This is a genomic window from Gilliamella sp. ESL0443, from assembly GCF_019469165.1.
Taxonomy (GTDB): Bacteria; Pseudomonadota; Gammaproteobacteria; order Enterobacterales; family Orbaceae; genus Gilliamella; species Gilliamella apicola_E.
In genome coordinates, this window is the sequence record NZ_CP048263.1 from 2,076,174 (window position 1) to 2,306,859 (window position 230,686).

Annotated in this window: 216 protein-coding genes, 3 tRNA genes, 3 rRNA genes and 3 pseudogenes (2 of these 225 only partly in view); 99 read left to right on the plus strand and 126 right to left on the minus strand. The window is 36.2% G+C overall.

The genetic code is table 11. From position 1 onward, the window contains the following. The 26 genes and pseudogenes from rplF to iscR all read right to left on the minus strand — a co-directional run. On the minus strand, positions 1 to 38 hold the 5' end (the start) of the coding sequence (gene rplF / locus GYM76_RS09405) for a 50S ribosomal protein L6 (RefSeq protein WP_065562941.1). It extends 496 nt beyond the left edge of the window; only the first 38 of its 534 coding nucleotides appear in the window; it begins with the start codon at positions 36 to 38; the stop codon falls past the left edge of the window. Positions 39 to 49: 11 nt separating this feature from the next. After that, positions 50 to 442, minus strand: coding sequence for a 30S ribosomal protein S8 (gene rpsH / locus GYM76_RS09410; protein WP_034884228.1), 393 nt, complete (start codon positions 440 to 442; stop codon positions 50 to 52). 17 nt (positions 443 to 459) lie between these two features. Further along, positions 460 to 765, minus strand: coding sequence for a 30S ribosomal protein S14 (gene rpsN, locus GYM76_RS09415; protein WP_025314395.1), 306 nt, complete (start codon positions 763 to 765; stop codon positions 460 to 462). A gap of 11 nt (positions 766 to 776) precedes the next feature. Continuing rightward, positions 777 to 1,316: a 50S ribosomal protein L5 gene (gene rplE, locus GYM76_RS09420; protein ID WP_025314394.1), complete on the minus strand. Its 540-nt coding sequence runs from the start codon at positions 1,314 to 1,316 to the stop codon at positions 777 to 779. Between the two features lie 17 nt (positions 1,317 to 1,333). Then, a complete protein-coding gene (gene rplX / locus GYM76_RS09425) occupies positions 1,334 to 1,648 on the minus strand; it encodes a 50S ribosomal protein L24 (protein WP_034884230.1) in 315 nt (104 codons plus the stop codon). 10 nt (positions 1,649 to 1,658) lie between these two features. Then, complete coding sequence (gene rplN / locus GYM76_RS09430; RefSeq protein ID WP_025314392.1) at positions 1,659 to 2,030, minus strand: 50S ribosomal protein L14; 372 nt, start codon at positions 2,028 to 2,030, stop codon at positions 1,659 to 1,661. 195 nt (positions 2,031 to 2,225) lie between these two features. Further along, a complete protein-coding gene (rpsQ, locus tag GYM76_RS09435) occupies positions 2,226 to 2,486 on the minus strand; it encodes a 30S ribosomal protein S17 (protein ID WP_025314391.1) in 261 nt (86 codons plus the stop codon). Position 2,487: 1 nt separating this feature from the next. Next, on the minus strand, positions 2,488 to 2,679 hold the full coding sequence (rpmC, locus tag GYM76_RS09440) for a 50S ribosomal protein L29 (RefSeq protein ID WP_034902373.1): 192 nt from the start codon (positions 2,677 to 2,679) through the stop codon (positions 2,488 to 2,490). Then, positions 2,680 to 3,090 carry a 50S ribosomal protein L16 gene (gene rplP, locus GYM76_RS09445; protein WP_025314389.1) on the minus strand — a complete coding sequence of 137 codons (411 nt, stop codon included), beginning with the start codon at positions 3,088 to 3,090 and terminating at the stop codon, positions 2,680 to 2,682. Positions 3,091 to 3,102: 12 nt separating this feature from the next. Continuing rightward, positions 3,103 to 3,840 (minus strand): 30S ribosomal protein S3, encoded by a 738-nt coding sequence (gene rpsC, locus GYM76_RS09450; RefSeq protein ID WP_065562942.1) that lies wholly within the window; start codon positions 3,838 to 3,840, stop codon positions 3,103 to 3,105. 14 nt (positions 3,841 to 3,854) lie between these two features. Continuing rightward, complete coding sequence (gene rplV, locus GYM76_RS09455) at positions 3,855 to 4,187, minus strand: 50S ribosomal protein L22 (protein ID WP_034884235.1); 333 nt, start codon at positions 4,185 to 4,187, stop codon at positions 3,855 to 3,857. Between the two features lie 13 nt (positions 4,188 to 4,200). After that, a complete protein-coding gene (gene rpsS, locus GYM76_RS09460; RefSeq protein WP_024496505.1) occupies positions 4,201 to 4,479 on the minus strand; it encodes a 30S ribosomal protein S19 in 279 nt (92 codons plus the stop codon). A gap of 19 nt (positions 4,480 to 4,498) precedes the next feature. Continuing rightward, complete coding sequence (rplB, locus tag GYM76_RS09465) at positions 4,499 to 5,323, minus strand: 50S ribosomal protein L2 (protein ID WP_065562943.1); 825 nt, start codon at positions 5,321 to 5,323, stop codon at positions 4,499 to 4,501. Positions 5,324 to 5,341: 18 nt separating this feature from the next. Then, entirely contained in the window at positions 5,342 to 5,644 is a 303-nt protein-coding gene (gene rplW, locus GYM76_RS09470; protein WP_034885052.1) for a 50S ribosomal protein L23, read from the minus strand. Further along, positions 5,641 to 6,243, minus strand: a complete 603-nt coding sequence (rplD, locus tag GYM76_RS09475; protein WP_065562944.1) for a 50S ribosomal protein L4 — start codon at positions 6,241 to 6,243, stop codon at positions 5,641 to 5,643. Before rplD ends, rplW begins: the two co-directional genes overlap by 4 nt. Before the next feature lie 16 nt (positions 6,244 to 6,259). After that, a complete protein-coding gene (rplC, locus tag GYM76_RS09480; RefSeq protein ID WP_034902384.1) occupies positions 6,260 to 6,886 on the minus strand; it encodes a 50S ribosomal protein L3 in 627 nt (208 codons plus the stop codon). 31 nt (positions 6,887 to 6,917) lie between these two features. Then, on the minus strand, positions 6,918 to 7,229 hold the full coding sequence (gene rpsJ / locus GYM76_RS09485) for a 30S ribosomal protein S10 (protein WP_006120582.1): 312 nt from the start codon (positions 7,227 to 7,229) through the stop codon (positions 6,918 to 6,920). Between the two features lie 366 nt (positions 7,230 to 7,595). Then, on the minus strand, positions 7,596 to 8,531 hold the full coding sequence (locus GYM76_RS09490; RefSeq protein ID WP_220225312.1) for a pseudouridine-5'-phosphate glycosidase: 936 nt from the start codon (positions 8,529 to 8,531) through the stop codon (positions 7,596 to 7,598). Continuing rightward, a pseudogene (locus tag GYM76_RS11150) lies at positions 8,528 to 9,597 on the minus strand (PfkB family carbohydrate kinase). Before GYM76_RS11150 ends, GYM76_RS09490 begins: the two are co-directional and overlap by 4 nt. Before the next feature lie 190 nt (positions 9,598 to 9,787). Then, the gene (gene fdx, locus GYM76_RS09505; RefSeq protein ID WP_065562946.1) at positions 9,788 to 10,126 is read right to left on the minus strand and encodes an ISC system 2Fe-2S type ferredoxin; all 339 of its coding nucleotides are present in this window, start codon (positions 10,124 to 10,126) and stop codon (positions 9,788 to 9,790) included. Positions 10,127 to 10,140: 14 nt separating this feature from the next. After that, positions 10,141 to 12,000, minus strand: coding sequence for a Fe-S protein assembly chaperone HscA (gene hscA / locus GYM76_RS09510; RefSeq protein WP_220225314.1), 1,860 nt, complete (start codon positions 11,998 to 12,000; stop codon positions 10,141 to 10,143). A 38-nt stretch (positions 12,001 to 12,038) separates the two neighbouring features. After that, a complete protein-coding gene (gene hscB / locus GYM76_RS09515; RefSeq protein ID WP_065562948.1) occupies positions 12,039 to 12,557 on the minus strand; it encodes a Fe-S protein assembly co-chaperone HscB in 519 nt (172 codons plus the stop codon). A 14-nt stretch (positions 12,558 to 12,571) separates the two neighbouring features. After that, positions 12,572 to 12,895 carry an iron-sulfur cluster assembly protein IscA gene (gene iscA / locus GYM76_RS09520; protein ID WP_065562949.1) on the minus strand — a complete coding sequence of 108 codons (324 nt, stop codon included), beginning with the start codon at positions 12,893 to 12,895 and terminating at the stop codon, positions 12,572 to 12,574. Further along, positions 12,895 to 13,281 carry a Fe-S cluster assembly scaffold IscU gene (gene iscU / locus GYM76_RS09525; protein WP_065562950.1) on the minus strand — a complete coding sequence of 129 codons (387 nt, stop codon included), beginning with the start codon at positions 13,279 to 13,281 and terminating at the stop codon, positions 12,895 to 12,897. The genes iscA and iscU overlap by 1 nt, the downstream gene beginning before the upstream one ends. Before the next feature lie 15 nt (positions 13,282 to 13,296). Beyond that, entirely contained in the window at positions 13,297 to 14,511 is a 1,215-nt protein-coding gene (locus GYM76_RS09530) for an IscS subfamily cysteine desulfurase (RefSeq protein ID WP_065734977.1), read from the minus strand. A gap of 37 nt (positions 14,512 to 14,548) precedes the next feature. Continuing rightward, positions 14,549 to 15,004 (minus strand): Fe-S cluster assembly transcriptional regulator IscR, encoded by a 456-nt coding sequence (gene iscR, locus GYM76_RS09535; protein WP_065562952.1) that lies wholly within the window; start codon positions 15,002 to 15,004, stop codon positions 14,549 to 14,551. A gap of 163 nt (positions 15,005 to 15,167) precedes the next feature. Here iscR and sltY point away from each other — a divergent pair, with 163 nt between their 5' ends. Both sltY and trpR read left to right on the plus strand, forming a co-directional pair. After that, on the plus strand, positions 15,168 to 17,096 hold the full coding sequence (gene sltY, locus GYM76_RS09540; RefSeq protein ID WP_220225315.1) for a murein transglycosylase: 1,929 nt from the start codon (positions 15,168 to 15,170) through the stop codon (positions 17,094 to 17,096). A gap of 11 nt (positions 17,097 to 17,107) precedes the next feature. Next, entirely contained in the window at positions 17,108 to 17,398 is a 291-nt protein-coding gene (gene trpR / locus GYM76_RS09545) for a trp operon repressor (protein WP_218058433.1), read from the plus strand. A gap of 32 nt (positions 17,399 to 17,430) precedes the next feature. Here trpR and robA read toward each other — a convergent pair whose 3' ends face one another. The 3 genes from robA to GYM76_RS09560 all read right to left on the minus strand — a co-directional run bounded on the left by robA (position 17,431) and on the right by GYM76_RS09560 (position 19,792). Continuing rightward, positions 17,431 to 18,354 (minus strand): MDR efflux pump AcrAB transcriptional activator RobA, encoded by a 924-nt coding sequence (gene robA / locus GYM76_RS09550; protein WP_065562955.1) that lies wholly within the window; start codon positions 18,352 to 18,354, stop codon positions 17,431 to 17,433. Between the two features lie 85 nt (positions 18,355 to 18,439). Then, a complete protein-coding gene (nfuA, locus tag GYM76_RS09555) occupies positions 18,440 to 19,018 on the minus strand; it encodes a Fe-S biogenesis protein NfuA (protein ID WP_220226217.1) in 579 nt (192 codons plus the stop codon). Between the two features lie 102 nt (positions 19,019 to 19,120). Continuing rightward, complete coding sequence (locus tag GYM76_RS09560) at positions 19,121 to 19,792, minus strand: phosphoribosyltransferase family protein (protein ID WP_176713969.1); 672 nt, start codon at positions 19,790 to 19,792, stop codon at positions 19,121 to 19,123. 244 nt (positions 19,793 to 20,036) lie between these two features. Between GYM76_RS09560 and GYM76_RS09565 the strand changes: the two genes are divergently transcribed. After that, positions 20,037 to 20,606 (plus strand): peptidylprolyl isomerase, encoded by a 570-nt coding sequence (locus GYM76_RS09565; protein WP_220225316.1) that lies wholly within the window; start codon positions 20,037 to 20,039, stop codon positions 20,604 to 20,606. Between the two features lie 82 nt (positions 20,607 to 20,688). Here the strand turns inward: GYM76_RS09565 and GYM76_RS09570 are convergent, their stop codons facing one another. The 3 genes from GYM76_RS09570 to pepB all read right to left on the minus strand — a co-directional run bounded on the left by GYM76_RS09570 (position 20,689) and on the right by pepB (position 23,425). Beyond that, positions 20,689 to 21,282 carry a tetratricopeptide repeat protein gene (locus GYM76_RS09570; RefSeq protein ID WP_065734982.1) on the minus strand — a complete coding sequence of 198 codons (594 nt, stop codon included), beginning with the start codon at positions 21,280 to 21,282 and terminating at the stop codon, positions 20,689 to 20,691. Between the two features lie 210 nt (positions 21,283 to 21,492). Further along, positions 21,493 to 22,086, minus strand: a complete 594-nt coding sequence (locus tag GYM76_RS09575; RefSeq protein WP_065734983.1) for a tetratricopeptide repeat protein — start codon at positions 22,084 to 22,086, stop codon at positions 21,493 to 21,495. 58 nt (positions 22,087 to 22,144) lie between these two features. Further along, on the minus strand, positions 22,145 to 23,425 hold the full coding sequence (gene pepB, locus GYM76_RS09580; protein ID WP_220225317.1) for an aminopeptidase PepB: 1,281 nt from the start codon (positions 23,423 to 23,425) through the stop codon (positions 22,145 to 22,147). A 101-nt stretch (positions 23,426 to 23,526) separates the two neighbouring features. Here pepB and GYM76_RS09585 point away from each other — a divergent pair, with 101 nt between their 5' ends. Continuing rightward, complete coding sequence (locus tag GYM76_RS09585; protein ID WP_220225318.1) at positions 23,527 to 24,300, plus strand: tyrosine-protein phosphatase; 774 nt, start codon at positions 23,527 to 23,529, stop codon at positions 24,298 to 24,300. Positions 24,301 to 24,368: 68 nt separating this feature from the next. On the opposite strand, the gene GYM76_RS09590 is transcribed toward GYM76_RS09585, so the two are convergent. Beyond that, positions 24,369 to 24,986, minus strand: coding sequence for a 4'-phosphopantetheinyl transferase superfamily protein (locus GYM76_RS09590; protein WP_065562962.1), 618 nt, complete (start codon positions 24,984 to 24,986; stop codon positions 24,369 to 24,371). 97 nt (positions 24,987 to 25,083) lie between these two features. Here GYM76_RS09590 and metC point away from each other — a divergent pair, with 97 nt between their 5' ends. Beyond that, entirely contained in the window at positions 25,084 to 26,301 is a 1,218-nt protein-coding gene (gene metC, locus GYM76_RS09595) for a cystathionine beta-lyase (protein ID WP_220225319.1), read from the plus strand. Between the two features lie 11 nt (positions 26,302 to 26,312). Further along, positions 26,313 to 27,620 (plus strand): tRNA lysidine(34) synthetase TilS, encoded by a 1,308-nt coding sequence (gene tilS / locus GYM76_RS09600; protein WP_220225320.1) that lies wholly within the window; start codon positions 26,313 to 26,315, stop codon positions 27,618 to 27,620. Positions 27,621 to 27,657: 37 nt separating this feature from the next. Here tilS and GYM76_RS09605 read toward each other — a convergent pair whose 3' ends face one another. After that, complete coding sequence (locus GYM76_RS09605) at positions 27,658 to 29,835, minus strand: cation-translocating P-type ATPase (RefSeq protein ID WP_220225321.1); 2,178 nt, start codon at positions 29,833 to 29,835, stop codon at positions 27,658 to 27,660. Between the two features lie 198 nt (positions 29,836 to 30,033). On the opposite strand from GYM76_RS09605, the gene GYM76_RS09610 reads away from it, so the two are divergent. Next, on the plus strand, positions 30,034 to 30,348 hold the full coding sequence (locus GYM76_RS09610; RefSeq protein WP_370632634.1) for a winged helix-turn-helix transcriptional regulator: 315 nt from the start codon (positions 30,034 to 30,036) through the stop codon (positions 30,346 to 30,348). A gap of 74 nt (positions 30,349 to 30,422) precedes the next feature. On the opposite strand, the gene suhB is transcribed toward GYM76_RS09610, so the two are convergent. Then, positions 30,423 to 31,226, minus strand: a complete 804-nt coding sequence (gene suhB / locus GYM76_RS09615) for an inositol-1-monophosphatase (protein ID WP_065734990.1) — start codon at positions 31,224 to 31,226, stop codon at positions 30,423 to 30,425. Positions 31,227 to 31,925: 699 nt separating this feature from the next. Here suhB and GYM76_RS09620 point away from each other — a divergent pair. From GYM76_RS09620 to GYM76_RS09640, 5 genes are all read left to right on the plus strand, one after another. Then, on the plus strand, positions 31,926 to 32,621 hold the full coding sequence (locus GYM76_RS09620) for a hypothetical protein (RefSeq protein WP_065563760.1): 696 nt from the start codon (positions 31,926 to 31,928) through the stop codon (positions 32,619 to 32,621). Positions 32,622 to 32,970: 349 nt separating this feature from the next. Beyond that, positions 32,971 to 33,966 (plus strand): peptidase U32 family protein, encoded by a 996-nt coding sequence (locus tag GYM76_RS09625; RefSeq protein ID WP_065563761.1) that lies wholly within the window; start codon positions 32,971 to 32,973, stop codon positions 33,964 to 33,966. A gap of 120 nt (positions 33,967 to 34,086) precedes the next feature. Continuing rightward, the gene (locus tag GYM76_RS09630; RefSeq protein ID WP_220225322.1) at positions 34,087 to 34,965 is read left to right on the plus strand and encodes a U32 family peptidase; all 879 of its coding nucleotides are present in this window, start codon (positions 34,087 to 34,089) and stop codon (positions 34,963 to 34,965) included. Next, complete coding sequence (gene csdA, locus GYM76_RS09635; RefSeq protein WP_220225323.1) at positions 34,922 to 36,136, plus strand: cysteine desulfurase CsdA; 1,215 nt, start codon at positions 34,922 to 34,924, stop codon at positions 36,134 to 36,136. The genes GYM76_RS09630 and csdA overlap by 44 nt, the downstream gene beginning before the upstream one ends. A gap of 52 nt (positions 36,137 to 36,188) precedes the next feature. Further along, positions 36,189 to 36,599, plus strand: a complete 411-nt coding sequence (locus GYM76_RS09640) for a SufE family protein (RefSeq protein WP_220225324.1) — start codon at positions 36,189 to 36,191, stop codon at positions 36,597 to 36,599. Between the two features lie 26 nt (positions 36,600 to 36,625). On the opposite strand, the gene dolP is transcribed toward GYM76_RS09640, so the two are convergent. Continuing rightward, positions 36,626 to 37,198 carry a division/outer membrane stress-associated lipid-binding lipoprotein gene (gene dolP, locus GYM76_RS09645; RefSeq protein ID WP_220225325.1) on the minus strand — a complete coding sequence of 191 codons (573 nt, stop codon included), beginning with the start codon at positions 37,196 to 37,198 and terminating at the stop codon, positions 36,626 to 36,628. Positions 37,199 to 37,441: 243 nt separating this feature from the next. On the opposite strand from dolP, the gene GYM76_RS09650 reads away from it, so the two are divergent. Both GYM76_RS09650 and GYM76_RS09655 read left to right on the plus strand, forming a co-directional pair. Beyond that, positions 37,442 to 38,140 (plus strand): DUF1266 domain-containing protein, encoded by a 699-nt coding sequence (locus tag GYM76_RS09650; RefSeq protein ID WP_220225326.1) that lies wholly within the window; start codon positions 37,442 to 37,444, stop codon positions 38,138 to 38,140. Continuing rightward, positions 38,137 to 40,752: a J domain-containing protein gene (locus tag GYM76_RS09655; protein ID WP_220225327.1), complete on the plus strand. Its 2,616-nt coding sequence runs from the start codon at positions 38,137 to 38,139 to the stop codon at positions 40,750 to 40,752. Before GYM76_RS09650 ends, GYM76_RS09655 begins: the two co-directional genes overlap by 4 nt. Positions 40,753 to 40,877: 125 nt before the next feature. Here the strand turns inward: GYM76_RS09655 and GYM76_RS09660 are convergent, their stop codons facing one another. From GYM76_RS09660 to xthA, 3 genes are all read right to left on the minus strand, one after another. After that, entirely contained in the window at positions 40,878 to 42,554 is a 1,677-nt protein-coding gene (locus tag GYM76_RS09660) for a molecular chaperone HscC (protein ID WP_220225328.1), read from the minus strand. A 109-nt stretch (positions 42,555 to 42,663) separates the two neighbouring features. After that, entirely contained in the window at positions 42,664 to 44,007 is a 1,344-nt protein-coding gene (xseA, locus tag GYM76_RS09665) for an exodeoxyribonuclease VII large subunit (RefSeq protein ID WP_220225329.1), read from the minus strand. 18 nt (positions 44,008 to 44,025) lie between these two features. Continuing rightward, positions 44,026 to 44,832 carry an exodeoxyribonuclease III gene (xthA, locus tag GYM76_RS09670; RefSeq protein ID WP_370632635.1) on the minus strand — a complete coding sequence of 269 codons (807 nt, stop codon included), beginning with the start codon at positions 44,830 to 44,832 and terminating at the stop codon, positions 44,026 to 44,028. A 114-nt stretch (positions 44,833 to 44,946) separates the two neighbouring features. Between xthA and tyrA the strand changes: the two genes are divergently transcribed. From tyrA to GYM76_RS09720, 10 genes are all read left to right on the plus strand, one after another. Further along, positions 44,947 to 46,068: a bifunctional chorismate mutase/prephenate dehydrogenase gene (gene tyrA / locus GYM76_RS09675; RefSeq protein ID WP_065734995.1), complete on the plus strand. Its 1,122-nt coding sequence runs from the start codon at positions 44,947 to 44,949 to the stop codon at positions 46,066 to 46,068. Between the two features lie 87 nt (positions 46,069 to 46,155). Then, positions 46,156 to 47,487: a phosphoglucosamine mutase gene (gene glmM / locus GYM76_RS09680; protein ID WP_220225331.1), complete on the plus strand. Its 1,332-nt coding sequence runs from the start codon at positions 46,156 to 46,158 to the stop codon at positions 47,485 to 47,487. Positions 47,488 to 47,732: 245 nt separating this feature from the next. Next, the gene (atpB, locus tag GYM76_RS09685) at positions 47,733 to 48,515 is read left to right on the plus strand and encodes a F0F1 ATP synthase subunit A (protein WP_065734997.1); all 783 of its coding nucleotides are present in this window, start codon (positions 47,733 to 47,735) and stop codon (positions 48,513 to 48,515) included. Positions 48,516 to 48,551: 36 nt separating this feature from the next. Continuing rightward, a complete protein-coding gene (gene atpE, locus GYM76_RS09690) occupies positions 48,552 to 48,788 on the plus strand; it encodes a F0F1 ATP synthase subunit C (protein ID WP_065563772.1) in 237 nt (78 codons plus the stop codon). Positions 48,789 to 48,812: 24 nt separating this feature from the next. Beyond that, positions 48,813 to 49,283, plus strand: a complete 471-nt coding sequence (gene atpF, locus GYM76_RS09695; RefSeq protein WP_065563773.1) for a F0F1 ATP synthase subunit B — start codon at positions 48,813 to 48,815, stop codon at positions 49,281 to 49,283. Between the two features lie 13 nt (positions 49,284 to 49,296). Next, a complete protein-coding gene (atpH, locus tag GYM76_RS09700; RefSeq protein ID WP_065563774.1) occupies positions 49,297 to 49,830 on the plus strand; it encodes a F0F1 ATP synthase subunit delta in 534 nt (177 codons plus the stop codon). Positions 49,831 to 49,841: 11 nt separating this feature from the next. After that, positions 49,842 to 51,383: a F0F1 ATP synthase subunit alpha gene (atpA, locus tag GYM76_RS09705; RefSeq protein ID WP_065563775.1), complete on the plus strand. Its 1,542-nt coding sequence runs from the start codon at positions 49,842 to 49,844 to the stop codon at positions 51,381 to 51,383. 14 nt (positions 51,384 to 51,397) lie between these two features. After that, positions 51,398 to 52,267, plus strand: coding sequence for a F0F1 ATP synthase subunit gamma (atpG, locus tag GYM76_RS09710; protein WP_065563776.1), 870 nt, complete (start codon positions 51,398 to 51,400; stop codon positions 52,265 to 52,267). A 47-nt stretch (positions 52,268 to 52,314) separates the two neighbouring features. Beyond that, a complete protein-coding gene (gene atpD / locus GYM76_RS09715) occupies positions 52,315 to 53,697 on the plus strand; it encodes a F0F1 ATP synthase subunit beta (protein WP_220225332.1) in 1,383 nt (460 codons plus the stop codon). A gap of 26 nt (positions 53,698 to 53,723) precedes the next feature. Then, positions 53,724 to 54,149, plus strand: a complete 426-nt coding sequence (locus GYM76_RS09720; RefSeq protein WP_065734998.1) for a F0F1 ATP synthase subunit epsilon — start codon at positions 53,724 to 53,726, stop codon at positions 54,147 to 54,149. Positions 54,150 to 54,467: 318 nt separating this feature from the next. On the opposite strand, the gene GYM76_RS09725 is transcribed toward GYM76_RS09720, so the two are convergent. Continuing rightward, complete coding sequence (locus GYM76_RS09725; RefSeq protein ID WP_220225333.1) at positions 54,468 to 55,778, minus strand: hypothetical protein; 1,311 nt, start codon at positions 55,776 to 55,778, stop codon at positions 54,468 to 54,470. A gap of 929 nt (positions 55,779 to 56,707) precedes the next feature. Here GYM76_RS09725 and recC point away from each other — a divergent pair. The 8 genes from recC to GYM76_RS09765 all read left to right on the plus strand — a co-directional run bounded on the left by recC (position 56,708) and on the right by GYM76_RS09765 (position 65,227). Beyond that, positions 56,708 to 59,869, plus strand: coding sequence for an exodeoxyribonuclease V subunit gamma (recC, locus tag GYM76_RS09730; RefSeq protein WP_220225334.1), 3,162 nt, complete (start codon positions 56,708 to 56,710; stop codon positions 59,867 to 59,869). 8 nt (positions 59,870 to 59,877) lie between these two features. Next, on the plus strand, positions 59,878 to 60,669 hold the full coding sequence (locus GYM76_RS09735; RefSeq protein ID WP_220225335.1) for a TatD family hydrolase: 792 nt from the start codon (positions 59,878 to 59,880) through the stop codon (positions 60,667 to 60,669). Positions 60,670 to 60,712: 43 nt separating this feature from the next. Next, positions 60,713 to 61,678 carry a bile acid:sodium symporter family protein gene (locus GYM76_RS09740; RefSeq protein ID WP_220225336.1) on the plus strand — a complete coding sequence of 322 codons (966 nt, stop codon included), beginning with the start codon at positions 60,713 to 60,715 and terminating at the stop codon, positions 61,676 to 61,678. A 112-nt stretch (positions 61,679 to 61,790) separates the two neighbouring features. Beyond that, positions 61,791 to 63,173, plus strand: coding sequence for an MFS transporter (locus GYM76_RS09745; RefSeq protein WP_220225337.1), 1,383 nt, complete (start codon positions 61,791 to 61,793; stop codon positions 63,171 to 63,173). A gap of 19 nt (positions 63,174 to 63,192) precedes the next feature. Beyond that, entirely contained in the window at positions 63,193 to 63,825 is a 633-nt protein-coding gene (locus GYM76_RS09750; RefSeq protein WP_065563784.1) for an MBL fold metallo-hydrolase, read from the plus strand. 120 nt (positions 63,826 to 63,945) lie between these two features. Continuing rightward, on the plus strand, positions 63,946 to 64,524 hold the full coding sequence (locus GYM76_RS09755) for a biotin transporter BioY (protein ID WP_220225338.1): 579 nt from the start codon (positions 63,946 to 63,948) through the stop codon (positions 64,522 to 64,524). Further along, positions 64,500 to 65,102, plus strand: a complete 603-nt coding sequence (locus tag GYM76_RS09760) for a YiiX/YebB-like N1pC/P60 family cysteine hydrolase (protein ID WP_220225339.1) — start codon at positions 64,500 to 64,502, stop codon at positions 65,100 to 65,102. Before GYM76_RS09755 ends, GYM76_RS09760 begins: the two co-directional genes overlap by 25 nt. 49 nt (positions 65,103 to 65,151) lie before the next feature. After that, positions 65,152 to 65,227, plus strand: a tRNA-Asn gene (locus GYM76_RS09765). A 403-nt stretch (positions 65,228 to 65,630) separates the two neighbouring features. Here GYM76_RS09765 and GYM76_RS09770 read toward each other — a convergent pair. The 8 genes from GYM76_RS09770 to GYM76_RS09805 form a co-directional block, all read right to left on the minus strand. After that, positions 65,631 to 66,110: a hypothetical protein gene (locus GYM76_RS09770; protein ID WP_220225340.1), complete on the minus strand. Its 480-nt coding sequence runs from the start codon at positions 66,108 to 66,110 to the stop codon at positions 65,631 to 65,633. Positions 66,111 to 66,549: 439 nt separating this feature from the next. After that, complete coding sequence (locus GYM76_RS09775; protein WP_220225341.1) at positions 66,550 to 67,563, minus strand: hypothetical protein; 1,014 nt, start codon at positions 67,561 to 67,563, stop codon at positions 66,550 to 66,552. Positions 67,564 to 67,569: 6 nt separating this feature from the next. Continuing rightward, on the minus strand, positions 67,570 to 68,580 hold the full coding sequence (locus GYM76_RS09780) for a hypothetical protein (RefSeq protein WP_187755592.1): 1,011 nt from the start codon (positions 68,578 to 68,580) through the stop codon (positions 67,570 to 67,572). A gap of 232 nt (positions 68,581 to 68,812) precedes the next feature. After that, entirely contained in the window at positions 68,813 to 69,487 is a 675-nt protein-coding gene (locus tag GYM76_RS09785; RefSeq protein ID WP_220225342.1) for a hypothetical protein, read from the minus strand. Positions 69,488 to 69,538: 51 nt separating this feature from the next. After that, positions 69,539 to 70,129 (minus strand): hypothetical protein, encoded by a 591-nt coding sequence (locus GYM76_RS09790; RefSeq protein WP_220225343.1) that lies wholly within the window; start codon positions 70,127 to 70,129, stop codon positions 69,539 to 69,541. A gap of 619 nt (positions 70,130 to 70,748) precedes the next feature. Then, positions 70,749 to 72,131, minus strand: a complete 1,383-nt coding sequence (locus GYM76_RS09795; protein ID WP_220225344.1) for an MATE family efflux transporter — start codon at positions 72,129 to 72,131, stop codon at positions 70,749 to 70,751. A gap of 239 nt (positions 72,132 to 72,370) precedes the next feature. After that, on the minus strand, positions 72,371 to 73,381 hold the full coding sequence (locus GYM76_RS09800) for a serine hydrolase (RefSeq protein ID WP_220225345.1): 1,011 nt from the start codon (positions 73,379 to 73,381) through the stop codon (positions 72,371 to 72,373). A 17-nt stretch (positions 73,382 to 73,398) separates the two neighbouring features. Continuing rightward, positions 73,399 to 75,825 (minus strand): excinuclease ABC subunit UvrA, encoded by a 2,427-nt coding sequence (locus GYM76_RS09805; protein WP_220225346.1) that lies wholly within the window; start codon positions 75,823 to 75,825, stop codon positions 73,399 to 73,401. Positions 75,826 to 76,460: 635 nt separating this feature from the next. Here GYM76_RS09805 and GYM76_RS09810 point away from each other — a divergent pair. The 4 genes from GYM76_RS09810 (at position 76,461) to lysS (ending at position 80,807) form a co-directional block, all read left to right on the plus strand. Then, the gene (locus GYM76_RS09810; RefSeq protein WP_220225347.1) at positions 76,461 to 77,183 is read left to right on the plus strand and encodes a type 1 glutamine amidotransferase; all 723 of its coding nucleotides are present in this window, start codon (positions 76,461 to 76,463) and stop codon (positions 77,181 to 77,183) included. Positions 77,184 to 77,374: 191 nt separating this feature from the next. After that, entirely contained in the window at positions 77,375 to 78,001 is a 627-nt protein-coding gene (locus tag GYM76_RS09815; RefSeq protein WP_220225348.1) for a Fe-Mn family superoxide dismutase, read from the plus strand. A gap of 167 nt (positions 78,002 to 78,168) precedes the next feature. Next, positions 78,169 to 79,267 (plus strand): peptide chain release factor 2 gene (gene prfB, locus GYM76_RS09820; RefSeq protein WP_324169944.1). Its coding sequence is split into 2 segments (ribosomal slippage): positions 78,169 to 78,243 and positions 78,245 to 79,267, totalling 1,098 coding nucleotides; the frame shifts between segments, so codons are not numbered across the junction. A 25-nt stretch (positions 79,268 to 79,292) separates the two neighbouring features. After that, complete coding sequence (gene lysS / locus GYM76_RS09825) at positions 79,293 to 80,807, plus strand: lysine--tRNA ligase (protein ID WP_267332127.1); 1,515 nt, start codon at positions 79,293 to 79,295, stop codon at positions 80,805 to 80,807. A 165-nt stretch (positions 80,808 to 80,972) separates the two neighbouring features. On the opposite strand, the gene GYM76_RS09830 is transcribed toward lysS, so the two are convergent. The 5 genes from GYM76_RS09830 to ung all read right to left on the minus strand — a co-directional run bounded on the left by GYM76_RS09830 (position 80,973) and on the right by ung (position 86,679). Next, complete coding sequence (locus tag GYM76_RS09830) at positions 80,973 to 82,484, minus strand: hypothetical protein (RefSeq protein ID WP_220225350.1); 1,512 nt, start codon at positions 82,482 to 82,484, stop codon at positions 80,973 to 80,975. Between the two features lie 389 nt (positions 82,485 to 82,873). Further along, on the minus strand, positions 82,874 to 84,109 hold the full coding sequence (locus GYM76_RS09835) for a uracil-xanthine permease family protein (RefSeq protein WP_370632636.1): 1,236 nt from the start codon (positions 84,107 to 84,109) through the stop codon (positions 82,874 to 82,876). A gap of 110 nt (positions 84,110 to 84,219) precedes the next feature. Beyond that, positions 84,220 to 84,846, minus strand: coding sequence for a uracil phosphoribosyltransferase (gene upp / locus GYM76_RS09840; RefSeq protein ID WP_220225352.1), 627 nt, complete (start codon positions 84,844 to 84,846; stop codon positions 84,220 to 84,222). A gap of 148 nt (positions 84,847 to 84,994) precedes the next feature. Then, positions 84,995 to 85,993: a gluconate operon transcriptional repressor GntR gene (gntR, locus tag GYM76_RS09845; RefSeq protein ID WP_220225353.1), complete on the minus strand. Its 999-nt coding sequence runs from the start codon at positions 85,991 to 85,993 to the stop codon at positions 84,995 to 84,997. Continuing rightward, positions 85,990 to 86,679, minus strand: a complete 690-nt coding sequence (gene ung, locus GYM76_RS09850) for a uracil-DNA glycosylase (protein WP_220225354.1) — start codon at positions 86,677 to 86,679, stop codon at positions 85,990 to 85,992. The genes gntR and ung overlap by 4 nt, the downstream gene beginning before the upstream one ends. Positions 86,680 to 87,094: 415 nt before the next feature. Here ung and grcA point away from each other — a divergent pair, with 415 nt between their 5' ends. Beyond that, entirely contained in the window at positions 87,095 to 87,478 is a 384-nt protein-coding gene (grcA, locus tag GYM76_RS09855) for an autonomous glycyl radical cofactor GrcA (protein WP_065563808.1), read from the plus strand. A gap of 189 nt (positions 87,479 to 87,667) precedes the next feature. Here grcA and dnaJ read toward each other — a convergent pair whose 3' ends face one another. Together dnaJ and dnaK are read right to left on the minus strand one after the other, a co-directional pair. Continuing rightward, a complete protein-coding gene (gene dnaJ / locus GYM76_RS09860; protein WP_220225355.1) occupies positions 87,668 to 88,804 on the minus strand; it encodes a molecular chaperone DnaJ in 1,137 nt (378 codons plus the stop codon). Positions 88,805 to 88,930: 126 nt separating this feature from the next. Next, complete coding sequence (gene dnaK / locus GYM76_RS09865) at positions 88,931 to 90,844, minus strand: molecular chaperone DnaK (RefSeq protein ID WP_220225356.1); 1,914 nt, start codon at positions 90,842 to 90,844, stop codon at positions 88,931 to 88,933. Positions 90,845 to 91,072: 228 nt separating this feature from the next. Here dnaK and satP point away from each other — a divergent pair, with 228 nt between their 5' ends. Then, positions 91,073 to 91,645, plus strand: coding sequence for an acetate uptake transporter (gene satP / locus GYM76_RS09870; RefSeq protein ID WP_065733562.1), 573 nt, complete (start codon positions 91,073 to 91,075; stop codon positions 91,643 to 91,645). A 72-nt stretch (positions 91,646 to 91,717) separates the two neighbouring features. Here the strand turns inward: satP and GYM76_RS09875 are convergent, their stop codons facing one another. The 12 genes from GYM76_RS09875 to polA form a co-directional block, all read right to left on the minus strand. Further along, a complete protein-coding gene (locus GYM76_RS09875; protein WP_220225357.1) occupies positions 91,718 to 92,659 on the minus strand; it encodes a hypothetical protein in 942 nt (313 codons plus the stop codon). A 126-nt stretch (positions 92,660 to 92,785) separates the two neighbouring features. After that, positions 92,786 to 93,229: a PTS sugar transporter subunit IIA gene (locus tag GYM76_RS09880; RefSeq protein WP_065733560.1), complete on the minus strand. Its 444-nt coding sequence runs from the start codon at positions 93,227 to 93,229 to the stop codon at positions 92,786 to 92,788. 16 nt (positions 93,230 to 93,245) lie between these two features. After that, positions 93,246 to 93,743, minus strand: coding sequence for a PTS sugar transporter subunit IIB (locus GYM76_RS09885; RefSeq protein ID WP_065563814.1), 498 nt, complete (start codon positions 93,741 to 93,743; stop codon positions 93,246 to 93,248). Between the two features lie 26 nt (positions 93,744 to 93,769). Then, entirely contained in the window at positions 93,770 to 94,630 is an 861-nt protein-coding gene (locus tag GYM76_RS09890) for a PTS system mannose/fructose/sorbose family transporter subunit IID (protein ID WP_065563815.1), read from the minus strand. A 38-nt stretch (positions 94,631 to 94,668) separates the two neighbouring features. Further along, positions 94,669 to 95,487 (minus strand): PTS sugar transporter subunit IIC, encoded by an 819-nt coding sequence (locus GYM76_RS09895; protein ID WP_081303305.1) that lies wholly within the window; start codon positions 95,485 to 95,487, stop codon positions 94,669 to 94,671. A 48-nt stretch (positions 95,488 to 95,535) separates the two neighbouring features. Then, positions 95,536 to 96,516, minus strand: a complete 981-nt coding sequence (locus GYM76_RS09900) for a D-isomer specific 2-hydroxyacid dehydrogenase family protein (protein ID WP_220225358.1) — start codon at positions 96,514 to 96,516, stop codon at positions 95,536 to 95,538. A gap of 313 nt (positions 96,517 to 96,829) precedes the next feature. Beyond that, positions 96,830 to 98,503, minus strand: a complete 1,674-nt coding sequence (gene asnB, locus GYM76_RS09905) for an asparagine synthase B (RefSeq protein WP_065563818.1) — start codon at positions 98,501 to 98,503, stop codon at positions 96,830 to 96,832. Between the two features lie 158 nt (positions 98,504 to 98,661). Continuing rightward, positions 98,662 to 99,006: a YdbL family protein gene (locus GYM76_RS09910; RefSeq protein ID WP_220225359.1), complete on the minus strand. Its 345-nt coding sequence runs from the start codon at positions 99,004 to 99,006 to the stop codon at positions 98,662 to 98,664. Between the two features lie 105 nt (positions 99,007 to 99,111). Next, positions 99,112 to 99,297 (minus strand): YnbE family lipoprotein, encoded by a 186-nt coding sequence (locus GYM76_RS09915; RefSeq protein WP_065563820.1) that lies wholly within the window; start codon positions 99,295 to 99,297, stop codon positions 99,112 to 99,114. 18 nt (positions 99,298 to 99,315) lie between these two features. Beyond that, positions 99,316 to 100,902, minus strand: a complete 1,587-nt coding sequence (locus tag GYM76_RS09920) for a YdbH domain-containing protein (RefSeq protein ID WP_220225360.1) — start codon at positions 100,900 to 100,902, stop codon at positions 99,316 to 99,318. A gap of 44 nt (positions 100,903 to 100,946) precedes the next feature. Further along, entirely contained in the window at positions 100,947 to 102,371 is a 1,425-nt protein-coding gene (gltX, locus tag GYM76_RS09925; protein ID WP_220225361.1) for a glutamate--tRNA ligase, read from the minus strand. A gap of 220 nt (positions 102,372 to 102,591) precedes the next feature. Then, positions 102,592 to 105,366 (minus strand): DNA polymerase I, encoded by a 2,775-nt coding sequence (gene polA / locus GYM76_RS09930; protein WP_220225362.1) that lies wholly within the window; start codon positions 105,364 to 105,366, stop codon positions 102,592 to 102,594. A 205-nt stretch (positions 105,367 to 105,571) separates the two neighbouring features. On the opposite strand from polA, the gene folE reads away from it, so the two are divergent. From folE to ispH, 6 genes are all read left to right on the plus strand, one after another. Continuing rightward, positions 105,572 to 106,228 carry a GTP cyclohydrolase I FolE gene (gene folE / locus GYM76_RS09935; protein WP_065733552.1) on the plus strand — a complete coding sequence of 219 codons (657 nt, stop codon included), beginning with the start codon at positions 105,572 to 105,574 and terminating at the stop codon, positions 106,226 to 106,228. Positions 106,229 to 106,244: 16 nt separating this feature from the next. Then, a complete protein-coding gene (locus GYM76_RS09940) occupies positions 106,245 to 106,742 on the plus strand; it encodes a hypothetical protein (protein WP_220225363.1) in 498 nt (165 codons plus the stop codon). A 181-nt stretch (positions 106,743 to 106,923) separates the two neighbouring features. Next, the gene (ribF, locus tag GYM76_RS09945; protein ID WP_220225364.1) at positions 106,924 to 107,862 is read left to right on the plus strand and encodes a bifunctional riboflavin kinase/FAD synthetase; all 939 of its coding nucleotides are present in this window, start codon (positions 106,924 to 106,926) and stop codon (positions 107,860 to 107,862) included. A 38-nt stretch (positions 107,863 to 107,900) separates the two neighbouring features. Further along, a complete protein-coding gene (gene ileS / locus GYM76_RS09950; RefSeq protein WP_220225365.1) occupies positions 107,901 to 110,708 on the plus strand; it encodes an isoleucine--tRNA ligase in 2,808 nt (935 codons plus the stop codon). A 102-nt stretch (positions 110,709 to 110,810) separates the two neighbouring features. Then, a complete protein-coding gene (gene lspA / locus GYM76_RS09955; protein WP_220225366.1) occupies positions 110,811 to 111,275 on the plus strand; it encodes a signal peptidase II in 465 nt (154 codons plus the stop codon). A 1-nt stretch (position 111,276) separates the two neighbouring features. Further along, positions 111,277 to 112,227, plus strand: coding sequence for a 4-hydroxy-3-methylbut-2-enyl diphosphate reductase (gene ispH, locus GYM76_RS09960; RefSeq protein ID WP_220225367.1), 951 nt, complete (start codon positions 111,277 to 111,279; stop codon positions 112,225 to 112,227). On the opposite strand, the gene GYM76_RS09965 is transcribed toward ispH, so the two are convergent. Next, positions 112,224 to 112,478 carry a YfhL family 4Fe-4S dicluster ferredoxin gene (locus tag GYM76_RS09965; RefSeq protein ID WP_065563848.1) on the minus strand — a complete coding sequence of 85 codons (255 nt, stop codon included), beginning with the start codon at positions 112,476 to 112,478 and terminating at the stop codon, positions 112,224 to 112,226. The genes ispH and GYM76_RS09965 overlap by 4 nt on opposite strands. Before the next feature lie 581 nt (positions 112,479 to 113,059). Here GYM76_RS09965 and GYM76_RS09970 point away from each other — a divergent pair. Both GYM76_RS09970 and GYM76_RS09975 read left to right on the plus strand, forming a co-directional pair. Then, a complete protein-coding gene (locus GYM76_RS09970) occupies positions 113,060 to 114,250 on the plus strand; it encodes an efflux RND transporter periplasmic adaptor subunit (protein WP_220225368.1) in 1,191 nt (396 codons plus the stop codon). 1 nt (position 114,251) lies between these two features. After that, a complete protein-coding gene (locus GYM76_RS09975) occupies positions 114,252 to 116,219 on the plus strand; it encodes a MacB family efflux pump subunit (RefSeq protein ID WP_220225369.1) in 1,968 nt (655 codons plus the stop codon). Between the two features lie 76 nt (positions 116,220 to 116,295). Here the strand turns inward: GYM76_RS09975 and GYM76_RS09980 are convergent, their stop codons facing one another. Together GYM76_RS09980 and GYM76_RS09985 are read right to left on the minus strand one after the other, a co-directional pair. Further along, entirely contained in the window at positions 116,296 to 117,039 is a 744-nt protein-coding gene (locus tag GYM76_RS09980) for a DsbA family protein (RefSeq protein WP_220225370.1), read from the minus strand. Between the two features lie 14 nt (positions 117,040 to 117,053). Continuing rightward, positions 117,054 to 117,323, minus strand: coding sequence for a YihD family protein (locus GYM76_RS09985; protein ID WP_220225371.1), 270 nt, complete (start codon positions 117,321 to 117,323; stop codon positions 117,054 to 117,056). Between the two features lie 229 nt (positions 117,324 to 117,552). Here GYM76_RS09985 and mobA point away from each other — a divergent pair, with 229 nt between their 5' ends. After that, positions 117,553 to 118,146, plus strand: coding sequence for a molybdenum cofactor guanylyltransferase MobA (mobA, locus tag GYM76_RS09990; protein WP_220225372.1), 594 nt, complete (start codon positions 117,553 to 117,555; stop codon positions 118,144 to 118,146). 115 nt (positions 118,147 to 118,261) lie between these two features. On the opposite strand, the gene GYM76_RS09995 is transcribed toward mobA, so the two are convergent. Next, positions 118,262 to 119,293 carry a low specificity L-threonine aldolase gene (locus GYM76_RS09995; protein ID WP_220225373.1) on the minus strand — a complete coding sequence of 344 codons (1,032 nt, stop codon included), beginning with the start codon at positions 119,291 to 119,293 and terminating at the stop codon, positions 118,262 to 118,264. A gap of 62 nt (positions 119,294 to 119,355) precedes the next feature. Between GYM76_RS09995 and mobB the strand changes: the two genes are divergently transcribed. Continuing rightward, positions 119,356 to 119,850 carry a molybdopterin-guanine dinucleotide biosynthesis protein B gene (gene mobB, locus GYM76_RS10000; RefSeq protein WP_065563835.1) on the plus strand — a complete coding sequence of 165 codons (495 nt, stop codon included), beginning with the start codon at positions 119,356 to 119,358 and terminating at the stop codon, positions 119,848 to 119,850. A gap of 45 nt (positions 119,851 to 119,895) precedes the next feature. Beyond that, positions 119,896 to 120,588, plus strand: coding sequence for a monofunctional biosynthetic peptidoglycan transglycosylase (gene mtgA, locus GYM76_RS10005; RefSeq protein WP_065563836.1), 693 nt, complete (start codon positions 119,896 to 119,898; stop codon positions 120,586 to 120,588). On the opposite strand, the gene cobB is transcribed toward mtgA, so the two are convergent. The 3 genes from cobB to GYM76_RS10020 are packed head-to-tail and all read right to left on the minus strand — an operon-like array spanning position 120,585 to position 122,956. Continuing rightward, a complete protein-coding gene (cobB, locus tag GYM76_RS10010) occupies positions 120,585 to 121,277 on the minus strand; it encodes a Sir2 family NAD+-dependent deacetylase (protein ID WP_220225374.1) in 693 nt (230 codons plus the stop codon). The genes mtgA and cobB overlap by 4 nt on opposite strands. A 46-nt stretch (positions 121,278 to 121,323) precedes the next feature. Beyond that, positions 121,324 to 122,133 carry a hypothetical protein gene (locus GYM76_RS10015; RefSeq protein WP_220225375.1) on the minus strand — a complete coding sequence of 270 codons (810 nt, stop codon included), beginning with the start codon at positions 122,131 to 122,133 and terminating at the stop codon, positions 121,324 to 121,326. After that, positions 122,117 to 122,956, minus strand: a complete 840-nt coding sequence (locus GYM76_RS10020) for a VanW family protein (protein WP_220225376.1) — start codon at positions 122,954 to 122,956, stop codon at positions 122,117 to 122,119. The genes GYM76_RS10015 and GYM76_RS10020 overlap by 17 nt, the downstream gene beginning before the upstream one ends. A 147-nt stretch (positions 122,957 to 123,103) precedes the next feature. Between GYM76_RS10020 and GYM76_RS10025 the strand changes: the two genes are divergently transcribed. After that, the gene (locus GYM76_RS10025) at positions 123,104 to 123,793 is read left to right on the plus strand and encodes an aspartate/glutamate racemase family protein (protein ID WP_220225377.1); all 690 of its coding nucleotides are present in this window, start codon (positions 123,104 to 123,106) and stop codon (positions 123,791 to 123,793) included. A gap of 4 nt (positions 123,794 to 123,797) precedes the next feature. On the opposite strand, the gene GYM76_RS10030 is transcribed toward GYM76_RS10025, so the two are convergent. The 11 genes and pseudogenes from GYM76_RS10030 to GYM76_RS10080 form a co-directional block, all read right to left on the minus strand. Continuing rightward, complete coding sequence (locus GYM76_RS10030) at positions 123,798 to 124,007, minus strand: helix-turn-helix transcriptional regulator (protein ID WP_220216218.1); 210 nt, start codon at positions 124,005 to 124,007, stop codon at positions 123,798 to 123,800. 75 nt (positions 124,008 to 124,082) lie between these two features. After that, positions 124,083 to 124,664 carry a DUF2975 domain-containing protein gene (locus GYM76_RS10035; RefSeq protein ID WP_220225378.1) on the minus strand — a complete coding sequence of 194 codons (582 nt, stop codon included), beginning with the start codon at positions 124,662 to 124,664 and terminating at the stop codon, positions 124,083 to 124,085. Positions 124,665 to 124,832: 168 nt separating this feature from the next. Then, positions 124,833 to 125,693, minus strand: a complete 861-nt coding sequence (gene rpoH / locus GYM76_RS10040) for an RNA polymerase sigma factor RpoH (RefSeq protein ID WP_065733540.1) — start codon at positions 125,691 to 125,693, stop codon at positions 124,833 to 124,835. Between the two features lie 163 nt (positions 125,694 to 125,856). Next, a complete protein-coding gene (ftsX, locus tag GYM76_RS10045) occupies positions 125,857 to 126,825 on the minus strand; it encodes a permease-like cell division protein FtsX (RefSeq protein WP_220225379.1) in 969 nt (322 codons plus the stop codon). Beyond that, the gene (gene ftsE / locus GYM76_RS10050) at positions 126,825 to 127,484 is read right to left on the minus strand and encodes a cell division ATP-binding protein FtsE (RefSeq protein ID WP_220225380.1); all 660 of its coding nucleotides are present in this window, start codon (positions 127,482 to 127,484) and stop codon (positions 126,825 to 126,827) included. The genes ftsX and ftsE overlap by 1 nt, the downstream gene beginning before the upstream one ends. A gap of 9 nt (positions 127,485 to 127,493) precedes the next feature. Beyond that, positions 127,494 to 128,417, minus strand: a pseudogene (ftsY, locus tag GYM76_RS10055) (signal recognition particle-docking protein FtsY); the annotation flags it as partial. Positions 128,418 to 128,566: 149 nt separating this feature from the next. After that, positions 128,567 to 129,133, minus strand: a complete 567-nt coding sequence (locus GYM76_RS10060; RefSeq protein WP_220225382.1) for a pseudouridine synthase — start codon at positions 129,131 to 129,133, stop codon at positions 128,567 to 128,569. 79 nt (positions 129,134 to 129,212) lie between these two features. After that, positions 129,213 to 129,328, minus strand: a 5S ribosomal RNA gene (rrf, locus tag GYM76_RS10065). 153 nt (positions 129,329 to 129,481) lie between these two features. After that, positions 129,482 to 132,380, minus strand: a 23S ribosomal RNA gene (locus GYM76_RS10070). Between the two features lie 207 nt (positions 132,381 to 132,587). Then, positions 132,588 to 132,663 (minus strand) — tRNA-Glu (locus GYM76_RS10075). 53 nt (positions 132,664 to 132,716) lie between these two features. Further along, positions 132,717 to 134,254, minus strand: a 16S ribosomal RNA gene (locus GYM76_RS10080). The 16S, 23S and 5S rRNA genes sit together here with 1 tRNA gene alongside, the layout of an rRNA operon. Positions 134,255 to 134,757: 503 nt before the next feature. On the opposite strand from GYM76_RS10080, the gene GYM76_RS10085 reads away from it, so the two are divergent. Next, positions 134,758 to 135,477: a DUF4184 family protein gene (locus GYM76_RS10085; RefSeq protein WP_220225383.1), complete on the plus strand. Its 720-nt coding sequence runs from the start codon at positions 134,758 to 134,760 to the stop codon at positions 135,475 to 135,477. A 36-nt stretch (positions 135,478 to 135,513) separates the two neighbouring features. Here the strand turns inward: GYM76_RS10085 and gmhB are convergent, their stop codons facing one another. After that, a complete protein-coding gene (gmhB, locus tag GYM76_RS10090; protein ID WP_220225384.1) occupies positions 135,514 to 136,050 on the minus strand; it encodes a D-glycero-beta-D-manno-heptose 1,7-bisphosphate 7-phosphatase in 537 nt (178 codons plus the stop codon). A 116-nt stretch (positions 136,051 to 136,166) separates the two neighbouring features. Between gmhB and metN the strand changes: the two genes are divergently transcribed. From metN to tsaA, 4 genes are all read left to right on the plus strand, one after another. Further along, positions 136,167 to 137,198, plus strand: a complete 1,032-nt coding sequence (gene metN / locus GYM76_RS10095; protein ID WP_065562817.1) for a methionine ABC transporter ATP-binding protein MetN — start codon at positions 136,167 to 136,169, stop codon at positions 137,196 to 137,198. Between the two features lie 112 nt (positions 137,199 to 137,310). After that, the gene (locus GYM76_RS10100; RefSeq protein WP_065562822.1) at positions 137,311 to 137,970 is read left to right on the plus strand and encodes a methionine ABC transporter permease; all 660 of its coding nucleotides are present in this window, start codon (positions 137,311 to 137,313) and stop codon (positions 137,968 to 137,970) included. A gap of 14 nt (positions 137,971 to 137,984) precedes the next feature. After that, entirely contained in the window at positions 137,985 to 138,884 is a 900-nt protein-coding gene (locus GYM76_RS10105) for a MetQ/NlpA family lipoprotein (RefSeq protein ID WP_220225385.1), read from the plus strand. 79 nt (positions 138,885 to 138,963) lie between these two features. After that, positions 138,964 to 139,671 carry a tRNA (N6-threonylcarbamoyladenosine(37)-N6)-methyltransferase TrmO gene (tsaA, locus tag GYM76_RS10110; protein WP_065562815.1) on the plus strand — a complete coding sequence of 236 codons (708 nt, stop codon included), beginning with the start codon at positions 138,964 to 138,966 and terminating at the stop codon, positions 139,669 to 139,671. A gap of 211 nt (positions 139,672 to 139,882) precedes the next feature. Here tsaA and hslO read toward each other — a convergent pair whose 3' ends face one another. The 3 genes from hslO to GYM76_RS10125 are packed head-to-tail and all read right to left on the minus strand — an operon-like array spanning position 139,883 to position 142,798. After that, positions 139,883 to 140,746: an Hsp33 family molecular chaperone HslO gene (gene hslO, locus GYM76_RS10115; RefSeq protein WP_218058424.1), complete on the minus strand. Its 864-nt coding sequence runs from the start codon at positions 140,744 to 140,746 to the stop codon at positions 139,883 to 139,885. Position 140,747: 1 nt separating this feature from the next. Next, entirely contained in the window at positions 140,748 to 141,140 is a 393-nt protein-coding gene (gene hslR, locus GYM76_RS10120) for a ribosome-associated heat shock protein Hsp15 (RefSeq protein ID WP_220225386.1), read from the minus strand. A 59-nt stretch (positions 141,141 to 141,199) separates the two neighbouring features. Then, the gene (locus tag GYM76_RS10125; protein WP_220225387.1) at positions 141,200 to 142,798 is read right to left on the minus strand and encodes a hypothetical protein; all 1,599 of its coding nucleotides are present in this window, start codon (positions 142,796 to 142,798) and stop codon (positions 141,200 to 141,202) included. A 228-nt stretch (positions 142,799 to 143,026) separates the two neighbouring features. Here GYM76_RS10125 and greA point away from each other — a divergent pair, with 228 nt between their 5' ends. After that, positions 143,027 to 143,503 (plus strand): transcription elongation factor GreA, encoded by a 477-nt coding sequence (gene greA, locus GYM76_RS10130; protein ID WP_065562811.1) that lies wholly within the window; start codon positions 143,027 to 143,029, stop codon positions 143,501 to 143,503. Positions 143,504 to 143,547: 44 nt separating this feature from the next. Here the strand turns inward: greA and yhbY are convergent, their stop codons facing one another. Then, positions 143,548 to 143,841 carry a ribosome assembly RNA-binding protein YhbY gene (gene yhbY, locus GYM76_RS10135; RefSeq protein WP_065562810.1) on the minus strand — a complete coding sequence of 98 codons (294 nt, stop codon included), beginning with the start codon at positions 143,839 to 143,841 and terminating at the stop codon, positions 143,548 to 143,550. Positions 143,842 to 143,939: 98 nt separating this feature from the next. Here yhbY and rlmE point away from each other — a divergent pair, with 98 nt between their 5' ends. From rlmE to folP, 3 genes and pseudogenes are all read left to right on the plus strand, one after another. After that, entirely contained in the window at positions 143,940 to 144,566 is a 627-nt protein-coding gene (gene rlmE, locus GYM76_RS10140) for a 23S rRNA (uridine(2552)-2'-O)-methyltransferase RlmE (protein ID WP_220225388.1), read from the plus strand. A gap of 75 nt (positions 144,567 to 144,641) precedes the next feature. Next, a pseudogene (gene ftsH, locus GYM76_RS10145) lies at positions 144,642 to 146,495 on the plus strand (ATP-dependent zinc metalloprotease FtsH); the annotation flags it as partial. A 192-nt stretch (positions 146,496 to 146,687) separates the two neighbouring features. Continuing rightward, positions 146,688 to 147,524, plus strand: a complete 837-nt coding sequence (gene folP, locus GYM76_RS10150) for a dihydropteroate synthase (RefSeq protein WP_065562807.1) — start codon at positions 146,688 to 146,690, stop codon at positions 147,522 to 147,524. 132 nt (positions 147,525 to 147,656) lie between these two features. Here the strand turns inward: folP and ubiA are convergent, their stop codons facing one another. From ubiA to GYM76_RS10175, 5 genes are all read right to left on the minus strand, one after another. Continuing rightward, positions 147,657 to 148,487 (minus strand): 4-hydroxybenzoate octaprenyltransferase, encoded by an 831-nt coding sequence (gene ubiA / locus GYM76_RS10155; RefSeq protein ID WP_220225389.1) that lies wholly within the window; start codon positions 148,485 to 148,487, stop codon positions 147,657 to 147,659. Between the two features lie 180 nt (positions 148,488 to 148,667). Further along, positions 148,668 to 149,243 carry a molecular chaperone gene (locus GYM76_RS10160; protein WP_065562821.1) on the minus strand — a complete coding sequence of 192 codons (576 nt, stop codon included), beginning with the start codon at positions 149,241 to 149,243 and terminating at the stop codon, positions 148,668 to 148,670. A 35-nt stretch (positions 149,244 to 149,278) separates the two neighbouring features. Then, entirely contained in the window at positions 149,279 to 150,118 is an 840-nt protein-coding gene (locus GYM76_RS10165; protein ID WP_065562805.1) for a DmsC/YnfH family molybdoenzyme membrane anchor subunit, read from the minus strand. A gap of 1 nt (position 150,119) precedes the next feature. Continuing rightward, positions 150,120 to 150,734, minus strand: coding sequence for a DMSO/selenate family reductase complex B subunit (locus GYM76_RS10170; protein WP_370632638.1), 615 nt, complete (start codon positions 150,732 to 150,734; stop codon positions 150,120 to 150,122). A gap of 21 nt (positions 150,735 to 150,755) precedes the next feature. Next, a complete protein-coding gene (locus GYM76_RS10175) occupies positions 150,756 to 153,206 on the minus strand; it encodes a DMSO/selenate family reductase complex A subunit (RefSeq protein ID WP_220225391.1) in 2,451 nt (816 codons plus the stop codon). A gap of 223 nt (positions 153,207 to 153,429) precedes the next feature. On the opposite strand from GYM76_RS10175, the gene parE reads away from it, so the two are divergent. From parE to tuf, 10 genes are all read left to right on the plus strand, one after another. Further along, complete coding sequence (gene parE, locus GYM76_RS10180; protein ID WP_220225392.1) at positions 153,430 to 155,319, plus strand: DNA topoisomerase IV subunit B; 1,890 nt, start codon at positions 153,430 to 153,432, stop codon at positions 155,317 to 155,319. A gap of 27 nt (positions 155,320 to 155,346) precedes the next feature. Beyond that, complete coding sequence (gene parC / locus GYM76_RS10185; protein ID WP_220225393.1) at positions 155,347 to 157,575, plus strand: DNA topoisomerase IV subunit A; 2,229 nt, start codon at positions 155,347 to 155,349, stop codon at positions 157,573 to 157,575. A gap of 1 nt (position 157,576) precedes the next feature. After that, positions 157,577 to 158,416, plus strand: a complete 840-nt coding sequence (gene djlA, locus GYM76_RS10190) for a co-chaperone DjlA (RefSeq protein ID WP_220225394.1) — start codon at positions 157,577 to 157,579, stop codon at positions 158,414 to 158,416. A 14-nt stretch (positions 158,417 to 158,430) separates the two neighbouring features. Continuing rightward, positions 158,431 to 159,876 carry a TrkH family potassium uptake protein gene (locus GYM76_RS10195; RefSeq protein WP_220226220.1) on the plus strand — a complete coding sequence of 482 codons (1,446 nt, stop codon included), beginning with the start codon at positions 158,431 to 158,433 and terminating at the stop codon, positions 159,874 to 159,876. Between the two features lie 143 nt (positions 159,877 to 160,019). Beyond that, complete coding sequence (locus GYM76_RS10200) at positions 160,020 to 161,594, plus strand: TerC family protein (RefSeq protein ID WP_065562799.1); 1,575 nt, start codon at positions 160,020 to 160,022, stop codon at positions 161,592 to 161,594. Between the two features lie 276 nt (positions 161,595 to 161,870). Further along, entirely contained in the window at positions 161,871 to 163,181 is a 1,311-nt protein-coding gene (locus tag GYM76_RS10205) for an NCS2 family permease (RefSeq protein WP_065562798.1), read from the plus strand. A gap of 260 nt (positions 163,182 to 163,441) precedes the next feature. Beyond that, positions 163,442 to 163,816 carry a 30S ribosomal protein S12 gene (rpsL, locus tag GYM76_RS10210; RefSeq protein WP_034883792.1) on the plus strand — a complete coding sequence of 125 codons (375 nt, stop codon included), beginning with the start codon at positions 163,442 to 163,444 and terminating at the stop codon, positions 163,814 to 163,816. Between the two features lie 100 nt (positions 163,817 to 163,916). Beyond that, on the plus strand, positions 163,917 to 164,387 hold the full coding sequence (rpsG, locus tag GYM76_RS10215) for a 30S ribosomal protein S7 (RefSeq protein ID WP_034883788.1): 471 nt from the start codon (positions 163,917 to 163,919) through the stop codon (positions 164,385 to 164,387). A gap of 109 nt (positions 164,388 to 164,496) precedes the next feature. Then, the gene (gene fusA, locus GYM76_RS10220) at positions 164,497 to 166,602 is read left to right on the plus strand and encodes an elongation factor G (protein ID WP_065562791.1); all 2,106 of its coding nucleotides are present in this window, start codon (positions 164,497 to 164,499) and stop codon (positions 166,600 to 166,602) included. Between the two features lie 68 nt (positions 166,603 to 166,670). Beyond that, on the plus strand, positions 166,671 to 167,855 hold the full coding sequence (tuf, locus tag GYM76_RS10225) for an elongation factor Tu (protein WP_065733704.1): 1,185 nt from the start codon (positions 166,671 to 166,673) through the stop codon (positions 167,853 to 167,855). Positions 167,856 to 167,977: 122 nt separating this feature from the next. On the opposite strand, the gene GYM76_RS10230 is transcribed toward tuf, so the two are convergent. Next, positions 167,978 to 168,151 (minus strand): hypothetical protein, encoded by a 174-nt coding sequence (locus GYM76_RS10230; RefSeq protein ID WP_220225395.1) that lies wholly within the window; start codon positions 168,149 to 168,151, stop codon positions 167,978 to 167,980. A gap of 211 nt (positions 168,152 to 168,362) precedes the next feature. Here GYM76_RS10230 and GYM76_RS10235 point away from each other — a divergent pair, with 211 nt between their 5' ends. After that, positions 168,363 to 170,432 carry a TonB-dependent receptor domain-containing protein gene (locus GYM76_RS10235; RefSeq protein ID WP_220225396.1) on the plus strand — a complete coding sequence of 690 codons (2,070 nt, stop codon included), beginning with the start codon at positions 168,363 to 168,365 and terminating at the stop codon, positions 170,430 to 170,432. A gap of 53 nt (positions 170,433 to 170,485) precedes the next feature. Here GYM76_RS10235 and GYM76_RS10240 read toward each other — a convergent pair whose 3' ends face one another. Next, the gene (locus GYM76_RS10240) at positions 170,486 to 171,205 is read right to left on the minus strand and encodes a Crp/Fnr family transcriptional regulator (RefSeq protein ID WP_065562690.1); all 720 of its coding nucleotides are present in this window, start codon (positions 171,203 to 171,205) and stop codon (positions 170,486 to 170,488) included. A 160-nt stretch (positions 171,206 to 171,365) separates the two neighbouring features. Here GYM76_RS10240 and GYM76_RS10245 point away from each other — a divergent pair, with 160 nt between their 5' ends. From GYM76_RS10245 to ispC, 10 genes are all read left to right on the plus strand, one after another. Continuing rightward, positions 171,366 to 171,713 carry a cupin domain-containing protein gene (locus GYM76_RS10245; protein ID WP_220225397.1) on the plus strand — a complete coding sequence of 116 codons (348 nt, stop codon included), beginning with the start codon at positions 171,366 to 171,368 and terminating at the stop codon, positions 171,711 to 171,713. Positions 171,714 to 171,722: 9 nt separating this feature from the next. Next, positions 171,723 to 172,487, plus strand: a complete 765-nt coding sequence (locus GYM76_RS10250; RefSeq protein ID WP_065562692.1) for a class I SAM-dependent methyltransferase — start codon at positions 171,723 to 171,725, stop codon at positions 172,485 to 172,487. 227 nt (positions 172,488 to 172,714) lie between these two features. Beyond that, entirely contained in the window at positions 172,715 to 173,050 is a 336-nt protein-coding gene (locus tag GYM76_RS10255; protein ID WP_065562693.1) for a zinc ribbon domain-containing protein YjdM, read from the plus strand. 836 nt (positions 173,051 to 173,886) lie between these two features. Continuing rightward, positions 173,887 to 174,624: a 30S ribosomal protein S2 gene (rpsB, locus tag GYM76_RS10260; protein WP_034882419.1), complete on the plus strand. Its 738-nt coding sequence runs from the start codon at positions 173,887 to 173,889 to the stop codon at positions 174,622 to 174,624. Between the two features lie 84 nt (positions 174,625 to 174,708). Continuing rightward, positions 174,709 to 175,569 (plus strand): translation elongation factor Ts, encoded by an 861-nt coding sequence (gene tsf / locus GYM76_RS10265; RefSeq protein WP_065562694.1) that lies wholly within the window; start codon positions 174,709 to 174,711, stop codon positions 175,567 to 175,569. Between the two features lie 114 nt (positions 175,570 to 175,683). After that, positions 175,684 to 176,418, plus strand: coding sequence for a UMP kinase (pyrH, locus tag GYM76_RS10270; RefSeq protein ID WP_065562695.1), 735 nt, complete (start codon positions 175,684 to 175,686; stop codon positions 176,416 to 176,418). A 26-nt stretch (positions 176,419 to 176,444) separates the two neighbouring features. Beyond that, positions 176,445 to 177,002 carry a ribosome recycling factor gene (frr, locus tag GYM76_RS10275; protein WP_065562696.1) on the plus strand — a complete coding sequence of 186 codons (558 nt, stop codon included), beginning with the start codon at positions 176,445 to 176,447 and terminating at the stop codon, positions 177,000 to 177,002. Between the two features lie 495 nt (positions 177,003 to 177,497). Next, on the plus strand, positions 177,498 to 178,163 hold the full coding sequence (gene deoC / locus GYM76_RS10280) for a deoxyribose-phosphate aldolase (protein WP_065562697.1): 666 nt from the start codon (positions 177,498 to 177,500) through the stop codon (positions 178,161 to 178,163). Positions 178,164 to 178,217: 54 nt separating this feature from the next. After that, the gene (gene deoR / locus GYM76_RS10285; protein ID WP_065562698.1) at positions 178,218 to 178,979 is read left to right on the plus strand and encodes a DNA-binding transcriptional repressor DeoR; all 762 of its coding nucleotides are present in this window, start codon (positions 178,218 to 178,220) and stop codon (positions 178,977 to 178,979) included. Between the two features lie 2 nt (positions 178,980 to 178,981). Continuing rightward, complete coding sequence (gene ispC, locus GYM76_RS10290) at positions 178,982 to 180,166, plus strand: 1-deoxy-D-xylulose-5-phosphate reductoisomerase (protein WP_220225398.1); 1,185 nt, start codon at positions 178,982 to 178,984, stop codon at positions 180,164 to 180,166. A 6-nt stretch (positions 180,167 to 180,172) separates the two neighbouring features. Here ispC and GYM76_RS10295 read toward each other — a convergent pair whose 3' ends face one another. Together GYM76_RS10295 and GYM76_RS10300 are read right to left on the minus strand one after the other, a co-directional pair. After that, the gene (locus tag GYM76_RS10295) at positions 180,173 to 180,724 is read right to left on the minus strand and encodes a sugar O-acetyltransferase (protein ID WP_370632562.1); all 552 of its coding nucleotides are present in this window, start codon (positions 180,722 to 180,724) and stop codon (positions 180,173 to 180,175) included. Positions 180,725 to 180,728: 4 nt separating this feature from the next. Further along, positions 180,729 to 181,688: an aminoimidazole riboside kinase gene (locus GYM76_RS10300; RefSeq protein ID WP_220225400.1), complete on the minus strand. Its 960-nt coding sequence runs from the start codon at positions 181,686 to 181,688 to the stop codon at positions 180,729 to 180,731. A 273-nt stretch (positions 181,689 to 181,961) separates the two neighbouring features. Between GYM76_RS10300 and GYM76_RS10305 the strand changes: the two genes are divergently transcribed. After that, a complete protein-coding gene (locus GYM76_RS10305; RefSeq protein ID WP_220225401.1) occupies positions 181,962 to 183,431 on the plus strand; it encodes a glycoside hydrolase family 32 protein in 1,470 nt (489 codons plus the stop codon). A gap of 40 nt (positions 183,432 to 183,471) precedes the next feature. Here GYM76_RS10305 and GYM76_RS10310 read toward each other — a convergent pair whose 3' ends face one another. Continuing rightward, positions 183,472 to 184,476 carry a LacI family DNA-binding transcriptional regulator gene (locus tag GYM76_RS10310; RefSeq protein ID WP_220225402.1) on the minus strand — a complete coding sequence of 335 codons (1,005 nt, stop codon included), beginning with the start codon at positions 184,474 to 184,476 and terminating at the stop codon, positions 183,472 to 183,474. A gap of 181 nt (positions 184,477 to 184,657) precedes the next feature. Here GYM76_RS10310 and GYM76_RS10315 point away from each other — a divergent pair, with 181 nt between their 5' ends. Next, positions 184,658 to 185,899 carry an oligosaccharide MFS transporter gene (locus GYM76_RS10315; protein ID WP_218059968.1) on the plus strand — a complete coding sequence of 414 codons (1,242 nt, stop codon included), beginning with the start codon at positions 184,658 to 184,660 and terminating at the stop codon, positions 185,897 to 185,899. A 174-nt stretch (positions 185,900 to 186,073) separates the two neighbouring features. After that, on the plus strand, positions 186,074 to 186,835 hold the full coding sequence (gene cysE, locus GYM76_RS10320) for a serine O-acetyltransferase (RefSeq protein WP_370632639.1): 762 nt from the start codon (positions 186,074 to 186,076) through the stop codon (positions 186,833 to 186,835). A gap of 57 nt (positions 186,836 to 186,892) precedes the next feature. Here cysE and GYM76_RS10325 read toward each other — a convergent pair whose 3' ends face one another. From GYM76_RS10325 to GYM76_RS10350, 6 genes are all read right to left on the minus strand, one after another. Continuing rightward, a complete protein-coding gene (locus GYM76_RS10325; RefSeq protein ID WP_220225404.1) occupies positions 186,893 to 187,729 on the minus strand; it encodes a mechanosensitive ion channel domain-containing protein in 837 nt (278 codons plus the stop codon). A 60-nt stretch (positions 187,730 to 187,789) separates the two neighbouring features. Next, on the minus strand, positions 187,790 to 188,377 hold the full coding sequence (gene slmA / locus GYM76_RS10330) for a nucleoid occlusion factor SlmA (RefSeq protein ID WP_255561351.1): 588 nt from the start codon (positions 188,375 to 188,377) through the stop codon (positions 187,790 to 187,792). 2 nt (positions 188,378 to 188,379) lie between these two features. Further along, positions 188,380 to 188,838 carry a dUTP diphosphatase gene (dut, locus tag GYM76_RS10335; RefSeq protein ID WP_065733692.1) on the minus strand — a complete coding sequence of 153 codons (459 nt, stop codon included), beginning with the start codon at positions 188,836 to 188,838 and terminating at the stop codon, positions 188,380 to 188,382. Then, positions 188,822 to 190,051, minus strand: coding sequence for a bifunctional phosphopantothenoylcysteine decarboxylase/phosphopantothenate--cysteine ligase CoaBC (gene coaBC / locus GYM76_RS10340; RefSeq protein ID WP_370632642.1), 1,230 nt, complete (start codon positions 190,049 to 190,051; stop codon positions 188,822 to 188,824). Before coaBC ends, dut begins: the two co-directional genes overlap by 17 nt. A gap of 49 nt (positions 190,052 to 190,100) precedes the next feature. Next, positions 190,101 to 191,762 carry a DNA repair protein RecN gene (gene recN / locus GYM76_RS10345; protein ID WP_220225406.1) on the minus strand — a complete coding sequence of 554 codons (1,662 nt, stop codon included), beginning with the start codon at positions 191,760 to 191,762 and terminating at the stop codon, positions 190,101 to 190,103. Positions 191,763 to 191,878: 116 nt separating this feature from the next. After that, entirely contained in the window at positions 191,879 to 192,337 is a 459-nt protein-coding gene (locus GYM76_RS10350; RefSeq protein WP_220225407.1) for a GyrI-like domain-containing protein, read from the minus strand. A 183-nt stretch (positions 192,338 to 192,520) separates the two neighbouring features. Between GYM76_RS10350 and GYM76_RS10355 the strand changes: the two genes are divergently transcribed. The 3 genes from GYM76_RS10355 (at position 192,521) to metF (ending at position 196,503) form a co-directional block, all read left to right on the plus strand. Then, a complete protein-coding gene (locus tag GYM76_RS10355) occupies positions 192,521 to 193,072 on the plus strand; it encodes a DUF1440 domain-containing protein (protein ID WP_065562709.1) in 552 nt (183 codons plus the stop codon). A 183-nt stretch (positions 193,073 to 193,255) separates the two neighbouring features. Then, positions 193,256 to 195,529, plus strand: coding sequence for a 5-methyltetrahydropteroyltriglutamate--homocysteine S-methyltransferase (gene metE / locus GYM76_RS10360; protein WP_220225408.1), 2,274 nt, complete (start codon positions 193,256 to 193,258; stop codon positions 195,527 to 195,529). A gap of 98 nt (positions 195,530 to 195,627) precedes the next feature. Beyond that, a complete protein-coding gene (metF, locus tag GYM76_RS10365) occupies positions 195,628 to 196,503 on the plus strand; it encodes a methylenetetrahydrofolate reductase [NAD(P)H] (protein ID WP_220225409.1) in 876 nt (291 codons plus the stop codon). A gap of 40 nt (positions 196,504 to 196,543) precedes the next feature. Here the strand turns inward: metF and GYM76_RS10370 are convergent. Further along, positions 196,544 to 196,620 (minus strand) — tRNA-Met (locus tag GYM76_RS10370). Between the two features lie 335 nt (positions 196,621 to 196,955). Here GYM76_RS10370 and GYM76_RS10375 point away from each other — a divergent pair. Further along, positions 196,956 to 197,255: a GFA family protein gene (locus GYM76_RS10375; RefSeq protein WP_220225410.1), complete on the plus strand. Its 300-nt coding sequence runs from the start codon at positions 196,956 to 196,958 to the stop codon at positions 197,253 to 197,255. Between the two features lie 261 nt (positions 197,256 to 197,516). On the opposite strand, the gene carB is transcribed toward GYM76_RS10375, so the two are convergent. Together carB and carA are read right to left on the minus strand one after the other, a co-directional pair. After that, positions 197,517 to 200,732, minus strand: a complete 3,216-nt coding sequence (gene carB / locus GYM76_RS10380; protein ID WP_220225411.1) for a carbamoyl-phosphate synthase large subunit — start codon at positions 200,730 to 200,732, stop codon at positions 197,517 to 197,519. 1 nt (position 200,733) lies between these two features. Continuing rightward, complete coding sequence (gene carA / locus GYM76_RS10385; protein WP_220225412.1) at positions 200,734 to 201,888, minus strand: glutamine-hydrolyzing carbamoyl-phosphate synthase small subunit; 1,155 nt, start codon at positions 201,886 to 201,888, stop codon at positions 200,734 to 200,736. A gap of 268 nt (positions 201,889 to 202,156) precedes the next feature. On the opposite strand from carA, the gene argF reads away from it, so the two are divergent. Further along, positions 202,157 to 203,164: an ornithine carbamoyltransferase gene (argF, locus tag GYM76_RS10390; RefSeq protein ID WP_220225413.1), complete on the plus strand. Its 1,008-nt coding sequence runs from the start codon at positions 202,157 to 202,159 to the stop codon at positions 203,162 to 203,164. Between the two features lie 98 nt (positions 203,165 to 203,262). Next, positions 203,263 to 203,760, plus strand: a complete 498-nt coding sequence (locus GYM76_RS10395; protein WP_065733679.1) for a phosphatidylglycerophosphatase A — start codon at positions 203,263 to 203,265, stop codon at positions 203,758 to 203,760. A 47-nt stretch (positions 203,761 to 203,807) separates the two neighbouring features. Here the strand turns inward: GYM76_RS10395 and nadK are convergent, their stop codons facing one another. Then, positions 203,808 to 204,686: an NAD(+) kinase gene (gene nadK / locus GYM76_RS10400; protein ID WP_065733678.1), complete on the minus strand. Its 879-nt coding sequence runs from the start codon at positions 204,684 to 204,686 to the stop codon at positions 203,808 to 203,810. A gap of 152 nt (positions 204,687 to 204,838) precedes the next feature. Here nadK and grpE point away from each other — a divergent pair, with 152 nt between their 5' ends. Continuing rightward, positions 204,839 to 205,423 (plus strand): nucleotide exchange factor GrpE, encoded by a 585-nt coding sequence (grpE, locus tag GYM76_RS10405; RefSeq protein ID WP_065562718.1) that lies wholly within the window; start codon positions 204,839 to 204,841, stop codon positions 205,421 to 205,423. Positions 205,424 to 205,466: 43 nt separating this feature from the next. Here the strand turns inward: grpE and def are convergent, their stop codons facing one another. Beyond that, positions 205,467 to 205,979 carry a peptide deformylase gene (gene def / locus GYM76_RS10410; RefSeq protein WP_220225414.1) on the minus strand — a complete coding sequence of 171 codons (513 nt, stop codon included), beginning with the start codon at positions 205,977 to 205,979 and terminating at the stop codon, positions 205,467 to 205,469. Positions 205,980 to 206,142: 163 nt separating this feature from the next. Between def and dprA the strand changes: the two genes are divergently transcribed. After that, positions 206,143 to 207,243 carry a DNA-processing protein DprA gene (gene dprA, locus GYM76_RS10415; RefSeq protein WP_220225415.1) on the plus strand — a complete coding sequence of 367 codons (1,101 nt, stop codon included), beginning with the start codon at positions 206,143 to 206,145 and terminating at the stop codon, positions 207,241 to 207,243. 92 nt (positions 207,244 to 207,335) lie between these two features. On the opposite strand, the gene rraA is transcribed toward dprA, so the two are convergent. The 5 genes from rraA to GYM76_RS10440 all read right to left on the minus strand — a co-directional run bounded on the left by rraA (position 207,336) and on the right by GYM76_RS10440 (position 212,182). After that, on the minus strand, positions 207,336 to 207,827 hold the full coding sequence (rraA, locus tag GYM76_RS10420; RefSeq protein WP_220225416.1) for a ribonuclease E activity regulator RraA: 492 nt from the start codon (positions 207,825 to 207,827) through the stop codon (positions 207,336 to 207,338). An 89-nt stretch (positions 207,828 to 207,916) separates the two neighbouring features. Then, the gene (locus tag GYM76_RS10425; RefSeq protein WP_220225417.1) at positions 207,917 to 208,819 is read right to left on the minus strand and encodes a 1,4-dihydroxy-2-naphthoate polyprenyltransferase; all 903 of its coding nucleotides are present in this window, start codon (positions 208,817 to 208,819) and stop codon (positions 207,917 to 207,919) included. 68 nt (positions 208,820 to 208,887) lie between these two features. After that, entirely contained in the window at positions 208,888 to 210,075 is a 1,188-nt protein-coding gene (locus GYM76_RS10430; protein WP_220225418.1) for an ABC transporter permease, read from the minus strand. 14 nt (positions 210,076 to 210,089) lie between these two features. After that, a complete protein-coding gene (locus tag GYM76_RS10435) occupies positions 210,090 to 211,229 on the minus strand; it encodes an ABC transporter permease (RefSeq protein ID WP_220225419.1) in 1,140 nt (379 codons plus the stop codon). Continuing rightward, positions 211,211 to 212,182 (minus strand): HlyD family secretion protein, encoded by a 972-nt coding sequence (locus GYM76_RS10440; protein WP_220225420.1) that lies wholly within the window; start codon positions 212,180 to 212,182, stop codon positions 211,211 to 211,213. Before GYM76_RS10440 ends, GYM76_RS10435 begins: the two co-directional genes overlap by 19 nt. Before the next feature lie 336 nt (positions 212,183 to 212,518). On the opposite strand from GYM76_RS10440, the gene GYM76_RS10445 reads away from it, so the two are divergent. Both GYM76_RS10445 and GYM76_RS10450 read left to right on the plus strand, forming a co-directional pair. Beyond that, on the plus strand, positions 212,519 to 213,808 hold the full coding sequence (locus tag GYM76_RS10445; RefSeq protein ID WP_065562725.1) for an NAD(P)/FAD-dependent oxidoreductase: 1,290 nt from the start codon (positions 212,519 to 212,521) through the stop codon (positions 213,806 to 213,808). 101 nt (positions 213,809 to 213,909) lie between these two features. Continuing rightward, positions 213,910 to 214,512: a YiiX family permuted papain-like enzyme gene (locus GYM76_RS10450; protein WP_220225421.1), complete on the plus strand. Its 603-nt coding sequence runs from the start codon at positions 213,910 to 213,912 to the stop codon at positions 214,510 to 214,512. On the opposite strand, the gene rnhB is transcribed toward GYM76_RS10450, so the two are convergent. Genes rnhB through fabZ form a run of 4 tightly spaced genes read right to left on the minus strand, consistent with a single transcriptional unit; the run spans position 214,509 to position 217,513 of the window. Continuing rightward, positions 214,509 to 215,102, minus strand: coding sequence for a ribonuclease HII (rnhB, locus tag GYM76_RS10455; RefSeq protein WP_176701522.1), 594 nt, complete (start codon positions 215,100 to 215,102; stop codon positions 214,509 to 214,511). The genes GYM76_RS10450 and rnhB overlap by 4 nt on opposite strands. After that, complete coding sequence (gene lpxB / locus GYM76_RS10460) at positions 215,093 to 216,247, minus strand: lipid-A-disaccharide synthase (protein WP_220225422.1); 1,155 nt, start codon at positions 216,245 to 216,247, stop codon at positions 215,093 to 215,095. The genes rnhB and lpxB overlap by 10 nt, the downstream gene beginning before the upstream one ends. After that, a complete protein-coding gene (gene lpxA / locus GYM76_RS10465) occupies positions 216,247 to 217,026 on the minus strand; it encodes an acyl-ACP--UDP-N-acetylglucosamine O-acyltransferase (RefSeq protein WP_065562729.1) in 780 nt (259 codons plus the stop codon). The genes lpxB and lpxA overlap by 1 nt, the downstream gene beginning before the upstream one ends. A gap of 40 nt (positions 217,027 to 217,066) precedes the next feature. Next, positions 217,067 to 217,513: a 3-hydroxyacyl-ACP dehydratase FabZ gene (gene fabZ, locus GYM76_RS10470; protein ID WP_034882348.1), complete on the minus strand. Its 447-nt coding sequence runs from the start codon at positions 217,511 to 217,513 to the stop codon at positions 217,067 to 217,069. A gap of 442 nt (positions 217,514 to 217,955) precedes the next feature. On the opposite strand from fabZ, the gene fkpA reads away from it, so the two are divergent. From fkpA to tusC, 3 genes are read left to right on the plus strand one after another with little or no spacing between them, the layout of a single operon-like run. Continuing rightward, complete coding sequence (gene fkpA, locus GYM76_RS10475) at positions 217,956 to 218,855, plus strand: FKBP-type peptidyl-prolyl cis-trans isomerase (RefSeq protein WP_065562730.1); 900 nt, start codon at positions 217,956 to 217,958, stop codon at positions 218,853 to 218,855. Between the two features lie 4 nt (positions 218,856 to 218,859). Beyond that, entirely contained in the window at positions 218,860 to 219,225 is a 366-nt protein-coding gene (gene tusD, locus GYM76_RS10480) for a sulfurtransferase complex subunit TusD (protein ID WP_255561417.1), read from the plus strand. A gap of 13 nt (positions 219,226 to 219,238) precedes the next feature. Further along, entirely contained in the window at positions 219,239 to 219,592 is a 354-nt protein-coding gene (gene tusC / locus GYM76_RS10485; RefSeq protein ID WP_065562732.1) for a sulfurtransferase complex subunit TusC, read from the plus strand. Positions 219,593 to 219,737: 145 nt separating this feature from the next. Here the strand turns inward: tusC and nagE are convergent, their stop codons facing one another. After that, positions 219,738 to 221,222, minus strand: a complete 1,485-nt coding sequence (gene nagE, locus GYM76_RS10490; RefSeq protein WP_065562733.1) for an N-acetylglucosamine-specific PTS transporter subunit IIBC — start codon at positions 221,220 to 221,222, stop codon at positions 219,738 to 219,740. Between the two features lie 249 nt (positions 221,223 to 221,471). Between nagE and nagB the strand changes: the two genes are divergently transcribed. The 3 genes from nagB to GYM76_RS10505 are packed head-to-tail and all read left to right on the plus strand — an operon-like array spanning position 221,472 to position 224,701. Next, positions 221,472 to 222,278 carry a glucosamine-6-phosphate deaminase gene (nagB, locus tag GYM76_RS10495; RefSeq protein ID WP_220225424.1) on the plus strand — a complete coding sequence of 269 codons (807 nt, stop codon included), beginning with the start codon at positions 221,472 to 221,474 and terminating at the stop codon, positions 222,276 to 222,278. A gap of 11 nt (positions 222,279 to 222,289) precedes the next feature. Continuing rightward, complete coding sequence (nagA, locus tag GYM76_RS10500; protein WP_220225425.1) at positions 222,290 to 223,432, plus strand: N-acetylglucosamine-6-phosphate deacetylase; 1,143 nt, start codon at positions 222,290 to 222,292, stop codon at positions 223,430 to 223,432. Between the two features lie 36 nt (positions 223,433 to 223,468). After that, the gene (locus GYM76_RS10505) at positions 223,469 to 224,701 is read left to right on the plus strand and encodes an ROK family protein (protein ID WP_065562736.1); all 1,233 of its coding nucleotides are present in this window, start codon (positions 223,469 to 223,471) and stop codon (positions 224,699 to 224,701) included. A gap of 45 nt (positions 224,702 to 224,746) precedes the next feature. Here GYM76_RS10505 and asd read toward each other — a convergent pair whose 3' ends face one another. From asd to GYM76_RS10530, 5 genes are all read right to left on the minus strand, one after another. After that, entirely contained in the window at positions 224,747 to 225,850 is a 1,104-nt protein-coding gene (asd, locus tag GYM76_RS10510) for an aspartate-semialdehyde dehydrogenase (RefSeq protein ID WP_065562737.1), read from the minus strand. A gap of 275 nt (positions 225,851 to 226,125) precedes the next feature. Next, on the minus strand, positions 226,126 to 228,207 hold the full coding sequence (locus GYM76_RS10515) for a prolyl oligopeptidase family serine peptidase (RefSeq protein ID WP_220225426.1): 2,082 nt from the start codon (positions 228,205 to 228,207) through the stop codon (positions 226,126 to 226,128). Positions 228,208 to 228,355: 148 nt separating this feature from the next. Then, complete coding sequence (locus GYM76_RS10520; RefSeq protein ID WP_220225427.1) at positions 228,356 to 228,787, minus strand: PTS sugar transporter subunit IIA; 432 nt, start codon at positions 228,785 to 228,787, stop codon at positions 228,356 to 228,358. 11 nt (positions 228,788 to 228,798) lie between these two features. Beyond that, on the minus strand, positions 228,799 to 229,797 hold the full coding sequence (locus GYM76_RS10525) for an SIS domain-containing protein (RefSeq protein ID WP_220225428.1): 999 nt from the start codon (positions 229,795 to 229,797) through the stop codon (positions 228,799 to 228,801). Next, a protein-coding gene (locus GYM76_RS10530; RefSeq protein ID WP_220225429.1) for an SIS domain-containing protein crosses the window boundary here: on the minus strand, positions 229,794 to 230,686 show its 3' portion. 193 nt of this gene lie beyond the right edge of the window; only the last 893 of its 1,086 coding nucleotides appear in the window; its start codon lies off the right edge, out of view; its stop codon occupies positions 229,794 to 229,796. The genes GYM76_RS10525 and GYM76_RS10530 overlap by 4 nt, the downstream gene beginning before the upstream one ends.

Here is a 230,686-nt window from a genome sequence, read left to right on the forward strand (position 1 = left end):
GCAGGAACAACGACAGGTGCTTTTGCAACACGAGACATTTTTTTCTCCCTTACGCTACGTAGCAGATAATTTCACCACCAAGACCAGCTTGGCGTGCTGCACGATCAGTCATAACACCTTTAGAAGTAGAAATAACTGCAATACCTAATCCAGCCATTACTTTTGGTAATTCATCTTTACGTTTATAAATACGTAAACCTGGACGGCTAACACGTTTAATACTTTCTACAACAGCCTTACCTTGGAAATATTTTAAAGTGATTTCCAATTCTGGTTTAGTGTCACCAACTACTTTATAGTCCCCGATATAACCTTCTTCTTTTAGCACATTGGCAATTGCCACTTTTAGCTTAGAGGAAGGCATGGTGACTGCAACTTTATTCGCAGCTTGACCGTTACGAATACGGGTCAACATATCTGCTATAGGATCTTGCATGCTCATCTATAACACTCCCCTGATTACCAACTTGCCTTTTTAAGACCAGGAATCTCACCACGCATGGCTGACTCACGAACCTTAATACGGCTTAAACCAAATTTACGAAGGACGCCATGAGGACGACCGGTTTGACGACAACGACGACGTTGACGTGATGGACTAGAATCACGAGGAAGCGTTTGCAATTTAAGCACTGCATTCCAACGATCTTCATCTGATGCATTAAGATCAGAGATAATCGCTTTTAATTCTTGACGCTTTGCAAAATATTTTTCTGCTAGCTTTACGCGTTTCTTATCGCGTTCAATCATTGATTGTTTAGCCATTATGCCCTACCTTACTTACGAAATGGGAAGTTAAAGGCAGATAATAAAGCTCGGCCTTCTTCATCAGATTGTGCAGTAGTTGTGATAGTAATATCTAAACCACGAACACGATCAACTTTATCATAATCGATTTCAGGGAAAACGATTTGTTCACGAACACCCATGCTATAGTTACCACGACCATCGAAAGATTTTGCGCTTAAGCCACGAAAATCTCGAGTACGAGGAAGAGCAATATAAACTAGACGTTCAAAAAATTCCCACATACGTTCGCCACGTAAAGTGACCTTACAACCAATAGGATACCCTTGACGGATTTTAAAACCAGCAACTGATTTGCGTGCTTTAGTGACAAGTGGTTTTTGACCACTGATTGCTGCTAAATCAGCAACCGCATTATCTAATAATTTCTTATCAGTAATTGCTTCACCCACACCCATATTCAAGGTGATCTTTTCGATCCGAGGGACTTGCATGACAGATTTGTAGCCAAACTGTTCTTGCAGTTTATTTACTACCTGTGCTTTGTAGTAATCATGCAGTTTCGCCATCGTACACTCCAAATTACTTAATTGATTAATTTATTAGTAGACTTATAAAAACGGACTTTTTTTCCATCTTCAAAACGAAAGCCTACGCGATCTGCTTTGCCTGTATCTTGGTTAAAAATTGCTACGTTAGAAACGTTAATTGGCGCTTCTTTCTCAACAATTCCACCTTCTTGATTTAATGCAGGTACTGGTTTTTGATGTTTTTTCACCAAATTAATACCTTCAACAATCACTTTACCAGTAGACAAAACACTTTTTACTTTACCGCGTTTACCTTTATCTTTACCGGCTAACACGATAACTTCATCTTCTCGACGGATTTTAGCTGCCATTACCCGCTCCTTACAGTACTTCTGGTGCTAATGAAATGATCTTCATAAACTTCTCAGAACGAAGTTCACGAGTGACCGGTCCAAAAATACGCGTACCAATCGGTTGCTCACTGTTATTATTTAAAATAACGCAAGCATTGCGATCGAAACGAATGACAGATCCATCAGGACGACGAACACCTTTTCTAGTGCGCACGACTACAGCTTTAAGTACATCACCTTTTTTCACTTTACCACGTGGAATTGCTTCTTTAATGGTAACTTTGATGATATCACCGACAGCTGCATAACGACGATGCGATCCACCGAGAACCTTGATACACATTACGCTACGTGCGCCAGAGTTATCAGCAACATCGAGCCTAGTCTGTTCTTGGATCATTTTAATGCTCCGTATAAATTAATTATTGTCTAATCTACCTTCATCCACCTCAACTACCATGGATAAGAATAGACAACCAAAAACCCACATATGTGAGGGCGCATAGTATAACACCACTCAAATAAAATGGATAGCATAAAATAAACGGCCGATGAGCCGTTTATTAAATTATGTACAGTTTTTAATCAAAAAAGATTAACTAACTGCTTTTTCAACGATTCGAACAAGAGTCCAAGATTTGGTTTTTGATAATGGACGACACTCTTTAATTTCAACAGTATCGCCAATACCACACTCGTTGTTTTCATCATGTACATGCAATTTAGTCGTACGTTTAATGAACTTACCATATAACGGATGCTTCACTTTACGTTCAATAGCTACAGTAATAGATTTATCCATTTTGTCGCTAATAACACGACCTTGCTGAGTACGAATTTTTACTTCAGTAGTCATATTACGCACCCGCCTTCTCAGTTAATAACGTTTTAACTCGTGCAATATTACGACGCACTTGTTTTAACATATGAGTTTGTGTTAACTGACCCCCAGCTAATTGCATACGTAAGTTAAATTGCTCACGTAATAAATTAAGAAGTTCAGTATTTAACTCTTCAACGCTTTTTTCGCGTAGCTCTTTTGCTTTCATTTACATCACCGTCTTAATCACAAAGGTGGTTTTAATTGGCAGTTTTGCAGCTGCCAACGCAAATGCTTCACGAGCAACTTCTTCCGGTACACCGTCCATTTCATAAAGGACTTTACCTGGTTGAATCTGAGCAACCCAGTATTCAACGTTACCCTTACCTTTACCCATACGCACTTCAAGTGGTTTTTCAGTAATTGGTTTATCAGGGAAAACTCGAATCCAGATTTTACCTTGACGCTTAACTGCACGAGTCATTGCACGACGTGCCGCTTCGATCTGGCGCGCAGTCAAACGACCACGACCCACAGCCTTAAGACCGAATGTACCGAAACTAACGTCAGTACTTACAGCAAGACCACGATTGCGGCCCTTGTGCACTTTACGGAATTTTGTACGCTTTGGTTGTAACATCAGCGACGCTCCTTATTGTTTTCGGCCTTTGCGCTGCTTTTTCGGTTGAGCAGCAGGTTGTTTTTCTGCTTGTTCAACGGCAGCCATACCACCAAGGATCTCACCTTTGAAGATCCACACTTTAACACCAATAATACCATAGGTAGTTAATGCTTCAGATGTACCATAATCGATATCAGCACGTAGAGTATGTAGAGGCACACGACCTTCACGATACCATTCACTACGAGCGATTTCAGCGCCGCCTAAACGACCACTTACTTCAACTTTGATACCTTTAGCACCCGCTTTCATTGCGTTTTGAACCGCACGTTTCATAGCGCGACGGAACATAACACGGCGTTCTAACTGAGAGGTAATACTGTCAGCAACTAATTTAGCGTCAAGTTCTGGTTTACGAACTTCAGCAATATTAATTTGTACTGCAACATCACGTTTCTCTCTTTTGTCTTTGTATTTATTGACAATAGAAGCTACGGCATTACGTAATTTTTCAACGTCCTCACCTTTTTTACCAATCACAATACCTGGACGAGCAGTGTGAATAGTAATGCGAACGTTAGTTTCTGCTGAACGGTCGATCACAATTTTAGAGATAGATGCTTGTGCTAATTCTTTATTTAAGAATTCACGCACTCTAAAATCACTTTCTAAATTATCAGCGAATGTCTTTGTACCCGAATACCATGTAGATGTCCAAGGCTTGACGATGCCTAGTCGGATACCATTTGGATTTACTTTTTGACCCATTGCTATTCTCCAGCCTAGCGATCAGAGACGATCACGGTGATGTGACTCGTACGCTTCAAAATTCGATCTGCACGACCTTTTGCACGAGGCATAATACGCTTCATGGTTGGGCCTTCGTCTACGAAAATTTTCGCAACTTTCAGATCATCAATATCAGCACCATCGTTATGCTCTGCATTAGCAATAGCAGACTCTAATACTTTTTTAACCAGTACAGCCGCTTTTTTATTGGTGTACGTTAAAATATCAAGTGCCTGAGACACTTTTTTACCGCGAACAAGATCTGCAACTAAGCGAACTTTTTGTGCAGAAGAACGAGCGTGGCGGTACTTTGCAATTGTTTCCATCTCTTTCTCCTACTTATTTCTTCTTAGCTTTCTTATCCGCAGCGTGGCCGCGATAAGTACGAGTCGGCGCGAATTCACCCAATTTATGACCAACCATTTCGTCGGAAACATAAACTGGAACGTGCTGACGACCATTATGGACAGCGATGGTCAAACCGATCATGTTAGGAAAGATCGTTGAACGACGGGACCAAGTACGAATTGGTTTCTTGTCCCCGCTTTCCACCGCTTTCTCTACCTTCTTCAGCAAGTGTAGGTCAATAAAAGGACCCTTCTTGAGAGAACGTGGCATAGCTAATCCTCTATATTAATTATTTCTTATTGCGACGGCGAACAATATACTTATCAGTACGTTTGTTGCTACGCGTTTTCAATCCTTTGGCTTTTTGACCCCATGGAGACACAGGATGTTTACCAAAGTTACGACCTTCACCACCACCATGTGGATGGTCTACCGGGTTCATTGCTGTACCACGAACAGTAGGACGAACACCACGCCAACGCGAAGCACCCGCTTTACCTAATACGCGAAGCATATGTTCTGAATTACCCACTTCACCAATAGTGGCGCGGCAATCAGATAATACTTTACGCATTTCACCTGAACGTAGACGTAATGTTACATAAGCACCATCACGAGCAACGATTTGAACATAACTACCAGCAGAGCGAGCAAGTTGTCCGCCTTTACCTGGTTTCATTTCAATATTATGCACGGTAGAACCGACTGGAATATTGCGCATCGGTAAACAGTTACCTGTTTTAATTGATGCATCAACACCAGATTGGATCTGATCACCTGCTTTTAAGCCTTTAGGCGCTAAAATATAACGACGTTCACCGTCTTTATATAGAACCAATGCAATATTTGCACTACGGTTCGGATCATATTCCAAACGTTCAACAACTGCTGGAATACCATCTTTATTACGCTTAAAGTCGACAATACGATAATGTTGTTTATGACCACCACCGATATGACGGGTAGTGATACGACCATTATTATTGCGACCACCAGTTTTGCTTTTTGAATCAAGCAACGGTGCATAAGGCTTACCTTTATGCAACTCTGGGTTAACCACTTTAACAACGTGGCGACGACCCGGAGATGTAGGTTTACACTTAACAACTGCCATTGTTCTTACTCCTCCGAATTACTCAGCGACGCCAGCAAGGTCTAAGTTTTGACCTTCTGCTAAAGTAACGTAAGCTTTTTTCCAGTCGCTACGGCGACCGATTTGTTGACCACGACGTTTTACTTTGCCTTTAACAACAAGAGTATTTACGTCATCTACTTTAACTTCAAATAGTTGTTCAACTGCGGCTTTAATCTCTCTCTTAGTAGCATCTTTAGCAACTTTCAATACTAATGTATTTGTTTTTTCCATTGAAATAGATGCTTTTTCAGAAACATGTGGTGCTCGCAGGACTTTAAGCAGACGCTCTTCACGAATCATGCTAACATCTCCTCTACTTGTTTAACGGCATCAACAGTGATAACCACTTTGTCAAATGCAATCAAACTAACTGGATCAATACCTGCCACATCACGCACATCAACTTTATATAAGTTACGTGCTGCTAAGAAAAGATTTTCATCAACTTCAGAGGTAATGATTAGAACATCATTTAAGTTCATATCATTTAATTTCTGAGTTAATAATTTAGTCTTAGGTGCTTCAACAGTAAATGTTTCAACCACGATTAAACGTTCTTGACGCACTAATTCAGAGAAAATACTCTTTAATGCACCACGATACATTTTACGGTTAACTTTTTGGCTATGATCTTGTGGTTTTGCTGCAAATGTTACACCACCACTACGCCAGATTGGGCTCTTAATAGAACCTGAACGAGCACGACCAGTGCCTTTTTGACGCCATGGTTTTTTGCCTGAACCAGCGATTTCTGCACGAGTTTTTTGTGCGCGAGAGCCTTGACGAGCAGCAGATGCATAAGCAACAACTACTTGGTGAACTAACGCTTCATTAAACTCACGTCCGAAGGTAGTTTCGGAAACAGAAAGCGCTTGCGCGTCTTTTACTACTAATTCCATCTCTATCTCCTCGACGTTAAGCCTTGATTGCCGGTTTAACAATTACGTCACTATTGATTGCGCCTGGTACTGCACCTTTAATTAATAAAAGGTTACGTTCTGCATCAACACGCACAATATCTAAGTTTTGAACAGTTACACGTTCATTACCTAGGTGACCTGCCATTTTACGACCTTTGAACACTTTACCTGGAGTTTGGTTTTGACCGATAGAGCCATGACCACGGTGTGCCAAAGAGTTACCATGTGTTGCATCTTGAGTACGGAAATTCCAACGTTTAGTTACGCCAGCAAAACCTTTACCTTTAGATGTTCCAGTAACATCAACTTTTTTAACGTCTGTAAAAATATCAACGTTAATGCTTTGACCTACAGTATATTCGCCTTCTTCAAAACGGAATTCCCATAGACCACGACCAGCTTCAACGCCAGCCTTAGCGAAATGACCTGCTTCAGGTTTATTTACGCGGCTTGCTTTTTTGCTGCCAGTAGTAACCTGAATAGCTTGATAACCATCATTCTCAAGAGTTTTAACTTGAGTAACGCGGTTACTTTGAACTTCAACTACGGTGACAGGAATAGAAACACCCTCTTCGGTGAAGATTCGTGTCATTCCTACTTTACGACCGATTAAACCAATCATTGTTTAGACCTCTCAATCATTCAGCTTAGGATTAACCTAAACTGATCTGCACATCAACACCGGCAGCAAGGTCTAGACGCATTAAAGCATCAACTGTTTTTTCAGTTGGCTCAACGATATCAACTAGACGTTTGTGAGTACGAATCTCATATTGATCACGCGCATCTTTATTTACGTGCGGAGAAATCAATACGGTGAAACGTTCTTTGCGTGTCGGTAATGGAATAGGACCACGAACTTGTGCGCCTGTGCGCTTCGCAGTTTCTACAATTTCAGCAGTTGATTGATCAATCAAACGATGATCAAACGCTTTTAACCGAATACGGATTCTTTGGTTCGACATGAGACCAGAGCTCCACTATTTAAAAGTTATAACAAAAGATTACTCCTCTTGCCCTGTTTCGATTGACAGGAGAGTGTAATCCGTTCTTTTTCGTAATTCCCAAATCGGGAATATTGTTGATATAATTCAATATTTTTACATAAAGATTATATCTTTTTACTCATTTGCTTACATAAAGACAATAAACAAAGTGGCGGGATTATACCCCGTTAGTTAATCAACATCAAGTATTAATTATCATACAGATAGAGAAAATATGATCATTAATAGCTATCAAAAAAGTTGAGGAACGGGGTTTTTGGGCATATTTATGTCGCTATCAGTCACTCAAGTCTGACTATCAAAATGCGCCTCAATACATCATTTTTATTTAATATTGCAATAACTCATCGCGATTTCAGATGCTAATTTTGCATTATTAAAAACAAGATTGATATTTGCTTCTAAGCTATCACCACCAGTTAACTCAACCACCTTCGCTAACAAGAATGGGGTAGTCTCTTTACCTTTAATTCCTTGCTCAACTGATTCTTTTAATGCTTTTTCAATTGCTGCCGTAATTAACGCTTCATCCATTGCATATTGTGTCGGGATAGGATTTGCAACCACAACTCCACCATTTAAACCTAAATCCCATTTTACTTTAATCATGTCAGCAATCTGTTTAGCGCTATCTAGTTTTACGCTAACATCAAACGGACTAGTTCGGCTAAAGAACGATGGCAGTTTTTCTGTTTGATAACCAACCACAGGTACACCAAATGTTTCAAGATATTCCATTGTTAAACCTAAATCTAAAATTGATTTCGCCCCAGCACAGACTACCGCAACATTAGTATTAGCGAGTTCTTGAAGGTCGGCTGAAATATCAAAGGTATGCTCAGCACCTCGATGAACACCACCAAGCCCGCCGGTTGCAAAAACTCGAATACCAGCTAATTCAGCAATAATCATTGTAGCTGCAACCGTTGTCGCGCCATTTTGTTTATTGGCAACAACAACAGGTAAATCACGACGACTCACTTTTGTTACATTTAACCCTTCTTTACCAAGAATGGTGATCTCTTCTTTGGATAATCCCGCTTTTAAACGACCATTAATTACCGCAATCGTTGCAGGAATTGCGCCATTTTTTCTGACTATTTCTTCCACTTTTAATGCTGTTTCCACATTTTGTGGATAAGGCATACCATGTGAAATAATAGTAGATTCTAAAGCAACGACTGGTTGATTATTTTCAAGCGCTTGTTTGACTTCAGGCGAAATATCAAGATATTGATTATACTTAGACATATTGTTCATGAAAGGGACTCCAAAATATTTTGAACACAATTAATTGATAAATTAGGATTATTAGTAAATTCTGATGATAATGTTAATGATGAACAGGCTTGACCAAATTTCACACTTTGATAAAAACTCAGTCCATCCAAATAACCTTGAACAAGCCCAGCCAGCATCGCATCACCAGCACCAGTTACGCTGACAATGTCGGTAGTAATTGGCGCGGACCAACCACGATCACCATCGATTTCACTATAGTAAACGCCATCAGCTCCAGCACTAATGGCAATTCGCTGAACACCTTGCTGATGGAACCAGTCAACTACTTTAGGAGTATCATCATTGGTTTCGATTTTTATTCCACTTAAAATTTCGGCCTCTAAACGATTTGGTTTTAAGGTATGAATATATGATAACCAATCTTTGATTTTATAGGATTTAAATGCTGAAACAGTATCAACAAAAATCGGAATAGAGCCAGCATTACTAAACAGCCATGTCAGAGCTTCTTGTTGCAAATTACAGTCAATAACCAGTAATTTAGCATGTTGAATTAACTGTTTTGATTCATTTAATAAGCTTGGGTTAACTTATTAATAATATCCATATCATTAACAGCTATCACCATTTCACCTGACTCATCAAGTAAAGAAAGATAGGTTGAAGTACGATCTCCTTTTACCACGTGGCAATGATCCATATTAACGCCGGATTTTCGAGTATGTTCGATAAGTTGCGCACCATAAAAATCATCACCTATCATTGAAATAAGGTATGTATCAAGCCCTAATAACGCTAAATTTTCAGCAATATTTCGCCCTACACCACCAGGTGTGCAACGAATTTTACCGGGATTAGAATCTCCATAAACTAATTGCTTATCTGAATAACCAGTCACATCCATATTACATGAACCAACGACAACAACATGATTATTTTCAGATAAAAGATACCCTTTTCCTTTTATATAGCCTTTTTGAGTCAGCGTCATAATATAACCTGCCACACTAGAACGGGTAATGCCTAACATACCAGCAATAACATGCTGTTGAATGAAAGGATTATTGCGAATAATTGTGAGGATCTATTTTTCTCTTTTATTCATAAACACCTGTCTATTTTTAAACACATGTTTATTTTTTGACAATAGCAGAATTATGAAAAGGTTAAAAGCAAACAAATAAACTAGATTGATAAAATGTGATAACTATCACAATTAAAAAAGTTGAGGAACGGGGTTTTTAAGGAAATCACGTCGCCATAAAGGCGACTAATTAATGATCTTCTTTGGCGTGATTTAAGCTATATCTTGGAATTTCGACTTCAAGGTCTTCGTCGGTCACTCGAGCTTGACAACTTAAACGGCTATGAGGCTCAACGCCCCAAGCTTTATCGAGCATGTCATCTTCTTGTTCATCACTCTCTTCAAGTGAATCAAATCCTTTTCGAACTATACAGTGGCAAGTTGAACAAGCACAAGACATCTCACAAGCATGTTCAATTTCAATGTCATTGCGCAAAGCAACTTCTAAAATAGATTCGCCTTCTTCTGCCTCAACAGTTTTTCCTTCAGGACAAAGATCAGCATTTGGTAAAAAGGTAATTTTTGGCATAATAATCTCATTGGTTAAATATCATCAACGCTATGCCCGGTTAAGGCATGGCGTATTGATCTATTCATGCGTTTTGCTGCAAAAGTTTGCGTTGCATTATCAACATGTTTAATTTCTTGCTCAATCAAATAATAATCATCAGATCCAGTCGCTTGCTGTAATTGATTTTTAGCCTGTAATATGAGGTTAAGTTCCTCTTCATCTAATAAATCGGCATCTTTATCTAAAGCACTTTGCAATGTTTCAAGAACTCGTGCTGCTTCCACTTTCTGCTCTGCAAGCATTCTTATTTGTTTATCTTGATTTGCATAATTGATTGAATCTTGAATCATGGTCGCAATTTCATTTTCTGTCAGTCCATAAGATGGTTTAACTTGAATTGCAGCCTCAACTCCTGTCGATTTTTCCATTGCAGTGACACTTAATAGGCCATCAGCGTCAACTTGAAAAGTAACTCGAATATGAGCTCCACCTGCTGGCATAGGAGGAATGCCCCTTAAAGTAAATTTTGCTAATGATCGACAATCATTAACACTTTCTCGTTCACCTTGTAAAACATGAATCATCATAGCCGTTTGGCCATCTTTAAATGTGGTAAATTCTTGTGCTCTCGCACACGGTATTGTGCTATTACGAGGGATGATTTTTTCTACTAAATCGCCCATCGTTTCAATACCTAATGATAAAGGAATCACGTCAAGCAATAACATATCCGAATCAGGCTTATTGCCAACCAGTATATCCGCCTGTATTGCTGCACCAATGGCAACAACTTTATCTGGATCTATTGAAGTTAAAGGTTCGGTTTCAAAATATTGACCAACCAATTGTCTTACTAATGGCACTCGTGTTGAACCACCGACCATCACAACTTCACTAACTTCTTCAACATTAATTTGAGCATCTTTTAATGCTCGACGACAAACCGCCAACGTTCGTTTGACTAAAGGTTCAATTAGCGTTTCAAATTGCTCACGCGTTATAGTTAAAGATTGACCTTCTATGTTGACTAAAACAGAATCTTTCTGGCTTAGTGCAATTTTGACTTTAACCGCTTCATCAATAATTTTTTGGTTGATATGGGGATCAGTGTTATTTTCTAAACCGACTTGTCTTTTTAAATAATCTGCAAGTAGTCGGTCAAAATCATCACCGCCAAGCGCAGAATCGCCCCCCGTTGCTAAAACTTCAAATACCCCTCTATGTAAGCGCAAGATAGAAATATCAAACGTACCACCACCTAAATCATAAACTGCAATCACCCCTTCTTTGCCTGAATCTAAACCATAAGCAATCGCGGCAGCGGTTGGTTCATTCAATAATCTTAAAACATGCAGTCCAGCTAATTTAGCTGCATCTTTAGTTGCTTGTCTTTGCGCATCATCAAAATAAGCCGGTACGGTTATTACCGCCCCATCAATTTCACTTGCTAAACTCTGCTTAGCACGTTCAGCTAAAGCAATCAAAATTTCAGATGAAACTTGTACAGGATTAACTTGTTGATTAGGTAAATTTAATAAAGGAACACCATTATCAGTTTGGGAAAACGTATAAGGAAAACGCGAAATATCAATATCAGATAAACTTCTTCCCATTAAACGTTTTATAGAACTAACAGTATTTAATGGATCACTTGCCGCATTAGTTTTAGCATTTTTTCCGACAGTTATAATAGTATTATCATCATGATCAACACCATAATGCACAACTGAAGGCAATAAGGCATCGCCTTCTAAATCAGGCAATACTTCGGATTGTCCGCTACGAACTGTTGCGACTAAGGAATTAGTTGTTCCAAGATCGATACCAATTGCTACACGACGCTGGTGAGGTTCTGGTGTTTGCCCTGGTTCACTAATCTGTAATAATACCATTTGATCTATCTCTAATTGATGTGTGACTTAATCTTAAATTATAAAGCAAATTGCTTTTCTTGTAACTTTTCGATTTGTTCAATCAACCTAGCCAGATAACGGATTTTATAGATTTGATTAAGTGCGGTTTGCCAATCTTGTTTCGAAATATAATCCAATAATTGCTGATAGACTTGTTTTTTTCGTTCTGAAATTTCCGAATAAAAATTATCTAAAAGATCAAGATTATTTTGGCTTTCAATATCATCCAATTTTTCTCGCAAACTGAATTGTTCCATTAAAAAATCAGCATCGTGAATAATATTCTGTTCTGTAGCGACATCAAATCCCTGCAAAGATAACAAATATTCAGCCGCTTTTATCGGATTTTTTAATGTTTGATAGCCATCATTAATCATTGCCGACTTCTGAATAATTGCCACTTTTTCATTATCAGCTACCTGAGCGAAATTATCAGGATGATATTGCCGTTGTAACTGTTGATAGTTGACCGTTAACTGGCCATTATCAATTGGCAATTTAATCGGTAATTGAAATAATTCAAAATAATTAGTCAAAATTCATGTCCCAACTAAACATTAAAGCTTTCGCCACAACCGCATTCATTCTTAGAATTAGGATTATTGAATTTAAAGCCTTCGTTTAGGCCTTCTTTGACAAAATCAAGCTCTGTTCCATCAATATAAACTAAGCTCTTTTTATCAACGATAACTTTGATATCTTTATCTTCAAATACACTATCATCGTCATTAATAGCATCAGCAAATTCTAGGACATAAGCCATACCTGAGCAACCAGAGGTTCTCACTCCTAATCTGAGTCCAACCCCTTTACCTCTATTAGCTAAGAAAGCTTGAACTCGATTGGCTGCACTATTAGTTAATGTGATTGCCATCAACGTTGTCCTTTTTTGGATTTATAATCATCAATTGCCGCTTTAATTGCGTCTTCGGCTAAAATTGAACAGTGAATTTTAACTGGTGGCAAGGCAAGTTCTTTAGCGATATCTGTGTTTTTAATCGCTTCAGCTTCATCTAACGATTTACCTTTGATCCATTCAGTCACTAATGAACTTGAAGCAATGGCGCTACCACAACCATAAGTTTTGAATTTAGCATCTTCAATAATACCATCATCATTAACTTTGATTTGTAATCGCATTACATCGCCACACGCTGGGGCACCAACCATTCCACTACCGACATTAGGATCATTTTGATCGAAAGAGCCAACATTGCGGGGATTTTCATAATGATCGACGACTTTATCACTGTATGCCATAATTTGCTCCTAATTTTAATGGGCTGACCATTTAATTTTTGTTAGATCAACACCATCTTTAAACATTTCCCAAAGTGGAGAAAGATCCCTTAATTTACCGATAGAATCTTTAATTAACTTAATAACATAATCCACTTCTTCTTCGGTACTAAATCGCCCAAGTGAGAATCGAATTGAGCTATGTGCAAGTTCATCGTTAAGTCCTAATGCTCGCAATACATAAGATGGTTCTAAACTTGCAGATGTACATGCAGAACCTGATGATACTGCTAAGTCTTTTAAAGCCATCATAAGTGATTCACCTTCAATATAAGCAAAGCTTACATTTAAGATATTAGGAACACTATGTTCTAATGAACCATTAAGGTAGACTTCTTCGATATCTTTTAAACCATTCCATAAACGGTTTTTTAATGCCAAAAGGCGGGGCATTTCTGTAGCCATTTCTTCTTTGGCTATGCGATAAGCTTCGCCCATACCAACAATTTGATGAACTGGTAATGTACCAGAGCGCATACCGCGTTCATGACCTCCACCATGCATTTGAGCTTCAATGCGCACACGAGGTTTACGTCTAACATAAAGCCCACCAATCCCTTTTGGCCCATAGATTTTATGTCCAGAAAATGACATAAGATCGACTTTTAATTTAGACAGATCAATTGGCAACTTACCAACACTTTGGGTTGCATCAACATGAAACACAATACCTCTTTCACGACACATCTCACCAATTTTTTCGATATCTTGAATAACGCCAGTTTCATTATTAACGTGCATAATAGATACCACTGTTGTATCACTACGCATTGCCGCAGCTAATTTATCAAGGTTAAGTATACCATCTGATTCTGGCGCTAAATAAGTAACTTCATAACCTTCTCGTTCTAATTGACGACAAGTATCAAGTACGGCTTTATGTTCAGTTTTACAGGTAATAATGTGTTTACCTTTAGCTTGATTGAAATGTGCTGCACCTTTAATGGCTAAGTTATCTGCTTCTGTCGCTCCTGATGTAAAAACAATTTCTCGTGAATCTGCACCAATTAAATCAGCAATTTGGTTACGTGCTATGTCAACAGCTTCTTCTGCTTGCCAACCAAATTTATGAGAACGTGAAGCGGGATTTCCAAAAACACCATCCGGTGTTAAATACTGCATCATTTTTTCAGCTACTCTTGGATCAACAGGCGTAGTGGCTGCATAATCCATATAAATAGGTAATTTCATTAATTACTCCCAATTACAAATTCTGTATTCTATTTCTTTAATTAATTCTGGCGTGATGGAGATGACTTTGTCGATTTGCGACAGCTCTTACTTCTTGATTATTCACTAGTTCGCTTAACGTGATGCTGGTCAAAAAATCGTTTATTCGTTCACTTAAATCATTCCATAAACTATGAGTAAGGCATCTTACACCTTTTTGACATCCAGTATGCCCATGGCATTTGGTTGCATGAACAGTTTCGTCTACTGCTTTAACAATCGAACTAATCGCAATTTGATCCATACTACGGCCAAGTACATAACCACCGCCAGGACCTCTTACACTTGAGACTAGACCATTTTTACGCAACCTAGAAAAAAGTTGTTCTAAATAAGATAGTGAAATTTCCTGACGTTCTGAAATATCAGCAAGTGATACAGGGCCGGAACCAGAATGCAGCGCTACATCTAACATAGCTGTAACCGCATAACGCCCTTTTGATGTCAATTTCATTAATCATTCCTCTATATTTAATAATAAATATTTTATATATCCTTTAATTTTAGTCAAGTATTTAGTTGACTATTTTAGTGGGAATTAAGTTATCAGTTCATCATCGACGAAATATAACCAAATATGCTAATCTAATAGGCTGATTTGATACTGGAGTTAAGGAATGAATTTAGTAATACGTTGGTGTTTAATATCAAGCACTTTATTGGCAAACAGTCTATTTGTAGAAGCATCACAACATGAGTTGCGCCAAAATTATCAAAGATGGCAAAACACCTATCAATCATTAAACTATGATGAGCAACAAGCATTACTAAAACAATTAAATAATTACTCACTTTATCCTTATGCGGCTGTGCAGTTTTTTCAAAAAAATATCAAAACAGTACCACCACAACTCGTCAGTAGTTTTGTAAAAAAATATGATGACTTTCCATTAACTTCATCATTAACTCAAGCTTATTTGAATGAACTATCAAATCGTAAAGATTGGAATGCCATAGTCTCTTTTCCTAAAGACAATTCAATTAGCTCTAATTGTCGATATCAATATGCAAAATTACAAAAAAATAATGACAAATCGGTTTTAGATAGTGTCGAATCGCTATGGTTAACGGGGAAAGAATTACCTTCAGCGTGTGATCCATTGTTGGATGCATGGTCAAAAAGTGGAAAACGTACATCAAATCTTATTTTATCTCGTATTGAGCTTGCATTTGAAAGCAATAATTTAAAACTCGCTCGTCATTTAACCAACTTATTAGATGACAATAATCAAACAAATTATTTATTGGCCGTGCTTGATAATCCAAGAAAACTTGACGAATTTTCCAAAAACATTAAAACCAGCACATTTACCAAAAAAATAGTCTTAGCATCTTACCCTCGTTTGGTCAAAGCCGACAAAAATCTTGCGGCAGCATTGTTACCACAACTGATAAAAAAACAGAATCTAACTGATGAGGAACAAAATAGATTACAAAGTAGCTTAGCAAATAGCTATTTTAGTGATTCAGTAACAACAGAACAGAGCAAATGGCGAGATAATTACCTAACTAAAAGCCATGATACTGCATTAGTTGAAAAACGTATTCGCATGGCTATTGATGCAAATAACTACAAAGATATTGCTCATTGGATAAAACAGTTAAAACCAGAAGACCAATTAAAAGAAGAATGGCAATACTGGCAAGCCAGAGTATTACTTAAAAATAAGAAAACCAATGAAGCCAAAAATATTTTAAAAACATTGAGCAACAACCGAGGTTTTTATGGAATGATCAGTGCTCAAGCACTTAATCAACCATATATAATCAACAATTTATCTAAAAAACTGCCAACAACAGAAGTAAATTCTTTAAAAGCCAAATATGATCAAAAACCATTTGCCATTCGAATCAAAGAGCTAAGGTTTTTAGGTATGCTAGCGGAATCAAAACAAGAATGGCGTTATATACTTAAAGCAAAAGAAAATGAATATCTCGATTTAGCTCAATATGCTTACCACAAGGGCTGGGGAGATCTTAGTATTCAAGCAACAATATCTGGAAAATTATGGGATAATTGGACAGAACGATTACCTATCATGTACAAAAAGCTATATAATGAAGCTTTAAAAGATAAAGCTATTCCGCTATCTTACGCTTTAGCCATCACGCGTCAAGAAAGTGCTTTTGATGCAGCAATACAGTCTCCTGTCGGAGCAAGTGGCTTAATGCAATTAATGCCAGCAACAGCAAAAGAAACGGCCAAAAAAGTCACCAACATTAGCTATAATTCACCAAACCAATTATTTGAGCCTATGACTAATGTACAATTAGGCACTTATTTTCTAAACAGCGTTTATTTACAAAATGATAACAACCGTATTTTATCTTCAGCAGCCTATAATGCAGGTCCAAGCCGAGTAAAAAAATGGTTGAATAATAGCAACGGAAAGCTTGATGCAGTCGAATTTATTGAAAGTATTCCTTTCAATGAAACACGAAATTATGTCAAAAGTGTATTAGTATATGATTATATTTATCAGCACATTTTAGGGGAACAAACCCCACATATACTGACAAAAAAAGAATTTAATAGACAATACTAATGGTGCATTACATGAAAACTAAAGAATGGAACCAAACGGTTGAAATATTACACCAAGCATTTAATAACGGTTATTCATTAGATATTTTAAAACTACTGATGACATCTGATGAACGTGATGCTTTAATTACACGAGTCAAAATTGTACGCTCATTACTTGATGGATCAATTAATCAGCGCCAGCTTAAAGATCAATTGAAAATCGGTATTGCAACAGTCACCAGAGGTTCAAACAGTTTAAAAGAAGCAACACCTGAATTTAAAGCATGGCTAGAAAAGATTTTATTGAACTCTAATGACTAAAAACTATCGTCAATATTCATGACGATAGCATGTTATAACGATAGGTTTGATTGAATATTGACTTCTTCATCCGCCACAACAGGGACACAATAATCACATTCCATGCTAAGGATATCTTCAAAACATTTTACAGAATCATCATGGTGATTATGATGGATTTCAATTAAACAGCTTGAACTACGCAATCGCACTTTTAAGGCTGGCATCGCCGCTAAATGGACTTGAGAAATAAAATCACTAAAATTTTCTGGTGGACCGATATATTTAAAACAAAGATATAAACCACCTTCACTAACAAAAGGCTCAATATGCTCCAAATTGTTATTGTGATCTAAAGCAATGGTATATAAAAGTTCTTGCTCATTAGCATTATCTTTACTTTTTAAAATACGACTAAAAGCAAAGATTTTGTCGGGTAAACATTCACTCTTGTTCTCATAATGAGACAGATAATTATGAAAAAACTGCGATCTTAATTTATTTTCTTCATCTAAAATTTGGCTCAAATTACAGTTATTCTTATATGAAATTCCCCAAAATGTTTGCTTTGGCATATTAACAAATTTAGGTTCAGGTAAAGAGAGTCGATTTTTATTTAATTCAATAGCCGGGGTTAAGCCAGTAGGATCCCAAAATTCACCTCGTCGATAGCTGGCTGGTGTTTCATTAAATTGCTTTTTAAAAGATCGGGTAAAAGTTTGTTGTGAGTCAAAACGATATTGCATAGCAATATCTAAAATAGGTTTGCTTGTCATTCGCAAAGATAATGCCGCATAAGTTAATCTGCGGTGACGAATATAAGTACCGAGCACTTGACCGGTTACTTCTTTAAACATCCGTTGTAAATGCCACTTTGAATAACCTGATTTTTGGGCTACATTATCAATAGATAAGGGCTGCTCCAAATTTTTTTCAATCCAAACGATAAGATCTGAAATAATACTAACTTGATTCATAAAACCCCATCATAAAGTGAATTGGCAGACATCATGCGATTATGACTTAATCCCAGCAATAAGCAAGATTTAAATCGAAAAATTTTTAACAATAAGAATGGCTTCCCGCTTGATGTTCAGTAATATCTTTAACGCCTGCTAATTCAGGGAATTCCGCAAGCAATTGCTTTTCAATACCCTCTTTTAAAGTAAAATCAACCATTGAACAACCATTACAACCACCACCAAATTGCAATATAGCATAATTATCTTCAGTCAATTCCACTAAGCTAACATGGCCACCATGACTAGCTAATTGCGGATTAACCTGAGATTGAATAACATAATTAACGCGCTCAATTAATGGGGCATCATCCGCAACCTTTTTCATTTTTGAATTTGGCGCTTTTAAAGTTAACTGTGAACCTAATTCATCTGTCACATAATCAATCACGGTTTCTTCTAAAAAAGGTGCACTAATTTCATCGATATAAACAGAAAAACCTGCTTGTTGTTCTTCTTCGATATCACCATCTTCAACAGTATCTGCCGGACAATAGGAAACCCCACATTCAGCAGATGGCGTGCCAGGATTAATAACAAAAACCCGAATTTGAGTACCATCAGGCTGATTAGCAAGCAATTTTTTAAAATGTTGTTGAGCTGATTCAGAAATGGTAATAATAGACATAATCCCTCACTTTGACACGATTGACATTGATAATCCTCAACATCATCGATAATAGTTGACTTACTCTCTTGGTTATTATAGGGGGTGTTTTGGATTTTACAAGACGGTCCGACACAAACAAACTACCTGCACATAAGCGGCACCACTCTCTTTTAATTGCTGGCTAATAACATTTATCGTATTACCGGTAGTAACAATATCATCAATAAGCATTACCGATTGATTGGTTAAATCAGAGTGACATCGAAAAAGTGTTTCTACATTACTCATTCTTTGCTTAAGCGATAGGTTCTTCTGATCGCGAGCTGCAAATTTTCGCGACAATAGGTAAGGCTTAAATTCTCGATTTAACCATCTAGCTATTGGCTTAGCCAATAATGCCGCTTGATTAAAACCTCTAGACCAATAACGAAAATGGTGTAAAGGGACACAAGTCACAATGTCAGGTTTAGCAAGGCCATCACTTAATCGACGTTGATACCAGGCTAAAAACATTAACCTAGCTAATGCGTTGGTTAATTCGATTTTATTATGAAATTTTAAATGTTGAATTAATTTTTTTAATGGATCGATATAGCCTGTTACAGCCACCATTTCATCCCAATAAGGTCTTTTCTCTCGGCATCGATAACATTCATTTGTTGATAATGAGTGAGGAAGGCAGCATTGATGACAAACTTTATTAAGCTTCGGTAAGTTTTCTATACATTGACTGCAAATTCCATGGTGAGATAGCACCAAAGGCATATTACATAAAATACATCGCATCATCATTCAGAAAAAAGTTGAGGAACGGGGTTTTTGAGCTAATTAATGGATTAAAAATAGTCATAAAGAAGAATATCAATTTAATAATATTCTGGATTATAGTGAATATAAGTCATTTTTTACTGGTTTAGAAAAATATTGCGATTTACCACACAAAATTTTAATTGATTTTGCATATTTATGATTTCAATTAAACCAATATTCGGTATAATTTGCCGGCAATATAATAATAAGGATTCATAAAATGAAAAAAATCAAAGTGTTATTTATAGGAATATTATTAACCCTCTTTTCAACCATTACTTTGGCTGATACTAAAGTATTAATTCAAACCAGCATGGGCGATATTGAAGTTGAGTTAGATAGCGAACATGCTCCAATCACTACGAAAAACTTTCTTGATTATGCTAATAGTGGTTATTACGAAAATCTAACATTCCATCGTGTCATTCCTGGATTTATGATTCAAGGTGGTGGTGCTGATGATCAATTAAAATTTAAAGAAACTAAACAACCCATCAAAAATGAAGCTAATAATGGCTTAAAAAATGATCGTGGAACTATCGCAATGGCAAGAACCAATGCTGTAGATAGCGCAACTAGCCAATTCTTCATTAATGTTGTGAATAACGATTTCCTCAACTACCAAGGACCAGAAAAATACGGCTATGCTGTTTTTGGAAAAGTCACCAAAGGAATGGATATTGTTGATAAAATTGTGAATGTACCAACTAAACGTATGGGACCACATCAAAATGTGCCTGTTGAGCCAGTTTATATTAAAAAAGTTACAGTTGTTGAAGATAAACAATAAGTTTATTTAAAACCAATAAATATTTCATGCAAACCATCTTAATGATTTAAGGTGGTTTTTCTCAAATCATCAAATAATAGTATTATTTTTCTAATTCGTCACAAGCCTTTTGAAAAGCTTGATCACAAGACTGCTTGAAATACTCTTTAGCTAACGATCTATTTTGCTCCACTCCGTTACCATTATAGTACATGATGGCGACATTGTACTGTGAAAAAGGATTACCTTGTGCGGCCGCTTTTTCAAACCAGAAAAATGCCTTTTGTTTATCCGCTTCGGTTCCTTCACCATTAAAATACATAGCCGCTAAATTGTTTTGAGCATTTAAGTAACCTTGTTCTGCAGCTTTAGTGTACCAAAAAAGAGTTTTTTGTTTATCCTGCTCAATTCCATCGCCTTGATAATACATCTGCGCTAAATTGAATTGGGCTTCAAGGTGACCTAGTTCTGCCGCTTTAGTATACCAATAAGCTGCTTTTTGTTTATCTTGCCCAACGCCTTTACCCTCATCATATACAAGTGCTAAATTGAATTGAGCATTAGGGTTATTTTGTTCTGCTTCTTGATGACATTGAGCGAAAAACTTTTCAAAATTTATTTTATGAAAATTTAGTTCGCACAGGCTAGCGTGAACGGCGGGAAAAAATAATAATATAATCCATAATATTTTTTTCATGGCTTTCCTTATTTCACTATAATCAACAATAGCTTAATTAGAAATTTAGTACCTATAAAATTATTGATAAATATTATAAATAATTCTTAAATTCATCTTTAATTATCAAGATTAAAGATAATCAAACGCTTTTCAATTAATTGAAATAAATGCTTTTGTATAAAACTATCTTCATATTGAAGATAGTTTTTCTAATTTATTTAATTATTTCTACAAAGTATTATCACAAGCAATTTGTAGCCCCAATGAACAAGCTTGTTTTAGATACTTTTTGGCTAAAGCTTTATCTTTTTCAACACCTTCGCCCTCATAGTACATAACAGCTAAATTATTCATTGATTCAGCTTTGCCCTGATCTGCTGCTTTTTTATACCAAAATGCTGCCTTTTTCTTGTCTTGAGCTATACCATCACCTTCATCATACATAATAGCTAAATTATGCTGAGCATCGGCATCACCTTGTTCTGCCGATTTTGTATACCACAATACAGCTTTTTCTTTATCTTGCTCTACACCCTCGCCATCATCATACAGAACTGCTAAATTAAATTGCGCATCAGAGTCACCTTGTTCAGCACTTTTAGAGTACCAATTAAAAGCTTTTTGTTTATCTTCTTCAGTACCTTCGCCTTTATCATACATAACCCCTAAATAAAACTGTGCAACAGAATCACCATTCGGCGCTTCTTTTGTACATGCCTCAAAAGCTTTTTCAAAATTTTCTTTTTCAAATTCTGTTTTACAATCACTTGCATAGACAGAAACTGAAAATAAAAGGGGTATCAGTGTTAATAACTTTTTCATACTATTCCTCATTCCTTATATATTTATAAATAATTTAGCGATTCAATTTTATTACAATTTAATACAATTTGCTTAATAAATTAGCAAGTGTTCTTATACCAATACCTGTTGCACCTGTTGCCCATAATGCGGTTGCGCTTTTACGAAAGGTTGCTGAACAGTCAATGTGGAGCCAATTTTTTTTATAATTTTTTATAAAATAGGATAAAAATGCCGCTGCTGTACTTGCACCAGCGGTGTTCGGTAATCCAGAATTTGCCATATCTGCAAACGAAGATGGGAATAGGGCTCGATGAAAATTAGCTAATGGTAATCGCCAAAAGGCTTCATGTTCAGCTTGACTACTTGCTAATAACTGATTAGCAAATTTGTCATCAAATGAAAGTAATGATTGATAATCATTTCCTACAGCAATCTTTGCTGCCCCAGTAAGGGTTGCACAATCAATGATATAATTGGGGTTATCATTATCAGCACTAATTAATCCATCAGCCAAAACCAAACGCCCTTCGGCATCGGTATTATCAACTTCCACTGTTTTACCATTACGATAACGAATGATATCGCCAAGTTTGAAAGCGTTACCACTTACCAAATTATCTGCACAGCATAAATAAAGTTTGATACGGTGTTTAACTCCACGTGCAATCGCAAGAGCTAGAGCCCCTGTCACCAATGCTGCTCCCCCCATATCCGATCGCATTGATTCCATAAAACTGCTTGGTTTTAAGCTATATCCACCTGAATCAAAAGTAATTCCTTTGCCAACTAAGCAAGCAATGATTGGTGCTTTAGGATTTTTAGTAGGATTATAATCAAGCTCAAGCAAGGCAGCCGGTCGTTGAGACCCTTTGCCAACTGTGTAGATCCCCATATAATCTTGCTCTTTTAATGCTTCACCTGAAATAATGTTATAAGCTACATCAGAGGAATAATGGCTAATTAAGTTTGCACTTTGCGTTGCCAGTTCGAAAGGGCTTAATGTTTCCGCTTGTTGATTAACAATGTCACGACACCAATCAATAATGGCTAAGCGATTTTTTAGTTCTTGTTTATCTTTATTACTTAGCTTTGGCCAACTGATTTTATTATTATTCTTGGCATTACGATAACCCATCCAAAAATGCCAACATGACTCTAAATCCCAATTGTCACCACTCAATTTAACCGATCTAATACCTTGATTATCTAGTTTTCGTGCAGCTCGTTGAATAGCACCATGCCGATGCTCAGGTCGATAATGAATAGTAACAGCATCTTCTGAAAAACTGAGTAATGCATCTTTACCCCACTTTGATGGAGCAGGTTTTTCCGAAAGTAATATAGATAACATCGACATAATAAATTCCTCAAGCAATAATAATGCAAAAACAATGAATCAATTCTAATCAGAAACATGCTAATATAGCAAGCAAAGTTAAGCATAAATAAGGACCTATAATGACATCAGTTGTACCGATCAAAAATGGAATTAATTTTCGTGACTTAGGTGGAATTAAAACTAGTGATGGTCGCCAAATTCGAGCTGGAATGTTGTATCGTTCAGGTGAGTTTTCACGCCTAAATGATGATGAAAAAGATTTTTTATCTGATGAGCTTAATTTACATTATGTCTTAGATTATCGCGATCAACATGAAATCGATCGTCATCCAGATAATCTTTGGAACAATAGCCAATATATTAATATCCCTGCCAATCCATTAAGTGATGAATTTACAGCAAGCTTAACGAGTGAACAAGGTCAGGATATTTTTGTGTTAAAAAAATACTCACCGTTTGATTTTATGGTTAAGCTTTATCAATTGTTACCTTTTAATAATCTCGCGTATAAAAAGTTAACATCACTATTACTTAATGCTAACGGAAGACCTTTAGTCCAACACTGTGCTGTAGGTAAAGATAGAACTGGTATCGGTGTCGCTTTAACCTTATTTGCATTAGGTGTGAGTGAAGAAATTGTTATGCAAGATTATTTGCTTACCGAACGCTATTTAAACGACTATCGTGAAGCCGTACTTAGCGAAAATAAAAGTAAATTATCGCCAGAAGAACTTGAAAAACATAAGATCATCTTTGCGGCTAAAAAAGAGTTTTTAACCGCAGCTATTGAGGAAATAAAAAAACGTTATGGCACTATCGATAATTGGTTAGCAAAAGAATATCAATTGGACGATAAAAACAGAAAAATTCTTCAAGATATTTATTTGATTTAAATTAGCTTAATGTTTGGACAGCCACCTTACGTTTATCAAAAAGCTGTCAGTAACTAATTGCTAATGCATTAAGATTGTAAGACAAAATTTGTGATAGGTTTATCATGATTTACAGCAAGATGAACTGGTGCCTGTTGTTGATAATGATAATAAAAATGCTGACCAAACGGCGCGCTAATTAATTGGTTTTCAATATCTACTTTTACCAATTTCATTTGCCAAACTCCTTTGGCATATAGTTTAAGTGCCGATTCTTTTAATGTCCAAAGTTGCCAAAAGGCGTTTAAAGTATTACTTTGCGCTAACATCCATTGATATTCATCATTAGCAAAAAAACTTTTGGCAACATTCAGATAATTTTGACGTTGTCGAGAAACTTCAATATCGAGCCCAACTTTACCATTAAGCGAAATTGCAACTGCTACCCAATCTTGGCTATGGCTGATATTAAAATCAGGAAGATGACTATCTAAAAAGCCTGGGCGATTATTGTCGGCAATTATCATCCTCGGCAAAGTATCAATATGGCAATACTGTTTAAGCAAACTCGCTAATATTGAACGGCAAGCTAAAAACTGTTTTTTACGTGTTCCATTTAACGATTCCGCATCATTAATAACTTGTGGTGATAACAGAGAATAATTTAATTCCACCGAATCTAAATGGGCAAGTTTGACAATTACCATGTGTGTAAGCCAGTTTAAACAAAAATTATTTTTTACTATTTTAACAGCATGCTATGCTAACTGTTATCGAAATTTATCAGATCACTAAGGATGCATCATGTCATTACAAACAAAATTAGTTCATGCTGGTCGAAAAAAACGCTATACCCAAGGTGCAGTCAATTCCGTTATTCAGCGAGCTTCATCGCTAGTTTTTGATTCAATCAAAGCAAAAAAAGAAGCAATGGAAAATCGTACTAAAGGGGCTCTATTTTACGGTCGTCGTGGCACTTTAACTCATTTTGCTTTGCAAGATGCCATGATAGAAATAGAGGGAGGAGCAGGCTGTTACCTATATCCTTGTGGAGCAGCAGCAATTGCAAATGCCATTTTAGCTTTTGTAAAAGCAGGAGATCATATTCTGGTATCGGAAGCCAGTTACGAACCAACCCAAGAATTTTGCGAGCATATACTTAAAGATTTTGGAGTGGAAACTGATTATTTCCCGCCACTCATTGGTCGATATATTACTAAATATATAAAACCGAATACTAAAGTGGTATTTCTTGAATCACCAAGCTCAATTACCATGGAACTGCATGATGTGCCTGCAATTGTTAAAGCAATCCGCAGCGTGAATCCAGAAATTGTAATTATGATGGATAATACATGGGGAGCAGGTGTTTTATTTAAAGCATTAGAGCATGATGTTGATATCTCAATTCAAGCCGGTACAAAGTATTTAATTGGTCACTCAGATGCCATGCTAGGAACGGCTGTTGCTAATCAACGCTGTTGGGATAAATTGCGTGAACGTTCTTATTTAATGGGGCAAATGTGTGATGCAGATACCGCTTATATGGCAGCACGAGGATTGCGAACTTTAGCCGTTAGATTAAAACAACATCATGAAAGCAGTATAAAAGTGGCAAATTGGTTAGCTAATCACCCCAAAGTGGCAACCGTTAATCATCCAGCACTCGAAAGTTGTAAAGGACATGAGTTTTTTAAACGTGATTTTAGTGGCGCTAGTGGTCTATTTTCCTTTGTACTTAACGATCATTTAAGCGAAGTGCAATTATCTGATTTCTTAGATAATATGACTCACTTTTCAATGGCATATTCATGGGGTGGATTCGAATCACTGATATTGGCCAACCAACCCGAAGATCTAGCAAAAATACGACCAATATCCGGCATTGATTTCACTGGTACATTAATCCGACTACATATCGGTCTTGAAGATCCTGATGATTTAATTGCCGATTTGGCTGCTGGTTTGGATAGAATCAAACTACATAAAAACAAGGTTAATGCATTACAAAGTTTAGTATAAATGGATAGCAGATGGGTCATCAAACAAAGAGCGACAATGTGATTGAACAAACTATTTTACAACATCTAAACGGTCGGCATTCGCTACTAGTTGCTTTTAGTGGTGGAGTCGATTCAACCGTTTTAATGCAAGCATTAGTCAATTTAAAGCGACAGTTGCAAAATTTACAACTCAGAGCAATTTATATCCATCATGGTTTGAGTCAAAATGCCGATAATTGGGCTGAACATTGCAAACAACAATGCCTAGTTTGGCAAGTCCCTTTGATTATTGAAAAAGTCAAACTTGATAAAACAGCAGGCAATATTGAAGAACAAGCTAGAGAAGCCCGTTATCAAGCCATTTATCAACATTTAAAAAATAATGAATTTTTATGTACTGCTCAGCATCTTGATGATCAGAGTGAGACTTTTTTTCTAGCCTTAAAACGTGGCAGCGGCCCAGCTGGATTATCAAGTATGCCACTTGAAAATGGTCAACACCTTCGACCATTACTCACAATTTCACGTCAAGAAATTGAGCAATATGCCAATCAACACCAATTAAGTTGGATAGAGGACGAAAGTAATCAAGATGACCATTATGATCGCAACTTTTTACGTTTAAATGTTCTGCCAACACTTAATCATCGTTGGCCTCATTTTTCACAAATGGTTGCTCGCAGTGCAGAATTATGCCAACAGCAAGAAGCATTAATACATGAAATTTTATTTCCAGAATTTAAAGACATTATTGGCGATAAGAAGCAACTTAGCCTTCAACCATTATATGATTATTCAGAATATAAACGTAATGCAATGTTGCGAATGTGGTTCAAAGAGCAACATATTGGAATGCCAAGCCAAAAGCAACTTTCACTAATTTGGCAAACGGTTATTCAAGCTAAACAAGATGCTAATCCGCGATTTATTTTGCATAATTGGCAAATTCGCCGATATCAAAATCAGCTCTATTTGTTACCTTTGTATCAAGATACTGAGCAACAAATTTTACCTTGGGATTTAGCCGCTTCGCTAACGTTGCCGGATAATTTAGGTATATTGCAGCCCAATTACCATACCAATTTAACTTGTCGTTTACCACAAAATGATGAAACCGTATCAGTCCGATTTCAGGCTCAAGGGCAATTTCAAATTGTTCAACGCAAGGGATCTCGCTCGATAAAAAAATTGTGGCAAGAGCATCATATTCCACCTTGGATGCGCACGCGTATTCCCTTAATTTATTATAATGAACAACTCATTACCGCCGTTGGGGTATTTGTTACTGAGCAAGGTAAAGGATCACAAGTTGGGTTTAACCTTATAAATAAACAATAAGGAGACAATCCGTCTCCTCAATTTACAAAATATCAAATTATTCAGAACGAGCTTTCCATCGTTTCAACAACAACGCATTTGTCACCACACTCACACTGCTCAGTGCCATTGCTGCACCGGCTATCATTGGATTTAAAAAACCTAAAGCAGCGAGAGGTATGCCAAATAAATTGTAGAAAAACGCCCAAAATAGGTTTTGTTTAATTTTATTATAAGTTCTTCGAGAAATATCAATAGCATCGGCAATTAAAAATAGATTGCCACGCATTAAAGTAATACTGGCCGTATGCATTGCGACATCAGTTCCCGTCCCCATTGCAATACCAATATCAGCGGCAGCTAAAGCCGGTGCGTCATTGATACCATCACCAACCATGGCAACTTTATTATTACTTTGGCTATCTTTTTGTAATTGATAAATATAGTTCGCTTTATCTTGAGGCAAAACTTCAGCAATAACTTTATCCAAATTTAATTGCTGTCCTACATAATTAGCAGCTTGTTGATTGTCACCGGTTAACATAACCGTATTTACCTTTAATTGACGTAATGCATCAATAGCACTTTTCGCTTCAGGCTTAATAACATCAGAAAAACCGAATATGGCTAATATCACAATACTATTTTCTGATTGCTGTTTGGCTAAAAATGAGATTGTGTAACCTTTTTGCGTAAGCTCATTAACTTTATCCTGCATATCTACAAAATAGGCATTTAACGTTTTCATCCAACGCAGACTGCCTAAATAATATTCATGGCTATCAATCGTTGCCATCACTCCTGAACCCGCGATTGATGTAATATTTTGTGCATAACTGTAGGATTTAGCCTTAGCTAATATCGCTTTAGCTAGTGGGTGTTCACTACCTGCTTGCATAGATGCTGCAACAGAAAGAATTTGATCGGCTGTTTCCATGCCCAGAACATCTAGTTCAACTAACTCTGGTTTACCGATTGTTAATGTGCCAGTTTTATCAAATGCTACAGTATTAATATTGTGTAAGGTCTCAAGTGCTTCGGCATCTTTAATCAAAATACCATGACGAGCAGCAACCCCTGTACCAACCATTATGGCTGTTGGCGTTGCTAACCCTAGCGCACATGGGCAAGCAATCACTAACACGGCAACCGCATGAAGTAAAGCTTGCTGCCAATCATGAGAAATAAAGCCCCAAACAAGCAATGTAATTAAAGCAATCAATAAAATGACGGGTACAAAAATAGCACTAATCCGATCCACAATACGCTGAATTGGCGCTTTTTTTGCTTGGGCTGACTCAACCATAGCAATAATCTTAGACAACATAGAATCAGCTTGAATAGCGGTTGTTTTTACAATTAATAGTCCTTCGCCATTTATAGTTCCACCGGTTACGGTACTATTGAGTGTTTTAGTAACCGGAAAACTTTCCCCAGTCAACATAGACTCATCACAACTTGATGCGCCTTCAAGAACAATACCATCAACGGGTATTCGCTCACCGGGTTTAATAACCACCACATCATTAACCTTAACCTGACTTATTGGCAAACTCACCTCTTGCTCCCCTTGTCGAACTAATGCCACTTCAGGGCGAAGCGCAGAAAGTGCCTCAATCGCTTGGGTCGTTTGATGTTTGGCCCTTGACTCTAACCATTTACCAATCAAGATCAACGTAATAATAACCACTGATGACTCAAAATAGAGGTGATCGGCATGACCAATAATAAGCTGATAAAGAGAAAGTCCATAAGCAGCGCTGGTACCAATAGCAACAAGTAAATCCATATTCCCAGACAATGCTTTAGCTGCATTAAAACCACTACGATAAAATTTAGCGCCAAGTCCAAATTGTACAATCGAAGCAATCACTAATTGCAGCCAAGCGGGCATCATCCAATGAATTCCAAATAATTCAAATAACATCGGCAAAACAAAAGGAAGTGCTAATATAACCGAAATAATAATCGGCCAAACTGATGCTTGCTTACTCACGTCTTTAGCGTGAATTTCCGGCTCGGAAATCTTCACTGCATGGTAACCAGCTTTATCAACTGCTGCCATTAAAGTTTCTAATTTAACATCAGCATTAGCCTTAACCGTGGCCTTTTCAGTTGCAAGGTTTACACTAACATCAATTACACCATCAATCTTTCTTAATGCTTTTTCTACACGGCTAACACATGACGCGCAGCTCATCTCTTCAACAAAAAAATTATATTCGATAGTTTTCATTTGAGGCATTCCTTGATTTTAGGTATGGTAGATATTGTAGTATTAATTATCTTTTTAACAAGAATGCACCTTTTTGATATATACTACCCAAAAAGATACTGTAAAGATAACCAAGTGAAAAATAATTCGATTATCAACCCCCATTATGAAAAACAAGACCAGACAATTACCTATTGCCCAGTTGATGTCACAATTAATATGATTGGTGGTAAATATAAATCGCTAATACTATGGAAATTGATGTCCAAAAGCGCCATGAGATTTTCTGAGTTACACAAAGAAATTCCAACAGCCACAGCTAAAATGCTAACCCAACAACTACGCGAACTTGAATCAAATGGCTTAATTCATCGACACGTTTTTCCGGTGGTACCACCTAAAGTTGAATATTCTTTAACTAATTTTGGCAAAAGTATAAAACCAGTACTTGAATCAATGTATTTATGGGGCAGTGACTATTTAAATAATCAAGGTTTACAAGTTAATTGTTCAATGACCGCATTAGATCAATAAATTACTGTTTGTGGTTAATGACAAGTATAGATACAGGGACAATACATCCCTGCATTTAAAGAAAGAAATTAAAATTAATTACGCAATTTTTCTGGCCAATCGTTTTGAGTCGTCACCAGCAAATCTTTAACAATTTTCGGATTCCCTGCAACAATATTACCAGAAACCATATAATTATTACCGCCAGCAAAGTCGGTAACCACACCACCAGCTTCACGTAAAATCAATTCACCAGCAGCAATATCCCATGGTTTTAAACCAATTTCAAAAAAGCCATCTAAACGCCCAGATGCAACATAAGCTAAATCTAACGCAGCTGAGCCAGTACGACGGAAATCACCACATTTAGTAAATAACTTTTGTAAAACCGCAAAATAACTATCACTATGTTGTTTCGCTTTAAAAGGGAAAGCTGTTGCAAGCACACTACCTTCTAAATCTTTAGCATTACTTACACGAATACGATAACCATTAAGTTGAGCACCTTTACCACGTGCAGCAGTAAACAACTCATTACTCATTGGATTATAAACGACCGCCACTTCGGTTTTACCTTTGACACGAGCAGCAATAGACACAGCGAAATGTGGAATATTTTTAATAAAATTTGTAGTACCATCAATTGGGTCAATTATCCATTGCGTATCAGCATCACTACCTTTAGCAAGGCCACTTTCTTCGGCAATAATAGTATGATCTGGATAAGCTTTTTTGATTGTTTCGATAATCAAAGCTTCAGCGGCACGATCTGCATTAGTCGCAAAATCATTAGCACCTTTAGTATCAATTTCGATTGAACTAGGATTTTCATAGGCCTTAATGGCAACATTACCTGCTTTACGAGCAGCACGAATAGCAATATTAAGCATCGGATGCATAATTTTCTTCCAATTGATGATGTTAAAGAACGGGTTAATTTAGCAAACTTACAAAGTCATACTAAAATTTAGGGCATAGTATAAAGGTTTTATCGATTTATTGCCAGATTATGTTGGGATCTAGATTTGAAATCGCAAAAGTAAAAATTTGGGCAATAAATAAGCTGGTGCGTAATAAAAAAACAAAATTTAATAATAAAAGTTATAATTATACTATTTAATGAATTTAACATACTTACTTGAATTTAATGGATTTAATATGAAACTATAAATTTTGTGTAGTACCTGCGTAAATATCAAATTGTGAAGTTTTCGAATGAAAATGCATATTTTAAGTTTAGACTTTCTCGTCTTGTAAACTAAGCCCCTCCCCATTTAAAGAAGCACATTATTTGCATAAAACCTAAATGTTTTAAAGCTAGACGAAAAGCTTATCTAGCTTGGGTAAAATGAAACTGGAAAGATAAAGAATTAACGGAATATGGAAAAAAGATTAGCGCTCTTTGAAAAATAAAACCCCTCACAAATTAAATTGCTTTAGCTAGCACACTAATATGTTCTTCAGAAATATAATGAACAAAATCTAGACAAATGTCATATTCAATACAATAATAAAGATGCTTCAAATATTAACTTATTATTTATGGAGATAAAAAATAATTTGATGAAATAAAAATATACAAAAGGAAACATAAAATTATGAAAATTTTTAAATACGCTTTATTAAGTTGTAGTTTGTTCATATTATTTGGATGTTCTGGAAATAGAGAATCATTACCAAGAACAAAGATTGTAGAAACAGAAGTAATTACCTTAAATAATGGCACGAATATTAATGTAATAACTGAAAATGCCATTAATGGGCAGGTAATTAATGATACTAATAATTATTTAAACGTTGTTACCCGAGGTGATACAGCACAAGCTGTTGGAGTAAAAATGGTTCAATTTGCCACTGCATTTTTTGGTAACCTTGGTGGAAATGTAAATACTTTTTCAAAAACAGATTTAAAAGGTAGTTATGTAAATTCAGTACCAAATAAAACCATGGAGCTTTTGAAACCTCAGTTATATACAATATTAAAAAAAATAAAAGCCAACAAACAAAAAGAACACACCATAACTATCCAACCTTATAAATTTAAACTAATTTATGATGGTATAACTGATAATAAATACAATTTTATTTACCAAACATTCATTAAAACCAATGGATTTACTTTTACTTGTTCTAGCGATAGTTTACCGCTAGATGATAAAACCAAAACTTTTGATGCATGGGAAAGTAATAACTATCAGTTGGTCCAAAATATTACTTCAAAATTAATCAATAATTGTATAACTCAATTAAATTCAGAAAAAAATTTCATACAACTTGAAGATGCTTTTAAATAAGAATTAATTATTAGCAATATAGTATGCTAACCATATAAAAGATTGATTTTAATCAATCGGTTATAAAATTCTTTTTTGATTATAAAAACCAGAAATTTAAATTATAAATATCTGGTTTTTTATTCATCACATCGTAAATTATCATATATTAACTATTACCGTTTGAATTCAATATGATTATTAATCATAATCATTTCCTTTAGTAAAAATATCATTTAATACATACACTTAAATTAAAAATAAAGTTACATGTTTTTTTGTCTGGGAATTCGCTTATTAGTCGCATTAAATTAGGAATTATTGCATAATATATGGCGTATAAAATACCGAACTTAAGTTAGGAATAATTATGGAACTTCTTTGCCCCGCTGGCTCATTACCATCCCTAAAAGTGGCGATTGATAATGGAGCTGATGCTGTCTATATTGGTTTAAAAGATGATACCAATGCTCGCCATTTTGCTGGTTTAAATTTTAATGAAAAGCGACTTGTTGAAGCATCAGATTATGTTCACAAGCGCGGTAAAAAATTACATATAGCTATTAATACCTTTGCTCATCCTGAAAACTTTGAGCGATGGCAATATGCTGTTGATACTGCAGCTAACATTGGTGCTGATGCTTTAATCATTGCTGATTTAGCAATGCTTGATTATGCTGCAGAAAAATATCCGAATCTTGAGCGTCATGTTTCGGTGCAAGCGTCATCAACCAATGAAGAGTCAATTAAGTTTTATTATAATAACTTTCAGGTGCATCGTATTGTTTTACCTCGTGTGTTATCTATGCATCAAGTTAAACAGTTATCACAAGTATCCCCCGTACCTTTAGAGGTTTTTGCGTTTGGTAGTTTATGTATTATGGCGGAAGGTCGCTGCTATTTATCTTCATACCTAACAGGTGAATCGCCAAATACTGTTGGCGCTTGCTCTCCTGCAAAATTTGTCCGTTGGGAAGAGACCGATAAAGGGCTTGAATCAAGACTCAACAATGTTTTAATTGATTGTCATAAACAAGGTGAAAATGCTGGGTATCCAACACTTTGTAAGGGACGTTATTTTGTTGGAAATACACTTTATCATCCAATTGAAGAGCCAACCAGTTTAAATACAATTGAACTATTACCGGAGCTTTTTGCTGCAAATATCGCTTCCGTTAAAATTGAAGGAAGGCAACGCAGTCCAGCTTATGTAGAACAAGTCACAAAAGTATGGAGACAAGCTATTGATCGCTATAAAGCGAATCCACAAGCATTCCAAGCTGAAAAGAATTGGATGGATACCTTGGGCTCTGTTTCAGAAGGAACACAAACAACTTTAGGTGCTTATCACCGTAAATGGCAATAATTGGCCAGCATTGATATTGAAATTTTAAAATAAAATAAACATATAATAATCTTAGTAGTTTTCAATATTAATGTGCTAGCCAATTGACTATTCAAGAATTTAAATATAGTGAGCAAAACTATGAAATATGCATTAGGACCAGTGCTTTATTATTGGCCTAAAATTGAAACTGAATCTTTTTATCAAGCCGCTAAAGATAGCGAAGCTGATATTATTTATATGGGCGAAACGGTATGCACCAAACGCCGTGAAATGAAAGTACCTAATTGGTTAGATTTAGCCAAAGAAATTGCTAAGTCTGGTAAACAAGTAGTACTCTCTACCCTTGCATTACTGGAAGCGCCATCAGAACTGAACGATTTAAGACAATTAGTAAATAATGGTGACTTTTTAGTTGAAGCTAATGATTTGGCTGCCATTAATATTGCCCACGATAATAAAGTACCTTTCGTCGCTGGCCCAGCGATTAACTGTTACAACGCATTTACGCTAAAATTATTACAAAAACAAGGTATGGTACGGTGGTGTATGCCCGTAGAACTATCTCGTGATTGGTTAAATAATGTTCTCAACCAATTTGATTCTTTAAAAATTGATCGTAAATTTGAGGTTGAAGTGTTTAGTTATGGTTATTTACCATTAGCTTATTCTGCTCGTTGTTTTACAGCCAGATCAGAAGATAGACCAAAAGATAAATGTGAAACCTGTTGTATAAAATATCCTGTAGGACGAGAAGTGTTTTCTCAAGAACAACAAAAGGTGTTTGTACTAAATGGCATTCAAACCCAAAGTGGTTATTGTTACAATTTAGGTAATAATCTGAAAGATATGAAAGGGTTAGTCGATATTGTGCGTATTTCACCACTTGGTATTGAAACGCTTGATGTAGTTAAACAATTTAAAGCCAATGAAGACGGTACAAACCCATTACATATTGAACATAAACGAGACTGTAATGGTTATTGGAATGGGATTGCTGGACTTGAACTTACACAATAAACTACCTGAAAAATTTAGAGTAGATTTCCCTGCTCTAAATCACTCTGTTTATCTTGATTCGGCTGCTACTGCGTTAAAACCGCAAACTATGATTGATACAACGGTTGAATATTATGCACATAATACCGCAACCGCACAGCGAAGTTTACACCAAGATGCACTAAAAGTTACCACAGCTATTAGTGAAGCTCGGCAAAGTGTGGCTAAGTTTATTCATAGCCAATCAAGCCAACAAATTGTTTGGACTCGTGGAACCACCGAATCAATAAATATAATTGCGCAAAGTTATGCTAGACCTTTACTACAGGCCGATGATGAAATAATTGTCAGCGAATTAGAGCACCATAGCAACCTATTACCTTGGCTGATCGTAGCCAAACAGACTGGTGCAAAGGTAATTAAATGGACTGCTGATGTTAATGAACTTTCATCATTACTATCACCCAAAACTAAAATTGTGGCCATAACCCAGATGTCTAATGTTACTGGCTTTTGCCCTGACTTAGTTAAAATTAGTCAATTAGTCCATCAGCATAATGCCATTTTAGTGGTAGATGGTGCACAAGGTGTTGTTCATCAGCCAATTGATGTTGAAAAGCTAGATATCGATTTTTACGCTTTTTCTGCCCATAAGTTATATGGCCCAACAGGGCTTGGCGTTCTATATGGAAAACAACATTTATTAGAACAGATGGATGTTTGGCAAGGTGGCGGTAAAATGTTGAAAAATACAACATTTTCAGATTTTGAAGTCGAAGATTTGCCTTATAAATTCGAAGCTGGTACCCAAAATATTGCAGGAATACTTGGTTTTAAAGCAACATTAGATTGGCTAAAAAAATGGGATGAAGCACAATTAAATGGTTATATAACACAATTGGCAAATTACGCTGAATCAAAATTAAGTAAATTGAACCATATCCAATTCTACAGTGTTAAAAATAGTCCAATAATTAGCTTTAATATGCATAACATTCATCATAATGATATCGCTATTTTATTAAGTGAACAAAACATAGCCATTCGAACAGGTGGATTATGTGCAAAGCCGTTGATGGATAAACTTGGCTGTCATGGGGTTATTCGCATTTCAATAATGCCATATAATAATCAGCAAGACATTGATAGTTTTGTTACAGCACTGAAAAATGCTATTGAGGTTTTAACTTAGGATTTTACGCTAATCGCTTATCTTTTATCTCTAATTACTAACTGGTTTTATTATGTTATCACCACTATTTGAACTATTTTCTAAGCAACATAACTGGCAAGATCGTTATCGGCAATTAGTTGCTTTATCAAAGCAATTACCAGATTTTCCTGATGACCAAAAAACTGAAGCGAATCAGATTGATGGCTGTGAAAATCGAGTATGGTTAACCGTCAAAAAACAACCTGATGATTCCTTTATTTTTCAAGGTGACAGCGAAGGTCGAATTGTTAAAGGATTGCTCGCTGTTTTAATTATGATTGCCAATAATAAAAATGCAGAACAAATTAAGGCTCTTGATTTTCACGCGATATTAAATCAGTTAAAAATTATTGATGAATTGAGTCAATCCAGGCAGCAAGGACTAGATAAAATGATTGAACGAATTAAATTGTTAACTAATGATGTAAAAAAAGGAGAATAAATTCTCCTTTTTTTAATTATTTATGATTAGCGTTGGGTAAATAACGTAATAACTTTTTTCACGCCAGCAACTTTACTTGCAACATTAGCGGCTTCTTGCCCTTCTTCACTGGTAACAATGCCAATTAAAAACACTTCGCCATTTTCAGTTACCACTTTGATATTACGTGCTTTGGTTTTGGAATTCATGATAAGTTGAGATTTAACTTTTGTTGTTATCCACATATCATTACTGATAGTTCCAGCACCGACAGGCTCACCTGAGCGAATTTGGTTATAAACTTTCTTCACACCTTCAACTTGATATGCAAGACGTTCAGCCTTTTCAATTTGTTCTGCATTCGCTTGGCCAGTTAAAATAATATTGCCATCATAGGTACTTGAGGAAATACGAGAGCCTATAAAGAAAGGACCATTTTCGCTTAGCTTATTATTCATTCTGGTATTGAGCGTTGTATCATCAACTTGCGTTCCAGTAGTACGTGGATCGGTTGCAACTTTTGCTGTAGCGCCAGCGCCGACACCAATAACAGCCGCTACACAACCTTGTAGCATTAAAGCACCCGATACTAATACAGCAACTAAGACAATTTTTTTCATTATTACTCCTTTTATTTACAGCTCAGTAAAATTCAAATACTGATAAATTCTTTTTATTATGCCTTGTAGATAATGATTTGCAAAATAATTTTATTATTCTGAAATGTAAAAGTTATTTGATTATTTTTAATTAACATATCTCAAGAAAGCAATTACTCTACTTGTTAAAACAAACATTTATTTTTCTATAAAATCTGCTATCTTTTTACACAGATTAATAATAAACATTAACAGAGTTAAGCTATGCATCAAGATTGTATCGATTGGTTATTTGGATTATCTGCACCAATGGTTGCATTAAATAAAGAAGAAGGCGCAAGTTATACCTCACCTTATTTTTATCCAGAACGAAATTATACTGATATGAAAAAAGACTGGGGCATTGACTCTCGAGAAAGCCTATTATCAATGATTTTTGATATGGTTGATGATGGTCATGCGCCGGCTTTATCTAAACACTATTTTATGTACCCAAGATTAACCGCTCCTCATTGGCTTAAATATATTGAAAAACACTGCGATTACGATAAAGTCTTAATTGAATATGTAGAAAAAACCTATTCCGAGTGTGGTGTTGGTGGCATACGTAGCTTTGATTATGCAAGAATGGGCTATCTATTACGCAATGGCACCAGCAATATGTTCATTAATGAAGATGAAGCACTATGGATTTTTTATAGAATAGCGCTACGAGCTCAACACTATTATTCATCTTGGCAAAGCTATTTTTCAGGATGGTTTATTGGGTATCAATATTGGGAATCATTATCCAATAAAGAAGATTTAGAGCAGCTACGTTGCGAATTATGTCGCTCATCGCGTAATTGGACTATGTCCAAGTTATATTCCAATGAAGACTCCCCCTATCATCACTTACCTTGGTATATCGAACTTGAAGAAATAGAAAAACCACAATCTTTAATGGAGTATGCTTGGTCATGAATAATAATTTTTGGCAATTATTGGGTATTGATAAAACCATTGATATAACAGAAATTCGTAATGCTTATCGAGCAAAACTTCCTCAATATCACCCCGAAACAGATCCAGTAGGCTTTAAAGCTTTACGGGAAGCTTATGAATTGGCGTTGCAATACGCAAAGTCACCAGAAGAAACAGATGAACAGTCCAATCAAGAGCAAGAGGAAGTAAGCATTACCGAAGAAGAACGCCAAGTCAAAGAGATCTGTGATAATTATCAAGCATTACTCGATGATCCTGCTCGCTGCAATGATGTTGATGAATGGCAAAAGTTTATTGCCTCCTTTTTTGATTACCCAATGTCTGTATTAGATATTGCTAAATGGAAAATGTTAGATATCAGTTATGATACATTAACCATATCACTTACTTGCTTAAAAATATTGGCAGAAAATTTACGTTGGCGCCAACAAGTGATGGATCACTATCCTGATAAGATTGAAATGTACGAGAATTTTTTCGATCACATTGAACGGGGTGATTTGTTTGACTATAACTGCCTGCCTAAAAATAATAAAGCAGTACAAAATGAAACTATCAATTATGTGCGTAATGCGCAATGGATTTTTTGGGATAAACCTTATAAGGAATTAAATAAGTATTTTTCTATTCATACTGTGATTTACTTACCCAATAACCAGGAATTGATGGAAGATTTAGCTCATTGGTATAGCTTTGCTAAAATGAAAAATAAAAGTTTATTAGAATATGCTTTAACTCGCATCGCTAATTCCAACCAAGATGAAGCTAATCAATGGAAAGTTGTTGCAGCAATACAATACTCTTTACTTGAAGATGAAGAAAATGCCTTTCAATTCTGGGTAGAGTTATATCATTTACCACAATATCAAGAGCAAGCTGCTATTTGGTTAATTAAGTGGTGTACCAAAAACCATCACAATTATTTACCTTTACTGCTCCTTGCACTTAATCAATCATATTGTTTACCTGCTGAAACTGATAATAAATATTTATATGCAATACCCCAACTCACTACAACTACAAACTCACGATTGTTCAAATTAAAAATAGAAGATTACCCAGAAGAAATTTCTAGTGTTATTAGATGGGCAACGGATATTAATTGGAATTATCGCCAAGTGTTATATACATTATTACATGATGATGGAACCAGTAGCTTTTATCGCTTATATCGTCATGCAATTATGTTACGACACGGTAATGAAACATTATTACATGCAATCTTAAATGATCACTTTGAAGATCAATTTGAACAATTTATCTTACAAAATCTACAACGCCAGGCTAAACAGCACCTTGAATGGCTAACAAAACTTTCACCAGTCCAAGAATTTAAAGCTTGGTTATATTATGATGATACTATTATTCCAACTCAGTTTGACCCTGACGAAAATGGTGAATATGTTTTATTTGGTCGTTTATGGCTAGATAGATTCGATGATATTCCAGACACAGCTAAACTAAATTTATATAGAAATATTAGCTATCGCAATATGGAGATGTTTGACTGGCCAATATATTTTCATTTCAGAGGGCGAGATAATTTACCCAAATTACCAGTCGAGTTAATTACTGATAATAAAGATGCATATTGGCAATGGTATCGTCATTGTCTATTGGTCGTGACTATTGGTAATTCGCCGTTTAAAGCTGCAAATTTCATTAGGAAAAATAATCAGTTATTTCATTTGCCTGATGATGATCAACTCACACCACTATTAAATACTTTTAAGTCTAATGAATGGCAAAATGAAGTTGAGTTATATAATCTGATCGATTGTAATAACAAGCTAACAAGTAGTATGTTATGTAATTACCCTAATGCCATTGAATATTTTATTGATATACCTGAGGATGTTAATTTTACCGATATCAAACAAAATATAGATCAATTATGGCAAGCTAAATTAGCTAACCACTCACCAGCATATTTAATGCTACTCCATACAATAATCTTAAATAAACTGAATCAAAAAGAGGAGTTACATCAGGTCTTACAAAAATTAGCTGGTGATGATGAAGCATTGCAACAATTAGCTAAAGCATTTGAGAACAAACTATCAATCTCCTCCTCATTTAGGAAAGAAAATCGTGATATTTATCAATTATTAAACCAATTGAAAACCCTTAATGAAAATTTATCTGAAGATAATATGATTTTTAATGATGATAAAAGTAATAAATTGGAGAATATTAGAAGTGATACGGATAATGATCTAATATTACGTTTATGCTCTACACTGCTTCTAGCAAAAAATATTGAAAATCAAAAAAATCTTGAAGCAAAATCACTGCCTAAAAATAAATCGCATCAAATATGGCGTTGGAATGGTCGAACCAATGGCAAAGGTTTTTATAATCAAATATGTTGCGTCACCACGATATTAAGTTTTTTGATAATAAAGTTAAGTGGGGTGAAATCATCTCATCATATGATTTACTATATATTATTTGCATTAATTATAATTAATATTATTTTTGCAATTAGGCGACGTTCAAATGATGCATATAGTAGCGGAAAATATCGTCTTTCTATTTTCTCACCCTCAATTAATCAAACTAATCGCTATGGACCACCGTTAGATAGCTAAGCAAAGATACGGCTTATGCTATCTTCTTTGTATACTATCATCTTTGTATACTATCTCGTTTGTATACAATCCCCTTTGAAAAGCTATTTAATTATGACCAAAGGGGATATTTTAAATCTATCTGATTATCGATTAAGATCGTTAAGATTCGATTCAATTTCGCTTCGAACCTGTTCTATCTCTTCAAGATTTTGCTGATTTAAGACTTCCATAAAAGCTTCGATATAAGAGCCAATGAGTAGTCGTTCATCACCCAATGATTGTGCCCATGCTCTCTCTAACCTTGCTAATAAAGTACGATTTAACATTTCATCACGAGGATGAATTTTAAGTGCCGCTAATCGGTCATGGCTTTCTTGTTTTTGTTTATCGGTTAATCCAATCGGACTGTGATCAATCACTTTACCATGCAATGCCCCTGTTTCAAGTAATACCACGTCGACTTCAAGCAAACCATTTAAATCATAACTAAAGCGAACATCAATACCTTGTATTTTTTCCATAGGTGTGACTGGCACTTCAAATTCATCAATCAAAACGTTATTTTCAACCTTTGGATTCTCACCTTGATAAACAGAAAGCATAATACTTTTTTGTTGAGGGTATGAAGTGTAAAACGTTTTGACCTTTGAAGTTGGAACTATCGTATTACGCTCAATAATTGGCGAAAATAACCCTTTAATATTACCCGAAGAAATTTCAATACCAAGTGTATATGGGCAAACATCGGTTAGAATAACCTCTTCAACATCGGCATTTCGCAAACGACATGCCGCCTGAACAGCTGCACCTTGTGCAACAATAGTAGTTGGATTGATATGACGATAAGGCAGTTTACCAAATAACTTTGTCACTAACTCACGAACCACACCTAATTGCGATGAACCACCAACTAAAACAATATGTTCGAGTTCATTAGCCTTTAAGCGAGCATCACTTAATGCTTGTTCAACTGGCGCTCGTAATCGATTGAGTAATGGCAACCAAATTGACTTAGCTCTTACTTCATTTAATGAAAATTGCCATTGCTTATCTTGCCAAAACCATGTCAAATTATGCATTTGCTCGCCACTTAGCTTACATTTTAATTGTTCAGCTAAATCCAATAAACGCGCATAATCATCGACAGGAATATCTTCTTGTTTAAGTTCCCATTCACTCAAACATGCTTTAACTATTTCATGAGTAAAATCTTCACCGCCTAAGTAGTTATCGCCTGCTGATGCATGAACCTCAATGATTGGCATTGCATATTCCAATACTGTCACATCAAATGTGCCTCCACCTAAGTCAAAAACCAGCGTATTTCCTGATTGTTCTTCATGTAATCCATACGCCATTGAAGCAGCGGTGGGCTCATTGATTAGACGGACTGCGTTTAATCCTGCAAGCTCAGCAGCAAAGCGAGTTTGTTTACGCTGTTCGTCATTAAAATAAGCGGGAACTGAAATCACGACATCACGAATTTCTTGTTTCAAGAAAGCTTCAGCATCCGCTTTTAATGATTTTAAAACTAATGCTGAAAGTTCTGTTGGGGTAAATTTTTGATCGCCCAACTCAAAAACTTTACTTGAACCTAAAAAACGTTTGAATGCTGCTGCACTACGACTAGGATGAGTAGTTAAACGAGATAAAGCCGCATGACCAACCAAAATGGTATTATCTTCATCAATGCTGACAGCTGAAGGAGTAACAACTTCACCTATTGAATTGGGAATTAGTGTCGGCTGGCCGTTTTGCCAAACACAAATTAAACTATTGGTAGTACCTAAATCAATACCTATTGGAGGATGTATAACCACTTTATTCTCTTAGTATTTTCCAACATGTCAGATATTATATCCTTAATACTATTTAAGGTGCAATTTTATCCAATGTGTTGCGCTAAACATTATTGAAAAAAGAGCAGTTTTACTTATTTTTTTTATCTATCTCAACAATTTGGCTGATTAATTTACCTGTCTTAAGCTGGGTTAAAATAAAGTCACCAATAGACACTTGTTCAACCGTTCTTATCACTTGTTGTTGCTGGTTAGTTGTTACAGAATAACCACGATCTAAAGTAGCAAGTGGACTAACACTATTAAGCTGAGATGTTTTTAATACAAATTCATGCTTAGCATCCGTTAACCTTTTTTGAACCAGATTAATCAGTTGTTGCTGTTTTCTCTCTAGGTTTTGACCATAATAGAGCACTTTATGTTGTGGCGAAACACGTAACAAATATTTATCCAGCACATTATGACGATAGGATTGTTTAGATAAATAGTGCTGCATATTTTCAAATAAAGCATGACGACTGGTTAATAAACGATTTAATTGCTTAGATAATTTAGTTTGAGGATGCTGTGATTGCAATCGTTGATAACGCTTATTTAATAATTCTCGTCGACGTACCAAATAGTAATCAATCGCCATACATAAGTATTGTTCTTGAACTTGTAAACTTTTAATCTGCTCTAGCTTATCCCGGCTAACCAACTCAGCTGCTGCCGATGGGGTAGCTGCGCGCACATCAGCAACAAAGTCAGCAATAGTGAAATCAACTTCATGACCAACAGCACTAATAATAGGTAATTGACTAGCAAAAATAGCTCTAGCTAAAAGCTCCTCATTAAATGACCAAAGATCTTCAAGCGATCCCCCTCCTCGCCCAACAATTAAAACATCACATTCTTGGCGAATATTCGCGATTTGAATCATTCTGGCAATTTGTGCCGCTGCTTCAGTACCTTGTACCGACGTTGGGTAAATAATCAAATTCAAACTTGGATCACGCCGGTTTAATATCTGACAAATATCATGTAGAGCTGCACCTGTTGACGAAGTAATAATTCCAACCGTACGAATATTATCAGGTAACGACTTTTTATAAATCGGATCAAACAATCCTTCTTCTGACAGTTTTTGCTTTAGTTGCTCAAACTTTTGTTGTAACAAACCAGCACCAGCTGGTTGCAATTGATTAATAACCAATTGATAATCACCACGTGCTTCATAAAGAGTTACCGAGGCATTAACTAAAACTTGTTGACCATTTTGAGGGGTAAATCCCGTACGATAATTATTATTACGAAACATGGCACAACGCACTTGCGCAATATCATCTTTCAATGTGAAATACCAATGACCTGAAGCTGGGCGAGAAAAATTGGAAATTTCACCAACCAACCAAACTTGCCCAATAGCATCAGAAAGCAGATCTTTAACTATTTGATTAAGATCTTTTACCGATAAAATCGAACTATTGTGCATACTATTATCCTAACAAGTTTAATCTAAATCAAAGTCGGCCCAAATTGGCGCATGATCGGAAGGTTTTTCCATACCACGAATATCGTAATCAATACCGGTTTCACCACAATACTGCATAAGTTTTTCACTAGCTAAGATAAGATCGATTCGTAATCCGGTTTTTACACTAAAACCTCTGGAACGATAATCAAACCAAGAAAATCTCTGTGTATCTGGGTTGGCATGACGGTAAGTATCAGTATAACCTGCTGCCATTAAATTATTTATCCATTCACGCTCTTCAGGTAAAAAAGAGCATTTACCCGCACTTAACCACCGTTTGCGGTTATTTTCATTAATCCCAATATCTAAATCAGTTGGACAAATATTCATATCACCCATAACGAGTGATAATTGGCTATTCAGCTGTCGATCCTGTATATATTCAACTAAATCTTGATAAAATTTACGCTTAGCTGGATATTTAATTTCATTATGCAAACTTTCACCTTGCGGAAAATAACCATTAATGACGGTTAAATTACCTTTGCTAGTCGGAAACTCAGCTACCATTAATCGACATTGTGCACCATCTTCATCGGTCGGAAACCCACACTCGACCGATAACGGTTTTTGCTTAGTCAATAAAGCTACACCGTAATAACCTTTTTGACCGTGATAATATAAATGGTAGCCAAATTGCTTAAGTTCCTCGATTGGAAATTGGTCATTATGAACTTTAGTCTCTTGTAAACCAATGATATCGGGCTGATGTCTTTCAATAATCGCAGCTAATTGATGGATTCTAATACGAATACTATTAATATTAAAAGATAAAACTTTAATCATAAATTTATTGTATTTGATTTAATTTTGCAATTGACCCATGCTACCAAAAATACGTTATACTGTTAAGCAATTACAGCGAAAGCTATAACTAGTGATTAAAGGATCAACAATATGTCTAAGGAATTACTTTCATTGCGTCATAAAATTGATGAAGTCGACAAATCAATTTTAGCTTTAATTAGTCAACGACTAGCATTAGTTGCTGAAGTTGGTGAGGTAAAAAGCGAGCATGGAATTCCGATTTATGATCCTAAACGTGAAGCCGATATGTTAGCTAAACGTAAACAAGAAGCTGAAAACTTAGGCATATCACCCGCCTTAATTGAAGATATTTTACGCCGATTAATGCGTGAGTCCTATATAAGTGAAAACGACAAAGGTTTTAAAAAAGTTTACAACGGCAAAGGCTCGATTGTCATCATTGGCGGTAATGGACAAATGGGTAGACTATTTGCCAAACTATTTACCCTATCAGGTTATGAAGTTAAAACCTTAGGTTCCAAAACCATGCATCAAGCAGCCGAAGTTGTCGCTGATGCCGCTGCCGTTATTGTTACAGTACCTATCAACAAAACATGCGAAATCATTGAACAATTACCACCGTTACCTAAAGATTGCATTTTAACCGATTTTACATCAATCAAAGTCAAACCTTTACAAGCCATGCTAGCCAAACACGCGGGGCCTGTGGTTGGATTGCATCCAATGTTTGGTCCTGACGTGCCAAATTTAGCCAAACAAGTCATTGTCTACTGCCAAGGTCGATATCCTGAGCAATATCAATGGTTAATTGAACAGATGCGAATTTGGGGAGCCAATTTGTGCGCGATTGATGCCAAAGAGCATGACAAATGTATGTCGTTTATTCAAGCATTACGCCATTTTACTTCGTTCTCATACGGTGTAAATTTACAACGAGAACACGCTGATTTAGAACAATTAATTACCTTATCATCACCTATTTATCGCTTGGAGTTAATGATGGTTGGTCGCTTATTTGCTCAAGATCCCGTTCTTTATGCCGATATCATCATGGCGTCAGATGAAAATATTGAGTTAATCAAACGCTATTATGAATGTTTTGGACAAATGGTTAAATTAATTGAACAACGAGATAAAACTAAATTCATTGAAAATTTTAATGAAGTAACTAAATGGTTTGGCAGTTATGCTGAACGTTTTATAAAAGAGAGCCAAGTATTATTAAAATTTGCTAATGACAATCGAGAATAATTTTACTTAGCTTCCTTTTATAGGATAAAAAACGACTTATAAGAAAGGCAATTGGTCAAATAAAAAACTTTAGTATGAGGAAATAACATGTCTAATCGGAAATATTTTGGGACAGATGGTATTCGTGGAAAAGTTGGAGAATATCCTATAACGCCTGATTTCGCCCTCAAGTTAGGCTGGGCAGCAGGACGAGTACTGGCTAAAGATGGTGTTAAAAAAGTCCTCATCGGTAAAGATACCCGTATTTCAGGTTATATGCTTGAATCGGCTTTAGAAGCAGGATTTGCCTCCGCGGGCGTCGCTGCTGCTTTTACTGGACCAATGCCAACACCTGCCATTGCTTATCTAACTCGCACATTTCGGGCTGATGCGGGTGTAGTCATATCGGCCTCCCATAACCCATTTTATGATAACGGTATTAAATTTTTCTCAACTGAAGGGCGAAAACTCGATGACGCCATTGAATTAGAAATCGAAGCCGAGCTTGAAAAACAGATCGACTGTGTTGAATCAAAACAACTTGGTCGAGCAAGCCGAATAACCGATGCAGCGGGTCGATACATCGAATTTTGTAAAAGCACCTTTGATCACGACTTAAGTCTATCAGGACTAAAAGTTGTTGTGGATTGTGCCAATGGAGCCACTTACCACATTGCCCCAAAAGTACTTCGAGAACTTGGCGCTAAAGTAATAAAAATTGGTTGCGAACCGGATGGAGTCAATATTAATGAAAACTGTGGCGCTACTGATGTAAAAGCATTAACCAAAACTGTCCTTGAAGAAAAAGCTGACTTAGGCTTTGCTCTTGATGGTGATGGTGATCGCATCATTATGGTCGATCATAAAGGTAATAAAATTGATGGTGATTTAATTATTTACATTATTGCCCGTGAAGCCTTAAGACAAGGTCAACTTAAAGGTGGCGTTGTCGGGACCTTGATGAGCAATATGGGACTTGAAATCGCCCTTAAAAATCTTGGCATCCCATTTGTACGAGCAAAAGTGGGGGACCGTTATGTGCTTGAAATGCTGGTTGAAAAAAATTGGCGATTAGGTGCAGAAAATTCAGGCCATGTCCTTTTACTTGATAAAACCACAACAGGCGATGGTATTGTTGCAGGCTTACAAGTTCTAGCGGCAATGATAAGAAATAACATGTCACTCGCTGAATTATGTCAAGGCATGACCATGCTACCACAAATATTAATTAACGTTCGTTATACAGGAAACCCATTAGCCAATGCTGCGGTCAAATCTGCAATTGAACAGGCAGAAACGCAACTTGGCAATGAAGGTCGGGTATTGATACGCAAATCCGGCACCGAACCGCTTATCCGCGTAATGGTAGAAGGTAGTAATCACTCTCAAGTGCAAAAATTAGCGGAACAAATTGCCAATGCAGTTAAAGCATCAAATTAGCCTGTTTTTTCATCATTAATTAAGCTATTGATGAACAATATTTCTAATAAAGTGAGCGGTAAAGCTGTTATTCTTTACACAAAATTAGTAAAAAGTGTCTAAATTCTTTATTTTTTTAATCAGTTGTTGACTTATTATAGGGAATTAGGTTTAAAATAATAGCTTCGGTTATTGCAGTGATTGTTTATACCTTTTAAGGAAAAGCAAACTGTAGTTTTCATTTTTAAAATAGGTAAGAGGGTTATATGGCAGTTTCCTCTCCAGCTTCACCGCAAGCTTATATAAAACACCATCTGGAGAACTTACAAGTTGGTTCTGGTTTTTGGACCTTTAATCTTGATTCCTTGTTCTTCTCAATTGTACTTGGTGTGCTTTTCTTATGGATTTTCCATCGTGTAGCAAGGAAAGCGACGAGTGGCGTACCAGGTAAACTTCAATGTGCGGTAGAGATGATCTTTGAATTTGTAAATAATACTGTCAAAGACATGTTCACAGGTCAAAATAAACTCATTGCCCCTTTAGCACTTACTGTGTTTATCTGGGTATTTTTGATGAACTTAATGGATCTAATTCCTGTTGATTTCCTACCTTATGCGGGACAATATTTAGGTCTATCTCATTTAAGAGTCGTACCGACAGCTGACGTGAGTATCACAATGTCAATGTCACTCGGTGTCTTTGCACTTATCATCATTTATTCAATCAAATATAAAGGGATTTCAGGGTTTATTAAAGAATACACCTTGCATCCATTTAATCATTGGGCATTTGCACCAATCAATTTAGTCCTTGAACTTGTTAGCTTATTGGCTAAACCTGTTTCTTTAGGATTACGACTCTTCGGTAACATGTATGCTGGTGAACTTATCTTCATCTTAATAGCAGCATTATTACCTTGGTGGTCACAATGGGTATTATCACTACCATGGGCTATCTTCCATATTTTGATAATCACCTTACAAGCATTTATTTTTATGGTGTTGACTATCGTCTATTTAGCGATGGCCTCAACAACAGAAGATCATTAATTTTAACTTTTTTTAGATAATAAACTGGAGTATATAATGGATAGTATGAGTATGTTATTTGTAGCCGCTGGCATAATGATGGGATTAGCTGCAATCGGTGGTGCAGTTGGTATCGGTCTATTAGGTGGTAAATTCTTAGAAGGAGCTGCTCGTCAACCAGAATTAATGCCTATGTTACGTACACAATTCTTTATCGTTATGGGCTTAGTTGATGCGATTCCTATGATTTGTGTGGGTATTGCGCTATATGTTATTTTTGCTGTTGCTGGTTAATAATAATTTAAGAGGAATTGTCTCATGAATATGAACGCAACTCTCCTCGGCCAAGCAATTACATTTGTATTGTTTGTTTGGTTCTGTATGAAGTTTGTTTGGCCTCCGGTTATCCGAGCGATTGAAAAACGCCAAAAAGAGATAGCGGAAGGATTAGCTTCAGCAGAAACAGCAAAAAAAGATTTGGAATTAGCCAAAGCAAATACATCTGACATAATGCAACAGGCTAAGGTTGAGGCTAATGCAATTATTGAGCAAGCGAATAAACGCAAAGCAGCCATTCTAGAAGAAGCTAAACAAGAAGCTACTCGTGAAAAAGAAAGGATTGTTGCTCAAGGACTTGCTGAAGTTGAGGCTGAGCGTAAACGCGCTCGTGAAGAGCTTAAACAACAAGTCGCTACACTCGCTATTGCCGGTGCAGAAAAAATTATTGAACGTTCTGTTAATGAAGCCGCTAACAGCGACATCATTGATAAACTCGTAGCTGAACTATAAGGAGAATAGAGCAATGGCTGACTTAATTACGATTGCTCGCCCTTATGCTAAAGCCGCTTTCGACTTTGCTGTTGAAAAAAATAGCATCGAATCATGGCACAAAATGTTAGTGTTAACTGCTGAAGTGAGCAAAGATGCTCAAATAAAAAGCATTTTAACATCTGACATGAAAACCGATTCAGTGGCTAACTTACTCATCAACATCTGTAAAGATGTGCTTGATGAGTTTAGCACTAATTTTATTAAAGTGATGGCTGAAAACAAACGCTTATCCCTTCTTCCTGAAGTGTTAACATTGTTTGAGCAATACTGTTTAGAGAGAGAAGCCCAAGCAGACGTTGATGTAATTTCTGCCAATGAGCTAACTAGCGAACAACTTGATAAAATTTCTGTCGCTGTCGAAAAACGTTTATCACGAAAAGTAAAACTAAAATGTCATATTGATAAATCGCTCATTTCTGGTTTTATTATTCGTACGGGCGATATGGTTATTGATAGTAGTATCAGAGGACGTCTAAATCGACTAAATGACGTTCTACAGTCTTAAGGGGACTGATAATGCAGCTAAATTCAACTGAAATAAGTGAACTAATTAAAGAGCGGATAGCTCAGTTCAATATTGTGAGTGATGCTCACAATGAAGGAACGATCATCTCAGTAAGTGATGGTATCCTTCGAATCCACGGATTAACTGATGTCATGCAAGGCGAAATGATTGCATTGCCAGGTAACCGATATGCAATGGCATTAAACCTTGAAAGAGATTCTGTTGGTGCGGTGGTCATGGGACCATACGAAGACTTATCTGAAGGGATGAAAGTACAATGTACTGGCCGTATTTTACAGGTACCAGTAGGTGATGGTTTATTAGGCCGTGTTATTAATACACTTGGTGAACCAATTGATGGTAAAGGTTCGATTCAACATGACGGCTTCTCACCTGTAGAAGTTGTTGCGCCAGGCGTTATCGATCGTCAATCTGTTGACCAAGCGTTACAAACTGGTTATAAAGCGGTTGACTCAATGATTCCAATTGGTCGTGGTCAACGTGAACTTATCATCGGTGACCGTCAAACCGGTAAAACCGCATTAGCCATCGACGCCATTATTAATCAACGTGATTCTGGTGTTAAATGTATTTACGTCGCAATCGGTCAAAAACAATCAACTATTGCTAACGTAGTGCGTAAACTTGAAGAGCACGGTGCACTTAAAAATACCATTGTGGTTGTTGCATCAGCATCTGAATCAGCAGCATTACAATACTTAGCACCTTACGCGGGTTGTGCTATGGGAGAATACTTCCGTGACCGCGGACAAGATGCACTAATTGTTTATGATGATTTATCTAAACAAGCCGTTGCTTATCGTCAAATTTCATTACTACTTCGTCGCCCACCTGGACGTGAAGCTTACCCTGGTGACGTGTTCTATCTTCACTCACGTTTACTTGAACGTGCAGCTCGTGTTAACGAAGCTTATGTTGAAGAGTTCACTAAAGGCGAAGTAAAAGGTAAAACCGGTTCATTAACTGCGTTACCAATTATCGAAACTCAAGCGGGTGACGTTTCTGCATTCGTACCAACTAACGTAATTTCGATTACAGATGGTCAGATCTTCCTTGAAACCAGCTTATTCAACTCGGGTATCCGTCCTGCGGTAAACCCAGGTATCTCGGTTTCTCGTGTGGGTGGTGCTGCTCAAACTAAGATAATGAAAAAATTATCAGGCGGTATTCGTACAGCACTTGCACAATATCGTGAATTAGCCGCTTTCTCACAATTTGCATCTGACTTAGACGAAGCAACAAGAAACCAATTAAGCCACGGTGAAAAAGTAACTGAATTACTCAAACAAAAGCAATATTCACCAATGACTGTTGCAGAGCAATCAATTGTACTTTATGCCGCTGAGCGTGGTTATCTAGAAGATGTTGAACTTGCTAAAGTATTATCATTTGAAACAGCACTTCTATCTTATGCCCATAGTCAATATGCCGATTTTGTAAAACAGATCGACGAGACAGGCAATTACAACGATGAGATTGAAAGTAAGTTAAAAGCATTGCTTGAAAGCTTTAAATCAACTCAAACTTGGTAAGGGTGAGGTAACAAATGGCTAATGCAAAAGAGATTAGAACGAAAATTGCCAGTATCCAAAGTACGCAAAAGATCACCAAAGCGATGGAAATGGTAGCCAACTCTAAAATGCGTAAAACGCAGGACAGAATGGCTGCTAGTCGTCCATATGCTGAAATGATTCGTGAAGTAATTGGACATTTAGCGTTAGCTCAAATAGGCGCCAAACATCCCTATTTAGAAGAAAGAGATGTAAAGCGAGTTGGCTATCTTATCATATCAACCGATCGTGGTTTATGTGGTGGATTAAATATCAATCTTTTCAAAACTGTTATCGCTGATATGTCAGCATGGCAAGAGAAAGGTGTTGAAGCAGATGTGGCTTTAATTGGTTCACGTGGGGTATCGTTTTTCTCTTCAGTAAAAACGAATATTTTAACGCAAGTAACTAATTTAGGTGACGAACCCACTTTATCTGATTTAATTGGTCCGGTAAAAACAATGCTTGAGGCATATGACAACGGTAAAATTGATAAATTATATATAGTAACCAATAAATTTATTAATACCATGTCCCAAAAGCCGACAATACAGCAATTATTACCATTACCACATTCAGAAGATAAAGAGCTAAAAGCTTCATCATGGGATTATATTTATGAGCCAGATGCAAAATCATTATTAGATGTGATTTTACGTCGTTATATTGAATCACAAGTCTATCAAGCGGTGGTTGACAATTTAGCGAGTGAACAAGCAGCAAGAATGGTGGCCATGAAAGCAGCAACCGATAACGGTGCAAATTTAATTAATGAATTACAAATTGTGTATAACAAAGCACGTCAAGGTGCGATTACCAACGAATTAATTGATATTGTATCGGGTGCAGCTGCTGTTTCAGGTTAGTGCTAAATATTGGCTTATAGTTAAGAAAAAGACGTAGAGGAATAAAAATGGCTACTGGAAAGATTGTCCAGATCATCGGTGCGGTGGTTGATGTCGAATTCCCAGAAGATGCAGTACCAAAGGTATATGATGCATTAGAAGTGGAAACTGGCACTGAAAAATTAGTTCTGGAAGTTCAGCAACAATTAGGTGGTGGTGTTGTATGTTGTATTGCAATGGGCTCATCTGATGGTTTAAGACGTGGACTTAAAGTACTAAATACAGGTCACGGCATAGAAGTTCCTGTAGGAACAAAAACACTTGGCCGAATTATGAACGTACTTGGTGATCCTGTTGATAAAGCAGGTCCTATTGGTGAAGAAGAGCGTTGGGCGATTCACCGTGCAGCACCAACATACGAAGAGTTGGCTAACTCAACAGAATTACTTGAAACCGGTATCAAAGTTATCGACTTAATTTGTCCATTTGCAAAAGGTGGTAAAGTTGGTCTATTTGGTGGTGCGGGTGTGGGTAAAACCGTTAACATGATGGAATTAATTCGTAACATCGCGATCGAGCACTCAGGTTACTCAGTATTTACTGGTGTGGGTGAACGTACTCGTGAAGGTAACGACTTCTATCATGAAATGAAAGAATCAAATGTACTTGATAAAGTATCGTTAGTTTATGGTCAGATGAATGAGCCACCAGGGAACCGTTTACGCGTAGCGTTAACTGGCTTAACCATGGCGGAAAAATTCCGTGACGAAGGTAAAGACGTACTATTATTTATCGATAATATTTACCGTTATACCTTAGCCGGTACTGAAGTATCTGCACTATTAGGTCGTATGCCATCTGCGGTAGGTTACCAACCGACATTAGCAGAAGAGATGGGGTTATTACAAGAACGTATCACCTCAACTAAAACCGGTTCAATTACCTCAATCCAAGCAGTATACGTACCAGCCGATGACTTAACTGACCCATCGCCGGCAACAACCTTTGCTCACTTGGATGCAACAATCGTATTAAGTCGTCAAATCGCATCATTAGGTATTTACCCAGCGGTTGACCCACTTGACTCAACAAGTCGTCAATTAGATCCACTTGTTGTTGGTCAAGAACATTATGATTGTGCTCGTGGCGTACAGTCAATTCTTCAACGTTATCAAGAATTAAAAGATATCATTGCAATTCTTGGTATGGATGAATTATCGGAAGATGATAAATTAACTGTTGCTCGTGCACGTAAGATTCAACGTTTCTTATCTCAACCATTCTTCGTTGCGGAAGTGTTCACTGGTTCACCAGGTAAATACGTACCATTAAAAGACACCATCAGTGCATTTAAAGGTATTATGAACGGTGATTATGACCATATTCCTGAGCAGGCATTTTATATGGTTGGTTCAATCGACGAAGCGATTGAGAAAGCAAAATCTCTCTAAGAGATTTATAGAACGGAGAGAGCATTATGGCACTAACTTCCTATCAATTAGAAGTTGTTAGTGCTGAATCTCACCTTTTTTCAGGTGATGTTCAGCGAATCAGAGTCACAGGGCGAGAAGGTGAACTCGGAATTTATCCCGGTCACACTCCGTTACTGACCACCATAAAGCCGGGAATGGTCGGGATTGTAAAAGCCAATGGTGAAGAAGAGTTTATCTATCTATCAGGTGGTATTTTAGAAGTACAACCAACTTTGGTCACAATCTTAGCTGATACCGCTATTCGTGGTGAAGACTTAGATGAAGCAAGGGCGCAAGAAGCAGTAAGACAAGCACAAGAACACATTAATCACCCAAGCGATGATATGTCTTTTGCTCAAGCATCTGCTGAACTGTCAAAAGCCTTAGCAAAAATACGTGTTATCGAGTTAACGCGTCGTATGGGTCAATAAAATATACGTTGATCATTCAACAAAGCAATAAAGGTTACAAATTAATAAATTGTAGCCTTTTTTATTAGCGACTTAATCGCATCATTTGATAACTAAAAACACAACTTTCCCTTCAAAAACCCCGCTCCTCAACTTTTTTTGCGATAAAATCGCCTCAAAAATAAACCCGCCAAGGCGGGTAACTCAAACATCGCTAAGCCACAAAATCGCTTTTTTTATGGCTAAACGACGTTGACTCTTAGCTTACTTTTAATCACCTAATACTATTTTTTATCACCCCCGCCCCCGCCCTAAAGATTAAGGACGAAGAAATAAAAACTAAGGATGGGAGCAAAGGCCGTAGTAGTTGTTGTAGGTGTGGTTCCAAATCATGTTACCGTTATAAGCGCTCACGAGAAACTGCCTAATACCATTCGGGTCACTAGTCCAGTACCAATCGAGGCTGAAGCCAACGCCTGAATAATCATACACTCGTCCCCACTCAGTGAAAAAACCAGCATCTATATGACGCATAAAATGATTACTAGGTGAGGAAGGGGTGGCGCTAGGTACGACTACATCTGAACGAACAGCGTTGGTTAAATCCCTTACGCTAGGCATTCGATAACCAAGACTATTACACCAAGATAAGGTATTAGGATAAGTGTAAGCGTTAGTACCACGGTTGACGAACCACTGCTTCAAAGTAAAACCATATTTGACGACTAGAGTACCATTAGTATCACGACCGACCAACTCGAAGGTCTGAGGCAAAGTAGGTTTAGAAATAGGACTAGGAGTGGTTGAACTATGCTGGGATGGGGTAGCGTAAGGACCAGTTAAAGTAACACGTACGCTTGTAGCAGTAGGATTAGACATAGTAGCAGTGATACCTCCATGAGAAACAGGAGACCAAGACAATGGCTGACTACTACCGATAATGAGTAAATCAAAGTACAATCCATTAGCACCAGTTGTAGGAAAGTTTCTACCGTAAAGTGACGGGTCAGTTGACTGAGGGATAAAACCATTAGAGGGGTCCCACATCGAAGCTGGACCAGCAAAACCAGATGCACCGTAAGTCAAATTAGGTCTGGCAAAACAAACCACAGGCGAAGCCTGAGGATTGACGTAATAAGTCTCACTACGAGCACTGAAAGTACTACGATTAGGAAAACCATAACGAGTAGATAATGTACCGTCAGTACTAGATAACTTAATCCTATAAGGTGCGTTACAAATTGTTAACACGGAATTACGTGATACAGACTGATTGTTTTTATCGACGATAGATAAACTTAAAGAACCTGTAGCAGTAACGCCAGAATCTCCATCATCATCACCCCAATAATTATTAGGAGGACCGATAAGTGTACTTAAATCGACTGAATTAATATCAGTAGGAACGAACATACGAATATCAGCAAAACTCTGACCCTCAACCGGCAAGACGATTGGGGTTGTAGATGATGAATTGTTAGAAGGCGTGTAATTAGCTCCGTTAGATAGCGTAATCCCAAGCAGACCGTTAGCATCAACCGCACGTGTACGACCAACGTCGAAAGTCAGATAAGGTGCACTACCCTGTATCGCATTCCTAGTTGTCTGTGATGTCAATGCGTGGCCCGAGAAAGGAAGAAAAATCGCCACGAAAAAAACAATCCGCTGGGATAATTGGGAAAAACGAAAGGATCCGAAAAAGGATCGCGGAAGCGAACGCGCGAAAATTCGCAGAATTTCACTTGATTGCGTGGAAAAATAAGTTTCAGTGAAAAATTTAAACTGGATGCTGGACTTAGACGAATTTAAAAGATAGGTTGGCCAGGTTGCCTGTTGCCTGTTGCCTGTTGAAAATTATAATGCATTTTAGACTGCCCTGTCAAGTAATTTTTTGATTTATTTGTAATTTTATACTTTTATATCAAATTTTAGCCTTGTAGCTAAAACCGTGTAAAAAGTATAGTGATTGGAAAAACACGATGCAACACTTTTTTTCGCTCATTTACGTTAACTTTTGTAAATAGGATCTAAAAAGGATCTAAAAAGGATCTAATTTATAATTGGTTAATTTCTGTTTTATTTAAATATATTGTTATTACAAATCTTTGAAATTAGGGTAATTGATCCTCAAAAATTTTATTTTAAGGTTTTGGATTAGAAATTTAGTGATTTTGATCATTTAAAAGTTTTTAAGTGAAATTTAAAACTTCAAAAACCCCGCTCCTCAACTTTTTTGATGGAAAAATAGAACTACTAAAAAGCGCCACAGTTTAAAGCGGAATTACTTATTTGAGGCAACATTGCAAAGCAGAATTTTAAACCCCAAAAACCCCGTTCCTCAACTTTTTTGATGGAAAAATAGAACTACTAAAAAGCGCCATAGTTTAAAGCGGAATTATTTACTTGAGGCAACATTGCAGAATTTAGAACCCCAAAAACCCCGCTCCTCAACTTTTTTACAAAAGCGAGTTGGATATTATAAGAATTATTACGATATAAAAAACACCACCTATACGTAACTGGATTTATTAATAACAATCGGCGATAATCAATTTAATTATATTAAAACTAATGTAACCATGTTTACTATTTATCATTCTAATCAAGTCGATTTACTCAAATCATTAGTCAGCGAATTAATGCGCAGAGACCCCTTAGAGCAAGTGTTTACACCTGATATGGTCATTGTGCAAAGCCAAGGGATGGCGCAGTGGTTACAAATTGAATTGGCTAACGATCTTGGTATTGTGGCTAATGTTGATTTTCCCTTTCCGAGTCAATTTATTTGGCAGTTATACCAAGCCCTTCTGCCTGAAGCTCCAATTGAAAATAGTTATAATGTCGAATCAATGACTTGGCGTTTATATTATCTATTGCCAAAAATTATTGAGCGACCAGAATTTGAAACAATAAAATATTATCTTGATATTGATAAAGAAGAACGAAAACAGTACCAATTAGCAACTCGTATAGCAAAATTATTTGACCAGTATTTAGTTTATCGCCCAGACTGGCTAGCCAAATGGGAAGCCAATCAAACAGTAACTGAATTAAACAACCATCCGGATGAGAAGTGGCAAGCGGAATTATGGCGTCAACTGATCTCGATTAGCCAACCCTATCATCGTGCTAACATTTATCAACAAATGTTAGAGATTATGTTAGATAGTGACTTTGATCGCGCCCGATTAAACAATTTACCTAAGCGGATTTATATTTTTGGCATCACCTCTTTGCCCCCAATTTATCTATCACTATTATCCGCACTTGGACAACATATAGATGTTCACCTCATGTTTAACAACCCTTGTAAATGGTATTGGGGAGATATTGTTGAAATATCGGATACACAAAACCCACTACTGACATCGTGGGGAAAATTGGGACGAGATAACCTATTTTTATTGCAAGAGTTTCAAAATAAGCAGGATATTGATCTCTTTGTCGACAATGATCGTAATTGTCTATTACATGCTATTCAGCAAGATATTTTAGAGCTCTACCGTGAAGCTCCAGTAGATGAAATCGATAACCAAGATAGATCGATAACATTTCATGCTTGTCATAGCGAACAGCGGGAAGTCGAAGTACTTTATGATTATCTATTATCAGCATTTGATGCTGATCCAACACTGGAATTACGTGATTGTATTGTCATGGTTTCAGATATTGATAAGTATGTACCTTATATTCGATCCGTATTTGGAAATGCTGAAGGACAACGTCATTTACCATTCACTATTTCCGATCAAAAAGCGCGTAACATCGATCCAATTGTGCAAGGATTTTTTGCTATTTTAAACTTTACTGAAAGCCGCTTTACTGCTGAAGAGTTATTTAACCTGCTAGAAATCCCAGCAATTGCTGAAAAATTTGCCATAAGTGAGCCACAACTAACTTTATTACATACTTGGATTATTGAGTCTGGCATTCGTTTTGGTCTCGAAAATGCTCACAGTTGGCTATTTGGTCTTGAGCGCTTACTACTTGGTTATACCATGAATAGTGAACAAGGTGGCTGGCAACAGATATTACCTTATGATGGGGCTACAGGATTAGATGCCGAATTAATTGGCCAATTAGCAGAATTTATAAAATCTGTACGTAAATGGCTAAATATTTTAAGTGAAGACAAACCGTTATCTGAATGGCAAAGTTGCTGTATTGAGCTTATCAATGACTTCTTTGTTAGCAATACATCGCGTGAATCAATTTTACTCATGATCCAAGAAGAGTGGGAAAAACTGATTAGCAGTGGTTTAAATGCCAATTTTACCGACAATATTTCGATAACCGTCTTACATGATGCTATGCAAACCCGATTGGAACAAAGCCACTTAGCGCATCGATTCTTAGTTGGTAAAATAAACTTTTGTACTATGATGCCAATGCGTTCTATTCCGTTTAAATTGGTTTGCTTATTAGGTATGAACGATGGTGACTACCCAAGAACATCATTACCTTTAGATTTTGATTTAATTGCACAAAATCCAAGACGCGGCGATCGTAGTCGACGTATTGATGATCGTTATCTATTTTTAGAAGCTATTTTATCGGCACAAAATCAACTCTATATCAGTTATATTGGCCGTGATATGAAAGATGATAGCGAACGTTATCCATCGGTATTGGTTGATGAACTTTGGGATTATATTGTGCAGTATTATGCAACGGATGAAAATTCCACTAAAAAAAATCATCTAATAGATAAATTAAAAACATTGCATACCCGCACCCCATTTAATCCGCTAAATTTCTTAAATGAGCCAAGAAGTTATGCCGATGAGTGGTTACCAGCAGCGTTAAAAGCAGGGGAAAGCCAATCATTTATCAGTGATATCACCAATATGGTTGTTGATAACATCAATTTGGATGAACTAAAGCGATTTTATCAACACTCTATTCGATTCTTTTTACAAAAACGCTTTAATTTTTATATCAATTATTTAGATGATACATTACCCGATGCTGAAAACTTTAGCCTAGATAGCTTGAAACGCTATCAACTCAATTTACAGATTCTAAATGAGATGATCACTAAGGACTCTACTGATAATTTGTATCAACGCCTGACATTGACGGGTGAATTACCAGATGGGGCTTTTGGTGAGATTATTTATGATGAACAATGTGAATTATTACAGCCATTAGCTAACAAAATCATTAAAGAGCGAACCGATCTTTCAACGTCAGAGGTGAATTTAACCATTTCGATAGATAAACAACATCATCAATTACAAGGATGGTTAACTCATATTCAACAAGATGGCATTTTAACTTGGCGACCGACTAATCTCTCTATTCGTGATGGTATATCATTATGGATTGACCATTTAATTTATTGTATTTTAAATACAGATAAAAGCCAAAGTCGATTATATGGGCGAGAAGACAACCAATGGCGTTTTTCACACATTGATGCTAACCAAGCATTAACAATACTAACTGATTTAGTTGACGGTTATATACAAGGTATTAATCAACCGATGTTGTTACCATTACAAAGTGCATGGAGTTGGTTAATTACCGCATATAATCCAAAAACAGCAGAAATTGAGCCGAGTGAAAAAGCCATCAGTAAATTATTAAATGCATGGCAAGGTGGACAATTTCACTCCGCTGAATGTGATAGTTATTACGCAAGATTATACCCTGAGTTGAACAATGAATTAATTGAGCAAATAACCCATCTTGCTCAGCGATTTTTATTACCGGTATTATTACATCAAGTCGAAGAATAGGAGGCATTATGTTTATTGATACACATTGCCATTTCAATTTTCCTGCTTTTGTTACCGATTTAGATAATTCAATCAACCACATTCGCCAAGCTCAGATTACTGGTTTAATTATTCCGGCCGTATGTGCTGATCATTTTAGCCAAATTTTGCAACTCAGCGGACAGTATCATGAACTTTATGCTGCATTTGGCCTACATCCTATATATCAACACTCCCCTGCTGACCTTGAAATATTAGTAGATAAAGTTAGTACTCACTCAAAAAAAATAGTCGCTATTGGCGAAATCGGTTTAGATCGTTATGACAACTCGATTGCGTGGCAACAGCAACTTGATTTTTTCCGAGCACAATTGACTATAGCCAAGCGCTTTGATCTACCGGTTTTAGTCCATTCCCGCAAAACACACGATGTTATCTATCATGAATTACATCAAGCCAATTTACCCTGTCGTGGCGTGATCCACGGTTTTTCTGGAAGTTATCAACAAGCCATGCAATTTGTTAAATTAGGCTATTACATTGGTGTGGGTGGCGTAATAAGTTATGCGCGAGCCAATAAAACTCGTCAAACCATCGCCAAATTACCGCTCGAAAGTTTACTGTTAGAAACCGATGCACCTGACATGCCGTTAAGTGGCCGGCAAGGACAAATCAATCGACCAGAAAATATTGTCGATATTTTTAAGATTCTTTGTCAATTACGTCCTGAAAATCCGATAGAAATACGCGACACAATTCTAACAAATACCTTGACGCTATTTAATAGAATCAATAAAATGGAAATACTAAATCAAACTTAACCATATAATTATTAAAAAATTATTCAGCCACAAGGTGGTGCTTATGTCTCGACGCTATAGTCAGTTATTTGTGCAATCCCTTATTTCACTTACTCGATTATTTCCTCTATGGGCAGTGCTTTGCGCAATAATCGCCTATTTTTTACCTAACGCATTCCTTCCAATTCGCCCCCATACATCACAACTATTAATGTTTGTCATGTTTACCATGGGCGTAACGTTAAGTATTGATGATTTTAAACGCGTCGTTACCAAACCTAAAGCGGTAATAATTTGCACCCTACTGCATTATATTGTTATGCCACTAACCGCATTGATCTTATCTAAATTATTTACCATGCGACCTGAGTTATTAGTTGGCATGGTTTTAGTTGGTAGTGTTGCGAGTGGAACCGCCTCTAATGTAATGATTTATCTAGCTAAGGGTGATGTGGCTTTATCGGTTACCATCTCATCAGTATCAACACTTGTTGGTGTCGTGGTCACCCCACTACTTACACTACTATTAGTCGGCACCACTGTTGAAGTGCCAGTATGGGATATGTTAGTACATATTGTCCAAATAGTACTTGTTCCAATATTATTGGGATTAATTGTTCACCACTTTTTATATTCAGTAGTAAAAAAATGTGAGCGCTTCCTACCATTACTCTCAATGCTATGTATTTTATTAATTATTTGCATAGTTGTAGCGGGTAGTCATGCGCTCATTGGTCAAGTCGGTATCACGGTCATTTTTGCAGTAATCATCCATAATGGAATTGGTTTGTTAGGTGGTTATTGGGGAGGACGTTTATTTGGATTTGATGAATCGACCTGCCGAACCATGTCTTTAGAAGTGGGAATGCAAAACTCAGCGTTAGCTGCAACACTGGGTACCACCTATTTTTCAGCTTTATCAGCACTGCCAGCTGCGGTATTTTCTGTTTGGCACAATATTTCTGGCTCACTCTTGGCGGGTTATTGGCAAGGCAAACCGGTTAAAAATAAGAAAAAAGCTAATAATTAATTATCATAAAATAGCATTCATGGGCTCTCTTACCCAACCATAAAGGTAAGAGAGCATAATCTTAGCGCTAAGCATATCGTTCGTGCAATTTAATAATATTAGGCTGAATAAAATGAATCGCGAATTACCTCCTTTTGTCTATCGAATATTACCTTGGATTGCAGCCTTTGCTTTTTTTATGCAATCGCTTGATACCTCGATTTTAAATACTGCGCTGCCAACCATGGCTAAAGATCTCAATGAATCGCCATTAAATATGCAATCAGCGGTAATTTGTTACGCATTAACCTTGGCACTATTTATTCCGGTAAGTGGTTTTTTATCTGACAAATTTGGTACCAAAAACGTGTTTGTCATGGCGGTCGCACTCTTTACATTAGGATCATTGCTTTGTGCGCTATCTAATTCGTTAATATTCTTAGATATATCAAGAGTAATTCAAGGCATTGGTGGCTCAATGATGGTCCCCGTTTCCCGTTTGGTTTTAATTAAGGCATTTAAACGTAATGAGTTTTTATCCGCATTAAATACTGCCACCATTCCCGGATTAATTGGACCGGTACTCGGACCTGTTTTAGGTGGTTATTTGGTTGATATGGTAAGTTGGCATTGGGTCTTTTTGATTAATTTGCCCATTGGTATTTTAGGCGTACTTGTCAGCTTAAAATATATGCCGAACCTAAAAGGTGAACACATGCCTTTTGACGCATTTGGATTTATTTTTATTGTTATAACCTTCATCAGCGCGACGCTGAGTATTGAATGTTTAAATGAAGGTCAACAATATTATTTACCGCTATCGCTTGCTATTATTAGCATCGTATTTCTCTTTATTTATCGTAGCTACGCCAAAAAGAGACAAGCACCGCTGTTTCCACTCTCATTATTTAATATCCGCACATTCAAAATTGGCATTATCGGGAATTTAGTTTGTCGCTTAGGTATTTCAGGTGTACCTTTTCTTATTCCGTTATTTTTACAGGTTGGATTTGGCTATTCAGCCATGTTTGCCGGAATGATGTTAGTACCAATGGCGATCGCTTCAATTTTTACGCGATTTTTTATTACCAAATTATTGGCTCGATTAGGCTATCGTTTTGTGTTGGTTGCAAATACTATTTTAGCGGGAATATTGATTCTTTTACTGTCATTATTAAATCTAACCACACCACTAGTCATATTAGGTATTTTACTATTTTGTATTGGTGGCGTTAACTCAATGCAATTTACCTCAATGAATAGTATAACTTTAGCTAACCTACAAGGCGAAAACACTAGCAGTGGCAATAGTTTAATGGCGGTCAATCAACAATTAGCTATCAGTTTTGGTACTGGCTTTGGTGCGGTATTGGTTAGATTATTTAGCAACTCAACAACGACTATTCACGCATTTCAGCTATCCTTTGTTATACTAGGTGTTGTCACTATGCTATCAAGCATAATCTTTGCACAATTAACAAAAGAAGATGGTCAAAATTTAACGGCTCGGCACTAAACAACAAGGAGATAACAATATGTTTCAGTATCAAATCATTCCCGTTACAGCTTTTCAAGAAAACTGTAGCATTATTTGGTGTGATGAAACAAATCAAGCTGCATTTATCGACCCAGGTGGTGAGCCAGAACTACTAAAAAAAGCGGTTGAAAAGCTTAATGTAGATATTAAACAAATACTGCTTACCCACGGTCATTTAGATCATGTTGGTGCAGCGGTGGAATTAGCTAAACACTATAATGTTAAAATTATTGGCCCTAGCCAAGAAGATGAATTTTTACTGTCAGGCTTACCACAACAATGCATACAATTTGGTTTTCCTCATATTGATAGCTTTTTACCCGATCGCTGGTTAACAGAAGGTGAACAAATAAAAGTAGGAAATGTCACTTTAGATGTTTTATTCTGCCCAGGCCATACTCCGGGCCATATCGTATTTATTAACAAACAAGATAAAATTGCGTTTGTGGGTGATGTGCTGTTCAAAAGCAGTATTGGACGAACCGACTTTCCTCGCGGAAATCATGCAGATCTGATCTCATCAATTACCCATAAACTTTTTCCATTAGGCGACGATTTTATCTTTGTACCTGGTCATGGCCCGATGTCGAGCTTTGGTAATGAACGAATGACTAACCCTTACTTAGTATAACGTCACTATTTGTTTAAATAGATTAAAGAATAATGTAAACTTTTTTGAAAAAAAAGAGTTTACATTATAAATTTTTGTATTATTATTGCACTACTGTTTATCTTTTAATGGTAGAAAATAATGAAACTCACAACATATTATCCAACTTATATCAATACACTATTTAACTTATCATCTTGGCAACGCAAACTGTGTGCAACTACAGGGGCGGCCCTACTGCTAGGGTTAGCAGCTAATATCAGTATTCCCACATACCCAGTACCATTCACACTTCAATCGTTAGCCGTATTGTTAATTGGCGCTTTTTTAGGTCGTAAACTAGGTGCATTAACCATACTTCAATATCTCTTTTTAGGTGCAATGGGATTACCACTATTCGCTAACGGTAGCGGTGGAATTATGGCATTAGCTTCACCGTCATCAGGTTATTTGTATGGTTATATATTTAGTGCTTATTTAGCCGGTTTTGCTGCCGAAAAAGGGTACGATCGTCACTTTATTTTAGGATTAATTGCCTTCGCTTGTGCACATCAACTCTTATTTGTATTTGGTGTAGTTTATCTAATGGGATATATGCATATTTCACTTATCGAAGCACTAAAAGTTGGCTACTTACCTTTCGTTGGTGTTGATGCAGTTAAATTTATTATTGCAACTTGCGTAATGTTCTCATTATGGCGCCACCACGCACGCAAATAACCATGCAAATTGGCGATATTATTTTCCAAGCCCAGAATGAAGAAAGCGAATTCAATACCGCAGTGACGCATTCTGGTGCCGACACGGATGAAATAATCAAACAGATAAACCATGTTGGGTTATATATTGGTAATAATATCGTCATAGAAGCCACTCAACAGCATGGCGTGATTCAACAACCTCTTAATGACTTTTTAGCGAGAGCTAAATATAATCTGGTCGCAACCATTTATGATGATTCAGTCATCAAAAATGCATTAACCCGTGTTAAAACGTGTTTAGGATTGCCCTATAACCATAGTTTCCGTGCTGAAGATGAAGGATTTTACTGTAGCGAATTAATTACTTATGCCTTTAAATACCCATCAGGTGAAGACTATTTTCAGCGCTATCCAATGAATTTCAAAGATTCTGCGACTGGTCAAATTATTCCTTATTGGATCAAATACTACCAAAAACAACCCATCCCGCAAGGCGAACTTGGCTCACACCCTCAGCAATTACTTAGACAAAAAGCCTTATTCAAAACAATCGTGAATCATCATAAATGCGTTAAAAATACAGTAAAAAAAATTTAACAGTTGACATGGAGCGATTAAATCTATAATATGCGCGCTACATTTCGGTTCCTCCATAGTTCAGTCGGTAGAACGGCGGACTGTTAATCCGTATGTCACTGGTTCAAGTCCAGTTGGAGGAGCCAACTTTTCACTTCATCTCATATCTATACATATCTAATTGACATATAAATCAATATATTATGTTTTTTTATTATACTGCTTATCCATATACATTTATCAATTTTTCTATCAATTTACTATTTTTTCGGGTTTAAATGCGGGTTAGCAAAAATGCTCATTTTTTTCAAATAAAAAGTAAAGCGATATTTTGCGGATCTCTTTCGGTTGCAGCATGATAAGCAGTTGCTTCAGCAACAAAAAACTTTGGCAACCTGTTCGGCATCAAAACCCTTGGTATCTGACAGGTAATAGCATTAGCTCCGCCATAAGCACCAAATATAGACCTTCCTATAAATCCATTTATAAAAAGGCCTCTTTAAATAATCAGTTCTATTTGTAGAAATAATAAACTTATCGAATTCCTTGTTAAATAGGTGATAACTCTTCTATAATCGCTTCCCAATAATAATCTAAACTTTGATAATTATTATTTAATTTATTCATTTTTTGTTCAAAATCATTAAAATAATGTGATCTATTTTCTTTATCATTTTTCCAATTATTTAAAAAAAATTCATAATAATAAATAGAGAATAGAAACTGAAATAATCCTACATTTAATATTGTTTTTTTCTTATTTGAAGGAAAAAATAAATAAACTTGCTTAGTTGTAATGCTATATATTATCTTTCTGCTTTCACTATCATCTAAAATTAATTCTTTATTATTTAGATAGTTAATTTCTTTTGAAAATTTAAAGTCTAATTCTGTCGAATTTGGTAAACCGATATTAAATAGTATTTCTGCATCTTCAATATTTAAACTATCTCTTAATTTATTGTTATCGTTTTTTATAATTAAATTATCTTTAAAAAATAATTTGATTTGCTCTAGTTTATTTTTCATTCTTCTCCTTTATTAGTAGGATAAACTGGTTTTCCTGATCTTTTTGAAAAAATCAGTATTTCTTTCAGCCTTTCCAGCTTTTCTAGCTGTTCTGGTTTCTTTTGTTGAAGTTGTAGTTCTCTCTCTTACTATAGGTAGAAAGGGAACTACAACGTAAAAGGCAAAGTATGTTCTAGAAAATTTTTTTATACTGCCGCTTAAATAACCAATAACAATCAGTTAAGAAAACAGCAAGGAAAGATAGATTTCTTCATTTTTAATCTCTTTTATAAACTTCAATGATTTTATTATCCATAAAGTTTGCTGATTGCAAATCATATTTTTAATCCTTAATAAACAGGATAAAAATAAAATATCCTTACGTTTGTTCTCTTTATTTCCTTTGTGACTTCATGAATTTTTCTATTTCTGCAAAATTTTGTAATTATTTCACCATTAACTATGGTTTCATAAATTTGCGTTCGATAAGTTCACCGTCTTTATAGGTTTCTGTGTACAAAAGTTTGCCTTTTTTGTGGGTGGATAAGATGGGTTCATACTGTTCATTATATTGTTGTTCTAATTGATGACATTTCCAAATACCAACAGGCAGGCCATTTTTGTATTCCGATTCGAGATAAATATAACCGATACCTAGAGGCGCATATTTACTGACTGTTATCTCTATCCATAGCCCCTCGCGAGTATGGTTTTGAACTAAACCTTCCTCTGTATCATTAAGATCTGTATTTTGAAAAGAACCATTAGTATCATAATAGCGGATGAATTTGCCTTGGGGTGTCAGTTGGTATGTTCTTTTTTCATAAGCATCACTGTCTGTCTCATCACTACCAAGATCCCTAATAATTATTTTCCCATTATCATAATAGAAAAATCGATAGCTTCTACCCAGATCATTTCCATATTCGTAAGTGGCTACTAATCTATCCACAATTTGATCAGAGCTGATAGAGATAATGGATTGAAAAATAAGGTGTCTTCCATACTCGCAATGGTTGCATTCTAACTCAAGGTTCTCAGTGGTGAGTAGAAACAGATCAAACTGAGGAAAGCCGGCTATTTTTTCCACATGAACTGTAATCTTCTGGTTTAAAATATCGTTGATATTAAATGGGATATCATAGGAATCCTGAACAATCTGCTTTAAATTTTCTTGGGTTAAAGTAATCTTATAGGATTGTTCTGATTGGGACTGCTTATATAAATTTCTGGCCAATTCATCAAAAGCTTTTTCACTCCCAGAACGTTCATTTTCTGTTTCTGCATCTTGCCAATGTGTGGCAAAAGGATATAAAACATGTTTATCACCAATTGGCGGGCTGGCAAGTGGAGCTTGCATAATTTGGGTAATAAGATCGTCTTTTTTATTTTTATTAATCGGTTGGCTATTCGCCATTTGATTACAACCTATCATCAAGAAGATGATGATAAAGGGTATAACTATCGTTTTCATACTATATTACCCCTTTTTAATTTTAGCCACTTCATCATCTATAAACACCCGATTCACAAGCTCACCGTCTTTATAGGTTTCTGTGTACAAAAGTTTGCCTTTTTTGCGGGTGGATAAGATAGGTTCATTGAGTTCATTATAATGCTGTTCTAATTGATAAAATTTCCAAATATTAACGGGCAAACCATTTTTATATTCGGCTTCTAAGTAAGTATTGTTATGAGTATAACCGTTTGGCTTCATTTCAATCCATAAACCTTCGCGGGTATGGTTTTGAACTAAGCCTTGCTCTTCTTGGTTTTGAAATAGACCATTTTCGTCATAATAGCGGATAAATTTGCCTTGGGAGGAGAGTTGATATGTTTTTATTTCAGAAGCAAAACTATTTATCTCATCACGTTCAAGTTCCCTAATAATTATTTTTTCCTTGTTATAATAGAAAAAACGATAACTTCTGCCTATATCACTTCCAGATTTGTAAGCTACTACCAACTTATCTATAATTTTATCAGCAGAAATAGAAATAATGGTTTGTAGGGTAAATTTAGATTCGTATTCACAAGGATTACATTTTAAATCAAGGGATTCAGTGGTAAGTAGAAACAGATCAAAATGAGGCGAACTAGCTAATTTCTCTACATGAACTTTAATCTCATGTTTTGTAATATCATCAATAATATCAGAATAGATATCATATGGGATATTAAAAACCTGTTTTAAATTTTCAATAGTTAAAGTGATCTTATAGGATTGTTCTGATTGGGACTGCTTATCTAAATTTCCGGCCAATTCATCAAAAGCCTTTTCACTCCCCGAACGTTCATTTTCTGTTTCTGCATGTTGCCAATGTGTGGCAAAAGGATATAAAACATGTTTATCACCAATTGGCGGGCTGGCAAGCGGAGCTTGCATAATTTGGGTAATAAGATCGTCTTTTTTATTTTTATTAATCGGTTGGCTATTCGCTATTTGATTACTCATAAATAAGAGGGTTATACATGCTATTATCAATCTCATTGCCAATATTCCTTGTTTATTTTTTACAATGTTTCCCCCGTACTTTAAAAAACGCTTGTATAGAATAACGGGTGCAGTATATGAGTGCGGTTTTCAGAATTTATGGAGAGTATATACCTAATTTCAGATAATAGTGAATTTATTTCCGCTTTATTTTAGGTGGATTTTTAATTGATAACTTACTATGAATATTAACAATTTTTGCCAGAATATTTTTTTATTATCACGCATTTTATGCACTGCAATCCATAGTATAAAAATCTAGAATGGATAAATACCATTTATTATCTAATTGGGTTAGATAAAATGTAAAAATATTTTTTTCATGATTCGGTATTATACCTGGAAAGTTTTCTATATAGACAACTTTAACTGTTTTAGGGGCTATTTTATCGGCAATGGCTTGATATTCCTCCCAAACAGGATTTTTTTCAAATTGATAGTGTTTTAGTTCCCAATGATAATAATCAAGCGCTATTTTTAAAGCCTCGATATTTTTTTCTTTTAAATTGGCATACAGACCTAGTTTAGTGACTTTTTCACTACATGGATCAAATGTAGGATATTGTTCATATTGTATTTTAGGATTGCCAGATATTGAAACCCCTAGCAATTCATCGTCTACCCAAGACGGTATTGTATTTTCAGTTATCTTATTATTCGATTTAAATTGTTCAATTCTTCTCATTGTTGGGCTGGTACTTCCATTATATACAATGAAAAGACCTATATCTTTATTAATATATTGGTTAATTCCTTTAAAATTTTTTTTATTAAAAAAGTCAATAAGTTGATAAACCGTAGCATCAAAATGTGGGATTGTTTGAGTCACTGCTGATTGATTTTCTATTTTTTGACTACATGCTATATTAGCCAAAGACAATAGAATCAGTAATAATATTCTCATGTTAAAATTCCCATGTTTTTTAGTTGTTTATCTTTCTTTCGAACTTAAACTTCATTTGCCATCAAATTCAACTTTTCCTTGACTTATCCATTGATTATCTTTCCACTCGCCGTCACACATATCTACCCCTGACCTAACAACTTTTGAGTTTTTGATATCGATAATGATACATTGATAGTTTCCGTTTAGTTCCTCTGATGTTCCAACATAACCTTTGCTAATAGTATCCATTTCAACATAATGTTTATTTTCAGATATTTTAAAATCAATTGAATAAATACCTGCATATACGTCATCGTATCCTTCATATCCTTCGATTTTAGATATAACACCATTTCTACTTAGTCTTGGTTCTGAATAAAGTTTGTAATCTTTAATATAATTTAAGAAGATTAATTCTTCTTGATCGCTGATTTTTAGTTTATAGGCATAGCCTGATTGACCAGATAAATGCGTATCAGACTGCAAATCTATCTTAGGAGAAACCTTAGGAGTAGAAGAAGGAGGAGACTCTAAAAAAACCTCAGTAACTACGTAATCATATTCAATGGGAGTGACATGATCATCAGCTTGTTGACTCTCAATTTTTTGACTACACGCTATGTTAGCCAAAGACAATAGAATCAGTAATAATATTCTCATTTTAAAATTGTTTCCTTTTACTATTAAGTCGACTGACAGGAAAAGCAAAAAAATTCAAACCCCAAAAAGTAATATGTGGTAAAAATTGCTTCATAGGGTTTTCTCTTTTGTATTTTTACGTTTTAAAAAAAACAGTATAAGTAAAACTGAAATATAAAGAATTAAAGGAATCTTATAAATCATATCAATGATATTTTGTCCTATCATTTCATTTTCATCAGAAAACAAAACATAATAATTATTGTGACTTAAATAATTAATATAATTTTCAGAAAGAGGATTGAATTTTAGCGCCAAAAAGACAGTAGGATCATCCTTGCAAATAAGAATTTGGGTAAAACATTTAATTAATAGCAATAGTATTATTAAGATCTTTAATAATTTCATATTGTCATCCATTTATAATCTTATTGGATAGATTGAATTTCGACTTTAATTCGGGGATGTGCTTCATAAATATTAATTTTTCCCTATTCTTTTCTTCCAATAATATAATGATATTCAATATCTACCCAATTATTTTTTACAATATGTCTTTCTTCTCCTTGATTAACTTTTGTACTTAGCTTATTTGCTTAATATTGTTTGTGATAATAGCGTAGCAATAGACGAGAACAACTTATTCCAATATCGACTTGAATTTTAATGATTTCAGACTTTTCTTTACCCACAAAAATGACAATAAACATGAAAGTAGGTTTCCGAGTGCCATAGAGATAAAAATGCCATTCATTCCCATTTTTTGAACAAAGACTAAATATAGTCCTATAGAAAAAATCATGATCATTCTAATATAAAGGATAATTATCGCAGGTAGGGGTTTTCCTGTCGCTTGAAAGAATGATGCGATTATCCATGATATTGCCATAAAGCAAAATGTAAATGATACGATTAGCACTTGTTTTGTGGCAAGATCAATCACTTCTGGTATTGAAGTAAATATTGAAAATAACCAAGGAGAAAGTAATACATACACTGCTGCAATGATGCTACATAGTATCATTATTGCCCTTAAGCTTAGATTAAAAGCTTCTTTAATCCGATCAAGTTGATTACGTCCATAATTTTGCGAAATAAAGACCATCATTGCACCAGCAATAGCAATCATCGGAATAACCAAAATCTGATCAATTCTCCCAACCAATGTCCATGCATTCATTGCATTTTCATCAAAGGTATTGGTAATAATTTTATTGTAGGCAACGATAATGATATAAGTTGAGGCTGTCATTAAAAACTGAGGCAATCCAATCCGTATGATTTCTCTGGCAATTTTTCCGTTAAAGTGAGTAAAGTTAAATGTTAACGGAATTCTTGATTTTCCCTTGTGTATAAAGCGGATTAAATAGATAAAAGCCATAAATAACGATATTGTTGTGGCTAAACCTGCACCAGCCACCCCCATATCGAGTACAAATATCAATATCGGATCAAGTACGATATTGAGCGTTACCATAATCATAAATGATATTGCAGTAACATATGTCAGGCCTTCGCCAATAAGAATACCGCCATAAACCTGTAATAATATTATGAACAGTAAACCTGGGGCTAATGAATATAAAAACTGTAGACTATAAACTGTTGCTTCTAAGCTTAATTTATCACCTGATAATAAATCAATAATTTGTGGGCCAAAAGCATAACACATAATCATAAATGGCACGGTTAGCAGTAAAGCTATGACGACACCTGTAACACCCAGATTTTGATAATGATTAAATCGTTTTTCACCGATCAATCGCCCCGTTGTGGTACTGAGTCCAACGGCTAAACCTGAGGCGATAGCTTCAAAGGCAAAAAATAATGGAAATAAAAGACCGGTTCCCGCCAACGGGGCTGAAGAAGTAGGATTGATCAATGAAATAAAATAGGTATTTATGATTAAGTAAGCATAATTTAATAAGTGACCAATGAGAATGAGAATCCCTATTTTTATAATTATTAGCATGATTGGACCTTCAAACATGCCTTTTTGCAATTTTTCTTGAAAATTTGACATAGATTTCTCTTTAAGTTTATTTTTTAAATAGTGATGTTATTTTTCTCTAGCGCAAAAAAGCGTCTAATCGACATGTTATCGAGAGCAAAATATCCATTATATTTTTCACTTTATAGCACCTGCCCGAACAGCACCTATCCCAACCTAAAACGTTTTGTTAGACAGTTCATGGCGGTAAAACCTTCTTGCCTTTTGGTGGAATGAATCGCAGAAGGGATATTTTATTTATGACGAAAAAATTAACTGTCTGTTATCGATGGAATGATATAATCCGCCATGAGTTCCCACCTGTCGATTATCATCTTGTCGACTTTCGATACGATTGCCACTATCAGATCCTTTTCGGGAACACAATAGAGATAAGTTCCGCCTATGCCTGCCGCAAGAAAAGTGTTAATCCCCTTATCTTCTCTAAGCCACCACATATAGCCACAATCTTCCGTATGCTGTTTTAGCGATTCAGTTATCCAGTTTTCTGAAATGATTGGCTTGTCATTGCAATGGCCTTTATTCAAATACAAATATCCCAAACGAAGCATATCACGCAGAGTTAAAGACAGTCCCCAGCCTCCAGTATTGATATTTTGAGGATCTTTTATCCAACCAGTAATATTTTCACCATAGACCTCTTCTTTAGAAAAGGATTTCATCTGTTGGTCATCGATCTCTTTCACCCCTAAATGACTAAATAATGATTTATTGGCAAATTCTCGGGTTGATAGCCCCGTACTCCGCGTAATAATCGCTGAAAGAAGGTGGGCATTAGACATATTGAATTGAAACTCCCCAAGCAGGCCTTTTTGTCCCAACATTTCAAGCATAAACATCGTCCAATTCTTTTGCCTTCTCAACCTATCTAATGGCTCACTCTTTTTCCAAGAATAGGGTGCAGTCATGGTAAGTAAGTGCTTGATTGTCAGATGTCGCTTTAACATATCACTGGCTTTGGATTCCGCTTCTGGAAAGAAATCCAGTATTGGTTGATCGACGCTTTTTATATATCCTTTATCAATGGCTATTCCCACTAAAGCGGAAGTAACGCTTTGTGTTACTGAAGTGAGATGATAAGTATTTTCAGCATGGTAACCTTTGAAATATTTTTCAAACACAATGCCACCTTTTCGCAAAATCGCGATTCCTTTAATAATGCCGAGTTGAAAATTCAAGGCGATATCCAGCTCTCTCAATTTATCTGGATTCATATCCACCGATTCAGCATCAATGGTTTCTAATTCTTTTATATTAGCCATAATCAAGTATCCACTTTTCAAATCGTAAGGTATTTTCCGATTAGTGATTTTGGATTTTTCACCAAGTCTTTAGGGGTTCCTTCGGCAATGATTTCACCGCCTTTTAATCCTCCTTCAGGGCCAAGCTCTACGATCCAATCACACGATTCAAGAACTTCATGATTATGTTCAATAACAATCACAGAGTTTCCGCTTTTGATTAATTCATCCAACAATTTTATCAGCTGAGCTGTATCATAAAGACTTAAACCAGTAGTGGGTTCATCCATGATATACAAGATATGACCTTTTCGTTGCCGTCCTAATTCCTTCGCGAGTTTTAGTCTTTGGGTTTCCCCTCCGCTCATTGTTGAAGTGGGTTGCCCAAGCTTTATATATCCCATACCAATCCGTTCCATTATCTGTAACGGACGAACGATGACATCATTATCACTAAATAGGGCTATCGCTTCAGAAATCTGCATATCAAGAATTTCAGAAATATTTTTCCCTTTATACATGACAGTTAAAGCTTCGTTGTTATATCTTTTACCTTTACATTTTTCGCATGTTGCGTACATCTTTAAACTACCTTCAGGAAAAATAGCTTTACGTCCACTACCATTACACTCTCGGCAAGCGCCCTCGGAATTGAAGGAAAAGTGTCCAGCCGTTAAATTTAACCGTTTTGCTTCGGGTTGTTCTGCAAATAATCTGCGTATCTTGTCCCATATTTTGGTAAAAGTAACAGGATTCGAATTTATATTTCTTCCTATTGGTGCCTGCGATACTTCAGCAAAGCCAGAAATATTTTCTGCGCCATCAAGCCTTTCGGCTATTGTTTCGATTAATAGTGATTCTTCTTCAAGATCTATTTCTTCTCCATTGGTATTGTTCTTATTGGCGTCTAAGCGAAAATAACTTTTTAACAGGGGCGTAAGCGTGTTCGATATCAAGGAGCTTTTACCACTTCCAGAAACGCCCGAAATCCCAATAAGAACGCCTAATGGAAATGCGATTGAAATATCTTTTAAATTGTTGGTTTTGGCGTGTCGAATGACTAAACGGGGAATAGCAGAATCATCGATATTTTGTTTTAACATCCTTACCGGCATTTTTGCTTTGCCGGAAAGATATTGTCCTGTCAATGATTTATCGCATTTTAACAGACCGGCATAATCACCTTCATAAATCACTTCTCCGCCTTCAATCCCCGCTTTTGGGCCAATATCAATGATATGTTCAGCTATTTCTATCGTACTTCTGTCATGTTCCACGACAATAACCGTGTTGCCCAAATCTTTAAGCGCTTTTATAGATTGTAAAAGTTCAAGTTTTTCTGATTCATGTAGACCTACCGTGGGTTCATCAAGAATATAGATAAGTGACTCAAGTTTGGATTCCAAATGCGAGTTAAGGAAGAGTCGTTGTATTTCCCCGCCACTCAGTGAGGACATTTCTCTATAAAGTGATAAATGCCCTAAACGAGAAGCAATTAATGATTTTGTCTTGTTCAAAATATCTTTAAGAAGATTTTTCCCAAATTGCGTTATTTCGTTTAGTTCTAATGCCGATTCAAAAAACGTTTTAGCCTCGTCTAAAGTCATTTTGCCGACTTGACCAATATGTTTATCATTAATTAATATGTTGCGAGCTTCTTCACCTATGCGATATCCATGACATTCCGAGCAGAGGGTTATTTCGTACAGACCATTTAAATATTCCCCTCTTTTGTGTTTAGCTTGTAAAATTCTTGATAAGCAGAAGCTTTGATTTGCACTGTTATTGCTGACATAATGTCCGTTTACCACTTCTTCTTTTATTTCATCCGGTATTTCTAAATAAGGCTGATCCATATAGTCTTTGAAATGTCTTTGCAAGACGCGAAGTATACCGGGGGTGCCCCCGATAAAATTAAATAACTCTCGAACGGTGGGATTTTTATTTGCAATAAGCTTTTCCATATTAACGTGATAATATGCGCCTCTGCCAGCGCATTTCATACACATTCCGTTAGGGTTATTATAGGAAAAATAGCCTAATTCAAGGCGCTCTTCCTCATGTCCACACTTAGCGCAGACACTATCTTGTCCAATAGTTTCGTTGCACGCTGAACATTTAACCCGCCCTTCACTTGAATACAGTAGGGCAAGAAGGTTGAATATGTTTGTTTTTGAACCGACTGTTGATCTTGGGTTATTCTGACGTACAACGCTTTGCTTAACTGCAATTGTCGGGCCGATACCCTCTATGCTTGCAAATTTTCTCTCATTTTCAAGTCCCGGAAATATTCCTAATGATTGAAGATACCCTTTACGTCCTTCTTCAAACACAATATCAAACATCAGACTAGACTTTCCTGATCCACTTATACCAGTAGCAACGGTTAATTTGTTTTTGGGAATAGTAATATCAACATCTTTAAGATTGTGAATGCGAGCTCCTGTTATTTTTATACTTTTCATCTAATCACACCTTGTCTTTTTAATTAAGAAATTTCAACTAATTTATTTATCGTTAAGATCAAACTATTGAGGAAATATAGAGCATTATTTTTTATTAGTGAAATGAAATATCTATATTTTTTAAAATTTATTGACAAAATTGCAATTTTGTGCATTGGTTGTATTTGACCAATATTTTTACTCGAACTTCATCGAAAAATTATCTAATAATTTTATATTGGCTTTCGCTTCTTTTGCCTAGCTAAATTAGGTACCTTAATTAGTAATTAAAAAATTTATTAATAAAAATTCAGAAGGATAAAAGTGTTTAAGAAAAAGTTTAAAATTAAAAAATGACATTGTTTTTTAAATGTCCCAGTATTTATTATTCAAAAATAACGTATTAGAAATTATGTGCATCTATCATCAAACAAAAGCGACTGTCATTTTCGCGCGAAAACCATAAAATCTCTCACAAGAACCAACTTTACGAATTCTAAATCCGACTAAAACAGATTTTTATACCAAATATCTCCCCCACAAAACGCCAAATCTTCACATTTCATAATAAAAGATTCATAATAAACTTCGCGTTTAATTGTCCATATTCGATATAAAATAGAACCCAGATCGATAAGATTAAAGGAGATTTACCAATGCATGTGCACTTTATCATCCACGAAGATTTCGAAGCACCTGGCGCATATGAGCAATGGGCAAAAATGCATCAACACACCATTAGTTATTCTCGTGTTTATCTTGGTCAGCCGCTTCCCGATAAGATAGATAAGATTGATATGTTGATTATCATGGGTGGTCCTCAATCACCAGCAACGACCAAAAAAGAGTGTCCACATTTTGACTCATTAGCCGAGCAAGCCATCATATCTACGGCAATCAAATCACAAAAAATAGTCATCGGTATCTGTCTTGGCTCGCAATTAATTGGTGAAGCCTTAGGTGCACATTTCGAGCATAGTCCGGAAAAAGAGATTGGCAAATTCCCAATTACGTTGACCGAAGCAGGCAAAAAAAATCCGCTTTTTGCGCATTTCGGTGATAGTTTGGCGGTCGGCCACTGGCACAATGATATGCCGGGTTTAACCCCAAATGCCCAAATCATTGCCTATAGTGAAGGCTGTCCACGGCAAATCATTGCCTATGGTCAATTCGTGTATGGTTTCCAATGTCATATGGAGTTAACCCATGACGTGGTTGAACAACTTATTGCTCACTCTGAAAATGACCTAAGACAAGCCGAGAAATACCGTTTTATTGATACTCCCCAGCAACTTCGTTTACATGACTATTCTGAAATGAATCAAAAGCTTTTTGGGTTTCTAGACAAGTTAAGCCTTTTATCACAGACCCAAAAATAATAAATTTGATGATATAGAAACAAGCCAAAGCTATATCATCAAAAAACACCCTAATTAACGAAATTTAAACTAAAACGAAAATTAGGATAGTCACCAGCTATCTAAGTAATAGTTTGTGAGATATATTGATAGTTCGTATACTCATAAAATAATGTAGTTAATAATTCCGAATAGATGAAAGGAGCGATTCCATGGCTTACACACTACCCCCTCTACCTTATGCTTATGATGCTTTAGAACCTTATATTGATACTGAAACGATGCATCTACACCATGATAAACATCATCAAACTTACGTAAACAATGCCAACGCATTATTAGAAACCCTACCTGCTGAATTAAACGATTTTTGTCCAGAAACATTATTAAAAAATTTAGACAAAGTACCAGCAGACAAATTGACTGGAATTAAAAACAATGTCGGTGGTCACGTTAATCACACCCTATTTTGGGAACTGCTAAAAATTGGAACCGAGCTTAAGGGCGAACTTAAAGCGGCAATAGAAAAAGATTTTGGTTCGGTTGATGCGTTTAAAGAAAAATTCTCAGCAGCGGCTGCAACCCGTTTTGGTTCAGGTTGGGCGTGGTTAGTATTGAAAAATGACAAACTTGAAGTCGTGTCAACCGCGAATCAAGATACCCCAATTATGGGCGAAAAATTTGCCGGCGTTTCAGGCACACCAATTCTAGCGCTTGATGTTTGGGAACATGCTTACTACTTAAAATACCAAAACCGCCGTGCGGATTACATTGGTGCATTTTGGAATGTCATCAATTGGGACAAAGTCGCTCAATTATATGCAGAAGCAAAAAAATAATCATCTCAAATAAACCTAAAAAAATGACGCTTTAGGCGTCATTTTTATTTTTTAGCATAGCGTTAAACGATCGCATTTACTCAAATGGCTAAAGCAAAGTCATTGCTAAGTTATACTTAAATCCGTTACAATGTACGATTAGTTTAAAACAGCAAAAACAGCAAAACATGTTTGAAATTAATCCTATCAAATCAAAAATAACCGAATTAACCGAACGAACGAATGTCATTCGGGGGTATCTTTGACTATGACCTCAAAAAAGAGCGTCTAGAGGAAGTCAATGCCGAACTAGAACAATCCGAAGTTTGGGCCGATCCAGAAAAGGCACAAGCATTAGGCAAAGAACGCGTTGCGCTAGAAGATATCATCAATACCATCAATACCTTAGAACAAGGTCTGGACGACGTCGAAGGGCTACTTGAACTTGCTATTGAAGCAGAAGATCAAGACACTTTTGACGAAGCCAATCAAGAAGTTGAACAACTCGAAAAAAAGCTAGCCGGTCTTGAATTTCGCCGAATGTTCTCGGGTGATTATGACAGTGCTGACTGTTACTTAGATATCCAATCAGGCTCAGGGGGAACTGAAGCCCAAGATTGGGCTGAAATGTTACTGCGAATGTATTTACGCTGGGCTGAATCGAAAGGTTTTACAACCGAAGTGATGGAAGTATCAGACGGCGATGTAGCTGGCATAAAATCAGCCACAATCAAAGTAACCGGCGATTATGCTTATGGTTGGTTACGCACTGAAACCGGTGTGCACCGCTTAGTACGAAAAAGCCCATTTGACTCAGGAAACCGCCGTCATACTTCATTTGCATCGGTATTTGTCTATCCAGAGGTTGATGACAATATTGATATCGACATCAATCCAGCCGATCTACGTATCGACGTTTATCGGGCATCGGGCGCGGGTGGTCAGCATGTCAATAAAACCGAATCTGCTGTACGTATTACCCACGTACCAACCGGAATTGTGACACAATGTCAAAATAACCGCTCGCAACATAGTAATAAAGATCAGGCTATGAAACAGTTAAAAGCAAAACTGTATGAGCTTGAAATGCACAAAAAGAATGCCGAAAAACAACAAATGGAAGAAAACAAATCCGACATTGGTTGGGGCAGCCAAATTCGTTCGTATGTACTTGATGATTCACGAATCAAAGACTTACGCACAGGCGTTGAAACACGCAATACGCAAGCCGTATTAGACGGCGATTTAGATCAATTTATTGAAGAAAGCTTAAAAGCCGGTTTATAACTGGTAATAAATAAAAGGTAAAATTATGTCAACACAGCAAGAGCAACAAAACCATATTGAAGAGTTAAATAACGAGCTTACAATACGTCGTGAAAAGCTAGCTGCAATTCGCGAACAAGGCATTGCTTTCCCGAATGATTTCCGTCGTGACGCAATTTCAAGCGATCTTCATAAATTGTATGATGAAAAAACTAACGAAGAGTTAATTGAAAACAAAATTATTGTAACCGTTGCGGGTCGAATGATGATGCGCCGTATTATGGGTAAGGCTTCATTTGTCTCATTACAAGATGTTGCAGGGCAAATCCAACTCTATGTCACGCGTGATGATCTACCCGAAAACTACTACAACGAACAATTCAAAAAATGGGATCTTGGTGACATCGTTGGTGCTAAAGGCTACTTATTCAAAACCAAAACAGGCGAACTATCAATCCACTGTGAAGAAATCCGCCTACTAACAAAAGCATTACGCCCATTACCCGATAAATTCCACGGCTTAGCAGATCAAGAAATGCGCTATCGTCAACGTTACCTTGATTTAATTACTAATCAACAATCACGTGACACCTTTATTGCGCGCTCAAAAGTGGTAACTGAAATCCGTAACTTCATGTTAGAAAACCACTTTATGGAAGTTGAAACCCCAATGATGCAAGTCATCCCAGGTGGTGCATCAGCCAAACCATTTATTACGCACCATAATGCGCTTGATCTAGACATGTATTTACGAATTGCGCCAGAACTTTACTTAAAACGTCTAGTGGTAGGTGGATTTGAGCGTGTATTTGAAATCAACCGCAATTTCCGAAACGAAGGGGTATCGCCAAGACATAATCCTGAATTCACCATGATGGAAATGTATATGGCTTATGCTGATTATAAAGATTTGATTGTATTAACTGAAGCGTTATTCCGTCGTTTAGCCATTGCCGTGACGGGGAATCCAGTAGTGCAATATGGCGAACATACTTTTGATTTCGGCAAACCATTTATCAAAATGACCATGCGTGAAGCAATCTGCCATTATCGCCCAGAAACCAATAATGCTGATTTAGATGATTTTGACAAAGCTTGTGCGATTGCAAAAGCAGTGGGAATCAAAGTGGAAAAAGGCTGGGGACTTGGTCGAGTGGTAACTGAAATATTTGAAGAAGTGGCTGAAGCTAACCTCATTCAACCAACATTTATCACCGAATACCCGGCAGAAGTCTCACCACTTGCTCGTCGAAACGATGAAAACCCATTTGTAACAGACCGCTTTGAATTCTTTATTGGTGGACGTGAAATTGGTAACGGCTTCTCAGAACTTAATGATGCCGAAGACCAAGCACAACGTTTTGCTGACCAAGTATCACAAAAAGACGCGGGTGATGATGAAGCAATGTTTTATGATGAAGATTACATCACCGCATTAGAACATGGCTTACCGCCAACAGCAGGGCTAGGAATTGGGATTGACCGAACCGTAATGCTATTCACCAATAGCCATACCATTCGGGATGTCATTTTATTCCCAACTATGCGTCCAGTTAAATAGTTTCGACAAAGTTAATCAAACTCACTTATTCACCAATAAGTGAGTTTTTTTATATCAAAAACCTCGTTCCTCAACTTTATTACAATAAAAAACGCAAAAATAACCCCACCAAGGTGGGGGTTATGTGGGCTATGCCCACAAAATTGCTTTTATTGTACGACCATGCTAAGGCAAAGTGCAAAGCCCTACCGAAGTGACAGCAGAGCCAATATAAGCCCAATGTGTATGACCATCATCAGGGTGAACAATAAACCGATTATACTCATTGCTAGGAGTTATAACATTGGTCCAGAACCAGTTAGTACCAAAGTCGGCTTTTTCATATTTGCTTAGATCACCCCACTCCGCAATAAAGCTGGCACCAATTCTACGCTGATAATAATCACCTGATGAGGAAGGTGTAGCACCAGTCACTTCATAACGTTTTGCATTAGTTAAATCTTTAACCGTAGGCATACGATAACCAATTTTATTACACCAGGACTCCATACTAGGATAGGTGTAATAGGCTTTACCTCGGTTGACAAACCATTGTTTTATCTCAAACCCATACTTGACAGCTTTCTTACCATTATGGACATAATGACCTATTAACTCGAAAGTCTGCGGCAAAGTAGGCTTAGCAATAAGACCAGGGTTACTAGAATTCCATTGGGATGCAGTCGCAACTGGGCCGGTTAAGGTTATGCGTACACTTGTCGGTGTAAAATTGCCCACAGTAGCAGTAATACCTCCCCGAGTGACAGAAGACCAGGCCAATAGCTGACTATTACCAGCAATTTCTAAATCAAAGTACATGTTATTAGCACCCGTAGTCGGAAAGTTTCTATCATAAAACTCTGGCTTATTATGAGTGAAAAACCCCTTATAAGGATTCCAAATAGAAGCCGGACCAGCGTTCTTTTCTTTATCTGCAACCAAAACAGGTTTGGCAAAACAAACTTCTGGTTCAGTATCAGGGTTAGGAGTAACATAATAAGTCACAGTACTTGCATTGAAACTACGACTACGAGGAACCCCATAACGTGTGGATAGATTACCATTCGTACTGGTTAATTTAAGACGATAAGGGGCACCACAAGGCCCTAATGTTCGATCACGTGGTACAGCTCGGTTGTATTTATCGGTGACAGATAAACTTAAAGTACCTGTAGCTGTAACGTCTGTATCGCCATCATCATCCTTCCAACCAAGCATACTGAATTCCACTGAATCTTTGTCAACTGGAATAAACATGTGAATGCCACTAACAGGTTGGTTAGCAATAGGCAAGACGATTGGATTTTCAGGAGATGAAGTATTAGTTGAAGGCGTGTATTGCACACCATTGTTAAAAGCAATACTGAGTAAACCATCAGTATCAACCGCAAGTATGCTAGCGCCGACATTTTTATAAACAAAATAAGGCGCACTGCCCTGAATATGATTTCTTGTTGTCTGTGAAGTTAATGCATGGCTTGAATAAAAAGGTATTAGTAAAAGGCCTAGCGGTAAAAAGATCTGTCGGCGTAATTTAGATCTGAGAGATGATCGGAATGATAATCCGCGTGACGATCTAATGCGTGATCTTAAATTTTCGTCGATTAATAAGCTAGAGTGAAAAAAAAAAGACTGAGAGTTTAAATTAGGCAAATTTAAATTATAGGTTGCCCTAGGCTTTTGTAAATTGTAATACATATTCGACTATCCTGTCAAGTAAACATTTGATTTATTTACTAATTTATATTTATTGGTTGAATTTTAGCTACTCAGCTAAAATGACTCGGGAGTATAATAACGGGAAAAATATGGCGCAATAAATTTTTCATTTTATATCGTTAATCTTTGTAAAGTTCTTCAGAAAAAGAACTAAACAATTGTTAATTAAATTATGTTTTAATTGATAAATATCAAATTTACAAATCCTTAAAAACCATAATTTTTAATTCTAGAAAAATTTTATTTTTTTGGAATTTTTTTCAATTTATTGATTTTAAGGGGGGGTAAATGCTAAAAACCCCGCTCCTCAACTTTTTTTGTGTAAAATCAGTAACTTTTTAGCCGTTAATCAATTTGATAATTGACAGCTAGTTATTAGTCAGTTGATTTTTTTTAGGTAAAATTAAATTTAACAAAATCGCTAAAATTCCACATAAGCTAATGCCTTGTAGTGCATAAGACCCAAAATCAAATATCATTCCACCGATCCCAAAGACTAATACTAATGAAACAATACACATATTGCGTGGTATAGAGAGATCGACTTTATGTTTAATTAATATATTAATACCTACTGATGCAATCGAGCCGAATAAAAGCACCATAATCCCGCCCATAACAACTGTTGGGATCGTACTTAAAAAAGCGCCGATCTTTCCAACAAATGACATGAAAATTGCCCAAATTGCCGCCCAAGTCATTACTCGTGTTTTGAAGTTACGGGTTAATGTGACCGCGCCAATAACTTCGGCATAAGTGATACAAGGTGGACCACCAAAGAAGCCTGCACTTGAGGTTGCTAATCCATCACCAAGCAATGTTCTTTGTAAGCCCGGATCTCGGGTATAATCTTTTCCGGTTACTGCGCTGATCGCCATAATATCACCAACATGCTCGATCGTCGGTGCAATTACAATTGGGATCATATATAAGATAGCTTGCCAGTGAAATTCTGGAAAGGTGAAATCTGGTACTTTAAACCATGGCGCATCAATAATGGGTTGAAAATTGACTATGCCCATTATGCAAGACAATGCGTATCCCACAACAATACCTGCAATGATCGGGACTAATCTAAAAAAGCCTTTGGCCCAAATAGCTACAATTAAGGTGGTTAATAGTGACGCCATTGAGATCAAAATTAATTGATAGTTTTCGGCGGGTATTCCACTGTCGGTTCCCATTGCCATTTTGACGGCTACCGGTGCAAGTGATAAACCGATAACCATTATGATCGGTCCAGTAACCACTGGCGGTAAAATGCGATCAATTACGTGCTTTCCGTTAATTTTGACCAAAAAGGCAAAAAACATAAACACAAAACCGGCTGCAACAAGTCCACCCAATGTTGCAGGAATTCCCCACTGTGCAACGCCAAAAGAGATCGGAGCAATAAAAGCAAAGGATGATGCTAAAAATACTGGGACTTTTCCTTTGGTGGTCAGTTGAAATAATAGTGTGCCCAATCCGGCTGTGAATAAAGCAACATTGGTATTTAAGCCGGTTAATAATGGCACAAGTACTAATGCACCAAATGCAACAAATAGCATTTGAGCGCCGGTAAAAATATCTTGCCACGAATGTTGTGATGCATCATTATTGATAGTTTTAGACACATTGTCCTCTCTTATTCCACTTAATGTTAGTCATATCTATTTGTAATCAAATAGTAGGCATAAAAAAACCGGTTAAAACCGGTCTAAAATTTGAGATTTTATTTAGTGCCGAATATTTTGTCTCCGGCGTCACCAAGTCCTGGTAAAATGTAGCCCTTTTCATTCAACCGTTCATCGATTGATGCGGTATAAAGTTCGACATCTGGGTGAGCTTGTTCTAATGCTTTGATTCCTTCTGGCGCAGCAACTAATACAAGTACTTTGATATTTTTACATCCAGCTTTTTTAAGCAGATCAATAGTTGCAACCATTGAACCACCGGTAGCAAGCATTGGATCAACGACTAATGCCATTCGTTCTTCAATATCAGAAGTTAGTTTTTGGAAATAAGGGACTGGTTCAAGCGTTTCTTCGTTACGATAAAAACCAACAACACTAATTCTTGCACTAGGTATATGTTCTAAGACACCATCCATCATTCCTAAACCAGCACGTAAAATAGGCACAACGGTGATTTTTTTACCTTTGATTTGTTCTACTTCAACAGGTCCACACCAACCTTGAATTGTGACTTTTTCAGTCGGTAAATTAGCTGTCGCTTCATAAGTTAATAAGCTACCAACTTCACTAGCAAGGTCTCGGAAATCTTTTGTGCTAATATCGTGTTCACGCATTAAGCCGATTTTATGGCGAACTAGAGGGTGTTTTACTTCAACAATTTTCATGGGGGCCTCAGTGTTATTTTTCGATGATCTAATTAGTAGGTATAAATAACCACTGAGAGGTAATTATAGCAGAGTTATCATTTCATGAAAACCCGAAATCCCAATAAAGGCATTATTATTGATGATGTGAATACTCGCTTTTCATTTTTTATAAGCTTTCACCTTCGAGGTATTCAACCGGTAAGTCAATAACCTTTTGCTCGACCTTTTCACCATTGATACGTTTTAGTAGTAATTCGGCAGCAATTTTGCCCATTTCGATTCTTGGGGTTTGGATTGAGGCTAGCTTTGGATTCATATATTGACCAATTTTATGGCCATGGAATCCAACGATGGCTATCTGTTTCGGTATTTCAATGCCAATGCGTTGACATTCAAGTAGTACGCCTAGCGCCAAATCATCATTAGTACTAAATATACCATCGACACTTGGGTACTCTTTTAGTATTTGGTGTAAAAATCTTGCGCCTAATTCATAGGATGAGGCTTCTTTGGTTGCTAATGTTTTAGGGGTTAATCCTGCCTCTTGCATGGCTTTTTCATAACCTTGCTGCCGTATGATGCTTCGCTGATCTTGCCTTGCACTGAAGTAGACTATGTTGCGTCGCCCTTTCTCTATCATGTGGTGAATCATATTTTTGGTAGCAGTGAAGTTATCAAAGCCAACCGCCATGTCGATGCAGGGTGAGACACTGTCCATTATTTCAACGACAGGTACGCCAGATATTTCGATCATTTTGAGCGTAGCCGGATTGTGTATTCTTTCGGTTAATATTAGTCCATCGATGTTGTAAGAGAGTAATGAACGAACCCGTAGCTCTTCTTTATCCGCACTGTATCCGGTGTGGGTGATCATGGTTTGGTACCCTTTTACATCAGTAACCATTTCGATACCTTTTAAAATATCAGCAAATACTTGGTTAGTTAATGAGGGTAATACCACTCCAATAGCATAACTTTTGGCATTAGATAGCATGTCAGGCGCTTTGTTTGGAATATAGCCTAATTTATCAATAGCCGATGAGATTTTTAACCGAAGTGATTCTGATACTAGGTTGGGATCTCGCAAAAAGCGACTGACTGTCATTTTGCTGATGCCGATTAAGTTGGCGATTTCTTGTAAGCCAGGGCGACGTTTTTTACTCATTGTTTATTTTCCGGTAATCTTGGTTGCCAATCAATGGGTGTTTTACCATGCTGTGTAATGATCGCATTTGCTTTTGAGAAGTGTTTACATCCAAAAAAGCCACGATGTGCAGATAATGGCGATGGGTGTACGGCGGTTAATACATGATGTTTTTGACGATCAATAAATTGACCTTTCTTCTGAGCCGGCGAGCCCCAAAGTAAAAATACCACGCCTTCCAAATGTTTATCGATCGCAGCAATAACATGATCGGTAAAGGTTTCCCAACCTATTTTGGCATGAGAGTGGGCCTGACCAGCTTCAACCGTTAATACGTTGTTAAGGAGTAGTACGCCTTGAGTTGCCCAGTAACCTAAGTAACCATGATTTGGAATAGTAAATCCGTCAATATCCGTTGAGAGTTCTTTATAGATGTTGAGTAGTGATGGCGGTGGTTTGATTCCCGGTAATACAGAAAAGGATAAACCATGAGCTTGGTTTGGACCATGATATGGGTCCTGCCCTAGAATTACTACTTTGATGTTATTAAATTCAGTGAAACGAAATGCATTAAACACATCGCGCTGAGGAGGATAAATGGTTTTACCTTCAGCGCGTTGTTTGGCAACAAATTGCATGATATGTTGAAAATAGGGCTTCTCTTTTTCAGAGCCAATAACATCGTTCCAGGTTAATTGATTACTCATATTTTGCCTTTACTATTATTTTATCTAGTACTGCGTTGGTAATAATTATACCTAAAAATAATAATAAGCCTAATGCTAATCAATGTTGGATGATATTAAATAAACACTCTTAAATATTCAGTTAAACACAAAATTACCATGTATTAACCATATCACATCAAAGTTAATGGTTTGTAACATTCTAAGTTGCTGCCCATTGCAGTACCTAATAAAAAATTTTCAAATAGGCATATCTATATTGATTTTTAACTTCCAGATATAATTGATGTTTTTACTGACCAGTTATTAAAAAGCTAATCAACGGTAAAACTTATCAGATTAATAGTTTTTTTTGATTTTAATCAAATTTTGAAAGTGCTATATTAGTCTCAATAGTTTAGGACAATAACGTCCAGATCCATTAGGAGGATTTAAAATGATTACAGGTATCCAAATTACTAAAGCTGATAATAAAGCACTACTTAACTCATTCTGGTTATTAGATGATTCAACAAAAGAAGCTCGTTGTGTTGCTGCTAAATCAGTTTATAAAGAAGATCAAGTTGTCCCAACTGCTGAACTTGGTCAAATCGAATATCGTGAAATTCCATTAGATGTAGCGCCAACAATTAAAGTTGAAGGTGGTCAACATTTAAATGTGAACGTTCTTCGTCGTGAGACTTTAGAAGACGCTGTTCAACATCCAGAAAAATATCCACAATTAACTATTCGTGTTTCTGGTTATGCTGTTCGTTTTAACTCGTTAACAGCTGAACAACAACGCGATGTTATTGCTCGTACTTTTACAACTAAAATCTAAGTTTCTTATTTGACAATAAGTTTCACCCAGCTTTATGCTGGGTTTTTTTAACTTTTAATTTAGCTTTTATTTCACCCAATTAAATACTGCACCGGGTCAAATTTACATTCAATATTTACAGATACATTTAATCTTATTTGAGTGTCAAAAAAATAGCGAAGCCCTGCTTCGCTATTAAGTGATATTTTTTTATCCAAAAAACTTTTTCACTTTATCAAAAAAGCTTTTTTCTTTTGGGCTGTGTTTTGAGTTTTTGTCCGCTTTGAAACTTTCACCCAATTCTTTTAGTAACTCTTTTTGTTTGCCAGTTAAGTTTACTGGGGTTTCAACCACTACGTGGCAGTATAGATCACCTACTGTGCTGCCGCGTAATGATTTAATTCCTTTTCCACGCAATCTGAACATTTTACCTGTTTGAGTTTCAGCTGGTATGGTTAAGCTGACTTTACCATTTAGTGTTGGTACTTCAACTTCACCACCAAGTGATGCTAGAACAATGTTAATTGGAATTTCACAATGTAAGTTTGTTCCATCACGCTCAAAGATTGCATGTGGTTTTACTTGTACCTGAACGTATAAATCGCCAGCTGGGGCGCCATTAAGTCCCGCTTCACCTTCGCCTGAAAGTCGAATACGGTTTCCGGTATCCACACCAGCAGGGATGGTAACAGATAGTGTTTTCGTTTTCTGAATACGCCCTTCACCATGACATTTTTTACATGGATTTTTAACGATTTTTCCACGGCCGTGACAGGTTGGACACTCTTGCTGTACAGCAAAGAAGCCTTGTCGCATTTGTACAACACCAGCGCCATGACATGTATCACACGTTACGACATCTGATGATTTTTCTGTTCCTTGTCCATGACATACATCACAAGTTACCCATGTTGGTACTTTTATCTCTTTACTTACGCCACTTGCTGCTTCTTCTAGCGTTAATGAGATGTTGTATTGTAAATCATCGCCTCGTGATGCGGTTTGACCACGTCCTCGCCCACCACCGAAGAAATCACTGAAGATATCATCAAATGCAGAACCTCCACCAAAACCACCAAATCCGCCGAAGCCACCGCCTCCAGCACCACCTTGACCTTGTTCAAAAGCAGCATGTCCATACTGATCATAAGCGGCTTTCTTTTGTGGATCGGTTAAGATTTCATAAGCTTCTTTGACTTCTTTGAATTTCGCTTCAGCTTCTGCTTTATTATCCTGATTTTTATCCGGATGATATTTCATGGCTAGGCGTTTGTAGGCTTTTTTTATCTCAGCTTCAGTAGCACTTTTACTTACGCCTAATGTTTCATAATAATCTTTCTTCGCCATAATTAACCTTTAACTTTAATCATTATATAAACAACTAAACGGGCTTGAGTTACCTCGCGCCCGTTTAATGTTTTACATGTTTAAAACTCGTTGAAATAACTCATTAAAAAACATATTAGTTAATGCTTATTTTTTCTCATCATCAACTTCTTTGAAGTCCGCATCAACTACATCATCAGCAGAGTTTGCGCTATTTGCTTGGCTTGCAGATTGCTCAGCTTGAGCCTGTTGTTGAGCTAACTCAAGTAATTTTTTTGAAGCTTCCATTAATGCATTAATTTTAGCTTCGATTTCTGCTTTATCTTCACCGCGTGCAGCATTTTCTAAATCACTCACGGCGCTTTCGATAGCGGTTTTGTCATCAGCTGATAATTGATCGCCAGCTTCAGTCACTTGTTTACGAGTTGAGTGAACAAGATGATCAGCTTGGTTACGAATTTGAGCTAATTCTTCAAATTTACGGTCAGCATCAGCATTTGCTTCTGCATCATTTACCATTTTTTGGATCTCTTCTTCACTTAATCCTGAAGAAGCTTTAATGGTAATGTTTTGTTCACGACCAGTATTTTTATCTTTTGCTGATACATGCAATATACCATCAGCATCGATATCAAATGTTACTTCAATTTGTGGCATACCGCGTGGTGCAGCTTGAATTCCATCAAGGTTAAATTGACCTAATGATTTGTTATCACTTGCACGTTTACGTTCACCTTGTAACACATGAATGGTTACCGCAGATTGATTATCTTCAGCAGTTGAGAACACTTGACTATGTTTAGTTGGAATAGTTGTGTTTTTCTCAATCAAGGTAGTCATTACACCACCCATTGTTTCAATACCTAATGATAATGGTGTTACGTCAAGTAATAATACATCTTTAACATCACCACCTAATACACCACCTTGTACCGCAGCACCTACTGCTACTGCTTCATCAGGGTTAACGTCTTTACGTGGTTCTTTGCCAAAGAAGTCTGCAACGGCTTTTTGTACCATTGGCATACGTGTTTGACCACCAACTAAAATCACATCTTTAATATCAGAAACAGTAAGACCTGCATCTTTTAATGCTGTTTTAACTGGTTCCATTGAGCGTTTAACTAAATCTTCAACTAATGATTCAAGTTTAGCGCGAGTCACTTTGATATTTAAGTGTTTTGGTCCAGTTGCATCAGCAGTGATATATGGTAAGTTAATATCAGTTTGTTGTGCTGATGATAATTCAATTTTCGCTTTTTCAGCCGCTTCTTTTAAACGTTGCATTGCAAGTGGATCATTTTTAAGATCGAATCCTTGTTCACGTTTAAATTCATCAACTAAATAGTTAATTAAACGAGAGTCAAAGTCTTCACCACCTAAATGAGTATCACCATTAGTTGCTAATACTTCGAAGGTTTTTTCACCATCAACGTCATCAATTTCGATAATTGAGATATCAAATGTACCACCACCAAGGTCATAAACTGCAATTGTGCGGTTACCGACATCTTTATCTAAACCATACGCTAATGCTGCTGCTGTTGGTTCGTTGATAATACGTTTAACATCTAAACCAGCAATACGACCCGCATCTTTAGTTGCTTGACGTTGTGCGTCATTAAAATAAGCAGGAACAGTAATAACGGCTTCAGTTACTGGCTCACCAAGATAATCTTCTGCTGTTTTTTTCATTTTCTTCAATACTTCAGCAGAAATTTGTGGTGGAGCAATTTTTTGGCCTTTAACATCAACCCATGCATCGCCATTGTCTGCTTTAACAATTTTATATGGCATGATGCCAACATCACGTTGTACTTCAGCGTCTTCATAACGACGACCGATTAAACGTTTAATCGCAAATAATGTATTTTGTGGATTGGTTACTGCTTGGCGTTTAGCTGGTTGACCAACTAGAATTTCGCCATCTTGTGTGTAAGCAATAATCGATGGGGTTGTGCGATCACCCTCGGCATTTTCTAATACTTTTGCTTGGCCGTTATCCATTACTGCAACACATGAATTTGTTGTACCTAAGTCGATACCAATAATTTTACCCATAATCGTTTCTCCTCAAACCTGTATTTTATTCTTTGTATATAAGTCTTAAATATTTAATTTCAAGTCCTTATTTTGACAAAGATATGTAATTGTTTTCACATAAATGGGAACAATATTTTTAATATCAAGGGGCAAAATAAATTATTTTTTCTTAAATCTTGATTATAGACCTCTCTACACTTATTATTGCCGCCTTTTTTATTATGAGAATTAATTTATAGGATCTTTATGGAACAAACTAAATTAGCAAACCCTGGTCCTCTCGGCTTAATGGGTTTTGGTATGACTACAATTTTATTAAATATTCATAACGCAGGTTTTTTTCCTGTCATGACGGCCATTGTGTCAATGGGTATTTTTTATGGAGGACTGGCACAGGTGATCGCTGGAATTTTAGAATTTCGTAAAGGTAATACTTTTGGTACTACAGCGTTTACTTCATATGGTTTCTTTTGGATCGCTCTTGTTGGTATTTGGTATTTACCGACATCACCAGCAACAGCACCAACTGATGCAACTTTTGTGGGTATCTTCCTAGCATTATGGGGAATTTTTACCGCATTTATGTTTATCGGTACTTTAAAAGGTAATCGAGTATTACAATTTGTTTTTGCAAGTTTAACTGTTTTATTTGCTTTATTAGCAATTGGTAACATTTGTGGTAACCATGACATCATTCATATTGCCGGTTTTGAGGGTATTATTTGCGGTGCCAGTGCTATTTATTTAGCGATGGCTGAAGTGCTTAATGAACAATATGGACGTACAATTTTACCAGTTGGTGCAAAATCTCAGCATTGATAAGAACATCACATCTACTAACAAAATTGGTAGATGTGATTTTTTTGAAAAGGAAAATAAAAAATCTAGCTTTTAATTTTTATTTGAATTTATCAATGACTTACATACATTTAAAAGAGACTGGGTATGTTTATTTATTGTTTCTTCAGATAAATTATTATCTTTTGAGCTAAAAGCGTTATTTATCATAATTTTACCACTGTTATCCATTGTTCCCGATGTCATCATAATGTAATTTGGAAATTGGATATCCATTGTTCCTTGTTTAAAAACAATATTTTCTAAATGAATGTTTGACTCTTCAGGTTTTAAATAAATCAATTCATCACCATTTCCAATGCTATCAATAAATATGAATTTTTTATTTTTCAATTGTTTTGCATAGCTTTCCAGCATCTTTAGGCCATATTGTCCATTATTACCATCATCATATAAAACAAAAGCAATTTTCTTCTTTTCTTTTTTATCTAATTTATTAATTAAATTGATAATTGTAATAATACTTGAAGAGTTACAAACAAAATTCTTTTGATTCGGAATGCCACTTTTGTATTTCAAAATAATAAAAAATAATAAAATAGTCGAAACAATAGACGATACGCCGGGAATACTAAAAAAAACCTGCGACTGAATTTTTGGTATGAACACCCAGTAATTTAATACCAATGAGGTGATGAATAAGAAAATAATTGGCGAAATACTTATAAAATAGCCTAATTTACTAAAGTGAGGCGTGAATGCATATTTTTTATTAAAATTAAAATTCTTAATACCAGTATCATAATAGGTACAAATGATTAATTCAGCTTGATCTAAATTACCAATATAAGCGTTGTAATAATTTTCATACCGTCTTGTTGCTAACTTTAATTTTGCTAATTTAGCATCAACTATATAGCCCAATTGAGTAAGTTCTTTAGATATCACTCTTAAAAAAGTGATTTTTTCTTTAGACGTAAATCTTTTGCCAAAAATGACACAGTATCTTAGTACAAGGTCTTTAAATTTATCCATTTTTAATAATTATTTTAATTTAGAAAAACTGTTAGTGCGATATTAGTCACACTAACAGCGAAACAAATAGATAATATTAAAATAATGATTATCAAATAATATTATCTATAGAAGATGTTAGTTTAATCAATAATCATCTTCATTTTGAGATTGGGAGAAATTAGCCATATTGCTAATCGCTTCTTGGATATTCTCATGTCCAGTTTCAACACACTCTTTTGCCAAATCAAGTAGTGATAATGAATCTCTATTACATACAGCATTAATTACCATTGGCAAGTTCATACCGGTAATGACGCGGACATTCATACCTAATTTTTCCCATTCTGGCAAACATCGCATTGATGCGTTATAAGGCGAGGCACCCAATAAATCAACAAAAATTAAGACACCTTGCCCTGAGTCTAGAGATTTTGAACAATCAAATAAATTATCTTTTAATTGTTCAATATCTTGTCCTGGATTGAGTGATAGTGATTCAAATTTATCTTGTTCTCCAACAATCATTGATACACTATCTTTAATCCCTTCAGCCATTTTGCCATGACTAACTAATAAAACACCTATCATATTTTCGATACCTATATTATTCAAACATCTTAATCGCTTCGTTTAATGTGACTTTTTTCAACGAAGGCGTCGCTTGAAAATAGATATCCATATTAGGGAAGCTGTTTTGTAAATCGATTAGTAAATCAAGTTGTTCTTTATTAATCGATACTTCTTTAATTATTGAAGTTGCTCCAGGTACTAGCGGTAAACCTCCAATGTTAAGATTAGTTATTGGCACACCCGCTTTAATGATTTTATACATAACTTCTATATTTTTTGTTATCAAAATAACATTAAAATCATCATACTGGCGATCATTCCAATATCTTACCGCGCCATCTTCTTTTAATACTCTTATTTTGTGTCCTGTACTTGCCCCAGCACCTAATATAATATTTTTAGTAAATTCATCATTTGCTGAGTAATCATCGGCTACAAATAACGCATTTGCTCCAGCTGCTTTAGAGACATTAGTTGCAACTTGACCATGAATAAGGCGGCTATCTACACGCGCTAACACTACTTTTCCCATAATTTTACCTCTATATTTTTTTAATTTTATAAAATTCCAATGGCTGCTAATACACCAAGTATTATGGTTAATCCAACTAATGCTTGAGTTACTTTTAACCCTTTCTTAGAAAAATAGAAATATAATCCCATCACGACCATAAGAGGCAATACACCCGGTAGGATTTTATCCAACGTATCTTGGATGACAAATTCTTTACCGGATAAATTGAATTTCAAACTTGATGATACTTTTATGTAGTTGGCAGCTAAAATACCCATCATGAATAGACCTAGAATGGATAAGCCCTCAATGACCATTTGCATTTTATTACCAACAACTTCAGTAGCTGCATTTCTACCCAATTTGAATCCTAACTGAGCAAAATAGTACCCAACAAAAAGTTGATAGATAACAAATGCAATGAAAGGAAATAAAGCACCAATTGCTAGGCCTTCTTGAGCCCAAGGAAGCGCAATTGCAATAAAGATATATTGCACTGTTCCAGAGTCGATTGCGTCACCTATTCCGGCTAAAGCCCCCATTAAACCAGCTTTTGTATTATAGAGAACGTCGTTATCAATGCTGATCGGTTTCTTTTGATAAACTTCATCTGCTCTTACAGCTTCTAGTGACGCCATAATTCCTGAAATTGTTCCCCCACCCCAGGTTAATTGAGTGTTAAAGAACAATAAGTGCCTTTGATAAGCGGCAGAAAGCTCACTTTTTGATTTATATAATTTTTTGAGAATTGGCATCAATCCCCACATTAAAGAAGCGGCTAGATAGCGGTCAAATGAGTGTGGGATTTCATTTGCATAATACCAACGTAACCATGCAATAGTGATATCTTTTTTAGTTATTGCTTCTGGTTTGAGATCAATACTTTCTTGTACGATTTCAGTCATTATAAATTCCTCTTTTTAATTTATTAATCAATTAAAGATTAATAATCGTCATCATCTACTTGATTATTTGAATTACTTCTAGGTTGCTCAGCCGCAGAATTAACCGCTTCATTCTTTGCAAGGACAAAGATAAACGCAACAATAGCGCCGACAATTGCGTAGGTAACCATTGTGATATTCAGTGGTTTTGCAATTACGGCCATGAAGTAAGCTAATAAGAAGAAAATGATGTAATTTTTCTTACCGATAACATAAATAGTCAGAGCAATACCTACTGCTGCAAGACCACCACCAATTACATTAAGAATATGGAAAACAAGTCCACCAGCATTAGATTTAATGATATCTGCAATTATTGGCGCACCAAAATAGAGTGCGACAAACATAAATGGTAAAAAGAGTGCGACACTACAAATGATTGGTAAGATAATAATTGATAAAGTTAATCCCGAACTGTTAGCTTCGTCAGCATATCGTTCAGTTAATTTCATAATCATTGTATTGAGGAAAAATCTTAATTGGTATAAATACGATCCTAACAAACCAACAGGTACGGCTACCGCCACCGCTGCTGCTGGTTGCATATCGCCGAGTAATGCGACAGGTACAGCGACAGCTGTTGCAATTGCGGGTTCTGATGGCATTTGTCCGCCAGGAGAAAACACACCCATATAAATTAACTGTATTGCTGCGGTTATTATCATCGCGTTTGAAATATCATTAAAGACTATTCCAACAATTAACCCCGTCATCATCGGTGAGAATCTGAGTGTTAATGTTGCTCCACCCAGCCCCCGAGACATTACCATTGCAACCCATATTGAAATAATGGTTGCTTGAAGAAACGTTACATGCATTTCTTGCATATATAAACTCCTCGATTTTTTTATAATGTTTTAAAAATTTTATGAAACAATTGATTGTAATTCTTGCTTATTGACAAATTTCTCTACATCTTGGACACATTTCTCACCCATACCCTGCAAACACTCAATGGCATAAGCTGATGTATGTGGAGTAACAAGAACTTTTGGATGCTGAACTAGAGGATTGTCGTTATATGAAGGCTCGACATACATTACGTCAGTAGCATGACCCGCAACAATACCCTCATTCAATGCATGTAATAGTGCATTTTCATCAATTAGTTCAGCTCGAGCAGTATTGGTGATGTAAACGCCTTTTTTCATTAAAGAAAATTGGTGATCTTTTAAGATATGATAACTAGTTTCATTTAATGAAGCATTTAGAGAAATGATATCCGCATGTTTTAGTAAATACTCTAAATCAACAATTTCAATATTATGTTGATTAGCCCATTGCTTATTTACGTTTGGATCTACAACAAGTAAGCGCGCATTAAAACCGTGTTTAAAAATTTCTGCCACACGGCTTCCAATATTCCCACAACCAATAACGCCAACAACTTTACCCGTAACATTGATACCCAAAAAAGAGGCTCTTTTTTTCCAATCATTTGATTTCACTGCAGCTTGTGACTGAACTGTTTGCCTAATTAATGCAAGTAAATTAGTCACTGCATTTTCGGCTACAGCATCTCGCTCCACTAGAGGGGGTACAATAGTTACAATTGTTCCATGTTCCCTTGCAGCAACAACATCAACATTATTAAAACCTATTCCATGACGAGAAATTAAAAACAAAGGGTCTTTTTTATTATCAAAAAAATCTTTGTTAAAAAAAGGTCTAACACTAGCAATAAAAATATTAAAACCTTCTAAAGCCTTTGCTAATTCCTTCCCTGGTATGTCATTATCAAAAGTAAAATGCTTTACTTCGCCAATTTTTTCTAATTGTTTTAAATGATCTGGAAAATACTTTCCAAAACTACTTGAGTTAATTATCGCAATTTTATAATTATCCACTCCATACTCCTAATCAATGAATGATAAACGTCACTGCTTTTTATTTAAAATGAACGTTATTCATCCTTTTTCTGACTTAAATGTGACAGGTAACATTGATTATAATTAATATGATTTAAAAAAAAGTGAATTTAGATCACATATTTAACAAATATTATAAAAATCAGCTTTGATAAGGGGATAATTATTTTCTATCAGAAAATATACTAATAATGCTGGAGGGCTTTAAGAATATAGCTTTAGGAATGTAGCATTAGCTAGTTCAAGACATAATAAAAAAGGGCAATCATGCCCTTTATAAAATTTAAGATTGCTATTTTTTATAAGCATCATTATGTACACCAACTGCTGCACGGCCTGACGGATCATTTAGATTTTTAAATGATTCATCCCATTCAATCGCTTTTGCAGTTGAACAAGCAACGGTTGGGCCACCTGGTACACAATGTGCAGCACTTTCAACAGGGAATAATTCGTCAAAAATCTCACGATACATATACGCTTCTTTTGATGTTGGCGTATTGTATGGGAAACGGAATTTTGCATTTTCTAGCTGTTGATCCGTAATTTTGCTTTCAGCAATTTCTTTTAAGGTATCGATCCAACTGTAGCCTACACCGTCAGAGAATTGTTCTTTTTGACGCCATACCACTGATGCTGGTAAGTAAGATTCAAATGCTTCACGAACAATGTGTTTTTCCATTTTACCGTTACTACCACACATTTTATCTTTCGGATTAATACGCATTGCCACATCTAAGAATTTTTTATCCAAGAAAGGTACACGCGCTTCAACGCCCCATGCAGCCATTGCTTTATTAGCACGTGCACAATCGTACATGTGTAACGCGGCTAATTTTCGGACAGTTTCTTCATGAAACTCTTTGGCATTTGGCGCTTTGTGGAAATAGAGGTAACCACCAAATACTTCATCAGCACCTTCACCTGATAGGACCATTTTGATACCCATTGCTTTAATTTTTCTTGCCATTAAATACATTGGGGTTGAGGCACGAATCGTTGTTACATCATACGTTTCGATAAAATAAATAACATCACGGATTGCATCAATACCTTCTTGAATGGTGAAGTTAATTTCGTGGTGAACAGTACCTAGATGATCAGCAACTGCTTGTGCAGCCTTAAGATCTGGGGCACCTTTTAAACCAACCGCGAATGAGTGCAATTGTGGCCACCATGCTTCTGATTTTTCATGATCTTCAACGCGACGAGCAGAAAACTTTTTAGTAATTGCTGAAATAACAGAAGAATCAAGTCCACCAGATAATAAAACGCCATAAGGAACATCTGACATAAGATGACTTTTTACAGACTCTTCTAGTGCAACACGAAGTTCATTGATATCTGTCTTATTATCTTTGACGTTATCATATTCCATCCAATCACGTTTGTAATAGGTTTTAATTTCACCTTCTGTACTTGATAAGTAACTTCCAGGAGGAAAAGCCTCAATCGTTTTACAAACCGGAACCAATGCTTTCATTTCAGACGCAACGTAAAAAGTGCCGTTTTCATCATGTCCCATATACATCGGAATGATACCGATATGATCACGACCAATAAAATAGGTGCCTTTATTAATATCATAAAGAATAAACGCAAACATGCCTTGTAAGTCATCAAGACAGTGTATACCTTTTTCTTGATATAAAGCTAAGATCACTTCACAGTCAGAGCCTGTTTGGAATTCATAACGATCTTTGTACTGATTTCGGAGTTCTTGATGATTATAAATTTCGCCATTAACCGCTAAAACTAATGTTTTATCTTTATTATAAAGCGGTTGAGATCCAGTATTAACATCTACAATTGATAGACGTTCATGAGCTAAAATCGCTTTATCAGAAGCAAAAATACCAGACCAATCAGGGCCACGATGACGTTGCAGGCTTGATAGCTCTAATGCTTTTGTTCGTAGCTGTTCCGGATCTGATTTAATATCAAGAATACCTAAAATCGAACACATTGAATTTCTCCATTTAAAATCGCTATAGCGATACTATTTACTAATAAAATTTATTTTAAATATTATTGCAAGCAAATCACAAAAATAACAGGATACACATTATTGATTAACAATTAAAGTACAATATCGTTATACTTTTCCTATAATAAAGATTGCTTTTATTTTTTTATCCACTGCCCTTGCTGTTTGATGTATTGACCAGCAGGCGTTTTTTCTTGAGCTTTACTTCCTGCTTTGTTTTGAACTTCAACTAGTGGCACGTTACTTTCAGCTGATACTTTTTGGTACTCTTGTTTACGAGCCTGATTAATTAATTGGGCAATTTCGCTTGCATTACCTTCATTTTTTACAACGCCTAAATAACCATCGGTTTGTTCTCCCACTAGACCATTAGCTTTTGCTTGAGGTAGTGAATTAATCGCTTGATCTAAATTTAAAGCAAAAACAGGCAAAGCTAATAGGATTGATAATAATGCTACTGTTGCTTTTTTATAAATATTCATAACAGACTCCTTATTAAATACATCATATAAGATGAATTAAATATGTAAAAACGGTTGAAATTTAAATGTTTTGCTATAAAAGTCGTGTTTATGCACTCATTAATATTAATATAAACCTGATTTATTAATAATATTATCTAGCGCTTTGTCCACTTTGATATTAATTTCGTGATCAATCTTAACGTTCAAATTGATATTAATTGGTTCATTTGGTGCTTGCACTTTAACCGTTGGCGTACAACCCATTAGTACAGCACTACACACTATAATTGTAATAATAGTTTTAATCATAGAATAACCTCTTATCTATCAAGATTTCCTTTTTAAATACGCTTCAATACGTTTGCGAATAGGTTCGTTAATTTGATCGGAAAGTTGTAAACTTATTAATAGTTTTGCAATATTCTCTTCAAGATTTATATTCAAATTCACCGCTTTACCATTTTCAACATCACGGTTATTACCTTGAATATTTAGTCCTAATTTAGCAATTTCATTTTGATAACTCACCATACCCGACAACTTAGTATAATGAAAATTTTTGATTATATCAGTGAGAATTTTCATATTCGGGTTAGCTTGGGCATAATTTTTCAGTGCTGTATTTTCAAACTGTAAATATCCTTCATTAACCGTAACTAACTGGCCGTTTTTTATGACGACTTCATTAAAAGCTGTCCCTTTTTTACTGGACGGTAATAATGTTATTGGCAACGTGCCATCAATTGCCCCATCTCCAGCTAAACCATCAGCAGGATATTTAGCCAAGATATCTTTCAATTGTATCTTTTTTAGCCTTAAATTAAATTGTTGGGGTAATTTAGCTAAATTCAATTGTCCCTGATCAAGAAAAACTGAGCCAGAAAAAATAGCGGCTTGCGCTTTCGTCCATTTCACTAACCCTTTACTCGGAGCATTTAGCGATGCTGAATAACTACCTGCTAATCTAATCTTCTCGAAATTAACACCAATATTAACTTGTTGAATAGTTAATGCGGGCGTTGAAATAGTAAATTGATTGTTATTAAATGAAATATCGATGTTGCCAACTGCGGATTTAAATTCAGTCGCTTTAAATATGCCATCAAATTTATTAATTGTTAATGTTGATTTTGCATTAATTTGTTTCGATTCAAGCGAAATAGGTATTGTTACTTCAAAGGTCAGCTTCCCTACTAATAGTTTAACAATTAAGTCATCTGAAAATTTCGCTTTTTCAATATTAAATAAAGCGTTGTCTGAACTCTTTAAAATAACTTTATCGCTAGTTAAAACCCCTGTAAATGGTAAAGTCAGATTACCTTTTTCTATTCCAAATTGATTCAAGGAAGTCGTCAAGACCCCCTCTTTGATTTCGAAGCAAGAATTTAACTGATCAAACGAAAGGTTAGCAGTTAATGTGTGTTGATTATTACTTGATAGATTAAGTTGTATTGTATTTTGCTCTTTAGTGGCCTGAACCTTCAGGTTAACTAACTCTTTTTTCTGTTGATAAAATGTTAAAGAGTCGACATTGATATTATTTGGAAGCCAATAAATGATAGTCGATACAGTGGAAGAGTTAGGAGAAGATTGATTGAGCTCTTGTGTATCTGTCACCTTTGGCAAGCCTGATTTATCAGTTGAATCGGACCAGTAAATATCAATACTTTTTGCCGTAAAGGTTGACAACGACAGTTTGACATTGCTCGCTTTTAACGATAATTGTGGCTGTTGTGAAATAGTTAGTTCATCAAAAGATAATCCGCCGAGACCGATATCAATACCTTGCCAATCTATAGAAAGATTATGTTCATCCTTGAATGATAACCAATATCGCCAACCATATAAGCTTAATATCACTATTATGAGTAATATAAGAGATGGAATCCAATAACGTTTTTTTAAGCGAGCCATAATAAACTCTCAACAAGTGGATCGCCGAATAGTATCGGCGATTATTATGCTTGTTCTCTGTTAGCAATATAAGCCAATGCCTTGTCAATTCTTGCTAATGTACGTTTTTTACCAACAGCATAAACAGTTACGTCAACAGAAGGCGATTGCCCAATTCCCGTCACTGCAACACGAAGTGGCATACCTACTTTACCCATCCCGACTTCAAGCTCGGTGGCTGTTGCCTCAATAGCATGATGAATTTTATCAATTTGCCAATCAAAATCTGAAATTGCTGCAATTTTAGCTTTGATTAGCTCTAAAGGTTCTTTTGCAACAGGTCGTAAATTTTTTTTAGCTGCATCAGCATCAAACTCATCAAAATCTTGATAGCAATAAGTACATGACTCAGCCATTTCTTTCAATGTTTTACAACGTTCACCAAATAGTTTCACTATAGTAATTAAATCAGGACCTTGTGTTAAATCATAACCTTGCTGATTCATATGCCAAACTAAATGCTGTGCAACATAATCAGCATCTAAATGGTTAATATAATGATGATTTAACCAAAGTAATTTTTCAGTATTAAATGCACTGGCAGATTTACTTACTGCATCTAATGAAAAGAAATCAATCATTTCTGGTACAGAAAATATCTCTTGATCGCCATGAGACCAGCCTAGACGAACTAAATAGTTAAGTAAGGCTTCTGGCAGATAACCATCATCACGGTATTGCATCACACTCACTGCACCATGACGTTTAGAGAGTTTTTGTCCATCGTCACCTAAAATCATTGATACATGACCATATTCAGGTAATGGTGCGCCTAGTGCTTTTAAAATATTAATTTGGCGAGGCGTATTATTAATATGATCTTCACCACGAATAACATGGGTAATTTCCATATCCCAATCATCAACAACGACGCAAAAGTTATAAGTTGGAGAACCATCAGTACGGCGTATGATTAAATCATCAAGCTCTTTATTGGCAATTTCAATTGGACCACGTATCAGATCATTGAAAACAACTACGCCATCTACCGGGTTAGCAAAGCGGACAACATGTGGCTCAGTGTGTGAATGCTGTTTTTGCACTTCATCACAACGACAATGACCGTCATATCGGGCTTTTTCACCTTTCGCCATTTGCTCTTCGCGCAATTTTTCTAAGCGCTCTTTTGAGCAATAACAACGATAAGCCGTTTTATTGGCTAACATTTCGTCAATAACTTGATTATAACGATCAAAACGTTTAGTTTGGAAATATGGGCCCTCATCCCATGATAATTTTAACCAATTCATACCTTCCATAATCGCATCAATCGCTTCTGGTGTTGAACGTTCAAGGTCGGTATCTTCAATACGCAATACAAAGGCGCCATGCGCATGGCGGGTATATAGCCAAGAATAAAGCGCAGTACGTGCACCACCAACATGTAAGTAGCCAGTTGGGCTTGGTGCAAAACGGGTTTTAATTTTCATGAAATAATCCTATTAATAAAGAGCCCTAAAATGTCAATTTATCACTTATGCTCTTTTTATTTAACCGATTTCCATAGATAGGAAAGGCAATTCAATTTAGTTGCTTATTTTAACACGTCAAAAGGTTTCAGCAAGCCGTCAGTAATAGACAAAATTAGCAACTAATTTAAGTAGTTACTCAATATAAAATCGAGTATAAAAAAATAAATTATAAAAGCTATTAATGAGCTTCATCCCAATTATTACCAATACCAACATCCACTTTTAATGGTACTGAGAGTTGATAACAATTTTCCATGATAGATTTAATAGATTTACTATATTCACTAACAAGCTCTTCTTTAACCTCAAATACAAGTTCATCGTGTACTTGCATTAACATTCTGATATTATCGTTAGGCTGGGTTTTAATCCATTCACTCATCTTGATCATAGCTGTTTTAATAATATCAGCTGCTGTACCTTGCATTGGCGCATTAATTGCAGCACGCTCAGCACCTCGTTTTTCATTAACTCTAGACGAGCTAATTTTTGGTAAATATAATCGTCTTCCTGATAAGGTTTCAACGTAGCCTTGCTCGGATGCTTGTTGACGAATTCTGTCCATATATACTTGTACACCAGGATAACGTTCAAAATAACGATCAATATAGAATTTTGCTTCTTTACGAGGAATATTAATTTGTTTAGATAACCCAAAAGCACTCATGCCATAAATTAATCCGAAATTTACAGCTTTAGCTCTTCTTCGCTCTTCTGCGGTAACTTCTGGCTCTGGTTTACTTAGAATTTCACTCGCTGTCACCCGATGAATGTCTTTATCATGAGCAAAAGCATTTAGCAAACTTTTATCCTGCGATAAATGCGCCATAATACGTAGCTCAATTTGCGAATAATCAGCTGAAATAATTTTATAACCTTTTGGGGCAATAAACGCTTGGCGAATACGGCGACCTTCCTCGGTTCGAACAGGAATATTTTGTAAATTAGGGTCGTTTGATGATAATCGTCCTGTTACAGTACCAATTTGGTTATAATTGGTATGAATTCGGTGATCAATTGGGCTAATCATCAACGGTAGTTTATCGGTATAAGTATTTTTTAATTTGGCTAACCCTCGGTAATATAAAATTTTACGAGGTAATACATATGTATTTGCTAATTCATTTAATACTTCTTCACTGGTTGAAGGATCACCTTTAGGCGTTTTTTTGAGCACGGGTAATTGGTGTTTATCAAATAAAATTGCTTGAATTTGTTTTGGTGAACCCGGATTAAATTTTTCACCCGCAAGGAATTGTAACTCTTCTTCAGTATCCTTTAATATTTTGCTAAGTTCTTTTGAATACGCTTTTAATTGTTCAGCATCAACAAGAACCCCTGTTCTTTCCATGTCAGCTAAAATAATTGCTAGCGGCATTTCAATATCTGAAAATAACTTAGTCAGTTTTTCATTTTTTTCTAGCTGTGGCCATAATTTTTGATGTAATTGAAGAGTAATATCCGCATCTTCTGCTGCATATTGAGTTGTTTTTTCAACATCAATAGTATCAATACTTGATTGTTTTCTACCAACTTTAGTTAATTCATCATAAGTAATTGTTTTATATTTCAAATAGCGTTTTGCCATACTATCCATGTCATGTCGTTGAGTGCTATTTAATACATAGGACTCTAACATGGTGTCATAAGCAATACCCTGCACTTGAATGCCATAGTTCGCCAATACACTGTAGTCAAATTTGGCATTTTGGACGATTTTTTTGATTTGAGGATTCTCTAATATTGGTTTTAATTTTGCCAATACATGATTAAGCGGTAACTGCTCTGGAACACCAAGGTATTGATGAGCTAGAGGAATATAAGCAGCTTGATGTGGAGTAACACTTAGCGATATCCCAACAAGTCTAGCATGGAAATGATCGATATTATCCGTTTCCGTATCAAATGCAAAGGCTTCGCAACTATTTAATTTTGCAATCCATTCATCTAATTGTGTATCGGTTAAAATACATTGATAATCCTTTTCGTGTACTTCAGTCTCTAGCTCTTCTTGGTCAATCGAGGACAATCCCCCTTCAATTTCGACATGAATTTGACTTTGCTGATTTAAAAAGTTACCCGTGATTAATTCTTTTTGCCAACGGTGGAAATCATAATAAGCAAACAATTCAACTAATTTAGTTGCATCGATATCACCTATAAGCAATTGTTCCGTCGTAAAATCTAATGGAACATCCGTTTTAATTGTCGCCAATAAATAACAAAGGTCAGCTTCTTTCTTATGATCAGCCAATTTACTTTTCAATGATTTAGCACCACGAATAGGCAATTTTTGAATTTCATCCAAATGGCTATAAATATCATTTAAACTTTCAAAATGCGTTAATAAATTTAGTGCCGTTTTTTCACCAATTCCCGGAACACCAGGAATATTATCAGACGTATCACCTCTTAGTGCTAAATAATCAATCATTTTTTCTGGTGGAACACCAAATTTTTTCATAACACCTTCTGGGTCAAGAATTGTGTTATTCATGGTATTTATTAGTGTGATTTTATCACTGACTAATTGTGCCATGTCTTTGTCACCAGTACTGATTAGTACCTCAAGATTTTCTTTTTCCGCTTGTCTAGCCAATGTGCCTATCACATCATCAGCCTCAACACCATCTACACAAAGCAGTGGTAATCCCATCGCTTTTAAAATAGTATGAATTGGTTCGATTTGAGGTCGTAAATTTTCTGGCATTTCTTCTCGAGTAGCTTTATATTCGCTATAAAGTTCATTACGGAAAGATCCGCCACTTGCATCAAAAACGACAGCAATATGAGTTGGATCATATTGATTTATTAGACTGCGTATCATATTGACCACACCAAAAATAGCCCCAGTAGGTTCACCTTTGGAATTAGTTAATGGAGGGCATGCAAAAAAAGCACGATAAAGATAAGAAGAGCCATCAATCAAAATAATTGGCGTATTATTTGGCATTAATAGTTACCCAAATGTTATTTAATACAGTTATTATTAGTATAACCTAATTAGTAACAATATTCTTGTGAGTACCGATAATATAGTGTAAAAATATTCGAGATCGCATCGATCTTTAAGTCAAATTGATTAATTAAAAATACTGTATATCCCTATATCACTATTATATAATACTGATATCTATTTTCGTCTGAGTATCAAATAAATGACAGAATTAAGTCCTGCAGCACAAGAGGTCAAAAAAGCACTAGCAGCTAAAAATCTTGAAACCCCATCATGTCGTTTACCTATGGACAATAGCGAAAGGAAAGCAAAAATAGAAGCACATTTTCGAGAAATCATGAAACTTATGGAACTCGATTTAAGTGATGATAGTCTTGCTGAAACTCCGCACCGCGTTGCAAAAATGTATGTTGATGAGATCTTTTCCGGACTTAACTATCATAACTTTCCCAAAATCACCCTGATTGAAAACAAAATGCAGGTTGATGAAATGATTACCGTTCGTGATATTACTTTAACCAGTGTTTGTGAGCACCATTTTGTGACCATTGACGGTAAAGCCACCGTTTCTTATATCCCAAAAGATAAAGTGATTGGTTTATCAAAAATCAATCGGATTGTTGAATTCTTTTCCCAGCGCCCGCAAGTGCAAGAAAGATTAACCCAACAAATTTTGGTGGCACTACAGACGCTATTAGGAACAGTTAATGTTGCTGTTTCAATTGATGCTACTCACTATTGTGTTAAAGCTCGAGGTATTAAAGATTCCAATAGTTTAACTACCACGACCGCATTAGGGGGAGGTTTTAAAACTAATCCAAGCACCCGACAAGAGTTTTTACGCGCATTAAATCATTAATAATAAAGGATATTGAATGAAATATTTATCACTCATGTTTATGATACTGTTTATTACAGCCTGTTCTGAACAGGAATCTAATCATAATGATAAATTTATTGGTTTTTGGGTTGAAGGTGGTCCGGATTATAAACATACGGCGTCGATCGCCAATCTTGTTGAAATAAGTAAACAAGGAGACAATTACTTTATCAATGAAAACTACGTTTATGGTAATGGTCAAACCATTGCGATGCGAAAACTCACAAAATCACAAGACAATTTCGACGGACTGGCTTATCCATCAGAAAGAAATTTTGGTTTAGAAAACAAAGTGACTATGGATGATGATACAAAAATCGGTATATTTAATACCCATTTCTTTCGAATTTCAAAAGAAGAAGCAGAGCACATTAAACGCGATGTAAAAGAGTGCGAAGAGATAGAAAAAAACCGTTTTTTTATTCCTAATGAGCAACAAGCTGAATATAAAAAACGGGCAAAAGAACTGGCTTATTGTCGGATTTTTTGGTAACAATCCAAATTCACGCCAGTCTAAATTCAGTGGATTTTTGTGACAGTCGTATGGGAATTGATTATTCATCAAAATCCCAAAATCAAATACAAATCAACTTTATATTACGTGCATCTTTAAGAAAGATTGGTATAATTCACAGCTATTTTAGTTAAAACATCACAATTAATAGCACGCTTTCATGAAGATCATTCGCGGTATTGATAATTTAAACAATCAATTTACTCAATGTGTACTTACATTGGGCAACTTTGATGGCGTGCATTTAGGACACCAACAATTAATTAACCATTTAATAAAACAAAGTAAAAAATTAAACTTACCAACAGTGGTTATGTTATTTGAGCCTCAACCTTTAGAGTTTTTTTGCAAACAAAATGCTCCCGCTAGGTTAACGTCTTTTAAAGAAAAAGTGGAATTAATTAAAAAATTGGGTATCGACTATATTATTGCGGTGCCATTTACCCAAACCTTTGCCAATATGTTAGCCCCAGATTTTATTCAAGATTGGTTGATAAACAAATTACAAGCTAAATATATTGTTATTGGTGATGATTTCCGATTTGGTCGTGAGCGTAAAGGTGATATTAATCTTTTACAACAATATACTCATAACAATCAATTTGTAGTTGAGAGTATGCCCACGTTTGTTTGGAATGATTTAAGGATCAGCAGTACGGCTGTTCGTGAGGCGTTATTTAATAGTGATTTTAAATTGGCTCATTGCCTTTTAGGCCGTAATTATGCCATTGAAGGGAAAGTGGTTCATGGCAATGCGTTAGCCAGACAATTAGGATTTCCGACAGCCAATATTCATTTAAATCGAAAAAAACCCGCTTTACAAGGCGTCTATTTTGTAAAAGTCAAAAACTGTTGTAGTAATCAGCATTATCATGGCATTGCCAATATCGGTATAAGACCAACCATTGAAGGCAAAAAGGCTATTTTAGAGGTTAATCTATTTGACTTTTCAGGTGATATTTATGGACAATATTTAGACGTTATATTCGTTCATAAGTTACGCGACGAGAAAAAATTTGATTCGCTAACCGATTTAAAACAACAAATTGCACAAGATGTTTGCACTGCGAAACAGATCAGTGCAAAATTAACCAATTAAAAAGTAGTTTCAACAAAAATTAACTGGAATAAATCAGCATGACAGACTATAAAAACACATTGAATTTACCGGAAACCGGATTCCCTATGCGAGGTGATCTTGCTAAACGTGAACCGGCGATGTTGCAAAATTGGTACGATAAAGAACTTTATCGCAAAATCCGTCAAGGCAAAAAAGGCAAAAAAGCTTTTATTCTGCATGATGGCCCTCCTTATGCAAACGGAAAACTTCATATTGGTCATGCCGTTAATAAAATAATTAAAGACATTATTATCAAATCAAAAGGCTTAAGTGGTTATGACTCCCCATATATTCCAGGATGGGATTGTCATGGTTTGCCGATTGAGCAAAAAGTCGAGGAGCAAGTCGGTAAACCAGGTGTAAAAGTAACACCAGCTGAGTTTCGCCAAATTTGTCGTGATTATGCTGCTTCACAAGTTGAATTACAAAAAGCTGACTTTATTCGCATGGGTGTGCTTGGGGATTGGCAAAATCCATACCGTACAATGGACTATGATACTGAAGCGAATATTATTCGTGCTTTAGGTAGAGTGATTCAAAATGGGCATTTAGTCAAAGGTGCTAAACCAGTTTATTGGTGTACAGATTGTATGTCAGCTTTAGCGGAAGCTGAAGTCGAATATTATGATAAATCATCGCCCGCAATAGATGTAAAATTCAAAGCCGTAGATAACCAAGCTGTTGCAAGTAAATTTGGTGTTAATACCGACCTAACTATTTATGCCGTGATTTGGACGACAACACCTTGGACATTACCTGCCAGCCGAGGTATTGCCTTAAATGCTGAATTTGAGTATCAACTAGTACAAATAAACGATAAAGAATGCTTAATTTTAGCCGCTGATCTGGTCGAATCAGTCATGAAACGTGCCGAAATTTCAGAATGGAAAGTACTTGGCAGCTGTAAAGGTGATGCGCTTGAGCTATTACGCTTTAAACATCCTTTCCTTGAGTTTGATGAACCAATTGTACTTGGTGAACATGTGACAGTTGACGCAGGTACAGGTGCAGTGCACACTGCGCCTGGTCACGGTGTTGAAGACTTTTTAGTTGGTCAAAAATATGGGCTTGAAGTTGCTAACCCTGTTGGTGGCAATGGCTGTTATTTACCTGGAACAGGCGTTGGTTTAGATGGTTTGTTTGTTTTCAAAGCCAATAAAGTGGTAGTTGAACTATTAAAAGAACGCAATGCTTTACTACACTTTGAAAATATTGAACATAGCTATCCTTGTTGCTGGCGACATAAAACGCCTGTTATCTACCGCGCAACACCACAATGGTTTATCAGTATGGATAAACAAGGTTTACGTGCTCAATCACTAAAAGAGATCAAACAAGTTCGTTGGATTCCAGATTGGGGACAAGCTCGAATTGAAACTATGGTAGCGAACCGTCCTGATTGGTGTATTTCACGTCAACGCACATGGGGCGTGCCTATGACGCTATTTGTGCATAAAGAAACTGAAGAGTTGCATCCAGACACACTACAATTAGTTGAGAAAGTGGCTAAATTGGTTGAACAAAACGGTATTCAAGCATGGTGGGATGCCGATATTAAAGATTTATTAGGCCCTGATGCTGATGATTATCGTAAAGTGCCCGATACACTAGATGTATGGTTTGATTCAGGCTCAACATTCTACTCAGTGGTTGGCGTGCGTCCTGAATTTGCAGGACACGAAGCCGATATGTACTTAGAAGGTTCAGATCAGCATCGTGGTTGGTTTATGTCTTCATTAATGCTATCAACGGCAATTGATAACAAAGCACCGTATAAACAAGTATTAACTCACGGTTTTGTCGTCGATGGACAAGGACGTAAGATGTCTAAATCACTTGGTAACATTGTGACCCCACAAGAAGTGATGAATAAACTTGGGGCAGATATTTTACGTTTGTGGATTGCATCGACTGATTATTCAGGCGAAATGAGTTATTCAGATGAAATCATTAAACGTGCAGCCGATAGCTACCGTCGTATTCGTAATACCGCACGCTTCTTACTGGCTAACTTAAATGGTTTCGATCCAGCTAAAGATATGGTTAAACCAGAAGATATGGTAGTACTTGATCGTTGGGCTGTCAGTATAGCTAAAGAAGCTCAAGAGCAAATCATTCAAGCTTATGAAAACTACGATTTCCATAGAGTCGTACAACGTATTATGCAATTTTGCTCAATCGAAATGGGCTCATTCTATTTAGATATTATCAAAGATCGTCAATATACTGCAAAAAGCGATAGTGTTGCGCGCCATAGTTGTCAAACTGCGTTATATCATATCGCTCAAGCGATGGTTCGTTGGATTGCACCAGTTTTATCATTCACTGCTGATGAAATTTGGCAATATCTACCTGCTTCTGAAAAATCTGAATTTGTATTTGAAGATGAATGGTATACCTTGCTATTTACCTTATCAGATAGTGAAACATTAAACAGTGCTTATTGGGCTCAAATCTTAGCTATTCGAAGTGAAGTCAATAAAGTTTTAGAACAAGGCCGTAATGATAAAGTTATCGGGGGATCACTTGAAGCAGCGGTAACCCTTTATGCTAATAGCGAAATAGCAACGGCTCTCGCTAAATTAGAAAACGAATTACGCTTTGTATTACTGACTTCACAAGCGACGGTGAAACCTTTAGAAAATGCACCACAACATGCGGTACAAAGTGATATTCAAGGTCTTAAAATTGAACTTGCTAAAGCACAAGGCGATAAATGTCCTCGTTGCTGGCATTTTACAGTTGATAACAACCCAACCACTCACTTATGTAAACGTTGTGAACAAAACATTCATGGTAATGGTGAAGTTAGACATTTTGCCTAAGTGATATAAAAATAAATAGGGCTATAAAAATAATTTTATAGCAATTAAGAACACTTACCGCCGACGATTGTCGGCGGTATTATAATAATGAGCATAAATTATATGAAAAAAGATAACGGACTTCTCTGGTTATTATTTGCGGTTGTAGTTTTTATTATCGATATCGCAAGTAAATTCTGGATTATAAATAATTTTTACTTATTTGAATCTGTAAATCTTTTACCCTTCTTCTCTATCACCTATGTACATAATATTGGCGCAGCTTTCAGTATTTTTGAAGGTCAACGATGGATACTTGCTGCCGTAGCTTTTGCTGTTAGTGTCGTAATTGTTTATATGTTATATCGCAGTAACCATAAGCAAAAATTAGAAAATTTTTCATTAGCATTAATTTTAGGTGGTGCATTAGGAAACCTATTTGACCGTCTTTACCATGGATTTGTTGTCGACTTTCTAGATGTCAATTTTGGTGATTGGCACTACCCAACTTTTAATATTGCTGATTGTGCGATTTGTTTAGGTATTGGATTTTACATCCTAAGCAATTATGCTAAAAAGACTGACTAATATGCAGATTATACTCGCTAATCCTCGTGGCTTTTGTGCTGGAGTAGATCGAGCTATTACTATCGTTGAACGCGCGCTTGAGCTATTTGGTGCTCCTGTTTATGTTCGCCATGAAGTTGTACATAATCGCTACGTAGTTAACCGTCTTAAAGAACTTGGCGCAATATTTATCGAAGATCTCAATGATGTCCCAGACGATAGTATCCTTATTTTTTCTGCCCATGGGGTATCTAAAACAGTTCGTGATGAGGCCAAACGTCGTCAGCTACGAATATTCGATGCAACATGCCCTTTAGTAACTAAAGTTCATATGGAAGTCGCCAGAGCAAGCTATCGAGGTGAAGAGGTTATTCTTATTGGTCATGCTGGCCATATTGAAGTAGATGGCACGATGGGACAATATAGTAATCCAGCAGGTGGAATCTATTTAGTCGAATCAATTAAAGATGTACAAAACTTGCAAGTAAAAAATGACAATCATCTCTGTTTTACAACACAAACAACCTTATCGGTTGATGATACCGCAGAAATCATTGAAGCGTTAAAAAATCGATTTCCCAATATTCGTAGCCCTCGTAAAAACGATATTTGTTATGCCACCACTAACCGCCAACAAGCAGTTAAGCAGTTATCATCTCAAGCCGATATTGTCTTAGTGGTTGGATCTAAAAATTCATCAAACTCCAGTCGATTAGCAGAGCTTGCAAGACGAAACAGCAAAAATGCCTACTTAATCGACTACGCCTCAGACATTAATCTTAAATGGCTAGAAAATGCCCGAACTATTGGCGTAACCGCTGGCGCTTCTGCCCCAGAAATTTTAGTTAAACAAGTTATTGAGCATCTAAAAAGTTTAGGTTGCACATCAATGATTGAAACCGAAGGTATTTCAGAGAATATTACTTTTGAAATTCCCAAAGAGTTACGTATAGAAGTTAAAACAACTGATTAAGAAGAGTGTGTTAGTTGCTTAAATTTTTGCAATAATTCGTCTTGAGTTTCAACATGCTCTGGATCAGCAATAATCGCATTTTGAATTGGACAGACGCGTTGACAGGTAGAATGATCATAATAACCGACACACTCAGTGCATTTATTTGGATCAATTTCATAAGTATCGAACCCCATTGAAATGGCCTCATTTGGACATTCAGGTTCACACATATCACAATTAATACACTTATCAGTTATTTTTAACGCCATTGCTACAATATATCTTTAACGAATAAAAAATTTGCGCCATTATAACGCAATCCTAAATAAATCCTAATACGGATCTACATTTACATTGAGTATTGACAAAACTTTTGCAAAAAATTTTGAGGAACGGGGTTTTTGAAGGTCTAAAATTGCATAAATTTGGAAATTAAAGCCTAATGCATATCAAAATAAGTGTTCCTAATCAGATTATCCACCTAAATAGTTATTGGAATTTTAGAATTATTTTAGAAACTTATCAGCTTGACGCGAAAATAGTTTTATTAGTAAATTGAACAAAGGAACGGCTCAAAGCTTCACTAATTTTCATTAGTAAGTTAATTAGGAATTGCCTACTTTTTTGTGCAATAAACAGGTATTCCTATGTATGATTATCTAATGATATTTATAATTAAATTTTTAAGTACATATTGAAAGAAAGGTGATTTTTTCTATCAATTCAGAAATATCTTTAATACAGTTAAAAATTTTCATAAAAATTACAATTTATTATCTTTAGTTATCATTGCAAATGAAATTAATACGATACAATGCTCAAAAAATAACAAAAACGAAAGGATGAAAAATTGGCAAAATTCTTTAGATTCAAATATATCGTTATCTTTATTGCCACTTTAGTTGTGCTTTATTTAGGAAAATTAATTTTTTTTCCTTCAGAGCAGGCCGTTAATTATATTACGTCGCCAGTAACGAAAGGAAATGTTGAGAAAACGGTTCTTGCTGATGGCACTATAAGCGCTTTTAAACAAGTTAGTGTTGGTGCACAAGTTTCTGGACAAATCAAAAAATTGTATGTTGAACTTGGCGATGAAGTTAAGCAGGGAGATATGATAGCTGAGATTGATGATCTTAAACAAAGTAACGATCTCAAACAATCTGAAGCAAAATTAAACAGCTTGGAAGCTCAGCGTACATCTAAGCAAGCAAAATTAGTTAACTATCAACTAACTTATGAACGCCAATTAAAACTGGTTAAAAAAGGGGTTGGTGTCCAATCAGATTTAGATTCAGCAAAAGCCGATCTTGATGCAATCAAAGCTGATATTGCAGCACTTGATGCAGATATTGTTAGCGCTCAAGTGGCGGTTGATACTGCAAAAGTTAATTTAGGTTATACCAAAATACGCTCACCAATTGATGGTGTTATTGTTGCCATTCCTGTCGACCAAGGGCAAACGGTAAACTCGGTACAAAGTGCTCCGACTATCGTTAAAGTCGCTCAATTAGATAAAATGACCATTGAAGCACAAATTTCGGAAGCCGATGTTATTGGTGTTAAAAAAGGTATGCCCGTTTATTTCACTATATTAGGACAACCAAACAAGCGGTTTGAGGGATTAACATTAAGATCGATTGAGCCTGCACCTGACTCAATTAATACTGAAAACTCTACGTTAAGCGCATCATCTACCACCAAAAGTGCAATTTACTACAATGGTTTATTTGATGTTGATAATCCTGATCATCTTTTACGTATTTCAATGACAGCTCAAGTATATATTGTGTTAGCTGAAGCGAAAAATGTACTGACTATTCCATCCCAAGCTGTTCAAAAAAATTTAGCAGATAATAAAGCGATTATTTATCTACTTGATCAACATAATAATGTTGAAGAACGAGAAGTCAGTCTAGGTATCAATAATAATATCAATGTGGAAATCAAATCGGGACTTAAAGAAGGTGAAGTCGTCATTATTGGTAGTAACAATGGCGCATTATTTAATCCTAATGGACGCACGCCGAGGATAAGATTTTGATATGACAAATAATCCACTTATCAAACTTGAGAATATTGTTCGTGAATTTCCAGCCGGTGATTCAACCATACAAGTGCTTAAAAATATCAATTTAACGATCAATGCCGGTGAAATGGTTGCCATTATTGGTGCGTCTGGCTCAGGCAAATCGACGTTAATGAATATTTTAGGTTGTTTAGATAAACCAAGCTCGGGGGTCTATACCATTGGAGGTCGTACCACCAATAAATTATCACCCGATGAATTAGCTGAATTACGTCGTGAACATTTTGGATTTATCTTTCAACGCTATCATTTATTAAGCGCCTTAACTGCACAAGGTAACGTTGAAATTCCCGCCATTTATGCAGGAATCACTAATGAACAACGAAAAAAACGAGCTATTGAAATATTAACGCGTTTAGGGCTTGAAGATAAAATTAGTAATAAACCCAGTCAATTATCAGGAGGTCAACAACAGCGTGTCAGTATTGCTCGAGCCTTAATAAATGGCGGACAAGTTATTTTAGCAGATGAACCAACAGGCGCACTTGACCGTAAAAGCGGATTAGAAGTTATGGCTATCTTGCGAGAACTTCATAAACAAGGGCATACGGTGATTATTGTAACGCATGATAGCAATATTGCCCAAAGTGCAGAGCGAATTATTGAAATCAGTGACGGAAATATTATCTCAGATTCAATCAATCCTAATTATCAGGTAGAAGAAAAAAAAGATAATCGCCAAGTTAAACAGATCGAAACTACTAAAACCCAAGACAACTTTCAAGCTAAATACAATCGTTTTCGAGACGCCTTTAATATGGCGATATTGTCGATGCGTTCTCAACGATTACGCACTTTTCTAACCATGCTTGGTATCATCATTGGCATAGCCTCTGTCGTTTCTATGGTTGCATTAGGAGAAGGCACAAAACAAAAAATACTCTCGAATATAAACTCATTAGGAACAAGCACGCTAGAGATTTATCCCGGTAGCGGATTTGGGGATCGTAATGCAGATAAAATTACCACCCTTCGCTCATCCGATGCTGACTTTTTAGCGAAACAGAATTTTGTTCATAGCACGACCCCAAATCTGGCAACATCAGTCTATTTTCGAGTCAAAAATTTGGCGATGACTGGTACAGTAAATGGTGTGGGAGAGCAATTTTTTGCCGTTCGTGGTTATAACATCACCCAAGGTATTGCTTTTGACCAAGCTAGTGTTGCATCATCAGCACAAGATGCCGTTATCGATGAAAATACCGTTAAACAGTTATTTAAGAATGAAAATCCAATTGGAAAAATTCTTATGGTGGGTCAATTACCGGTAAGAATAATCGGTGTTGCCGCCAAACAACAACAGGGATTTGGTAATAATGAGAGTCTTAATATCTGGTTACCTTATACCACTGTCATTAATCGCATGGTTGGACAAACATCGTTAAGAAGTATTACGGTTCGGATTAATGATAATGTTGATTTATCAGTTGCTGAACAAGCGATTAATAAAATCATGATACAACGGCATGGTGTTAAAGACTTTTTTATCTTTAATTCAGATAGCATCCGTGAAACGGTTAATTCTTCGGCTTGGCTATTAACATTATTAATCTCAGCCATTGCATTTATCTCACTGTTAGTGGGTGGGATTGGTGTTATGAATATCATGCTAGTATCCGTCACAGAAAGAACCCGAGAAATTGGCGTACGCATGGCAGTGGGTGCACGTTCAAGTGATATACTGCAACAGTTTTTAATCGAAGCAGTATTAGTGTGTCTAATCGGCGGAACATTAGGTATTTTATTATCATTTATGGTCGGTGGAATTTTTAATTATTTTGTCACAATATTTGCAATGCGTTTTTCAATCATTTCAATTATTGCTGCCTTTAGCTGTTCAAGTATAATTGGCATAATTTTTGGGTATTTTCCAGCAAAACGAGCCGCAAAACTTGATCCAATTTATGCATTAGAAAGAGAATAAAAAGCGCTGTTAAAATAAAATCCCTTTGCACGATAAACTGCAAAGGGATGACAATTTGTTAATAACTGTTTAAAAATTAATTATTTTGTTCTTCACTTTCAGTTTTTTTATCGTTTTCTACCTTAACATGCGGATCTAAATCCACTAAGTAGGCAGTAACTCTCGCATAATCTTTGACATAATCAGTGGTATTTTTAGTATTAAGACCACGCGAGTTCACAAAAAACTTACGATTAACCACAACAGTTGGAATTGACTCCGGTGTTAATTGATTATAGGCCTCAGTTTGTTGTGTCATAAACGCTTTAACTAAAAAACTTTGTTTGGTTTTATCAAACAGTTCAGCATCAACACCTAAGTCAGCAAAGACAGCTTTAATATCATCAGCAGTTTTTAATTTACGCTCGGTTTGCACTGCTTTATAAAGAGCATCTGACACTTTATCTTCAATACCTAATACATTAGCCACCGCCCATGCTTCAGCTAGCTCTTTAGCTAATGGACCAAAATTTTCTAAATGGTAACGTTTAAATTTAGTACCATTTGGTAAAGCTTTAGCAATCGCGTCTGTTGCATGATATTCGCTTTCAAATTTAAAACAGCTAGGACAGTTGAATGAGAAAAACTCTACAACCTCTTTATCTGGAGAGGGTTCAAATGGTAAAACTCCATATTGTTCACCTTGTTCAATCGGTTTTAGCTGCTCAGCAACATTTGCTGTAGCGGGTTGAGTATCATTTTTATTATCTGCCGGCGCTTCTTGCGCAAAACAGGTTATAGAAGTTAATAATACTCCAATAGCAATAAGCGTTTTTTTCATTTAATTTATTCTCCTTATTCTTTAATAATTCCGCGAGCTTTTAATATTGCTGATTTAAAATCATCTTCATAATCTTTTTTTAATCCAGGTATAGCTTCGTTTTTATCTGAATTACGCATTTTTAAATGATAAATTAAAACTTCATCACTAAGATCTTTTAAATTACCATCAAAACCAGCTTCTTTACCCAATTTATCTAAAAGCTGTAATAAATTGAGATCTGAATCATTTTCCCAAGCTGGTTGTAATAACCCAATTAACTCATCAATACGATGACATTTCATAATAACTACCTTTTAATTATTCAACTAAGTTGATAGATGATGACATAAACCTTTATGTTAATCTTTACTTTACAATCTATATATTAATAAGCTTCTAGTATATACTCGGCTTTAAATTTAAATTGTCCATTTAAAAGATTCATAAACAAGTATATTTTATGTCTAAAAAATAACTTTGCTATATAGTAATGTTATTTTGCTTTTTGGCAATGTAAAAGAGAAAGAATTTATGGAAAAACTGCCTATTACTGCTATTATTTTAGCTGGTGGTCAGAGTAACCGCATGAATGGTGTGGATAAAGGCTTGATGTTATTAGCTGGGAAACCACTTTTTCAACATGTAATTGATCGCATCAAACCTCAAGTCGATTTTATAATGATTAATTGTAATCAGCATGCTGATCAGTATGGCTCGCTAAACTACCCTATTTTTGGTGATGATTTAAAAGGATTTTTAGGGCCGCTTGCCGGAATCTATAGTGGCTTATTACGAAGCAATACAGATTGGAACTTATTTGTTAGTTGTGATACCCCTTTTTTACCAGATGATTTGCTCGCTCGATTAGCAAAATTTTCAGCTACTCATCAAGCTATTTTTCCTTTTGATGGTAAGGATAATCATCCAACCATTTTATTAATCAATAAATCTGTCATTGCTCAACTAAAAAAATATTTAGAAAACGGTGATCGCAAACTGATGCTGTTTTTAAAGAAGATTCATGCAACTGCTGTTAATTTTAGCGATACGCCTACTAGTTTTATCAATATTAATACAGTTGATATGCTAGAAAGTGCCAATTTGGCAATTGAGGCGAATAAATAAATCACAAATCGGGCCTTTTTATGCATTAGCTTATTGATTTTTTTGTTTAAAAACCCCGTTCCTCAACTTTTTTTATATTTTAATTATTAACAGTTTGATAGATAAAAACTTACTGTCATTTTTTAAGCAATTTTTTTAATTCTTGAGCAAAGCTTTCTATTTCAACTTCTTGTGTTGACCACGAAGTGCAAAAACGTAAACAAATATGGTTTGGATCACTTTGCCCTAAATTATCCACAGCATAACGTGAAGTAATTTTTTTGGCTAATTGATTCGGTAAATTGACAAACAGCTGGTTGGTTTGTGGTTTGGCTGCAAAGGTGAATCCCTCATTTTCAAATAAGTTTGTAAGTTTTTCAGCCATCATATTGCTATGTTTGCCTAATGAAAGATAAAGGTTATTTTGCATTAACGCTTTAAATTGTACAGCTATAATCCAACTTTTAGCTAATATTGCTCCTTTTTGTTTCATATTAAAACGGAAGTCGCGATTAATATTATGATTGTTAAATACCAACGCTTCACCAGCAAAACCACCAACTTTAGTGCCACCAATATAAAATACATCGGTATACTTGGCTAAATCAGGGAAAGTAATGTCATTATCTTTAGCGCCTAATGCCATAGCTAAACGCGCACCATCTAAATAAAGATATAAATGATTTTTTTGACAAAATTGATACAGTTTTTTTAGCTCTTGTTTGGTATATAGGGTACCTAATTCGGTAGTGTTGGAAATGTATATGAGCTTTGGTTGGACCATGTGCTCGTCACAATGATAATCTAAAACAGGTTTTATGGATTCTGGTGTTAATTTTCCATCTTCAGTTTTCACCGTTACAACCTTATGCCCTGTGGCTTCAATTGCACCCGTTTCATGCACATTGATGTGTCCGGTTTCCGCTGCAATCACAGCCTGATATGGTTTTAGTATATGTGAAATGGTTGTTAAATTGGTAATTGTCCCACCAGCTATAAAATGTATGTCTGCATTCGGGGATTTTAATCTTTTCCTAATCTGATCGATTGCATCATTACAACAATCATCTAAGCCATATCCAATCAACTTTTTATTATTGATATTGATAAATTCTTCTAACAATTTAGGGTGTACTGTTTGATTATAATCATTTAAAAAATCGTACATATCATTAATCTTGTATAAAATAATATTTACGTTTAAATATAGCACGTTATTGTTGAGAATCTATGAATAATAAAAAAATTATTGGTATTACTGGATATAGTGGATGTGGTAAAACCACTTTGCTAAAAAAGATTATTCAGTTAATGGTTTTGCAAAATATTAAAGTAGGTTCATTAAAACATGCCCATCATGATATTGAGTTAGATATCCCTGGTAAAGATAGTTATGAGCTACGCAAATCGGGGGCATTACAAACTATTGTTGCCTGCGATAAACGTTACGCATTGATTGAAGAAACACCAGATACCCCAGCAGATCTAAAAACGCTTATTAATCGGTTTACCGATGTTGATGTGATATTAATTGAGGGATTTAAAGATGAACAAATTCCTAAAATTATGTGTCATCTAAAACAATGTCAAAAACCATTATTTATTGATGATTTTACCATTGCTGTTGCTAGCGATGAGCCGTTAATAACATCTTTACCTGTATTAGATATTAATCAACCAGAGCAAATTGTGAATTTTATAAATAATTATTTATTTTGCCGTTAATATATCGTATTTTACTTAACTGTTTTTTTAACTAATATTATCATTATGAAATTTCGACTAAGAAAAACTATAAGCATTGCCAAGAAAGTCCTAATTGGATTAATGCTTTTCTCTGTTTTTCTTATTCTGCTTATGCGTTGGGTTAATCCTTGGGGTTCCATGCTGATGGTCGAAAGAAAGATCGCTAACTGGAATATTAATCAACAACGAATTTGGAAAGATTGGGATCAAATTTCAGATAATATTAAGATTGCCGTTATAGCTGCTGAAGATCAGCAATTTGCCAATCATTGGGGATTTGATTTTAAGGCAATAAACCGTGCGCTAAATTATAATAAAAATAATAGAAAAATCCGTGGCGCCAGTACCATCACTCAGCAAGTTGCGAAAAATATTTTTTTATGGTCATCGCGAAATTGGATCCGCAAAGGTGTTGAATCATGGTTCACAGTTTGGATTGAGCTTATTTGGTCAAAGCAACGGACACTTGAGATTTATTTAAATAGCGTTGAATGGGGGGAAGGGATTTTTGGTATTGAGGCCGCCTCACGCCACTACTTTGGTGTCAGTGCAAAGCAATTAACCAAAGAGCAAGCTAGTTTACTGGCTGCAATTTTACCTAATCCTAGAAAATGGAGTCCAGTTAATCCTAATATCCTTACACAAAAAAAAGCAAAATGGATCCTAGGCCAAATGGAAAATTTAGATACGAAAAAATATTTGAAGAAACTTAATTAATTAACGCTTAATGTTTCTACAAATTCAGGCACAATTTTACTTGCTGGGCCGTAAATTTTGGTTTGAAATAAACTTTCCCCCAAACTCGGCTCTAAATTGAGCTCAACAGTTTTTGCCCACGATTGATTAGCAACCTCTACAAAACCCGCTGCCGGGTAAACATTGCCCGATGTACCAATCGAAATAAAATAGTCAGCTTGTGAAAGCGCATGGTAAATTTTATTCATCTCTAATGGGATTTCACCAAACCATACTATGTGAGGACGAATAAGCTTATTTTTTACATAATCCACATCTTGATGACAATCAATAATTTGCCCGGTTTGCTCATTACGAACTTTCAATAATTCGCCATGCATGTGAATAATATTTTTAGAACCCGCCCGCTCATGAAGATTATCAACATTTTGTGTCACAATTAATACATTTTCACTGCCGAGCTTATGTTCAAGCTCAGCTAAAGCAAAATGCGCTAAGTTTGGTTTTACCTCAGGGCTTTGTAATTTTTTTCGTAGCATATTATAGAAAGAATGGACCGCAATGGGATCGCGACTATAACCTTCATAGGTTGCAACATCATTAACATCATACCCTTCCCACAATCCATTTTGTGCACGGAATGTCGATAGTCCAGATTCCGCAGAAATACCCGCACCAGTTAAGATAACAAATTTAGGTTTTTGCAGCATATCTATCTTCCTTCTTATTAATAAGCCTTATTATCAATGAAACAGATTATTGACTATATTCTGTCGTAAATATATGTAAGGCTGGTTTGCTTAACTTTTGATATTGACTATAAGCTGTTGCTACTTCAAATTTTATTTCATCTTTTGATTTACCATCCAACCAACTATTGATCATAGCATGAATACTATAAGCTTCTGGCGCCATACGGTGCAAGGTTAAGATCAACGGGTTAATACCTAAACGAGATAGTGGTGGTGTAAAATATTTCTGACTTTTACAAGCAAATACTGCTGCATAGCGTGATTTTTGTTTTTCTTGAACATTTTTGGGTAAAGTATCCCAGCGTAAATTATCGGGTAAATAATTTCGCCATGACCACTCCATTAAAGAGTCATGACCGATATAAATAACTAAATTGGCTTTTCCCCCTGCGACAATTTGGGTATTATTGATTGAATAAGAAGCTTCTTTCTTCCCAGCTGAATAGGTTATAAAATCATTAACAGCATCATCAATATATTTACCATCATAAGCCTGTGCTATAAGATAAACATCTTTTGTTTTATGTTTATAAATTATTTCTTCCAAAATTTTACTATTCTCTGGTTTATTTATTTTTACCTGTTGCCACTCTTTTTGTTTATTAAAATAGGTTTTAAAACCATAGGCCGCGCCCCAATAAAGATTATTTTTTGGATCTTGACCATTACCAATTGCGGCCGGAACGGGTACAATGCCTTGATACTTATTATCACATAATGCAACAACGACATGAATTACTTTGGGATCAGCAAAACATGAAAAGGAAAAACACATAATTAGCATTAATAATAGATATTTACTCGCTTTCTTCATTAGTTATCAATTCTCCATTCACTTCGTATTTTACAATTACATTATTTTTATACATCATTTCTGAACAAATACATGCCGGGGCGCCGCCGACATTGTTTTTGGTCATGGTGTCTCTCCAAATTTCATTTTTTCTATAGATAACACCTTGCCTTTTAATAAAGGCATGCTGCTTTTCATAAACATGATAGCTGTATTGTCTTTCTTCATCACATAATAGCTCACCTTCTAGTTGGTGCTCTCCAACATGAAGCATAATTTGAAACGTTTTATCGGTAGGATTATGAATAATAAGATCAATATAATTATAAAAAACAGCGGCACCCGAACCAAAAGGCAACACTCGACCATCATCAGGAAAAGGATCAAAGCTATGATTTGCTCGTTCGACTATTTGGAGTTCTGAATGGAGAGCTAACCAATGAATTAGATTACTAATCTGACATATACCACCGCCAATACCGGAACGAGCTACACCAAATGAAAGTTCCATTCCATTCAAAAATCCTCGCTTTTTAGTTGGTTTTCCGACTAATCGGCAAAACGAAAAATATTCACCTGGTTTAATTAAGATTCCATTTAACGAATCCACTGCAATTTTTAGATTTGTGACTTTATTGTATTGAAGCTGAATATCGCTGTTACCCAATCGACGTATTAATTTGGATGTATGTTTTTTATATCGATATGGTAAACGTAAATCATGACTACGTTCTAAGCTATATTGACGCGAAGAACAATACCAGAACAAATGACGAAACAAACGACGCTGATTTACCCTTAACCAATAAAGTAAGGGATGATAACTTGATAACGGTTTAGACATTAATTGTTTTTTATCTTAAATTCCAATAAGATAAATTATAACATTAGTACTATTTTTTGAGAGAAGAGATGCATAAACTTTTAATAATAAACTAAAAGATATCTTAAAGAAGTTATATTATGATTTAGTACGTTAAGGATGAATAAAATGAAAACAATAGGTTTAATCGGCGGGATGAGCTGGGAAAGTACCGTGACTTATTATCAAGTTATCAATCAAAAGGTAGGACAATCATTAGGAGGATTACATTCAGCGAAAACACTTTTATATAGTGTCGATTTTCAAGAAATTGAACATTGCCAAGCCAATGGTGAGTGGGATAAAAGTGCGCTTATTTTAATTGATGCAGCGAAAAGACTAGCATTAGCTGGGGCAGATTTCATTGTGATTTGTACCAATACTATGCATAAAGTCGCAGATCAGATTCAAGCAGTCATTGATATTCCCATTCTTCATATTGCTGATGTTACGGCACAGCACTTAATCAAAGAAAATATTCAAACCGTTGCTTTGCTTGGAACAAAATATACGATGGAACAAGACTTTTATAAATCAAAACTGATTAATAAAGGATTAAAAGTGCTTATTCCCGATGAGCAAGATAGAATGATCATCAATCAAATTATCTATGATGAACTCTGCCATGGCATAATTAAGCCAAGCGCTAAGCAAGCTTATCTTAATATTATTGATAAACTTGTTAAGCAAGGTGCACAAGGCGTTATACTGGGTTGCACCGAAATTGGTTTATTAATCCAACAGAAAGATTGTCTGACGCCGTTTTTTGATACTGCTTTATTGCATGCCCAGGAAGCCGCCTTATTTGCAATAAGTTAATCATTTACTCTTTATCATTATATTCCAGTATATCACCCGGTTGGCAATCTAAATGTTTACAGATTGCCTCGAGGGTTGCTAGCCTGAATCCTTTTACTTTACCTTGCTTAAGTAATGATAAATTTTGTTCTGTAATGCCGATTGCGGCCGCTAAGTCTTTGGATTTAACTTTGCGTTTAGCCAGCATCACATCTAAATTTATAATAATTGCCACATTAAGATCCTATTAAATCAGTTTCCAGGTTAACGTCATTGTATCGTACTTAACGTTATTATTTATATGCCATATTTAGATAAACTGTCTATTTTCTTCGGCGATCTGACAGGCTTTTTTTAAGATCTGACCAACTAGCATAATACTGATTGCTAAAAGCAGTGTCATAAAATCTTCGCTAGTAAACGCTACCGTAAAATAACGCTCTGGTTGATTGTAACTTAATATTGCCGTTATTACCGGTTCTGAAAGTACGCCCATTACCGCCCAAATCACCAAAAATTTACCAAAGTTATAACAGTATTTTGTTGATTTAACGGAAAAATAGTCCGCTTGCGCAAAATTAACCAGCATTAATCGTAGTTGATTAAAAGCATAAATTAAAATAACAATTCTGCCGGTATCAATAAGTGTTGCTAAGGCAGCTTGCCAAAAGTTTAGGCCTGTAGAAATGTCGATACTATCATCCATTGTAGTGGAAATGAAAAAAGAATATCCATCCGATCCAAACCCAATATTGTTCTTATCAAAAAAGTAAAATAACAAAGGCGATATCGTTCCAATCAGCATACATAAGATAGGGATCAAAATTAATACTGACATCAATTTACAATATTGATTTAAGCGAGTCTGATTTTTAGCTATATCTGTGTTCATTTTTATTTCCTTTTGGTTAAATTTACCAAATAGAGTATAAGCTGAGGGAAATAAAAAAACAACAATTTATTAAAGTAAAACGATAATAATTTATCGCTATTCACTTATTTGTGATTATAAAAAAGCCTTGCTGTTTAACGGCAAGGCTTCAAAAAATTAACTAATTATTTATGCTTCAATAGCAACACGTAGTTTTTTCATTGCATTTTTTTCGAGTTGGCGTATACGCTCAGCCGAAACACTATATTTATCAGCCAAAACCTGCAATGTTGATTTGCTATCATCAGCATCTAACCAACGCGCTTTAATAATATCTTGGCTACGCTCGTCTAATTGAGATAATGCATCATGTAATTTATCAGTTGCATCATTTTCCCAATTGTCATTTTCAATTGATTTAGAAAAATCAGAATTAACATCTTCTAAATAAAGCGCAGGAGCAACAATTGAATTATCATCGTCATCACTATCAATATCAAATGACATATCTTGCGCTGACATTCGTGATTCCATCTCTAGTACATCTTTACGACTTACGCCAAGCTCATCAGCAACCATATCAACTTCAGCACTATTAAACCAACCTAAACGTTGTTTATTTTTTCTCAAATTAAAAAATAATTTTCTTTGCGCTTTAGTGGTTGCGACTTTTACAATACGCCAGTTTTTTAGTACGTATTCGTGAATTTCAGCTTTTATCCAGTGTACCGCAAAAGAGACTAAACGTACTCCCATTCCTGGATTAAAACGACGTACCGCTTTCATTAAACCAATATTACCTTCTTGAATCAAATCAGCTTGTGGTAAACCATAACCAGAATATCCACGCGCAATATGCGCAACAAAGCGTAAGTGAGACAAAATTAATTGTCTTGCTGCATCAACATCATCATGATAATAAAGTCTTTCACCTAGAGACTTTTCTTCCTCAGCTGTTAGCATCGGATAAGTATTTATCATACGAAGATATGATTCAATATTTCCTTGTGGGATTAAAGCACCTGCTTGCATTTTTAAATCAGTACTCATTTAATTCCCCCCTTAAATTAGACTAATTTTGTTACATCTTACTGGTGTAACAATTTAAATTCTTTCTTTTAATTTAGACCACTAAAATGTGATTTAGTTCACATTTTTATCATAATTTTTATTATGTAGGATCTGGTAAAAATGGCAAATATTTAATCCACCATTATGAAGCTATAACCATTTTATTCAAATACTTTTTAGTAGCAATAAATGCTGAAAACCAACCTATAATCATCGAGAATAAGATAATTAATAAGCTTTCATCCCATGAAAGACCATTTATATTAACTATTGTTCCAAAAACATCCGATACATGCAACATGGTTGAATCTATTTGAAGGATAAATACTTTCGATAGAACCAAAGCCAAAATAGCACTAATTAATCCAGTAAAAATACCATTATATAAAAATGGTCGTAAAATAAAGCCTTCCGTTGCCCCAATCAATTGCATAACCATAATCGTTTGCCTGCGAGCAAATATATTTAACCGAATGCTATTCCCAATAACCAGTGACACAGCAATGATCATAAAGATTGAAATCGTCCATACTATTGATTTGACCATATTGGTTAATGCCGTTAATCGCGTAAACCAACTGTCATCAAGCTGTACATCATCGACACCATCTATTTTTCGTAATTGTGCTTGTAGATCGTGTAATTTATTAGTTTGCTTAGCTTCTTCAACTGGAAAAATAATAGCAACAGCAGGCAATGGATTGTCAGCAAGTAAATCAAGTGCATCATCAAATCCTGACCAAGTTTTGAATTCATCGCGTGTTTCATCTCGAGAAAGATAAGTCACATTTTGAACTTCAGGAATCGTTTTAAATTTGTCAATTAAATTATTAGTTTGCTCTGGCGTTAGTGTTTTGTTTATATAAACTGTTACGTTAGGAGTTGGATACCATTGCTCTGCTGCTTGATTTGCATTTTTTAATAGTAAATAGCCTATTGTCGGTAAAGTAATTGAAATAGCAATAACAAAAATAGTCAGCAAAGAGGCAAATATATTTTGATAAAAATAGTTAAATACATTATGCCATGCATAGCCAATCTGCCTTTTCCAACGCCCTAAAAAGCTATTATTCTTTTTTTGTTTAGATGGTTTAATCTTGGCCTTTATCATCAACTTTTAACCTCTAAACGTCCTTGATTTAAATTGAGTATTCGATGGTGTTTTCGACGAATAAGCCCCATGTTATGCGTTGCCATCAGTACAGTTACACCAGTCTGGTTAAACTCTTCAAATAATTTCAATATATCTTTTGAAAGTCTATCATCTAAATTACCAGTAGGTTCATCAGCAAGTAATACGGTTGGGCGATTAACAATAGCTCGAGCTATTCCTACGCGCTGTTGCTCCCCGCCAGATAATTGTATTGGATAAAATTTCATTTTATCAATCAATCCAACTTTATCTAATGCTGCTGAAACTCGTCTTTTAATTTCTTCGGCTGGCTTTCCTAAAATGATTAATGGAAAAGCCACATTCTCATAAACAGTATGATCTAATAATAATTGGTGATCTTGAAATATCATACCTATTGTACGGCGCAAAAACGGCACTTGATGTTTTTTTAAACGAGAAACATCAACACCATTAAGTAATACTTTACCATCATTCGCTTTTTCTAAACCACAAATCAAACGCATTAATGTGCTTTTACCTGCACCTGAATGGCCTGTTAAGAAAGCCATTTCCCCTTGTGATAAAGTAAATGTTATATTTTGCAAAGCTGGCTTTCCACCAGAATAAACTTTACTAACACGTTCAAATCGAATCATGATTTATCTCTATTCTTCTGCTTCATCAAACAGTGCGTTAATAAAATCATCAGCAACAAATGGTCTTAGGTCTTCTATTTTTTCACCGACACCGATATAACGGATTGGAATATTAAACTGATCAGCAATGCTGAATATAATACCACCTTTCGCAGTACCATCTAATTTAGTCAATGTCATCCCTGTTACACCAACAGCTTCATTAAATAATTTAGTTTGACTAATAGCATTTTGGCCTGTTCCTGCATCTATTGTTAACATGATTTCGTGAGGAGCAGTTTCATCTTGTTTTTTAATTACTCGTACAATCTTTTTCAATTCATCCATCAGATGTGATTTATTTTGCAAACGTCCTGCAGTATCAGCAATTAATACATCAATATTTTTCGCTTTTGCAGCTTGAATGGCATCAAAAATTACCGATGCAGAATCAGCATTAATGTGTTGTGCGATTACTGGGATATTATTACGTTCACCCCAAACCTGTAATTGTTCAACAGCAGCAGCGCGAAAAGTATCGCCAGCTGCAAGCATAACTGATTTACCTTGTTGTTGAAATTGACGAGCTAATTTACCAATTGTCGTCGTTTTTCCAACACCGTTTACACCAACCATCAATATAACAAAAGGTTTGTGACTTTTTATATTTAGAGGTTGTTGAGCACCATCTAAAATAGATTTCATTTCATTTTTTAATAGATCATGTAATGCATCAGCATCTTTTAATTCTTTTCTTGAAGCTTGTTGTGTTAATGTGCTTATTAATTTTTGTGTGGTATCGAAACCGACATCAGCAATAATCAATTGCTCTTCTAATTCTTCAAACAGTTGATCATCGATCTTTTTTCCTTTAAATAAGCTAAGAAAGCCAGATCCTATATTTTGTTTAGTTTTAAAAAGACCTTTTTTTAAACGAGAAAAAAAACCTTCTTTTTTTTGTTCAATCATAAATAACTTATCCCATGATCAATATCAATGATCATTTTATCTTATTTTATTATAAAGCCCAACGTATTCGATCAAAGAGAGTCATATTATTGATCTATTTGATCCTTGAATCTTTTAAGGTTCGTGAATTAAATTTAATTAATATAAAGATCGTTGAGAGTAATGGATCGCCATTCGCCTTGGGGTAGGTTGTGAGTAAATAAATTATACTTGCCAATCTGAACTCGAATTAAACGTAAGCAAGGAAATCCAACGGCGGCACACATTCTTCTAACTTGTCGATTTTTTCCTTCTGTTATAGTAATACTTATCCATGAAGTGGGAATTGTTTTGCGTTCTCGAATAGGTGGGACTCGTTGCCACAAATTAATAGGCTCTTCCAAAAAATCCACGATTGCAGGTGCGGTGTGAAATTCCTTTAATTGTACACCACTGATTAATTTATCAATCGCTTGCTTATCAATTAACCCTTCAACTTGTACCCAATAGGTTTTAGATAATTTAAATTTTGGAGAACTAATTTTAGACTGCAATTTACCATCATTGGTCAGTAATAATAATCCTTCACTGTCAGTATCTAAACGACCAGCAGGATAAAATCTAGGCATGGATATATAATCTTTTAATGTCTGATATTTTTCATGAGCAGAAAACTGTGTCACGACATTAAATGGTTTATTAAAAGCGATTAATGAACTCATTCTATCCTCAGAAGAATTAAATAACCTTAGAATGCAAAAAAGCCCAGCATTGCTGCTGGGCTCTCGCTCTAATTTAAAAGTCTGGCGGCACCCTACTCTCACATGGGTAATACCCACACTACCATCGGCACTACGGCGTTTCACTTCTGAGTTCGGCATGGGGTCAGGTGGGACCACCGCGCTATTACCGCCAGACATATTCTGTCTTCTCTTTCTTTCAACTGATGATGATTATCACATATCTTCACCAATCGCTCAATCCGGAACAAACTGTTTTATTAATCTTTAACCATCTTTCGATGATTTCTTACTCTCAACTTCGCGTAACCCAAAACAACTCCGAGTTGTAAGGTTAAGACTCTCGGTTCATTAGTATCAGTTAGCTCAATGTATCACTACACTTACACACCTGACCTATCTACGTCTTAGTCTCAAACGGACCTTACTGAATCTCTTCAGGGAAAACTCATCTCGAGGCTAGTTTCGTGCTTAGATGCTTTCAGCACTTATCTATTCCGCACGTAGCTACCGGGCAATGCAATTGGCATCACAACCCGAACACCAGCGGTGCGTTCACTTCGGTCCTCTCGTACTAGAAGCAAACCCTCTCAATTTTCCTACGCCCATGGCAGATAGGGACCGAACTGTCTCACGACGTTCTAAACCCAGCTCGCGTACCACTTTAAACGGCGAACAGCCGTACCCTTGGGACCTACTTCAGCCCCAGGATGTGATGAGCCGACATCGAGGTGCCAAACACCGCCGTCGATATGAACTCTTGGGCGGTATCAGCCTGTTATCCCCGGAGTACCTTTTATCCGTTGAGCGATGGCCCTTCCATTCAGAACCACCGGATCACTATGACCTACTTTCGTACCTGCTCGAGCCGTCACTCTCGCAGTCAAGCTAGCTTTTGCCATTGCACTAACCTCCTGATGTCCGACCAGGATTAGCTAACCTTCGTGCTCCTCCGTTACTCTTTGGGAGGAGACCGCCCCAGTCAAACTACCCACCAGACAGTGTCCCTTACCTCGATTCAGAAGTATAGGTTAGAACATCAAACATTAAAGGGTGGTATTTCAAGGATGACTCCATGCATACTGGCGTACACACTTCATAGTCTCCCACCTATCCTACACATTAAGGCTCAATGTTCACTGTCAAGCTATAGTAAAGGTTCACGGGGTCTTTCCGTCTTGCCACGGGTACACCGCATCTTCACGGCAATTTCAATTTCACTGAGTCTCGGGTGGAGACAGCCTGGCCATCATTACGCCATTCGTGCAGGTCGGAACTTACCCGACAAGGAATTTCGCTACCTTAGGACCGTTATAGTTACGGCCGCCGTTTACTGGGGCTTCGATCAAGAGCTTCTGCTTACGCATAACCCCATCAATTAACCTTCCAGCACCGGGCAGGCGTCACACCGTATACGTCCACTTTCGTGTTTGCACAGTGCTGTGTTTTTATTAAACAGTTGCAGCCAGCTGGTATCTTCGACTGATTTCACCTCCATCCGCGTGGGACTTCAATTAACATCAGCGTGCCTTCTCCCGAAGTTACGGCACCATTTTGCCTAGTTCCTTCACCCGAGTTCTCTCAAGCGCCTGAGTATTCTCTACCTGACCACCTGTGTCGGTTTCGGGTACGATTAACTATAACCTGAAGCTTAGAGGATTTTCCTGGAAGCAGGGCATCAATTACTTCACTACCTTAGTAGCTCGTCATCACGCCTCAGGGTCTCAGTGACCGGATTTGCCTAATCACACCCCTACACGCTTAACCCACCATCCAATAGGTGGTAAACCTAGCCTTCTTCGTCCCCCCATCGCAGTTATAGCCAGTACGGGAATATTAACCCGTTTCCCATCAGATACGCCCTTCGGCCTCTCCTTAGGGGTCGACTCACCCTGCCCCGATTAACGTTGGACAGGAACCCTTGGTCTTCCGGCGAGCGGGCTTTTCACCCGCTTTATCGTTACTTATGTCAGCATTCGCACTTCTGATACCTCCAGCATGCCTCACAACACACCTTCTACGGCTTACAGAACGCTCCCCTACCCAATACACTTACGTGCACTGCCGCAGCTTCGGTGCATAGTTTTAGCCCCGTTACATCTTCCGCGCAGGCCGACTCGACTAGTGAGCTATTACGCTTTCTTTAAATGATGGCTGCTTCTAAGCCAACATCCTAGCTGTCTAAGCCTTCCCACTTCGTTTCCCACTTAACTATGACTTTGGGACCTTAGCTGGCGGTCTGGGTTGTTTCCCTCTTCACGACGAACGTTAGCACCCGCCGTGTGTCTCCCATGATTGAACTTGTCAGTATTCGGAGTTTGCATCGGGTTGGTAAGCCGGGATGGCCCCCTAGCCGAAACAGTGCTCTACCCCCAACAGTTATACATGAGGCGCTACCTAAATAGCTTTCGGGGAGAACCAGCTATCTCCCGGTTTGATTGGCCTTTCACCCCCAGCCACAGGTCATCCGCTAATTTTTCAACATTAGTCGGTTCGGTCCTCCAGTTAGTGTTAACCAACCTTCAACCTGCCCATGGCTAGATCACCGGGTTTCGGGTCTATACCCTGCAACTTAACGCACAGTTAATACTCGGTTTCCCTTCGGCTCCCCTATTCGGTTAACCTTGCTACAGAATATAAGTCGCTGACCCATTATACAAAAGGTACGCAGTCACTATTACCCAACGGTAACAGCTCCCACTGATTGTACGTACACGGTTTCAGGGTCTATTTCACTCCCCTCCCGGGGTTCTTTTCGCCTTTCCCTCACGGTACTGGTTCACTATCGGTCAATCAGGAGTATTTAGCCTTGGAGGATGGTCCCCCCATCTTCAGACAGGATATCACGTGTCCCGCCCTACTCTATAAGCTTCCACATAATGCATTTTCATGTACGGGACTTTCACCCTCTATCGTGCGACTTTCCAGACGCTTCCACTAATACATTATGCTACCCGCTTGGGCTACTCCCATTTCGCTCGCCGCTACTTTGGGAATCTCGGTTGATTTCTTTTCCTCGGGGTACTTAGATGTTTCAGTTCTCCCGGTTCGCCTCATCTGACTATGTATTCATCAGATGATAGTGCAGTCGCCTGCACTGGGTTTCCCCATTCGGACATCAACGGTTATAGCGCCTTTTATCGGCTCACCGTCGCTTTTCGCAGATTAACACGTCCTTCATCGCCTCTGATTGCCTAGGCATCCACCGTGTACGCTTAATTTCTTAACCTTACAACTCACAGTTGTCTTGGTTTTAATTACGCTTTTTTCTCTTTTCTACTTCATTACATTCATATTTTCATACAAATGCCTTCCGTAAAAACGAGAACTCGTTTCTTTCAGCTTGTTCCTAATTGTTAAAGAGCTTTATCTTTCTATTCATTCGAATATCAAATAAATACAAAAATAATTTTATTTTAGAAATAATCTCATCTGATGGCGTCCCCTAGGGGATTCGAACCCCTGTTACCGCCGTGAAAGGGCGATGTCCTAGGCCTCTAGACGAAGGGGACTTAATTATTTCTTATTAAACAAACAATCTGTGTGAACACTTACGAGCACTTCGTAAGGAGGTGATCCAACCGCAGGTTCCCCTACGGTTACCTTGTTACGACTTCACCCCAGTCATGAATCACACCGTGGTAAACGCCCTCCCGAAGGTTAAGCTATCTACTTCTGGTGCAACCCACTCCCATGGTGTGACGGGCGGTGTGTACAAGGCCCGGGAACGTATTCACCGTGACATTCTGATTCACGATTACTAGCGATTCCGACTTCATGGAGTCGAGTTGCAGACTCCAATCCGGACTTAGACGTACTTTCTGAGGTCCGCTTGCTCTCGCGAGGTCGCCTCCCTTTGTATACGCCATTGTAGCACGTGTGTAGCCCTGGTCGTAAGGGCCATGATGACTTGACGTCGTCCCCACCTTCCTCCGCTTTATCAACGGCAGTCTCCTTTGAGTTCCCGACCGAATCGCTGGCAACAAAGGATAAGGGTTGCGCTCGTTGCGGGACTTAACCCAACATTTCACAACACGAGCTGACGACAGCCATGCAGCACCTGTCTCACAGTTCCCGAAGGCACTCTCGCATCTCTGCAAGATTCTGTGGATGTCAAGACCAGGTAAGGTTCTTCGCGTTGCATCGAATTAAACCACATGCTCCACCGCTTGTGCGGGCCCCCGTCAATTCATTTGAGTTTTAACCTTGCGGCCGTACTCCCCAGGCGGTCGATTTATCGCGTTAGCTTCGGAGCCCATCACTCTAGGCAACAAACTCCAAATCGACATCGTTTACAGCGTGGACTACCAGGGTATCTAATCCTGTTTGCTCCCCACGCTTTCGCATCTCAGCGTCAGTATCTGTCCAGAAGGCCGCCTTCGCCACCGGTATTCCTCCACATCTCTACGCATTTCACCGCTACACGTGGAATTCTACCTTCCTCTACAATACTCTAGTTAACCAGTTTTAAGTGCAATTCCTAGGTTGAGCCCAGGGCTTTCACACCTAACTTAATTATCCGCCTACATGCCCTTTACGCCCAGTCATTCCGATTAACGCTCGCACCCTCCGTATTACCGCGGCTGCTGGCACGGAGTTAGCCGGTGCTTCTTCTGTAATTAACGTCAATTGATGCACCTATTAGATACATCACCTTCCTCATTACCGAAAGTACTTTACAACCCGAAGGCCTTCTTCATACACGCGGCATGGCTGCATCAGGGTTTCCCCCATTGTGCAATATTCCCCACTGCTGCCTCCCGTAGGAGTCTGGACCGTGTCTCAGTTCCAGTGTGGCTGGTCATCCTCTCAGACCAGCTAGAGATCGTCGCCTTGGTAAGCCTTTACCTTACCAACTAGCTAATCCCATATGGGTTCATCAAATGGCGCATGGCCCGAAGGTCCCATGCTTTGGTCTCTCAACGTTATGCGGTATTAGCAGTCGTTTCCAACTGTTGTCCCCCTCCATTCGGCAGATCCCCATACTTTACTCACCCGTCCGCCACTCGTCATCAAGTGCAAGCACTCATGTTACCGTTCGACTTGCATGTGTTAAGCCTGCCGCCAGCGTTCAATCTGAGCCATGATCAAACTCTTCAATTTAAAGTTTGATGCTCAATAACTGTCTCTGACATATTCAAATGAATCTTCAGTGTCACTTATCAAGACTTAATTTTTTCAGTCCGTAGACTTTTAATTTTTTGTCTCGCAAGTGCCCACACAGATTGTCTGTTTCTTCTTTTTAAAGAGCTGACAGCTTTAAGTTAACTTCTCAATTTCTTGCTTCAGTTTGCTGTCTCAAGGGCTGCGTATACTACGCTACACCTTTTTATTCGTCAAGATCTTTTTTCAAAATTTTTGATCTTGTTCACCAACTTCATTATCGCCTGCTTTCGCTGACGCCGTGTCAGTGGATGCGCATTATAGAGCCTTAGAAAAATCATGCAAGCGATTATTGCAAATTTATTTCCGTTTGTGTTTTTTTTACACATAGCGCTATGAAAATAAACTAATTCTATACAAATTTTACAAACTTTCTTTAATTTACTATTGATTATATAATTGCTTTTTTTCTATTTCAGTCTAACTTTTTAAGTGGATTTTTTATGCCTTTCACTTTTGCACATCCAGCAATTGTTTTACCTTTTTACAAAAAGCCTAAATTTTTTTCCATGACAACCTTAATTATAGGTAGTATGTCACCTGACTTTGAATATTTTCTTAGAATGAAAATAAAAAGTGATATGAGCCATACTTTATTAGGTATCTTTTATTTTGATCTACCAATAACATTAATGGTTGCTTTTATCTTTCACTTTATTATTCGTAATGAATTGATCAAGAATTTGCCCCATTTTCTTTATAAACGGTTTGCTCATTATCTAAATTTTAATTGGCGTGAATATAGCTACCATCACTGGTTTATTGTCATAACTTCTGCATTAATTGGCGCACTATCCCATTTAGGTTGGGATAGTTTTACCCACTTAACGGGCTTTTTTGTACAACACCTACCTTTTTTACAACAGACAATTTCATTAAAAAATACTAATATTCCTATCTACCAATTACTCCAACATGGAAGTACTTTGATAGGATTTAGTTTAATATGTCTCTTTATTTTCAGATTACCGATCTTGGTTGATAAGACAAATAAAATTAGCTTTCTATATTGGGGGACAGTGTTTTTGATTTTTTTAAGTTGTTTTTCTCTCTTTTTCGCCAATACTATTCATACCTTTGGTCAAAGTGTGGTGAACTTTATTAATGCACTATTTTTGGGGTTAATATTATCACCTCTTATCGTGAAAATTATACGGCATTAATTTTAAATGCCGTATAACAATAGTATTTTTAGAAAATTATGACTCTGCTTTTATTTTATTGGGTAAATCCACCAAGCTGTCAATTACCCAATCAGCTTGCACTAATGCTTCTTCAGTAATGGCATCACCGGTTTTCACCAAAACCGTTTTTTTAACTCCGGCCTTTTTCCCCGACAATAAATCAGACACTCGGTCACCGACCATATAAGAGTTGGCAATATCAATTTTTAACTCTTTCGCTGCTGTTTGTATCATACCGGGATTTGGTTTTCGACATTCACAGTCATCAACCAGAGGATCATGTGGGCAATAATAAACACCATCAATATCAACACCTCGGTCTTGTAGTGACCAATCCATCCATTCTGTTAAGGTATTGAATTGCTCGTCAGTAAATATGTTTCTCGCAATACCAGATTGGTTAGTTGTAATAACAAGTAAAAAACCCATTTCTTTGAGTTCTCGCATTGCATCAATTACACCATCAATAAAGTGGAATTTATCAATAGTGTGTACATAATTGTAATCTATATTAATTGTACCATCTCGATCTAAAAATATAGCAGGCTTCATGTTTAATCATCTTCCTTTTATAGAGGTGTCTATCTAGCTTTATATAGGATATTATCGATTGACATAGATGTCTAGACGTCTTAATATTTATCCATTCCTTTTTATTAGTATATATCATGATAAAACTTGAACACATCTCAAAAAATTTTGAGCACAATAAAACCACTATCCATGCTTTAAAGGACATTTCATTAAATGTTCCTCAAGGTAAAATTTATGGTGTTATTGGCAAGTCAGGCGCAGGTAAAAGCACATTAATACGTTGTGTCAATCTATTAGAAAAACCAACCAGTGGAAAAATATTTTTTGACAACCAAGATATCACCCATTTATCTAATCGAAAATTAATTGAAGTACGCCGAAAGATTAGCATGATTTTTCAGCATTTTAATTTGTTATCATCTAGAACTGTATTCGATAACATTGCTTTTCCACTTGAACTAAATAAAACACCTAAAAAGGTAATCAAGCAAAAAGTAAATGAGCTTATTGAACTTGTAGGTTTAAGTGAAAAGGCTGATGTCTATCCAGCTAATTTATCGGGTGGACAAAAACAACGCGTCGCTATTGCTAGAGCGTTAGCAAGTGATCCTAAAGTATTATTATGTGATGAAGCAACCAGTGCCCTTGACCCTGAAACAACACGTTCTATTTTAGCATTATTAAAAGATATCAACCAAAAACTAGGTTTAACCATTTTATTAATCACTCATGAAATGGATGTTGTTAAACAGATTTGCGACCAAGTAGCAGTTATTAGTAACGGAGAATTAGTTGAACAATCTTCAGTCGGTGAAATGTTTTCGCATGCTAAAACAGATATTGCAAGGCAATTCATTCAATCAACATTACACCTTACTATTCCAGATGATTATTTAGCTAGACTAACACCAGTACATAAAGAAGGACTTAATCCACTTGTTCGTTTGGAATTTTCTGGTGTATCGGTAGATTTACCTTTACTGTCTCAAATAGCTAAAGAATTCGAAGTTGATAGTAATATTATCAGCGCTCAGATGGATTATGCGGGTGGCGTTAAATTTGGTTTGATGTTAACTGAAATGAAAGGAAAACAGAAAAGTACTGCATCAGCAATTGCGTTTCTAGAAAAAAATAATACTAAAGTTGAGGTTTTAGGCTATGTTTGATTTTATTCCTTCATTTAAACCATTTGAATCGATTTTTCGCTATTTAGCTCAACATGGTTTCTGGGAAGATTTTGTTACATTTTGTTCTTCATTTAATGGTTTTAGTGAAGCAATGCTATTCAAAATGGCACAAGCAACCGATGATACTATTTATATGGTGTTGTTATCAGGTTTTTATGGAACGTTAATTGGATTACCATTAGGTATATTGTTGTATGTCACCCGAAAAGGTAACATACTTGAAAATGACATTGTAAATTTTACATTCTCTTTTCTCACAAATATATTTCGAGCAATTCCTTTTATTATATTAATTTTATGGATAAAACCTTTCACAGTAGAAGTAATGGACATTATAACCGGCCAAGCCACCTTTTTAGGTAGACAAGGTGTTATTGTTCCGCTTAGTGTAGGTGTTGCGCCTTTAATTGCAAAAATGATTGAAAATGCTTTACTGGATATTCCTAAAGGTTTAATTGAAGCTGCTCGTTCAATGGGAGCCACACCATTACAGATTATATATAAAGTTCTTATTCCCGAATCTCTACCTATTATTATTAATAGCATGACAATAACACTGATAACATTGACAGGCTATATTGCACTCAGTGGAGCTGTTGGAGCTGGAGGCTTAGGGCAATTGGCTATTCAATATGGCTATAATAGTTACAAACCCGCTATAATGAATACAGTTGTTATTTTATTAGTTATATTAGTATTCCTAATCCAAGCTATTGGCAATAGGATTGTAAGGTATGTTACTCATCATTAATTTTGGAGAAAATTATGTCAATTAAACAGCTAGCACTAGCCACTACTTTGGTAAGTGCATTTTTTTTAACAGGTTGTGATAATAAACAATCATCTGTAACTGATAACAAACCAGCAGAACCAGCAAAAGTAAGTACTATCAAAGTTGGTGTAATTTCAGGTCCTGAACAAGAAGTAGCAGAAGTAGCCAAACAACAAGCTAAAAGCCTTTATAATCTTGATGTTGAACTTGTGATTTTTAATGATTACGTTACTCCAAATCAAGCATTAAATGATGGATTAATTGATATTAACGCTTTTCAACATAAACCATATTTAGATGAACAAATCAAAGAAAGAGGTTATAAATTAACTGTTGTTGGTAACTCATTTGTTTACCCTATTGCAAGTTACTCACACAAATTAAAACCGATTGAGAATAACAGTGAAATTGGGGAAGGTGTAAAAGTAACCTCACCTCGAGGCGAAACGTTCTTTATTCCAGCTAAATCAACAATTGCCATTCCTAATGACCCTACAAATTTAGGTCGTGCATTACTTTTATTACAACATGAAGGTTTAATTACTGTTGATAAGACAAAAGGTTTATTGCCAACTGTACTTGATATCACAAGTAACCCATATGAATATAAAATTATCGAACTAGAAGCTCCGATGCTACCTCGTTCGCTAGATGATTCGCAAGTCGATCTTGCTATTATTAACAATGCATTTGCTGGACAAGCAAATTTAACACCAAGCAAAGATGGTATTTTTGTTGAAGATAAAGAGTCTCCATATGTTAACATTATCGTATCGCGTGAAGCGGATAAAGATAATGAAAATGTAAAAAACTTTGTTAACGCTTACCAAACTGATGCAGTAGCGCAAAAAGCTGACCAAATTTTTAATGGTGGCGCAATTCGTGGTTGGTAAATTAGCAAGCTATAATTTATTATATTCCGTCGGCATTCGTCGACGGAAATCATTAAAATAATTAAATAAAGAATCAACAATGACATATCAATTTGAACCAATTGGTATCATCCAGTCACCTTATGTTGAAAAATTTGCAGTGCCTCGTCAACCCAATCTGGTCAAAGCTGCTCAAGGTGAACTACATTTACTTACACCATATAACAATCCTATCAGTGTCAAAGGATTAGAACAGTTTTCTCATCTATGGCTTTTATTTCATTTCCACCATATTGAGCCAACCAAGAGGAGATTAACGGTACGTCCACCTCGTTTAGGTGGAAACAAAAGTTTAGGCGTATTTGCAACAAGATCTCCATATAGACCTAATAATATTGGTCTTTCAGTTGTTGAATTAATAGATATTATTGTTGAAAAAAATCAGGTGATTTTAAAGTTAGGGGGATTAGATCTCGTAGATGGCACACCTATAATTGATATAAAACCCTACTTACCTTACTGTGATAGCCATCCTGATGCAAAAGCGGGTTACGCTCAAATGCTTCCAGAACAGAAACTTGAAGTTTCATTCTCAGCTAACGCTAAATTATTTATTGAATCCCAACAAGATTATCCACAACTAACCGAATTAATTGAACAAGTAATATCTCAAGATCCAAGACCAGCTTATAAACAAAAAAACAACCATGAGCAAACTTATGCAATCTCACTATATCATTTTAATATTAAATGGAAGGTGATAGGCTGCTTAGCCGTTATTGAAAATATACATATTATTGAACGGTAATGTTAATTTATTTAAACGATAAATTTACAAAACAATGAGATATGTAATTAAATATTTTTTTTGTAAAAATTCTTTACAAAAGAATTACATAATACCGATAATATAGGTTGGTAAGAGAGCTTAATTCTGCTAAATTAAATGAGGGTTTAATTCCCTATATTTCACTTTGCCACTAAAGTTTTAATAATTTTAGTGGCACCTTTTATTTGCATCAATGATAATTGTTATTTTTCTTATTTCTCAATTCAGCAATATCTATCGCATCAAACAGATAATGTTTTCCACAATAATCACAATGAATGTCAATTTTGCCATCGTCTTCATTAAGAATCTCATCAATTTCCTTGGCTGGTAATGTCATTAAACTATCTTCACAACGTTGTCGTGAACAACCACATTTAAATACAATTTGTTGAGTTTCAAATAAGCGAACTTCTTCTTGATTATAAAGACGATATAAAATTTCATCAGTAGGAAGTTGAAACAACTCTTGGCTAGTGATGGTTTCAGTTAATGTGCTTAGAAGCTCAAATGACTCTTGAGTATTTTCATTTGCAGGTAACACTTGCAATAAAATCCCTGCAGCCATCGGTGTGTTATTATGCACTCCAGTTTTAACGAATAAACGAGTTGGCAGTTGTTCAGACTGCATAAAATAATTTTCAATACAGCCAATTAGCGTTTCTTTTTCTAATCCAACGATGCCTTGATAACGTTCGCCTTTTTTAGGCGTTATGGTAATTACAATGTAACCGTTGCCAACCATCTCCTTAAGAGAAGCATTATCGGCAATTTCACCATTTACTCGCGCAACACCACGTAATTCTTGTAGGTTATTGCCATTTACCACTGCTAATGTTAATGGCCCATCCCCCTGTAATTGCACAGCAATATCACCATCGAATTTCAATGTAGCGGTTAATAAACTGGTGGCTACTAATAATTCACCTAATAAATTCTGTACTGGAATAGGATAATTATGGTTTTCTAAAATAGATTGGTATGTTTTTTCAAGTCGAGTGATTTCCCCTCGAACAGGATGATTATCAAATAAAAACCGATTTAAAGTATCCATATTAATTGCCTTGTTGTCTTTCATATTTAAATTTAATTAATGTGCGCCGCTCTTTTTTATCAGGTCGTCGGTCCGGATGCGGCATGGCTAATGCATTAAGTTTTCTTGCCTGAGCAATATTTTCACGTTTTTCAATGCTCTCTGGGGTTTCTTGGTAAAGATATTCCACTTCTCTTGCGGCTCTACGCTGGTCATTAATTGCTAAAACTCGAATTGTCTTTTGCTCATTACCTTGCCTAAGCACTATCATCGCCCCAACTTCAACTATTTTGCTTGGCTTTGCTCGTTGGCCATTATAATGAACTTTTCCACCTTCAATCATTTCACGAGCAATGGAACGCGTTTTATAAAACCGCGCGGCCCATAACCATTTATCTAATCTGACGAGATGCATTGTTTCCTCGTTTAAGACTTAATACATTTATAACTAATATAAGTATCGTTTTATTAAAATCAATGTTGTGGATGAATTGAATAATCATTGCCACCTGTCGAAAAAATTCCAGATAAACTAAATGGAGCTATCTTACCACGCAAATCAGCTCGATAATTTAACGACTCTGGAGGATTCTGTATTAACTTCCATCGATTAAGCAGCTCACTTGTGGTACCTTTGCTAATGAGGTGGAATGATTCAAATTCAGAATGCAAAGGATTAATTATTGCAGTTGAGTCAATTATTCCGCCATTAACTAATGCATTAAAACTTAATAATGTGCGATGCTGAGGATCAATATCTACCGACACACTAGGATATTTAATACTTACTTTATTAACTGAAGCATTATTAGCTTTAAGAAATAGTGAGCCCGAATATAACCCAAATTTGTTGTCTTCAACTAAGCTCACATTTTTCCCCGAAACATCAAAGTTTGCAATGTTAAAAGGATAATCAGATTTAATACTGGTTAACATACTTTGCAATATGATTAACTGATCAACGTCAACACGATTAAATATATCTGGTAATAACGGTTGTTTTGCTTCATCAGATAATTCATAACTGATGCCTGTCAACAATAACTTATTCAAATGTAATGAATTATTTTTCCAACTACCATCTAAATGAACATCACCGTTATGCCATCGAGCAACTGCTTTTTTGATATCTATTTCATTATCTTTAAAAGACAATTGAAGCAATAAAGAAGAATATATTTGATCAAACCAAACCACATTATCTGCATTAAAAATAAAGGAAGTTTCATTCAGATTCCACTGATTATCATAACTAATATTGGTTATTTCAAAATTTCCCTTAGCAATAATTAAATTAGGTAATTGAATATTACTGTCTAAAATTAAAAGTTCTTCTAACATAAACTTTGGAAATTTAGGCAAATACTTATTTAATTCAATATAATCATCTGGTTGAAAACGGATATTATTTAATCTTAATTGTGCTATATCTAAACTACCATCGGCTAATACTTTTAATTTACTAACAAAAAAACCATTATCCATATTACCGCCTAAATTGGTGATTGCTGTAACCCCATCACGATAATATCCTTGTAACAATATTTTGTTTATCGGTATCTGATTAAATGATGCTTTTTGTGAAGTGAAATCAAATTGATATGGCTCTTTACTACTTAAATCAAAAGGTTTAATACGGCCATCAACGCCTTTTAAAGAAAGAGAATCTTGCTCATCATTAAACGAAAAATTTATTGTAGAATTATAAAACTTTAATACATTAGCCGAAAAATTAGTAATATCAACACCATTAAATTCACCATCAATCACATTAATATAATTAAAATGATGAAGTTGCCATAAATTTTTCTTATCAAAACCAATAGTTAACTTTCCAATTTTAGTCACTTCTTGCTTATCATTTATTACCAATAAATTATCAATACTTAACTCATAAAAATTAGCTAATGAATGATTTATCTTACCAATTGAAATAGTGTATGTTCCAAGCCTTGATAATTGTTGACTCAGTATTTTTGCTCCATAATTGGTTTGCAAGGCAAAATAACTAATTACAATTAACAACCAGATAATCGAAAAGAGCAAAATTAAACAAGATCGTAACCGTCTCATAAATAAGCAGTATAGTAATAAAAATGGATTAAAATTTATATAACAATACCTGATTTTGGGTAAAATAGCACTTGATTTTAATATAAATGATTTGTTGTTAAACTAGTTTTAACGTTAATATATAGCCAATTATGACTTTAGAATAACATATTCACGGAATTAATCTTCATCCTTTGATTAAGGTGAAAAATTCTTTTTTATTGACCATATAAACAGGAAAAAATCGAGATGAAACAGATCCCAATGACAGTAAGGGGAGCCGAATTATTACGAGCAGAACTTGAAGAACTTAAAAATATAAAAAGACCTCAAATTACTGCTGCTATTGCAGAAGCCAGAGCGCACGGAGATTTAAAAGAAAACGCGGAATATCATGCAGCAAGAGAACAACAAGGTTTTTGTGAAGGTCGTATTCAAGAAATCGAAGGCAAATTATCTCAAGCACAAATTATTGATATTACCAAGGTAAAAAATACTGGACGCATAATTTTTGGTGCCACAGTGACTGTAATTAATATCGATACCGATGAAGAAACAACTTATCGAATTGTTGGCGATGATGAAGCAGATTATAAACAAAATTTAATTTCGGTTAACTCACCTATCGCTCGAGGTCTTATTGGTAAAGAAGATGGTGATACCGTCCAAATCAAAACACCAGGCGGTAATGTAGAATTTGACATTGTTAAAGTTGAGTATATCTAATAAAACTCAACTGCAATAAAAAAACAGGGCTATTGCCCTGTTTTTTATTTGGGTAAAGTAATTTTCTTATCTTCGCTAGGTCTAAATACCGTAAAAATAGATCCGACTTGTTGAACGGGTAATGCATTTGTTTCGCGGATAATAGCTTCACAAATTAATTTTTTCGTTTCACGATCTTCGGCAGCGATTTTAATTTTAATTAACTCATGGAAATTTAGTGCATTTTCGATTTCGGCAAGAACGCCTTCGGTAAATCCATTAGCACCAATCATCACTATCGGTTTTAAATGATGAGCTTCACTTTTTAAGTACTGTTTTTGTTTATTCGATAAATTCATTAATTTTTTATCACATTAAGTTGCAATTTTGCTATTCTACCCTTATATATATTTGTAATCAATTGAAGTAACCTCTATACACTAAGGATTTATTCGCTGTGAGTAACAAAAAACGCTCAGCAAGTTCTACTCGTTGGCTAAATGAACATTTTAAAGATCGCTTTGTACAACAAGCACAAAAAAAAGGCCTACGTTCTAGAGCATGGTTTAAATTAGAAGAAATACAAAAAAGTGACAAACTATTCAAACCGGGAATTACTGTCGTGGATTTAGGGGCAGCACCGGGCGGATGGTCGCAATATGTTGCATCACTCATCGGTAATAAGGGACGAATTATTGCTTGTGATTTATTACCGATGGATCCAATAGTTGGCGTTGATTTTTTGCAAGGTGACTTTAGGGATGAAGCCGTATTAAATACCTTACTTGAGCGCGTTGGTGAAGAGAAAGTACAAGTTGTTATGTCAGATATGGCTCCGAATATGAGTGGACAGCCTGCAGTTGATATACCAAGAGCTATGTATTTAGTTGAACTTGCATTAGATATGTGTAAAGACGTTCTTGCACCTAATGGGAGTTTTATTGTAAAAGTATTCCAGGGCGAAGGCTTTGAAGAATATCTAAAAACAGTTAGATCGCTGTTTAAAACAGTTAAAATTCGAAAGCCTGAAGCTTCGCGCTCACGGTCTCGAGAAGTATATATTGTAGCAATGGGGATGAAGTAGCCAGCCGTACAATTTTGTAGTACCATACTTGGTTAATTTTAGTCGTAACTGTTAATTTTATGAGAGGTTTTTCTTTTGAACGACATGGTAAAGAATTTACTGATCTGGGGCGTTATCGCGGTAGTATTGTTTGCTGTATTCAACCAATTCAGCGCGTTATCCAATAGCGGTCCTCAAGTCGATTATACCAAATTTAATTCGGATGTAACGAGCGGCAAACTCAAAGAAGTACATATTAATGGTCGCGAAATTGTTGCTACAACTAAAAGTAGTAGTAATTATGTTACTTATATCCCTTATCTTGATGAAAAACTAGTCGATAACTTGGTGCTTAATGATATTGCTGTTTACGGCAGTCCAGATGAAAAACCAAGCTTATTGGTTAGTATCTTGATTTCTTGGTTTCCAATTATCTTATTACTTGGTTTTTGGTTCTTTGTTATGCGCCAAATGCAAGGCGGGGGTAAAGGTGGCCCAATGTCGGTAGGCAAAAGTAAAGCCAAAATGTTAACGCCTGACCAAGTTAAGACTAAATTTACAGATGTAGCAGGCAGTGAAGAAGCTAAACAAGAAGTAACAGAAGTCGTCGATTTTTTACGTGATCCTGGCAAATACCAAAAATTAGGCGGTCGTATTCCTAAAGGGATTTTAATGGTAGGACCTCCGGGTACGGGTAAAACATTATTAGCCAGAGCCATTGCGGGTGAAGCAAACGTGCCTTTCTTTAGTATTTCAGGTTCAGATTTTGTTGAAATGTTTGTCGGTGTTGGCGCATCACGTGTACGTGACCTCTTTGAACAAGCCCGTAAACATTCACCATGTATTATCTTTATTGATGAAATTGATGCTGTTGGTCGAAAACGTGGTGCCGGCTCAATGGGCGGACATGATGAACGCGAACAGACTCTAAACCAAATGTTAGTTGAAATGGATGGCTTTGAAGCTAACAGTGGTATTATCATTATTGCAGCAACAAACCGTGCGGACATTCTCGATCCTGCATTACTTCGTCCGGGTCGTTTTGACCGTCAAGTTCAAATTGATTTACCTGACTTAAAAAGCCGTGAACAAATTCTGGCAGTACATGTACGTAAAGTGCCTTTAGGTTCTGATGTTAATCTAGCAGTATTAGCTCGCGGAACACCAAATTATTCCGGTGCTCAATTAGCTAATTTAGTTAACGAAGCTGCGCTATTTGCCGCGCGTCGTAATAAACGTTTAGTCACGATGGATGAGTTTGAAGAAGCCAAAGATAAAATCGATATGGGTACTCAACGTCGTTCGTTATCCATGACAAAAGAGCAATTAACCAATACGGCTTATCATGAAGCGGGACATGCAATCGTAGGTTATTTAATGCCAGATCATGATCCGCTTCATAAAGTAACTATTATTCCTCGAGGAGGGGCATTAGGTGTAGCCTTCTTCTTACCAGAAGGTGATCAAATCAGTCAAAGTCGTACTCAGTTAGAGTCTAAAATATCTACAGCTTATGCGGGAAGAATTGCCGAAGGCCTAATTTATGGTGAAGATAAAATTACCTCAGGTGCATCTAGTGATATACGATACGCTTCTAACATAGCCAGAGCAATGGTTACACAGTGGGGTTTCTCAGATCGTTTACCACCTGCATTGTTTGAATATGAAGAATCTTCTTATGGAATCATGAAAAAAATATCTGATGGTACAGCAAAAATTATTGATGAAGAAGTTGATGCAATCCTTCAACGAAACTATCAACGAGCTAAAACAACACTAACTGAAAATATTGATATTCTTCATGCAATGAAAGATGCTTTACTGAAATATGAAACAATTGATAAACAACAGATTGATGAACTGATGAATCGCCAGCCAGTCACACCACCAGAAGGTTGGACAGCCAGTGATGAAATAGCAGCTCAAGAAGTTCCGAATGAAGGTACACCACCTGAATCTGATGATTAATCTGTTTTAATTTTTATAACGCGCTACGGCGCGTTTTTTATCGGATAATTTAAATAAATCTAAAATAAAAGTGATTTTCAAAACAGGTAATAAACTTGAATGATTTTGCTATCGTTTAGCTTATAACAAAGCTTAGCGATAACAAAAAGCAGATGACTCAAATAAGGCATAATCATGGAAATTCGTTTCAACAATCAAATTATGGATCTCTCTTTTCCACAGGTAATGGGTATCGTAAACATGACGCCAGATTCTTTTTCTGATGGCGGTAATTATAACAATCTTGATGATGCCATGCGTCGAGTTGATAATATGATACAAGCAGGCGCAACATTTATTGATATAGGGGGCGAATCAACTCGCCCTGGTGCAGCCTTCGTCTCAGTTGAAGAAGAATTAGATAGAGTTGTGCCTTTAGTTGAAAAAGTGGCTCGCTATTTTGATGTTTGGATTTCGGTTGATACCTCTAAGCCTCAAGTTATGACTGAATCAGCAAAAGCAGGAGCACATTTAATTAATGATATCCGAGCATTAACAGAATCTGGAGCAGTCGAAGCCGCAGCTCAAACAGGATTACCGGTTTGCATTATGCATATGCAAGGCGATCCCCAAACTATGCAAAATGCTCCGCATTATCAACAAGACATCTATCAAGAAGTTGATCAATTTTTTGCTCATCATATCAATCGTTGCATAAACGCAGGAATTGAACGAGAAAAAATTATTCTTGATCCGGGTTTTGGGTTTGGTAAAACATTGGCACACAATTATCGATTACTAGCAACACTTGAAAAATTTCATCACTTTCATTTACCGCTATTAGTTGGCATGTCTCGCAAATCCATGATTGGACAAGTATTAAATGTTTCGCCTAAAGAACGTATGTTAGGTAGCGTTTCTTGTGCAGTAATTGCAGCCATGAAAGGTGCGCAGATTATTCGAGTTCATGACGTAAAAGAAACCTTTGATGCACTGCGAATTGTGCAAGCCACTTTAGCTGAACAGGAATAAACGGGGTTTAACTTTAACAAAATAAGCCATTATTTTATTAAAAAGGGAATTTTTAGACAAATACTATAAAAATCCCTTTTTGTTTTATGCTTGAGAATTTTCAATTTTTGGCATCACTGTTTCAAATAATTTTTAAACAATAAAAATACTTAGAAACATCATAAAACCAACATAATTATTATTTTGAAAAGCTTTAAAGCATCCAGTTCTATCACGATCATTGATTAACCATTGTTGATAAATAAACAGTAACGACACAACCAATAATCCACAATAATAAATAAAAGATAAATGATTATTGAGACCAATAATTATCAAGCAAATCAATGTTATTATCTGTAGAATGCCTATCCACAATTTATCATAGTAACCAAACAAAACAGCCGTCGATTTAATGCCAATTTTGATATCATCATTTCGATCAACCATGGCATATTCGGTATCATAAGCAACTGTCCAACAAATATTTGCCAAACACAATAACCAACAGGTTAACGGAAACTGTTCAATTGTGGCCGCATAGACCATTGGAATGCTCCAACTAAATGCAATTCCCAACACTATTTGTGGAAAATAAGTATAACGTTTCATAAACGGATAAATCATCGCAGTTAACAATGCAAAGCCAGCAATCAACCACGACAAAGCGTTTAAAAATAATAATAGACAAGCGGCCATTAATAATAATATCAATAATGTCCATTTAGCATTCTTTGCTGTTAATTCACCCTGCACTAACGGACGACTTTGAGTTCGCTCTACATGCGCATCAAAATGGCGATCAGCATAATCATTCACAACACAACCGGCGGATCGCATAACAATGACACCTAGCGTAAATATCAAAACCAGTTTTTCAGTTGGATAGGGATCAGCAAGCCATATTGCTGACAAAGTCGGCCAAAGTAGCAGTAAAATGCCGATTGGTTTATCTAACCGCATCAGTTTTATATAAGCTAACATATATCTATCCTCAATTATAATGGGCGGATTATACCTGATCTTGTTAAAGCTGCAATGCGGATAAATACCGTTTTTATTTGATGCTGCTACATGTGTAATCAATCAAGTCAATTTACCTAATATCGTGTCATATCCAAAACGGTTAATCTAACTAAATTGATTAATTGTGGTAATAAAGCGTTACAACAAAAGTAAATACTGCTCTGCCATCACGGCTAATGCCCGATAAAATTGGCTAACTTGATTATGTTTTAATTGATCTAGATAAGCTGATGACCAAGTCATTAAGTGTTCATCAATCAGTTGATTCGCCGCTTGCGTTTTTTGTTTTTCCAGCAATATCGCATAAGCCATTAACATTAAACCAAACTGATCTTCCGGCTCATTCATACCGGTATTAAGCGTTAAACCATGCTGCTGTAAAAATTGACGATAGCGCTCTTGCGATTCCCCCATTAATAGTTTTTCTTGATCCAAATAGACAGATCCCCAAGGCGGGGCCGGCATTTTGCCTTGCCCTTCAAACAATAACGAGAATTGATAATCCAGATCGACATGGCTGATTTGCGTTGCCAATATCTGGCATTGCTGGCTAATGAGCTCTGGATTTTGCCAATCCGCCAGTTGGTCAATATGCAATAGAGCCTCAAGCAGCGGCTCAACGGTTTGGCTATTAGGTGGATAATAGAAAAAAGCACCCAGTACTTTTGCTAGGGTCGCACAAGTGAGATTATCGAATCTTTTCTCTTTATTCATTGACGTTACTTGTTGTCGATCAGTTATATTGTTAATTATAGCGGTATCATCCATAAATTATAAAAGGCAATACGGCCACAAACTTCAGCAATAAACACACAAGTAAAAGCAGTAAGACAAATTATTGCATTATGTTTGGAACGGTAAATATTAAAAGCAACCAATAGTAGTGCCACCATGATTAAAATGCACTCGGCAATCATCCAACTTGCTTGCGCACAAGCCAGCTCCGGGCTTATGGTCGTCATTAAATTATAATAGGGAATTTTTAATAATATAATCAATACACTACCAATGAGAAAAGCTGCGTTGCCTAAACGATATAACCCAAGCATTGCGCTAGCAATTCCACCCAACGCCAGCATCGCTGTATACATTTGAATTGCGGTATAGTTGGTATCCCATGTTTTCACTGTTGGTAGCATGTAAGTTAAAACAATCGTCCATACAAAAACTAAGCTCAGTAGGATTAAGATGATGGCTATTAGTAGGTTGATATAGGGAAGGCGATTAATCTTTAAACAAAGCGGTTTAATCAATTTCAGTTTTTGGCTATCCGGATTGAGAGAAAAGTAGTGGATTAATACTGAGGCGAATGTAACGCCAAATACCACACCAAAAGTGAAAATCTCATTACTCATCGGCGAACGTCCGATCCCATAGATCACATTTAACGCCCGCAAAGGATGCCCTAAATGGAATGAGGCAAGCAGCATACCAACAGCCATAAAAACCAGCGCTAACAGATTAATTTTTTGACGAATAATGGGATTGGCTTGTGAACAATTCATTAAGCAAGATAAGCTGCTTAACAGCACCATTCCGGCAGATAATTGCCCAAATACCGTAAAAAAAACCAATGGTAATTCATGCATACTATACCTCCTCCGGATTGAGCACTTTTCCTTGTATATCGCCTGAGCTTCTAGCCAAAGCATGTGGTTTGATAACAATATTCGGTTTAGTCAACTCTACATTAGGCAAAGGGGCAATATTACGTTCATCACCATGACGCTCACGTAATTTCCCTATCTCGTCAAAATCTAAAGCACGTTGTGGACAAGATTCGACGCACACAGGCTTTAAGCCTTCAGCTACAAGCTCATAACAACCATCGCATTTTGACATAACCCGCTTTTGATGATCAAACTGTGGCGCACCATATGGACAGCGCATTTCACAATAGCGGCAACCAATACACACATCTTGATTAACAACCACTAAGCCGTCTTGTTGGCGTTTATGCATCGCACCAGTTGGACAACCTTGCACGCAAGTTGGTTGCTCACAGTGATTACATGAAATTGACAAATAATAAGTAAAAGTATCATTTTGCCAAATCCCGTCCACTTGTTGCCACGATCCACCACCATACTCATAAACTCGGCGAAAATGCACGCCCAGCGCATTATCTTTTTCGTCTTTACAGCTCAACTGACAGGTTTTACACCCGGTACATTTGGAAGAATCAATAAAGAATCCATATTGCATTTTAATCATCTCCCTTTTTAATTATGATGCCGCTGGCATAGTTGATAATGGTTTGATTTCAACCAAATTAGTATGCTGCGAATTTGACTTCGCTAACACTGACGGGCGCAATGAGGTTAAACGATTAATACAACCACCAATATCCACGCCAGCAGCATTAGTTTTTGCCCATAGCCCTTGAGGTATAGCGATCACGCCCGGTAATATACGAGGCGTTACTTTAGCCGGAATATAAAGCCGACCACGATCATTAAATACTTCAACTAATTGCCCATGCTTAATTTGTCTTTGTTCAGCATCAATTGGGTTAATCCAAACGCTACTGGCAACAGCTTCTCGTAGTTGGGGAAGATTACTATAAGAGGAGTGACAATGCCCTTTAATATGAAATCCAATCATTTGCAGCGGATATTTATCGCGTTTTTGTTGATCTTCGCTCCCTTCAATAGCAGGCAAATAAGCAGGAATTGGGTAGAGTTTATCGTCCGGCTCAATCTCCCATTCACCCGCTATTTTTGCCAGCGCTTCTGAATAAATTTCAATTTTGCCAGACGGGGTATTTAATGGCTGATTAATCGGATCATCCCGGAATGCTTTTAAGGCAATTTGCGCATCGCTATCCGCTAACTTACGATCGACAATACCCTTACCGTCAGTGTCAACAAAAGGCGGTAAATCAGGATTTTGCTTGCGCATTCTTTCATAGCTATACGCTATCCACTCATCTTGCGTTCGCCCTTCAGTAAATTTATCTTTAACGCCCATTTTTTCTGATAACTCAGTTAACACATCATAAGACGATCGATTTTCCCAAAGTGGCTTAATAGCCCGTTGCATACGAATAACATAATGGTAAGCGCCGGATGCATAAGAATTATTAATTAAATCGTTACTTTCCACAGATGACACATCCGGTAATAACAGATCGGCATACCGTGCTGATGCGGTCATATGAGTATCCCACACTAAGATAAATTCGCATTGAGATTCATTTTGTAAAATTTGGTGCGTTCGATTGAGATCGGCATGCTGATTACCAATTACATTACTGGCGTAACTCCAGATAAACTTGATACCGACATCCAATTTATCTTTACCAAGTATATAAGCATTTTTTGCGGTCATGCTTTGCGGTGATTCGATTGCTTTAGTCCATAAAAAAAATGGAATACTGGTTTTAATCGGATTTAATAAATTCAGACCCGGAACCGGATAAGTCACGCTTCCGCCCCAAGTACCAATATTGGTGCCCGGTTTACCAAATTGACCAGTGATAATAGGCAATATCATAATTGCTCTTGTAGTATGCTCACCATTTTGCCAACGTTGTGCTCCCCAGCCTTGCGAAATCCATGCTGCTTTAGCGTTAACAATATCCAAGGCAAGTTTACGAATTTGTTTAGCGGGGATACCGGTTTTTTTTGCTGCCCACTCCGGCGTTTTCGGTGTTCTATCATCACCTAAACCTAAAATATAAGATTTATAATCACTAAAAGGGGGTGCGCTATCCGGCAATGAGTCAGCATTCCAACCCACACAATATTGATTAAGCATTGCCTCATCAATTTTATCTTCTTCCAGTAAAGCATAGCCAATTGCAGCAACTAACGCCGCATCGGTACCGGGAATAATCGGGATCCACTCGGCATTATAGCCAACCACACTTTCGCTACGCCTAGGATCGATAATAATCACTCTGGCTTTACTTTGCGCTAAAGCATGAAACAGTTCCGTTACTTGCCCACCGCCTGACATTCGCGTTTCAGCAACATTATGTCCAAACATAACAACCAAATCTGAATGTTTAATTTGATCAATGAGCGACTCTTTAGCATTGCCATAAATATAAGGCTTAATAGCAGTTATCTGTCCACTTGAGTAATCGCCATGATAATTTAGATAACCACCGATAGTACTTAAAAACCGTCTACAAGCACTGCGTCCGGCGATATTTGCGCCAGTGGTACCTGTTCCATATTGACAATAAATAGCTTCATTGCCATAACGATTAATGGTGTATTTAAGTTTATCCGCCAATAAATTTATTGCTTCATCCCAGCTAATACGTTTAAATTTACCTTCACCACGCTTACCTATTCGCACCATAGGGTATTTTAAACGCTCCGGATCGTAAGTTCGCCAGCGTACCGCTCGCCCCCGCAAACATGGGCGAATTTGATGTTGACCGAAAATAGGATCATTAATACCGTCTTCGGATGAGATTTTAGTAATAATATCGTTTTTAACATGGACTTTTAGAGGACAACGACTACCGCAATTCACTAAACAGGCGCTGTAGAAAATCTTTTCATCATTAGTGGGATTAGGTATCAATGCTTTATCGTGATTTGTTTCAGATGTTGCATAAGCAAAAGGTAATTGCAAATTATTTGCCACTGCTGCCACACCACCAATTGCTAGTGATTTTTGCAAAAAATCACGCCGAGTTATTTTGTTTTCTGACTTGCTCATCCTATTCCCTTATTTTTTATTTGGGATGTATTTATCATAATACTATAGATAGGATTATAAAACAGAAAAAAGGCTAAAATCGAAATTAACTTAAAATAAATTAATAAAATAAGAATTATTATCAATTAAAAATTTAATTTGATTTTCATTATCAATTTAATTTCATGCATCTTAAAGAAAGATTGGTATAATATGCCCATTTATTCGAATAAATAGAAAACTTATGTCACAATCCACTTATAATGCTGTTGATATTGAAGTCCTAAAAGGACTCGATCCTGTCCGCCATCGACCAGGCATGTATACTGATACTGCTCGCCCAAATCATTTGGGACAAGAGGTTATTGATAATAGTGTAGATGAAGCTATTGCAGGACATGCCCGCCAAGTTAAAGTTACACTCTATGAAGATAATTCACTTGAGGTTATTGATGACGGGCGAGGTATGCCGGTTGATATTCATCCTGATGAAGGTGTACCAGCTATTGAACTTTTACTTTGCCGTTTACATGCTGGAGGTAAGTTTTCCAACAAAAATTATCAATTTTCAGGCGGTTTGCATGGTGTTGGTATCTCCGTTGTTAATGCATTATCAAAGCGTGTAGAAGTTACTGTAAATCGTGATGGGCAAGTTTATCAAATCGCTTTTGAAAATGGTGATAAAGTTGAGGATTTACATGTAATAGGTACATGTGGTCGTCGAAATACCGGTACAAAAGTACGTTTTTGGCCTGATGAAAAGTATTTTGATTCACCACGATTTTCTGTACCCCGCTTAACTCATTTACTTAAAGCAAAAGCGGTACTCTGCCCAGGGTTAGAAATCATTTTCAAAGATAAAATTAACAATACTGAACAACGCTGGTGTTATCAGGACGGTCTAAAAGATTATTTAATGGAATCTGTTAGTGGTTACACACTATTACCTGAAGAGCCATTTACTGGTAGTCATACCGGCGAAACAGAAGCAGTCGAATGGGCTTTACTCTGGTTACCAGAAGGTGGAGAACTTTTAACTGAAAGTTACGTTAACTTGATTCCAACTGTACAAGGTGGTACTCATGTTAATGGTTTACGTCAAGGTTTACTTGATGCTATGCGCGAATTTTGCGAGTTCCGTAATTTGCTTCCTCGAGGCCTAAAGCTGACCGCCGATGATATTTGGGAACGCTGCGCATATGTGTTATCCGTAAAAATGCAGGAACCTCAATTTGCTGGTCAAACCAAAGAACGTCTTTCATCAAGACAAAGCGCTGCATTCGTTTCGGCAATTGTTAAAGATGCATTCAGTCTTTGGTTAAATCAAAATGTGCAAATTGCAGAATTATTGGCTGAAATGGTCATTTCAAGTGCGCAAAAACGCCTACGAGCATCTAAAAAAGTTATTCGTAAAAAGCTCACAAGTGGTCCTGCTTTACCTGGTAAATTGGCCGATTGTTCTTCACAGGATTTAAGTCGTACTGAACTATTTTTGGTAGAAGGTGATTCTGCAGGTGGTTCAGCCAAACAGGCACGAGATAGAGAATATCAAGCCATAATGCCATTAAAAGGTAAAATTTTAAATACTTGGGAAGTATCATCAGACGAGGTATTAGGCTCACAAGAAATCCACGATATCTCGGTTGCCATAGGTATTGACCCTGATAGTGATGATTTAAGTCAATTGCGCTACGGTAAAATCTGTATTTTAGCTGATGCAGACTCAGATGGATTACATATTGCCACTTTGCTTTGTGCGTTATTTGTTCGTCATTTTCGGGCGATGGTTGAACATGGGCATATCTTTGTTGCTATGCCTCCGCTTTATCGTATTGATTTAGGTAAAGAAGTGCATTATGCCCTTGATGAAGAAGAAAAAGAAGGGATTTTAGATCAGCTTAAACGTAAAAAGGGTAAACCGAATGTACAACGTTTTAAAGGTTTAGGCGAAATGAATCCATTACAACTCCGTGAAACAACGATGGATCCTAATACTCGTAGATTAGTTCAGTTATCACTAGATAATGCAGAGGAAACCATGGCATTAATGGATATGCTGCTGGCTAAGAAACGAGCAGAAGATCGCCGAGAATGGTTACAAGAAAAAGGTGACCAAGTTGAACTTGATGTCTAATATACAGAATAATTTAGAGGAACAATAATGAGTGAGATAACTCATGACGGAGTAGAAGTTCAGTCGCTACGTACTTTTACAGAGAGCGCATATTTAAACTACTCAATGTATGTCATTATGGATCGTGCACTACCGTTTATTGGTGACGGTTTAAAACCTGTGCAACGCCGTATTGTTTATGCCATGTCAGAATTAGGGCTTAATGCTCAGGCTAAATTTAAAAAATCAGCTCGTACTGTAGGTGACGTGTTAGGTAAATACCATCCTCATGGTGATAGTGCCTGTTATGAAGCAATGGTGTTAATGGCACAACCATTCTCTTACCGTTACCCATTAGTAGATGGTCAAGGAAACTGGGGAGCTCCAGATGATCCTAAATCATTTGCAGCTATGCGTTATACCGAATCTCGTCTATCAAAATATGCAGAATTATTATTAGGCGAATTAGGGCAAGGCACTGTTGATTATACGCCAAACTTCGATGGCACCTTACAAGAACCTAAAATGTTACCAGCTAGATTACCCAATATTTTATTGAATGGTACAACCGGCATTGCTGTTGGTATGGCAACTGATATTCCACCACATAATATTCGTGAAGTAGCAAATGCTGCTATTATGTTAGCAGATAACCCAAAAGCAACACTTAGTGAAGTGATGGCTCACATACAAGGCCCTGACTTTCCAACAGAAGCCGAGATTATTACTGCGCCAGAAGATATTGCTAAAATTTATCAAACTGGACGAGGATCAATCCGCATGCGTGCAGTTTGGAAAAAAGAAGAGGGTGATATTGTTATTACTGATCTTCCTCATCAAGTTTCAGGTGCTAAAATCTTAGAGCAAATTGCTTCGCAAATGCGGGCGAAAAAATTACCATTAATTGAAGATTTACGCGATGAGTCAGACCATGAAAATCCAACCCGCTTAGTAATTGTCCCAAGATCTAATAGAGTGGATTTAGAGCAAGTTATGAATCATCTATTTGCTACCACGGATCTTGAAAAAAGCTATCGCGTCAATATGAATATGATTGGACTTGATAATCGTCCATCAGTTAAAGGATTAGTTGAAATATTAACTGAATGGTTAGAATATCGACGTTTGACGGTAACACGTCGATTAAATTATCGTTTAGATAAGATCCTAAAAAGATTACATATTTTAGATGGCTTATTAATTGCGTTTCTAAATATTGATGAAGTTATTGAAATAATTCGTCATGAAGATGAACCAAAAGAAGAATTAATTAAGCGATTTGCCTTAAGTGAAATACAAGCAGAAGCTATTTTAGAGTTAAAACTTCGTCATTTAGCTAAATTGGAAGAGATGCGTATTAAAGGCGAACAAGCTGATCTTGCTAAAGAACGGGATCAACTACAAGCTCTACTTGCTTCACCAAGAAAACTCAGTAATTTAATCAAAAAAGAATTGCAAGAAGACGCTGAAAAGTATGGCGACGAACGCCGTTCGCCAATAGTTGAGCGAAGTGAAGCTAAAGCGATCACTGAACAAGAATTAACACCTTCTGAACCCGTCACAATTGTATTATCTGAAATGGGATGGGTAAGAGCGGCTAAAGGTCATGACATTGACCCCGTCGGATTAAGTTATAAAGCAGGCGATAGCTTTAAAGCTGCTGCAAAAGGTAAAAGTAACCAGCCAGTTGTCTTTATCGATTCAACTGGGCGAAGTTATGCTATTGAGCCAAATACTTTACCATCAGCTCGAGGACAAGGCGAGCCAATTACCGGTAAATTAGCATTACCAGCAGGTGCAACTATTGAACATGTTTTAATGTCAAACGATGAAGAACAAAAATTCTTACTTGCTTCTAGTGCCGGATACGGTTTTATTTGTCAATTTAGCGATTTAATTGCGCGTAATCGTAACGGTAAAGCAGTAATTAATTTATCTAATAATTCAAATGTACTTGCACCGATTGAGATAGTATCAGAGGAAAGCTTGCTTTTATCAATTAGTCAAGCGGGTAGAATGCTTATCTTCCCGGTGAAAGATTTACCAGAGTTATCTAAAGGTAAAGGAAATAAAATTATCTCATTATCTGCCAGCGATGATAGCCTAGCTTATATGATGCTGATAACGCCTGAAACCTCACTGACGTTGTATGTTGGTAAACGCAAACTTACGCTTTCTTCTACTGATTTACAAAAATTTAGAGCAGAGCGTGCTCGTAAAGGAACATCACTACCGCGTGGATTACAAAAAATCGATCGAATTGAGGTAAACGAATAATATGTCTTTTATCTGGTCCATTATTCTCGGGTTAATACTGAGCTCAGTTTTCAAATCCGGATGGGGATTTATACTTGGTCTATTAATAGGTCCAATGTTGTATCAAGCATTTGGCAATAGATTAAATGAAAAAAGGACACAATCAAACCCAACTTTGTACTTAATTGTTGCTTTTGAAGTATTGGGGCATCTGAGTAAAGCTAAAGGTGTTGTTACCCAAGATGATATTAATCTTGCTCGGCAATTTATGGATCGGCTACAACTTGATGCAGCCGGTCGCCAATTAGCCCAAGAGTCATTTAATCGTGGTAAAGCAAGTGATTACCCACTTCGATCGCGTTTACGAGAACTCTACTTTCAATATCGTTTTAGAAGAAATGTTTTAAATATATTTTGTGAACAATTAATTCAAGCGGCTTTAGTTGATGGTAATTTAGATGAAAAAGAGTCACAAATTTTGTTTATTGTTGCTGAAGAATTCCATATTCCTCGCCAACAAATGGTTATATATATTCAGATGATGATGGGAAGCTTTCATTTCCGTCAAGAATATTATAATAATCAACAAAATAGTCAATATCAACAAAGCAATAATTATGGCAATTATCAAAACAGTTCTCACCAATCAGATTTGCAAAATGCTTATAGAATTTTAGGGATAGATTCATCTGCTGATATTCCTGAAATCAAAAAAGCTTATCGCAGGTTAATGAATGAACATCATCCAGATAAATTAGCATCAAAAGGCTTACCAAAAGAGATGTTAGAGGCAACCAAAAAGCGAGCACAAGAAATTCAAGCTGCTTACGATCTTATAAAAGCATCTCGTGGATTCAAATAGAGATTATTACTATGATGCATTGGCGCTCAATTATAAGAATTATCGGTTTATTAATATCATTATTGTCGATATTTATGTTAATACCGGCACTAGTCGCATTAATATACCGTGATGGTGCTGGCGCAATTTTTGTCCGTTCTTTCTTCGCTGCATTAATTTTAGGAGTATTGTTGTGGTTCCCTAATCGAAATCAGCGTCATGAGTTGAGTACTAGGGAAGGTTTTTTCATTGTTGTATTATTCTGGGTAGTTTTAGGTACTATTGGTGCATTTCCATTTCTTTTTGATAATCATATCAATCTTAATTTAACTACTGCTTTTTTTGAATCTTTTTCTGGGTTAACAACAACAGGCGCTACAACTATTGTTAATTTAGATCATTTACCTAAGGCCCTTTTATTTTATCGTCAATTGCTACAATGGCTTGGGGGAATGGGAATTATCGTACTTGCAGTTGCTATTTTACCATTATTAGGTGTTGGTGGAATGCAGCTCTATCGAGCTGAAATCCCAGGTCCTCAAAAAGATAGTAAAATGCGTCCCCGCATTGCTGAAACGGCAAAAACATTGTGGTCTATTTATATTTTGCTTACCTCGTTATGCGCAATAAGTTTGTGGTTTGCTGGAATGAATATCTTCGATGCTATTTCGCATAGTTTTTCGACGATATCGATGGGAGGATTCTCAACTCATGACAGCAATTTAGCTTATTTTAATAGTCCAGCAATTAACTATATTGTTACTATTTTCCTAATTTTATCTGGTTGTAATTTTGCACTCCATTTTGCCGCATTAAATGGTATTTCACTTAAAGTTTATTGGCGCGATCAAGAGTTCAGAACGTTTATCTTTATCCTTCTTATTTTAATTGTTATTTGTGCCTTTGTTATCTATTTTTATCAACCACAACGAAATCTTGGTATTGATAAAATCGTGTTACAAGTCGTGTCGGTTTCTGCAACTGTCGGTTTTACCGTCGATGATATTAATACTTGGCCATCCTCATTACCAATCTTTTTATTATGTGCTTCATTTATTGGGGGCTGTGCTGGTTCTACTGGAGGAGGGTTAAAAGTTGTTCGCGTTCTACTATTATTTATGCAAGGTTCACGTGAATTAAAACGTCTTATACACCCGAATGCAATATATACCTTAAAATTGAATAATCGAGTTGTACCGGAACGAATTATTGAGGCAGTATGGGGATTCTTTTCTGCCTATGCATTAGTTTTTTTAATTAGTCTATTTATCATTATGGCGTCTGGAATTGATGCAACTGACTCATTTTATATTGTTGCCTCATCATTGAACAATTTGGGGGTTGGTCTTGGCAGTGTGAGTGATAATTTTGCGCATGTAAGTGATATGGTTAAATGGGTAATGGTTGTGGACATGTTATTTGGACGACTTGAAATATTTACCTTATTGGTTTTATTTACACCAACCTTCTGGCGAAGCTAATTTTCACTTAACAATTTAGTGTTAAACCTGGATTTTTTAGAAAAATGGCTAAAAATATAAATATTTTATTGATTATTTAGTCAATTGCAGACAGAATTACTAAGCAGCATGTGCTGTATTCATTAGAGGTAATCACCTGACATATGGAATGGATCATGGATCCTACAATTTGGATTGGTTTATCCACTCTAGTTGTACTTGAAATCGTCCTTGGCATTGATAACATTGTTTTTATTGCCATTCTTGCCGAGAAACTTCCGCCACAAGAACGAGATAAAGCACGCATTACTGGTCTTGCTTTTGCATTAATTACACGAATATTGTTATTAATGTTTACTGGTTGGTTAGTTACACTCACTACCCCTCTATTTTCTATATCCGGAATCAGTTTCAATGCTAGGCAATTGATAATGTTGCTTGGTGGTATATTTTTGCTTTTCAAAGCCACAATGGAACTCAATGAACGCTTAGAAGGCGCTTCACATGAAGATGGTAAACCCAAAAAGACTTCACATTTTTGGACTGTTGTCGCTCAAATCGTTGTACTTGATGCCGTATTTTCACTCGACTCAGTAATTACTGCAGTGGGTATGGTTGAACATATTCCAGTAATGATTATTGCTGTTTGTATTGCTATTTGTATCATGATGGTAGCAAGTAAACCATTGGCCTATTTTGTTAACTCCCATCCAACGATTGTTATTTTATGTTTAAGTTTTTTACTTATGATTGGTTTTAGTTTGGTTGCCGAAGGTTTTGGGTTTATTATTCCAAAAGGCTACCTATATGCAGCTATTGGTTTCTCAATTATGATTGAGTTTTTTAATCAATTAGCTATATTCAATCGCCGAAAAGCATTAAACAAAAAACCATTACGTGAACGCACCGCTGAAGCGATTTTACATTTACTCAAAGGCGATGCAGAAGAAGATCCCGAAACTCACAATATTGATGTTGTTTCTGATAATAATAAGAAAACATCAGTATTTAATCATCAAGAATTAAACATGGTCGAGCGAGTGTTAGGATTGGCTCAACGTTCAGTTAGTAGCATCATGACCTCACGATTAAATGTTGATATGGTCAATATAAATGATGATCGTGAGGTGATATTAAAAGAGATATTTGATAATCCTCATTCACGTTTAGTCGTAACGGATAATGCTTCAATTGATGAACCATTAGGCATTATTCAAGTTAATGATCTATTGAAAGATGTTTTACAAGATAAACAGCATATTGATATTAACTCTTTAATAAAGCAGCCATTAATTTTCCCTGAAACGGTATCTTTACTTGTCGCACTGGAACAATTCAAAAAAGCGAAAACCCATTTTGCGTTTGTGGTTGATGAATTTGGTTCAATGCAAGGAGTTGTGTCTGTTACTGACATTATTGAAACCATTGCTGGTGATTTCCCAACTGAAGAAGAGGAAATTGATGCCAAACACGATATTCAATGTATTGATGATAACAGTTGGATTGCTAATGGTTACATCCCTGTAGAAGAATTAGTAAGGTATGTTCCTATACCAATAGATGATAAGCGAGAATACCATACTCTTGCTGGATTGTTGATGGAAAAAGCCCAACATTTACTTAATGTCGGTGAAACAATACAAATTGGCGATTATTTATTTGAAGTTGCCGAAATTGAAAGTCACCGTATTTTAAAAGTGAAAATCACTAAGAATAAATTAGATATATTAAAGAACTAGGTTAGTAATATTCTACCCATTGTTTAGCTCATCTCAAATGAGCTAAACAACTATTTTAGAGGTAAGTTATAAAAATTATCTATCAATTACTAAACGATATTCTTAATATGAATAACGCTTGACCAAAATAAATTACAGGCAATAATAGCGCTGTGTTTTTTCGTTTTTTGAGATATGAAGTGATAACTTTGTATCTTTTTTATTTTTACTGCAAAATAAATTAGGTAAAAATAAAGGTTATATCGATTACTATCAAACTAAATTGGGCTTTAACTTATGAATTCACTATTCGAAAAAATTTTTCAACTGAAAGAGAAGAAAACCACAATCAGTACAGAGGTTATAGCAGGCTGTACAACTTTTCTAACCATGGTTTATATTATCTTTGTTAACCCTTCTATCTTATCTGTAACTGGCATGGACAAATCAGCAGTTTTTGTTCTAACGTGCGTCGTAACAGCTTTTGCTACTATTTTAATGGGGCTGTTTGCCAATCTACCGATTGCTTTAGCTCCAGCTATGGGACTCAATGTTTTCTTTGCCTATGGAATATGCGGTGCTATGGGCTATTCTTGGCAAGTGGGTATGGGGGCAATATTTTGGGGCTCATTAATCTTTTTTGCATTATCATTATTTAAAGTTCGCCATTGGTTAATTGAACATATTCCGCAATGTTTGCGAGCAGGTATAAGTGCTGGTATTGGACTATTTATTGCTTTTATGGGATTTCAAAATATGGGAATTGTGGTCGCATCACCAGAAACATTACTAACCTTAGGCAATATCTTATCACTTAAAGTATTATTAGGTTCACTAGGATTTTTTATTATAATAATTCTAGCAACTCGTAATTTCCATGCGGCTGTACTAGTTTCAATTCTTGTTGTTACCTTACTTGCACTTTGGCTTGATCCTAATATTAGTTATCAAGGAATTGCATCAGTTCCACCAAGTGTTAGCAGTGTTGTTGGTCATGTCGATCTAGCTGGTTCACTTAATGTGGGTATTATGGGTGTTATTTTTTCAGTTATGATTGTAAGCCTATTTGATTCTTCCGGAACAATTTTAGCTTTAACCGACAAAGCAGGAATTTCTGACGAAAAAGGGCGTTTCCCTAAAATGCGTCAAGCTTTATTAATCGATAGTTTTAGTTCTTCACTTGGTGGTTTATTTGGAACTTCATCAGTACTAACTTATATTGAAAGTTCTGCTGGTATTTCAGTTGGTGGGCGTACAGGTTTAACTGCAGTTGTAGTTGGATTATTATTTTTATTAATGACCTTTTTATCGCCTTTAGCCCATTTAGTTCCACCTTATGCGACATCTGGTGCTTTAATATTTGTTGGAATCTTAATGGTTTCAAGTTTAATGAAAGTTAATTGGTCTGATTTAACTGATGCAACACCAGCATTTATTACCGCATTAATGATGCCTTTCGCTTTTGCTATTACCGAAGGTGTAGCACTTGGTTTTATCTCTTACGTTGTGTTAAAAACATTAACTGGTAAATTTAAAGAATTAAATCTTTGCGTCATTATTTTTGCCCTTCTATTTGCATTAAAATTTATCTTTATCGATCATCATTAATTTTTTTCCCATCGGTTAGTTCCGGTGGGAAAATTTAACTGAAAAATATTATTATTAATTTATTAGTAATAATAGGGTTAAAAATAGCAATTCATAATATTAGATTCCTCCTTAACTAAAGCAAAAACTTGACATTATATCTATTGAGGTCTAGAATCTTGCGACCCAAAACTTATATACATAGGCTTTGGGCTACAGTTATTAATTACGTATCTAAAAAGCAATTTTTAAATTTATTTTAATTAATCAGGAGCTTATTAATGGCAACAATTAATCAGCTGGTACGCAAACCAAGAGCGCTAAAGGAAGCGAAAAGTAACGTTCCTGCCCTTGAAGCATGCCCGCAAAAACGTGGTGTTTGTACACGTGTTTACACCACTACACCTAAAAAACCAAACTCAGCATTACGTAAAGTATGCCGTGTACGTTTAACCAACGGTTTTGAAGTGACTTCTTATATCGGTGGAGAAGGTCATAACTTGCAAGAACATAGCGTGATTTTAATCCGCGGTGGTCGTGTTAAAGATTTACCTGGTGTTCGTTATCACACTGTTCGTGGTGCATTAGACTGCGCAGGTGTTAAGGATCGCAAACAAAGCCGTTCTAAATACGGTGTAAAACGACCTAAAGCTTAATGGAACTCCGTTAAGTAAGGCCAAACTATAATAATTCCATTTAACTCATTTGAGTTTTGGGTAAACCTGAAAATTTATAACATATAAACGGAGTATTCCAATGCCACGTCGTCATGTTGTCGGTCAAAGAAAAATTTTACCTGATCCGAAATTCGGTTCAGATTTGCTGGCGAAATTTGTAAATATTTTAATGATAGATGGTAAAAAATCTATCGCAGAATCAATCGTATATTCAGCTCTTGATAAATTAGCTGAGCGTAGTGGAAAAGACCACTTAGCAGCTTTTGAAGTTGCATTAGATAACGTAAGACCAACTGTAGAAGTTAAGTCTCGTCGCGTTGGTGGTTCTACATACCAAGTTCCTGTTGAAGTGCGTCCAGTTCGTCGTAATGCACTTGCAATGCGTTGGATTGTAGATGCTGCACGTAAACGTGGCGATAAATCAATGGCGTTACGCCTAGCGAATGAACTTATGGATGCTTTTGAAAACAAAGGCACTGCTGTGAAAAAACGCGAAGATGTTCATCGTATGGCTGAAGCTAATAGAGCGTTTGCACACTATCGTTGGTAATCTTTCCACTGATATTAAGTGGCTTGAAATTAGACTGGCAGCACATATCTACTGTCAGTCAACCTAAATGATATTTTATTAAGCAAACGATTCTAAATAGAGGATTAATATGGCTCGTACAACCCCTATAGCACGCTACCGTAATATCGGTATCAGTGCACATATTGACGCAGGTAAAACAACAACTACCGAACGTATTTTGTTTTATACTGGTGTAAGTCACAAAATTGGTGAGGTTCATGATGGCGCAGCTACCATGGACTGGATGGAACAAGAACAAGAACGTGGTATTACTATTACTTCAGCAGCGACAACTGCATTCTGGTCAGGTATGGGACAACAATTTGAACCACACCGTATCAATATCATCGACACCCCGGGACACGTTGACTTCACAATCGAAGTTGAACGTTCTATGCGTGTTCTTGATGGTGCAGTAATGGTTTACTGTGCGGTTGGTGGTGTTCAACCTCAATCAGAAACAGTATGGCGCCAAGCTAACAAATATAAAGTTCCTCGTATCGCATTTGTAAACAAAATGGACCGTATGGGTGCTAACTTCTTACGTGTGGTTGAACAAATCAAAACACGTTTAGCGGCAGTGCCTGTTCCATTAGTATTACCAATCGGTGCTGAAGAAGGCTTTACTGGTGTTGTTGATTTACTTAAACGTAAAGCAATTAACTGGAATGATGCTGACCAAGGTACAACCTTTACTTATGAAGATGTGCCAGCTGACATGGTTGAGCAAGTTGAAGAATGGCGTGCAAACTTAATCGAAGCTGCAGCAGAAGCTAACGAAGAGTTAATGGAAAAATACCTAGGTGGTGATGAGTTAACTGAAGAAGAAGTTAAAAAAGCACTACGTGAACGCGTACTTGCTAACGAAATCATCTTGGTAACATGTGGTAGTGCATTTAAAAATAAAGGCGTTCAGTTCATGCTTGACGCAGTTATTGAGTATCTACCTGCTCCAACTGATGTCCCTGCGATTAAAGGTGAATTACAAAATGGTGAACCAGCAGAACGTCATTCAAGTGATGATGAACCATTTGCTGCACTTGCATTTAAAATTGCAACTGACCCATTTGTTGGTAACTTAACCTTCTTCCGCGTTTACTCTGGTGTAGTTAACTCTGGTGACTCAGTTCTTAACTCAGTTAAAGATCGTAAAGAACGCTTTGGTCGTATCGTACAGATGCATGCGAACAAACGTGAAGAAATCAAAGAAGTTCGTGCGGGTGACATTGCAGCAGCAATCGGTCTTAAAGATGTCACAACTGGTGATACGCTTTGTGCTGAAAATTCACCAATTATTCTTGAAAGAATGGAATTCCCTGAGCCAGTTATCTCGGTTGCAGTAGAACCTAAAACTAAAGCTGACCAAGAAAAAATGGGTATTGCTTTAGGTCGTTTGGCAAAAGAAGATCCATCATTCCGTGTATGGACTGATGAAGAATCAAACCAAACTATCATTGCTGGTATGGGTGAATTACATCTTGAAATCATCGTAGACCGTATGAAACGTGAATTTAACGTTGAAGCGAATGTAGGTAAACCACAAGTTGCTTACCGTGAAACAATTCGTACAACAGTTAAAGATATCGAAGGTAAACATGCAAAACAATCTGGTGGTCGTGGTCAATACGGTCATGTTGTTATCGACTTGTATCCATTAGAAGCGGGCGGTGCTGGTTACGAATTTGTTAACGAAATCAAAGGTGGGGTAATTCCTGGTGAATTTATTCCAGCAGTTGATAAAGGTATCCAAGAGCAATTGAAATCAGGTCCTTTAGCTGGCTATCCGGTAGTGGATCTTGGTGTGCGTTTACATTTTGGTTCTTACCATGATGTCGACTCATCCGAAATTGCCTTTAAACTTGCCGCATCAATGGCATTTAAAGAAGGCTTCATGAAAGCTAAACCTGTGCTTTTAGAACCAATTATGAAAGTAGAAGTTGAAACCCCTGAAGATTATATGGGTGACGTTATCGGTGACTTAAACCGTCGTCGTGGTATGATCGAAGGTATGGAAGATACTGCAACTGGTAAAACAGTTAAAGCACAAGTTCCACTTTCTGAAATGTTTGGTTATGCGACAGACCTTCGTTCACAAACACAAGGTCGTGCTTCTTACTCTATGGAGTTCTTGAAGTATAACGAAGCACCTTCAAACATCGTAACAGCAATTATTGAAGCTCGTAAAGCGAAATAATTATTTATATAAATAAAGTAACACTTCCCTACAAAATTAGGGAAGTGATTTAATAAAGGAACATTAAGATGTCTAAAGAAAAATTTGAACGTACAAAACCCCACGTTAACGTTGGTACAATCGGCCACGTTGACCATGGTAAAACAACTTTAACTGCAGCTATTACTTCTGTACTTTCTAAAAAATACGGCGGTCAAGCTCGCGCATTCGATCAAATCGATAATGCACCAGAAGAAAAAGCACGTGGTATCACCATCAACACTTCACACGTTGAATACGATACACCAACTCGTCACTACGCACACGTAGACTGTCCGGGCCATGCTGACTATGTTAAAAACATGATCACTGGTGCGGCACAAATGGACGGTGCTATTTTAGTAGTAGCAGCAACTGATGGTCCTATGCCACAAACTCGTGAACACATCCTTTTAGGTCGTCAAGTAGGTGTTCCTTACATCATCGTATTCTTAAATAAATGCGATATGGTTGATGATGAAGAATTATTAGAATTAGTTGAAATGGAAGTACGTGAACTTCTATCTCAATACGATTTCCCAGGTGATGACACTCCAGTAATTCGTGGTTCAGCGTTAAAAGCGTTAGAAGGCGATGCAGCATGGGAAGAAAAAATTGTTGAATTAGCTGAAGCTTTAGACAGCTATATTCCGGAACCAGAGCGTGATATCGATAAACCATTCCTACTTCCAATTGAAGACGTGTTCTCAATTTCAGGACGTGGTACAGTGGTAACAGGTCGTGTAGAACGTGGTGTGATCAAAGTTGGTGAAGAAGTTGAAATCGTTGGTATCAAACCAACAACAAAAACAACTTGTACTGGCGTTGAAATGTTCCGTAAATTACTAGACGAAGGTCGTGCTGGTGAGAACGTAGGTGTATTACTACGTGGTACAAAACGTGAAGAAATCGAACGTGGTCAAGTATTAGCAAAACCAGGTTCAATTACACCACATACAGATTTTGAATCAGAAGTATATATCCTAAGCAAAGATGAAGGTGGTCGTCATACTCCATTCTTCAAAGGCTACCGTCCACAGTTCTACTTCCGTACAACTGACGTAACGGGTACTATTGAATTACCAGAAGGCGTAGAGATGGTAATGCCAGGTGATAACATCAAAATGACAGTATCATTAATTCACCCAATCGCAATGGCAGACGGCTTACGTTTCGCTATCCGTGAAGGTGGTCGTACTGTTGGTGCTGGTGTGGTTGCTAAAGTTATCAAATAATTATAGCTAACTATAAAGAGCATCTTAATGCTCTTTATTTCAGCAAAAAAGGCGCATATATTTGCGTCTTTTTTATTTTCTATATCGTTAATACAGCTGTTTAACAGGTAATTTAAACCTTTTTAATTAGGTGAATGACTAACATTTACCAAATTCAAAGTAACACCATTGCAAAATGCAATCTCAGCTTCTCCACTCGCCGCTGCCAATACTTTTACATCCAAAAAATCAGCAATTGCTAGCTTTATGCCACAGTTAAACAAAAAATATTCATCACAATTGATATAGTCAGTCATTGAGTTAAATTTATAAAAATAAAAAGCTCATCATTCCTTTGCTAAACAGCATCAAAGCGTTATTTGTTTTTCTTTCAGTTAATTATTAAGGTTGGCAATAATAGAATTTTAAATTAACTCTCTTTTTACCCGATTTTGATAAATGTCATAGGATAATATCATTATTTCGCAAATAATAATCATTATCATTTATTTAGGGGAAGAAGATATTATGCGTAAGTTCAAGAAAATCGCTCAACAAACAATACTGACTTCACTTTGTTCAACCGTGGTATTGAGTCATTACTCATTAGCAGAAAATAGGCCTGATGTGATATTAGTCACACCAAATAATGAATTATCTAAACATAGTGCTTTGTCACCCAGTTACCAGCAGGAACAGAACAAATTAAATCAAACTGCTGGCGCAACGAATCTTGTTGTTCCCGATCAAGAAAATAGGCTATCGACACTACAAGATGCATTGGATTATCAACCCGGTATCATTATTCAGAACTTTTTTGGTGGGATAGATCAACCACGATTGAATATTCGTGGTTCTGGCGTACAAAGTACCCCGCTTTCGCGCGGTGTTTTACTATTACAAGACGGTCTGCCTATTAATGATGCTGACGGCGATTTCCATATTAGTACGCTCGATATGCGAGATACCCGATTGATTTCTGTTTATCGTGGTGCCAACAATAGTCATCCACAAAATAATAGTTTAGGGGGCGAACTGAATTTTATCTCGTTCACAGGAAAGGACGATAATGGTACTGCTCGCTATGAATATGGAGCATTTGGTCGGCAAGCCACTCAAATTGCTATAGGCAATAGTAGCGAGTCATATGGTATTGACGGACGATTGAGTTTATCTTATGACCATTTCGACGGTTACCGTCATCATTCAACCTCACAGCGTAAAACTGCTCGAGCGAATTTTGGCTTTACTTCCGATAGTGTTGAAAACCGCACATGGCTAAGCTGGACAGATGTACGCTTTGATATTCCCGGGCCACTTTCGCAAAGTAAATCAAAACACGCCCCTAGGGCAATTGAACACATTATCACACTCACCGACCCGCATCGCCATACAGAACAAGCCCGTATAGCTAATCGGACTAATTGGACTTTTGGTGATCAATCTGTCGAACTCGGTGTCTGGCACCAGCGAACTCATGATAATTTTATTACACCCACCGATTATACATTAAGTAATAGTCGCACTACCGGTACTGAAGTGGCTTATCAATCCAAATTTAACGACCTTACATTTCATAGTGCCCTTGCTTGGGATAAAACCAATTTGGATCGCAAATTATTGATGAATCGACGTAATACACCAATGTTTAAACGTCTGCTTGGTAACTATACAGCCGTTGCAGAAAACATCAATGGTGCAATCGGCACTTCTTGGAATATTAATGACGCTTGGCAGTTGAACCTAGATACCAAAGTCACGCACGCCAAACGGAATGTCGATACTCGCCATAGTAATAATAAGCTCAATCAGTCATGGACATTTTGGTCACCCAAAATTGGGCTAATTTGGACGCTGACAAGTGATAACCGCTTCTATGGCAATTTAAGTACCAGTAATGAGCCGGCATCATTTCGTGAAATTATTACCAGCAATGGAAGAAAAGCACAGCTAAATAAGCTCGATCGCCAAAAAGGTATCACTGCTGAAATTGGTGGCAGCGGTAAAATTATTGAGAATCTAAATTGGGATGTAGCTTTATATCGTAGCATTATTAAAGATGAATATATTTCTACTTATGATGCCATTGGCAATACCGTAGGCATATCCAATTATAGCAGTAAAACCCGTCATCAAGGCATTGAAGCGGGTATAAAAGGCTTGTTACCTTCCGTCTTAAACAGGGGGGATATCGAATATCGTTTATCTTGGACTTATAGCGATTTTCGTTTTCAGGGCGGGCAATATAATCATCACTATATTGCAGGCATTCCAAGAAATATTATCAATGCGCAGTTACTCTATAAAATAGATAACTGGACGTTTGGCCCTAATTTACACTGGTCACCGACTAACACGCCAGTTGATCACGCTAACAATATGCATATTCAGTACCGTGATCAATATGCTGTTTTTGGATTTAAGATAAATTATCAAAACCCTAAAGGCTGGTCAGGTTACATAATTGCCGATAATCTAACCAACAAACGTTATGCAAGTGCATCAGTTGCTAATCACGTAGTCGCATCAAAAAATGACATGACGTTATTTAGTGCAATGGGCTTTAATCTTAATGGTGGGATTGTTTATCACTTTTAATCGCTACATATTATCATCTGACAGCAAAACTAGGTTGTCAGATGAGAAAACAATTAAAATGAACGCTCGGAAGGTAGCGTTAACCCCTTCAAATAGGCTGGCTTTAATACTTTAATAGAGTGATTCTCAACTTTGATGACCTGATCTTTTCGCCAACTAGAGATAAGACGGCTTAATGTCTCATAACGCATACCTAACTTAGTAGCCAACTGGCTGCGTGATATTGGTAATATAAATTGATAGGTATTGGTTTGGTTAGTACATAACGATAAAAAATAAGCCGCTAATCTTTGCTCTGCTGAGCTTGAAGTTAACCAATCAATATTATTAATCTGTTCATATAATTTAGCACTAAAATTAACCAATAAGCGCTGCATAATAATTGGGTGATTATGACAAACTTTGAGTAAACTGCTCTTTTCAATCAAGAGTAAAGAACAGTCTGTTTTAGCTCGAATCGTCATTGGAAAACGGTTATGTGGCATAAAAATTGCGGCAATGGCGACTAATTGGTAACTTGAGAATATACCAAAAACTTTTTCCTCACCGAGATAAGTATTTCGATATACTTCAACCTGCCCCCTAATCATCAGCGCACATCCCGATAAAGGCATTCCTTCATGCCCAAACATATCACCGATATCGAGTTCCATATACTGTGCAGTTTCAATGATTGGCAACAAAGCGTCTTGGGTTAATCCATTAAATAATTTAACTTGGCTTAACCAATCAAAAATTTGTTGTTCGGTGGGTCTATTTTTGACAAATGTCATAGGTTTTACCTAATGATACTTTTAAAATAAATTTAATATAGTTGATAATAATTCTTATTTCAATACTTAACTTTTTTAATAACCACATGAAATATAATGGTTTATTTAAAAAATTACCTAAATTTATAGTACAAGGTTCGACTTTCGATAGGAGTATACAATGTCAAACAACACGATTACCCCCGTTCAAGCACTTGAACTGAGTTCATTAATTACCCCAACTGAACAAGGCATCGCAAGCCGTGTTTTAGCTAAAACAACAGGCGGTAATTTAACGTTATTTGCTTTCGATAAAGGACAAGGCTTATCTGAGCATAGCGCTCCTTTTGACGCAATTGTTATGGTGATCGAAGGCGAATTGACATTAACGATTGATGGACAACCCGTTACAGCAAAACCTGGCACTATTGTCAGAATGCCAGCCAATATTCCTCATGCTGTTGAAGCGCCACAAGCGGCTAAAATGTTATTAGTCATGCTAAGAGAAATAACTTTAAACCACAATTAAGGAACAAATATGAACAGCAATAAAGAAGCCGGGCATAAATTCCTTGCTAAATTAGGGAAAACCCGATTACGCCCGGGAGGTAAAAAAGCCACCGAGTGGTTATTTAAGCAAGCACTCTTTACGCCACAAATGCAGGTACTTGAGATTGCTTGCAATATGGGCACAACCTCTATGGAGATTGCTAAGCGTTTTGGCTGCAATATTACTGGCATTGATATGGATAAGTTGGCTTTAGCAAAAGCAGAGGAAAATATTAGAAAAAACAAATTAGACCACTTAATCCACATCCAGCAAGCTGATGCATCAAAACTGCCGTTTGCGGATAACAGCTTTGATATAGTGATTAATGAGGCGATGCTTACCATGTATGCCGATAAAGCCAAAAATCATTTATTAAAAGAGTATTATCGTGTATTAAAGCCAGGTGGGAAATTACTTACCCATGATATTATGCTAGTTAACCCAAAACAGTCTGAGCAAATTATCAAGCATATTCGTCATGCAATCAATGTTAATGCTCAACCAACCAGCATTGAATCATGGTATCAATTATTTAACGATGCCGGATTTGTTGATATTAAATCCGAGCATAATGCAATGACATTGATGTCGCCAACAGGGATGTTATACGACGAAGGTCTGTTTGGCACACTAAAAATCATTCGCAACGCCTTGCGCAAACAAAATCGCGCACAATTTTTGAAAATGTTTAAAACGTTTAAACATCATCATGACCAACTTAATTATATTGCAGTTTGTAGCACTAAAGCTTAATCAACAAGTTAATTGAAATACATGTTTATTTCCAACAATAGTCCTTTAAAATTTTAGGTGTTATGGTTAATGCCATAACCCTATTTTTTTATCTGCCAAAACCTAAAACGATAAAATCCCTAATTACTCAGCAATAGGCAAGCAAGTTGACTGGGAATATCATGACTTCATAGCATTTTTTTGCTATAGTGAACACCATTTTATTTAACTAGGATTAATCATAACCCATGGAAACTATTCCTAATTGCCCAGTTTGCCAATCTGAACACACCTATCACGATGGCACCTTTTACGTTTGCCCTGAGTGTGCTCATGAGTGGGATCCGAATCAAACAGCCTCATCAGAAGACGAACGACAAGTAAAAGACAGTAATGGTAATTTACTTGCTGACGGTGATGATATTATTTTAATTAAGGATCTTAAATTAAAAGGTTCATCCACTGTACTTAAAAAAGGTGCCAAAGCTAAAGGCATTCGTCTTGTAGACGGCGATCACGAAATTGATTGTAAGGTTGATGGAATGAAAGTAATGCTGAAAGCTTGTTTTGTTAAAAAAGCGTAATTGCATTAACCAATATTTAACTTATTTTATATAGATTAATGAAAAAATATCTTTAGTTAAACCTTTGTTAAAACCATTTAATAATAAAAAATTATTTAATGGTTTTACCATATAAATCAACTCACACAAAAATAAAAAATCCACGTTCGTCTAATACTTTTCGAGTATCCTTTAATAGACAAAATCCCTTATATATAATTTACTCAACAATGCTTGTTTTATCTTGATAGACAATTATAGCTTATTTATTACTTATAGCTTTTAACGAAATAGATGATTAAAATTTTTCAATCATATTGGGGAATAGAAAAGCTTTACGAAGGGAAACTGTATAAAAATTTACCACATGTAAAGCATTAAAATTCTGCGCAGCAACATTTGAATCGTCCATACTTGATACATATTTTATATTAGGTGATAAATCATTTTTTTGAAGTTTATTTATTATTTCCTCTACAGGTGCTAACGATATATCTAATTCATCAATAAGAACAACAAATGCCTTATTGATAATCTTTAAAACCTCTCAGCACGGTTATCGATTTTATGAATCTTTTATTCTGCACTAGCATGATTTTTTTCTCAAAAATCTACATTATTCTTTTTCTATAAGAAAAAACTAGCAAATCTCACTAAAATATGGTATAAAACGCGCGCTACTTTTCACATTCATTTTTCAAAAATATTTGTGAAATAAAGCACAAATTTTAAAACTTAATTAACGTTATAACACACACATATCATTACTCTTTTCCGGGGTGCCTTTTACTTTGTGTATTAAGGTCGGATAAAGCGGATATGTGGAGGCATAACCCCAACGTCAAAATGAGGAAATCATGACTACAGTATCAATGCGCGATATGTTACAAGCAGGTGTACACTTTGGACACCAAACTCGTTATTGGAACCCAAAAATGAAACCATTTATTTTTGGTGCACGCAACAAAGTACACATCATCAATCTTGAAAAAACAGTACCTATGTTCAATGAAGCATTAGCTGAATTAAACAAGATTGCTGCGCGTAAAGGTAAAATTTTATTTGTTGGCACAAAACGTGCTGCAAGTGAAGCAATTAAACAAGCAGCTGAAAGCTGTGGACAATACTACGTTAATCACCGCTGGTTAGGTGGTATGTTGACTAACTGGAAAACAGTACGTCAATCAATCAAACGTCTTAAAGATTTAGAAACACAAGCTAATGATGGTACATTTGATAAATTAACCAAAAAAGAAGCGCTTATGCGTGCTCGTGAAATGGCTAAATTAGAAAATAGCTTGGGTGGAATTAAAAATATGGGTGGCTTACCCGATGTGATTTTTGTAATTGGTGCAGACCATGAACATATCGCAATCAAAGAAGCTAACAATTTAGGTATTCCAGTCATTGCTGTTGTTGATACTAATTCAGATCCAGATGGTATTGATTACATCGTTCCTGGTAATGATGATGCGATCCGTGCAATTCAATTATATGCAAATGCGGTTGCTGAAGCAGTTCGTTCTGGTCGTGAACAAAATCAATCTCCAGTATCTGAAGAAAGCTTTGTTGAAGAAGCTCCAGCAGCAGAGTAATAAACTCAAATATTTTCAGGGTCGATAATATCATCGACCCATTCTAATGAAAATCATCAAAATGGTTAAATAGAGGATTTAAAAATGGCTGAAGTTACCGCTTCTATGGTAAAAGAACTGCGTGAAAGAACTGGCGCAGGTATGATGGAATGTAAGAAAGCATTAGTTGAAGCAAATGGTGATATCGATCTTGCTATCGATAACATGCGTAAATCAGGTCAAGCAAAAGCAGCTAAAAAAGCTGGTCGTGTTGCAGCTGAAGGTGTGATTATTTCTAAAATCTCTTCTGATAAAAAATCAGGTGTTATTCTAGAAATCAACTGTGAAACTGACTTTGTTGCTAAAGATGCAGGTTTTATCGCATTTAGTGAAAAAGTAGCAACTGCGGCATTAAATGATCACATTACTGATCTTGCTGCTTTACAAGCAAAATTTGAAGAAGAGCGTACCGCTTTAGTTGCTAAAATTGGTGAAAATATCGGTATTCGTCGTGTTCAAGAGATCACTGGTGATGTTGTTGGTAGTTACCAACATGGTGCACGTATCGGTGTATTAGTTGCAGCAAACAGTGGCTGTGATGAAGAATTAGTGAAACATATTGCAATGCACATCGCTGCAAGCAAACCAGAATATGTTGACCCAAGTGATGTACCTGCTGATGTGGTTGAACATGAACGTAATATTCAAATCGATATTGCAATGCAATCAGGTAAACCTCGTGAAATCGCAGAAAAAATGGTTGAAGGCCGTATGCGTAAATTCACTGGTGAAGTATCACTTACTGGTCAACCATTTGTAATGGATCCAAGTAAAACAGTTGGTGATTTACTTGCTGAGAAAAAAGCAACAATTGCAACATTTATCCGCTTCGAAGTGGGTGAAGGTATCGAAAAAGTCGAAGTTGACTTTGCAGCCGAGGTTGCTGCGATATCAAAACAATCTTAATTGTTTTTATCGAAACCGCCGTAATGGCGGTTTTGTTTATCTGCAAAATATTTTAAAATGATTGCCAGCTAGTTATTCTAGATTTTTAAGTAATAAAATATAGTGAGATTTCATATGGTAACCCCTTTCTATAAACGTATCCTTCTTAAACTCAGTGGTGAAGCATTACAAGGTGATGAAGGTTTTGGTATTGATCCAACCGTTCTTGATCGTATGGCACAAGAAATTAAAGAACTTATCGACATGGAAGTTCAGGTTGCTGTTGTTATCGGAGGTGGTAACCTATTTCGTGGTGCAGGACTTGCTAAAGCGGGTATGAACCGTGTTGTTGGTGACCATATGGGGATGCTAGCAACAGTTATGAATGGCCTTGCCATGCGTGATGCTTTGCACCGAATTGAAGTTAATGCACGTTTGATGTCGGCAATCCCATTAAACGGAGTTTGCGACGATTATCGCTGGACTGAAGCAATTAGCTTGCTTAAACATGGCAAAGTCGTTATTCTTTCTGCAGGAACAGGCAACCCATTTTTCACAACTGACTCTGCGGCTTGTTTACGTGGTATTGAAATTGAAGCAGATGTCGTTTTAAAAGCAACCAAAGTCGATGGTGTTTATTCTGCCGATCCAGTAAAAAATCCCAATGCTACACTATATAAAACACTTAACTATGAGAAAGTGTTGGACGATGAATTAAAAGTCATGGATTTAGCCGCATTTACATTAGCACGAGATCATAATCTACCAATTTGTGTTTTTAATATGAATAAACCTGGTGCATTACGTCGTGTCATTTTAGGCGAGCAAGAGGGAACATTAATCAATAATCAGACTACAGTGAGCTGTTAGTCTTAATTATTAAAAAGGTTTTTATTATGCTAAATGAGATTCAAAAAGAAGCGCAAACGCGCATGGAAAAAAGTATTGAGGCGTTTCAAAATCATATTTCTAAAGTTAGAACCGGGCGTGCTTCACCAAGCTTATTAGACGGAATTATGGTTGAATACTATGGTAGCCCAACACCACTACGTCAATTAGCTAATGTTGTTGCTGAAGATGCAAGAACGCTGGCTATTACGGTATTTGATAAATCATTAACACCAATGATTGAAAAGGCTGTTTTAACCTCTGATTTAGGACTTAATCCTGCTTCAGCAGGGACAGTTATTCGAGTACCTCTACCACCGTTAACTGAAGAACGTCGTCGTGATTTAACTAAAATAGTGCGTAATGAAGCAGAACAAGGTCGTGTGTCAATTCGAAATATTCGTCGTGATGCTAACGATCAAATCAAAGCTTTGTTAAAAGATAAAGAAATCTCAGAAGATGATGAACGTAAATCACAAGATTTAATTCAAAAAGCAACAGATGCAGCTATCAAAAAATTAGATGCAGTGCTTGCAGATAAAGAAAAAGAGTTAATGGAATTTTAATCTCTTGGCTAAAAAGCCTAGTTGATAAAACTAGGTTTTTTTGATTTTTACCAATCAACTATCAATCATTTAATTACCGCTGAAAAATACAAAATATTAGTTTTATCAGTAAGCGAATAGATCAAAAATAAAAAATCACTCAATAAAATAAACAGCTATCCTTCTATTTAAGCGATATAAAGTCTAACTGAGTTTATCTACAGTTGCTCAATGAAGATAATGCGCTTATGCAAAATTAAAGGGTAAACAATGTATCCGTATTAGCGCATCATTAGCCACTAAAAATAATCAAGTTTGTCAAAATCATGGTTTCCAGTCTGATTTGATTCAATTGTTTAAGTTTATTAAATAGTTTAGTTTTTAATTATCAAAATTTAAGTATATAATGTTACGGAAATAACATTATAGGGCTATATATGTTATTTTTATAACATCATTTACTTAATACTAAAATCATTTACTAGACATTACTAACAAAAATTAAAGGACATCATTATGGATTATGCAAAGTATATTGATCATACTTTACTGGCGATGAATGCCACAGAAGATCAAATACGTAAACTTTGTGAAGAAGCAAAGCAGTATCATTTCTATTCTGTATGTGTTAATTCAGGCTATGTGCCTTTAGTCGCTAGCTTGCTTAAAGGTAGCGATGTAAAGGTTTGTTCAGTCGTTGGCTTTCCTTTAGGTGCTATGCTGACTTCTGCTAAAGCATTTGAGACTGAAATGGCAGTCAAAGCTGGTGCAGAAGAGATCGATATGGTTATCAATGTCGGCTGGCTAAAAAGCAATGATCTAACGGCGGTTAAAGAAGATATTCAAGCAGTATTTAATGCTTGTGGTTCAGTGCCGTTAAAAGTTATTTTAGAAACTTGCTTATTAACTAAAGAAGAAATCGTTACAGTTTGTACAATTTGTAAAGAAATTGGCGTTGCTTTTGTTAAAACTTCAACTGGTTTTAGCTTATCAGGGGCAACAGTTGAAGATGTTAAATTGATGCGCGAAACAGTCGGTGATAAAATGGGTGTCAAAGCATCAGGTGGCATTAGAGATCGTCAAACTGCTGAAAAAATGGTTCAAGCTGGTGCAACACGGTTAGGCGCTAGTGCTGGTATTGCAATTGTATCAGGCGATAAAGCATCATCTAGCGGCTATTAATTCATCCTTTTATAAGCTACTGTATAGTAGCTTATTGCTATTTATGGAATGGCAATGGAAACGCAACCGCAAAAAAGAGTTAATGCACTTATTGAGCAATTAAAAACTACCGATAAAATTCATTTAAAGCAAGCAGCGCAAATGCTTGCTGTTTCTGAAATGACAATTCGTCGAGATCTTAGCAATCAATCATCATGTTTAGCTGTTTTAGGCGGTTATATTGTTAACCAAGCACGCCATACCATATCGCAATATTTTGTTTCAGATCAAAAAGATAAACATGTAGATGAAAAGCGTTATATTGGTAAACTAGTTAGCCAATTTGTTGATGAGAACGATACTATTTTTTTTGATTGCGGTACAACCATGCAATTTATCATTGATGAAATTAGTGATGATATTGCTTTTACTGCAATCTGCTATTCACTCAATGCTTTTCTAGCGTTACAAAACAAACCAAAATGTAAAATCATTTTATGTGGTGGGCAATATCAGCTTAATAATGCAATTTTTACCGGCATTAGTTCCCATAATCCGCTCGATTTTATCTGCCCAAATAAAGCTTTTATTTCGGCAGCGGGTATTGATCTCACTCAAGGTGCAACTTGTTACCATTTTGATGAACTGAATATGAAGCATCAGGCGATGAAAAAATCTAATCAAAATATTTTAATTGCCGATCATACTAAGTTTAATCAAGTTAAACCGGCTTTTATTTGTAACCTTGATCAGTTTAATTTGGTGATGACCGATAGAGCACCGGATTTAGACTACGTCGCTTACTTTGAAGAAAATAACATTGGTTTAATTTATTAATTATGAAAAATATCGCAATTTTAGGTTCAACAGGATCGATCGGCTGTAGCACGTTAGCCGTCATTCGGCAAAATCCAACTTTATACAAAGCTTATGTGCTAGTAGGTGGCAGTAATGTTGCAAAAATGACAGAGCAGTGTCAGGAGTTTAAACCAAAATATGTTGCTATGGCGAGCAAACAAGCAGCGCAGCAGCTTAAAGCAAATTTAGCTAACCTAAAATTGAATATAGAAGTACTGAGTGGTGAGCAAGCTATGTGTGATTTAGCACAGCTTCCCGAAGTTAACCAAGTTATGGCTGCAATTGTTGGTGCAGCAGGATTAAGGCCGACTCTTGCTGCAATTGAAAAAGGTAAACGCATTTTATTAGCTAATAAAGAGTCATTAGTCACTTGTGGGCATTTATTTATGCAAGCGGTGAAGCAATATGGTGCCGAGCTACTACCGGTCGATAGTGAACATAATGCGATTTTTCAAAGTTTACCTACCGCAGTGCAGCATGATCTTGGATTTGCTAATCTGACTGATCATGGTATCGCCAAAATTGTGTTAACCGGATCTGGCGGACCTTTTCGGGAACTACCGTTAAATCAATTAACTACAGCCACACCTGAGCAAGCGACTTTACATCCTAACTGGTCAATGGGTAAAAAGATTTCAGTTGATTCGGCAACGATGATGAATAAAGGCTTGGAATACATTGAAGCACGCTGGTTGTTTAATGCTAGTTCTGAACAAATGGAGATTATTGTACATCCTCAATCGATTATTCACTCGATGGTACGTTATCTAGATGGCAGTATTATTGCAGAATTAGGCGTGCCAGATATGTGTACGCCAATTGCTTATTCAATGTCTTATCCATTACGTATTTCATCCGGTGTACCTGCTTTAGATTTTACTCAAATCTCATCATTAACCTTCAATCAACCCGATTTTATTCGCTATCCATGCTTAAAATTAGCCATTGAGGCTTGTGGTGAAGGGCAAGCGGCAACAACAGCGCTTAACGCTGCCAACGAAGTGGCAGTTGAAGCATTTTTACAGCAAAAAATTGGTTTTATGGATATTGCCAAACAAGTTGCAACCACGTTAGATCAACTTAATTTTCCGGAACCTGCCACTATTGATGATGTGTTCACTATTGATGCATGGGCTAGAGCACAATGTAGCAAACAGATAGTTTAAATGGCATTAAAGTGTTTTATACACTCGGCATGGCGTACCCATGGCAACGACATTTGAAGGGATATCTCGATCTACAATACTGCCTGCTGCAATAACCGTATTATCGCCGATAGTCACATTGGGTAGTACAATTACGTTACCACCAATCCAAACGTTATTACCGATCGTAATCGGTTTGGCAAACTCAAGCCCACTGTTGCGTATTTGGTTATCAAGTGGGTGACCTGAGGTATAAAAACCGCAATTGGGTGCGACAAGGACATTATCTCCGAATGTAATTTTGGCCGCATCAAGCATGATGCAGTTAAAATTAGCAAAAAAATTCTCTCCAATTTCAATATTGTAGCCATAATCACATTGAAAACCGGGCATAATTGTAAATTGCTTCGGTGTTTTACCTAATAGCTTTCTAAAAAGTTGTTGCCGTTTATCCACTGCTGAAGGTGATAGTTGGTTTAACTGAAAGCAGAGATCTTGTGCATAAATTCGCTCTTTTTCAAGCTCATTAATACAAGGATTATAAAGTAAACCTGTTAACATTTTCTCCTTTTCAGTCATTTTACTATCCCATCTGTTTCGCTATTAGTGCAGGATTATCACTAATAAATGATTGTAAAAAACCACTGTCTGGTAATGCCGTTAATGCACCTTTTTTGGTGGTAGCTAGTGCTCCGCATGCGCTGGCTATAGTCATCATACTTTCTAACATTAATTTATCCTCAGGCATACCTGATAAAGCAATACTGCTAAGTAATCCTGCAACAAATGCATCTCCAGCTCCAGTTGTATCAATGCTATTGACATGAAATGAGTCAAAAGTAAAAGTTTTACCTTGCCATAACACAATACTACCATCTCGACCTTTGGTAACTAACTTAAGTGGTGCATTATAATGTTGTTGCAATTTATCGAGAGCTACATGCCAATCTTGGCTCTCAGTTAACCAAAACAACTCTTCATCAGAGAGTTTAAGAATGTCAGCATCATGACAGAATTGAGTGATAATTGTGCGCATTTCATTTTTATCTTGCCACATTTGTTCACGTAAATTGATATCAAAACTAACTAAACCATTTTTATCACTGAGTTTCTCAATAGCTTGTTTGAGCGTTTGTCGACAAGTTGTTCCAACTAATGCTAAAGAACAAAAATGAAGAATATCTTGATTAAAATCAGGAAGTGCTTGTTCTGACAAAAATTGATCGGCCGAGGGTGAAACAAGAAAGGTAAAACTTCGTTCACCATTTTCACCTAAATCAACAACAACAGTGCTTGTTCTATGCTCCTCATCCTTTTCAAGACTTTGGCAATCAACATGATGCTCACAAAAAGTCTTTTCCATGAAGTGACCAAATGGATCATTACCAACTCTACCAATAAAACCAGAGGGCAGTCCTAACTTAGCAATACCAATAGCTACATTTGCAGGAGCACCTCCAGCACAGGCTCGGTAGTTCATTTCACCAAATGGTAATAAATCAATAACAGCATCACCAAGAGACCATACTTTTGTATTATTCATTTTGTCACTCATATTATTAATAGGTTAAATTTGTGTGTCATTACTATCTCAGCATACTCAAATTAATTCATTAAGCATTGATTAGCTGATGTGTTGATAATCAATATTAACTATAAACTAAATCATTTATAAAAAAAATCATTGTTAACGTTAAAAATATGTGACTATCATCACATATTTTAACGTTTATTTCACTATAAGTTAACGTTAACAAAAAAATTAATGTAGTATATAATCGTATTAACCTAACTCATGATAAAAGAAGGGAATGTTATGACAAATGCAATTGATAAAGCTAACCAAGCTATAAAAAAATTAGAAAAAGAAATGAATAAGCAATATTATCCTCATTTCCATTTATCACCTCAAGCTGGTTGGATGAATGATCCAAATGGCTTAGTCTATTATAAAGGACAATATCATGCTTTCTATCAACACCATCCTTATAATGAGAATTGGGGACCAATGCACTGGGGACATGCAGTAAGTGATGATCTTATTACATGGCGGAGATTACCAATTGCAATTGCGCCAGATCATGATTATGACAAGAGTGGGTGTTTTTCAGGTTCAGCTGTAGATAATAATGGCGAATTGAGCTTAATTTACACAGGCCATATATGGTTAAATGGTCAAGGTAATGATGAACATATCCGAGAAACTCAATGTCTTGCCACAAGTAAAGATGGTATTAATTTTAAAAAACATGGAACTATACTTACACCAAAAGAAGGGATTATGCATTTTCGTGATCCTAAAGTGTTTAAACAAAATGGTAAATGGTGGATGGTAGTTGGTCAGCGAGAAACCAATGATGTTGGTCAAGTGTTACTTTATCGTTCAACTGATTTAAAAGATTGGAAGTTTGAACAAGTTCTTATCAGTGATATCGATCCGAATGTTTATATGCTTGAATGTCCAGACTTTTTCCCATTAGGAGATAAATGGATATTAATGTTCTCACCACAAGGTATGCAAGCAAAAGGTTATCAATATCGAAATCGATTCCAATCTGGCTATATCGTTGGAGATTGGCAGCCAGGTAAGCCATTTTCAATAATCAAATCATTCCAAGAGATGGACTTTGGTCACGATTTTTATGCGCCACAATCATTCCTCGCAGCAGATGGTCGTCGTATTATGTTTGGTTGGATGGATATGTGGGAATCAAAAATGCCAAGTAAACATGATAAATGGATGGGAGCATTTACTTTACCACGCGAATTAATCCTAGATCGACAAAATAGAGTTCGTAATCGACCAATTAAAGAACTTGTGGCACTGCGCGAAAAACCACAATCATTAACTAATATTGAATTAAATAGTGAATTAAAAAATACCAAAATTGAATCAATTAGTTGTGAAATTAATGTTGAAATTGATTTAGTCAATAGTAATGCTGAACGTTTTGGATTACAACTTGCTGCGACACCAGATGGTAAGCAAGCAACCTTATTGTACATTGATCGGCAAGCTAACCGCATCATTCTAGACCGAAGTCTTTCTGGAATTGACTTAAAAGGTTATCGAAGTGTGCCATTACCAAAAACCAAAAAACTAACATTACATATTTTTGTTGATGCATCATCAGTCGAAGTTTTCATAAATAAAGATTTATATAGCCTCTCAAGCCGTATTTATCCTAAATTACCAGCAAAAAGGTTAATTAACTTATTTGCCGAAAATGGACAAGCAAAAATTACCAAATTAGATAGCTGGCAATTAAAATCAATTTATGAATAATTTATAAAAAAAAACCACCAACTAAGGTGGTTTTTTTTCGTTATAAAGATTCTCGTTCTAAATATGGTGATGGTATGTGAGTGATAGTTTTTTTACTTTCACTATTGATTATATGCAGAGCTGCTTTTTGACCTATTTCATAATGTGGTAATTGTACAGTAGTCAGTGAAGGATAAAAAAGTTCACCAGTACCAACCATATTGTCATAACCGAGAACCGCAACATCGTTGGGAATATGAAATCCTTTACCAAGTAAAAATTGATAAGCAACAAAAGCAATTCTATCGTTACCACAAATTAATACATCAAAATCTGGTTTTTTAACACAATGTTTTGCCAAAATTTCTATCGTCATCATATATTCTAGGGAAAGGTTTGCAGGTGACATTAAAGTATGATAACTCTTGATATCGTTTAAATCGTTGCCAGCATCTAACCATGCTTGCTCAGCAGCTTTACGCCTAATTTTACCCGCTAAAGTATCTTCTGATAAATAGATACATAATGGTTTTTTATATCCCTTATTTATTACATTCTGCATCGCTTGATATTGACCAGAATAATCATCAGGGATATAACAAGCAAGCTGCTCAGAATCACTAATGCAGTTTGCTAATACCACATTTTTACCGAGCAATTTATCTGGCAGTTGAACTTTTCTTAACCCCATTGTTGTATAAATAATACCATTAGGTCGATAAGATAAAAGAGTATTAATCGCATGATCAGCATCTTTATCATCAAATAAATTAACAATAAACGTATTCCAACCATGTTGTTGAGCTGTTTTTTCTATTGCTTGAAGTAATTCAACTGAGAATGGCGTTGTCGCCGTTTCTAGTGCCAGCACACCAATAGCATAAGGGCCAGAATTATCTCCTCGAATCTTTCGTGCAGATAAATCCGGCACATAATTAAGTTCCTCAATAGCTTTCTTCACTTTTTTATATGTTTCTTTATTGAGTTTGTCAGGATTATTGATTGCTCGAGAAACCGTCATCAATGAAACTGATGCCAATCTAGCAACATCCTTGAGTGAAGCCATAGTTGAATCCTTTTGCTCACATTAAAAATAATAATAAATTTTAGCTTTGTATGATGATATCACAAATAAAAATGATAAAAAGTGTGAGGAAAGTAACATTTATGATAATTGGCTGTTTCTATTTTATTCCAATTATGACAATAATGTTAACGTTAAACTTCAACATAAAAAGAGAATGAAAATGAATATAGATATAATACAAAATAGAAATTATTGGTTCTCGTCAGGCTATCTTGTTACCTTTTATGCAGCATGGTCACTTTGGTGGTCTTTTTATGCCATTTGGCTCAAAAGCCAAATTGGTTTATCTGGTGAACAATTAGGGGTTGTTTATTCTGCTAACTCTGCTGCAGCCATGTTTTTTATGATTTTTTATGGCATTATCCAAGATAAATTGCAGATAGGTAAAGCGGTAATTACCTTCCAAAGTATTATCATGTTACTGATTGGCCCGTTTTTAATTTATGTCTATGAGCCTTTACTTCGAAATGATTTTATTTTGGGTGTCTGTATTGGAGCTCCAGTCTTAAGTGCTGGTTTTATTTCTGGATGTGCTTTGATTGACTCTTTTATCGAGCGAATTAGTCGTCTATTTGGTTTTGAATTTGGCCCAGCAAGATTCTGGGGATCATTTGGTTATGCTGCTGCAACTTTTGTTGCTGGCATTTTATTTGGCATTAACCCTCACATTAACTTCTGGATGGCATCTGGGGTTGCAGCTATCTATTTCACCATCAATTTAGTTTTTAAACCTAAACAAGAGTCTTTGGCAAACGGTAAAACACAAGCAGTCATGGAAAAACCATCTATCCCTACCATGAGTGAAATTTTTTCACTATTTGGTATGAAAAAGTTTTGGTTATTTGTCTTTTTTATAATTGGTACTAATAGCTTTTATACCATATATGATCAGCAACTATTTCCAAATTTCTATACCAGCTTCTTTGATAAACCAGAAAGTGGCTATCAAGTTTATGGATATTTAAATTCTTTCCAAGTTTTTTTAGAAGCAGCTTGTATGATTTTAGTACCCTATTTTATTAATAAAATTGGTGCAAAAAAAGCTTTACTAGCAGCAGCGTTGGTAATGGTATGCCGAATCTCATTATCTGCAACGTTAGATAATGTTTATCTAATTTCATTAGTTAAACTTTTCCACGCAATTGAAACACCACTATTTATTCTAGCGGTATTTAAATACGCTGTAGCCAACTTTGATGCGAGACTATCATCCACACTATACTTAGTTGGATTTAACATCTCATCAAATGTAGGTGTTATTGTATTGTCATGGATTGTAGGTAAGTTATTTGATAAAACAGGATATTCAACTACTTTCTATGTACTAGCAGCAATAGTATTTGTCATTTTATTTATTGCAACATTTACTTTAAGTGACAATAAACAAAAAACAGAAAAATAACCATCATTCTTAAATGTTATAAAAATGGGAACAATTTGTTCCCATTTTATAATATCTATAGAGAAAGCTTGCTTCTATTCTTAGTTTGCGAAACAATATAAATTGTTGAGACTGACGTTTAAATCTATATAGGTACTTGGTGTGAATACAAGCAAAAAAGTGGTTAAACCGGACATGTTATGGCAGACAATCCGAGAAGAAGCATCAAAGCTCGTTGAAAGTGAGCCAATGTTAGCAAGCTATTTCCATGCAACTTTACTTAATCATGAAAATTTAGGTAGTGCATTAAGTTATATTTTAGCTAACAAGCTTGCAACCCAAGTTGTACCGGCAATTGAGATTCGAGAAATTGCTAGGCAAGCTTATCAAGCAGATAGCAACATAATCAATGCCGCTATTACCGATATACTTGCTGTTTATATTCGAGATCCAGCAACCAATTACTATTCCACACCGCTGCTTTATTATAAAGGTTTTCTTTCACTACAAGCTTATCGAATTGCACACTGGCTTTGGAAACAAAACCGTAAATCACTAGCAACTTTTTTACAGAGTCAAATTGCTATTGTATTTGGCGTTGATATCCATCCAGCAGCTAAAATTGGCTGTGGTGTTATGTTTGACCATGCAACAGGGATAGTCATTGGTGAAACCGTAGTTATTGAAAATGATGTTTCTATTTTACAATCAGTGACATTAGGTGGAACCGGAAAAGAAAATGGCGATCGTCATCCTAAAATTCGTGAAGGAGTAATGATTGGTGCGCACTCAACGATTTTAGGAAATATAGAAATAGGTAAAGGAGCAAAAATTGGAGCTGGTTCAGTCGTTTTAGAGCCTGTTCCTGAACATACAACAGTAGCTGGTGTTCCTGCTAAAATTGTTGGTTGTCCTGATTGTGATAAACCAGCTTTAAACATGGATCAAGATATCTAATTTTTGAAAAATGATTCCGTTGTTCAATGACAACGGAATACATAATGTAGTTGAAAATTACGACGGAGAACTAAGATTTACATCCATAGTTGGGTAAGGAATATTAATGCCATTTTCAGTTAGCCCATTTTTAATATTCTCAAGTAATACAGCTTTTACTGGTCCATAATTAGCATTTAACGTCCAGACTAAAACATTAAAATTCATGGATGAAGCATCCAGCAAATCCAAACGTATAATCGGTTCTTTACACGTTAAAATATTATCAGTTTTATTTACAGCTTCTCTTAATACTTTATAAACTTTCTGAATATCAGAATCATATCCCACATTAACAACTATATCTAAACGTCTTTCTGGCAAACGAGTATAGTTAATAATATTTGCACTAACCACTTGTCCATTTGGAATGACGACCATTTCATTCGTTGGCGTGACAATAGTTGTTGAAAAGATTTGAATTGAATCAATAACACCTTGCTGATTATTAATAATGACTGTTTCGCCAACTCTGAATGGGCGAAAGATAATTAAAATTACACCAGCTGCAAAATTAGACAACGAACCTTGCAGAGCTAAACCTACGGCTAAGCCGGCGGCACCAATTACCGCAACAATTGATGCGGTTTGCACACCAAGTTGACCTAACACGGCAACTAGCGTCATAACAATAATGGCATAATAAGATAAAGAACTAACAAATTTAACTACAGTCGGATCGACATGGCGATTAGTTAAAATTCTTCTTAATTGACGAGCAACAAATTTAGCAATTGTTCGACCAATTAAAAAAATAAGAATGGCAAAACAAAAATGAGCAATATAACTGATTACTACGCCATCATATTTCTCAATAAACAACCAAATCTGGTTTACTATATTTTCAAAACTCATGAAATTATCCTCTGTAAAAATAACAGAAATAGTTAATTGAATAATTGCGATTAAATTGGTTTAAACTAACTGTTTTGCTAATAAAGTCCAACGGGTTTCAAAGTTTGTTGTTGGTAGATATTTAAAACCAGAACGGGAATAACGAGCCATCATTCCTTCGCAAAAAGCAAGTAACTGACTAGATAAAATACGTTCATCAGTGGTAAAGGCCACGCCTTCACGGATTTTTCTTTCTCGTATAACTTGCTTTATCTGCGTTTCGATACGTTCAAATAATTGACTGATTCGTTCTTGCAATTGGTCTTGCTCAAACATTAACGCATGCCCAGTCATAATCCGAGTCAACCCAGGATTCTTTTCAGAAAAACCAAGGATTAAAGCCAAAATAAGTTGAAGCCGCATAAATGTTTTTGGTTCATCTTGCAAAATCACATTGATGCGAGAAAGCAGAATGTCTTCAATATAAACGATCAAACTTTCAAACATTTTAGTTTTACTTGGAAAATGCCTATACAATGCCGCTTCAGAAACACCAACAGTTGCAGCTAATTTAGCAGTAGTTATTCGTTGTGTTCCCTCATTGGATTCAAGCATTGTTGCTAATGCTTGAAGTATATCTTCTTTACGATTTTTATTTTTGCTACTCACGATTATTTCTTACCTGAATGCCCAAATCCACCTTCGCCACGCGCTGATTCGATAAAATCATCAACAATATTAAATTCTGCTTGCACGACTGGCACAATAATTAATTGAGCAATACGATCACCTGGCTCAATAACAAATGGGTTTTGACTTCGGTTCCAAAGGGGAACAAACAACTGTCCTTGATAATCGGAATCAATTAAACCGACTAAATTACCAAGGACAATACCATTTTTTGAACCAAGGCCTGAACGAGGTAATACTAATGCAGCTAAACTAGGGTCAGCAATATGCATTGATAATCCGGTTGGGGTTAAGATTGTTTCGCCTGCTTTGATTTCGGTTGTTTTATCAAACATCGCTCTTAAATCAATACCTGCGGAACCTTCAGTTGCGTAAGTTGGCAGTGGAAACTCGTTACCTAAACGTTTATCTAATACTTTTATATCAATTTTTCTTTTCATCATGACTCGCTTTATATCGTGTTATAACTGCTTGAAGTAATTCTTTTGCTAATTCTTGCTTATTGCTTAATGGTAACGTTTGTTCACCATTTTGCCAATAAAGGGTTAATGCGTTTTGATCAGAATTAAAGCCTATTTTCTTGTCAGACACATCATTAGCACAAATCAAATCTAAGTTCTTAGTGGTTAATTTTTTAAGGGCATAAGCCTTTATGTTATTGGTTTCAGCGGCAAAGCCTACAACAAACGGACGTCCTTTCTTTAATGAAGCAATGTTGGCAACAATATCAGGATTTTTAACTAATTTAATAACAAGTTCATTACTATCATCGGTTTTTTTAATTTTTTTCGTGGCAATAGTTTCAGCTCTATAATCAGCAACAGCAGCACAAGAAATAAAAATTGATGATTTTTTAGCTAACTTTAATGCCACATCATACATCTCATTAGCACTTTTTACATTAATGCGATTCACATTATTTGGAGTTGCTAAATTAACTGGGCCACTGATTAAGTTTACTGTTGCTCCAATTTCAGCCGCTGCCTGAGCAATAGCATAACCCATTTTACCTGAACTGTAATTACTGATATAGCGTACCGGATCAAGCTCTTCAATGGTTGGGCCTGCAGTAATGGTAATCTCGGTTCCAGCAAGTGTTGACGTTGCTGAAAAATACTTCTCAACATGCTTAACAATGGTTGCAGGTTCAACCATTCGTCCTGGGCCAAAATCACCACAAGCTTGAAAACCATCATCAGGCCCCCAAATTAAGGTATTTCGCGAAGCTAATGTCGCTAAGTTCTGTTGAGTTGCAGCAGCTTTATACATCTGTTGGTTCATAGCTGGCGCTATGGCAATTTCAGCTGGTGTTGCAAGACACACTGTTGATAAAAGATCATCAGCAATACCATTTGCCATTTTCGCAATGATATTCGCCGTAGCGGGAGCGATTAATACCAAATCAGCCCATTTAGCTAATTCAATATGACTCATCGATAGTTCAGCAGAAGGGTCAAATAAATCACTTGATACCGTATTACCAGACAATGCTTGCAATGTCATTGGCGTAACAAAATGGCTCGCTGACTCAGTTAATACCACATGTACCTGCGCACCTGCTTTTTTTAGATGGCGGACAAGATCAGGGCATTTGTAAGCAGCAATGCCACCAGTTATCCCTAATAAAATATGTTTACCAGATAGACTCATGATCTCGTTATTCTCCGATCCCAATTAAAGGCGATATATTACCATAATTAAATTAGATAATAAGTAACTCTTTCGCATTGGCAAGCGTTGCATCTGTAATTTTATCCCCACCTAACAACCGAGCAAGTTCATTTAAACGTCCGTTTTCATCTAATCTTTGCATATCTGTCGATGTTTGTTTACCATTCGTTTGCTTACTGACAAAATAGTGCTGATTAGCTTGACCCGCTACCTGTGGTAAATGCGTTACCGTAATGACTTGTGTTGACTCACCAAGTTGCCTTAACAGTTGCCCAACCTTAGCCGCTGTTGGTCCACTAATACCGACATCAATTTCATCAAAAATCAACGCTGGGGTATCCATTTTTTGCGCGGTCAAAACCTGTATAGCTAGTGCGATACGAGACAATTCACCACCAGATGCAACTTTGGCTAATAGCTGCACCACTTGCCCAGCATTAGTACTCACTAAAAAAGAAACTTGGTCTGCGCCATCTTCACTTAATCGATTTTCATCAAATATAACATCTATACTGAATTGACCGTTTGGCATAGATAAATCGTGCATAATAGCCATTACTTTTTTAGCCAACGTTTTACTCACTGTTAATCGTTTTTGATGCAATTTTGCAGCCAGTTCTATCGCAATTTGTTGATACTTTTTGATCTCTTCTTTTAACTGTTCACCTTGTTCATCTTGTTGATTAATCTGCTTAAATTCATTAAGTAAATTTTGATGTAACTCAGGTAATGCTTCAGGAGAAACATGATGTTTTCGCGCTAAAGCAATTTGTTTAGACAAGCGTTGTTCAAGTTGCATCACTCTTGCCGGATCGAGCTCTAAGCTCTCACTATAATGGCGTAATTCATAGCTAGCTTCTTTAATTTGAATAGCGGCATCTTCTAACATAGCTAAAACATCATTCAGTGAAGGATCTAATGCGACCAACTCATGAATACTTTGTTTAACACTATTAAGCATGTTGCTGACATTATATTCGTCTGCTTCATCTAATAGCATGATAGATTGTTGGCTAAGATTAATTAGCTGTTCGCTATTGGATAATTTTTTATATTCTTCATCGATTTGTTGATATTCACCTTCAATTGGTGAAAATTCATTTAACTCTTTTAATTGATATTGTAATAACTGAACATGAGCATCACGCTCTTGTTTGGAAGAAAGATATTGTTGATAAGCTTGGCTTGCAGATTTCCATTGTTTATAAGCTTGTTGCATATTCGACAATAGTGTCGGCTCATTCATATAATGATTAAGTAAAATTTGTTGATAATCACTTCGTAATAAACGCTGATGTTCATGTTGGCCATGAATTTGTATTAACATTTGTCCTAAATCTTTTAATTGTGAGATAGGAACAGCACGCCCATTAATAAATGCTTTCGAACGCCCATCTTGATTGATAACTCTTCTTAAAATACATTCATTACCTTCATCAAGTTGATTTTCGGTTAACCAGGAGTATGCTGCTGGAGTATCATCAAGAACAAAACTGGCTGAAATATCAACCCGATCAGCTCCATTACGAATAGCTGAAGCATCAGAACGATTTCCTAAACAAAGCCCTAATGCATCGATCGCAATCGATTTACCTGCGCCTGTTTCACCCGTAATTGCGGTCATCCCTGTTGTAAAATCAACTAACAACTGATCGACGATAGCAAAATTATTAATAGTCAATTGCGTTATCATAATAAATTAATACATAAGGTTGGTTACCATATTGGCAGTATAACAGCAAAAACACTGTAAATAAATACAGTTAATTATTTTTATAAGCATTAATTTTTAAAAAGATAATAATTAATTTACGCTAATGGCAAATAAACATCAGTGATCATCTCTTGTGGTTGAATGTTTAAACCGACATTTACATAATGGAAAATTGGAGGAAAGTTCTCTATCCGCTCGCCACTTTGTGGAAGCCATGTTTCAAGTAAGTAAATAATGGCTTGATTATTTTCTCTAGAGCCAATATCCCTTGCCTTGGCACAACGAAGTTGTGTTATTTTTTTATTGATGATTCCGTAATCATTTGAGGGAATTGTGCAATTTATCGATATTGCAAAATCGACATGATGCCCACTGAGAGGCGTCGTGTTGGGATTGGTATAATGAATACCATAACTTTGATACTTTTGACTATCTAAAAAATTGCTTTCTTGTCGCCATTTAATGAATTTATTTAGAGTGTTATTCTCTAATAAAGGTGAACCATAATGTTCAATGACGGCTAATGCAGGAAATTGTACAATTTCGACATTCATAACCTAAATCCATGGATAATTTATTTGCTACTTTTTAGGATGCTATTAAAAGACGCTTAATAAATAATTTTTACCAATTATAACAATAACTTTTATACTCGATCAATTCAGCTTATTCCCCTTTCTTCCACGGTTGCTTACGGATATAATTTACAAGCTTTTAAACTATAAAGGTATTATTAAATGTTTGGAAATAAAATAAATCGTCAAATTATTGTTTGGACTACTCTGATTGGTGGATTCATTAGCGCACTGGTTAAATGGGGTTCTGAAGTTAATATGCCTCCTCGTGTTCCTGGGGAAATTTCACCACCTGCGGCACACATTGATGCATGGCTTGGTTGGTTAGGCATTAATTCTCATTCACTTGATTATGTTTACCAAACGGCAATCGTTTCGGGCGCAGTAACACTTTATCACTGGTTATTTAGTTTTGCCTTTGCCTTCGTTTATGTATTTATTGCCTACTTCTGGAATAATATTCGATTATGGTATGGTGCATTTTATGGCATTATCATTACCGTTATGATGCACGGTTTTTTAATTCCGCTATTAGGTTTTCGTCATCCCGCTTATGATCCGCAAGGCACCGTTGGTTGGTTATGGAACCTAAATGGTTATGAACTTTGGAGTGAAATTTTAGGGCATATCTATTGGGGTGTATCGATCGAAATCTGTATGATCGCTGTGCTTGCTCATTTTTCAAGACCAATCCGTGGCGAATGGCGCCAGTAGTTAATTTATTAATTTTCATCTACTTCAATCCTTCTGTTGAAAAACTGAGGGATTTTTTATACCTTTTGATATAGCTAAAAACTATATCTTTTGATAAAAAACTAGAATTATTCAATAACATTTTTTTTTGCTATCTTTTTAACCACTAAAGAAAAGTGCTAAATGCTAAATAAGGAAAAGAAAATGAATACTGCAGTTATTGGATATCCTCGTGTTGGTAAACTTCGTGAGCTTAAATTTGCAACCGAAGCTTATTTTAAAGGTAACAAAACCCAAGCTGAATTATTAAATGAAGCAAAAGCCCTACGTGCTGAACATCTACAACAACAAGCCTCACATAAAATTGCTTTAATCTCATCTAATGACTTTTCATTTTATGATGCAGTATTAGATACGGCCTGTTTACTGAATGTTATCCCGAAACGTTATCAAGATTTAGGCTTACCTGAACTCGATCGTTATTTTGCCATGGCGCGTGGTTATCAAGGTGAAAAAGGTGATGTGCGAGCGTTGGCAATGAAAAAATGGTTTAACACTAATTATCACTACTTAGTGCCAGAAATTGAAGATTCACTACAAATAAAATTAGCCTGCACCAAACCTTTTGACGAATATCAAGAAGCCAAAGCACTAGGTATTCAAACCAAACCGGTTGTGATTGGCGCATTAACCTTTTTCAAATTAGCACAGTATTTAGGTAATAAACAGCTTGTTGATTTTAAAGCCGATATTATTAAAGCCTATCAAGAAATTATTCAGAAATTTACTGCACTTGGTGCGCAGTGGATACAAATTGATGAGCCAATTTTAGTGACGGATTTAACTCATGAAGATATCGCTTTATTCAATGAGCTTTATCAGTCAATTTTATCCGTTAAAGGTATAACCAAAGTGGTTTTACAAACTTACTTTGGCGATGTGCGTGATTGTTACCAACAATTAGTGGCGTTACCATTTGACGGTATCGGACTTGATTTTGTTGAAGGTAAACAATCCTTAGCATTACTTGAAAGTCATGGTTTCCCAGCTGATAAAGTGTTATTTGCTGGTGTGGTAAATGGTAAAAATATTTGGAAAAATAATTATAAAAAAACATTGGAATTAGTCGCAAAAATTAAGCAAAAAGCGGCAAACATTGTGATTAATACTTCCTGTTCGTTACTGCATGTACCTTATACATTACAAAACGAAACTAAATTAACGATTCAACAACGAGCTTATTTTGCTTTTGCTCAAGAAAAACTACAAGAGTTAGCTGAACTGGGTGAATTAGTCAAAGACTCGAATTTTGAAAATAGTCCGGCTTACAAAGCAAATCAAACCCTATTTACGCGTGAGCGTGAAGGAGCAAATCAAACGGTACGTCAAAAAGTTTCGGCTTTAAAAGCGTCTGATTTTACCCGTCTACCAGAATTTTCAGTACGTGAAGCAGCACAGAAAAAAGCCTTTAATTTGCCATTATTACCTACAACAACGATTGGTTCATTTCCGCAAACACCTGATGTACGTTTAAATCGTGCAAAATTCAAGAAAGGTGAAATTTGTTTAAATGAATATACCGAGTTTAACAAACAAAAAATTGCAGAATGCATCAAGCTTCAAGAACAGATTGGTATTGATGTGTTAGTTCACGGCGAATTTGAACGTAATGACATGGTTGAGTATTTTGGTGAAAGCTTAAATGGTTTTGTCTTTACTGAAAAAGCATGGGTGCAATCATATGGTACTCGTTGTGTTAAGCCACCAATTGTATGGGGTGATATTTCACGCTCTAAACCAATTACCGTTGAATATTCACAATATGCACAAAGCCTAACTGACAAACCCGTTAAAGGCATGTTAACTGGCCCAGTGACGATCCTTAACTGGTCGTTCCCTCGTGAAGATATTTCACAAAAAGAGTCAGTATTCCAAATTGGTTTAGCAATCAGTGATGAAGTGTTAGATCTTGAAGCGGCCGGCATTAAAGTCATCCAAATCGATGAAGCAGCGTTAAAAGAGAAATTACCATTACGTAAAGCTGATTGGAATAGTGAATATCTTGATTGGGCTATTCCGGCATTTAGATTAGTGCACAGCAAAGTACAAGCTGATACACAAATTCATACACATATGTGTTATAGCGAATTTGCTGACATTATCAAAGATATCGATGCCATGGATGCTGATGTGATTTCATTTGAAGCATCACGTTCTAATCTACAATTGATTGATGTACTTAAAGCCAATAACTTTAAAACTGAAGTTGGACCGGGTGTTTATGATATCCATTCACCACGTGTACCACCGGTTGCTGAAATCAAAGCAACAATTGAGAAGTTACTGGCAAAAATTGACAAGCAAAAACTTTGGATTAATCCAGATTGTGGTTTAAAAACTCGTGGTGAGAAAGAAGTTGTTGCAAGTTTAGAACATTTAGTTCAAGCAACATTAGAAGTTCGAAAAACGCTTAATTAACAGCGTTAATTAATTTGCTTTACCTTAATTTCCGCCGCCGATTTTGGCGGCGGAAATGTCAGTAAGGATAATAGTAATCACACCAATGGATGATACAGATGAAAACAAATTTACTCTTTAATAAAAAAAACGTGTTCTCTTTTGAAGTTTTTCCCCCTAAAAAAACGTCACCTTTAGAGACAATCTATAGCACATTGCGTGAACTTGGTTACTTCAAACCTGATTTTATCAGTGTTACTTATGGCGCAGGTGGTAGTTTGAATGGTCAAACGACAATTGATATCGCCCACGCTGTCAAACATACTTATGGCATTGAAAGTGTTGCTCATTTGCCAGGAATTAATTTTGATAAAGCAGAAATGCAAAAAATTCTTCATGATCTTAAATGTGCCGGTATCGATAATGTGCTTGCTTTGCGAGGCGATATTAGCCCAACAGTTACACCTAAAGATGATTTTCGCTATGCCAGCGAGCTGGTTTCATTTATTAAAGAAAATGGTGATTTTAATGTGATTGGGGCCTGTTATCCTGAAGGACATCTTGAAGTATCAACGCTAAAACAAGATTTAATACATTTAAAAGAAAAGGTGAGTGCCGGAACAGATCAACTGATATCACAGCTATTTTTTGATAATGACTATTTTTATACTTTCTTAGACAAAGCCCGTGATATGGGAATTAATGTACCAATTGAAGCAGGGATTATGCCGGTAACGAACAAAAACCAAATTGAACGTATGGTATCGATGTGTGGCGTAAATCTACCGAAGAAATTCAAACAGATGATGGAGAAATACGAACATCACCCTGATGCGTTCCGTGACGCAGGTATTGCTTATGCTATCGATCAGATTGTTGATTTAGTTTCACAAAATGTTGACGGTATCCATTTGTACACCATGAATAATAGCTATATTGCTAGAAGAATTAGTGAAGCTGTATCAACGCTACTGGCTGTACCGAAATCAGAATAGTTTATTATTAAGAATAATTTAGAATAGATTTTTGAGGAATTGGTTGCGGGGGCTGGATTTGAACCAACGACCTTCGGGTTATGAGCCCGACGAGCTACCAAGCTGCTCCACCCCGCGTCAAAGAGGTGGCTATATTATAGTAATAAAATAATAAAGCAATACCTTTTTGCTTAATCGAGCTAATTTTAAACATTTTTAAACAAATAAATACGGTTTTTTTACTAAAACGTAGGGTGTTTCTGAAACTTCTTGACAAGATTTGCTTGTTTTTTAGTTATAATGATTTAGGTTTGAGTAAAAATTATTCATTTCAATCAAAAAGGAGTATTTATGTCAACTGAGTATCATGGGACATGTTTATGTGGCAAAGTTAAGTTGGTTGTCCCTTTCAAAAACTTACATTTAAGTGCCTGTCACTGTGAAACCTGTCGGAAGTGGAGTGCCGGACTTTTATGTCATTAATGTATAACGGAGAGCTTACCGTAGAAGGTCAAGACAATATACGTCATTATCCTTCATCACAATGGGCTGAAAGAGCATTTTGTCAGCAGTGCGGATCTCACCTTTATTATCATTTAACCGGCACACAAAATTATTATCTTGCTGCCTGGATTTTTAATGATATTAAGAATTTGGATTTTACATCAGAGGTCTTTATTGACAAAAAACCAACTTGTTACGCTTTTGCTAATCCGACGCAGAAACTGACAGAGGCCGATATTTTAGCTATAGTTAATCAAAATTCTAAATAAATACAATTAATTAAATCATCGACAATTTAAATAAAAATTTACTTATAATTTGGATATAGCAAATAAATAAGATGCAACATTAGTCAATGGCAAGTGATTAAGGTTTATTTAGCGTAAAGTTAATACAAGTGCAAAAAGCCTGCAAATTATCACAATTTTTAAATCAACCTTAGTACTATATTTTATATCGTACTAAGGTTCTTGTTTTGCGCAAATCTGTCAGCCGCTATGTATTTTACAGGCTTACTTTTTAGCCAATATTTATGCATAAAGTGTTTGCAATGAAACAACATATTGTGCTGGATCGCAGTCTAATGCTGCAGTTGTGGCATAAGCCGCATTCATCGTGGTATCGTAATGAACTTTATATTGAATAGCACTACGGCGTAGGATTTTCGATGCCTCAATAGCAGCCCGTCCAGATGTGGTATTGAGAATATAGCTATATTCGCCATTTTTAATATGGTCATGAATATTGGGGCGCCCTTCGTTCTCTTTTTTAACCATTTGACAGGTTATGCCAGCTTGTTGTAATGCCTTAGCAGTGCCAAAAGTAGCATCAATACTAAAGCCATGTGCAATTAATCGTTTAGCGATCTCTAATAAGCGAGTTTTGTCTTGATCACGAACAGATAGCAGAGCTTTTCCCGATTTTTTCATACTTGATAAGCTACCAAGTTGTGCTTTGGCAAAGGCTTCGGCAAAGGTATTACCAATTCCCATCACTTCACCGGTTGAACGCATTTCAGGCCCCAAAATTGGGTCAACACCACTAAATTTATTAAACGGTAATACCACCTCTTTCACTGAGTAATAAGGCGGTATGACTTCTTTGGTGATATTTTGTTTAGCCAGTGATTGCCCGGTCATAACTCGTGCAGCGATTTTCGCTAATGGCAAACCGGTAGCTTTCGACACAAATGGCACGGTGCGAGCAGCTCGAGGGTTGATTTCAATCAAATAAATTTGGTTATCTTTGACGGCAAATTGTCCATTCATAAGCCCTTTTACATTAAGTTCTAACGCTAACTGTTTAGCTTGCTTGCGCAGTTGATCTAAAATTTCCGGACTTAAACTATATGTTGGTAATGAACAAGCAGAATCACCCGAGTGAATTCCCGCTTGTTCAATATGCTCCATAATGCCGCCAATTACGATTTGCTCGCCGTCGGCAATGACATCAATATCAACTTCAATAGCATCATCTAAAAAGTGATCAAGTAGTACTGGAGCATTATTCGATTCACTGACTGCGGTTTTAAAATAACGTCTTAAATCTTGCTCGTTATACACAATTTCCATTGCTCGACCACCAAGCACATAAGACGGTCTGACCACTAATGGATAGCCAATTTGTTCGGCTTTAATCACCGCATCTTCAATATCGGTAACCGTTGCATTAACTGGCTGTTTTAACTTTAACTTATCGACAATCGACTGAAAACGTTTGCGATCTTCAGCTTGATCTATCGCATCTGGCGAGGTACCAATAATCGGTAGCCCAGCGACTTCAAGTGCTCTGGCTAATTTTAATGGTGTTTGCCCGCCGTATTGTACGATTACGCCATTTGGTTTTTCGACGTGAGCAATTTCAAGCACATCTTCCAGTGTGACTGGCTCAAAGTAGAGTCGATCTGAGGTATCATAATCGGTAGATACCGTTTCCGGATTACAGTTAACCATAATTGTTTCATAACCATCTTCACGGAGCGCCAGCGCTGCATGTACACAACAGTAATCAAACTCAATACCTTGCCCAATCCGATTCGGTCCACCACCTAATATCATAATCTTCGGGCGAATGAATTGTGGTTTAGCTTCGCACTCTTGTTCATAGGTTGAGTAAAGATAAGCTGTATCGGTCGAGAACTCTGCTGCGCAGGTATCAACTCGTTTATATACAGGATGAATATCGTATTGGTTTCTTAGATCACGAACGTCTTGTTCTTCAACATTCAACAGTTTAGCAATACGTAAATCTGAAAAACCTTTACGCTTAAGTTGCCATAATGATTCTGAATTAAGGCTAGCTAATGATTGCGATTTTAGTTGGTTTTCAAGACTGATAAGTTCTTCAATTTGCACTAAAAACCAGCGATCGATATTCGTTAATGTGAAAATTTCATCTAAACTAAAGCCGGCTCGAAAAGCGTCAGCAATATACCAAATTCGTTCAGCGCCCGCTTCTTGCAGTTCATAACGTATTTTGCTGAGATTTTTTTCATCATCATAATTGTCAATTTTCGGATCAAAACCACAGGCACCGACTTCAAGCCCTCGTAGCGCTTTTTGTAATGATTCTTGAAAAGTCCGCCCAATAGCCATCACTTCACCCACTGATTTCATTTGGGTTGTTAGACGATCATTACACCCGGCAAACTTTTCGAAATTAAAGCGGGGTATTTTTGTCACCACATAGTCGATCGAAGGCTCAAATGACGCTGGCGTTTTACCTCCGGTAATATCATTAGATAGCTCATCAAGGGTATAGCCAACCGCAAGTTTGGCCGCAATTTTGGCGATTGGAAAACCGGTTGCTTTAGATGCTAATGCTGATGAGCGTGATACCCTTGGATTCATTTCAATCACAATTAAGCGTCCGGTTTTAGGATCAACCGAAAATTGTACATTCGAACCACCTGTTTCAACGCCAATTTCACGAAGTACCGCTATCGATGCGTTACGCATGATTTGATACTCTTTATCAGTTAGTGTTTGAGCTGGGGCTACGGTAATGGAATCCCCGGTATGAATGCCCATAGGGTCAACATTTTCAATCGAACAGACGATGATACAGTTATCATTTTTATCTCGTACCACCTCCATTTCGTACTCTTTCCAACCAATTAATGACTCATCAATGAGGAGTTCATTGGTGGGCGACAGATCAAGTCCTCGGGTACAAATTTCATCAAATTCTTGAGTGTTATAAGCAATCCCGCCACCGGTTCCACCCATAGTAAAAGAAGGGCGAATAATGCAAGGAAAGCCAACTTGTTCAAGTACGGCATAAGCCTCTTTTAATGAGTGAGCAATGCCGGAACGGGCGGTATCAAGACCAATTTTTTTCATGGCTTGATCAAAACGTTTGCGATCTTCAGCTTTACCAATTGCATCAGCGGTAGCGCCGATCATTTCGACATTAAATTGTTTTAAAATGCCTCTTTTATCCAGTTCTAACGCACAATTGAGCGCAGTTTGTCCACCCATGGTGGGCAAAATGGCATCGGGTCTTTCTTGTTCAATAATTTTACTCACCGTTGTCCAATCAATCGGCTCAATATAGGTTGCATCCGCCATTTCCGGATCGGTCATAATGGTGGCAGGGTTAGAATTGACTAAAATAACCCGATAACCTTCTTCACGCAGAGCCTTACAAGCTTGAGCCCCGGAATAATCAAATTCACAAGCTTGACCAATAACAATTGGGCCAGCGCCAATAATGAGAATGCTATTAATATCTGTTCGCTTAGGCATGTTATTGCTCCTGCTTATAAATTTTAATTAATTCGATAAAGTGATCAAATAGTGGGGCGGCATCGTGAGGCCCGGGACTCGCTTCGGGGTGACCTTGAAAGCTAAAAGCGGGTTTTTGATTATGATGAACACCTTGTAGCGAATCGTCGAACAGTGATTTATGCGTCACACGTAAGTGAGTCGGTAAACTCATTTCATCAACGGCAAAACCATGATTTTGGGCGGTAATCATAACTCGATTATTTTCAAGATCTTTAACCGGATGATTGCCACCATGATGTCCAAATTTCATTTTTATGGTTTTTGCACCACAAGCCAACGCTAACAGTTGATGCCCTAAACAGATACCAAATATCGGTATGTCAGTAGTTAAAAACTGTTTAATGGCATCAATGGCATAAGTACAAGGTGCCGGATCACCGGGACCATTTGATAGGAATATACCGTCAGGATTTAATGCTAATACCTCCTGCGCAGAGGTTTTGGCCGGAACAATGGTCAATTTACAACCCCGTTCAACTAACATCCGTAGGATATTACGTTTTACGCCAAAATCATAAGCCACAACATGATAAGGCAAGGCGTTTTTTGCCGCGGGGTGTTCTTGCTCTCTTGTCCATACACCTTGTTTCCACAAATAGCTTTTTGTACAGGTGACTTTTTGGGCTAAATCCAGTCCGGATAATCCTTTAAAATCGATCGCCATTTGTTTAGCGGTATCGGCTTTTTCAAGTAAAGTTTCTCTATCGTTTGCCGTGATAATCACACCATGCTGAGCCCCTTTTTCACGCAAGATTCGAGTTAAACGGCGAGTATCGATATCGGCAATGGCAATAACATTATGCTGTTTTAAATAACTCGAAAGATCGAGCTCATTGCGATAATTGCTGGCTAATAGTGGTAAATCACGAATAATCAGCCCTTTTGCATAAACTTGATTAGATTCAGCATCGGCATTGTTAGTACCGACATTACCTATATGGGGATAAGTTAACGTGACCAATTGCTCGCAATAGGAAGGGTCGGTGAGTATTTCTTGATAACCGGTCATTGAGGTATTAAAAACAACCTCACCAACAGTTTCTCCATCAGCACCGATTGATTTACCGATAAATTGTGAACCGTCTTGTAATATAAGGAGGGCATAAGTTTGCATGGCTAAGAGACCTTTTGATTAAATAAACACTATTTATGAATAATAATTCACATAAATGCTTTTTCAGTAACTCATTAATTGGTCATTTTATTACAATTTTTTAAACAAAAAAAGCGTTATTATAAAAAATAATTAAATAATAAAATCTAATTTTTTAGACAATTCAATAACTAAAAAGGACATTTTATAAATTTAAAACGTTTAACTTGAAATTGCATAATTATTCAAATAGAATCGTATCAATATTTACCGCTATCAGGAGCTCAATATGTATGGTTTTTATCAACGTCATTTTTTACGTTTACTCGACTTTACCCCAGCAGAAATTAACCAGCTGATTCAGCTTGCTATTGAATTAAAAAAAGCAAAAAAACAAGGTAACGAAAAACAACATTTGGTTGGCAAAAATATTGCCTTAATTTTTGAAAAAGATTCAACCCGTACTCGTTGTGCTTTTGAAGTCGGTGCATATGATCAAGGCGCTCAAGTCACCTATCTAGGGCCAAGTGGTAGCCAAATTGGGCATAAAGAGTCGATTGCTGATACAGCTCGAGTGCTCGGACGCATGTATGACGGTATTGAGTATCGAGGTTATGGGCAAGATATTGTTGAAACTTTGGCAAAATATGCCGGTGTGCCGGTTTGGAATGGTTTAACGACTGAAGCGCATCCAACGCAAATTTTAGCAGATTTTATGACCATGAAAGAGCATATCGGTGAGCGCCCACTTAATAGCGTTAAATTTGCTTATTTAGGCGATGCTCGTAATAACATGGGCAATTCGTTAATGGAAGGTGCTGCCTTAATGGGTATGGAGATCCGACTAGTGGCGCCCAAAGCGTGCCAACCTGAATCAGAGCTTGTTCAAAAGTGCCAAGAGATAGCTAAAACAACAGGTGCTAAAATCGTTTTAACTGAAGATGTCGCTGAAGGTGTGAAAGGCGTTGATTTTCTTTATACCGATGTATGGGTTTCCATGGGCGAACCGAAAGAAGTGTGGGATGAGCGAGTAAAATTATTAACCCCATACCAAGTCAATCAAAATGTAGTCAAATTAACCGAGAATCCAAATGTTAAATTTATGCATTGCTTACCGGCTTTCCATGATATGAATACCACAGTAGGTCAACAAATGGCTGCCCAGTATGGTTTGAAAGATGGTTTAGAAGTGACAAATGAAGTCTTTGAATCTAAACATAGCATCGTTTTTGATGAAGCCGAAAATCGCCTGCACACGATCAAAGCAGTAATGGTTGCAACCTTAGCTAAAGACTAATAATATAGTTAAATATTATTAGTGCTGGCTAAAGTTAGCTAAGCAAATTTTTTGCCGACCTCAAGTCGGCATAATTTTATCAACCGATTATCATCAGAATGACGAAACAAGCGCGCAATAAAGATTTTAAAAAATACCTAAAACTCACAAATCCAATTCATTTTTTAGCGGTCGGATTAGGCAGTGGGCTATCGCCAATTATGCCTGGTACTATGGGATCATTAATGGCGATACCACTATGGCTTTTATTTTTGGGTTTACAACCTACTTTATATTGGGTTTTTATTTTAGTGACGTTTGTGTTTGGTTGTTATATTTGCCAAAAAACGTCGGATGATACCCATACTCATGATTCGGGTCATATTGTTTGGGATGAATTTGTCGGTATGTGGATAACGCTGTATTTCATTCCTCAATTTTCAATACTATGGGTGACGATTGCTTTTGTCGCATTTAGATTGTTTGATATGGCAAAACCTTGGCCTATTCGTTGGTTTGATAAGCGTGTGCCGGGCGGTTTTGGTATTATGGTCGACGATGTTATCGCCGCCATATTCTCTTCTTTATCTGTTTACGTGTTAACATTTATCATTTAAAGATAGTTTACCTTTAAATGATAATTTTCTTAACATAATGATTAAATTCAAAACATCTTTTGTGACCAACCTAGTTTGCTTGAAAGATTATTAAAATAATCATAATCCTTAGAATGAATTAAATTAAACTCATAATCTGAGCGACGAATAATTACCTCTTGTGTTGGTTTAACTGGCAAGATAATTTGGCTATCGCAAGCAACATTAAGATCCAAAGCTGTTGTTGGAAATTTAAGATGGATAGGATTATCACTCTTAATCACTAATGGTCTAACCGCTAAAGAGTGTGGAAACATTGGTGTGATAATTAACGCATCTAAGTGCGGCGCAAGGATTGGTCCACCAGCTGATAACGAGTAAGCAGTCGATCCTGTGGGCGTTGCAATAATTAAACCATCAGCTCGTTGTGAAAATGCATTGCGCTCATTGATATACACATCATAATCAATCATATGCGCAACAGTATTAGGTGTAACTACAATTTCATTTACAGCAAAACCAGAATTAATTAACCGACCATCACTGTAGATAGACACTTCCAATAAAAACCGAGGATCATCATCGTAGTCCCCTTTGATAACAGGAGTTAATTGCTCAATAACATGATCATGGGAAATATCGGTTAAAAAGCCTAAATTACCTCGATTTACTCCAATCACTTTAATTTTATAGTGCGATAATTGACGTGCCGAACGTAGCATATTACCATCACCACCGACAACAATGGCTAAGTCGGCTTGCTCACCAATCGTATCTAAAGTTGCGTATACACTACTAGGAAATTTTATATACTGCGCTAACCGATCTTCAACTAAAACTTGAATACCTAAGTTAACTAGCCAGTCATATAGAACCTGATGAGTTTCAATCGCCTCTAATTTACGTGGAATCCCAACCAAACCAACACATTTAAATGGTATACCCATAAAATATCCTTGTTTTTTTAACTTAAATATAAAGATTTTTTAGTTACCGATTAAAAAACACGATATCATCTTATCGTTAAACTTGTAATAATAAAAATTGCCCCCATAATAACTGTTATTCATTAAGTTTTCGACTAAATTTGGAGTACCGTATGACTGAACAAGAGAATAATATGTCAGAAAATGAAACAAACATTGAAGTCCCAGCTGAGCAAACTACTGAAGAACAAACGCCATCTCAACCAAGTGTTGAAGAGCAGTTAAAAGCCAAAGATACACGTATTGCAGAACTTGAACAAGCATTAGAAATTGCTAAAAAAAATGAAAGTGAAGCAATGATTCGTGCTCGAGCTGAAATTGATAACGTGCGCAAACGTGTTGAACAAGATGTGGACAAAGCACGTAAATATGCTCTTGAGAAATTCTCAAATGAGCTTTTACCTGTAATTGATAATCTTGAACGCGCATTAGAATCTACAGATAAAAATAATCCAGAGCACAAAGCAACTGTAGAAGGATTAGAGTTAACATTAAAATCGTTTTTAGATACGGTCAAAAAATTTGGTATTGAAGTGATAAATACTGCTGATTCACAATTAAACCCAGATCTACATCAAGCGATTAGTATGGTTGAATCACCAGAACATCAATCAGGACAGATCGTCAATACTATCCAAAAAGGCTATACACTCAATGGTCGACTTATCCGACCTGCTATGGTGATTGTAGCTAAATAATGAAAGCTTAAATAAAAAACCGCCAAATTAATGGCGGTTTAATTTATCGATTCTTTTGCTCTTCACGAGCTAGCTTTTTCATCTTTTGCTCAATACGTTGACGCTTTAATGGCGAGAGATAATCGACAAAGAGTTTACCTTTTAAGTGATCCATTTCATGCTGGATACAAATTGCCAATAGTTCATCAGCATCAATTTCATAAGGTTTACCATTACGATCTAATGCCTTGATTTTGATTTTTTCTGATCTTGGAACAAATCCACGGCAGTCAGGTATCGACAAACATCCCTCTTCAATGCCAGTTTCACCTTCTTGGCTTATCACCTCAGGATTGATAATCACATAAAGTTGGCTTCTATCTTCCGACACATCAATCACAATAATCTGCTCATGTAAATCTACTTGTGTAGCTGCAAGTCCAATACCATTTTCGGCATACATGGTTTCAGTCATGTTATCGATAATGTTTTGTAGCTCTGGTGTAAAATTAGAGACAGGCTTTGCAATTTTGCGAAGTCGTTCGTCTGGGAAACGTAATACCGGTAAAATAGCCATAAATTCTTCGATCTACTCCTCAATTTTGTATTTTTTCAAATTCGCCTACATTGTAAACATTTATTATGCCTATGAATAGATTTAGTTGACTATTACTAAAATATATCTAATCAATCCTTCTAGATATGGCACTAAGCAACAATGTAGAGGAAAAAGGACTGTAATGAGTAAATATGAGTTTTTGTTACGAATTTCAATGCTTGGTCAGAAAAGAAAGGGATATTTCGAGCAAATTGCTCACTATTTTAGTGCTGGTCTACCTAATAAAATAAGAGATGTATCGCTATTATTGGAAAAAATAGGTTTATCCAAAACTCTTCAAGATCGTTTTTTTGAAACATCTTATCTTCATTTTGAGCCAATACTCGATTGGTTGGCAACACCTTACCCAGCCAAACATTTGATCGCGTATTGTGATTCCGATTATCCAATGTTACTTAAGCAAATTAGTTCACCACCATTATTGTTATTTGTTATGGGTAATAGGCAATTATTACATTCACCACAAATTGCCATGGTTGGTAGCCGTGAATTTAGTGAATATGGTGCACAATGGGGAAGATATTTCGCTGGTGAATTAGCAATTAATGGTTTAACAGTCACTAGCGGACTAGCTCTGGGTTTGGATGCGATTTGTCATCGCGGTGCTCTTGAGGTATCAGGAAATACTATAGCTGTTTTAGGTAGTGGATTAGCTCAAATCTCACCACGCTCAAACCTCAGATTGGCAAATGATATTTTGGCACAAAATGGCGCCATCATTTCAGAATTTTATCCATTTGAAAAAGCAAGATCCGAATACTTTCCACGTCGCAATCGTATTATTAGTGGATTAAGTTTAGGAACCTTTGTGGTTGAAGCATCTGAAAAAAGTGGATCACTAATCACTGCTCGTTATGCGCTTGAACAAAATCGCGATGTATTTGCCTTACCGGGTGATATCGATAATCAAAATAGTCATGGAACCCATTATTTAATCAAGCAAGGGGCTTATCTAGTCACTCACCCAACTGATATTTTAGAACACTATAGTGGCTTTTTATCAACAATAAATAGACAAAATAGTGTTGAGAATAAAGAGAGTAATACTGTTTTATATCCTGAAATTTTTGCCGTTATTCGTCATCACCCAATTCCAGTTGATACAATTGCAGCCCTGGTTAATTTACCCATTCCTGAACTCACTATTAAATTATTAGATATGGAGATAGCAGGATTAATTATCACCGTTACTGGTGGTTATATTCGTAATCGAACAAAATAGAAAATTGTATCGCAAAAAAAGTTGAGGAGCGGGGTTTTTGAGCATAAAAAACCGCTGTAAAACCACAGCGGTTTATGAAAATAATGAGTGATTTATTTATCGTCTACTTCAAGAGCGATTTCAGATAAGATAATGCCGGTATTATCAGCATAAATAAAGTCACCTGAGAAGAAAGTCACGCCACCAAAATTAACACGAATATCAATTTCACCAACGCCTTGATCATCCGAGCCAACAGGAATTGCTGCAAGTGCTTGAACACCAATTTCAGCATCAGCAATATAATCAACTTGTCGCACAGCACCATAGACGATGATACCTTCCCATTGGTTTTGCAGTGCAATATCGATTAATTCCGCATCTATCAATGCTCGGCGCACAGAACCACCACCATCAATAACCAATACTTTACCTGCCCCATTGGATTGTAATACTTCGTACAATATACCGTTATCCTCAAAACATTTCACTGTGACGACCTGGCCTGAAAACGAAGCTACACCACCAAAATTACTAAATATCGGTTCTACGACATTAACATCTTCTGGGTAGTAATCACAAAGAATTGATGTTTCAAACTCCATGGTAGAGTCTCCTTTAACTGTAATATTCATTCGATTCTAGTATAACGCTAACATTAAGTAAAACGATATAAATTTAGAATAAACGTGAGCTAGCTCAAAATAATACCCAAACAATAAAGTAAATTAGTTAATAAAGCAAGTTTGACCATTTGTATTAGTAACGGTGCAGCGTCATTAACCGTCTTAAATTTAAACACCGAATTGATATGTTTTATATACAGTGGCAATGTTAATAAAAATAGTCCACTCCAAAAAGTATGTAGATTTTTATAAGCAAATAAACTAAATAGACACAATGATACAATTAATAAAAGTAAGTGATAACAGCAACCGTAAGTTTTACCAATCAGCACAATCAATGTTCGTTTATGATGTTGTTTATCGCTTTCATAATCGCGCAGATTATTAATATTAAGTACTCCAACCGCTAATAATCCACTAGCAATTGCAGGTAAGATGAGTCGTGTCGATAACACTTTAGTCTGTAAGTAATCACTGCCAATTACCCCAACCAACCCAAAAAAGATAAGGACAGAGAAATCACCTAATCCAATATAACCATAAGGTTTTTTCCCCATCGTATAGGTAATTGCTGCAATAATTGAGCATAATCCTAACAAGACAAAAATCAGAAGTTGTCGATAGTTGTTGCAGGCTAAAATAAGTAATGCAAGCCCTGAAGTAATACATAATAAAACGGTAATCCAAAGCGCTATTTTTAGTTGATTAAGCGTGATTAAACCTAACTGTAATCCCCGTTTATGCCCTGTTAAATTTTGTTGGTCACTGCCTTTAATTGCATCACCGTAATCATTAGCCAAATTGGATAAAATTTGTAATAATGATGCGGTAATGATTGATAGTAGCATAATCAATGGGTCAAAAGACCGTTGCCAATATGCTAGCGAATTTCCCATCAAAATAGCCGAAAGCGATAATACTAACGTTTTAGGGCGTAAACTAATAATCCATGGATAATATTTATTGGACATACGTTATTTATTTGAAAAATTTAAGCATTCATCATAACAGCTATTGATTGTATATTCACGTTTTAGCATTAACTAATTGAAGGTTTATTATTAACTTTTTTAGTATTTGAACGCACAAAATTTTTTATTTTTTTGAAATATCTTCTCATCTTTCCTTCGCGTAGTGCTGCAATAAAAAAGCCTAGCGAACCATATATGACTCCGAGAAATAGAATCATAAATATATTAAATACATTATCTGACAAACCTAACCCCATCTGATTTACACCAGCAATCATATTTGTTGCCCATGTAGATGGTAACATTCGCGATACCGTTTGTACCCATAACGGCATAGCATCAAGAGGCCATATAGTACCGGATAGATAAAATACGGGGGTAGTCAAAAAGGCTAAGGTTAGATAAATCATCTCGGTTCGATGTAAACATTCAGTGAGTAATTTACTCAAACCCAACACCGCTAATAATAGCGGAAATGTCATAATAATAATTTCGGGTATGCTTGCTAATTGCCTATAGCCAAGAACCCAAGGCCATAATCCAAAGAGGACTAAAGACAAAAAGAGCCATATTGGTATAAGACCGCATAAACTTCCGAATATAACAATCTTTGGTGGTTTACCTTGGGGCAAGGAGTGCAAGGTGATATTGGTGCGCGTTGAGGCAATCAAAAAGGAGTGTTGCAACAACATGACAAGTAATCCAGGAAAAGTTATCGCCGCAAAACTAATCCCGGCATTATAAAGCGGCATCGTTTGCCCTTTTATTGGCGATAAGATGATATTAATCTGCGGATCAGAAAAACCAGCATTGCGCATTACCCGCGTATTATATTCGGTTAATATTTGTTGATATATTCCTCTAATATCAACTTGTATTAGACCATTAGCTAGACGACTAGAAGCATCACCATAAGCAGGAATTGTCACCTCTTCACCATTTAAAAGACGTTTTTCGAAATTTCTTGGAATGGTAAATACCGCAAATAATTTACGACTGTTAATATCATCATAAGCTTCTAATGAATTTTCATAAGTAAGCACATCGATTTTAGAACTGGTATTTAAAGATCGAATCAAACTTCGACTTGTAGCGCTATGATCCTGATCAACAATTGCTACCGGCAAATTGGTGATGGTGCCATTAATATAAACTAAGCTCATTAATGAAACAGAAACTAATAGCAATAACCACATTGGTCGCATTAGCATATAAAAAAACATTTTTATAGCTGAAGATAAAAATAGCTTAAGCATCCAAATATTGCCTCTTACTGTGAATGTAAACGTTTGACTAAACGTTTTCTAACTAACACTGTAATAATTATTGGATAGATCATTAAAATCCCACATGTTTTTAATACAGATAGATAACTGGAATGTCGTAAAAAGAGATCGAATAATTTATTCAGTGCATAGGTTAAAGGCTCAAGTGACGAAATAAATCTTGCTATCCAAGGCATCGACAATTCAGGCACCACTACTCCTGAATAGGTCAACGCAAGCCCCACCAATACCCCAATATAGGTATATGCATCTAATACTGTTTTAGTAAATGTATAAAGCAAAATACCAATACTTTGCGCAGCAATAACATAAAAGAATACCACCAGCATCATAGCAAATGGCGAACCAGATACGCGCGCATCAGAAAATAAAACCAGCATAGCTATTTCAAACATCAATAACATGGTATACCAGATGGTATAAGGAGTTAGTTTACCTAATACAAATGGATAATTAGGCCGAGTCCGTTTAGGTAATCGCGATAAAATATGAATTGTTGTGGTCACTACAAATAATTGTAACAAATGAACTACCGCGGAAAATTGCTGGAAGTACATTGAGTTACCACTAGCATTAAATAACCCATCATAATTGAAATTAACTTGAGAAAGCTTAGGTACGGGCAAACCAATACTGGTTGCCATGGTCGTCCGATATTGTGTATTTAATGAAGCAATTAGGCCGGAATAGTCCATAATAGAGTATAAGCCAGCACTATAATATAAAGCATTATAATAAAGCATCGGCGTTGGTTGACGACCAGCTAATACATCGGCTTCAAAATTAGGCGGTATGTAGAGAATGGCGTAGATTTTAGCTTTTTCTAAATCACGTTCAGCCATTTTTAACTGATTATCATAATTAATTAGATTTGCGTGCGCGCCAGCGTTAAGATCCCGAATAATTTCACGAGATAAGGTACTTTTATCTTGATCAACATAACCTACTGGAAGATCAAATAATACACCTCGATAAAATATACTGCTGATGATCACAAAAATAATCAGCGGTAAAATCCACATTAACCAATGGAAAGTAAAACGCTTAAATATAACTGGAATTTCATCGTTAAATGCTTCTTTAAAGCGATGCCAGAAATCTGAAATTAGTTGTCTATTTTCCATAATGTACTCATACCTGCGCGTAAGCCTTCAACAGGTTTAGTTGGATAAAGTCTAATTTCAAAGGTTTTCAAATCGAAATCACCCGTTGCTCGAGTAGCACGTTTAGTTGCATAATCGCCCATTGGTGAAATAAAACGAACTTCCGCTTCAACTTCTTTATTGCCAAGGGCTGGAACTTCCAACCTAACATGGTCACCCTTGTGAATATTAGGCATAATATTCTCACGAATATTAAACACAAAATAAGCTTGTGGTAATCGAATAACTGTTAATAGTGGGCTATTTGCATTAAACAGCTCGCCTACTTCGGCAGGGATTGAACCAACCTCACCATCTACAGGCGCCTTGACTTGCAGATCATCATATTGAATCTGTAATTGTTTAAGTTGCTCTTCAGCCTCTTGCAATTTAGCATTATAGATCTCACGCTGTTCAATACGATCACCGTTTTTCGCTTGATCTAAATTGGCTTGGGCTGACAAAACCTGCTGATGAGCTGCATCACGCGTTTTAAGGGCATTATCTAATATTGATTGAGAAACAAAACCTTTTGCCGAAATGGCTTTATTACGATTGTACTCTTTCGAAGCATTATCATAAGAAACTTTTGCTTGTTCCAATAACGCTTCATAATAGCGAATACTTTCTTCACGAGTACCGTTTTGAGAAAGTTCAACTTGCGCTTTTGCTTGATCTCGCCCAGCTTCGGCAGCTTTAACTTGAGCTAAAAGCTCAGGACTGTCAAGCGTAATTAAGACATCATTTTGTTTAACATCATCGCCACGATTGACATGAATTACTTGCACTCGCCCCTTGGCTTTAGAGGATATGCTGACATTAGGTGCATCAACTTCGCCTTGCAAAATAAGCTGGCTGCTATGAGCACGTATTAAGATCGTCATTGAAATTAAAATAACAATCAATGCAATAACAATAAAAATTTTTTTATTCATAAATTTGTTTTGAGTGACAATTGTAAGATAAGGCCTAAAGAACTAGGATAATTGTATGCAATCAAGAATTAACATACTTCAAAAATGATTACTATATCATACGATATAACGCTTTATTTAAACAATCTAAGCTATATTTCTATGCCCAAATAAGGCTAAACGGGACTATTTACAACTATATTGATTGATATTCTATTTCACCCTTAAATAAATTTCAATAATTGTAAACCTCCATTTTAATAGATTTCATTTATAAATGTTATCAGTCAAAAGAAATAGATAAAAACCTACTTATTTAGTATGATATTTTATAATTGAAATAATAAGGCTTGAAATATGCAAAAAATAATTATTATTGGTGGTGGTGCCGGCGGTTTAGAGCTCGCTACTGACCTAGGTGATAAGTTAGGCAAAACGGACAAAGCTCAAATTACCCTAATTGATAAAAACAGTTATCATTTATGGAAACCATTATTACATGAAGTAGCAACGGGTGTACTTGATGAGCAAGTTGATAATATTTATTATGCATCTCAAGGACAACAACATAATTTCGAATTTACCCAGGGTACCTTTACTGACCTTAATCGGGACCAAAAACAAATCACTATTATCAATCATCAAGATGAATCAGTCGCTATTGATTACGACATTTTAGTTATTGCCATTGGTAGTACTTCTAACGATTTTGGTACACCTGGTGTTAAAGAACATTGTATCTTCTTAGACGATCAAAATGCAGCGATTCGCTTGCGAGAAACCTTAATAAATAAATTCACCAGTTTCTGTTCAATTATCGATAATGATCAAAGCACCGACGAAGATAAAATTCGAATTGCTATCGTAGGCGGTGGTGCAACTGGCGTTGAGTTAGCTTCTGAACTACCACACATGGTGGAAGCATTTGGTGCCTGTGGTCGTAATAAGATGTGTTCCGATCTTTTAGATGTGTCGGTTATTGAAGCAACAGATCGTATTTTACCAGCCCTACCAGAAAAGACTGCGGCAAGTATTACTAAAACACTTGAAAAACAAGGTATCCATGTATTAACCAAGACCATGATTACTAAGGCTGAAAGCGATGGATTTTATCCAAAAGAAGGCGATACTATTAAAGCCGACATTATGATCTGGACTGCGGGTGTTAAAGCTCCTGATTATTTAAAGGAAATTGCTGGATTAGAGTCAAGTCGTTCAAATCAATTGGTGGTAAAACCAACATTGCAAACTTCTCGTGATGACAATATTTTTGTTATCGGCGATTGCGCTTACGCAATGCAAGACAATGGCCATGCCTCACCACCTACTGCTCAAGCTGCACATCAAATGGCAAAAATTTGTTACGAAAACATTATCAACATATTAGATAATAAGCCATTAAAATCGTTTAAGTATACCGATAATGGCACAATCATTTCTTTACATGATACCGCGCAAGGTGTGGTTAAAATAGCAGGAAAAAGTGAAATGGGTGTAAAGGGATGGTTTGCGCTAATTATTCATCGATTGTTGTATCGAATGCATCAAGCTAGCTTGTTAGGTATTTTCAAAACGATTCGTTTTGCTCGTGCCAGTAAAGTTATGTACAAAACAAAATCGACATCTATTTTCAGTAATCGGGATTAATGACTGAAACACGCCTAAAAGCTACTTAAAATTTATTTAAGTAGCTATTTTAGCTAATAATTTTATAATATTACCTTGATTTATTTTTTAAGTAGAAAATCATGCGTTCTATTTTGATTATTATATTACTTTTCACTACCTACACGACGGCCACAGCAGATTACCTAGATGGCGATATTATTTTCCAATCTTCTCAATCAAACCAAAGCAAGGCGATTGAGCTAGCAACCAAGTCACCTTATAGTCACATGGGAATAATTTTTATTAAAAATGGAAAACCTTATGTCTTTGAAGCAGCATCTAAAGTGGTCTATACACCGTTTGATAAATGGGTAAATCGAGGAAAAAATAGAAAATATATAATTAAACGCCTAAAAGATCACACTTTATCACAAAAAGAAATTGCTAATTTAAAACGAGTTGCTCATTCATTTGAAAATAAGCCTTACGATATTTGGTTTGGCTGGGATGATAAGTATATTTATTGCTCAGAACTAGTTTGGAAAATTTATAATAAAGCACTTAACTTAAAAATTGGACAATTACAAAGGATTAAAGATTTTAATCTGTCAGCACCAGCAGTTAAACAAAAACTAACTGAACGCTATGGAGATAAGATCCCTTATCAAGAAACCGTTATTTCACCAGTCGCTATATTCAATTCACCATTATTAATAACAGTAGATCAACATTGGTCGAATTAGATAAGTAACAATCTCTTAATTGGAGCAAAACTCTTACGATACAAATGGTTGATACCGTGTGATTCTATAGCCATTAGGTGATCTTTGGTGGGATATCCTTTATGCTTTGCCAATCCATAGTGCGGATACAATTTATCTAATTCAACCATTTCACGATCACGAGTCACTTTCGCAAGAATCGACGCAGCACTAATTTCAGCAACAAGTAAATCGCCTTTAACGACAGCTTGTGTTTGAATACCAAATTCAGGGCAACGATTGCCATCCACTAAAACATAATTGGGTTTGATTTTTAAACCAGACACCGCCCGTTGCATAGCCAGCATAGTGGCATGAAGAATATTAAGCTTATCAATCTCATCGACTGATGCTCTAGCAACACTCCACGCTAATGCATTTTGCTTGATAATATCAAATAAAGCTTCACGTTTTTTTTCTGTCAGCTTTTTAGAATCGGTTAATCCCTCTATCGGTTTATTTGGATCTAAAATCACAGCAGCAGTAACAACATCACCACACAGAGGACCTCGTCCAACTTCGTCAACTCCGGCAATTAATGTGGCATCAGGGTAGGTAAATTCTAACAACAATGTGAATCCTCTAATACATCAAGTACAGCTTGTGCTGCTTGTTCATCTGCATTACAACGAATTTGTTTATGCAAAGCTAAAAATGTCGCTTTTAATTCGGTATTATCACTTTCTAAAAAAGGAAGAACATGATTAGCGATATTTTCTGGTGTACAGTCATGTTGTAGCAACTCAGGTACTATTTCTTTACCTGCTAAGATATTTGGTAACGACACATAAGGCGTTTTGATTAACTTTTTAGCCAACCAAAACGTAAAAGCTTTCATTTTGTAACCGACAACCATTGGGCATTTTGCTAACATACATTCAAGAGCAACCGTTCCAGACGCTAAAATTGCCGCATTACTGGCAATCATTGCTTCACGAGCATGACCATCTAATAACTGCACATTAAGTTGTGGTGCGATTTCAGTTTTAATTCGCTCAAACTCTTGTTTCCTTTTCTCATTTGCTAAAGGAACCACAATATGTAAATCAGGAAATTTGTCACGTAGCAATTGAGCCGCCTTTAAAAAAGGCTCAGATAATAACGTCACTTCAGCATGACGGCTGCCAGGTAAAAGTGCTAAGCATTGGCAATCAAGCGGGATACCTAATTGTTGACGCATTGCGGTTTGATCTGGTTCTAAAGGAATGTCATCAGCCATTTTATGACCAATAAAACGACAAGGAACATCAAATTTATCGTAAAAGGCTTTTTCAAAAGGAAGAAAAGCTAAGATAAGATTAGTATTTCGTTTAATCTTAAACACGCGCTTTTGTTTCCAAGCCCAGACTGATGGGCTCACATAATGAATAGTTTTAATACCAGCTTGTTTGAGTTTACCTTCTAATGATAGATTAAAATCAGGCGCATCAATACCAATAAATATATCAGGTTTTAGTTCAATAAGACGTTTAGTGATATCTCGACGAATAGCTAAAATACGACGTAATCGACCTAATACCTCGACAATGCCCATCACAGACAGCTCTTCCATTTCATACCAAGCTTTACAGCCTTCAGCTTGCATTTGTGGTCCAGCAATTCCAACAAATTGAATATTTGGATGGTGTTTTTTGAGAGAACGAATTAAACCTGCACCTAAAATGTCACCAGATGTTTCACCAGCGACAAGTGCTACAGTTAAAGCTTTATCAGTCATTAACGAATAATGCCACGAGTCGAACGAGCAAAAAAGTCAGTAAACAGTTGAACTTCAGGGTACTGTTTAGCTAACGATTCAATTTCAACTTTGGCATCGTCAAGGGTTAACCCATTTCGATAAAGAATTTTGTAAGTATTACGAATGGCTTGTAGTGCTTCTTTACTAAAACCTCTACGTTTCAATCCTTCATAGTTAACGCCATGTGGTGTTGCATGATTGCCTTGTGCAATAACATAAGGAGGAACATCTTGGGCAACACCAGAACAACCACCAACCATTACGTGAGATCCGATAACACAAAATTGATGTACAGCTGTCATACCACCAATAATAACATGATTGTCTAACTGCACATGACCGCCAAGCGTTGCATTATTCGCTAAAATACAATTATTACCAATAATACAATCATGAGCAACGTGTGCATTAATCATGAATAAATTATCACTACCAATACGCGTTAACTCCCCCCCTTGAACAGTGCCGCGATGAATCGTCACACTTTCACGAATCATATTACGATCACCAATTTCAGTACGAGTTGGTTCTCCACGATATTTTAGATCTTGGTTAACTTCACCGATTGAAGCAAATTGATAGATTTGATTATTTTGACCAATTTTGGTGTGGCCATTAACGACAACATGTGATTTTAAAAAAGTGCCATCACCAATTTCAACATGTTCACCAATATAACAAAAAGGCCCGATTTTGACGTTATCACCAATCTTTGCCCCCTTTTCTATTACTGAACTTGGGTGTATTTCCGTTGCCATAGCAATTCCTTAATACATTTGGGATATTTCAAAATCAATATTATTTACGAGCACACATCATTTCGGCTTCACAAACCAGTTTACCATCAACTGTTGCAACACCATGGAACAATGCAATACCACGACGCTCTTTAATATATTCAACATCAAGTACGATTTGATCACCTGGCACGACAGGGCGTTTAAAACGCGCTTTATCGATTGAAGCAAAATAATAAAGCTGTCCTGGCGATAACTCTTCAATACTTTTAAAAGCTAAAATTCCAGTCGCTTGCGCCATCGCTTCTAAAATTAGTACACCAGGGAAAATCGGTTTATTTGGAAAGTGACCTTGGAAGAATGGTTCATTAAAAGTAACATTTTTAATGGCTTTTAATGTTTTGCCTTTTTCATAACTAAGTACGCGATCAACCATTAAAAATGGGTAACGATGAGGCAGTAAACTTATGATTTCTTCAATATCAAGGGTATTAAGTTCGGTAGTCAAAATAGCTATCCTTATACAATATTTACTATAAATTGGATCTATTATAACTGAGGATACCACTTTCACTCAAGGAGTGATTTTTCAGTGTATTTTTACAGTTTTCAATAACAAATAAACCTAATTTTATATAAAAGATGCTTAAAAAATATTTTGTATTATAGTAGATCATATAATACGATTGGTATTTAACTAAATGATCTTTTAACTTGGAGAGTGAAATGAAATCATTTATTAAATTGACATTAATAAGCAGTATTATCATATTAACACTTACAGGCTGTAGTGATTTTCTGAAGTGTTTTTACGGTTTTTAATAACAAATAAGCCTAATTTTATATAAATTAATTAGATAAAAGATACGTAAAAGTTATATTATCCTATAATAGATCATATATAATACCGTGAATATTTAGCTAAAAGATCTTTTAACTTGGAGAGTGAAATGAAATCATTTATTAAAATGACATTGATAAGTAGTGCTATCGTATTAGCACTTGCAGGTTGTGATGATAAAAAAACTACCGAAGAAAACAAAACACCTGCTACTACAACGACAAATGCTACCGAAACAGCACCTGCGCCAGCAGAAAATAAAGCAGAACCTGCTAAAACCGATGATAAAGCTGATTCTCTAAACAATAAAATAAAAATTACCACTGAAGCCCAAAAAGAGTCTTATGCATTAGGTTCTTCATTTGCTAACTACCTAAAATCAAACTTAGAACAAAATGAAGTAAAAGCAGACCAAGAATATCTAATCAGCGGATTTAATGAAACCATGAAAGGTAATTCACAACTTAATCAAGAAGAAGTGAACACAATTCTAGAAGCTTTCGGTAAACGTATCCAAGAAGAAAGCCAAGCGCGTTTTGAAAAGCAAAAAACTGAAAATACCGCGGCTGGTGAAAAATTCCGTGAAGCATTTGCCAAAGAACCTGGAGTAATAAAAACTAAATCAGGTTTATTATATAAAGTTATTCAAGAAGGTACTGGAGCTCACCCAACTGCCAATGATACTGTTATCGTTCACTATGTTGGTACATTAACTGATGGTCGTAAATTCGATAGTTCTTATGACCGAAATGAGCCAGCAACCTTCCCACTTAACGGTGTAATCAAAGGTTGGACTGAAGGAATTCAACTCATTGGTGTTGGCGGTAAAATTAAATTAGTTGTTCCACCAGAATTAGCTTATGAAGATAAAAGCTTGCCAAGCCAAGGTAACAACGCCAATATTACCCCTGCGTCAACTTTAGTTTTTGAAGTTGAATTGCTTGGTATTGATAAAGATAACAACGAAGAAGCTATTCCAACTGCTCAGCCAGTACAAGCACCAAACTAATTTGATGAAACCATTAAGTTATACGCTGGTTATTATGGGTCCCGCTTATGGGACCCAATCTGCTTATTGTGCTTATCAATTTGCTCAAACATTATCTTCAAATACAAATCACTCAATCAATTGCATCTTTTTTTATGCTGACGGTGTCTATAACGCTAATCATTTTACTGATCCGGCTAATGATGAATTTGATCTCGTCAAAGCATGGCAAAACTTAGCAAAACAAAACGCTTTAAAGCTGAAGGTTTGCGTGGCAGCAGCACAAAGAAGGGGAATTAGTATAGAAAACCTTGCTGAACATTTTGAACTAACTGGTCTTGGTGAATTGAGTGAGGCAGTAGCAAGTTCTGATCGAATCCTACAATTTTAAAAAGGTAGATTAGATGAAAAACGTAGCAATTATTATTAGTACTCCACCACACGGCAATGCAAAAGGCCGAGAAGCATTGGATACCGCTTTAGCCTTATCAACATTTAATCATATTTCTGTCTTTTTTATGGGCGATGGTGTTTTTCATCTGTTACCTAATCAACATCCAGAAGAGATTTTAATGCGAGATTACATAGCAACCTTTAATATGTTAGAACTTTATGACATTGAAGATGTTTATGTTTGTAAAACAGCTTTAGATGAGCGGAATTTAAGCCAGATTGCCCTCAACATTCCTAACCAACAAATCGAAATTACCCAGTTTCATCAGTTACTTGCGGATCAAGACACTATTTTACGCTTTTAATTAGCTTCAAAAACCCCGCTCCTCAACTTTTTTTATAATTCTATAAACAAAATCTATGCTTGCCAAAGATAATAAAAATCCTCGTGGCTTTTATCATTACTACCACGAGGAGAATATTGATAAAACTTATTTAATAAAATTGATATTAAACTAATTTTTTCATTTTATCGGCAATCTTCTCAGCTTGTTGACCAACAACAATTTGAACGCCAGTTTTACCTAGTTTTATCACTGCCATTGCACCAAGTGCTTTAGCTGCTTGTTCATCAACCAAATCTGAATCATGAACATTCAAACGTAAACGTGTGATACAAGCATCAATATTAGTTAGATTTTCTTTACCACCAACGATAACTAAATATTGTTCAGCAAGCTTAGAAGTATCACCTACAGTTGGTACATTCTCTTCAGCTGAAGTATCGGTCACATCGTCTTCACGTCCCGGCGTTTTAAGATTGAATTTAACAATAACAAAACGGAACACAATATAATATACAAAGAAAAATACGACACCTTGAAGAATAAGCATATACCAATGTACAGCCAAAGGATTGCGGCTGGATAACAGCATATCGATTAAACCTGCACTAAAGCCAAAGCCAGCTATCCATTGCATGGTTGCAGCGATAAATAGTGAAATTCCAGTTAAAATAGCATGGATCACATAAAGTACAGGTGCTACAAACATAAAAGCAAATTCTAAAGGTTCAGTAACCCCAGTGAAAAATGCTGCAAATGAAGCGGCTAACATGATCGATGCGGTTTTATCTTTATTGCCTTTTTTAGCTGTATGATACATGGCTAATGCTGCACCCGGTAAACCAAACATCATAATTGGGAAAAATCCTGCTTGATAGCGACCGGTAATACCAATGGTTGCTAATCCATCATCAATAGATTTTTGTCCACCAAGGAAAGTTGGTATATCATTGATGCCAGCCACATCAAACCAAAATACCGAGTTAAGTGCGTGGTGTAAGCCGACCGGAATTAACAAACGGTTAAAGAAGCCATAAATACCCGCCCCAATAGAGCCTAAATCTTTAATGTATTTACCAAAAGCAACTAATGCATCATAAATAGATGGCCATATAAAATATAAAACAGCAGAAACTAATAGCATAACGATAGAAACAATAATGGGAACTAACCGTTTACCACTAAAAAAAGCTAACGCTTTATGTAATTCAACAGAACTGAATCGGTTATATAATTCAGCTGCAATAATACCAACTAAAATACCAACAAACTGATTATTAATTTTTTTAAATGCAGGGGAAATTTGTGATTGCCAACCATCAACACTAGTATCAATACCATTAAATAATGCAATAGAACTTGGTGAAAGTAATGTTGTGACAACTAAAAAACCGACTAATCCAGATAATGCAGCTGCACCATCTTTATCTTTAGACATACCATAAGCAACACCTATAGCAAATAGGATTGGCATGTTTTCAATAATTGCACCACCAGATTTTATTAAAAAGGCAGCAATAATACTATTTTGTCCCCAGCCATTTGGATCAATCCAGTAACCTATACCAAGCAATATTGCCGCTGCAGGTAATACTGCCACCGGCACCATTAATGAACGCCCAATGCGTTGTAAATAAGCTAAAATTCCCATAAGTTTTACCTCATATTATTATTTTGGGTTACTTAAAAAATAATGAAATTTCACATCTTTAAGTAAATGTAAGTAAGTCAACTATATTTCACATTATATTATTTTACTTCGCAAATTAAATGTTTGCTTTTTGTGATTTATATCACGATTTATTTTTGATTAATTAGTTTAATATAGTAGAATATGCTCAACATATTTTACGTTAAAAAAAAAGATTTTATTTAATTATATCAGAAGAGGCTGTATCTTATGAGACTTATTCCTTTAGTAAATGCGCAAGAAGTCGGCGCTTGGGTAGCACAGCGCATTGTTAACAAAATTAATCAATTTAAACCGACAGCGGAACGTCCGTTTTTATTAGGTTTACCTACAGGTAGTTCTCCGCTAGTTATGTATCAACAACTCATCAAACAATATCAAGCAGGTAAAGTCAGTTTTAAACACGTTGTTACCTTTAATATGGATGAGTATGTCGGTCTTCCAGAAGATCACCCTCAAAGTTATCACACTTTCATGTATGAAAATTTCTTCAACCATATTGATATTGATAAAAACAATATCCATATATTAAATGGTAATGCACCAGATATCGTTCAAGAATGCCGCGAATATGAAGAAAAGATTAAATCTTACGGTAAAATCAATATTTTCGTTGGCGGTGTTGGTCAAGATGGACATATTGCATTTAACGAACCAGGTTCTTCACTTTGTTCAAGAACTCGAATTAAAACTTTGACTGAAGATACAATTATCGCTAACTCACGCTTCTTTGATAATGATATCAAACAAGTTCCAAAACATGCGTTAACGATCGGTGTTGCAACATTAATGGATGCACAGGAAGTGATCTTATTAGTTTGTGGACACAACAAAAGTTTAGCGTTACAAGCCGGTGTTGAAGGATGCGTTAATCATTTATGGACAGTTACCGCATTACAAATGCATCCAGCATCAATTATTGTTTGTGATGAGCCAAGTACTGATGATCTTAAAGTGAAAACACTAAAATATTTTAAACAAATGGAAGCTGATAACCTTAAAGTGACCGTTTTATAAAGGATAACTCAATGTACGCATTAACAAATTGTCGTATTTACACTGGTTATGAAATTCTTGAAAATCACGCCGTTATTATTGACGGCGATAAGATTGCCAAAGTTTGTAAACAAGAAGAACTACCAGCTAATATCACTACTGAAGATTTACAAAGTGCCATTGTTGCACCGGGTCTTATTGATATTCAAGTCAATGGTTGTGGTGGTGTACAATTTAATGAGACCCTCGATGCGTTGAGTGTCGAGACATTAGAAAAAATGCAAAAAACTAACCTAGTTTATGGTTGTACAAGCTATTTACCAACTTTAATCACATCAACTGATGAATTTATGATTAAAGCAGTAAACGTTATGCGTGAGTATTTGGCTAAACATCCAAATCAGGCATTAGGTTTGCATCTTGAAGGCCCTTACATTAACCCAGAAAAGAAGGGTATTCATAATGTAAATTATATCCGCCAACCTTCACAAAAAATGATCGACTTCCTTTGTGAAAATGCTGATGTCATAAAAATCATTACGTTAGCCCCAGAAAAAGTTGAATCTCACTATATTAAGCAATTAGCTGATGCTGGTATTCATGTTTCTGTCGGTCATTCTAACGGTCATTATGAAGATTGTCGTCGTGGTTTTAATGCTGGTATCCGTTTAGGAACGCATCTATTTAATGCAATGCCTTATATCACTGGACGAGAGCCCGGTGTTGTTGGTGCAATTTATGATGAACCCGAAGTTTATGTCGGTATTATTGCTGATGGTCAACACGTAAGTTGGGCTAATATTCGTAATAGTCATAAAATTAAACAAGATCATTTAATTTTGATTACCGATGCTATGTTATTAGCAGGGTCTAATTTAACCTCTGGCGTATTTGCTGATAAAACTATCTATTATAAAGATGGCCGTTGTGTTGATGAAAATGGCACTTTAGGTGGTTCAGCATTAACTATGATTGAAGCAGTTAAAAATGCAGTTGAATATGTTGGTATTGCTTTAGATGAAGCTCTAAGGATGGCAACGCTTTATCCTGCAAAAGCAATTGGTGTTGATAAACAACTTGGTACAATTAGTGAAAGTAAAATTGCGAACTTAGTTATTTTTAATCGTGATTTTTCAAACGTGAAAACGGTTGTTAATGGAGTAATGACCCGCTAGAATGTTAGATAGTTAATGAAAATATTGAGATAAAATATGACCTTTAATTATCTACACCTAGTTGGCAATGCTGAGCTAATCAAACAATTAAATTACGCTATGATTTACCGTTTGATTGTTCAGCAAGCCCCAGTTTCACGGATACAACTCGCCGAAATTAGTCAATTAGCACCAGCCAGTATAACCAAAATTACTCGCCAACTTATTAAAAAAAATTTAATCAAAGAAGTTGATGCACAGCAATCAACTGGTGGGCGTCCGGCTGTGTCAATACAAGCAAAATTTGGTTACTATCAGACTATTGCCATTCAATTAAGTCGTTCCCATGTTACCATTGAACTATATGATCTTGGTGCTAACTGTTTAGTATCTGAAGTTTATCCATTAACCTCGTTTACCCAAGAATCAGCTGAAGAATATTTAATTGCATTAATTGAACAGTTTATAGAGCAAAATAGCAAAAAAATAAAACATCTTGTTGCTATATCAGTGGTATTACCAGGTTTGATTGACTCTGTTCGCGGGATTATTCGTTATACACCTCATATTCAAGTTAAAGCTTGGCCTCTAGCTGACGTTCTTCGTAATAAATTTAACATTTCGATTTTTATTGGCAATGATATTCAAAGTTTAGCTCTAGCCGAAAGTTATTTTGGCTCAACTCAAGATGTTGATGACTCAATTTTGATTCGTGTACATCGCGGTGTGGGGTCCGGTGTAATTGTCAATCAGCAACTATTAACAAACCATAATCAAAGTGCTTGTGAAGTTGGACACATCCAAATCGATGCGTTAGGAGAGCGTTGCCATTGTGGAAATTTTGGCTGTTTGGAAAATCGTGTAGTTAATAAAGCAATCGAGTTTCGAGCTAAACAGATGATTGAGCAAGGTTATCCAACTAAATTAAGTTTAGATAACTGTAATATTTCCACTATTTGTAAATATGCGAATCAAGGCGATGAGCTGGCAATTAAGTTAGTCAAAGATGCAGGTGAAAATCTTGGTCGTGCTGTTGCTATGATGGTGAATATTTTTAATCCACAACGAATTGTGTTAGCGGGTGAATTAACTAAATCATCAGAAGTGTTGTTAAATGCGGTAAACAGCGCGTTAAACGCACAAAGTTTAGAAGAGTTGAGAAAAAATCTTACTATCAATTGTTCATCGCTTAATGACCGTTCAGCAATTGGTGCATTTGCATTGATACAACAAGCGTTATTTAATGGTTCATTATTAATGACATTGTTAGAAAACAACATTACATTATAATGTGCATATATCACAAAAAAAGCCCGGTAACCGGGCTTTTTTTGATTAAGCTAAGATGCGAAGCATTCTTCTTAATGGTTCGGCAGCTCCCCATAATAACTGGTCGCCAACAGTAAAGGCTGATAAATAGTCTTTACCCATATTAAGTTTACGTAAACGTCCAACTGGCGTAGTTAATGTACCAGTAACAGCTGCTGGAGTCAGCTCACGCATTGATAAATCACGATCATTAGGGATAACTTTTACCCAATCGTTATGCGCAGCAAGTAGTTTTTCAACTTCTGGCACACTGATGTCTTTTTTGAGTTTGATGGTAAATGATTGACTATGGCAACGTAATGCACCAATACGCACGCAAAGTCCATCAACAGGAATAATTTGGCTAGTACCTAAAATCTTATTCGTTTCAGCCTGGCCTTTCCATTCTTCTTTACTTTGACCATTATCAAGAGCTTTATCAATCCAAGGGATTAAACTACCCGCTAATGGCACACCAAAATTATCTGTTGGTAAACTACCATCACGCATTTTTTGCGTCACTTTCCGTTCAATATCTAAGATCGAAGAATTAGGGTCTTGTAGCTCTTTAGCTACTTCGGCGTTTAACATGCCCATTTGGGTAAGCAATTCACGCATATGACGCGCACCGCCACCTGAAGCAGCTTGATAAGTTGATACTGATACCCAATCAACTAAGTTTTCAGCAAACAATCCACCAAGCGACATTAACATTAAACTTACAGTACAGTTACCACCAACAAAGGTTTTGATACCTCTATCTAAAGCTGCATGAATATTAGCTTTATTGACTGGATCAAGAACAATGATTGCTTCATCTTCCATTCTCAATGTTGATGCCGCATCAATCCAGTAACCTTGCCAGCCAGTTGCACGCAATTTTTTATAAATTTCAGAAGTATAATCACCACCTTGGCAAGTCACTATAATATCTAATGCTTTCAAAGCATCAATATTATCGGCACTTTGTAATGTTCCTGTTTTACCACCAAAGGTAGGGGCAGCTTGACCAGCTTGAGAAGTAGAAAAGAAAACAGGATTGATATAATCAAAATCATGCTCTTCAACCATACGTTGCATAAGGACGGAACCAACCATTCCACGCCAACCAACAAAACCAACATTTTTCATATTTTATTTCCAACGGTAGATGTTATATAAAGAAATCTTTATTGACTATTAAAACAAAATATCACCATAAAACAAGTGAGATAAGAATTATTTTTTAAGAGTATTAAAAGATAATAGCGAATTATATAAAACTATCGTTATTTAAATTGCTGGCTAGTTTTTATTGATATTCCTTTTCCAGATAATTTTTCACGATGATAAGTACACCCAAATGACTTATTTGATGATGAGGATTGTCATAAATAATATTAACTCTAATATTAACTATTTTTTAATTATGGTGTTGGCGTGGTTTTCCAAATAAAAAACTCGACTGTATTTAGAAAATTATCAAAAAAATGCCCTTCATATTGATCTGCTACAACTAATACCTGCTGTTTTTGGGTATGGTTTATCTCATTAAGACGAGCGATAAATTTAGCACTTTGCCATGGTGCTACACGTTCATCTTTCAAACCTACCGAAATCATAACCGGTGGATACGTAACATAATCTTTTAAATTTAAATAAGCATCTATTTTAGATAAATCCTTTAACTGTTTTAAGTTTAATGGCGAGCCAAACTCAGCAAAGTTTGCTTTACCAATGGCGATTTTATCTAATCGACTCATATTTAACATACCCACATTAATGGATGCCGCAGCAAAAAGTTCAGGATGTTTAGCTAATGCCATTCCAATTATAATACCACCAGCACTCTCACCGCTGATAACTAGCTTAGATGGTTGAGTAATATTATGATTAATTAAATATTGTGCGCATGTTATAAAGTCATCAACTGAGTTTTGTTTATTAGCTAAGCTACCGCCAATATGCCAACCTTCGCCTAATTCTCCACCTCCTCGAACGTGAGCAATTGCAATTATTCCACCTCTTTCAAGCCAAATTAAACGTGTAGCATCAAAAAAAGCGCGCTGACTTACACCATATGCACCATAGGTAGTTAACCATGTAGGAGCAGTACCATCATACTCGATCCCTTTAGGATGAATAATCGTCATAGGAACAAGTGTTCCATCGTTTGATTTTACCCATTGTTGTTCAGCCTCATAGTTTGCAAACGAAAAATCACTGGGATTAATCATTTTTGAATCTTGAATTGATCCATTATCGGTGTTATAGGTAAATATTTTCGGGGGAACAGTCCAATTTTGAGCAGTAAATAATATTTCTTTGCGATCAGTATTACTAAAAATGGCTGTTATTTCTTCACTATTTGTAAGAGAAATCAATTTAACATGATGAGGGCCAGTAAAAGGAATAGCAACAAACTTGGGTGTTTCTGATTCATGATAAGCTAAGTAAATAGCATCTTTGCTTGCTGCAAATTGGAGCAAATCTCCATTTTGCCATTCCATAATTTTTTCTTCTAATTGGCTATTTTTATTCAAATTCACGCGCGAAATAGTATAACCAGACAACGCATTGTATTTAGCTAAATATAACCAATCACCTTTTAGAATAAAATTGGTAACTTTTTGTTTTCTATCGATGATTTTTTGCCAGTGAACTTTAGTATTATTAAGATTATCATAATGTGTAAGGTATAAATCGATACTATAACCAGATATAGAAGATGAGATAGACGCAATAGCCCAATTACTAGAAAAAGATAAGGCTATATTTTGATCGGTAACGGGGTCATAACCAGTTATTTGATTTTTACTAAAGATTAAGACATCATCTTTTGTCTTAGTATTTAGATGGTGCAAATATAACTCTTCTGTGCCCGATTTTGGGCTATTTTGTTGATATTTATCATTTCTTTTATAAAAAAAAGATAAATTATCATTTGACCAAATAATGCTTGGATCCGATATGCCAGTTATATGATCATTAAGATGTGATTTAGTTTTTACATTGATAATTTTTATTGATGATATCTCAGCACCATTTTCATAAATGCTATAAGCAATATATTGCCCATCACGTGACGGATAAAAATCATATATACCATAGCCAATAGGAGGATCTATCAACAATTTTTCATTATTGTAGCGATCTCTAACAAAAAGGCGATTATACGGATAATCTGCTGTTTGTTTGAAATAAAAACAATTATCGCCTACATATTGAATATCAGAAATTCTAGGTTCAGAACCAAAATCAGTTAATTGATTAAATCGTTTACTGACAGTTTTTGACCATGGTAATGCATCTAGTATGTTGACGGTACGTTCAGACTCAGATAATAACCAATTACTGATTAACTGTGGCTGATTTTCCATCCAACGGTATTTATCGTTCGCTTCGATTTTTTTTAACGTTAATTCATTATTAGTTGTACAACAGCAACAAATACTACTTAACAAGAGAATCAATATTATGATAAATGTTTTCTCTTTTAATATAGTCAAATTTACCTACCTATTAATTCTATATATAATTCAAGGCTTAGATAAAAAGGTATAACTAGTAATGAATAAAAGCAAATATAATTTTATTTGAGTTAAAAATATATTTGCCTTATTAAAGTTAAATTAATTGATTATTTATCTGACCAGCTTAAAACTCTTCATCTTCTATTATTGATGACGTCATTGACACCATATTATAGTGCTCAATACTTTGTTGAGCTGTTTGCATTAGTTCTGATAGTAAATCATCTAGCGCCATTTGTGTTCTTAGCATAAATGTTGCCAATAACATGGGTATATTCACCCCAGTAACAATTTCTAGATTTGGATAATTGACCATTAATCTGGTTAGTGTGTTAAAAGGCGTTCCGCCTTTTAAATCCACCAAACACAATATTGCCTCACCTTGTTGAACAAAGCTTGCTAAATGATTTTCAATCTGCTGTTGAAACTCATCTAACGATTGCCCCATTAAGAAGGGCACTGCCTCACATAAGGTTTGTTTACCACAAATCATCTCGGCACTTACGATCAGGCTTTGAGCAGTTGGTCCATGAGTACTGATTAATACCGCAACCATTGTTGCTCTCCTTAATAATCCAAGCAACGATAGTAGCGACGAATAGTCATTGGGTGCCGATTTAAGTGTTCAACGTAAGCATCAATTCGGTTATTTATCGTTCTAAACACAAACGGTGATAAATGACCACGATATTTTTCTGATATACCCGGTAATGGATAGTCTTTGGTATCAATAATGGTGTAGTTACCACAAATTTGTGGTAAGAATTTTGCCACTCTTTCACTTAATGGACGTTGACTATCTTCACCAACATAAACAGTTACAGCTGTATCACGGTCGATCACTTCTAATGTGCCATGGAAAAATTCAGCTGACTCGATCGATTTTGAACGTAGCCAGTGTTGCTCTTCCCAGTAGCACATCGCATGAGAATAAGTTGCACCCCATTGGTTGCCAGCGCCGACAAAATAGTGCATAGCATCGTTATGATGTTTCAATGCGACTTCTTGCCCGAATGTATCAGCTTTTTTCGCCACTTCGACGATGTTTTTAGCAAAATGTTGATCCATTTGTTGATAAAATTCATCATAGTCAGGGTATTCGCCGGTCAAATACATTAAGCGATCAGCGGCCATAAAGAATTTTAATTGCTCATTCATTGGGTAAGAAATCACATGGTGCGCCATTTTACCTAATGGTGAATCGGCTTTATCTAAAAAGGCTAAAACTGTTGCACCCACATCTTGTTGAATTTTATTAATAGCCTCAACGACCTCTTGGGTTGAGCCTGTAACAGATGAGATGATAATTAAGGTGTCTTTGGTTATACGCTTATTGCCGGTAACCAGATATTCCGCTGCATGTTGAATAAAGGTTTCAATGGCTGATTTTTCTTTCATATGGACAACTGCTTGCATCGATGAAGCGTAAGTTCCGCCAATACCTAACCAGCACACATTACTGTAACCACGGGAGTGAATTTTATCTATAAATTCATTGATTTGTGGACGAAGTGCTAATGCGCCATTCATGCTGTCGAGTTCTTTTTTTTCATCGTATTTTCTCATGCTCTAATCCTCTTAATTTTAGATTTAGTAATTTCATCAAATTCCGGATATGTTGATTTTTCCAGATTGTGACCTTTTAACTGTGATACTTGATAGCTAAGTAAGTGAATAGGAATTGTCATAAACAGCGAAGTTAATCGCTCATCACAACTGATACCTAGACATAAGTCATTTTGTGTTCGGTTGCCTTGTTGATGTGCATAAATTGTTACAACATTTTTCACATACTGATTTAAGAATTGTTTTAAGGAATCGGCTCTTTGCGCCAGTCTTCCTTGCGGTTCAATAAAAATGATTTGATCATCGCTATGCAAACCCAGATAAGGGCCATGCATATACTCTTCGAGCTCTTTACCCAACGCAGTGTTGCGTACGGTTTCGGTAAATTTAGTTTCTCCTTCCCTTGCAACCCCGTAGGTAGCACCGTAACCGATCAATATTACCCGTTGAGCTAGAGTATATTGATCTTCAAGGCGATTAACCCAAGCTTGTGAACGCTCAATGACTTGTGGTAATAATTGGGTAATCGTTTTAATCTGATTCATATAGTCATCAAATTTGGCTTGATTAATGGTTTCGGTTTTTTGCCCAATAATGAGGCTAATTAAGATCAAATCTAAAATAGTGATACTATAACCGGCACTGACATAAGGCATTTCTTCAATCGGCATCCCCATAGATAAAACGTGATTGCTAACTTGATACAAAGGACTTTGTGGATTGCTGGTCAGGCTATATATCGTCTTGTTATGGTGAATAAATTCCTCAACTAAATAAATGGTTGAATAACTCTCTCCACCTTGTGAAATGGCAAAATAGAGTGTATTTGGATCGTTATAGTGCAGGTAATTGGCCGCCATTGAAGGATCTTCAATATAGACAGGAATCT

Coding starts and splice junctions, on each gene's coding strand:
- GYM76_RS09585 (WP_220225318.1), top strand. CDS start 23,527: ATGACATCAGTTGTACCGATCAAAAATGGAATTAATTTTCGTGACTTA.
- GYM76_RS10525 (WP_220225428.1), bottom strand. CDS start 229,797: ATGAGAAAATACGATGAAAAAAAAGAACTCGACAGCATGAATGGCGCA.
- GYM76_RS09985 (WP_220225371.1), bottom strand. CDS start 117,323: ATGAAATGTCATCGTATTGATGAGTTAATTGGGTTATTACAACCAGCT.
- rplE (WP_025314394.1), bottom strand. CDS start 1,316: ATGGCGAAACTGCATGATTACTACAAAGCACAGGTAGTAAATAAACTG.
- rpsG (WP_034883788.1), top strand. CDS start 163,917: ATGCCACGTCGTCATGTTGTCGGTCAAAGAAAAATTTTACCTGATCCG.
- rpsS (WP_024496505.1), bottom strand. CDS start 4,479: ATGCCACGTTCTCTCAAGAAGGGTCCTTTTATTGACCTACACTTGCTG.
- GYM76_RS09735 (WP_220225335.1), top strand. CDS start 59,878: ATGTTTATTGATACACATTGCCATTTCAATTTTCCTGCTTTTGTTACC.
- asnB (WP_065563818.1), bottom strand. CDS start 98,503: ATGTGTTCGATTTTAGGTATTCTTGATATTAAATCAGATCCGGAACAG.
- deoC (WP_065562697.1), top strand. CDS start 177,498: ATGGATTATGCAAAGTATATTGATCATACTTTACTGGCGATGAATGCC.
- tsaA (WP_065562815.1), top strand. CDS start 138,964: ATGACATATCAATTTGAACCAATTGGTATCATCCAGTCACCTTATGTT.
- dprA (WP_220225415.1), top strand. CDS start 206,143: ATGAGTAAATATGAGTTTTTGTTACGAATTTCAATGCTTGGTCAGAAA.
- ileS (WP_220225365.1), top strand. CDS start 107,901: ATGACAGACTATAAAAACACATTGAATTTACCGGAAACCGGATTCCCT.
- GYM76_RS10445 (WP_065562725.1), top strand. CDS start 212,519: ATGCAAAAAATAATTATTATTGGTGGTGGTGCCGGCGGTTTAGAGCTC.
- gntR (WP_220225353.1), bottom strand. CDS start 85,993: ATGAGTAAAAAACGTCGCCCTGGCTTACAAGAAATCGCCAACTTAATC.
- GYM76_RS10255 (WP_065562693.1), top strand. CDS start 172,715: ATGGAAACTATTCCTAATTGCCCAGTTTGCCAATCTGAACACACCTAT.
- GYM76_RS10505 (WP_065562736.1), top strand. CDS start 223,469: ATGACCTTTAATTATCTACACCTAGTTGGCAATGCTGAGCTAATCAAA.
- GYM76_RS10350 (WP_220225407.1), bottom strand. CDS start 192,337: ATGAATGTCGAAATTGTACAATTTCCTGCATTAGCCGTCATTGAACAT.
- GYM76_RS10430 (WP_220225418.1), bottom strand. CDS start 210,075: ATGCTTAAGCTATTTTTATCTTCAGCTATAAAAATGTTTTTTTATATG.
- asd (WP_065562737.1), bottom strand. CDS start 225,850: ATGAAAAATGTTGGTTTTGTTGGTTGGCGTGGAATGGTTGGTTCCGTC.
- rpsC (WP_065562942.1), bottom strand. CDS start 3,840: ATGGGTCAAAAAGTAAATCCAAATGGTATCCGACTAGGCATCGTCAAG.
- pyrH (WP_065562695.1), top strand. CDS start 175,684: ATGGTAACCCCTTTCTATAAACGTATCCTTCTTAAACTCAGTGGTGAA.
- GYM76_RS09655 (WP_220225327.1), top strand. CDS start 38,137: ATGAATAATAATTTTTGGCAATTATTGGGTATTGATAAAACCATTGAT.
- GYM76_RS09880 (WP_065733560.1), bottom strand. CDS start 93,229: ATGATAGGTGTTTTATTAGTTAGTCATGGCAAAATGGCTGAAGGGATT.
- lspA (WP_220225366.1), top strand. CDS start 110,811: ATGAAAAAAGATAACGGACTTCTCTGGTTATTATTTGCGGTTGTAGTT.
- tilS (WP_220225320.1), top strand. CDS start 26,313: ATGGGTCATCAAACAAAGAGCGACAATGTGATTGAACAAACTATTTTA.
- GYM76_RS09620 (WP_065563760.1), top strand. CDS start 31,926: ATGAAAATTTTTAAATACGCTTTATTAAGTTGTAGTTTGTTCATATTA.
- csdA (WP_220225323.1), top strand. CDS start 34,922: ATGGTTATTGGAATGGGATTGCTGGACTTGAACTTACACAATAAACTA.
- GYM76_RS10375 (WP_220225410.1), top strand. CDS start 196,956: ATGTCATTAATGTATAACGGAGAGCTTACCGTAGAAGGTCAAGACAAT.
- argF (WP_220225413.1), top strand. CDS start 202,157: ATGTATGGTTTTTATCAACGTCATTTTTTACGTTTACTCGACTTTACC.
- deoR (WP_065562698.1), top strand. CDS start 178,218: ATGGAAACGCAACCGCAAAAAAGAGTTAATGCACTTATTGAGCAATTA.
- GYM76_RS09760 (WP_220225339.1), top strand. CDS start 64,500: ATGGCGCCACCACGCACGCAAATAACCATGCAAATTGGCGATATTATT.
- GYM76_RS09720 (WP_065734998.1), top strand. CDS start 53,724: ATGGCACTAACTTCCTATCAATTAGAAGTTGTTAGTGCTGAATCTCAC.
- robA (WP_065562955.1), bottom strand. CDS start 18,354: ATGAATCAAGTTAGTATTATTTCAGATCTTATCGTTTGGATTGAAAAA.
- GYM76_RS09750 (WP_065563784.1), top strand. CDS start 63,193: ATGTTTCAGTATCAAATCATTCCCGTTACAGCTTTTCAAGAAAACTGT.
- parE (WP_220225392.1), top strand. CDS start 153,430: ATGTCACAATCCACTTATAATGCTGTTGATATTGAAGTCCTAAAAGGA.
- dnaJ (WP_220225355.1), bottom strand. CDS start 88,804: ATGGCGAAGAAAGATTATTATGAAACATTAGGCGTAAGTAAAAGTGCT.
- GYM76_RS09770 (WP_220225340.1), bottom strand. CDS start 66,110: ATGAAAAATAAACTAGAGCAAATCAAATTATTTTTTAAAGATAATTTA.
- ispH (WP_220225367.1), top strand. CDS start 111,277: ATGCAGATTATACTCGCTAATCCTCGTGGCTTTTGTGCTGGAGTAGAT.
- GYM76_RS10060 (WP_220225382.1), bottom strand. CDS start 129,133: ATGAGTTCATTAATCGCTTTTAATAAACCATTTAATGTCGTGACACAG.
- GYM76_RS10250 (WP_065562692.1), top strand. CDS start 171,723: ATGAACAGCAATAAAGAAGCCGGGCATAAATTCCTTGCTAAATTAGGG.
- pepB (WP_220225317.1), bottom strand. CDS start 23,425: ATGTCGATGTTATCTATATTACTTTCGGAAAAACCTGCTCCATCAAAG.
- GYM76_RS09965 (WP_065563848.1), bottom strand. CDS start 112,478: ATGGCGTTAAAAATAACTGATAAGTGTATTAATTGTGATATGTGTGAA.
- upp (WP_220225352.1), bottom strand. CDS start 84,846: ATGAAAATTGTTGAAGTAAAACACCCTCTAGTTCGCCATAAAATCGGC.
- GYM76_RS09795 (WP_220225344.1), bottom strand. CDS start 72,131: ATGTCAAATTTTCAAGAAAAATTGCAAAAAGGCATGTTTGAAGGTCCA.
- ubiA (WP_220225389.1), bottom strand. CDS start 148,487: ATGTTAGCTTATATAAAACTGATGCGGTTAGATAAACCAATCGGCATT.
- sltY (WP_220225315.1), top strand. CDS start 15,168: ATGAATTTAGTAATACGTTGGTGTTTAATATCAAGCACTTTATTGGCA.
- rpsL (WP_034883792.1), top strand. CDS start 163,442: ATGGCAACAATTAATCAGCTGGTACGCAAACCAAGAGCGCTAAAGGAA.
- hslO (WP_218058424.1), bottom strand. CDS start 140,746: ATGGATACTTTAAATCGGTTTTTATTTGATAATCATCCTGTTCGAGGG.
- recN (WP_220225406.1), bottom strand. CDS start 191,762: ATGATAACGCAATTGACTATTAATAATTTTGCTATCGTCGATCAGTTG.
- lpxA (WP_065562729.1), bottom strand. CDS start 217,026: ATGGCAACGGAAATACACCCAAGTTCAGTAATAGAAAAGGGGGCAAAG.
- suhB (WP_065734990.1), bottom strand. CDS start 31,226: ATGCATCCGATGCTTAATATTGCTATTCGTGCTGCTCGTAAAGCAGGT.
- GYM76_RS09915 (WP_065563820.1), bottom strand. CDS start 99,297: ATGATTAAAACTATTATTACAATTATAGTGTGTAGTGCTGTACTAATG.
- cobB (WP_220225374.1), bottom strand. CDS start 121,277: ATGCTGCAAAAACCTAAATTTGTTATCTTAACTGGTGCGGGTATTTCT.
- mobA (WP_220225372.1), top strand. CDS start 117,553: ATGGAAAAACTGCCTATTACTGCTATTATTTTAGCTGGTGGTCAGAGT.
- rplC (WP_034902384.1), bottom strand. CDS start 6,886: ATGATTGGTTTAATCGGTCGTAAAGTAGGAATGACACGAATCTTCACC.
- ispC (WP_220225398.1), top strand. CDS start 178,982: ATGAAAAATATCGCAATTTTAGGTTCAACAGGATCGATCGGCTGTAGC.
- gltX (WP_220225361.1), bottom strand. CDS start 102,371: ATGAAAATTAAAACCCGTTTTGCACCAAGCCCAACTGGCTACTTACAT.
- GYM76_RS10020 (WP_220225376.1), bottom strand. CDS start 122,956: ATGTCTAAACCGTTATCAAGTTATCATCCCTTACTTTATTGGTTAAGG.
- atpH (WP_065563774.1), top strand. CDS start 49,297: ATGGCTGACTTAATTACGATTGCTCGCCCTTATGCTAAAGCCGCTTTC.
- GYM76_RS09570 (WP_065734982.1), bottom strand. CDS start 21,282: ATGAAAAAAATATTATGGATTATATTATTATTTTTTCCCGCCGTTCAC.
- GYM76_RS09780 (WP_187755592.1), bottom strand. CDS start 68,580: ATGAGATTGATAATAGCATGTATAACCCTCTTATTTATGAGTAATCAA.
- carB (WP_220225411.1), bottom strand. CDS start 200,732: ATGCCTAAGCGAACAGATATTAATAGCATTCTCATTATTGGCGCTGGC.
- GYM76_RS10435 (WP_220225419.1), bottom strand. CDS start 211,229: ATGGAAAATAGACAACTAATTTCAGATTTCTGGCATCGCTTTAAAGAA.
- atpE (WP_065563772.1), top strand. CDS start 48,552: ATGGATAGTATGAGTATGTTATTTGTAGCCGCTGGCATAATGATGGGA.
- GYM76_RS10125 (WP_220225387.1), bottom strand. CDS start 142,798: ATGAGACGGTTACGATCTTGTTTAATTTTGCTCTTTTCGATTATCTGG.
- GYM76_RS09805 (WP_220225346.1), bottom strand. CDS start 75,825: ATGAAAAGTATAAAAATAACAGGAGCTCGCATTCACAATCTTAAAGAT.
- GYM76_RS10520 (WP_220225427.1), bottom strand. CDS start 228,787: ATGGTTGCGGTATTAATCAGTACTCATGGACCAACTGCTCAAAGCCTG.
- mtgA (WP_065563836.1), top strand. CDS start 119,896: ATGAAATTTCGACTAAGAAAAACTATAAGCATTGCCAAGAAAGTCCTA.
- rplP (WP_025314389.1), bottom strand. CDS start 3,090: ATGTTACAACCAAAGCGTACAAAATTCCGTAAAGTGCACAAGGGCCGC.
- hslR (WP_220225386.1), bottom strand. CDS start 141,140: ATGCATCTCGTCAGATTAGATAAATGGTTATGGGCCGCGCGGTTTTAT.
- GYM76_RS10085 (WP_220225383.1), top strand. CDS start 134,758: ATGCCTTTCACTTTTGCACATCCAGCAATTGTTTTACCTTTTTACAAA.
- atpF (WP_065563773.1), top strand. CDS start 48,813: ATGAATATGAACGCAACTCTCCTCGGCCAAGCAATTACATTTGTATTG.
- rraA (WP_220225416.1), bottom strand. CDS start 207,827: ATGGAGTTTGAAACATCAATTCTTTGTGATTACTACCCAGAAGATGTT.
- hscA (WP_220225314.1), bottom strand. CDS start 12,000: ATGGTATTATTACAGATTAGTGAACCAGGGCAAACACCAGAACCTCAC.
- rplD (WP_065562944.1), bottom strand. CDS start 6,243: ATGGAATTAGTAGTAAAAGACGCGCAAGCGCTTTCTGTTTCCGAAACT.
- carA (WP_220225412.1), bottom strand. CDS start 201,888: ATGCAAACTTATGCCCTCCTTATATTACAAGACGGTTCACAATTTATC.
- GYM76_RS09590 (WP_065562962.1), bottom strand. CDS start 24,986: ATGGTAATTGTCAAACTTGCCCATTTAGATTCGGTGGAATTAAATTAT.
- ftsX (WP_220225379.1), bottom strand. CDS start 126,825: ATGATAAAGGCCAAGATTAAACCATCTAAACAAAAAAAGAATAATAGC.
- tusC (WP_065562732.1), top strand. CDS start 219,239: ATGAAAAACGTAGCAATTATTATTAGTACTCCACCACACGGCAATGCA.
- rpmC (WP_034902373.1), bottom strand. CDS start 2,679: ATGAAAGCAAAAGAGCTACGCGAAAAAAGCGTTGAAGAGTTAAATACT.
- GYM76_RS10105 (WP_220225385.1), top strand. CDS start 137,985: ATGTCAATTAAACAGCTAGCACTAGCCACTACTTTGGTAAGTGCATTT.
- GYM76_RS10295 (WP_370632562.1), bottom strand. CDS start 180,724: ATGACTGAAAAGGAGAAAATGTTAACAGGTTTACTTTATAATCCTTGT.
- ftsE (WP_220225380.1), bottom strand. CDS start 127,484: ATGATTCGATTTGAACGTGTTAGTAAAGTTTATTCTGGTGGAAAGCCA.
- dut (WP_065733692.1), bottom strand. CDS start 188,838: ATGAAAAGAAAAATTGATATAAAAGTATTAGATAAACGTTTAGGTAAC.
- metF (WP_220225409.1), top strand. CDS start 195,628: ATGAAAACAAATTTACTCTTTAATAAAAAAAACGTGTTCTCTTTTGAA.
- grcA (WP_065563808.1), top strand. CDS start 87,095: ATGATTACAGGTATCCAAATTACTAAAGCTGATAATAAAGCACTACTT.
- GYM76_RS09575 (WP_065734983.1), bottom strand. CDS start 22,086: ATGAAAAAGTTATTAACACTGATACCCCTTTTATTTTCAGTTTCTGTC.
- rplN (WP_025314392.1), bottom strand. CDS start 2,030: ATGATCCAAGAACAGACTAGGCTCGATGTTGCTGATAACTCTGGCGCA.
- GYM76_RS10355 (WP_065562709.1), top strand. CDS start 192,521: ATGTTTGGAAATAAAATAAATCGTCAAATTATTGTTTGGACTACTCTG.
- metC (WP_220225319.1), top strand. CDS start 25,084: ATGTCATTACAAACAAAATTAGTTCATGCTGGTCGAAAAAAACGCTAT.
- ribF (WP_220225364.1), top strand. CDS start 106,924: ATGAAGATCATTCGCGGTATTGATAATTTAAACAATCAATTTACTCAA.
- GYM76_RS09920 (WP_220225360.1), bottom strand. CDS start 100,902: ATGGCTCGCTTAAAAAAACGTTATTGGATTCCATCTCTTATATTACTC.
- folP (WP_065562807.1), top strand. CDS start 146,688: ATGGAAATTCGTTTCAACAATCAAATTATGGATCTCTCTTTTCCACAG.
- metE (WP_220225408.1), top strand. CDS start 193,256: ATGAATACTGCAGTTATTGGATATCCTCGTGTTGGTAAACTTCGTGAG.
- GYM76_RS10315 (WP_218059968.1), top strand. CDS start 184,658: ATGAATATAGATATAATACAAAATAGAAATTATTGGTTCTCGTCAGGC.
- iscU (WP_065562950.1), bottom strand. CDS start 13,281: ATGGCATACAGTGATAAAGTCGTCGATCATTATGAAAATCCCCGCAAT.
- fkpA (WP_065562730.1), top strand. CDS start 217,956: ATGAAATCATTTATTAAAATGACATTGATAAGTAGTGCTATCGTATTA.
- cysE (WP_370632639.1), top strand. CDS start 186,074: ATGTTATGGCAGACAATCCGAGAAGAAGCATCAAAGCTCGTTGAAAGT.
- GYM76_RS10160 (WP_065562821.1), bottom strand. CDS start 149,243: ATGAATAAAGAGAAAAGATTCGATAATCTCACTTGTGCGACCCTAGCA.
- atpA (WP_065563775.1), top strand. CDS start 49,842: ATGCAGCTAAATTCAACTGAAATAAGTGAACTAATTAAAGAGCGGATA.
- rplB (WP_065562943.1), bottom strand. CDS start 5,323: ATGGCAGTTGTTAAGTGTAAACCTACATCTCCGGGTCGTCGCCACGTT.
- rplW (WP_034885052.1), bottom strand. CDS start 5,644: ATGATTCGTGAAGAGCGTCTGCTTAAAGTCCTGCGAGCACCACATGTT.
- tsf (WP_065562694.1), top strand. CDS start 174,709: ATGGCTGAAGTTACCGCTTCTATGGTAAAAGAACTGCGTGAAAGAACT.
- GYM76_RS10305 (WP_220225401.1), top strand. CDS start 181,962: ATGACAAATGCAATTGATAAAGCTAACCAAGCTATAAAAAAATTAGAA.
- rpsN (WP_025314395.1), bottom strand. CDS start 765: ATGGCTAAACAATCAATGATTGAACGCGATAAGAAACGCGTAAAGCTA.
- GYM76_RS10425 (WP_220225417.1), bottom strand. CDS start 208,819: ATGTCCAATAAATATTATCCATGGATTATTAGTTTACGCCCTAAAACG.
- dolP (WP_220225325.1), bottom strand. CDS start 37,198: ATGAAAAAAATTGTCTTAGTTGCTGTATTAGTATCGGGTGCTTTAATG.
- GYM76_RS09740 (WP_220225336.1), top strand. CDS start 60,713: ATGTCTCGACGCTATAGTCAGTTATTTGTGCAATCCCTTATTTCACTT.
- lpxB (WP_220225422.1), bottom strand. CDS start 216,247: ATGACTGATAAAGCTTTAACTGTAGCACTTGTCGCTGGTGAAACATCT.
- dnaK (WP_220225356.1), bottom strand. CDS start 90,844: ATGGGTAAAATTATTGGTATCGACTTAGGTACAACAAATTCATGTGTT.
- tyrA (WP_065734995.1), top strand. CDS start 44,947: ATGTCTAAGGAATTACTTTCATTGCGTCATAAAATTGATGAAGTCGAC.
- atpD (WP_220225332.1), top strand. CDS start 52,315: ATGGCTACTGGAAAGATTGTCCAGATCATCGGTGCGGTGGTTGATGTC.
- GYM76_RS10235 (WP_220225396.1), top strand. CDS start 168,363: ATGCGTAAGTTCAAGAAAATCGCTCAACAAACAATACTGACTTCACTT.
- GYM76_RS09800 (WP_220225345.1), bottom strand. CDS start 73,381: ATGGCTAATATAAAAGAATTAGAAACCATTGATGCTGAATCGGTGGAT.
- glmM (WP_220225331.1), top strand. CDS start 46,156: ATGTCTAATCGGAAATATTTTGGGACAGATGGTATTCGTGGAAAAGTT.
- GYM76_RS10230 (WP_220225395.1), bottom strand. CDS start 168,151: ATGACTGACTATATCAATTGTGATGAATATTTTTTGTTTAACTGTGGC.
- rplV (WP_034884235.1), bottom strand. CDS start 4,187: ATGGAAACAATTGCAAAGTACCGCCACGCTCGTTCTTCTGCACAAAAA.
- GYM76_RS09565 (WP_220225316.1), top strand. CDS start 20,037: ATGAAAAAAATCAAAGTGTTATTTATAGGAATATTATTAACCCTCTTT.
- mobB (WP_065563835.1), top strand. CDS start 119,356: ATGAATAATAAAAAAATTATTGGTATTACTGGATATAGTGGATGTGGT.
- grpE (WP_065562718.1), top strand. CDS start 204,839: ATGACTGAACAAGAGAATAATATGTCAGAAAATGAAACAAACATTGAA.
- GYM76_RS09605 (WP_220225321.1), bottom strand. CDS start 29,835: ATGAAAACTATCGAATATAATTTTTTTGTTGAAGAGATGAGCTGCGCG.
- rpsH (WP_034884228.1), bottom strand. CDS start 442: ATGAGCATGCAAGATCCTATAGCAGATATGTTGACCCGTATTCGTAAC.
- GYM76_RS09980 (WP_220225370.1), bottom strand. CDS start 117,039: ATGAAAAAAACGCTTATTGCTATTGGAGTATTATTAACTTCTATAACC.
- GYM76_RS09775 (WP_220225341.1), bottom strand. CDS start 67,563: ATGAAAACGATAGTTATACCCTTTATCATCATCTTCTTGATGATAGGT.
- GYM76_RS10450 (WP_220225421.1), top strand. CDS start 213,910: ATGCGTTCTATTTTGATTATTATATTACTTTTCACTACCTACACGACG.
- GYM76_RS10025 (WP_220225377.1), top strand. CDS start 123,104: ATGAAAACAATAGGTTTAATCGGCGGGATGAGCTGGGAAAGTACCGTG.
- GYM76_RS10440 (WP_220225420.1), bottom strand. CDS start 212,182: ATGAATAAAAAAATTTTTATTGTTATTGCATTGATTGTTATTTTAATT.
- GYM76_RS09815 (WP_220225348.1), top strand. CDS start 77,375: ATGGCTTACACACTACCCCCTCTACCTTATGCTTATGATGCTTTAGAA.
- GYM76_RS10240 (WP_065562690.1), bottom strand. CDS start 171,205: ATGACATTTGTCAAAAATAGACCCACCGAACAACAAATTTTTGATTGG.
- GYM76_RS09790 (WP_220225343.1), bottom strand. CDS start 70,129: ATGAGAATATTATTACTGATTCTATTGTCTTTGGCTAACATAGCGTGT.
- GYM76_RS09975 (WP_220225369.1), top strand. CDS start 114,252: ATGACAAATAATCCACTTATCAAACTTGAGAATATTGTTCGTGAATTT.
- djlA (WP_220225394.1), top strand. CDS start 157,577: ATGTCTTTTATCTGGTCCATTATTCTCGGGTTAATACTGAGCTCAGTT.
- GYM76_RS10200 (WP_065562799.1), top strand. CDS start 160,020: ATGGAATGGATCATGGATCCTACAATTTGGATTGGTTTATCCACTCTA.
- GYM76_RS09560 (WP_176713969.1), bottom strand. CDS start 19,792: ATGCGATGTATTTTATGTAATATGCCTTTGGTGCTATCTCACCATGGA.
- tusD (WP_255561417.1), top strand. CDS start 218,860: ATGAAACCATTAAGTTATACGCTGGTTATTATGGGTCCCGCTTATGGG.
- GYM76_RS10015 (WP_220225375.1), bottom strand. CDS start 122,133: ATGAAGAAAGCGAGTAAATATCTATTATTAATGCTAATTATGTGTTTT.
- nagE (WP_065562733.1), bottom strand. CDS start 221,222: ATGGGAATTTTAGCTTATTTACAACGCATTGGGCGTTCATTAATGGTG.
- GYM76_RS10100 (WP_065562822.1), top strand. CDS start 137,311: ATGCTATTCAAAATGGCACAAGCAACCGATGATACTATTTATATGGTG.
- greA (WP_065562811.1), top strand. CDS start 143,027: ATGAAACAGATCCCAATGACAGTAAGGGGAGCCGAATTATTACGAGCA.
- GYM76_RS09530 (WP_065734977.1), bottom strand. CDS start 14,511: ATGAAATTACCTATTTATATGGATTATGCAGCCACTACGCCTGTTGAT.
- nagA (WP_220225425.1), top strand. CDS start 222,290: ATGTACGCATTAACAAATTGTCGTATTTACACTGGTTATGAAATTCTT.
- GYM76_RS10325 (WP_220225404.1), bottom strand. CDS start 187,729: ATGAGTTTTGAAAATATAGTAAACCAGATTTGGTTGTTTATTGAGAAA.
- GYM76_RS09610 (WP_370632634.1), top strand. CDS start 30,034: ATGATTGGTGGTAAATATAAATCGCTAATACTATGGAAATTGATGTCC.
- GYM76_RS10165 (WP_065562805.1), bottom strand. CDS start 150,118: ATGCATGAATTACCATTGGTTTTTTTTACGGTATTTGGGCAATTATCT.
- GYM76_RS09650 (WP_220225326.1), top strand. CDS start 37,442: ATGCATCAAGATTGTATCGATTGGTTATTTGGATTATCTGCACCAATG.
- def (WP_220225414.1), bottom strand. CDS start 205,979: ATGGCTATTTTACCGGTATTACGTTTCCCAGACGAACGACTTCGCAAA.
- folE (WP_065733552.1), top strand. CDS start 105,572: ATGACAGAATTAAGTCCTGCAGCACAAGAGGTCAAAAAAGCACTAGCA.
- fdx (WP_065562946.1), bottom strand. CDS start 10,126: ATGCCAAAAATTACCTTTTTACCAAATGCTGATCTTTGTCCTGAAGGA.
- GYM76_RS09940 (WP_220225363.1), top strand. CDS start 106,245: ATGAAATATTTATCACTCATGTTTATGATACTGTTTATTACAGCCTGT.
- gmhB (WP_220225384.1), bottom strand. CDS start 136,050: ATGAAGCCTGCTATATTTTTAGATCGAGATGGTACAATTAATATAGAT.
- yhbY (WP_065562810.1), bottom strand. CDS start 143,841: ATGAATTTATCGAATAAACAAAAACAGTACTTAAAAAGTGAAGCTCAT.
- lysS (WP_267332127.1), top strand. CDS start 79,293: ATGTCAACACAGCAAGAGCAACAAAACCATATTGAAGAGTTAAATAAC.
- parC (WP_220225393.1), top strand. CDS start 155,347: ATGAGTGAGATAACTCATGACGGAGTAGAAGTTCAGTCGCTACGTACT.
- GYM76_RS10310 (WP_220225402.1), bottom strand. CDS start 184,476: ATGGCTTCACTCAAGGATGTTGCTAGATTGGCATCAGTTTCATTGATG.
- polA (WP_220225362.1), bottom strand. CDS start 105,366: ATGCCAAATAATACGCCAATTATTTTGATTGATGGCTCTTCTTATCTT.
- nagB (WP_220225424.1), top strand. CDS start 221,472: ATGAGACTTATTCCTTTAGTAAATGCGCAAGAAGTCGGCGCTTGGGTA.
- GYM76_RS09630 (WP_220225322.1), top strand. CDS start 34,087: ATGAAATATGCATTAGGACCAGTGCTTTATTATTGGCCTAAAATTGAA.
- atpB (WP_065734997.1), top strand. CDS start 47,733: ATGGCAGTTTCCTCTCCAGCTTCACCGCAAGCTTATATAAAACACCAT.
- GYM76_RS09875 (WP_220225357.1), bottom strand. CDS start 92,659: ATGGATAAATTTAAAGACCTTGTACTAAGATACTGTGTCATTTTTGGC.
- GYM76_RS09890 (WP_065563815.1), bottom strand. CDS start 94,630: ATGACTGAAATCGTACAAGAAAGTATTGATCTCAAACCAGAAGCAATA.
- GYM76_RS10175 (WP_220225391.1), bottom strand. CDS start 153,206: ATGAGCAAGTCAGAAAACAAAATAACTCGGCGTGATTTTTTGCAAAAA.
- recC (WP_220225334.1), top strand. CDS start 56,708: ATGTTTACTATTTATCATTCTAATCAAGTCGATTTACTCAAATCATTA.
- GYM76_RS09745 (WP_220225337.1), top strand. CDS start 61,791: ATGAATCGCGAATTACCTCCTTTTGTCTATCGAATATTACCTTGGATT.
- GYM76_RS10395 (WP_065733679.1), top strand. CDS start 203,263: ATGACGAAACAAGCGCGCAATAAAGATTTTAAAAAATACCTAAAACTC.
- satP (WP_065733562.1), top strand. CDS start 91,073: ATGGAACAAACTAAATTAGCAAACCCTGGTCCTCTCGGCTTAATGGGT.
- frr (WP_065562696.1), top strand. CDS start 176,445: ATGCTAAATGAGATTCAAAAAGAAGCGCAAACGCGCATGGAAAAAAGT.
- GYM76_RS09625 (WP_065563761.1), top strand. CDS start 32,971: ATGGAACTTCTTTGCCCCGCTGGCTCATTACCATCCCTAAAAGTGGCG.
- ung (WP_220225354.1), bottom strand. CDS start 86,679: ATGAGTAATCAATTAACCTGGAACGATGTTATTGGCTCTGAAAAAGAG.
- GYM76_RS10170 (WP_370632638.1), bottom strand. CDS start 150,734: ATGCAATATGGATTCTTTATTGATTCTTCCAAATGTACCGGGTGTAAA.
- GYM76_RS09885 (WP_065563814.1), bottom strand. CDS start 93,743: ATGGGAAAAGTAGTGTTAGCGCGTGTAGATAGCCGCCTTATTCATGGT.
- GYM76_RS10300 (WP_220225400.1), bottom strand. CDS start 181,688: ATGAATAATACAAAAGTATGGTCTCTTGGTGATGCTGTTATTGATTTA.
- rplX (WP_034884230.1), bottom strand. CDS start 1,648: ATGGCAGCTAAAATCCGTCGAGAAGATGAAGTTATCGTGTTAGCCGGT.
- rpsJ (WP_006120582.1), bottom strand. CDS start 7,229: ATGTCGAACCAAAGAATCCGTATTCGGTTAAAAGCGTTTGATCATCGT.
- GYM76_RS09640 (WP_220225324.1), top strand. CDS start 36,189: ATGTTATCACCACTATTTGAACTATTTTCTAAGCAACATAACTGGCAA.
- GYM76_RS09895 (WP_081303305.1), bottom strand. CDS start 95,487: ATGCATGTAACGTTTCTTCAAGCAACCATTATTTCAATATGGGTTGCA.
- nadK (WP_065733678.1), bottom strand. CDS start 204,686: ATGGGTATACCATTTAAATGTGTTGGTTTGGTTGGGATTCCACGTAAA.
- trpR (WP_218058433.1), top strand. CDS start 17,108: ATGAAAACTAAAGAATGGAACCAAACGGTTGAAATATTACACCAAGCA.
- GYM76_RS09810 (WP_220225347.1), top strand. CDS start 76,461: ATGCATGTGCACTTTATCATCCACGAAGATTTCGAAGCACCTGGCGCA.
- GYM76_RS09995 (WP_220225373.1), bottom strand. CDS start 119,293: ATGTACGATTTTTTAAATGATTATAATCAAACAGTACACCCTAAATTG.
- atpG (WP_065563776.1), top strand. CDS start 51,398: ATGGCTAATGCAAAAGAGATTAGAACGAAAATTGCCAGTATCCAAAGT.
- GYM76_RS09910 (WP_220225359.1), bottom strand. CDS start 99,006: ATGAATATTTATAAAAAAGCAACAGTAGCATTATTATCAATCCTATTA.
- GYM76_RS10035 (WP_220225378.1), bottom strand. CDS start 124,664: ATGAACACAGATATAGCTAAAAATCAGACTCGCTTAAATCAATATTGT.
- tuf (WP_065733704.1), top strand. CDS start 166,671: ATGTCTAAAGAAAAATTTGAACGTACAAAACCCCACGTTAACGTTGGT.
- GYM76_RS10195 (WP_220226220.1), top strand. CDS start 158,431: ATGCATTGGCGCTCAATTATAAGAATTATCGGTTTATTAATATCATTA.
- iscA (WP_065562949.1), bottom strand. CDS start 12,895: ATGGCAATCACATTAACTAATAGTGCAGCCAATCGAGTTCAAGCTTTC.
- metN (WP_065562817.1), top strand. CDS start 136,167: ATGATAAAACTTGAACACATCTCAAAAAATTTTGAGCACAATAAAACC.
- xseA (WP_220225329.1), bottom strand. CDS start 44,007: ATGCACAATAGTTCGATTTTATCGGTAAAAGATCTTAATCAAATAGTT.
- iscR (WP_065562952.1), bottom strand. CDS start 15,004: ATGAAATTGACATCAAAAGGGCGTTATGCGGTTACAGCTATGTTAGAT.
- rpsB (WP_034882419.1), top strand. CDS start 173,887: ATGACTACAGTATCAATGCGCGATATGTTACAAGCAGGTGTACACTTT.
- GYM76_RS09490 (WP_220225312.1), bottom strand. CDS start 8,531: ATGAACAATATGTCTAAGTATAATCAATATCTTGATATTTCGCCTGAA.
- GYM76_RS09755 (WP_220225338.1), top strand. CDS start 63,946: ATGAAACTCACAACATATTATCCAACTTATATCAATACACTATTTAAC.
- GYM76_RS10205 (WP_065562798.1), top strand. CDS start 161,871: ATGAATTCACTATTCGAAAAAATTTTTCAACTGAAAGAGAAGAAAACC.
- GYM76_RS09830 (WP_220225350.1), bottom strand. CDS start 82,484: ATGTATTACAATTTACAAAAGCCTAGGGCAACCTATAATTTAAATTTG.
- rpoH (WP_065733540.1), bottom strand. CDS start 125,693: ATGAGTACTGATTTAAAAATGCAAGCAGGTGCTTTAATCCCACAAGGA.
- fusA (WP_065562791.1), top strand. CDS start 164,497: ATGGCTCGTACAACCCCTATAGCACGCTACCGTAATATCGGTATCAGT.
- GYM76_RS09785 (WP_220225342.1), bottom strand. CDS start 69,487: ATGAGAATATTATTACTGATTCTATTGTCTTTGGCTAATATAGCATGT.
- rpsQ (WP_025314391.1), bottom strand. CDS start 2,486: ATGACTACTGAAGTAAAAATTCGTACTCAGCAAGGTCGTGTTATTAGC.
- GYM76_RS10245 (WP_220225397.1), top strand. CDS start 171,366: ATGTCAAACAACACGATTACCCCCGTTCAAGCACTTGAACTGAGTTCA.